Origin of the sequence: Vibrio neptunius (assembly GCA_019339365.1) — a bacterium.
Lineage (GTDB): Bacteria > Pseudomonadota > Gammaproteobacteria > Enterobacterales > Vibrionaceae > Vibrio > Vibrio neptunius.
Genome location: CP079860.1, coordinates 1 through 230686, shown reverse-complemented (window position 1 = coordinate 230686; position 230686 = coordinate 1). Strand labels below are relative to the sequence as shown.

Here is a 230686-nt window from a genome sequence, read left to right as displayed (position 1 = left end):
GTAAATACCATGACCTCGTCTTTACCCACTGGGCCATACGTTTTAAGTACAGATGGGAAGAGGGGCTTTGAACTGGCGTTTAAGTCTATATATTCTAGATTTTGAAAACCGAAAAAGCTTTGAATGGCACTATTAGCCTCGCCTTTAGCAATCTCACTTTCGTTCCCCTGGTCTGTCAGTATCCAATTTAAGTGGGGGGCTATATCTAGTGACGCGCCAGTGCGCTCTCCCCACAAAAAGAGTTGACCATAGCAATTGCGCGCGATCACATGGTAGTTGTCATAATCGGCAAACTCTGTGCCCTTGAGGAAGGACTCAAGCACATCTTCAAACTCAGCGGGATTAGTGATCCAAAATAGGCCATCTTGAAACCCCGAAAAACCCATCTGTTGCCAATATTCCAGTAATTTATCGGGTAAGATCCCACGATAGCGCTCTATTTGCTCTGAGGTGGCGACGACAACTTCTGTCGGGCTACCAAATTTTGACAGGAACAACGCTAAGTATTCATCATTCATCTGGCTGACGTCCATTTTGCAATCCGGTTCATTTATTTGGGTGTGGGCTTAACGACATTGGCTAACCCTCATAATGCTTGATGACGTTGCTGACCATAGCGGCCATATCGATGACTTCGGCACCGCCTAAATCAGCCATGATGTGTAAGAACACCTGCAGATTCTCTTTGGCCATCGCATCAACGGATTTTTTACCGCCCATAAATAGGTAAGGGGTAAATACCATGACCTCATCTTTACCCACTGGGCCATACGTTTTGAGCACCGATGGGAACAAGGGGATTGAGTTGCTAATGATATCCACATCTTTGGGCTCTTTAATACCGAAAAAACTCTGTATCGCAGCATTAGCTCGCCCGCTCTGAATTTCATTTTCATCACCAATACTCGTTTTTATCCAGTTTAATGACGGCTTTATTGTCAATGAGTGTCCAGTATTTATTCCCCACAGATAAAGTTCGCCATAAGCATTTCGCGCGATGACATGGTAGTTGTCATAATCGGCAAACTCTGTGTCCTTGAGGAAAGACTCAAGCACATCTTCAAACTCGGCGGGATTAGTGATCCAAAATAGACCATCCTTAAAGCCAGAGAATCCGACCATTTGCCAATACTTCAGCAACTGGTCAGGAAGTATGCCCCGATAAGCTTCAATGTGTTGGTCTATGGCCTGAACATACGTGGTGGGATCGCCAAACTCTTCCAAAAACATTTCAAAATCTTCGTCATGCATATTGTTATTTTCCACTTAATGGGCAGCGTTTCAGCGAGACATTCATTTTTGCCTCTGGCCCTAATGTTTCCAAAGCGCGTTGTGCCTGTTCATCCATCTGAGTTAGGCGTGATTTATGACGCCATTGTGCCCCTATAGAGGCGTTTACCCGTTTATTACCCATCCGGTTCACCTTATCTTTACCGCCAGCTATCATATCAGGGTCATGCAAAGAGGCTAGGTTATCCATTATTTCTAGCGTACGTTTACTCGCTGATCTTTTAGCTTCCCTATTTGTCATATTAAGTTTGTAGCTTTTATAGAGAGAAGTCTTTAGGTCTTCTGAAAAGTCAATTCTAAAACTCTCTTGAGCCATACCTGTTTTCGCACGCCTCATTTTTTCGTAGCGGTTACGGTTTTCAATGTACTCGCCGACCGTTAGATCATTGAGGCCCGCTTCCTGATGTTTCAATTGACGAGCGAAATGGCTTTCCAATTCGCGCTCTCTTCCTTTGAAACTCTTTTTAATATCTGGTCCTGGCTTAAAGCAGGGGACTTTAAATCGCTTCATGGTACGCAGCGATTTCGCCATCGCGTTATCGAGTTTTTTCAGTGGCAGCTCATCGACGATTTTCTCTGCATATCTGCCGGGGATCGCTGATACGGCTATGGACGCCACACCGCCTAAGGTTGGGTTATTGGTAAAGCTTTTTCCAGCATCCAACATATCTACAATGCCTTCAACTGCCATGGAAACTGGGTCAATATTAACCGGTTGAATGCCTTGTAAGCTGGGGTCAGCGGCGATGTCTTCCAGCGTTGGGCCGGATAGCGTTTTACGGGTGCTTTCGGAATAAACCCTAGATTTCCTCTTGTCTGGATACTGCCCATATTTTACGGGGCCATATTTCTTTTCGTAATCTAGAACAGACATAAAAGGCGGTGGCGGCGGTGGGGCGCCCTCAAGTTCCTCCAAGCGGCGTAAGGGTTTTGATGTCATTCCCACGTATAGAGGAATACCAAGAAGGCTTTTGAGCTTGAATTCAAGACTTGAGGGGAGATCATTTGATACATTGCCAAAAGCGTCGATCACACCATCTCCCCAGTGCAAATAATCAGCCAGAAGTACCTTGCGGTCTTTGTCTATCCTACGATGACGCCGGTCATAGTATTGCAGTCTCGACGGGTGAACGATTTGGTCAATATGGCTGACAGTGAGTTGGTGCATATCAATAATGCGAGTCAACTGAGACCTCCTTCAACGCGTAAATGATACTAACGATTGTACGGTTTAATTTGTTGATTACAATTTAACCAATTGAAAAAGGTTAATAAAACTAGTGGTTTAGGCGATCTAACAAGAAGATTGGTGAAATGGAAGGTGATTTGGGGCTGAAAAATAGGCGAAAGGTCGATTGTGACCTGCTTTATGATTTTCTCTCTTATCGCTAGCCAGAGAGAGGAGGGATTATAACGTCTTATTTCCCGTTTATTCAATCAGTTATAACAATAATGACGACTGCTATTAGCGATTGAGATTTGAATGCTATATTCTTACTGTTGATGTGTTTGGGTTATTCTATATTTATAGGCAATGCTTAGAGTCCTTGCAAATCTGTGCCTGTTCTTCATTTATGCTCTCAATTTCCTGAGTAGCAGATCGAACATATTAGGCAGCTACCAAGAGCGAAGCAGCAGTTTGTGATGGAGATGTTAGATACAGTGATCCAGCAAGCTGCGCATTAAAAAGCCCGCTAGTGCGGGCTTTGAATTAGATTAAATGACAAAGCACAGGTGGAAAGGCTTCCCTTCGGTTCCCCATATCTCAGCTGCACTTTGCCATACAGATAAAAACTTACCGGCTGAATAAGTTGCATCCCTCCATAAATCTGAAGAACTGTCAAAAAACAAAACAACACCAGAATATGAAGAAAGGTCCAACTCACTTAAACACTCATCCATGGCATCCCAATTACTACCAAAATAATCAGGAAAGCCTAAGGCATTAGAGACACTTGAAAACAAGCTTTCATCATCTTTTATTAAAGACGAGTCCAGCTCCCTTACCAAGAACCCTTCTCTAGCAAGTACATTTTTTAAAACTGAAGATTTGTCAGGCAGTGTAAAGTTAACGCACTGCCATGAAACTCTTTTTAAGTCAGATAAATTAACCATCAATACTTTTTCGGATCAATTTGAATAAAGTTTTCATAATGATCATCGGTGTAGTAAGTATTACCAGTGTCTTGGTCTCTTACTATTCGACGAGCCCCTCTATTTGAAGCTCCTAGGGTATCAACAGTGTACTCTTTATAATTCCCTTCTGGCAACTTACCTTCCCTATTTTTGAAAGTAATACCATCTCTTTTATGCGGGAATGGTCCATTAGTATCAATACGGTCTAACGTCTTATTGATCTCAGTCAGGCGATCATTATCTGTAAATGGAAGTTTTCTCCCTCCACCCTTTGTAACATTCAGCGCTGCATCTGTCGCTTTAGTGGCATCATGAACTTTCGAGCTCGCAGTAAGTAAATCAGCGGCTTCATCGGAATGTCTTGCTACCGTAACCGCTACTTTAGTCGTTTTAACCGCTGCTTTTGCAACGGGGCCCAAAAATATACTCGCTGCGGCTAGATTGCGTTCAAGGGGCTCTAACTTGACGTTACCAAATATCGTCTTACCAGTACTAAACTCATACGCGGCTTTAAGGTTACTCACAACGGGCACAAAGTCCATTGTCAGCTCTAGTGCTTCGATTAAAGTAAAGTCGGTGTCAAGAATACCCCCCAACGCATTTTGAGTATAATCGATGTAAGAGCCAATAAAACCGTGGGCAAAGTTTGCGGCAATTTAGTGCCTGTCCTTAATTTAATAGCTTTATGATTTCCTCTCTTATCGGTAGCCAGAGAGGGGAGGGATTATAACGTCTTATTTCTCGTTTATTCAATCAGTTATAACAAAAATGACGACTGGTATTAGCGATTGAGATTTGAATGCTATATTTTTACTGTTGATATAGTGGGGTTATTCTATATTTCTAGGCAATACTTAGAGTCCTTTCAAATCGGTGCCTGTTCTTTATTTATGTTAAAAAGCCCGCGAGTGCGGGCTTTGTTATTCGAAGCAGTATATATCAAATGTACATTCCAAATTCAGCTTAGCAAGAATGCTCATTTGCTCTGGCCATAGTGGTGGCCCTCCAGAACCAGAGGACCACCAATTACAATTTACAGTTATAGAAACAACCTGCTTCTACCGAGCCAAAGCAAAGCTCTTATCATCCTACTGAGCTGCAATTTAGTGCCTGTCCTTAATTTACTTCAAGCTTTTTAAAAAGTCTGGGTCAATCCATGCTGACTCAACTTGCCCTTCTTTTAGCTCGACACTATTTGGGTCAAACGGAACTAAGGCATCTAAAAATTCGTGAATGTTATTTGCCAACTTGATCATATTTTGTGGCTCTTCGTGATCCCAAAAATAAACTGACTGACCTTGGTCAAGGTCAATGACAACATAGTTACCGCCTTCAGCCACTGCTACCGGAAAGGCTCTTTCCCCGACATGATCCAAGTATTTACGCTCTTCCAAAGCTTTGGCGATAGGAATCAATTCATTAACTCCCGACATATTATCTTGGCTGATAGTGAAAGTATTTGTCTCAGGTTTCGAACCATTGAATTCTACAAAAAACTTTTTCAAGTCATCAGGTATAGAACAGCCTAGAATCTGAGCAAAAATGTCTATGTCTTTTAGCTCAATAGTTTTTGGTTTAGAGAATTTTACGCTCATTAAGATAACTCCAGCATTTACTGATTACGTAATACCTCAGCCCCGCCAGTGTGACGAACTGCGTTATGTATATCTTTAGGTATGAGTTGCATCGTTTTTGCGTTTTCAACGTGATGCCAAACATACCCATCGGGGGTGCTTTTTAAGCCTACAGCCTTATTGGCCATCGCTGCGTCTTTAGCGTAATTACCAGTCAATCCTTTAATATCAACCTGCGCCTTAGAATAGGGTGAAAAGTCAGGGAAACCCTGTTCATTAAACTTCACCCCTGAAGGATGGGTCTTACCCGCATACTTGCTATTGATTGGCTTCCTTCCGTTAATAAGTGGGATATTGTCAACACCACCCAGCGCTGCATCTGTCGCTTTAGTCGCATCATGGACTTTCGAGCTCGCAGTAAGTAAATCAGCGGCTTCATCGGAATGTCTTGCTACCGAAGTGCAATTTAGTGCCTGTCCTTAATTCACCTTCTCTTTGCAACACTAAACTAAATCAGCAAATCTATCTGACAATGTACCGGCCACTTCTATCGTGTACCAATTAACCGCAACAAGATATGTAGCATTCTTATTAGATAAAAAATATTCCATTCCAAATGAGTTTTCCATTATTCTACATATTGTCCTTGCATCTTCTATGTGTACGACGCGTTTTCTATCGTCACCCTCTTGATCAAAAAAGATAAAAGCATCTTCATTATCCAACCTTTCTGAATAAGAGAACTCGTTTCCTTCCAGTGGTATCGAGATAGAGTCTCGATCTATTGCAAGATGTCCAGTAACTTTAAATGGCTCAAACTTGTCTAAAACCTTCGATACTAAAGCCTTGCCTTCTACCTCTGCCAGTAGAGAACATTTTATACCCAGCTCCTTACCTACATTAACTATTTCGTCAGCGTTGCTCATGGCCTTACCTTCTTGTTGCTGGGATGTAATCGTAAAAATATGGTCTCGAACTCTGCTGCTTCCTTTTCCAGGAGTTTGATAACCAATGTGTGGTTGGTGCGGGCCAGCCCCAATAGAACCATTAGGTTTGACATTGTTCCACTGCGGAATGTCCATATTTACATTGGCTCCTCCTAGCCCCGAGTATTCAACTGGTACACTTTTTCCATTTTGATCACGCCCCCACTTTGTTACCTTAAACTGGTCGCGAGGAACACCCGTTCTTTTGAATGCTTCGTCCAAGGCATCCCTGAATGTGGCGCCAGTCCCCCTCAAGTCTAAATCTCTTTGAGGGTTAAACTTCCAACTGTTCCCTGTTAACTTTGTAACACCACCCAGCGCTGCATCTGTCGCTTTAGTGGCATCATGGACTTTCGAGCTCGCAGTAAGTAAATCAGCGGCTTCATCGGAATGTCTTACTACCGTAACCGCTACTTTAGTCGTTTTAACCGCTGCTTTTGCAACGGGGCCCAGAAATATACTCGCTGCGGCTAGATTGCGAGCAAGGGGATCTAACTCGATGTCACCAAATATCGTCTTACCGCTGCAATTTAGTGCCTGTCCTTAATTTACTCTGATGTGGTGGGATTTTTCTATATTTCTAGATAATAATTAGAGTCCTTTCAAATCGGTGCCTGTTCTTCATTTATGTAAAAAGCCCGCGAGTGCGGGCTTTGTTATTCGAAGCAGTATATATCAAATGTACATTCCAAATTCAGCTTGGCAAGAATGCTCATTTGCTCTGGCCATAGTGTTGGCCCTCCAGAACCAGAGTACCACCAATTACAATTTACAGTTATAGCAACAACCTGCTTCTACCGAGCCAAAGCAAAGCTCTTGTCATCCTACTGAGCTGCAGTTTAGTGCCTGTCCTTAATTTACTTTCAAGACACGCAACCTAATAACCTTTTATAAACGTAAGGGATTGTGTGCAATGAAAAAGCCCCGAATGGGGCTAGTATTAGCCTAATCAGGGTCTAACATATTTTCATCAAATGCTTCGAAGTGCTCTCTTAAACTCTCACACTCTTGCTCATTTCCAATCAAGAAGATTTGCTCGTTGTCTTGAAATACATTTACTAACTTAAAATATCTAAAATCATAACTTCCATCGTTATAATCATAGCTGACCACTAAGTAAACATTGGACTCAGGTTTATGATTAGTACTTTCTTTAAACCATATGTCTAATTCTTTTAATAATGTTTTGCATTTTTTAACTGATGGTAATGGTTTTTCGTCGGACAAATGCATTGTTGGAAGACCATTACTATTGCCAAACATATCAACGAACATAGCATCATTTGATACTGATCCGACTTTTGCCTTCATGCACAAGTTATTATCCAACTCATGTAATCTACTAATTAAATCACTAATAATCATTATGCTTCTTAGTCTCCGATTTTATTAAGGTCTGCATCATAAGTACCTAAGCGCGTCTTTTTGCTGCCTAACTCCTTAACAGACTTTGCCATTTTCCAGACACCACCATTATGCGCCCCATTGCCATCACCGCTACCGACATCTCGAGAGATATATAACTTCTTCTTTTTGTTATAAAAAACTGTTTCATTGTGAATTTTGAACTTTGTTTTCTCAAAACCAAGTTTCTTGGCAGCTTCCGTAGCTTCTTTTGTTGTTTTGTAAAAGACTTCACCAGGTTTAGCTAGTCTGTTTGCACCACCCAACGCGGCATCTGTCGCTTTAGTTGCATCATGGACTTTCGAGCTCGCAGTAAGTAAATCAACGGCTTCATCGGAATGTCTTGCTACCGTAACCGCTACTTTAGTCGTTTTAACCGCTGCTTTTGCAACGGGGCCCAAAAATATACTCGCTGCGGCTAGATTGCGAGCAATGCAGTCTAGTGCCTGTCCTTAATTTACCTGCTTAATTTACTCAGGATTCGCTACATGGGTAGTTCCTGTGTAGCTCTCTTGAACCTTTCCTGTCTTTTGCATTTTTGCCAATTCATCTGGTGACATCCATCTGCCGATGGTTGTCTTGTTTGTAACATCTATTGATTACAGAGTTAGAGCTGTCAGATAAGTCGCTCAAGCTTTTTCTTACCGTTATCAACCTCATCAAACAGACTATTTATATCGACATCATACTTGTAAGTCGACGCATCTTCAGCACATGAAACTTCATGCCCACTACTATTTGCCGCAATTACTATATCAGGCAGATCTTGGCCTCTAAACGCAAATCTAAGTGCATGGCTGGCTCTATATTTATACATTTTTTCTATTTCATCTGAACAACTATCAGGGTCAACCCGATCATAGAATTGGTTTATCCCCATTGCCACTGAATAAGCATCATTACAAATGTCTGGCCATTTATCATTCCTAATTGCGGCTTCATTTTCTGCAAACCAGTCTAGCTGATCAATCTTTTCAAGAACTAGCTTGGCTAGGTTTATATCTTCACCCATCGTGTGATTAATAAGGCTTATTGATAGGTAGAATAAGCTTGCTGTCGGTTCAAGTTCCGTAGCTGGGTGAATTTCAAAATTGAATTTGTACATTTACTTACCCTTAATCAATTTTTTGTATTCAGCGTTACCAAAGTCGCCACGTTTTTTCATTTCTTTTAATACGGATGGTGGAGCCTCTGTACCTTTTATTGGATAACCATGCCATCCACCTTGGTTATCTGGCTGAAACTCGTAGAGCTTTCCATCATGATATCCATACTTCTGCTTTCCACCTTGGAGCGAGTGGTTTAAAACATCCTGAGCCACATCATCACTAAGATCCATTTCTGTTCCCCAGCCGCCTTTACTGTGCTTAGCTGTAGGTGCATACTTTGCAACACCACCCAGCGCTGCATCTGTCTCTTTAGTCGCATCATGGACTTTCGAGCTCGCAGTAAGTAAATCAGCGGCTTCATCGGAATGTCTTGCTACCGAAGTGCAATTTAGTGCCTGTCCTTAATTCACCTTCTCTTTGCAACACTAAACTAAATCAGCAAATCTATCTGACAATGTACCGGCCACTTCTATCGTGTACCAATTAACCGCAACAAGATATGTAGCATTCTTATTAGATAAAAAATATTCCATTCCAAATGAGTTATCCATTATTCTACATATTGTCCTTGCACCTTCTATGTGTACGACGCGTTTTCTATCGTCACCCTCTTGATCAAAAAAGATAAAAGCATCTTCATTATCCAACCTTTCTGAATAAGAGAACTCGTTTCCTTCCAGTGGTATCGAGATAGAGTCTCGATCTATTGCAAGATGTCCAGTAACTTTAAATGGCTCAAACTTGTCTAAAACCTTCGATACTAAAGCCTTGCCTTCTACCTCTGCCAGTAGAGAACATTTTATACCCAGCTCCTTACCTACATTAACTATTTCGTCAGCGTTGCTCATGGTCTTACCTTCTTGTTGCTGGGATGTAATCGTAAAAATATGGCCTCGAACTCTGCTGCTTCCTTTTCCAGGAGTTTGATAACCAATGTGTGGTTGGTGCGGGCAAGCCCCAATAGAACCATATAGGTTTGACATTGTTCCACTGCGGAATGTCCATATTTACATTGGCTCCTCCTAGCCCCGAGTATTCAACTGGTACACTTTTTCTATTTTGATCACGCCCCCACTTTGTTACCTTAAACTGGTCGCGAGGAACACCCGTTCTTTTGAATGCTTCGTCCAAGGCATCCCTGAATGTGGCGCCAGTCCCCCTCAAGTCTAAATCTCTTTGAGGGTTAACTTCCAACTGTTCCCTGTTAACTTTGTAACACCACCCAGCGCTGCATCTGTCGCTTTAGTGGCATCATGGACTTTCGAGCTCGCAGTAAGTAAATCAGCGGCTTGATTGGAATGTCTTGCTACCGTAACCGCTACTTTAGTCGTTTTAACCGCTGCTTTTGCAACGGGGCCCAGAAATATACTCGCTGCGGCTAGATTGCGAGTAAGGGGATCTAACTCGATGTCACCAAATATCGTCTTACCGCTGCAATTTAGTGCCTGTCCTTAATTTACTTCCACCTTGTTCATACCTTCTAGGGCTCTACTCTAATCCTTCTTCGTTATATTTTCACCAAAGTGCTCATTAAGCCCGTTAGCTACACGGCTACTTAACTTATTACCACCCGATTGAAGCACTTGGGGTAGGCGCTGAGACGCACCAACACTTTTCTGATAGTTATGAGCATAGCCGGCAAGATTGTCTGCACTCTTTGTAACATTAGTTTATTTATATAATAGGCCAACCTCGTTTATTCGTGAATAAACACTCTGAAGCCTCTCAAAGCCTTTAACGTTAGCCTCACTGTAACCACACTCAATCAACGCATCCATTACAGTCCCCAGCAATACTTTCCACTCAGAGATAAATTCTGACTTGCTAATTTTAAGCTCATCCAGATCATTTAATAGATTTTCAGTCTTGCCGATTACTGAATTCCATCGGGCATCGATAGTTAAATCATCTCCCCGCCAAGACATAGCCCAGCTAGCATTAAAATCGCTAGAGGTCCATGTGATTTCGGTTTCACCATCCTTTTGATCTAGTAACAGGTGAAGCATCATAATGATATCAAGCAACATCATACTAATTGAATATTTATAATGTAGAGGGATAAATACCCCAAGCCACTCAATTAAGGCCATTTCTGTATTTAATAAAAAGCTGGTCTCGACACATTCATCCAAAGTCTCATCATCAGGATCTCTTTTCCCCGAGACTTTAGGGTTGCTTACTTGAATACCGAATTTCACTCAACTCTCCTCTACATTTAATATTTTAATTCGACAGGATAGGCGTGGAATGTACCAGAACCATTGTTTCTAACCCAGATGCGGTTAGCCGGAACAGTTGTACCATCCGTTCGATGGACTACAGAATTATGACCTTTGTGCAATTTAGTGCCTGTCCTTAATTTATTATCTCAATTTATTATTAGCAGTATTGGTGGAAGAGCTGATTGGCATTCTGCCAACCAACGGTAAAAAGCGCGCGCCAGCCCCTAAGCTGCTAAAGCAGGTTGAACAGAACAGTCAGCTACCGAAGTCCAAACAGAAGTTTGTGATGGATGTGCTGGACACGGTGATCCAGCAAGCTGCGCATTAAAAAGCCCGCTAGTGCGGGCTTTGGGATCATTCATAAACTTTTGCTGCAAGTAAAATTTCAGCGAAAGCTTTCCAGCTAGGTTGGATAGGGGTCTCTCTCCCGAGATTTTTGTACAAATTATCCATAGAGAAAGTCCATGCACTCATAGCATCCAAAAACCTTTCCAAATTTGGATTTTCCCACTCTTTGGGGTTTTGGATTAAATCAGTCTTTAACTCATCAACAAAGGACGCCAAATCTTCCCTTGTTGATATCGCTTCTGCTTTTTCTTTAAAATTCATTAGCTCGCCTATTGCAAAGAGCCACGAATGCTAATGATCGTACCATCATTAACCGTGGTAAATTTCTTAGGGTAGCTCTTTAGCTATTTCGTTAGCAGTAGCTGGAACAGTTTTTACCTGAACTCCCGCTTGATGAGCCGCAAACAACTGCCTGTTGTCAAGCGTATACGTCTTGCCATCCCGAACGAAGGTTCGAATTAGCGGAAGATCATTTAGTGAAACATTCCCAGAAGCAAAATCGTCAATTAACCCTTGAAACGAACGACCATCACTAAATTTGGCCCCGAAGCTTTCTTGGGTAAAGCGGATATTTTTCGTATCCGCTAGTCCCTTTGTAACTTCAAGACACCCTGACGCGCATCGTAGCCAATACTGCCCGTAACCCTAATGCCTTCAGTACCTTAAAGAGCCTGCACCCTAGGTACTGCGGTATTTTACGATCTTTAAGCCCTAGACGCACTTTCTGTTTTTGCTTTTGAGGAGCCCCTTTAGGGGTGGACGGGTAGCGGTTGGCTGTCCGACTCCCCCTTGGGGAGATGCTGAAGGCAGAGGGGGTAAATAGAGCGTGCAGGGGAGCATGAAGTTGCAAGCCCCACGATAGACGCTTGATGTGGCCCGGAACCACCGCTTATTCTGAAAATCGGTGCCTGTCCTTAATTTATTCTTAATTTATTAGTGCCTGTCCTTAATTTAAAATGTATTTCCCGAATTTCATTAAAACTTACATAGGTTAGAGATGAGTGTGAAGGTAACTGGTATAATCTCAACGGCATCGAAGAAGGCTGGTTATGCCCAGTCTTGCTCAAGTATTTCGAGATTGCCCCTTCTGAGATCTACGTAAAGGCGGAAAAGAAGTAGTATTACTACTTTTCCCTCAAAGGAAACATTAGAAGTATATTCATCAATGCAAACAATTCAGCTCCTTGTGGTGCCCATACCCTTTTTCCAGTTTCCTCGAGCAAAAGCAAGTTTGCGTCAGTTTTGATATTTTCCTTCTCTGAATCAGCAGGGCTTTGTAAAACTACTTTTTTCCTGATTTCATCTAAATCTACTGTATTTAATGTTTCGTGGTGACAAGAGCAGATAGCTCTTGTCCCCAAAACAGTCCACTTTTTTGAACTTTCCCAAAACACTAGAATAGGGTTTATATCATCCTTAATGGAGTCAACAATAAATTCTCTGTTGTCTTTTGGCATTTCATAAAATAGCATGCAACTCTTATTTAATAAGTTACTTTGATTGGCTCGCCAAAGTATTCTATCCTGATACCACTCATCTTTATTCATAATTATTCTCACAAATCAAAATCGATTATAAAGTCAGAGTCGTCAGAAGCACTGCGTCTCATAGTTTCACCGTTAAATGGTTTTCCATCCTGAACTCTTTTATTTAATAAATTATCCTGAAAATCGGTGCCTGTCCTTAATTCACTTTCTTAATTTACTACCAGCAGCTAATGCAGCATCGGCGGCAGCTTTTGCACTGTTTGTAACATTAAAATATTACAAGCTATCGAGCTCTGATTTTTCAGCAATTCGTAATTTCTTGTCGCCTACATATTTATTGCCATTCTTGCTTTGGCTCCAACAGCATATGTCACAGGCGAGGACAATTTCTCTCGACTCACAAGCTACTAAAACTCTTAAATCATCGTCTCCGCAGTTAGGACACTTTAATTCTGACTTATGAACAATACAATCCCAGAGAACATCTCTAATTATCATAGTTATAGAATCTTTAGAGGAAGGAGATTGCTTAACAAGTCTTGAAATTGTCGAATGTAAACTTTCTTCCGTAAATTCAATCTCATACCTTTCACAATCAATTGAAGTTAACTGGTCTAATCCATATGAATTCCATGATTCTTCAGGAAATGCTCTCCGATTAGAAAGCGACCAACCAATTAAACAACTGACGAATTGCACCGTAGATGTATTTTCCAATTCAATACTTCTGAGAAAAGTAGTAAAAGTGTCCCAGAACTGCTTGTGTGAACTCATTAGTTGCCCTCTTTATTTTACAGGGTAGGTTGTAATTAGATTTCCGGCTTTGTCTGAAAGTATTCTTAATCTGCTAGTTGCAACACCGCCATCATTCAGCGATGCATTACCTATGATTTTCCCTACATCAACTACTCCAGAGAACTGACCTCCACCAATGTCAGTTACTGGAGAATGAACTACAGACTTACTCTGAAGGATTGACTTTAAGTCAGACGGTTCAATAGAGAAAATAGAGCGATTATTGCCCAGAGAACTGCCAAAATGCCCATCTGAAGCAACTTAGTGCCTGTCCTTAATTCACCTCTTAAAAATTAAGCCTTGACCCATTTGTTAGTTGGTAATTGTTCTATGTCTCTTAAGAAAATCTCACGTGCTTCACCTAATGTCATATGATTAGGACCACTATAATTCTCATCGTCATTAATTCCATTATCTTCCCAGTTACATAATCCACAGATGTTATAGTTTCCTCTGGATGTCAATGTTCTGTAATTGCAACATGGACAAACCTCCAGTTTCTCCATTTCACCTTCTACGCGAAAAGCTCCAAGACCCATTGTATCCATATATTCAGCTATGTAAGTATTCCTAACCCCCTTGTACTCGGATAACAAGGCAACGAGAATTAGCTCATCGTACTTGCGGCTTTCGCAATCTTCTGGTGGTTCATCATTTTCTAATATCTGACACCTTAACTGAGCAGAGAGTCTGGAAAGCTCAATATCTTGCTCATCAATTCCCCACCAATCTAAAATAACAGATTTTCGTTCATTAAAGTTAAGGGTCGACAATTTGTTACCGCATATCTCTTTTATCGCTTCCACCCTATTGATTTTTCTCATATCAAAGCCCTTTTGCAAGTTCAATTGCTGCTCGGAATGCATCAGCATCTCTATAGAATGTCTGTAAAGCGGTGTCTGTCTTTAATTTACTTTTACCAATTAGCCACAGAATCATATCACTCGGTAATCGACATCGACGGATTGTCTCTCATTAGAAGTATCGGTTAACCGGTACTTATCTAAACTACATTGAAGCCTCTAGCGGACCTTTGGTATGTTAAGTGACTTCAATTCCTATTAACTCATTATCTTGATCAAAATCTAGATAAATGTCTGGGCCTTTATAATTTTCAATTACATCAGCAAGCCTCAGCTGCTTTTTTACGATTCCAGGAACTGATTTCTTCGGATGAGCGGGCAAATATAAATAAGCCACTTCGTCATTATCTTCACTAACTTTTATTTGAATAGGCGCGTTACTCATTTTTACTCATCTCTTTTAATTAGTGTTGTTTTCAGTTTAGCGGTACCATTTTTTCAACTTGATACACCGCATATCCATTATTTCCCACGGGAAGCAATACTCTGTCAGCGTTCGCTGCATCTAGTATGCTCCTCTGGGCACATCCGATTTATTAATGACCTTTGGGTTAAAAATTAATCAAAGTATGCTCGCGCCTTGCACTAGTGCCGTTAGCTGAGATCTTACACAGTTCAGTCGATGAGCTATCACATGGTCAAGAAGTGCCATAGCCCCAGCCATTTGGTTGGGACTTTGTTGGGGTTGCAACTACTTGCCCCAGCTTTCAAAAGTATCTTGATTTTCTAATTCTGACTTATAGAAAGATAAAGCTTTTTCATGAATTTCTATCCATTCTTCGGGCGAAACCGATATATCTGATTGGCTTCTATATATATGAAACGATAGCTGTCTGTCATCAGATATTCTGACATCCATAAAAGGGCTTTCATTCTGTTTTCTAGACACTTCTAGAAAACAGAAATCGCGATCGACATCGCTAGCTTTAACGTAATGCAAAGTACTCATAATTACTGCACTCCTCTGAATCTGATAAAACGTCCATCGGCGTAACAACCAGCAGCTCGACCATGAAAATGCAACTTGGTGCCTGTTCTTAAATTTTTAATATTGTGGCATCGAACTGCGTCACAATGATAATCTGCTCTGAATCACGGAACAGATACAACGCGCATCATCAACTAAAATCGAGTGGTATGTTTTTCAACTGCTCATCTACACTCCAATCAGTAGGTTTTTCTGCGCCATTTTCCCAGTTTGAACCGCCTTCTAGCCAATTTTTTTGATAAGTAGCAACGCCCTTTACCGTAGAATCTTCATAGCCGAACTCAACCCCGCAACAAGAACAGATATCTTAATTGGGTGATTTTCCATCTTCACCCCATGGTGGATCCAACTGTATTAAACCACACACACGACAGGCCATTTTGTTATTAGGCATTGAAGTACTCCAAATTTTTCCAATATTCATGCTGTGATGGGTCAGGCTTGCACATTGTCCGAGGGGCCCGTCCTCCATCATAACTCCAAATCTAATTGATTTTCTATGATATCGTGTTTCATTCCCATTCGTGCGAGTTCTAATCAAAGTACCTTTGGGTAGGCTGTTTATGAAGCTCTAAGCTGCTTCAATATATTTCTTTGCGTTGTTGAATTCAGGAAACTCCGAATCATGTTTCTTCCAATGCCTAAAAGTGTTTTTAACATCAGATTTCTTCTTGCTCGACGTCCACAGTGGCCCCTTCGTAACCCCACCCAGTGAAGTATCTGTCGTTTTAATGTCATCATGTGTCAATCGATGCCTGTCTTAACCTATCTACCTGCCATTCTTTTCTTGATATTACTTGGATTCACTTCTGGCCTAAGGTAACGCACTGATAAATCTAACTTAGATTTAAGGTTTGAACGCTATATTTTCATCTTCAAAATAATAGAGACCCTCTAATTTACCAGACAAAGACTCAAGACCTTGAACGGTTTCTGAAGAGTATTTTAGTGGGAGTTTGCTTCGCAGTTCTTTCTGCTCCTCGCCATAATCACTCCAGTTAGCTTCGACTATCCCATTCCAAAATGTTACACAGTCTTCATTATTTACAAACACAACCGGTTTAACATCTTCAACATTATTTGGATTGTTCCAATAGATATAACCCATGTATTCTGAGCCATCATTTGCAAAAAAAACTGTACGAGCAATAACTTGACAATCATTTGTTTGGCAGTCGCCATCAAATGGTCGAATAGTTAACTCATCATCTACAGTATCGTCCATTGGGAAATACCAAATGGGGTATTGTTTGAGGTCATCTCTCGTCAACTCATATATTTCTTTTTCAATCATTAATACGTACCCTCAGAATTTTTGTCTGAAGTATTAGATTAATTTCCTACATTTTCGAGCTCGCAGTAAGTAAATCAGCGGCTTCATCGGAATGTCTTAATACCGTAACCGCTACTTTAGTCGTTTTAACCGCTGCTTTTGCAACGGGGCCCCAAAATATACTCGCTGCGGCTAGATTGCGTTCAATGCTAGCTAGCTTGACGCCATCAAATATCGTCCAGTACTACTCTCGTCATCGACTTTGAGGTTACTCACAACAGGAACAAAGTCCATTGGTTTTTTAAGGTGTCTGACTCACTTCCGCCAACTTTGCGTTGAACGTCGATCAGGCCTTGTTATTTGGCTATGAAGTAGGGAAGGTTGGAAAGTCTATGGCTGTTGTGATCTGAGCGGATAAGGTTGATATCGCAGCTTGCACCACCTTCCACGCCGGTTTTCTTGCCTATCTATCACTGGTATTGATGTGTTTGGTTTAACATAAAATTAAGGGAAATAATCAATAACCGCAAAGAAAATAATGACATTGAGTTGACAGGTTTTGATGATGTTAATTTTCTATAAATGGCTTATTTGGGAAAATAATTTCTCCAAATTTGATTATTGATAGGTTTAAAGGCAAAAAATTTCTCTGGTGAACTCCGTATACTGTGCTACGTCATTGATGCTCTACAAGCCGATGATTTACCACAATGATTTAATGAGTAGTAATCACCATGAATTCGAAGTCTCTTACTTTTGTGCTTTTTGTTTCTGTTTGCTTAATATGGGGAACCACTTGGTTTGCTATGGAAGTGGCGTTGCATTCTATTCCGCCGATATTTGCTACCGCATTGCGTTTTCTACTTGCGGCTCCGCTTTTGGCTTTGCTGGCGAAAGTCTTTGGGCAACCATTACGCTTTCCGAAAGGGAAAGGGCAGTGGGTGATCATTGTCGCGCTGATGTACTTTGCCATTCCCTTCACTTTAATGATTTATGGTGAGCAATACATTTCTTCCGGTCTGGCTTCGATCATCTTTGCCAACATGCCTGTGGCTGTGATGTTAATGTCTGGGTTGTTCCTTGGGTTACGACTTGCCAAACATCAGGTATGTGGCCTTATCACGGCAGTGATAAGCCTATGCCTCATATTAGGTAATGAAATGCAGATGGGCGGTTCCGACTACCTGATCGGCACGGCAGCTCTGGGGTTGGCTGTGGCGATTCACGCGGTGATGTATGTGCTTGTGCAAAAACATTGCAAGGACATACAGGTGCTAACCTATAACGCGTTACCCTGTTTGGTGGCATCTATACTGTTATTTTTGGTTTCGTCTATCGGAGAGCGAGTCGATGTTGGCTCATTTACTTGGGATTCGCTCTCTGCGGTGGTTTACCTCGGTTTCGTCGCCAGTGTTGGCGGTATCGTGGCGTACTTTAAGCTCGGACAGGTATCGACACCGTTTCAGGCGTCAATCTGCTTTCTGATCTTCCCAGTGGTTGCGCTGTTTATTTCCGCGTTTATCAATGGTGAGATGCTGTCTCACCAGTCATTGGCTCTGATGCTGCCTTTGCTGTGTGGCATTTTGTTAACGAAAGCGCCTAAAACATGGTTTAAGGTGCGTTTTGCTCGCAAAGAGCGTCATCTGAACCTTTAGTCAACCTAAGGTTTGGCTGCGCAATCAATAAAGATGCACGGCATAGGTCGTGCGTCTTTTCAAATCTGAAGTCCCATCCTAGCTGTCGACACAAGCGTTTAACTAACATCAGGCCTAGGCCAAACCCCGAGTTGTCTGGGCCGTGATCATGATGGCTAGAGTTCTCTTTGTTAATGATCTGAATATTTTCTTGTCGCTGAATAATCGTGATCACACCTTCATGGGTGTGCTGGACGGCATTGCGCAATAGGTTGGCCACTATCATCTTAATGGCCGCGTAGGGCAGGCTTGTTTGATAACTGTCGGTGTGGATTTGCACCTCAATGTTTTTGGCTTGGATGAGATAGCTGAGATTTTCTACTTCGGAGTGCAATAGTGACGAGAATGCAACAGATTGAGTGGTAAGCTGAGAGCGTTCTGCCTTGTTCAGCCACAATAATGTGTCGCAGAGTTCAGCCATGCAGAGGCTGGCGTCTTTGATGCGTTGTTTTGCACTGTGGCTTTTTGCTTGCCATTTGTTTTCGACCTTATCCATCAGCTCTACGCTGCTAAGAATCACGGCAATCGGAGTGCGTAGTTCATGGCTGGCGTAGCGGACAAACTCCTGTTCACGTTGGAGTGAGGCTTGGTTTTTACGCAGGCTATCGAGAATAATCATGGCAAGCGTATTCAATTCCTTGTATTGGAAGTTTGGTGGTGTACTGCTCATATTGTTGGCATTAAGTTGTCGCGCCCACTGATAAAGGTCTTGGATCGGCTTCGCGGCTGAGTACATAAATATAAACAACATCAACAGGAACAAGCTTAATGCGAATGTCCCGAAAAGCATCGCCTGAATTTCGGGAGTTTCGAACCAGTTTGCGTCGGGGGTATTAGGCGGCTCTTTGAAATGATGAGCAACATAGTGCACCTTGCCATCAGGCTTGGTTATGGGCATCAGATACAGGGACTCGGTGGGCCTAGAGAAGGGGTTGCTACGATCGGACTTATGATGAAGTTGGTTTGGAGCCAGTTGCTCACGATTGAAGTGACGGCGAATTTCAATCGGCAAGTGATGCCATGTTGTCGCCTTGACGAAACGTGGATTTGACTCAATAGTTTCCTCTCCGCTTTGATAAGCGATATCAAGTAGAGCTCCTTTTATCATATTGTCGTGACTATTAAAAAAGTGCAGCAACCATAGCGTAGACATCAGGGTCACGAGAATCAAAGCGGCGGTAAGAAGCATGGCGATCATATAGTGTTTTAAGCTCGATATTTTAAATTTCATTGGTGGTCACTATCGCTGTCCTGCAACTTAAATCCATGCTTGCTTACCGATACTACGCAGACGTTGCTCTGATGTTGAATCAATGCTTTACGTAGATAATGGATGTGGACTTTAAGGGCGTTACTGTTCGGCAATCGATCTTCCCAGATGGCGAGATTCAGAGATTGACGAGAAATCGGGTGCGGGTAAGCGCGCATCAGTTGTTCCAAGATAATCAGGCTGGTCGGGAGCAGTTTGACAGGCTGGTTGTCGATATAGGTCTGATTTTCTTGGGCATCAAATAGGATGTTCCCTGCTTTGAATCGGGTCAGTTGACCACTTTTTCTGTTTGCTAGGGCTTTTGTTCTTGCGACCAATTCTGCCATGGCAAAGGGTTTGACCAGGTAGTCGTCAGTTCCAACCTTGAAACCTTTCAGTTTGTCTTCGAGTTGGCTTCGGGCGGTTAACATGATGACCGGAACCGCGACCCCTTGCGAGCGAAGTTGTTCACAGACGCTAAAGCCATCAAGCCGAGGAAGGTTGATGTCCAGTATAATGACTTGATAGTGGTTTTTTTCGATCAGATTGAGTGCCGTGTCGCCAGTACTGGCGTAATCACATGCGATGTTTTCAAGTTCAAGAAAATCAATGATGTTGCCTGCCAAGCCTGCATCGTCTTCAACCAGTATTGTGTTAATCATGCGTGTCCAAATGTAAGAATAATAAATGGGTGAAAGCCAAGCCCTTTATTGGCTTGGCTGTAATTACCTCGATTGAGATATTGCTTTATTTTTGTGTTGAGACATCGACTTGCAGTGACGTGCCTTGATTGAGCCCATCGCCAGCTGCAAGAATGAAATACCAGCCGGGCATGGGTGAATCTATCCTCAGGTACTCATTGCTGTCGGGGCGTCGAGATGAAAATTCAAACTGGTTTGTACTTGGCCAATAAGGGCTAACGTACAAATCGGTATTGCCTGAACCGTGCCTTGTTCTGATTTCCAGAGTGCTGTTAGGCTCGGTGATCTTGATAAAATAGGAATTTTCGCCTTGTGCCGTGCAGATAGGAGTACCGCTGTGCAATTCGCCAAATGACACAGGAGAAGAGTGCAAGCATTGGTCTGAGATAGCTTTTGGATGCTCACCAGGCTCTTTATCGGCAGGGCGTTCTCCCACAGCGATAGAAACGCCTTGATACCCTTGTTGTGAGATAGCGCTAACGAAGTGACGCCCTTGATTCAGTGTGATGATCAACACTTGTTCTGTGCCTTCACCGACCGATTCCGCTAGCGCATTTTGTTGAGATGCCCAAGTCGTAGGGTGGTAGTAGAGCTTGAGAACGCCCTGACCGTCTCGGCTGCTCAGATAGACGGTGGTGTTATCACTCTGTACATCAAAGTAAAAATGCTCCACTGAGCCAGAAATACACTCGCCCTGATCTTTGGTCAGCTTTTCACCAGAATGTAGGGTGTCACCTTCCGAGCACTTAGAGGGCAGGTAAAGGGGGAACCCCTTGATAGTTAATAGCTTGCAGTTGAAGCCCGTCAGGATCGGATTCTTCTGGCTGCGGCAGCCAGGCTTGCAAACACTCTGCGCTTTTCACACAAGGGTCGGTGAGGGCTTTCATAAAGTTAACCAGATCGGCTTTCGATTGATCTGATAGGTTAAGTTTTTGCAACACGGGGGCGCCATCGGCAATTTCGTCATCAATGATCTTGGCGGCTTTATCTGTGTTGTCTCTGGTATCTGGAAACAAGCTGTTGCAGTGGTCGACATCTTTAAACTGAGGTTGTTCGCACCAGCCCATCTCGTCAATGTATTGGTCAAGTATCTGATGGTAATCATCATAATGCTCAATGACTTGTTCGAGAGTGTCGTAGCTTCCTGCGTGTCCGAATGGCCCTGTTACTTCAATGTTTAACAGCGTGCCTGATCGAAAGCTATAGATGTCTGCATCACTTGCATTTCGATGGGCTCGACCTAAGTCATTGGTTTCCATACCCGGCTCTCCGGTTCCGGGGCCAATTTGTGGAAAGGCGAGGCGGTGATAGTTTGAATCCTTGGTTTGACTGAAGGTGTCGGTGTTGTGGCAGCCAATACATTGTGTGGGCAGAAAGTCTGGTTCGTTTCCGCCGTCAGATGGAGGGGGTGGCATGTAGAGATACAGGTATGCGCCACGCTTTTGGGATGCCGTCAGTGCCGCTGAATCGCCTTTTACGTATCGGTTCCAAGCGTTGTCGGTAAAGTTCATCGACTCTTGATAAGCAGAGAGCGCACGGGTGATGTTAGCAAAAGTCACCAGATTCTCCGGTGATTTGTCGTCGCCATAAACGGCTGCGAATTTTTCCAACCACTGGTTTTGAAATAACTCGCCTTTCGCGTCGCCATAATTGCCGATCCTTGCAGCTAGATGGGCTCTCACGGCCTCATTGGATGCATCCTGCATAAAGTCAAAACCACGCATCTCAGATGCGGTAACAGGTGGAAAGCGAGCTTGAGCAGACAACAGAGTATCGCCTGAATTTGGGTCCGCTTCACCAAATGCAACGTCAGGGGTACTGATCCCTTTGCTTGGGTCTAGCCAGTCAACAAACTCAACACGAGCATCACGAAATAAACTGCGCTTGTACAATCCTGAATTGAAAATTGTTGGTGTGTTTCGTGCTACATAGAACTGGCCCGTGGTCGTTTTTCTGCCCGGGCCGAGTACATCTTCATTTTCAGCCAGTGTACCCACTGAGAGTGATAATCCGTCACCTCCACCAAGGTAGGGGTGATGACAACTGGCGCAAGCCACGTCTTTATTGCCACTCAGTGCTTTGGAGAAAAACAACAGTTTGCCTAGTTTGACTTCTTTTGAATCGACACTGGGTATTTCAAAGCCCTTATTTGGCTCTCCGGTCAGGCTATGTTGTTCAATCAGTTTACGAAGTTCCGTGTCCAGATCATCCGGGATAGGGATGGCCATGGTTGGGGATGTTAACCCCAAGGTCAGGGCCAGTAGACAAGCATGTTTTCTCATTGGTCTCTTCCTCGTGTGCAGTATTGGCCGAATGCTAGGAATGCGAGGGTTAAAAGCGGTTAAAATGGCCAAAATCGACCATATTTTTATTAAGTGAGCGTATTAAATGGGATGCATATCAAGATTAAGGGGTCTAATGTTGCCACAGGCATAGAGTAAATTTGCGCGGTTTAGTGCTCGAAATCTCAATCAGTACAAGGTATAACGTGGTGGCTATTTCTCGGTGTCTTATCAGCCGCACTCGCGGCTATTTTCATCCATAAGGAAGTTTTTATGTTGATCGTTTATCGTCTGCTGAAACTGGCGGTTATCTGCGCCGTGTTTTTCACTATTTATGATTTGATTGAAATGGGCGAAGTGACTTGGCCGATGCGCTTTTTTGGTTTTTGAGCGATCCACACCAAGGATGGCCTCTAATCATGAATTTGTTATGGAACAAAACTGACCCCATGGAGCGAAATATTGAGCGATAAAACAACCATCGTCATTATTGAAGACGAACTGGCCATTGCGGAGAATTTAATTCATGTTCTCGAAATGGATGGCTATCAGCCTATGTGGTTTTCAACGGCGGGTGAAGGACTGGCGTATATTGAAAGCAGTGAGCCTGCGCTTCTGGTGCTTGATGTTGGCTTACCAGATGGAAATGGTTTCGAGCTGTGTAAAACCATTCGCGAGTTTTCTGATGTGCCGATTATCTTCCTGACGGCAAGAAATGATGAAATCGATCGCGTTGTCGGGCTGGAAATTGGCGCCGATGACTATGTCACTAAACCTTTTAGCCCAAGGGAAATGCTGGCGCGAATCAAACTTCGTATCAAGTCTCGCCCAGTCATCACTCAACCTGCTCCTCCACAATCGATGGATGATGATCTCAAGGCAGACAACTTTGATTATCGCGTTGCTGGTGAGCCGTTGGGCTTAACCGCGGTTGAGTTTAAGATCTTGAGCAAACTTATCGCAGTATCCTGCCGTGTATTAAATCGTGAGCAGTTAATGGTTGCGGCTGACATGGCTCCCCACGCGTCTTACGAGCGAAATATTGATTCCCACATCAAAGCGATACGCAACAAGCTGAAACCCTTCGCTATGGCTGAGCGTATATGCACCAAGCGTGGTTTTGGTTATTACTACGACAAAATGGGTGAGTAATCATGCCATGGCCTAAGATCCCCCTCGGATTAAGACTGTTCTTTTTGTATTTCGTTCTTGTCGGTATGACAGCTTACACAGTGAGTTCCACTGTGATTCAGGAGCTGAAACCGACCGTGCGCCAAACCACCGAAGAAACGCTGGTGGATATGGCGAATCTCTTGGCTGTGCTGGCAGAAGAAGACGTAGCAAATGGCGAGATCTCACACAGTCGATTTTCGAGGCTTCTTGCCGCGTATGGTTTAAGAGAACCTGAAGCGCGTATCTGGGAAATAGGTAAAAAAGCGATCAACCATCGTATTTACATCACAGACAAGAGTGGCATTGTGATTGCAGACTCATGGCAACAAGATGTCGGGGAAGATTACTCGCAATGGAACGATGTGTATCTGACATTGCGTGGCCAATACGGTGCGCGAAGCACGGCCGAAGACCCTAATGATCCTCTATCAACGGTGATGCACGTTGCCGCTCCCATTTATCACAAGGGCGAAATCATTGGCAGCGTGACGGTGGCAAAGTCCAATCGTTCCGTTCAGCCGTTTATTGACCTCTCGAAGCGCAATGTGTTGTTCTGGATGGTTTGGATGAGTGGCTTGGTATTGCTGGCAGGGGCTTTATTTGCTTGGCGCATCCACTCAGCATTGAACAAGTTGGAAAACTACGCAGTAAAATTGGGGCAGGGTGAGAAAGTCACTAAGCCGACATTTCGCGTGTTCTATGAATACGGTACCTTGAGTGATGCGTTAGAACACATGCGCAATCAACTCGATGGCAAGCAGTATGTTGAAGAATATGTGCAAACATTGACTCACGAACTCAAAAGCCCCTTATCGGCGATTAAAGGCGCCAGTGAAATATTGCAAATGCCTTTACCTGCGGAAAAAGTAACACGATTTGCAACCAACATTGAGCGCGAAAGTGACCGCATGCAGTCTTTAGTCGATAAGCTATTGGAGTTGGCTAGACTAGAGAAACGACCACATTTAGATAAGCAAGAACCGATCAATATCAACACTCTGTTGGACGAAGTCGTCGCGGCTTCTTATGTTCGGCTCAATGCCAAAGGCGTGACATGTCAAGTGATGACAAGCTGTGACGTTGTGCTGGTCGGTGACGGTTTTATGCTTCAGCAAGCCTTGTTTAATCTTATGGACAATGCCCTTGATTTTGTGGATGGCAATGGCTCGATTGTTTGGCACTACGCTCAGTCAGATGAACAGCTTGCTGTGTCGATCTTCAATACTGGGCCCGCGATTCCTGATTACGCGATGCCTCGCCTCACGGAACGTTTCTATTCGCTTGCACGCCAAAATGGTGTGAAAAGTACCGGACTGGGGCTAAATTTTGTTGAGCAAGTCGTCAAACTGCATAAAGGTTCATTATTGATTGAGAATGTCAATCAAGGCGTCAAAGTGACCTTACACTTTCCTTCTCCATAAAAACTCCATATAGGCTCCATCTATTCTCCAACTGGCGGTTTTATCGTTAAACCATCAGCTAAGGAGAAGAAAAATGAAGAAAATCTTTAATAACCCAATCGGCATGAAGTTTGGCTTTGTGCTGTTTTTGTTTGTTTTGCTGCAAATTCCGATTTCTATGGTCAGTGGCCTAGTTTCTGAACGATCGTATCGTCAGCAAGAAGTGAGAGATGAGATTGCACGTAGCAGCAGTGGCGAACAACGTATTACCGGCCCGTTTCTCGCGATTGATTACACGGAAACGGTTCGTCATGAAGACAAAACTTATCAGGTTGAGCGTCAGGCTTACATTTTACCAACCACTTTTGATATGTCTGCTCATTTGGAAAGCTTTGAAAAATATCGTGGTATCTACAAAGCTCGCCTATATAAAGCGCAAAGTGCGCTCAAGGGATCATTTGATCTGTCGGCTCTGAACGAGCTTGCACAGTATCAAATCGAAAATATTTCCATGGTGGTTGGTGTCAAAGATAGCCGTGGACTGGTGAAACTGGAGCAGATGAAGCTGGGAGGAGAGGCGCTCGATATTGTGCCGGGAACAGATATCAAGCGACTGTCGCAAGGCTTTCATACTCCGCTGACACTGGATCGTTTAGACCCTTCTCAACCCCTCGACTTCGAGCTTAATTTCTTGCTGCAGGGAATGGGCAAGCTTCAGGTCACGCCTATCGGGACGACCTCGACCGTTGAACTTTCTTCCGAGTGGCCGCATCCAAGCTTCATCGGGGATTTCCTACCGATATCATCCTCAGTATCTGAATCTGGATTCAGCGCGCAGTGGTCAAGCAACAACTTTTCATCCAATGTTTCACAACTGTTTAAAAATTTCATGGACGAAGAGTCGTCATGTTATGAGTTGGAGCAGCGTCAAATGGGGGTTGAACTGATTGATCCGGTTGATCATTACCTCAAATCGCATCGTGCCATTAACTATTCATTGCTTGTCATTACGCTTGTGTTTGCCAGTTTCTTTTTGCTCGAATTGTTTCAGGCTCGCCCTGTCCACCCTGTTCAATACGGCTTTGTTGGTCTTGCTTTGGCGCTGTTCTATCTATTACTGATCTCACTCAGTGAACATACGGGTTTTAACTGGGCTTATGTCATCTCTGTCTTGGCTTCGACCTGCCTTTTGAGTGTCTACGTCGGCGGTATGCTAGATAACACCAAGCAGGGTACAGTATTTGGAGCGAGTCTATTGTGTCTATACGGGTTTCTCTTCGGGTTACTTGAGGCAGAAAGTTACGCGCTCCTGATGGGGACACTATTGTGCTTTGTGATTCTTAGCGTCGTTATGGTGATCACCAGAAATGTCGACTGGTATCAAGGTAGTCACAAATCAGTGGAGGCAGCGAGCGATGAACACTCAAGCAGAACAGAGGCATAAAACTCAATCCGACGATATTAGTCAGGGCTGCAATCATGCTGCTTCTAGACGTATTGGTGTCCGTTTTTCGACGTACTATGCAGGGGTGAGTTTGATGGTGCTTGTGCTCCTGATTGTTATTGCGGGTTATGTTCGCGATAGTTTTATCAGGCCGACCTTTGGTGATGTATTAGTTGTGGTGTGGCTTTACCACACTATAGCGTCTGTGATTCGAATGGATCCTAAGGTATTGGCATTACTGGTGGTGGCAGTGGCCTTCTTGGTTGAGGTTGGTCAGTACTTTCAGATGGCACAATGGTTGGGTATCGAGCCTTCTTCTCCATTACACATTGCTCTGGGGGCGACGTTTGATTGGAAGGATCTGTTTGCCTACGCAATCGGCGGTGTTGGTTGTGTGGTGTTAGAGAGCAGAACGTCGCGTAGAGATAGCGATCTAGGGTCTAAAGTGGAACGGGAGAAATTGAATGAGTGATCCTAAGCCTCGCCGGATCGTCAAAAAGCGAGTCCGACGATGCTTGCTTGAGAAGGTACTTATCTGGTCTCATCAGCAAGCACATCGTAGCGTCAAGCGACAAGGACTACCTCGTCAATCCATCTAAGCTTGATAAATCTCGAGCGGTAATCCGTCTGGGTCTTGGAAAAAAGTAAAGGCTTTACCTGTGAATTCATCAATGCGCACGGGTTCAACGTCAACGCCTTTGCTTTCCAGGTACTGTTTGACTTCTGCCACGCTATCGACTTCAAAGGCGAGATGACGAAGGCCTTGTGCTTCTGGGAAACTCGGCCTTTCTGGAGCGTCGGGAAAGCTGAACAACTCAAGTTGCGAGCCATCTGGCAGGGCCAGATCGAGTTTGTAAGAATGTCTCGCTTGGCGATAGTTTTCCGCTAGGATGTCGAACCCCATGATTTGGGTATAAAATTGCTTAGAAACTGAGTAGTTAGAGCAAATGATCGCCACGTGATGAATGTTATTAAACATAGAAGTTCTCGTTAATGGCTGGCGAGTTTATCGCCTAACACTTGGCTAATGTAATCGATAAAAACACGCAGACGAGCGGGCATGTATTTGGTTTGCGGGTACTGCATGGCGACGGCACCATGGTAATTACTTTTGATCGTCCAATCAGGAAGTACAGGTACAACCTGTTGTTTTTCGATGGCTTCGGCGATAACAAAATCATGAAAGATACCAATACCGAGCGCATTTTTCACACCAGTGAGACGCATCTGTGAATGATTGACTGCATAGCGGCCGGATACCGTCATCGAATGGAATTCGTCGTCTTTGAAAAAGTCCCAGATGTTGTCTCGCTCTGTTTCAGCCAAATACAGGCAGTCATGATGTTGTAAATCGGTAGGGTGGGATGGCATCCCACGTTGGTCGATGTAATCTGGGCTTGCACACAAGACCAAGTTAGTTTTTCCGATCTCTTTAAGCACCAAATTTTCATCGGGTCTATCGGTGAGTTTGAAGGCGACATCGATCCCGTCTCTGAGTAGATCGATCTCGCCATCAGCCACACGCAACTTGAGCTGAATGTCTGGGTATTGTTTTAAAAAAGGCACCACAAAAGGCTGCAAAACAGAGTTGAGAAAGGCCTCTGGCGCTGCAATGGTAAGAGAGCCTGTGGCTTGTTTGTGATCAGTGGTGGATAGCTCCCAAGCTTGTTGAGCGGCGTTGACCATCACTATCGCTCGGTCATAAACCTGCTGCCCAGTAGGCGTGATGACGAGTTTTCGAGTCGTGCGTTCAAACAGCTTGGCGGACAAGGCTGACTCAAGCCGTGTGATCAATTTGCTCAGGGCCGAAGGCGTTACATCGAGCTTTTTAGCTGCGGCTGTAAAGCTGCCTTCATCAACGATCAAAATGAAGGATGCAAGATCTGGGAGCAAAGCGATAAGTTTTGAATTAACCAAATTGAAACCGTGATGTGTCTTTAAATTGAGAATTAAATCGGTTGTTAATGAATTGTTGAGTCGATAAGGTGGCTAAATAGTAAACAGCAGAGGTACTCAAAATGCAAGAACCAGGCTTTCTTCTTGACTTGGGCTCAATGATGCAAGATATCTTGCTGGCTGCGCTCGCTGTCGTATTGCTCACCATTGTCTCCTTAGTGTTAGAAAAGTAACACGCACACCCTTGTATGTCACCAAAACAGGCGTATAGGTTAAACTAACCGACGCCTATTTTGTATTTCTCTCCTGTCGTCATTTCATTTTTACTACCAACCGCACCCTAGACAAACTTCGCCAATGCACCGATGAATAGGGAATATGTCATCACACAACGCATAGTTCGTGATATCTATCATAAAAATTGTTTATTTGTGCCTGTGATTCACTAATGTTTTTCCACCTAGTGGGATAATGAAAATGGCGTGCTTGAATTACACTTAGGGCAACCTTTACGCCTTCGAATTTGCAAGCGAAGGCGATGAATAAGCTATCTGCTTAACATAATAACTAGCAAGGAATTTGAAATGTCTTCTGCATTCTACCAACAGATCAAACAACAGATTGAAGAAGTAAAGGCTGAAGGCCTTTACAAGTCAGAGCGCGTCATCACTTCTCAACAGCAAGCGGCTGTAAAAATCTCTACAGGCGAAGAAGTGCTTAACTTCTGTGCAAACAACTACCTTGGCCTAGCTAACCACCCTGAACTAATTGAAGCGGGTAAAGCGGGCATGGATAAGCACGGCTTTGGTATGGCGTCTGTTCGTTTCATTTGTGGTACTCAAGATATTCACAAAGAATTGGAGCAAAAGCTTTCTACTTTCCTTGGTAAAGAAGACACAATCCTGTACACCTCTTGTTTTGACGCTAACGCTGGTTTGTTCGAAACGATTCTGGGCAAAGAAGACGCGATCATTTCTGATGCCCTTAACCACGCTTCAATCATCGATGGTGTTCGTTTGTGTAAAGCAATGCGCTTCCGTTACTCAAACAACAACATGGAAGAGCTTGAGCAGCAGCTTATCGCGGCTAAAGAAGCGGGTGCTCGTAACATCCTTATCGTGACAGACGGCGTATTCTCAATGGACGGTGTAGTCGCTAACCTGCCAGCCATCTGTGACCTTGCTGATAAGTACGGCGCACTGACAATGGTGGATGACTCTCACGCTGTAGGTTTCATGGGTAAAACAGGCGCAGGTACGCACGAGTACCACGATGTGGTTGAGCGTATCGACATCATCACAGGCACGCTGGGCAAAGCTATGGGCGGCGCATCAGGCGGCTACACGTCAGGTAAAGCAGAAGTGATTGACTGGTTACGTCAGCGTTCTCGTCCATATCTGTTCTCAAACTCGGTAGCACCCGCCATCGTTAATGCTTCAATCCGAGTTCTTGATCTTCTAGAGCAAAGTGGTGACCTACGTGACCGTCTATGGGAAAACGCAGCCCATTTCCGCACTCGTATGGAAGCCGCGGGTTTCACTATGGGTGGCGCTGACCACGCGATCATTCCAATCATGCTTGGCGATGCGAAAGTGGCGGCTGAGTTTGCAGAACGCGCACTAGAAAAAGGTATTTACGTGATTGGCTTCTCTTTCCCAGTCGTACCGAAAGGTCAAGCACGTATTCGTACACAAATGTCTGCGGCACACTCGCGCGAGCAACTTGATCGCGCCATCGATGCCTTCATCGAAGTGGGTCGTGACATGGAGATCATTAAGTAATGAAAATTAAAGCGCTATCTAAGCTAAAGCCTGAAGAAGGCATCTGGATGACTGAGGTTGAAAAACCGAAAGTTGGCCACAACGACATTCTGATCAAAATTAAGAAAACCGCGATTTGCGGTACAGATGTTCATATCTACAACTGGGACGAGTGGTCTCAGAACACGATTCCTGTTCCTATGGTCGTTGGTCATGAATACGTGGGTGAAGTGGTGGCTATTGGCCAAGAAGTTCGCGGATTCGAAATCGGTGACCGTGTCTCTGGCGAAGGCCACATCACTTGTGGTCATTGTCGTAACTGTCGTGGCGGCCGCACTCACCTATGTCGTAATACTATTGGTGTCGGTGTAAACCGTGAAGGGGCATTCGCTGAATACCTAGTGATTCCAGCGTTCAATGCATTTAAAATCCCTGAAGGCATCTCAGACGATCTCGCATCAATCTTTGACCCGTTCGGCAATGCTGTACACACGGCATTATCTTTCGATCTAGTGGGTGAAGATGTGCTGATCACAGGTGCTGGCCCAATCGGTATCATGGCTGCAGCAGTGGCTAAGCACGTCGGTGCTCGTCACGTGGTGATTACAGATGTGAACGAATACCGTCTTGAGCTTGCACGTAAAATGGGTGTGACCCGTGCAGTTAACGTTGCGGAACAGAAGCTTGAAGACGTAATGGAAGAGCTGGGAATGACGGAAGGCTTTGATGTGGGCCTTGAAATGTCGGGTGTTCAGGCGGCATTCAGCACCATGCTTAAGACAATGAACCACGGCGGCCGAATTGCACTGCTAGGTATTCCGCCATCAGACATGGGCATCGACTGGAACCAAGTGATCTTCAAAGGTCTGGTGATTAAAGGTATCTACGGCCGTGAGATGTTCGAAACTTGGTACAAGATGGCATCGCTGATTCAGTCGGGCTTAGACTTGACGCCAATCATTACTCACCACTTTAAGGTTGATGACTTCCAGAAAGGCTTTGATGCGATGCGTAGCGGCCAATCAGGTAAAGTGATTCTCGACTGGGAATAATCGAAGCGAGATGCTGAATAATCAAAGGCGACAGGGAAACTGTCGCCTTTTTTGTTATTTGAGCCGTCGATATGCATTGTAGGTTGGCCACTTTCTAGAAAAGAGAGTCTTTGGTCATGTGTCATTCCTGTTTTGTACATTCTACTGAAATGCACCGATTTCTATACACTAGCTTCAATATTGGGAATCTAGTAATTCTCACAGTTTTGAAGTATTGCCTTGGAGCTATAAAGATCTACCTCCACCCCGCCAGCCTTAGACCATGAGTAAATATTTCTGGTTTCGTCGAAAAACCCAAACCATTCAATTACATAATCTCTTTCATTTAATTTATCAATTCTAAACATAGGCATTGTCTTACTTATATTGTCCCAGTTAATATTTACGCCAGCAATGCCTACACTGTCAGTATCTTCGAAAAAAAAATTGCTCCCACCATGGTCCCCGGCAACCCCTTTGGCAATCACGTATATTTGGTTAGTGTTAACCTCAACTCTAACTAGTGACTCTCCAATATAAGTAACAGAGAAAAAAATTAACATTTGCGGCGTTATCTATATCACAAGTCGCACTTAATTTTATTTCCTTAGCAGAAGTGTGCGCTGTAAAAGAAAAAAATAGCAATAATAAAAAAAACTTATTCATAATAAAAACCTATCGATATCACCAATTTTAATTTTCAAATCACTGATTCCAGCCTGCTCTTCTTTTAAGAATTTATCAAACATCGCCAGCCTCTAATGAAATTGACAAAAAAGTAACTTTCACTTTTTTGTATCCGGTTCCAAAATTCGCAGGTAATCAAAGTTTTCCTACTACTCATGGATTTGGTCATCGACTTATGATGGTGGCCGATCTTCCGTTGGTGACGATAATAAGGAAATAACATGAAAAACACATTGATTGCCGCAAGTTTGATGATTGCGATGGCGGGAACGGTTCAGGCCGCTGAATGGGGATACAAAGGTGATAAGGGACCTGAACATTGGGGAGACGTTGCCAAAGAGTGTGCGACTGGCAAAAACCAAAGCCCGATTGATATCAAGGATGTGGTCGACGCGGAGCTGATGCCACTCAACATTGAGTATCAGGGCATGGTTACTGGGCTGACGAATAACGGGCATACACTTCAAGCGGTTGTTGAGGGGAATAACGCCGTGACAGTAGATGGAGTTGAGTTTAATCTGGCGCAGTTCCACTTCCATACTCCTTCAGAAAACCACATTCGTGGTCAACACTTTCCCTTGGAAGCGCACTTTGTTAATGCGGATAAAGATGGCAACCTAGCGGTTGTTGCTGTGATGTATAACGCAGCACCAGGGGAAAATAACCAGATCACACAGTTGACGGCGACCATGCCTGAACCCGGTCAAACTGTGAGGCTACAAACGCCGTTTGCAGTAAAAGATATGTTGCCTGCAACGGGGGAGTACTACCGCTTTAATGGTTCTCTGACGACGCCACCTTGCTCTGAAGGCGTACGCTGGTTTGTGCTTAAATCTGCGCAAACTTTAACCACAGAACAGGCAAAACAAATGCAGATGGTAATGGGTAACAACAACCGCCCCATTCAGAAACAGAATGCCCGTGTCGTTCTCACTAACGATTAAATAACAAGGCCGGGGTATCCCGGCCTTTTCAGCGGTTGTGGAATAACACTGACTGGGCCTAGTCTGGCTTTTGCTTCCCTTTCACACTCAGTATCCTAATGGCGATTCTCGCAATGTTGTGAGGTTGGGTTATCGCAGCTCTACCGAGTTCGAATTAGCGACTTTGGTTAATGGCCGCGTATTGACGCAGTAAGTCGGTTAAAGTTGTGACCCACTCTAATGCGTTGGTTGGGGCTTGTTTAAGCAGTACTTCCACATGCTGACAATGGACTTCAAGTGGTATTGCCTGTTCAAGGTGAAACGATACCGAATAGAAATGCCAAAGCAATAAGCGTTGCATGCGTAGCGTGTTTTGCTGTTGATTGTCTGATTCGCTAAAAAGGGCTGGCAGTTCACTCAGAGCGATAGCACTCATCCTCAACATGGCATCAAACTGCGCCTCTTGCAGTTTGTCTTCGGATTCCGTCTCATCGGCATCGAACGTAAACAACTCAGTCATCGATTCATCTGCGATCAGGCGGTGGATCATTCGCAGACTGAGTTCTTCGAGCTCTTCTCTTGGGGTAGCTTGCAGGGATGAGAGGGTGTAATCGCGTTGCATGGTGATCTCTGGCATCGGTTAAAGAGGCGCTTATTCTATACCGCTAGTGGTATAAATCTAGTTCAAAATAACAGAGTACTTATTGTGCGCTGCGACGCCAGACCTTTTTGTCCTGCCGATAAACAAAATAGCCCCACCAAAGGTGGGGCAGTGTATTGTTGTGTTTGCGTTGTTAGCTGCTGACGTTGTTAGAGAATCTGTTTTTGTCACTAGTACGTTAGTTGACACATTTATAAACCTAGATGGCAAATAATAAGTTGCCAAACTTTTTCAGTCCTTGAATGGGGTGAAGGGTCCAAAAGTGTGATCTTTGTCTATGGTTTTATAGCAATTAAGTGCATATTTTGTGTTTTTCTACTCCGATTTCATCTGCTCAATTGAGTTCGTTGCCGATTAAGCTGTTTATTGAGTGAACACTTGAACGTTTGCGTTAAAATATGTGATGAATATCTCACTGCGTGCGTTATACTCTCCGCCCGGTTAAGAGTACTGCTCTGCCAATACAAGCCGTCACATGGAATGGTGAATGACCCCACGGACCGGACCAGCTATTTACCAATGCTTGTAGAGGTTATCTTTAATGAATGTCCTATTCGGATTAATCGGTGTTGCGGCACTGTTATTGTGTGCTGTGTTGCTGTCAGAGAGTCGCAAAGCGATCAACTGGAAAACAGTCTCTCGCGCCTTGTTACTTCAAGTCGGTTTTGCCGCTCTGGTCCTGTACTTCCCTTGGGGACAAACCGCACTCACCAGTTTAAGTAATGGTGTTTCTAGCCTGTTAGGTTTTGCTGATGAAGGTATCGGATTCCTGTTTGGTGATTTAGCCAATACTGGGTTTATCTTTGCGGTTCGTGTTCTGCCTATCATCATTTTCTTTAGTGCGCTAATTTCTGCACTTTATTACCTTGGCATTATGCAAAAGGTGATTGAGTTTATCGGTGGTGGTATCCAAAAGTTCCTCGGGACGAGTAAAGCCGAGTCTCTGGTTGCTACCGGTAATATTTTCCTATCTCAAGGTGAGTCCCCACTTCTTGTTCGACCTTTCCTTTCGCGCATGACTCGCTCTGAATTGTTTGCTGTGATGGCGGGGGGCATGGCCTCTGTGGCTGGCAGTGTACTGGGTGGTTATGCTGGATTAGGCGTTGAGCTGAAGTACTTAATTGCCGCGAGCTTTATGGCTGCGCCGGGCAGTTTGATGATGGCTAAGATCATTGTGCCTGAGCGTGAAACGCCCATTGATCAATCAGATATTGCAATGGATAAAGCGCAAGACAGTAATGTGATTGATGCTTTAGCAAGTGGTGCAATGAACGGCATGAAGGTTGCCGTTGCTGTCGGTACCATGTTGATTGCATTCGTCAGCGTGATTGCCATGGTCAACACGGGTCTGGAAAGTTTGGGCGACGTGGCGGGCTTTAGCGGATTGACGCTGCAAACGCTGTTCGGCTACCTGTTCTCTCCTTTGGCATGGGTGATTGGTGTGCCGGCCAATGAAATGCTGATGGCGGGCTCTTACATTGGCCAGAAAATTGTTATGAATGAGTTTGTGGCTTTCATCGATTTTGTCGAGCACAAAGCCCTGCTTTCTGAACATACCCAAGTGATCGTCACATTTGCACTGTGTGGCTTTGCAAACATAGGTTCGATTGCTATTCAGCTTGGCTCTATCGGTGTGATTGCGCCAGAGCGCCGCTCAGAAGTGGCTAATCTTGGTATCAAAGCTGTGCTTGCTGGTACGTTGGCGAATCTTATGAGTGCTTGTTTGGCGGGTATTTTCATCCTGCTTTAATGCTGCCTTAAGTCGATAATTAAAAGCCCGAATAGCAAACTATTCGGGCTTTTTCGTCGTAATAAACAAAAATACTTAAGGATGCGTTTATGAGCAACGGAAGATCGTCAATGTCAATCATGTTTAAACTGGGTTATTTGGGGCTAGTGCCTTTCGCGCTGAGCCTCATCGGTATTGTCACAGGTGCGAGCCTCTTCGGGCTTACAGGCGAAGAAATGTTTATTTCGTACAGTGTGGTGATCTTGAGTTTTTTGTCGGGAGTCCTGTGGGGCAATGGCATCGATCACTCGGTAGATAAAATCAGCCGTAATGCACTTTTACTCAGTAACTTGTTTGCTGTGATGACATGGGGTGTCTTGCTACTTTCACGCCAGAACGTCGCTTTAGCGCTTGTCTTGTTGGGCATTGGTTATTTTCTGGTTTGGTTTTCAGAGCGAGCAGTCAGAATAGCGGAAAAAGAGCGCAAACCCGTAGGATACAAGATCCTCAGAGCAAGGCTGACCACCAGTGTCATCGTTATGCACTGTATTGCTCTCATCGCTTAAAAACTGATTTACAGCAAAACCTCTTTGTTTATAAGGCGTAGGATGAACGCCAGTATGCTAACAATCATAATACAAAGAGATACCGCTATGAATGAACTGGTTCAACGTTTTCTGCGCTACGTGACCTTTAACACGCAGTCTAACCCTTCCAACCCCGCCTGCCCAAGTAGTGAAGGGCAGCTCATTTTTGCCCAATTCCTCCAACAAGAATTGTTGGAACTTGGTTTGAGTGAGGTTTTACTTGATGATAACGGCTATCTGATGGCGAAGCTGCCCAGCAATGTTGACTACGATGTGCCAGCCATTGGCTTTGTCGCTCATATGGACACCGCGCCTGATGCGTCAGGAAAAAATGTCAAACCTCAGATTGTTGAAGATTATCAGGGTGGCGATATCGCCTTGGGTAAAGGTGATGAAGTGCTGTCGCCAATTCAATACCCTGAGCTGCGTAGGCTATTGGGGCACAACCTGATCACCTCTGATGGCACCACACTTCTCGGTGCGGATAACAAAGCCGGCATTGCAGAAATTATTTCCGCTGTTGCTGAGTTGAAAGCGAATCCAGACATTCCCCACGGCGATATCTGCATCGGTTTTACACCAGATGAAGAAATTGGTCGTGGTGCGGACCGGTTTGATGTGGAGAAGTTTGGAGCACAATGGGCCTATACCATTGATGGAGGTCCAGTGGGTGAACTGGAGTACGAAAACTTTAATGCAGCCAGTGCTGATGTGATTTGCTACGGAGTCAACGTTCACCCAGGAAGCGCAAAAAATAAAATGGTGAATGCCATGAACATTGCCGCCCAGTTCCAATTGATGATGCCCGCTGATGAAACGCCTGAATCGACCGAAGGATATCAAGGCTTCTATCATTTGAAGTCTGCAGAAATGGCAGTGGCACGCTGTGAGCTAGGTTATATCATTCGTGATTTTGAGCGTGACGGGCTAGAGCAACGCAAAGCCTTGATGCAGAGTAAAGTGAAGGAGCTTAACTCGACATTAAGCAAAGGACGTGTAGAGCTGAAATTATCAGACAGCTATTTCAACATGAAACAAATGGTCGAGCCTCATCCGCATATTATTGAACTCGCCAAGCAAGCGATGATTGCTTGTGATGTCGAGCCTAAAATTAAACCCATTCGTGGTGGCACCGATGGTGCTAGGTTGTCCTTTATGGGTTTACCTTGTCCGAATATCTTCACAGGAGGCTATAATTTTCATGGTATTCATGAATTTATTAGCATTGAAGGTATGGAGCAGGCTGTACAGGTTATTGTGAGCTTGTGTGAGAAAACAGCACTTCACTACCGATAAAATTTCGATATGTCCCTGTTATCTCATTGATTATCGTGTACATTGACTATGTATGCTTGATAAACAGAGGTTTCGGGGATGAAAAGGATTTTTTTACTGTTTACACACCTTATATGTGGGGCAGTCGGTTTTGCTGTCGGTATTTATGCCTTACCTATTCTTATCCAGCCAGATTCTCCCTCAATGAGCTCAGTGGAGGCTGTGACCAACAAGGCGGTTTACACTGCAACCTTCCAGCGCGACCGGAAAGACAGTGATTTTCTTCATTGGGGAGAGGGCTCTGTTTCTATTAGTCATGACCAAATTGCTTTTGTCGGTGAGCTTGCCCCTGGTCCGGACTATAAACTTTACCTATCACCTCAGTTTATTGAAACTGAAGCCAACTTCAATCAGAAAAAGCATACCATGGTGAGAGTGGGAGAGGTGAAGACGTTTGATCGTTTTGCCCTTAGCTTGCCAAAAGACGTTGATGTGGCCCAATACAATACCGTGATTGTTTGGTGTGAAACCTTTGGTGAGTTTATTACGTCTGCGCGTTTCAAATAGCTTGTCAACGCTACCCAGGCTGCATTAATAGAAATCTAAACTAGATTATTATCAATAATTATGGGAATTTAATCTCATTCAAAACGGAATTCTTATAGGGGCTTTGGCCCCTTTCTCTATAATAACAATAGGAGCCGAGAATGGAGAAAGTACAAGCAGTAATCGATTTTCTTCTGACTCAAAAATTTATTTTTACCGCGCTAATTATCCTTCTGATAGCGATAATTCGCCGTATTGTTTTATCCAAAATTCGAGGTGACGTTGCGTTTGTGTCTGAAGAGCAGCGTAACTGGATGTCGCGCACTAAGAATGGTGCATTCGTCATTACCGTTGTGCTGCTTTTCATGCTGTGGAAATCGGAAGTTAATGAATTTGCTCTTTCGGTCACTGCGATTGCCGTTGCTATTGTTGTGGCATCGAAAGAGATTATTCTTTGTTTCACAGGCTCTATCCAGAGAGCGAGCTCACGGTCATTTCGCATTGGCGACTGGATCGAGGTTGGCAAGATTTGTGGCGAGGTGATTGAGCACAATATGATGGCCACCGTGATTCAAGAAATAGATCTTCATCATGGTCAGTACCATTACACAGGGAAAACGGCGACATTACCAAACAGTATGTTTTTCACCTACCCAGTGAAAAACCTCAATTTTATGAAGCGCTACGTCTATCATAACTTTTCAATTATCGTTGGTGAGTTTGTCAACCTATTCCCTTTGGTTCCATTAATGATCGAAAAGATTGAGGGGCATTGCCACTATTTTAGTGATGTTGCCACTCGATACAACACAATGATCGAAAAGCATGCGGGGGTCGATTTGCCCGGTGCAGAACCTCATATCCATATTTCCAGTAGCTCGACAGGCGAGCAGGTCGTGCATTTTATGATTTTCTGCCCGACTGATAAAGCGACGCACTTGGAACAGGAAATCAGGAAAGATTTTATGGAGCTGTACGAACAACACTTCCAGTGTGATAAAGAAGCAAAAAGAGAGCTGAGGCTCTCTTTTTTGTTGCTACCATCAGCAAATCTCCATTCCATTCGACAGCGGGATCTTCAAGCACTAGCTTTAAAGTAACCAGGTGAAGATGAAAACAGAAACCATGGATGAACAGGTGCCAATTCCTTGTGTAAGAAATTGCTGTCTCGATGATGATGATATCTGTGTTGGGTGTTTTCGTACGCTCGATGAGATATTGCAGTGGCGCTCCTGTACGGATGAGGAAAAGCAGGCCATATTGATACGCTGTGAGCAACGCAAAAAGGAAAGGGAGTAATAGTACCCGCCATGTCTGGCGGGCGAGAAGTAGCTAGGTGTGTTGTGCGCTTAGTTTGTATTTCTGTTTCATTCGTAGAGCGATATTAACTAAAAGAATCAGCACAGGCACCTCAATTAATGGGCCAATCACACCAGCAAAAGCTTGGTCTGAATTAAGACCAAATACCGCGATCGATACTGCAATCGCCAGCTCAAAGTTGTTGCCTGTCGCGGTGAAGGCAATCGAGGCATTTTTATCATATTCGATGCCCATTTTCTTACCAATAAAGAAACTAACAAAGAACATCACAATAAAATAGATGGCCAGTGGAATAGCGACACGCACCACATCCATTGGTAGCTCCAGAATCATCTCCCCTTTAAGCTAAACATCAGCACAATCGTCGCGAGCAGGGCAATCAAGGTGATAGGCGAGATACGAGGAATAAACACTTGGTTGTACCATTGTTCGCCTTTAGCCGCGACTAACCACTTACGGCTTAAAAAACCGGCTAGAAATGGAATGCCAAGGTAAATCATTACGCTTTGTGCAATATCCAGCATGGAAATATCCACTTCGAAACCCTGATAGCCAAATACCGGCGGAAGCACAGAGATAAACAGCCAAGCCATGAAGCTATAGGTCACGATCTGGAAAGCGCTGTTGAGTGCAACCAGAGCGGCACCATATTCTTTGTTACCACCACCAATATCATTCCAGACTAAAACCATGGCAATACAACGCGCTAAACCAATCAAAATGATGCCAACCATATAGCCAGGGTGATCAGCCAGAAACGTCAGTGCCAGAATGAACATTAGAACAGGTCCAACAACCCAGTTCATTACCAATGACAGCGTAATGGCCTTTTTATCCTGACGTACTTTGCCCAAGAGACTGTAATTTACTTTTGCCAAGGGTGGATACATCATCAGTATCAAGCCGATAGCTAAGGGAACATTGGTACTGCCAACAGACATGGCTTGATTCCACTCTGCAACCTGAGGCAATAGAGCTCCTATGGCGACCCCAACGGCCATGGCAACAAAGATCCACACGGTAAGGTAGCGGTCGAGGAAGCTCATGTTGTTTGCGGCATTGTTTACTGCAGTTTCAGTTTTCATTGTGTCTCTCTCTTTCGTTTATCGTCGAAAGGCGATTGATGAAGATGTAAAAATCTGAGTAGTAGCGTGACATACTCAGATGTCAGTTCAGTTAAAGATGGTATTAAATGCGTGGCTAAATTCGGATATGGCTTCCCGGTTAACCTTGTAACAAACCTTAGGTGGGTTGGGTTCCGCGATGATGAACTCAGCCTGCTTTAGGATACGCAAGTGCTCAGAGACTGTTGATTGAGCGAGACCTAACTGGGACACCAAATCACTGTTCAGACAGCCGCCAAGGTTATCCAATGTCACCAAAATCTTAAGGATCCTGACTCGGGCTGGGTGTGAAAGTGCTTTTGCCTTCAAAGCAAAGGCCGTTTCTACTGCGATTTCAGCGTCTGTCGTCGAGAATGCTTGCTGGTTTGCAAGGTTGCATTGGTTTGCCATGAGGTGTCTATTGATAGTTAATCGTCGAATTACGATTAACTATACGCTTGCCACGTTCAACCCGCAACCCAAAAGTGTTGTGAAGAGAAAAATAAAGAGAGTCAATCGGAATAACCGATGTGAGGGGGGCCTTATCGGCTGGCGCAAGCAAAACAAGTGTTACGCAGCTTGTTTTGCTGCGTCGCCATGAAGAAAGCGAATAGCAGCAAGAGCTGGCATAATAAACGAAGCCTGAGCTATCAGGCTTCTTGTGCTTGGTCTTCTTCAAAGTGCACTCGGATCGGATGATCGTCAATGATTGACTGGAGCTCTCTTAGCCTTTTCACTAAACGGTTATCGAGAAGCGTTCCGGCTTTTAACAAGCAGCCACCATTGTTGGCAAAAATATCACCGACCAGAGTCATACCCGCTTGGAGATCATACAAACTCTGTACCGTGGTAAATTTGCCTATCTCTGAGGATGGTTTGTTAGGTGTGTCTGATTCGTTATCACTGTTGATTTCAGTGTCGATATCACTGTATAAATGCTGCTGGTATAATTCGGTGTGGCCAGTGACGGCTTGCTCTATCTGCTCTCGCGCGTCTTTTACTGTGATGGGCTTGGGGAGAAACGCGTCAATCTCAAAGCGCATACAGGTGGAGATAGTTTCTGTGTCTGACAAGGCTGTAACCGCGATGATACTGGTTTCAGGTGTCGCTTTGGTTTGTCCCATGCGCACGGACTTAATCAGCTCTAGACCGTTAATATGTGGCATATTGATGTCTGTAATGATCAGGTCAATATGGTTATGTTCGATTTTTTCTATGGCACTGCGGCCGTCCGGTGCACTAAGAATGTTTTCATAGCCACTTTTGAACAACATGCCGATCAATGCCTTGCGGGATAAGTTGTTGTCCTCTACAACCAGAATCGTAAATTTGCTGAGTTCAAATGTTGACATAGAGTGCTCCTTTGCAACGAGGTTACGTTGACAATCGTGCTGCTTAACTTAAGCATAGCAAATATCGAACCAACTCTTGGTTTTGGCGGAGTGCTCAATAATTGTTTTTAATAATCAATACTATACCTTGTTGGATTTTCGAGTTGTCTTGGTTGCGGCGTTGTCATTTTTTTCTCAAAATTGGGAACATTTGTCCGTTCTCATTTTGATTCTCAATTGTAGAAATCCAGATTAAACCGCTATTTGCGTCTTGTCTTCTCGTACAACAATGCTATTTGTATCAATGATCTTACTCAGCTCAAATAAGCGCAAAATGAGCTTTTTGTTGAGTTTGGTGCCTGCGCGGAGTAGGCAGCCTCCAGAGACCGCGTTGATATCGTAGACCAGTGTCATGCCTTCTTTGATCTCCGAAAGTTGCGATAGTTCACGCACGCAACTATTGATCGAGCGAATACGTGTTGTCGTCTGCTGCGTATTATCCTGAGGTGCCAAATTGATACGGGTATCGACATCCTGATAGAAGTGCTGTTGGTACAAACGTTTTGGCTCAGTGATCGCGCTCTGGATTTTTTCTTTTGCCGATTTGATGCTAATGGGCTTCACAAGAAAAGCATCCACTTCCAATGTCATACAAGCCGAAATCGTCGCTGTATCTGAAAGTGTCGTCACGGCGATGATCCGTGTGTCACAGGCGACGTGGGCTTGATTGGTTCTAATCGCTTTGATCAGCTCGAGTCCATTGAGATTAGGCATGTTGATGTCAGTGATGATCAAATCAATCTTATTTTCAGCACACTTGGTCATGGCTTCCTTGCCATCTTTGGCACATAGCAAATTTTCGTAGCCTCCTCTCACTAGCATTCCGACCAGTGCTTGGCGAGAAAACTTGTGATCTTCAACGACGAGTACCGTAAAGTCGGTCGGGTCATAGTTACTCATAAATCACTTCCGTATCTTCGATAATTGAATGTTCAATCAGGTAACTCTCTATGCAGCTCAGCTCGGTTTTAGCCATTTGCAACGTACTAGATAGCTCCCGCCAGTTTTGTCGATGTGCTGTATTCTGTAGAATCTCAAATTTATCTGCGAGTTTATTGGCCCCGGCAGAGCGAGCGGCTCCTTTTGCGGCATGGGCAATTTGTTGAAGTTCTGCATGACTCTGTTTGACTAATGCGTGCTCAATGTTGCCAATGTCTTCGTTGACAGATTCCCAATATCCAGCAAGTAAAGGAGCTACAATAGACCATTCTCTTGTGCCCAAAATTTGTTCTAGAGTCGACATGCAGATCGGTTCTTGTCGAGGGTTGACGCTCGGTACTTCAACGTCGTTGGGCTCTAACATTGCTTCTGTTGCTGCCTTTTCTTCTGTGGGAATAGGGGAGAGCTGCATCCACTTTTCAATCGATTGATCAAGAGTTTTGAGTTCGACTGGCTTGGTTAAATAATCATCCATCCCTGAAGCGAAACACTGTTCAGAGGCTTCAACCATTGCATTGGCGGTAATGGCGACGATCGGCGTATGTCCCATATTTGGCGACTGCCGTTCTATGCTTCGGATTTGACTTGCCAGTTCATACCCATCCATTACTGGCATGTGACAATCGGTTAAAATCAAATCAAATCGACCATGTTTCCATTTATGAAGCGCTTCTTGTCCATGGACGGCCAATTCACATTGATAACCCAAGTGATGCAACTGCCGCTGAATGACGTCACGGTTGGTGGGTTGATCATCGACCACGAGGATGAGTCCATTTTTGTTTTGACGAATGTGTTGTTCAGATTCGTTTACGATAGACTTGATGTTTTTTTCATCACTAATCAGTTCTCTCATGACGCCTATCGCTGTGGTTAGTTCACTTGGCTTGAGAGGGTTACAAGGCATCACGTAGTAGTTGGGTTTTGCGAGGCCAGGCTTAACACTCGGGTCGCGAGAGAGAAAAATAAATTTTTGCTCTTCAAGCAGTGCTGACCCAAGCAGCGAGAGCGGTTTTTCCTCATAATAGTGATACAAGTCAGGGCCAACAATAATCAAGTCAATGGTTGCACCGGCTTTGTTGGCGTAATTCAGTACTGCAATCGCCCTTTGCATATTGGCGACACAGTTGGTTTTACAGCGGAAGTTAGCAAGGTTGATGTCGCAGAAAGTGGCAATGTTTTGGTCATTGGTGACAAACAGAATCCTAGAGCCGTTCACGTAGTTTGGTGTCGGATCTTGAGGGGCTTCTTCCACCTCAATAAAAGGAAGTTCAATCGAGAAGCGGCTACCCACACCAAATCGACTGTCAACTTGAATATCTCCCCCATCATTTCGAGAAGTGAGCGAGTAATCGAGAGACCTAAACCTGTCCCGCCATAGAGTCTTGTGGTACTGGTATCAGCTTGGCTGAAGGCTTTGAAAAGCTTATCAATTTGTTCTTGCGTCATGCCAATGCCATTGTCTTCAATCATGATCTCGACATAAGGTGCGATGTCGTGTTGGTTCAGTGTGGCAGAGACCCATATTTTACCTTTCATCTCATCGGTGCTGTCCGTAAATTTGACGGCGTTGCCAACGAGGTTAAGGAGCACTTGGCTTAGCCTGACACTGTCACTCATTATCACTTTAGGTAGACTGGCATCGTAAGTTAAATAGAGTTCAATACCTTTATTGGTGGCTTGCAGGCAGAGCACATCCAAGGTTCTTTCTATTAGCTTTTGCAGTTCGACAGGGACACTTTCCAGCGACATTTGGCCTGCTTCAATTTTTGAGAAGTCTAAGATGTCGTTTAGGATATGCAGTAGGGTTAACGCCGAGTCTTTGATGGTGGTGACCATGCTTCTCTGCTCACCATTGAGCTCTGATTCACTAAGCAGGCTTAACATGCCGACGACACCATTCATTGGTGTGCGTATCTCATGACTCATATTGGCCAAGAACATGGATTTGGCTTCACTGGCCGCTAAGGCGATCTCACTTTCATGCCTCAAGTTCGCCTGCGCGGTCTTTTCTTTGGTTACGTCAATGTTGACACCGCCCATGCCAATAGGCGTTGTGCCGTCTTGGTCAAAGAGAACGTCTGCTGCCGCTTTTATCCAGCGTATGCGCTGATCTGGCAGTTGTATCCTGAATTCAGCGTTGAACTGAGTGAGGTTTTCTCGCGCTTTGTTAAGGGATTCCTCAGCAGTAAATATATCCTCGTCCAACACTCTTTCTTGCCACATGGCGTAGTTATTGTCGCAGTTGTTTGGGTCGACACCATAAATCTGATACATACGCTCATCCCAAGAGAGCTCGTTGGTTTTGAAATCCCAACTCCAGATACCGATCCCACCGGCTTGAGTCGCTAGGTTCAGGCTTCTTACCACCTGTTCCAGTTCGCTTTGGCTTCTTCTTAACTCATTCTGAGCGATTCGCTCTTTGCTGATGTCGCGCAAGGTCAAGACAATGTAATTTTTTGCCTTCATTGTGAGGTATTTAACATAGCCAAGCATGCTTAACACATCGTTGGTCCGGCTGACTTTAATCACGTCGTCCAGTGCGACTTCTTGATACATTTCGACGCTTGAGAGTTTTTCCTTAATCTTGCTCTCGGTAAACTCGTATAGGAGTGATGTCAGCTTCAACCCAAGTAAGTCAGCTTTGCTGTGCTCAAAAAGTGTCCGTGCCGAGTCATTCACGTCGAGTACTTTCAGCTCATCATCGAGAAGCAGCATATTGTCGACCGCTTGCTCAAACATTACCCCCATTTGCAATTCTTGCTCATTGATCCGCTGATTCTGGTTAGAGACTAACTGTTGGAGCTTTTGGTTCGACGCCTTTAGCTCCTGGCGAACCTGCCTCATTTGGTTAATGTCGGCCTGGGTGAGAATCAGGTAGTGGTTTCCTCCTCCATGTTTCTTCATCGGTTCTAAGTTGACGCGTAGCCAGCCTTTTTGTGCTTCTTGATGTATACAAAGTTCACTGGTGTGAGAAGTGGCCTCATGAACGGCACTATGGAGTTCAGCAATATGATCATCATTAAGATAGTGTGAGTAGAATTCAATGATGTTACGGCCGATCACTTGATTTGAAAGAAGGCCGTAGTACTTAAGAAAGGCCGGATTAGCATAAAAAATCGCATTTGACCCAGATTGACCATCGAAGATCACCATACCGTCAGACAGTAAGTCTAAGACGCTGGTTTTGATGCTGTCGTCTTGATGAAGCTCGGTTTTCCTTGACTGTTTGTCAGAAAGTAGTGATGCAAATGGATTTTTCATAGGCGCCAACCTTGATGTCTTTCGTGCTACTGCCTCTCCATTATTGTCTGGAGATGTTTATTATGAAATCACATACATAATAATAGAACTAACTGGCGCTTTTTGTAGGGTTATAAATAAAAACGCCCTGTTGGGAAGGCGTTTTCATTGGTAAACAATAGTTTGCTTAACTGGCAATGTTCAGGTTAAGCCTTAGGTCGAGTGGAAGTTTAGCCAGTTTGCTCTTCAAAATACGTCGAGTCCGTTCGAGATCAGCCACCGCCACCTGTTTTTCCATGGAGTGGACATCTAGATTAACTCTCAGCTCTCGGCCTACCTTAGTGACAGCGGCTAACCTAATTTTCTGTTTCACTTGTTTATCTAACGCTGTGACCTCTTTATCAACGACATCGCATATCTCATCGCTCGGTGGCATCATTAGTAACTCTCTAATGGCTTCTTTAAGCATATCGAAAGGGACTTTTATAAAGTAAAACGACATTAGAATCATCATCATAGGATCGGCGTAGACAGAGTATTCGGCCAGAGGTGATAAGGCGACACCCCATGCCACAATAAAGCCGAGTGTGACTGCAACGCTGAGTAGTGTGTCCATCTGCCATTGTTTGGCTTCCGCTTCAATCAAGCCAGAAGAGTGACGTTTTGATTTGCGAGCGATGTGCCACCACGCGTAGCCGCAGCCTAGTACATTGACCACACCAAATAAAGTGGCGATTGAAGCATCCACTTCACGCCCACCGTTGAAGACAGCAATAAGGGCAGAGTAGAGTGAGTAACTGACTACCGCGAGAATAACACTGCCCTTGACGGCAATAACAACCGGCTCAAGCACGGCTTTGCCGAATGGAAAGTGGCTTATTGAAGGGCTTTGAATGTATTTGGAAGCTGCGAGCGACAATAAAGTTAGCAGCAGACTGACTGATGAATAAACGCCATCAAAGACAATAACCAGTGAACCAACAAGCACCCCGAGTACCAATCCCCCCTGCAAAGCCTGAAGCTAATAGGGCTGAGAAGATCAGTATCCGTTTTTCATTTGAGCTTGTCCTGTCACACATAGAGTATTCTCTTCGCAATAGATATCTTTATTCTTTGCGTACTCAGCCTATTTGACAAACTCGATCTGTACTTAAAATAACCAAAGATAGTGGCGTTACACACTTTGTCTTTAGAATTCAGGGTGTTAAATTTGATTTTTAGTGTCATAAAAACTGACACTGACTGTCGTATTGTTAAGATAAGCGCAGCGAAACGCCGCCGTTGTCACAGAGAACAAAGGCGGAACTATCAAAAATCAAACAAATATTCGTTTAATTTATCCGCCAACCATGACATGCCGGGGTGCTCTGCCATGCCTGCTGCGGTAAACATACAGTAGTCTTCTTGCGTTAAACCATAGGTATGCTTAATGACAGCCAGTTCTTGTTTACGCAAATGATGACGGATAAGAGGTTCTGGCAATACCCCCAAGCATCTTCGGTGAGAATGGTGCTGAGCATGTAGTCAAAACTAGAGAAACCAATATGGCGCAATGAGAAAGGCTGCAATTCTGGATTGTCTTTTTCGTTGAGGTAAACCATGACTGCTTGCATTGCATTACGCAGTTCGTTGTCTGAAACACGTCGAAGCTGGCTGAGGCGATGATCGGCTTTGCATACCGACATCAGTCGGATCTTGCCCAACGGGTGGTAACTTATATGAGGATCATCAATACGTTCGTAATCGACACCAAAAGCAAAGTCGACTTGTTGAGTGGCCACTAGGTTTGCCAGATCACCACTGGATGCAAGGACAATATTAAACGAGGTTGCAGGAAATTTATTGTTGAGCTGGTGGGAAAGGCCTTGCCACATATCATCTGGCAACGAATCATCGCGTGCGATCCAGACTTCAGCGTTGAACTCACCGGACACTTGAGCACAGGTCTGACGAATTCGCGAAACGGTAACCAACATATTCTGGCAGTCTTTATAGATGGCTTTGCCTGCTTCTGACAGAGAAACATGGTTGCCCGTGCGGACAAAAAGCTCAATGTTTAGGTCCTTTTCCAGTGCTTTTATCGACATGCTTAACTTTGTTCGGTTGCATTCGAGTTGTCTAGCAGCTTCGGACACTGACCCAGTGTCAGCAATAGTACAGAAGGCTTCAATCTGCGATAGGTTCATCTGGGCAATTCGCGTATTTGGTGCTTATATAGGCTAATGTTATAAGAATACATTACGCTTGTCTGTTTTATGACGCCAAAAGCTATGAATTTCATGCAGTTTTGATACTCTTGTTTAACGCCAAATGAATGAGGTAATAGGGAGATCATGATGGCTACTATTTGGGATGATTATGCAGCAGAGTGGGAAAACGAGCCTTTAGCAGTATTGTATGCACAGAAAGCGTTTGACTCTCTTCAGGAAATTGTCGATGTCCAAGGGAAACGAATTCTTGATTTTGGTTGTGGTACCGGACTACTGAGCCAAAAACTGTCTCCTCTCGCCAAAGATATCGTAGCGTTAGATAGTTCAGAGGCGATGATTGAGCAGCTAGATAAGAAAGAACTTGATAATGTAGAGCCAGTCGTTGACCTCCTCACAAGAGGGCTAGTGGCCATGCACCCGGCGTTCCGAAGTCAGTTCGACTTAGTGGTTGCGTCGTCAGTCTGTAGCTTTCTGCCCAACTATTCTGACGTCGTTGATATCGTCTACAGCCTGCTCAATAAAGGCAACTATTTTGTTCATTGGGACTGGTTATCGGAGAAAGATGAAGAAGGTGGAATGACCCCCACTCATGTATTGCAAGTGCTAAGTAGTGTCGGTTTTGATGAGGTCGAAGTAACAACACCATTCAGTTTCGATACCCCGAAAGGAAAATTGACAGTATTGATGGCCATCGCTAAGAAGTAACCTTGATTTCTCAGATCGTAAAAGCCCGAACTTAATGGTTCGGGCTTTTTGCTTTAGGAAACGGCTTGAGTGGCATACTGAGCGATTTCGTCAAGAACCTGAGGGTTGGCTATAGCGCCTTTGTTTTGCACTGTTTTGCCATGCAATACTTGTTTCACCGCTAACTCAACGAGCTTACCAGATTTTGTTTTTGGTACCTCGCTGATGGGGTAAATTTCTGCGGGAACATGACGCGGAGAGCACTGAGTTTTCAGCTGTTGCTTGATGGTTGCCATTAATTCTTCACTGAGTGTTACATCGCGCGCGAGTTGGACAAACAGTACCACTTTTTCATCGCCATTGAGCAGCCGACCAACGGCAATAGAATCTTCAACCTCAGAGAGTTGATTTACTTGTTGATAAATCTCTGCAGTTCCGATTCTTACACCTCCAGGGTTGAGTGTTGCATCACTCCTTCCGTAAAAAATGACACCGCTAGTGCTCGTCATCTCGACATCATCTCCATGATGCCAAGTGTTCTCATATTTCCCCCAATAGGCATTGTGATAGCGTTCACCATTGTCATGCCAAAAGCCGACAGGTTGATTGGGGAAGCTATTGAGGCACACAAGCTCACCACGCTGATCCACCACCGGTTGGCCTTTTTCGTTGAATACACGAACATCTAGCCCTAGTCCTGGTGCCTGACACTCCCCACGATAGACAGGAGAGATAGGGTTCCCTATCACAAAGCATCCACAGATGTCTGTTCCACCAGAAATAGAAGCAAGATGAATATCGGCTTTGATTCGGCTGTAGACGTAGTCAAATTGTTGCGGGTACAACACGGAACCCGTTGAACAGAGCGTTTTTAAGCTATCAAGGCGATAGTAATGACTTGGGTTGAACTCTGCTTTTTGCAGTGCTTCCAAGTATTTGGCCGACGTACCAAACAAGCTGACGTCTGCCTCTTCAGCCAACTCCCATAACACGCTTGGCATCGGATACATTGGGCTACCATCAAAAATGACTAAGGTTGCTCCGCTAGCGAGTGCTGAGACATGCCAGTTCCACATCATCCAGCCACAGGTAGTATAATAAAATACCCGATCACGAGGTTGGACATCACAGTGAAGCTGATGCTCCTTTAAGTGATTAAGTATGGTACCACCCACCGAATGCACAATGCATTTTGGCTTGCCTGTTGTTCCTGAAGAGTAGAGAACGAACAGAGGATCATTGAATCCGACCCGCTGATATCTCAGCCCGCGAGGGATGTAACTGGCGAGAATGGATTCCCAGTCTGAACATTGTTCATTGCCGAACGAACTCTCTTGTCCAATTTGTAAATAATCAATGTGACAGACGTTTTGGATGCTAGATATAGCGCTAACAATCTGGTTGTTTTTTTCATCCATTTTGAACGTTTTGCCGTTGAAACTGTAGCCATTGCAGCAAAACAAAATCTTAGGCTGTACTTGACCAAAACGTTCTTTGACGCTTTCTACGCCAAAGTCTGGTGAGGTGGATGTCCATATCGCACCTAGGCTGGTTGTAGCCAGCATAGCGACGACGGTTTCAGGCATGTGGGGAAGATAACCTGCAACGACATCACCTTTTTCAACTCCGTTTTGTTTTAACCACTGTTGTAGGATGGAGACTTGGTCACACAGTTGTTGCCAAGTCAACTTGCGGCTTTGTCCTCTCTCGTTTTTAAACCAGATAGCCACACCTTCAGGATCCTGAAAGGCATAAGAGAGCAGATTTTCAGCATAGTTTAACTGCGATTGAGGAAACCATATAGTGTCACGGCTCGGTGAAAATTTGCCCCAACGTGCAATGCCCTCACCATGAATGCAGTCACCTTTGTAACCAATCACATCGCAAAATTGCCATATCGAAAGCCAAAAATGCTTTTTGTTATCAACAGACCACTGGTGCAGGTCGTGGTAGTTTCCGATGGCTTCGCCCTGCATGTTGATATGCTGGATAAACTTATTCAAATTGGATGCGGAGGTTCTTTCTCCGCTAGGTTCCCATAGGGGGACCAGCTCAACTGACTCTTGAGTGGACATCACTTCCTCGTCTTAGACATTTTCCCTAACTATGGCTAAGTTTTGTTGCAAAAACAGTCAATGTCAAACAATCAGCCAAGAAACATATTGCTGAAAAATAAGCAAAAAAAAGTAAAATGTAAAATTTATGTTACATCCATTTGGGCGGGAAGTACCCTGGTGAATTGTCACCGATTTCATGAGGCGATAGGCTTAAATGTAAAGGAGTTGTTAAAAGGAAAGGTGATGACTCAGTACGTATCTAAACCTATTAATAAACAAGGATTTGTCGACTGGAGTCGCGAGGAAGATCAGATTTGGCACGATTTGGTTTCCCGTCAGTTGGACTTAGTGAATCAACGTGCTTGTAAGGAATATTTACGCGGTTTGGAACTGCTTGATTTACCGATCGACCGGGTTCCGCAGTTGCCTGAAATTAATCAGGTTTTAAAAAAGGAAACAGGATGGCAAGTTGAGCCTGTTCCCGCATTGATAAATTTCGACCGTTTCTTTGCTCTGTTGGCGGATAAAAAATTTCCAGTCGCGACTTTTCTACGCTCTCGTGAAGAGTTTGATTATTTGCAGGAACCAGACTTCTTCCATGAGATTTTTGGTCATTGTGCAATGCTAACTAATCCTGAGTTTGCTGAGTTTACTCATATTTATGGCCAACTTGGTAAAGAGGCTACGAGTAAGGAAAGGGTTTACCTCGCTAGACTGTACTGGTTTACCGTCGAGTTTGGCTTGGTGAAAGAAGAGCAAGAGTGCAAAATTTATGGAGGCGGAATTTTATCTTCTCCAGGAGAGACACTCTATGCTTTGGATGATGAACGTCCGTTGCGAGAAGGCTTTGATATCCATACGGTGCTGAGAACACCATATCGTATCGATATTATGCAGCCAGCGTACTTTCTTCTCGAAGACATCAAACAGTTGTACGACCTGAGTAAAAAGGACTTGATGTCATATGTACATCAGGCGATGAAAGCGGGTCTGCTACCGCCGTTATTTGAACCTAAGGAAATCACACATGCTTAATGAATTACGATGTGAAGCGTGCAGCAGTGACGCGATTGCATTGACTAAAGAAGAACAAAGATTATTGCTTACTGAGCTCAATGAGTGGCAGTTGATAGAACGTGACGGAATTCCCCAACTTGAAAAAGCGTATAAGTTTAAGAACTTTAAGTTGGCATGGGCTTTTGCAGACCAAATTGCACAACTGGCGGAGGATGAGTTTCACCATCCTTCAATCCTTTTGGAGTGGGGTAAAGTGACGGTCACTTGGTGGAGCCACTCTATCAAAGGTCTTCATCGAAATGATTTCATCTGCGCCGCAAAGTGCGACCAACTGAGCAATTGATTCCAAGAGGCCTGAAGCAATCCCTTCCTCTTTCTTGCTTCAGGCTATTTTTTCATGCGTTGTCCCTATCCCCTGTTGTTAACGCTAACCTATTCCATTGTTGCTAATTGCAAGTGCGCAATACTGATAAAATCGCTGCTTTTTTGTGCTAGCTCAGTGACTCCAGCTTGTTCAAGGTATGGTGCAAGAAGCGATGATAGCGTTACCTCTAGCTGCTTGTTATGGGCAAAGTCTAGTTATGGTTTGAGGGCTTCTATAGCCTGAATTTCTTGCTGATAGATGCCAATCATAACATTGAGTTTACTGACAAGGCGCTCGGTCTCTTGTTTTAAAGCGAGATTCGTATTGATGTAATACTCGCTGGAAGAGCTGTTTATATTGAGAGCCACTTGGGTACAGTGCGTGGATAGATTTTTCCAGTTATTGTTTGCTCTATCGATAATCGAAGACTGTTGGCGAATTTCATCGATCTCTTTGTTAAGGTTTGCTACGACCCTAGTTGCAGATTGCGATTGGTTAAGGATCTTCCTCTGGTATAGATCGCTTTGTGAGTTCCACAACGCTGACATCTCTGCTGTACTAAATTCTTGATACAGGAATTCTTGTTGTTTATGAAAAGCTAGAAAATCATTGAATTTACTGGCCTTTTCGTTGTACCAAGACTCCGCTTGCTTTTGAAATTTGAGGGCTTGATTCCACGAATCTTCGCGACAATGCTCACTGACAGCTTTAATTGGTAAAGTGAGCAGCATAAATGCCGTTACAGTGATATATAGCCCGCGCCATTTCATATTAGCTATATTGTTGATGAAAGATGGTTTAAGTATAGATAAGACATTAACTCAATATGAAAAAGATACTTATGGTCGTTCTGCTGCTGCTTGGCATTGCGTGTGCAGGTGGTGGTTACTACATCTTCTACCTTAAGCCACAGCAAGACGCTGCTGCCGCTGCTGCGCTGCTGGAAGAAAATAAACCACCACCGCCTGCGCCGATAAAAGAAGCGACGCCACCACCACCGAAACCCGAAGTAACAGACTTTTACGTTAGTCCACCTAAACTCGGAATTAGAGAATTTCCGAGTTATGAAGCATTTGTTGAAAGCGTGGCTTACCGAGGAGACAAGCTGCATATTCTTGAAAAAAAAAAGACGGGTGGGGGCGAATTTCTCCTTACTATGTTTATGAAGAGGGTGGGGAAGAGGTGGCTGAATGGGTGCCAATGGAAGCGCTACTAGAGGTTGCACCAACGATCACCAAAGAGGAACGAGTTGAGACTGTCAGCAGTTACATAGAAAAGTCTGACGATTTCAAACAACATTTTGAGATGTTTGTTAAAAAGACCGATCAACTGCTCAAAGAAAAAACGTGTGAGCCGGAAGACTTTGAGGAAACTAGTGGTTGGGTGCGCTCTTTGACGTTTGAAAAGAGAGAGGTTTACTTCGTATACTGCGGGGGACTCAAGCAGGCAAACAAGATCTATCTGGATGCGCAAACCGGAGAAATATTTTACCGCTAGCAGTGCTAACTCAGGTGTTTTACTGATTTTCGCACTGCGATTAAATATGCAATATTAGGTTTTAGAACATTTTAGTTGTTTATAAATAGACTTGGACTTACCATCCAGATGTCTTCTAGTATTGGTGTCGTGAATGGCTCAACGTTTGATAAAATTTTTCTGGCTTACTTTGCTTACGATGGTATTACCAACGCAAGCAATGGCGTATTTTACGCAAGCTGAAAATGAAGCTAGCGCGCGTTTAGCTCGTCCTACGACGGATGCGGTACCTCAATCCCAAGCGGATTATCAGACTCTGTTCGAAGAGTCTCAACAAGAAGAAACATCGCAAAATCCGGTATCACAATCTGAAATTGACACCGATGTGTTGGCCATTGTTCATTTCAATCGCTGGAGCTTATCTGCTCTTCATTCAGAGGAGGGAGAAGCGCCAGGAACCAGTGATGGTCATTATTCCAGTCAGGCATCTCTGCCACTCAATAGCCTTTATACCTACTCACTGTTTGACAATGGCAGCTGGGTCGAAAACTCGTTTACGTCAAATCATCGCATCTCAGGTTGGAAAGAATCCAACGCGCTGTATGTGGCCCTGAACGCTCAATTCATCTAACGCCTTCTATCCAATCTGTAATACAGGTGTAGTTAGTTTTATCAGCTAGCTTGAAGCCCCTTGGCACCTTAATTATCACCTCTGCTGTGTTGTCATCCTACGCATTAGTACAGAGTCGTTACCTTTTTACAGATCTAATCCATTGTATTACGACTGACCAAATCCAAGAGTCAGATAACTTTGTACCTATTTCAGTTAAGACTTTGAATGGGTACTGCATGTAAAGATAAAAATATGAAGAAAAATACGCCAAAAACAAAACATGCGAGAGTGATGAACCGCTACTCGGCTTGGAAATACGCGGTACTGATCGTGACGGTGATTGTACTGGCGCTCAGTGCGATCCCTACGTGGTATGGCGAGCAGCCCTCGATACAGGTGACAACGTCACAAAGGGGTGGTGTCATCGACAACCCAGTCGAACTGAACCGCTACTTGGAACAACGAAACATTCATGCTAAAGAGATTACTCAGCAAGAGAACTCAACCACATTGGTTTTCGATAACGAAACCGATCAAACCCATGCTCGTGAAGCATTGAATGGCTTACTAGGCAAACAAGACGCGATAACTTTCTCCTACGTATCTGTAGCCCCTAAATGGTTAAGTGATATGGGTTTCAGTCCAATTAAGTTGGGTTTGGATCTACGTGGTGGGGTGCAGTTCTTACTGAATGTTGATGTAGATAAAGCATTCGAAGAGCAGCGCAATACCATCGTTGATGAAATGCGTGACATGCTGCGTCAAGAGCACATTAGAGGCGTTAAGTTTGCTCAAGTCGGCGTGGATGGGTTCGACCTAAAAAGTAATTCAGGTGACGCGTTAACTAAGTCGGCGAACTATATTCGTCAGAACTATCCGGGTTGGGACATTAAACGCCATTCAGGCTACCTAGCGGTCAAGCCAACGGTACAAAACAAGTCTGACTTCCAAACCGTTACTATCAAGCAAAACCTGAAAATCATGCGTGATCGTATTGAAGAGCTTGGGATCACCGAAGCTTTGGTACAGCGTCAGGGTGAGCACAGTATCCGTATAGAATTACCAGGTGTGCAAGACCCTTCTCAGGCGAAGAACGTCATTGGCGCCACAGCGACATTAGCTTTCCATGAAGCGAAATCGCCATCACAAGGCATTTCCTATGGCGATATTGTGCTCAAGGACAATGATGGCCGTGATGTTGTGCTGTCAAAACGTCCTGTGTTAACGGGTGAACACATCGTTAATGCTCGCGCAGGCGTGGACAACATGGGCTTCTCGGAAGTGAATATTTCACTGGATCACTCGGGTGGTAAAACCATGAGTGACTTCTCCGGTAAGCATATTGGTAAGCCAATGGCGACCGTATACCGTGAGTACACCACCAATGCTAATGGTGACACAGAACGTAGCGAGAAGGTCATCAGTGTCGCAACCATCCAATCTCAGTTGGGTAGTCAATTCCGAATCACAGGGGCAGGCTCTCTGGATGAAGCACAGAACTTAGCATTGCTTCTTCGTGCAGGTTCATTAACGGCGCCAGTTACGATAGTTGAAGAGCGCACCATTGGTGCATCACTTGGTGCAGAAAACATTGAAAATGGTTTTGCAGCGTTAGCTTTGGGTATGGCGATGACGCTGACCTTTATGGCGCTATGGTACCGACGTTTGGGCTGGGTGGTGAATGTGGCACTTGTCGTCAATATGGTCAGCCTATTGGGTTTGATTGCTTTATTGCCGGGCGCGGTTTTAACCCTACCGGGTATCGCTGGTTTGGTATTAACCGTGGGTATGGCGGTGGATACTAACGTTCTTATTTTCGAGCGGATTAAAGATAAATTAGCGGAGGGGCGAACCTTTGCTCAATCCATCGATTTAGGCTTTGGGAGTGCACTGAGTACTATTCTTGATGCCAATATCACTACCATGATCACTGCGGTCGTTCTGTACTCCATCGGTAATGGTCCAATTCAAGGTTTTGCTTTAACCCTAGGGCTAGGATTGTTAACCAGTATGTTCAGTGGAGTGTTTGCCTCTCGTGCAATTATCAATTTGGTTTGGGGACGCGATAGCCGTCGTGATGTAAGGGTTTAATTATGGTTGAATATCTAAAACAAAATATCCGTCGTATCCGTTACATTACTAGCTTTGTTTCGGTTGCATTAATGGTCATTTCTCTAGGTATCTTTGCTTTCAAAGGCCTAAATATGGGGTTGGACTTTACCGGCGGGATGGTGACCGAAGTTCAGGTCGATAAGAATCTGAACAACAACGATTTACTTGAAGTACTTCAGCCGGCACTGGGTGAGTTCACTGCGGTAACCCATTCGGATCAGGATGGTCGCTGGATCATACGCTATCCAGTTCCAGAAGAGGAGGCGGCGATGCCAGACATTACATCTGTACTGTCTGCCATCTCTCATCAGGTTGATGTCGTCAGCAACAGTATGGTGGGTTCGCAAGTCGGACAAGACTTGGTAGACCAAGGTGGTCTGGCTCTGCTGATATCGATGATGTGTATTCTGGGTTATTTGTGTTTCCGCTTTGAATGGAGATTGGCAAGCGGTTCATTGCTTGCGCTGATTCATGATGTAGTGCTGGTACTAGGCTTTTTGCTGCGACACAAATGGAATTCAATTTGACCGTGTTTGCCGCGATTCTGGCGATACTGGGTTATTCTCTCAATGATTCTATTATTATTGCAGACCGAATTCGTGAGTTACTGGTGGCGAAACAGTCTACGCCAACGGACGACATTAACGATCAAGCCGTTATCGCGACGTTTTCTCGAACCATGGTGACTTCCGGCACAACCTTGCTTACCGTGTCTGCTTTGTGGATTATGGGTGGCAATGCACTTGAAGGGTTTGCGATCGCAATGTTTATTGGCATATTGTCGGGAACTTGGTCCTCTATCTCCATCGGTACCGTGCTGCCGGAATGGCTTAAACTAGAGCCAAAACATTACCTGCCGGTCGAGATTGACTCAGCCCCATAACCGCAAACTTATATGCCCTATAACCAAGTTATAGGGCATTTTGGTTTGCTCACTAATCAAACTTAGGTAGGGTATGAACACGGGTTAACAGCGAGCTAGGCGTCTTAAGGTATGGATAAAGACAATGAATTGTCACAAATGGGCAGCGCAAAAGTACGTTTGATAGAAAGGCAAGGGCAGAGGTGTATTCACAAGCAGGGTGCAAATGAGGTAGAGCGAGCTTTCTATCTCACCGCTGCTAAAACCTTGAGTGAACGGGGAGTGCTGTCACCTCGTCTTATCCAAGCTGACGCTGATTCCATCGTTATAGAGTATATCCCTCATTCGGTAACACTCGAGGAGCTAACTCATTCAAGCCAAGTATTTAGTCAGATCGCGGCTATACACCAAACTCCAATTAGTTCGGACTGGACGCTTAAACAGCATCGCTGGAGTGATCATGCTCTGCGTACAGCGTTTCAACTCCTATCTCTCAGCTCTCAAGAACAGAACGTGCTTAAAAAGTTGCAGTCCCAAAGTCATATCATTTTTGATTACCCAACGCTCTTGTCTGGTGACACCAACGATGGTAACTGGGGGCGCAGAGAAAATGGGGAACTGGTATTGTTTGACTGGGAACGCTTCAGCAAGGGTAGCCCAGCGATAGATCTCGTTCCTTTAATCAAAGGGCTCGGGGATGAAGAAGCCATGCTGCGCATTGTAGATAGCTACATGAACGTACATAAAGCGATGCCAAGAGAGGAATTGTTCCGACATGTGATCATTGCTAAAGCGTGGATAGTGGTCGAAGTCACTAATCTGCTATATGAACGCCAAAAGCCCCAACTGCAAAAGTATCTAGATTGGTTCAATGCGAATCTACCCAGATGGATTCGAGGTGTTGAGGCTCTGGTCTAATCGAGACTAGTTGGTTGAAGAGGCAAGAAACTCCGTAAAGCGCAGCCAAGATTTTTCATCTGCTTCTTTTCGATAACGTTTACTGCCAAATACAGTAAAGGCATGAGGAGCACCGCTGTAGGTAATCATCTCATGGGCTACGTTCTGGGCTTCTAACTCGCTTGCTAATGCTGCGAACTGTTCCATTGGGATCGCACTGTCAGCAGTACCATGCAAAACCAGTATCGGAGCTTTTGTCTCTTGGTAAGATTGACCTTGAGGTGTCTTTAGCCCGCCATGAAAAGTGACAAAACCTTTGGCATTCATCCCAGCTCTTGCAGATTCCAATACGGCAGCGCCACCAAAGCAATAACCCATAACAACAGTATTATTGGCATTGCCACCAAGAGTGGCGGCGTAATCTAAACTACTTTGCATCAAGGCTCTTAGTTTGTCTCTATCTTTATACAGTTCACCTGTGTGCTGCTTTTTATCCTTTACTTCAGTTGGCCTAATGCCTTTACCAAATAAGTCTGCAGCAAAAACGTTGTAGCCTAAATCATTGAGCATCTTAGCTCGCTTCATCTCATAGTCGGTTAAACCGTCCCAGTCGTGAACGAGTAAGACTAATGGTGCATCATCACTGACTTTCGCCCAGTAACCTTCATAATCATTACCATTTACATTGTAAATTTTATTTTCGCCCGCTGTAGCAAATACGCTCACGATTGCGAGAATAATCGTTAACTGTATCTTCATAACCACCTCCGTTAGTTTAGGAAGTGTAGACATAAAATGATGCATTGGTATTTTATAACCAATCTTTTGTGATTATCTGTCAGCTACGCTGTTAGAGCAGCGCCTCCAGACCACAAAGTGAATTAAAGTCTAAGGTTTTGGGTGATACATCGAACCTGAGGCACGACTTCATGAGAACCTTACTTTGCAATGTAATTAAATTAACGCCTGACTGACAAATGAAACTGAGCGTTTTTTTAGACTTGTCTCCTTTATAATTTGAAACGATATAGGATACGCAATGTTTGCCCGCTATTTACTGATGTTGTTGGTTTCAGTTGGTGCGACGTCTGCACAGGCTGTAGACAGTGAAGATAAATGGGAGCTTGGAGATATTAAAAATAGCATTGAAAAGTCACAAGATACAATGCATTACGTGCGAACCGTTAATGGTTCTGCGTATGTACCTGAGCCAAAGCACAACCGAGACAAGCCTTCCCATAGCTACTTCAGCTTAGAATCTTACGACATCTATAACAGTCAGGGTGGCAAGCGCATGGTACAAGCGATGGTGACCAATAACTCTGGTGGTGGTATCACTCTAAAACCCAATCAAATTAAGGCTTATTTCGGCAATGACCACTATGTTTCTCCTTCAAAAATTGACCAAGATGGCAGCTTTGCACAAGGCGAGACCAAGTCGGTGACCTTGTATTTTGGTGAAACTGACGCCTCAATACTGGGTCTTTTAACCCGCGCATATTAAACTTTTCGCTGAATAAAAAAGCCTCCCGAGAGAGGCTTGAGTTAGGAAAAAGAAAATGGTATTACATGGCGGCTTCGAAGATTGAAGAGATTTCTTCGTGGGTCGCCTGTTTCGGGTTAGTAAAGCCACACGCGTCTTTTAGCGCGTTATCTGCAAGTGTTGGGATGTCTTCAGATTTCGCACCCAGTTCCTTGATACCTGCTGGAATGCCCACATCTTTCGCAAGCGCTACGATCGCATCGATTGCTGCTTCAGCGCCTTGTTCTGCCGTCATGCCCTCAACGTCAACACCCATTGCTTTAGCAACATCACGTAAGCGTTCAGGACACACTTGCGCGTTGTAGCGCTGTACATGTGGTAGAAGAATCGCATTACATACACCGTGTGGCAGATCGTAAAAGCCCCCTAGCTGGTGAGCCATCGCGTGGACGTAGCCTAGTGACGCGTTATTAAACGCCATACCTGCCATAAATTGCGCGTAAGCCATTTGTTCGCGAGCTTCGATATCTTCACCATTTTCAACAGCTGTGCGCAGATGAGCCTGAATAAGCTCAATAGCTTTGATGGCGACGGCGTCAGTGATTGGTGTTGCAGCGATAGAAACATACGCTTCAATAGCGTGGGTTAGAGCATCCATACCTGTTGCAGCGGTCAATGAGGCAGGTTTTGCCAGCATCAGCTCTGGATCATTGACAGAAATCAGTGGCGTCGTGTGCTTGTCCACAATAGCCATCTTAATGTGACGTTCTTCATCAGTAATGATGCAGAAGCGAGTCATTTCAGACGCGGTACCAGCTGTAGTGTTAATGGCAATGAGTGGCAGCATGGGTCTTGCAGACTGATCGACCCCTTCGTAATCGCCAATCTTGCCACCGTTTGAAGCGACAAGCGCAATACCTTTCGCACAGTCATGCGGTGAACCACCACCAAGTGAGATAACGAAATCACAGTCATTATCTGTCAGTAAAGCCAGACCGTCGTTTACGTTGCTGATTGTAGGGTTAGGCTGAGTACCGTCAAACACCACCGTTTCGACGTCACGATCTGTCAGTAGATCCTGGACTTGTTTCACGACACCGATTTGGTTAAGAATCTTATCTGTAACGATCAGACCTTTTTTGAAGCCCTGAGACTGCACGCTGTCTGCTGCATCCTTTAAACAGCCAGCACCCATTAAGTTTACAGTAGGGATAAAAAATGCACTTGTCATCGACTTGCTCCGAATATATTTAGAATAAAAACTGTAGATAGATTGGCATATCCAAGGTCGTAGCCATTTTGATCTCAAACAATTTGCCTACCCAAAAGTGGTCGGTATGCTTTGGATTTGTGAGCTTGGTCAGATGAGTACCCTGATAATGATAAAAATGTTAAATATTAGTGGGTTACTGCAATCGTTTATTCAACAGGAACCGTGATTGTTTTATTCTTGTTCAGCGATGGCTTTGTATGAAAAATGAAAAAAAGCCCTCTGATTGAGCAGAGGGCTGTAGCGTTGAATGGAGAAATTAAGCAATGTCTACCAGTTTACTTACTAGTTTTTCAATGCCACTGGCTGCCTGAGAAATATTGCCCGCTAACATATATGCAGGTGTTGAAAGCACTTTGTGATCTTCATCGAAGACGACGTCGCCCACCTCGCAAGTGATATGTTCGCCTCCCAATGCATTGAATGCAGAAGCCGTGGCTTCATCATTGCCGATGGTACCTTTGACGCCATTGGCGTAAATCATCGGAATGATAGCTGGTGCTATGCACAAATAGCCAGCTGGCTTTCTGGCTTGGGCGAAAGCTCGACAAGCAGAAGCTACGTGAGTATTGATGCTGCACTCCGCTCCATTGACTGCAAAATCAGTCAGGTTTTTTGCCGCACCGAACCCACCAGGTAGAAGGAGTGCGTCAAATTCTTCAGCATTGAGTTTCGCCACATCTTCAATGTTGCCCCGTGCGATACGAGCAGCTTCAGTCAAGACATTGCGTGTCTCCGCCATTTCTTCCCCAGTAATATGGTTTATCACATGAAGTTGGTCTATATCTGGCGCGAAGCAATGCCAGCTTGCTCCTTGTTTTTCGATGGCATGTAGCGCAAGCACGGATTCATGAATTTCAGCGCCATCAAATACGCCTGAGCCGCTGAGGATAACTGCAATTTTTTTCATTATTTGTTTCCTTATCGAACTGACGCCAATAGGTTAGATGAAAATAGGCGACTTGGACCGGAAGTGGGTCTCATTCTTTCTCTTCCGATTGGCTGCTTTCGTCAAAGTCATCACTGGGTTCAATATCTGTATCGTCTTGTTCTGGCTGAGAATAATGTTTTACCACGAATGGGGTGAGCATCACACTGGAAGGAAAAAATCGTTTCATAAAGACCTCGGATACAACGGAACAATGAGTCGTTCAATTGTGTGCCTGTATGGTGTTCTCACCTTTGTTTTAGGTCATGAAATCGAGTTAGAGCCGAGTAATTCACAGCGATATGAGGACAGAGTCACACCTTGAGTGACTCATTGTTCAAGGTTTATGTGCCGGTGAAGTCAAATCCCAATAGGGGACATCTGACCCAAATTTCTCAGCGATAAAATCCACAAACGCGCGGACTTTTAGTGGTAGGTGCTTTCTTTCTGGGAAAACAGCATACACAGAGTGAGAAGGGAGTTTATAAGCCGTCATAATGGGTCTGAGCGTACCAGCAGCAACATCTTTTGCCACGATGAATGTGGGCAATTGACCAATCCCCAAGCCTTCCAGCAGAGCTCTGCGAATTGCTTCACTGTTGTTTACGACCAGTTTACCTTTCGGCACCACACTAACTGGTCCGGTAGGGCTTTCGAAAGTCCATTCGCTGCCGCCACGAAAATAGGCGTAACGTAGACAATTATGAAGGCTCAGATCGCTGGGTTTTTCTGGCTCTCCGTGCTGGTCTAAGTAAGATTGAGAGGCGCACAGAACACTACGACAAGTCGCTAGCCTTTTCGCAACCAGGTTAGAAAGCGGTAGATGACCTATGCGAATGCCTAAATCAAACCCGTCTTGAACCAAATCGACCATTTGATCTTCCAATTGCAGGTCGATTTCTAAGTCTGGGTACAAAGTTAGAAATTCTGCAACTAAAGGGGCGACATGTAAGACTCCGAAAGACATTGGTGCCGTAATCTTTAGTTTTCCTGTTGGCTTTCCTTGAAGTTCAGTAACCGCATCGATGCCTTGTTGCGCAAGGTTAAATGATTGAGCGACGTAATCGTAGTAGCGTTGCCCGGCTTCGGTAAGGCTTAATTTGCGAGTGGTACGATTAAGCAGGCGAATACCCAGCTCATCTTCCAGTTGGTTGATACGCTTACTGACAGCGGATTTGGTGATGTGAAGTTTCTCTGCAGCAATAGAGAAGCTGCCGCTCTCTACGACGGTAACAAAAATAGGAATAGAGGTATAGGCTTGCATTGGTTGAGTATTAGTAAACAATCAGTTTCTTGATTAGTAGATTATCATCTTTAGGAAAACAATCTACACTAGCGGCGAAAATTGAGGAGAGAAAAATGAAATACGATTGGATCTTATTTGATGCTGACGAAACCTTGTTCCATTTTGATGCTTTTAAAGGGATGCAGCTGATGTTCTCTCGCAAAGGAATTGAATTTACTCAACAAGATTACAACCATTACCAAACGGTGAACAAACCACTTTGGGTGGATTACCAGAATGGCACCATCACTGCACATGAATTAAAGCACACCCGATTTAAAGGCTGGGCTGACAAGCTTGAGACAACGACCTCAGAATTAAACACAGCCTTTCTTGAGGCAATGGCAGACATTTGTACTTTGCTACCCGGAGCGAAAGAGCTCATGGAGGCATTGCAAGGCAAAGCCAAGCTAGGGATCATTACCAATGGCTTCACCGAACTTCAGGCGATTCGATTGGAACGAACAGGAATGACAGATTACTTTGAGCATGTGATTATTTCTGAAGAAGTCGGTATTGCTAAGCCAGATGTGGGGATCTTTTCTCACGCACTAGAAAAGATGGGTAACCCTTGTAAGAGTAAAGTGTTGATGGTTGGAGATAACCCTCATTCTGACATCTTAGGTGGAATTAACTTTGGGATTGAGACCTGCTGGTTAAATACAACTCAAGAAGATGAAGTGGAAGGGATTGAACCAAACTACACGGTTGAATCACTACTTGAACTGAAGCATATTCTACGCGCTTAATTACTGTGTGGTCCATTATTCCCTGCAGTGAGTATCTATTGTCAACATAGGCGGCAGATATGTGGCACCAATATGCAGGGAATAATCGTAAAGTATGATGACAAACGTGGCTACGGTTTAACCTCTTTCAAGAGAAACTCACATCAGGCAGTCTTCCTTCACGTCAGAGATATGAGTAGAGATGATGGGCCGCCGTATATAATGGAATATGTCGACTTTGACGTCGTGAATGACTTTAACGGGTGTATGATGGCGGTAAATATACCCCCCGTTACTTTTAGGCTTACTGGTTAGTCCTTTGGTGCGTAAAGCGTAATAAAGTGCTCTAAAGACTTAGTTTTATTGGTCTCAAACTGCTGGTCTAGGATGCTTAGTTTTTCAATTCGATCCAGCCTAAAGTGACGGTAGTCACCCCTCAATTCGCACCATGCGACTAGCGTCCAGACTTTTCCCCAGAACATTTGTCCGAGAGGTTGCAGAGTACGCTGCGTTCTAGACCCATTTTCTGCGACGTAATCAATGTCTATCTTCCACTTTACATCAATGGCATGCCTGAGCATTTGCCCGTGGCGAGCCGATTCGGTCTGCGTATAAAAGTCAGGCACCAGTATCGGAAAGCTCTCAACCTGCTGTTTGAGTTTGTCTGGCAATACGGAGAGGATTTTGTTTGAAGCGCTGATGGAAGCATCTGCAAGATCACTGTCTGACCAAGATCGAACCATTCTCATTCCGAGTTCCAGCGCCATCATTTCTCGTTCTGAGAACATCAATGGTGGTAAATGAGCCCCTGACTGTAAGATATAGCCGACACCTGCTTCGCCCTGAATGGGAACCCCAGAATTCACAAGTGATTGAATATCTCGATAGATAGTCCGTTCACTGACTTCCATGGTTTGGGCGAGGTTAGCAGCAGTGACAGCATAACGCTTTGAGCGTAGCAAAGTCAGCAGCTCAAACAGTCGTTCAGATTTACTCATCTCGTTACTTTCTCATTGCAGAAGGGCGCATTATGCACCCTCCTTAAGTTCGCGTTAAGTCAAGCCTATTGGTACTTAGCGGCAAGGTCGCACATACGTAGAACTTGATGTTGCATGTTGACCGATTCTGAATCAATCAATGCCATTAATGGCTGACACTCTGCGCAGTGAACAAATTGCTCGCCCGCCGATTTGGCATCTTCCATTGAGTCCCAGTAGACGACATCGGTCCAAGTATCATTTTCTGCATTGTGGCTTAGAGAACGATATTGGAAACCTTTTAATGTCGCAACGAATTTTTGGCTTTGATTGGCTGCTACGATAAAGTCTTCAGATGTTGTTCCTGCCAGTAGCTTAAAGCTAACGATTTCAATCACATTTTCCATTGTATGATTCCTTTTGTGGTGTAGTTGACTTCGGAAACAAGTGTATGGCAGGGGAGTGTCAGAATCTGTCAGTATTGATTTTTGATGTAAATATTAGGTGTGCTAAACATTTTGATTCTTTTTATGCCATCTGTTGATTATGCGGCTAAACTGGAACTTAGAAGTAAAATGAGAATATGTTGTGTTCGGCTAAGGCGTCTTAGGCAGGGAGCTTGAGAGAGTGAGGGACCATAATGGCGATTCAAGGAACCATTAGTGAGTGGCACGATACTAAGGGCTACGGGTACATTTCGGTTGACAATCAAGATGCTCAAATCAAATTCGAATTTTTTACTGGAATACAAAGCCTTATATCTTTCTAAAATCACAAACCAGTAGGATTGAACTACTGGCTTGTGCGCTAGACACGAGCGATGAGTTTACGGGCGTTCACCCGCTTCCAGTCGGCGCTCAATATCTCTAACCACTTCTGGTAGCTGAGAAATGGTGTCAATCAGGTAGTGTGGCGTGCTCTTCATTAACTTCACTTTCGCTTTCTCGCGAGCAGTATTTAGTGTCGCTTCATCCGCTGCCTGATATTGTTCATAGGTGAGTCCCGCTTCATTGCCAGACAGCAACAAACCCACCGTCCACATACCCGCATTGTGTCCTTCGTCTATGCCCGGTGCCGCATCATCCACTTTAATACATGCCTTTACGTCCGTAACGTTTAGCTCGATGACGTTTTTTAGTGCCATATAAGGTGCAGGGCGGCCTCCTTGAGGAAGGTCGTCAGTTGCCACAACGTAATCAGGCTTATAGCCATAGTCAGCAGCGACAGGGATTAACACATCCATGACTTCACGAGGATAACCAGAGCAAGAACCAATCTTGATCCCTTGATCTTTTAAACCATCGACAACTTCAATCGCGTTCAGGATGGGTTCTGCGTGGTCAGCGACTTTTGCTTTTTGTAGGGGCATAAAAGTCGCGTAAATGCGGTCAATGTCATCACTATTCATGGAGCGACCAAACTGCTCATTCCAACGCTTGTCTACAGCAGGAAGGCGGCCTACCGCCTGAATGTGGTCCCATTTACCAAGCCCCATAGGCTCGCGTGCTTCTGCTAAGTTGATATCGAAGTCGAAACCTTGTTTGAACGCTTCAACAAAGATGCTGGTTGGTGCGAATGAACCAAAATCTACAATGGTGCCAGCCCAGTCAAAGATGACAGCCTGAATCGGTGAGTGAGAGTGAGTCATAATTGATATCCTGTTATCAGTCGTTGTGTTCATTACATATATTGGCAATCGCTTCTTCAAAGATAGCCAGCGCTTCGGTAAGTTCTTGACGTGAAATAATTAATGGTGGGCTGAGTTGAATCACATTGCCTTGAGAAACTTTAAAGCTGAGGCCATTATTTAGACATTGATAAAGCACGGCTTCCGCTTGATCAAACGCTCTTTGTTTGGTTTGCCTATCTGTCACGAGTTCTACGCCCCAAAGTAAACCGATGCCGCGAACGTCTCCGATTACTGGGTATTTCTGTTTCATTTCCAGCAGTTTTTCACGTACAAATTCGCTATCGTCTTTTACTTTTTCCAGTAAACCTTGTTGTTCAATGGCTTCTATAGTCGCGAGTGCGGCGGCGCAGCCTATTGGGCTCTTCTCATGGGTGTAATGACCCATAGAAATCTGCTCTGCAGTGTTGTATTTGTCTTTGGTGACCATCGCTGCAATGGGAACCAATCCACCGCCCAAACCTTTGCCAATACACAATATGTCAGGTTCGATGTCATAGGCTTGATACGTGAACCATTCTCCGCTGCGCCCCATGCCGTTAGGAATATCGTCAATAATGAGCATGACATTGTGCTTGTCGCATATCTCACGAATACGTTTCCAGTAGGCTTTGCTTGGCACCTGAACATCGGTATTGCGAACAACTTCGGCAATAAAAGCGCCAATGCCTCCCTCTTTTTCAACCACATATTCCAGATAATCGGCATAGTGAACATCGCTACCATCAGAAGAGACACTTTGGAAAGCTCCGCGGTAGGATACCGCGGGCGGAATACGTTCAACTCCTGCCATTAAAGGGCCCATACCTTCACGGAAACAGGCTTCACCGCCAACAGATATTGCGTCCAGAGAGGCACCGTGAAAAGAGTCCCACAAAGAGATCACTTTAAAATTGCCGGTAACATGACGAGCTAACTTGAGTGCCATGCCTATAGCCGATGTGCCGCCCGGGGCGAACAAGACTCTGTTGAGGTCTCCACCACAGATCTGCGTGAGTTTTTCAGCACACTGAATCGCGGTTTCATTGGTGAAACGGCGAGGCGAAAATGGCAGATTTGCAATCTGTTCAGTGACTCGCTTAATCACATGTGGATGACCGTAGCCAAGCTGGTGAACGTTGTTGCCATGAAAATCCATGTACTTTTTGCCTGTGGCATCTTGAATATAGATTCCACAGGCTGCTTCAAGTGTGTCCAGACAGGGTGTAGACATGGCCTGATGCAGAAAGACGTCGCTATCGCGCTGTAGCAGTGCTTGCGTACGCTCGTCGTTTAAGGATGCGTTCCAAGCCTGTCGAGCAGGGGTGGTATTCACGTCGCCTTCACTGCGAAAGTGGGTGGGTTTTATCGACTGAGTCATGATTAAGCTACCGTTTGCGCTTCTTTCCAGTACATGGCGTTCTTGATTGCACCGAGCAAACGCTCAATATCCTGCGGGTAGACTTCGCCAATATTGCCAATTCGGAAGCAATCTGCGTTGGATACCTTACCCGGATAGATGACAAACCCTTGCTTTTTTAGGCGGTCATAAAATGCCTTAAATTGGTAGTCGGGATGCGAAGGGGAGTAAAAAGAAGTGATAATTGGCGAGTGAAGATCATCGCTTAACAATGATTCAAAGCCTAATGAACGCATGCCTGCGACCAAGGTTGTCTGGTTAGTCTGATAGCGAGTATGACGTGCCTGAACCCCGCCTTCCTGTTCAAGTTCTAACAGAGCTTGGTAAAAAGCACGTACAGTGTGCGTTGGAGAAGTGAAACGCCATTTGCCATGGTTCACTTCCATGCACTTCCACTGATCATAGAGATCTAGACTCAGTGATCGAGCTTGCCCTTGGCATCGCTCCAATTCGCTTTGTTTTGCGATGACAAAACCAAATCCAGGTACACCTTGAATACATTTGTTGGCAGAGCTGATCATAAAGTCGACGCCCATGTCGCCAATGTCCATTGGAATAGCGCCAAAGCTAGACATCGCATCTAAGATAACAACTTTGCCGTGTTGTTTTGCCAGTTGAGTGATGGATTCAATTGGGTTGAGTATGCCAGTTGTTGTCTCACAATGGACAATGGCGGCATGAGTAATACTTGGATCCGTTGCCAATGCAGTTTCCACCTCGTTCAAATGCGGCTGTGATGTTTCGCCGGGGAAACGACATGGCAAGGGATATTCAGGTACTGTGCGATTTGTGCAATTCGAGCACCGTAGGCACCGTTGTCAACAACGAGCAGTTTGCCCTCTTTTGCTATCGCACTGCCAATGGTGGCTTCTACTGACGCTGTACCACTGCCTTGCATAAGCACACTCGTATAGCCTTGGTGTTGAGTCGCCAGCTTTGTCAATTTAGTACGAATCACTTCTACGATGTCTTTGTTGTATTCATCATCCCAAGTACACCAGTCTTTTAACATAGCTTGACGGACCGTTTCCGATGTTGAAAGTGGCCCAGGGGTTAGCAGTAAGTATTCGTTTTTCATCCTAATATCCATGATCTCTGTAATTGGTATACACCAGAACTAAAGCTCACTCTAACAGGGCAGAAAACGATGAGTAAATAGACAAAAAATCAAATTCATAAAACTTTAACATCGCCCGCTTGTTGTGAGGCAAACTTTTGGGCAGGTTTCTAAAAAGTGCCATTTATTATTCATAGGATTGTCACAAAGCCACTTTAGGGTGTATATCACCAACTGGTACAGACCAAATGATTTTTGCAAAGAGGATGCAATGTCAATCGGTCTTAAACACATCGTCTTAAATTGGAGAAAATGATGAACAACCGTTTGATGAAAGGAGCGCTGGCTGCGCTTGTCTCTCTACTAGCAACGAATGCAATGGCGTCCCAGGAAGTAACGGTTTACACCGCTTTTGAAACGGATATTCTTGCAAAGTACAAGTCTGCGTTTGAGAAACAAAACCCAGACATCAAGATCAAGTGGGTACGTGACTCTACAGGTATCATGACGGCTAAGTTACTGGCAGAAAAAAATAATCCACGCGCAGAAGTAGTATGGGGTTTAGCGGGCTCTTCAATGGCATTATTGAAAGAGCAAGGCTTGCTTAAACCATACACGCCTAAAGGTATAGAGTTTCTGCATGCGAACCTTAACGACCCTCAATCGAATCAGGCTTGGTTTGGTAATGATGCGTTTTTCAATGCCGTTTGTTTCAATGAAGTGGTGGCGAAACAGTTGAACTTACCTAAACCGACTTCATGGCAAGACCTGACAGATCCGGTTTACAAAGGTCATATTGCTATGCCAAACCCAGCGTCGTCCGGTACAGGTTATATGCAGGTTTCTGCATGGCTACAAAACATGGGTGAAGACAAAGGTTGGAACTACATGAAAGCACTGGATAAAAACATCGCACATTATACCCACTCAGGTTCTAAGCCATGTGTACAAGCGGGTATGGGCGAAGTAGCGATTGGTATTTCTATGGCTAGCCGCGGTGCTAAGTTGAAGAGTCAGGGCGCACCTCTGGCTGTGATCACACCTAAGGGCATTGGTTGGGAGTCAGAAGCGGTAGGCTTAGTCAAAGAGTCCGAAGCGGCCAAACGCGTGGTTGATTGGTCTATTTCTAAAGCGGCTAACGAGCTATATGTAGAAATGTACCCGGTTGTTGCTCATAAAGAGGTTAAAGCGACCGTCTCTCACTTCCCTAATGTACAAGAGAACATGGCAGAGATGGATTTTGCTCAAATGGGTAGCAAGCGCGCAGATATTCTTGCAACCTGGTCTGCGAAATTTGATGCTAAATCAGAGCCAAAATCATAAGGTCTAGATAACTTTACTGGTTTCTTACGACTGAGTATTTGAGGGAGAGCATAGGCTCTCCCTTTTGCATTTTGGCTTGATCACAGGCAAATTTGTTCAAAGGTTATTCGAAGTAGAGAAAGTCATGGACGTTAGAAAAATATCAGCAGAAGATACGCTTGCTTTACGGCATCAGGTACTTTGGCCAGAAAAGAGTGTCGATTTTTGTCGTTTAGAAGAAGATGACGCGAGCTTACATTTTGGTGCATTTGTCGCGGGGAAGCTTGTTTGTGTCGCTTCTGTATTTGTTACCGATGATGTGGCTCGATTGAGAAAGTTTGCCACTTCTCCGGAGTATCAAGGGCAGGGAATAGGTTCGAGCGTACTCAAGGTTATAATTAGTCAATTGCAAAATACTGGCGTTATCGTTTTTTGGTGTGATGCTCGCGAAAGTGCATTAACGCTGTATAAAAGATTTGGTATGACAGAGCAGGGCCAGCGCTTTTACAAAGGTAATATCCCATATTACAAAATGTCTGTCACTTGGGATTAATCGGAGTCGGTTCTTGTGGTGAAACCATCCTGCCTTTCATGTTTTTGTCATCTTTGGTCTATAAATTTGTCATGCGTCTGAAATAAACCAGAATTATAGTTGGTATATACCATTTGGAGAGTGTGTTATGCCAACTAACCAACCTTATCTACAGATTGAAAACGTTGTAAAGCAATTCGGACAATTCACAGCGCTTAACAATATCTCACTTGCCATTGAAAAAAGCGAGTTTGTTTGTTTCCTAGGCCCCTCTGGCTGTGGTAAAACTACGCTACTGAGAGCCATTGCTGGCCTCGATCTTCCCACTTCAGGTTCAATTTCTCAACATGGTGAAGAGACGACTTTCCTGCCGCCTGAAAAGCGCGATTTTGGCATTGTATTCCAATCGTATGCTTTGTTTCCCAATCTGACCGTTCAGGAAAATATCGCTATTGGTCTAAAGAACCAAGGCATGTCGAATCAAGAAGCCTTGGAAAAAGTCGATGAGTGGCTTGAGATGATTGGGCTGCCGACATCTGGGCAAAAGTATCCAAATCAATTATCCGGTGGTCAGCAGCAGCGTGTCGCGCTTGCGCGTGCATTAGCGCTCTCCCCGGGTCTGCTACTACTTGATGAACCTCTATCTGCGCTGGACGCCAAAGTACGCGTTCATTTACGTGATGAGATTTGTAAGCTGCAGCGTAAGCTGGGTATCACCACTATTATGGTGACTCATGATCAGGATGAAGCGCTATCAATGGCAGATCGCATTGTGGTCATGAATCACGGTGTTATTGAGCAAGTGGGTACGCCGCAAGAAATCTATCAACAGCCTGCTACCCGATTTGTAGCTGAGTTTGTTGGTAGTATGAATTTTATCGGTGCTTCAGTCGCAACTGACAGTCATCTACGCATTGCGGAGTCCCTCATTCAAGCCCCGGTGTTGGAAAACCGAAATCTGGTTCGTGGCGATCGTTTTGACTTAGCAATCCGCCCCGAGAACATTCGCTTTTCCGAAGAAATAAAAGATGCGTTGCCAGTTCGTATTCGTACCCATGAGTTTTTAGGGTCGTTCTGCCGATATGAGTGTGAGTTGCAGCACGACAAGCTCGCAGCTCCCATCTTTGTTGATGTTTCCGGTGAACAAGCGCAAAACATCAAGCTACGCGTTGGTGATATTCGTTATATTCAGTTTGCTGAGCGAGGAGCAAGAGCATACCCAGTGTTAAGCCCAAATGGCGACAAAGCGATTGCGGCTTAGGATGAATGCAATGGACAGTAATACAATGAATAATTCGACGCTGATTGCTCTGAAGAACCACTCTACCAGCCAGCTAAAAAGAATCAGCCGCGATAACATCGTCTTGTTTGGTTTACTTGCGATTCTATTTTCGTTGCTGGTGATTTTTATCGTCATGCCACTATGGGCGATGTTGGCGAAAAGCGTGCAGGGCACGGAAGGTGAATTTGTTGGTTTAGCCAACTTTGCCAGTTATTTCTCACAGGCGAGCGTGTGGCAATCTCTCGGCAATACATTGACGGTTGGCTTGTTGGTAACCGCTGTGGTTGGTGTACTGGCATTTGGTTATGCTTACGCGCTGACTCGCACTTGTATGCCGATGAAAGGCTTGTTTCATGTCTTGGGTACTGCGCCTATTCTTGCTCCTTCGCTGTTACCTGCGATCAGCTTGATTTTTTTATTTGGTAATCAGGGTGTGGCGAAAGAGATCTTGGGTGGGAATTCCGTATATGGCCTAATTGGTATTTCGCTGGGATTAATCTTTTGGACCTTTCCCCACGCGTTGATGATACTGAATACCTCACTTCGTACATCTGATGCACGTTTGTATGAAGCGGCCCGCGCGTTGAAAACATCGCCACTTAAAACATTTTTTATCGTGACTTTGCCTGCGGCGAAGTACGGTTTGATCAGTACCTTGATTGTTGTCTTCACTCTGGTTGTGTGTGACTTTGGTGTGCCAAAAGTTATCGGCGGAAGCTATAACGTTCTCGCCACGGATATCTTTAAGCAGGTTGTAGGGCAGCAAAACTTCTCTATGGGTGCAGTGACCAGTATTCTGTTGTTGATTCCCGCTTTGTTAGCATTCGTCGCAGACCGCTGGGTGCAGAAAAAGCAAAAGAGTCTGTTTGATACGCGTTCCGTACCTTATCAACCTGAACCGAACAAACTGCGAGATGGTGCGTGTTTCCTTTATTGTTCATTGATCTCATTAGCCGTTATTACGGTGTTGGGCATGGCGGTTTATGGTTCTCTGGTGACGTTTTGGCCTTGGAATAAAGCATTAACGCTGAACAACTATAACTTCGCCGAGATGAGTACTTATGGTTGGCAACCTTACTTCAACTCATTGTCACTGGCGACATGGACTGCCATTATTGGTACAACATTGATATTGGTCGGAGCATACTGCATCGAGAAAGGGCGCGCCTTTGCTCCGGTAAGACAGGCAATGCAAATGCTCAGTGTGGTACCCATGGCTGTACCGGGCATGGTGTTAGGCTTGGGCTATATATTCTACTTTAACGATGCTAACAACCCTCTGAGCTTTCTCTATGGTACGATGGCCTTTCTGGTAATCAATACCGTGGTTCACTATTACACCGTCGGCCATATGACAGCGGTGACGGCGCTGAAGCAGATCCCAGCAGAAATCGAGGCGACAGCGGCTTCCGTCAAGCTACCTCAATATAAGTTGTTCTTTAAAGTCACATTACCCGTCTGCGTCCCTGCGACATTGGATATCGCTACGTATTTGTTTATTAATGCATTAACCACCACTTCTGCGGTAGTATTCATCTATTCAACTGAAACCATTCCGGCTTCTGTTTCTGTATTAAATATGGACGATGCAGGCCAAACGGGCGCGGCAGCCGCAATGGCGGTGATGATCATGATTTCAGCCTCAGTTGCCAAGCTGGTACATATGACGCTAGGGAAATGGTTAGAAAACAGAACACAGGCATGGCGCAAAAGGTAAGGACAACGAGTGCAATACGTAAAAATAAAAGATTCTATTGTTGAGCAGATTGAATCAGGGTTACTTTCACCGCGGCAAAAATTACCCGCGGAGCGTAAATTGGCAGAATCGTTTGATACCACTCGTGTGACACTACGTGAAGCCTTGTCATTGCTGGAAGCGGAAGGTCGTATCTATCGCGAAGACCGCCGTGGCTGGTTTATTTCCCCGCAACCACTTAACTATGATCCCACTCAAACGCTCAATTTTAGTAATATGGCGTTGGCACAACACCGTGTTCCAAAGACCGAACTGATTGCGGCGAAGGGCATTCTCGCCAATAAGCTGGCGGCTAGCTTGCTTGGGCTTCAACCATTCTCCGATGTTTATCAAGTCGATAGGGTCAGGTACCTAGAAGATCGCCCAGTAGTCTTTGTGACTAACTATATTCGCCCTGAGCTGTTTCCTAATCTTTTGGACTTCGATTTATCTAAATCGCTGACTGATATCTATCGTGATCACTTCGGCATGGTGTATCAGAAAATTCGCTATCGCATCAGTACCAGCAGTTTGTTGGGAGATACTGCTCAGGCGTTGAGAGCCACGTCGGGCACACCCGCTATGGTGGTTGAACGTATCAACTACAACCAGCATGGTGAAATTATTGATTGTGATATTGAATATTGGCGCCATGATGCGATCAGTATTGAATCTATCGCGGTACTCAACCACTAAATCTCAAATCTCAATTTACTGGGCTTCTGTTTGGAAGCCCTTTTTACAAAGGTTCTCTATGTCTGTTTGGGCTATTTTTCTAGTTGTTATTTCTGCTTTTCTCCATGCAGGATGGAATTTGCTCAGTAAAAATAATAAGGCTTCTGGGCCCGCTTTCTTTCTCGCCAGCAGTTCAGCGGTAGCACTTCTGCTTACGCCCTATGTGATTTGGTACATTCATCAAGTCGGTTTAACGTCGTTTCCCAACGTCTTTTGGCAGATTTTGTTGTTCAGTGGTATTGCGCAGATGATTTACCTGTTAGGTCTGGGCTTTGCTTATAAGCATGCCGATATTGGGGTCATTTATCCGATAGCGCGGGCGCTACCTGTGCTCATGGTCGGTGCGGGTACGGTTGCTCTGGGTTATGAGTTGTCAACGCTCAGTTGGATTGGCTTTTCGCTCATCACGCTTGGTTGTTTATTTGTGCCTTTAGAATCATTTAGGCAGTTTCATGTCAATGGCTACTTCAACGCGGGCGTGTGCTACGCACTGCTTGCTGCCCTAGGGACCACTGGCTATTCCATTCTAGATAAAGAGGCATTGTTGGTTTTGGAGAGTACATTTAGCCATGCGTTAAGTGACAGGAGCTCTGCGATTTTTTATCTTGGCATCCAATTTTGGTCTATTGCTGTGTGTCTTGTAGTTTACTTGTTAGTGACCAGACGATTAGAAGATTTTAAGCAAGCATGGATGATTAAAAAGCCATCCGCGTTGGCGGGTACTATGATGGCGACGACTTATGGTCTCGTACTGTATGCGATGACAATGACAGACAATGTCAGCTATGTCGTTGCGTTAAGGCAGCTCAGTATAGTGTTTGGCATGGTGTTTGGGATTATTTGGTTATCGGAAAAGTTCTTGGTTACGCGTTTTACCGGAACCACATTGATCTTGGTTGGGTTGGTTTTGACAGTTCTTTAGTTTTGTTCACTGCCCACTGGGGGATACCGTATGTACTCTGACGGTCAGATTACCTACCAACCTGTTGTACATGTAGACTACAACTACCGAGCTTTCGATAGAGATTAATTGCCTACATTTATTTCGCTAGCAACTAACCCAAAGCCCCGGATTTGAACCGGGGCTTTCTGTTGCTTGGATCGGTTAGTTTTCTGCTTCAACTAACTCAGGTTGCTCATCTGCACGAGCCGCGTCTAGCATCTTGCGAATGATAACCGATGCAACTAGAGCAATGGCTACCATTGCAACGGCGAGTACGGTCAGTAATTGGAAGTAATCGCCGTAAACATTCTGTACGATCTCTTGCGTGATTTGTTGCCCTTTTTCAAGCGCGATTGAGGTTGAGAATACCGCGCCCACGATACCACTCAGTGCTATCGCCACTGAGAAGAGTGACACAGAGAAACCTTCAATGTGTTTTGGCGCGACTGAAAGGATAAAGGCTACGACTAAACTACCAACAATAACTTCGGCAAATGCTTGGAAGAAGTGAATCGCTAAGAAGACTTCAGGACGAATCACAACGTCTTCACCCACATTCATTACTGCTATTGTCAGAATACCAAAAGCGATAGCGGTGAAAATAAACGCAAAGCCTATCTTTGTCGCCGTGGAAAAGTTGATGCCTTTTCTCTCGAGAGAAGAAAACGTCATAGCAATCACGGGTCCAGCAACAATACACCAAAGTGGGTTCATTGCCATCGAAGCTTCTGGAGCTATAGGGATTATGTTGAACAGGTCACCACGCATGGTGTTGATGGTCACTATGGTCATTGAAGTCATCATTTGACCGTAGTACACGAAGAAGCAAGTCGTGAGTACAGTCATGATAAGGATTGTGCCCATTTTCAATGCATCTGACTTGCCTGACTTGATCATCAATGTGAAGAAATACAAGATAGCCGCAGCACCGATGGCATAGACAATGTTCTGGCCAATATCCATATTTGAGAACATGAAGAACACTAAGCCAACCATCGCTGCTGAAAGGGCAAAGAACGATAACCAGTTTTTCAGGCTCACTGAGTTCTTGTCGATATCTTCACCAACGTTGACCAAGGGTTTGCTGAAGATCACCAGAGTGACAAAAGCGAGACCAGCCATTACCGCAGATACCATAAAACTGCCATGGAAGCCGATGGCAAGAACCAACATTGGGAACAGGTACTGACCGAGAAGTGCACCGACGTTATTGACGGAGTAGTTAACGGGATAGCCGTTTTCAAACTCCTCTTCAGTGGAGAAAGTACGTTTGTAAAGGCTTGGGTAAGAGGGAGACATCAAACCACGAGCGTAACTCGCCAGTGCGATACCGACAAGGCTCATTGGTATATTTGTTGTTGATGCGCCGAGTACAAGTAGCGCGTAGCCAGTACTAAAAGTGCCGTAAGCAATGGTGAGTGAGCGGTAGGCACCAAGGAATTTATCTGCGATGAATCCACCCGCGATAGCGAACAGTGGGCCTATAGAAGAAAAAGCTCCAACAACCATCATAGTGTCTGCCTCACTATATCCCAGATCTTCTAAAAAGAAACGGGTCAGGATCACCATGACACCATAGAATGATAAACCAAACATTGCTTGGCAGAACATCATTGATTTATTGAGATTGTTCCACATAATAGCCTCATATTTAGAGTTTGATATAGAATTAAAATCTGATAATAGTATTAATTGCCGAGTGTTATAAACTGATGCCATTATCTCAGATCAGATTACGGATGTACGAGTTTTTGGAAAAAACGCAGAACTATTTACATACAAATTGATCTAAATCGTTTGCGTTGTAACACATCGTCTAGTGAGGCTTTTAATCAGGTGTATGGATTGTCATTTTTGTGCACAAGCCAGTGTGTTAGTCTCTAGGTAAAGTCGTTGTTATTGATAAGGAAAGTAGTTCAATGAAGATCTTCAGCAATTTCGAAAGTGGTAATATTGAAGTCGTTAATGCCGATAATAAAGAGGCAATTCAACTCAAGATCCCGAATGACAATCAGTCTGAGTTTTATCAGTGGTTCCACTTTCGACTGGAGACAGAAGCGGAGCAATCACACTCAATCCAGATCGTTGACCTGAAAAATTCTGCATATCCAGAGGGTTGGAAGGATTATGACGTGGTAGCGTCTTATGACCGAGAAGAGTGGTTTCGAGTCCCGGCCGAATTTGACGGAGATACACTGAGTTTTACTGTGATCCCAGAACATGGCTCAATCTACTTTGCGTATTTTGCGCCATACAGTTATGACCGACACCAAGATCTATTGCATGCAGCGCAAAGCGTTCATCACTGTACACTGGAAACTCTTGGGCATACCCTTGATGCTAATGACATGAGCTTGCTGACTTTTGGCGAACCTGAAGAAGGTAAGAAGAAAATCTGGGTCATCGCGAGACAGCACCCCGGTGAAACCATGGCTGAATGGTTTATGGAAGGGCTGATTCAGCGTTTGATGGATGATGAAGACACTGGTGCACGTGCTTTGCTCGACAAAGCGGTACTTTATGTTGTGCCGAACATGAACCCAGATGGCAGTATCCGCGGGCACCTGCGTTGCAACGCGGTGGGGGTGAACCTCAATCGTGAATGGCAATCTCCAAGCATGGAGAAAAGTCCAGAAGTCTTCTTGGTAAGAGAGAAGATGCTGGAAACTGGTGTGGACATGTTTCTTGATATTCACGGTGATGAAGCCATTCCTTACAACTTTGTTGCCGGTTCAGAAGGCATTCCTTCTTATGATCAGCGCTTGGCTTCACTTGAAACTGCATTCAAACAGGCACTGCATACCGTGACGCCTGAATTCCAAGATGAGTTTGGCTATGACAAAGATGAACCGGGCAAAGCTAACCTGACAGTCGGTTCAAATTGGGTCGCGGAGCAATTCAAGTGCTTGTCCTACACCATCGAAATGCCGTTTAAAGATAATAACGATTATCCTGACCCACTTTATGGTTGGTCGCCAGAAAGAAGTCTTAAATTTGGAGCAGACACCTTATCCGCTGCACTGGCAGTCGCAGATAAGATCTAGCCTTACTTGAACTGAGAATAAGCGCAGAAACAGCTGCGCTTTTTTTTGTGTTGGTTTTGCTATTGGTAGCCGCTTGTTCTATTCGCAGGGCGGTGCCATGTGAATGACCGCTAAACCACCAAGGGATGTTTCGCGGTATTTTTTGTTCATATCTTTGCCTGTTTGATACATGGTCGCGATTACTTTATCCAAAGAAATTAGACACTTGCTGGTTCTTTTCAGCGCCATGCGCGAAGCATTGATCGCTTTCATCGCCCCCATGGCATTGCGCTCGATACATGGGACTTGGACTAGGCCACCAATTGGGTCACACGTCATACCCAACGAATGTTCCATAGCAATCTCTGCGGCAATACAAATCTGTTCATTACTGCCACCTCTCAGTGCGGTCAAACCTGCTGCAGCCATGGATGATGAAACGCCAACTTCCCCTGACAGCCGACTTCAGCGCCTGAAATTGAGGCATTCGTCTTGTATAAGATGCCAATGGCGCCAGCCACCGCTAAGAAATCTTTGATTTGTTTGAGGTCTAACTCTTTAATAAAGCGATGATAGTACATCAGTACAGCGGGTATAACGCCTGCTGCGCCATTGGTGGGAGAGGTAACAACTTGACCTCCTGCTGCATTTTCTTCACTGACCGCAAATGCAAACAAGTTAATCCAGTCCATGATCGCCATTGGATCGTTTTCAATCGCTTCGTTTGCTTCCAGCTTTTTCAGCAAATTGGGAGCACGTCGCGTGACATTTAAGCCTCCTTCCAACACGCCTTCTGTTTCGAAGCCACGTTGCATACAAAGGGACATCACTTTCCAGATTTGTTCGGCCTTACTGTCAATCTCATCACTGTCAAAGAAGCACACTTCGTTTTGCAGAATCATGCCACCAAGACTAAACCCGTGCTCTTCTGCCATACTGAGCATTTCGTCTGCAGAGGTGAACGGATATGGGACTTTGACTGGTTGATCACTGCTTCCATTTTCTAGCTCAGCCGCCGTGGCGATGAAACCACCGCCGATAGAGTAGTAGGTTTCAAATGCGAGTTGTGCGCCAAAGGAGTCGTACGCAGTGATGGTCATGCCATTTTCATGCAAAGGCAGGTTGTCGCTATGGAATATAATGTCGTTTTCATAGTGAAACGTTAGGGTATGGGCACCTGCTAGTAACAGAGACCCATGGTCTAACGTATGCTGTAAAGCTTGCTTGGCTCTGGTAATTTTAATCGTATCAGGCCGATTGCCCATCAGCCCGAGAATGACAGCGCGATCCGTATGATGTCCTATACCTGTTAAGGATAAAGAGCCATACAGATCAACCTGTATCCGATGTACCTTGGATATCGACTCGTTTAGTAGACGTGTAAAATGGTGGCCAGCCAGCATTGGCCCGTTGGTGTGGGAACTGGATGGTCCCACCCCAACTTTAAAAATATCAAAAATCGACAGCATAGACTTACTTCCTGTTGATGTGGCCTGTTAGTCAGACTCTATTTAAATATAGTTAACAAAATATTAACCTGGCTAACGCTATCTGCAAAGGTGATATTTGTACAGAACTTAAGCAAATCAGTATGAGTAATTGAGAGGTGAGTAAATAGTGGGCATTCGTAATGTGATTATTGTTCTTGGTAAACGACTGGTTGGCAATGCTCTGACCGCTGAAGGGAAATCGCGTGTTGAAGCTTTGCCAAAGTTACTCAGTTCTTATGACCTGAATGAAACGGTGTTGTTGTTTTGTGGTGGCGTGACACCAGGTCAAACCAAGTCTGAAGCAATGGCAATGAGAGACTACTTTAAACAATTACCGTCAGCGAAGAAGTTTTATGCCTCAAATATTATCCTAGAAAGCGAATCACAGAATACGGTACAAAACATCCACAATGCCGCTTTGAAGTTAACGCAACTCGGCTTAGCAGATCAACGTGTTGATGTGACACTCGTGTCCAATGATTACCATCTCAAGCGTATTTTTGAAATCCAGTCACTGATGGATGAACAGGGCTTGTTGCGTACCCTTAAACAGCATTGTGCAAATTCTGGATTAAATCTGCATATTGACCAAGACATAGATCAGCATTGCAGTGTTATGTATCCGCATCAAGGTTTGTATGCTCAAGCGTTCTTGTTAGTAGATGAGTTGACGACGTATCGAGTTTATTTAGAAGGGGTGGTGAACAGAGCATTTGACAGGCCGTTAGATGATGTCAGGTGTTTACCCGAAACGTTGGCTCTGCATGCTTTGTCATTACTGGAAGTGTTAAATCTGCCGGTAGAAATACAGGATAAGTTACAGTCCATGAAAGAGGTTGTTCTCACAACAACCTCAGAATTCGACTGTCACGCAATAGAATCGCGGTTGAGGTATTTCCACCAGACGTTGACGTGGCTAAACAGGCAGCTTGATCCAGAAAATCAGCCAAACTGTAGCGTTAACCAACTCTCATGCTAATGCGAGTTTTCACAGCGGCGAGCGCAATGAGGCAGTAACAAAGTAGCTCCATACTTTCCTCGGACACGTTCTTAACTTCTCGAATATAGTGCTCGCCCATGACTGAGTGCCAGAAATGTCCCATGCCGTACAGACGAGAAAAGACGTTCAGTAAAACGACGCTGCCAATCAAGAAATTCATGAATCGCGGTAGGTATAAGCATTAGCTATCTGAAGATTTTTGGTGTTGGCGATAGTATTCCCACTCCTCGATTCGGTTGTCCGAAGAAAGGACACAGTAGGTAACACGTTTTTCATTTTCGCTCACGGTTTCTAGTTTCCCACCTTGCTTGGCGCAGAAGACTGATGCTGGATTGGCAATCGATGTATAGCCTTTTACCTCATATTCATCAGGTTCATTGGCGCAGCCTGCAAGCATTAGGGCAGATGCTGATATCAAAGCCCAGATTGTTGTCTTCATTCTTGTCCTCCCTTTAATTAAATCAATTGCATATGAAGTATAGAAGAGTAGGTAAAAAGCATTGCCTTAAGTTTGTTAAAAGATCGAAGCTGTCTAAAATTAAACAGAGACCAATGGCACTTATCGATAAAAAGGAGTGAAACATAAGTGCGGTTGATTGTGATGAAGTGCATTGTGCTGTTAAAGATAAGGATTTTAAGATGTCGGAACAGAAACATCGTTTAGTGACACGAAGTGATTTTGACGGCTTGGTATGTGCCGTGCTTCTTAAGCAACTTGATCTCATTGATGACATCAAGTTTGTCCATCCCAAAGATATGCAAGATGGTATTATAGAAATTACGGCGCGCGATATTGTTACCAATCTTCCGTATGTTAAACAGGCTCATCTTGTGTTTGACCACCATCTATCAGAAATGATTCGAAATTCTGGGGAGAGGCCAAATCATATTATCGATCCCAATGCGCCTTCTGCCGCGAGAGTGGTTTGGGAATATTATGGCGGCGAAAAAACGTTCCCTGTTGATTGGCTCGGCATGATGGAAGCGGTTGATAAAGGCGATTCAGCGCAGTTTTCCAGAGACGAGGTGTTAGATTCCACGGGGTGGAATTTACTTAACTTCCTGATGGACGCACGAACAGGGCTTGGACGTTTTAGAGATTTTAGAATTTCCAACTACAACTTAATGATGGACCTGATTGAATATTGCACTTCTCATTCAATCGACCAAATACTAGAACATCCCGACGTCAAAGAACGGATTGACCTGTACAAAGAGCATGAAAACTTGTTCAAAGAACAGATCCAACGCTGCGCTACTGTGCACGACAATTTGGTTTTTCTGGACCTCACCGAAGAGGAAACCATCTTCGCTGGCAATCGTTTTATGATTTATGCTTTGTACCCTCAGTGCAATATTTCGATTCATAAAATGTGGGGTTTCCAGAAGCAAAATACGGTATTCGCCACCGGCAAATCGATATTTGATCGCAGTTCAAAAACCAATGTAGGAGAGTTAATGCTCAAATACGGAGGCGGTGGCCACAAGGCCGCAGGAACATGTCAAATTGACAATGACAAAGTGCAGCATGTAGAAAAAGAGCTGATTGAGGCGATAACCTCAGACGGTTAAATGGCATGAGACTAAAAGAGCCCCTCATTATGGGGCTCTATTTATTGGCGGTAAACGTATAGCAATGCGCTTACAACGGCATAACGCGGTTTCGACCCAATTGTTTCGCTTCGTAAAGGAGCTTATCGGCGCGCTCAATGATTGAGTTAGGCGTCTCACCCGCTTGCAGTTCTGCTACACCAAATGAGGCGGTAATATTCCCCACTGGCTTGCCCGAACGTCTGTCTTTAATCGACAGTTTTTCTACTGAACGGCGTAAACTCTCAGCAAATTGGCGTGCAATTCTCAATGACTTGTTTGGCATAATCAATGCGAATTCTTCACCACCAAAGCGGTAGGCATGAATACCGTCTCGGCTGCTAGTCTGAAGACGTTTTGCGATGCCTTTAATCACGGCATCGCCGAACAGGTGGCCATAAGTGTCGTTGTAGCCCTTGAAGTGATCGATATCGGCGAGGATCAGGCAAATTTTCTGCTCAGATCGACACAAGGTGTCTAGGTCATTGTCGAATGAGCGACGATTATAGAGGCTTGTGAGCCCGTCAAACAAAGCATCTTGCTGGACTTCTGCCAGTTGGGTTTTGAGTCGTTGAATCTCTTCTGTTGCCGTCTCAAGCTGATTGTTCAGAAAGTTGGTTGAGTGTCGTATCTCTTTAGATTCGTTGACCAATTGACGAATCACTTTCATCACCTCTTCGATAGACATCGATTGATCGTCTACTTTTTCAAGGTTTTGAAAACTTTTGTCAATGACTCGGGAAAAGTGTGATGTATCGGCGAGGGTGTCTGTCATTGATGAGGCGACTTGCCCCACTAACACTTCGATGTTTGCTCGCAGATCTCTAATGTCGGTCTCCGCTCTAGCCGCGACATAATTGTTATAGAGCTGTTCGCCCGCTGCTGGTGGACATATACCGTAATTCTCCAGAATAGTCTCAAGCTCACGATTCATTTGAGGAATGGCATTTTCCACATAGGTATACCATAACGCATAATTGGCTGGCGTTGCGGCTACGTGGTTTTGCATCATAAGTGGGACAGCTTTCTTTAAGTTAGCGGTCGATTTTTTAAAATCGTCTTCTGTCATCTGATTATAAGAATTCTACGTTAACTATCGATTACGTTAAGATTAGCGGATTTACTCCTGAGATGCTTGAGTTAATGGCAATAAAATTGATTTATTTAATAGATTTGATGAACTTAGCTTAGCTAAGTTTATCAAATCTAACGACCTTGACGGTTAGCCTTGGTGGTTAAACCGCTACTTCAACACGCTCTGGTTTGGTTCCTGATTCGAGCATAGCTGCGCCACGAAGCATCGCCTGTACTAAGTCACCCGCATTAAACTTCTCTAATGCCTCATGGGCACCAACCTGACGAGCCCGGTCAACGCATATCTCACTTGATAGTGACGTGTGAAGAATAATGTAGGCGTTACTGAGCTGTTGGTCACTCTGGGTTTCAAACGCTAATTCATAGCCGTCCAACCCAGGCATTTCAATATCGCTGACGAGCAACTGAATCGGTTGGCCCCGTTCCGCTTCTTCTCTCATCAGTTCCAGGGCTTCAATGCCATTGTTTCGGATCTGATAGGCAATATTAATGCTATCGAGCGCATCGGCGAGCTGTTTTCTTGCTATCGAGGAATCATCGACAAGTAAAATGTTCAGTGCCTTGAGCCTTTCTCTTTCAATATCGGTCAGCATTGGAATCTTAGTCGACTCATATTGAGGGTAGATTTTTGATAGCAGGAGTTCGACATCTAGCATCTGAATAATCTGCTCATCGTATCTGGTGATGCCTGTAACGAAAACGTTTTTACCTGCTGACTGAGGAGAAGGCTCAATAGAGCGCCAGTCACATTCGATTATCTTTTCAATCGAACGTACCATGAAGGCGACAACGGTTCTTAAACAATCGGTGACGATTAGATAGCAAGAATCGTATTCTTCTGGCTGGATTGGCCTAAAGCCAATAGCGGCAGGCATATTAATTACTGGGATAGTTTTATCGCGAATAGTGACAGTGCCAATGACATGATGATGCGAATAGGGGATTTGAGTTGTCGGCTGATAAGGGACAATCTCACGAACCTTTAATGTACCAATCGCAAAGAGCTGTTCACTATGGGTCAGTGTGAACATCAACATGCCTTGAGACTGATTTGCTTTACTGATTGTTTTTGCCATGACGAGAGTTTCTCAAATTTGATACTTTTATAAACCGAGATGGTAACTGATCTGTAGATCTATTCAATTAAGATAGGTCAATTAAGCAAGATTATTTGGCAATTAGTATAGATATTTAGCAAATGGGATGGTGATCGTGTCGTAAATCGTTAAAATACGCGCCACTAGCTATGTCCTACACTTTGAGATTTTCATATGGCAAATACCGCAGCGGCTTTACACATTTTGGTCAAGCACAAAGAACAAGCTGAAGACATTATTAAACAGCTGAAGAAAGGGGCTAAGTTCCAGACATTGGCGAAAAAGTATTCGACTTGCCCTTCGGGAAAGAAAGGCGGTGATTTGGGAGAGTTTCGTCGAGGGCAGATGGTTCCTGCATTCGACAAGGTTTGTTTTAGTGGCGAAACGTTGGTCCCTCACTTGGTTAAGACAAAATTTGGCTGGCATGTTGTTAAGGTACTGTACCGCACTTAACCAAACACCCCGCAATAGCGGGGTGTTTGCTGTCTGGGTTAGAGTTTAGTCCAGGCGTCACCCCAAGCTGACCCAGTTCCCGGTGCATAGGCCCAAGCCGCGCCCGAGCACCAACCAGAATATGGGAAAGGTTTACACTCGTAGTTACTTCCTGCATTAGTGACACGGTCACCTGCTTGATATGGAGTACCTTCAACATATTGAGGGTATTGATCCGGATTACCCCCATCGTCCTTGGCTTTGACAAGAATTGATAGACGAGCTGTGTCTGAAGCTGTTCCATCAGAAACCGTCACTGAGACTGAAACATTGGTATCTTGCGCAAACTCAGGAGCAACAAAGCTTGCGCTTTGACCATTGTCAGTCAGTGTTACGTCAGAGGAAGACCAACTATAGGTGAGGGTGTCACCGTCTGCATCAGAACTGCCAGAAGCATCTAACACGACATGGTCACCAGCTTCCGCCTGAATCGGGCCATTAAGGTCAGCGGTAGGAGGGGTGTTATCGGGAACACTACCGAATAGCGCCTTTACGTTAACCATGTCGGTGGATGTGGCATTTTGATTGTCAGTGACCGTTAGTTTAAAGCTGTATGTTTCATTCGTGCCTGTGTCGGGAATGGCAACGCTAGCAACCGCTTTGTCTGCATCGCTGATGTTGAGGCGATTGCCAGCAATCTGTTCCCATTGGTAGGAAATAAGGTTGCCGTCGTTGTCGTAAGATCCTGAACCATCAAGTTGTACGGTGTGAGCAGTGTCGACGGTGATATCATCACCCGCATTAGCAACGGGGGCTTGATTGCCCGGCTCTCCACCTGCAAGTAGTCCGCTTTGCATAGCATTGAGGATGTCGCCGTTATCTCCATCGATCTCCCATGAGAACAAGCCCGCAAACCCTTGAGTGCGCACATAGGCCGCTTTTTCCTCAACAGAGCGAGCATCGTCATAGGTGATGACTTCACCCGTAGACTCTTTGTATAGGTAAGGGGCCTTTGCGGTGGCATCGTAGAATGCTTCGACACCGGATTGACCAAGGTAATCGTTGACAATATCTTTATAGTCAATGACTCCTGGTTCCCAACTACCTGCAATCGGTCCGTTGCCTGTACCTGTGATTGGATTGGTAGGATCAGTCATGCTATCGCGAGTGACTCCGCTCCAGCCTCGCCCATACATAGCGGCGCCAAGAACGATCTTGCTTGGCGACACACCTTGCTTAAGCAGTTCCTTGACACCGTTATCCGTGGTGTATTCTGGGCCGTCGTCAGGGGTCAAAGTTCCCTCACACTGAGCAGCAGAAATGTGTGATCCACAGTAAACCGCTGCCTGATGACCGAGATTGTTATCCCATGCGCCGTAGAAATCGTAAGTCATGACAAAGAGATAATCCATGTACTGCGTTGCGTCTGGGTAGTGGACGTCTTCAACTTTGTCCCAGCCTGCGCCAATGGCCGAAGTCAACTCGTATGTTCGGCCCGTTTCTGCGGATAGTTCATCCAGCATTTGGCGAAGCTCTCTCATTAAAGCAACGTAAGCTTTACCATCGTTATCTGGGTCGCCTAGATCTGGGTTAGCGCCAGTACCGCCGGGGTACTCCCAGTCGATATCAACGCCGTCGTAGAATTTCCAAGTAAGCAGAAACTCTTTGACTGAGGCAACAAAGGTGTCGCGATTCTTTTTGTCGGTGAAACCGAAGAAAGGATCGGAAAGTGTCCAACCACCGATAGAAGGAAGGATCTTCAAATCCGGATAACGCTGTTTGAGCGCCATCATCTGACCATATGTGCCTTTTATCGAGGAATCCCCAGTTCCAGGTAGGGAAGAGCCCAACGCCCCCCACTGATCATGAACGACCACTTCATAGTCTTGTGAATCACCGCAGGCGAGTTGAAGTGCCCGTTGCGAGTTTGGGTCGGTTAAAGACTGGTTGGGACCACAGATCGGTACGAAACCATAGATGATGTGTGTCAGATTATCGGCTGGGATGTTGTCAACGGTGAACTTGCGGTCATATTGGCTCCATTCGACAAAATAGCTACCGACAACCGTACCATTGGGCTGAGGAGGAAATGATTGATTATTGCTATCGATATTCATAGGTAGTGGCGCCATGCCTGCACCATCGGTATCGATGACTGAAATTTTGTGCACTGGTGAAGTCGAGCAGTCTCCGCTTGCATCACATATATTGACGGTCATGTCATATTGGCCAGCTTTATCTATTTGGACTTGAGTCTCGCCTGAGAACGCAGAATCTGTAGGGCCATTGATCGCTTCAGAAAAAATGACATCATTATTTAAACGCACTTGCCATTCTGTCGCGGGTGTTCCGCTGTTGTACCAAACATCCCACTCAACTGGGAAAGTAACCTGATCATGCCTAACCACGGTTTTTTTGTAAGACTGTTGGCCTGCCTCGCCGTTAATCTCAACAAAAGACTGGCTCTTTACACTGGTCATATTCCAGTCCAAAGCAGGCGCGGACGGGGCCGCCAATACGCTCGCGCTGATTGTACCTAGGCTGAGTGCTATTACTACAGACAAAGGTTTCACTATACCTATCTTGTTACACTGACGATGTTTATTCTTATCCATTATTTTTTCCTTTTATTCAACCCTATGTTTAAGTCTGAAATAATCCCAATAGAAATTTATTTAGCAGACTAATTTAATCTAGAAGGGGTTCTTAAATTGGGAAAAAGGAAGTTTTTCAATATGGAACGAAGGGTGGCGATTAATATTAATTCATAAATAATTGTTGGACAAAAAGATATTTACATGGCAATCAGGATTAGAATTAAAGCTCTATTAATAACGGCAATATTGTTAAAACAGGAGTATTTTTATTTTGACGTTTTTGTCGGAGTGGATATTCTAATGTGATCAACATAAAGCCGTTTGTCTCACCATAATTTGCATGATGTGAATTGCTTTGAGCACTAGCATGGCGAGCTTAAACTGCGGACAGTATGATTTGATTAACGTTTGCTGACGATGAGCAGCATAGTAAATGTTCATCGTCAGCAGGTAGCATCACTCTAAAGTGACGTGATAAGGCTTACTATTTTGTCAAACTGACCTGAGATTCAGCGAGAAGGTTGCGCCATTCTCGCTGATTGGATAGGTAAGTAGCTGCAACGTTCTGAGAGCCTCAATAAGCTTTATTGAAGCCGCCATCCAGAATGATATTTTGGCCAGTCATATGGTTAGAGATTGGACCAAGCAACGCCACGATACCATCAACCACATCTTTGATTGAAGCATACTTCTTGAGTGGAATGTTGGACACTTCATTCTCCATCAATGCTTCAAACGATAAATTTTGATCAAGCGCTTTTTGCTCCATCTTTTGCGTATAACTTTGAGTCATGACGCCCCCGAGAGAGAGTGTGTTCACCGATATGCCTTGTTCTGCTAATGACAACGCCATTGTTTTGGCTTGTCCTATCCAAGCGCTGCGCAAGCAATTATTGATCGAATAGTGTGGCAGAGCCGCTTTGGAGCTGATGCCAGAAACGAAAACAATCGAAGCTCCTTGCTTCAGCTTATCTTGCTCTACAATCTGACGGAGTAAACGTAGAGGCAAAATAAAATACTTATTGAAGTAGTCTTGCCATTTCTCATCGTCAGGAAACACTTCTCTGGAAGGTGGGATCCTTGGGATAAAAAATACCACACCATCAAACTTGTCTGCGCCTTTGATTGTTGAGGCGCATTCGTCGATGGAGTCGGCGCTGAAGAAATCAAGTGAGCTTGTCTGAACCGAATGCTGAAAATGAGTACTAGCGACGATGTCATTGAGTTTGCTTACGTTTCTAGCGGCCAAAAAAGTTGATGTTCTTGGGCGAGTTCTGTGACCAAGTTAGAGGCGATTCCACCTGTCGCACAAGTGATAAGATAATTTTTCATACTAGGCGTTCTCTGTCGTAATTATATTGTTTACACAAGACTTCGATATGGGTAAACGATGCGTCTGACTTTTAATTGAAACTTCAATGTAATGCTCTCCGCCATCAATTTTAATAGATGCATTATTTTTAATTATACTTTCTCGCAATATTATAGAGCGGCTTAGACGAATAAAATCATCACTGAATGAATTTTCTAATTCAGTCAACGTACATCGTATTTTGTGTTTTATTCCATTGGTCATCAACACTTCACTATAGGGGTGAGTATACTTAGCAAAGGCTATTTCATCACTGTATGCAAATAGCTTTCTATTACGTGAGATGATCTTGCTAATATTGGTTATTCTGTTCTTGAGAACTGAATTTTCTCGCTTGTATTCGTCAATATCGTTTTCATGTGATTGTATACCATCTTGTTCCTTGACGTAATGGTTTGCCCGATAGATGTATAGTATGAGCAATATCGGCAGAGTAGACGATGCGATGAATAAAATAACATTCAGGCCGAGTTGCTGATATTCATTTTTGGAAAAGAAATACCAGTTAATGTGCCCAAGTTTTTTTTTGCCTATCATAAGTTCAGATACGCCAGCGTCGAGCTTATATTGTTGTTGGGTTAGCGACAGCAAAGTGTTGCCTCCAGAACAAACCGTTTTTTGCACTTCATCCTTGGTTGAGAAACTTTGTAAGTCCAGCTCAAGACAGACTCTAAACCAGTCAATCGACTCATAGGAATCGATAAGCAGTGACATTCTGTTTGTCAGAGCTTGATAATTGAATGTATATACATCGTCAATCACTGTCGGGGACTGGACCCAAGACTCTAGCACCGAGACAAAACCAAATAATACTGAGTCAACCGCTTCATTGTGTGACGGTTTAGACCAATAGAAAACTGAATTGCATAAGATGACGACTAGACAGCATAGTGCTGCTTTTAACTTAATGCTCATTGTTATTTAATCTGTCAACTTTGATAAATATCGAACTTGATCATTCTGAACGGAGAAAAGATACAGCGGCTTTTTGCTGTAACCTGCGGCGTCAAAAGCCAAAGGCTCTCCATCCATTACTGTCTCAAACTTCAATTGTTTGAGTGACTCAATGAGATCTTGAGGGCTAGACTGCGGTTTTGAATCGTACCCAGCGATTAAAAAATTAAAGAGATCGTAGGTATATGTAGTCAAAAAAGTGGCTTGATTTTGTGAGCAAAAAGTATTGGAAATACTGTTTAGAGCGCTTCTATTATCTGATTTAGGGATACCATCCCAGTTTTTAACAAAATACAAGTTAATGTTAGGGCTTGTGGTTCCAATGGTTTGGAAAAACTCTTTTCTTGCCCCTACGGAGTCAGTGCCCAATATCGTGAATGGTTTACCACTGTCTTTCATTGCATTGTATAGAACGGCAATATTAGGGTTGTATAACGGTGCAAAGACGACGGCGTTGTTAGGCAATGCACCCACAATGTCATCCGCATTACTCATGCTGTAATCGTACTTCTTAAATTTGATTGGTTCACTATGAGCAGTGAGTTGTTTGATGAACGCGAGAGCGCTTTGTTTAGAATACTGTCTTGAGTTATCAATCAACACATGAGCAGTCTTAGTGGAATAATGGCTAAGGTAATAGTCACTAAGCAGCTTAATCTGATGTTTATTGCTTGGCATTATTGATAAGCCCATAGAAGGGTCCTTGATAACACTCTTCGCTGTTGCTGAAGTCACGAATGCAATGTCATGTTGATTGAGTATACGGGCTGCGATTTCAGCTTCATGCGACACTAACGGCAGCAAGGCGATATCGACACCTTGGTCGACTAAGCTATGTGCAGCTAAAGCACTGCCGTGAGCAGTCCTATCGTTCGATACAAACGTAAATTCAACATTTCTTCTAGAGGCAGACACTTCGTCTGTAAGGGCATTCAGCACACACAGCTTCTCTTTATTTGAGGTACTGGTAGTGTTCGTCAACTTGCCGACCATGATACCTACCTTAAGCGTTTCAGATGCTTGAACTCTGTCTGAGCTCAACATGCCAATAGTGAACAACAAGAGGGCAAGTGCAAAAGCCTGTGAAATGAGGTTGTGGTTAACCAAAAGTAACTCCTAGGTGCCTTGTTTTCATTAACAAATATTCAAGGGTGTGAATAATATAAATTTATGAAAATAATGGATTTTTATATTTTTTATTGTAAATTTACGCACTTTTCATTAACAAAAGCGATGGACTAATATTGTTTTATGCATTGGAAAAAGACAAGGTATATATAGACATATATGAGTTGTGGTTGTGATGTTGGTTCCACATTCCATCTATGGCTTTGGATGATGGATAATTTAGAGACAAATTATGAATCTGCTACCGCCATGTGTTTAGCTAGATAGATATTAATTATAAATGCTTTCTGGGGTTTACCTTTGGTTGAAAGGTGAACTTGTTCTCAGTGGAGTACGCAATACACTCTCTAACAACGGCTACTTGTGCAGGACTAACTTTTGATGAATTAATCAGAGTAAAAAACCTTGTAGAATCAGGTTAATTGCTAGGTAAAAAACATGATGTTTACCCGAAACGCATCATAAAATGCGCCCAAACTAAACGAAAATAACGACAATATAGGGTGTTGGTATGCCTAACCAACTTAAAGCAGAATAGGCTCATGCAATGGACAAATAAGGAGGGAGCCTTATCTCAGAAAACAACTGAACTGATGTTATTATGCGGAAAGCATATCGAGAGTATGAGTACTCTCGATGCTGAGAAAAGCCAGTCGCTATAGTGACTGGCTTCTAAACTGGAAGTGACAAAAAATTACAGATACATATTGAGTTTTTCGACAAGCAACTTGATGTCAGATTCAGAGATATCTTTGTGAGTGACGAAGCGTATTGGATTCCCCGGAGAAATGATAATGCCGTCTTCGCTTAACTTAGTGGCAATGGCATGGATATCTACATTGTCGTCTAGCTTAGCAAAGACAATATTAGTCTCAACGAAATCTGGGTTGATCTGGAAACCTTCAAGTTGACTCAATTTGACCGCTAATAGCTTGGCGTTAGCATGGTCTACTTTTAATTGTTCGACTTGTTCGGTTAACGCAAGCTTACCTGCGGCGGCAAGAATGCCAGCCTGACGCATACCACCGCCGAGCATTTTGCGTAAGCGGCGTGCTTTAGCGATATACGCTTTACTGCCAAGTAGCAAAGAACCGATGGGAGCACAAAGGCCTTTTGATAAACAGATTGTCATTGAGTCAAAGTGCTTGGCTATTTCTCGAATATCCACATCAAGCGCGACCGCTGCATTATATGCACGGGCTCCGTCTAGGTGGAGTGCGAGGCCGTGTTGATCAACAAATTCGCGGGCTTGCGCGAGGTAAGACAAAGGCAGCACTTTGCCATTGATGGTGTTTTCCAAACTCAGTAACTTAGTACGAGCAAAATGGCTATCATCCGGTTTGATGGCCGCCCTTAGTTTGTTGAAATCAAGGGTACCATCAGGATTGTTTTCAATAGGTTGTGGTTGAATGGAGCCCAACACCGCAGCACCACCAGCCTCGTATTTGTAGTTGTGAGCTTGCTGTCCACACAAATACTCGTCGCCTCGCTCACAATGTGCCATCAAACCAAGTAGGTTTGCCTGAGTTCCTGATGTGGTAAAAAGAGCTGCTTCAAACCCGTGGCGCTCTGCTGCCCATGCTTCTAGCTCATTGACGGTTGGGTCATCACCATAGACGTCATCGCCAACTGGCGCATCAGCCATGGCTTGTCTCATTGCGGGGGTCGGCTTGGTGACGGTATCCGAGCGGAAATCCATGTGCTTTTCTCCTATATGTATCCACATAACTTTGCTTTACTTAAACATGCGATCGTTTTGGCATCAGTGATCTCACCTTCGACAATCTTTTGTTCGATGTCGTGTAATGATAGCGATACAACTTCAATCACTTCATCATCGTCACATGCAAACTTAGACACTTCTGTCAGCCCTTTTGCAACGAACAAGTATTGAATTTCATCGCAGAATCCAGCCAAAGGTGTGACTTGCCCAAGAGATATCATGGTTTCAGCACTGTATCCAGTTTCTTCTGCGAGTTCCCTTACTGCGCAAAGCTCAATTGGTTCGTTACTTTCTAATGTACCTGCAGGCAGTTCAAGTAACCATTTTTTCAGAGAAGGGCGGTATTGGTTGATAAGAACGATATCTCCATTGTTTGCGATTGGCAGAATAACGGCAGCGCCTGGATGAGAGATCGTCGTGTGAGTGATGGTTTTACCATTCGGCAATGTGGTTTGCTCTTCCTGAAGGTAGATGCCTTTCCATGTATGTAGAATATTCAAAGGAGTGTCCATAATAGTCTTTTTTTAATGACTCATTTCTTAGATGCAGGCTTACATTACAGTCTACATATAGTGAATAAAAGGTTAATAAATTATTTGACTCAAATATGAGACACTATCCCAGTGACTCAGGTCTCAAATTTGCAAACATTGATTTCAATCAGTTACGTCAAAATGGCTTCTGGTATAAATATGGCCCCAAACTAAAGAAAACGCACTTGTAACAAAGTGATAACAAATGTATAAAAATATATATATTACATTTCTGGTTGAAGTCAGAGGAGCTCAGAATGATCAGCCCTACCAGAGTCTCCCATTCGCAACAAGCGTTGCTCTCTGAACGAATAAATAAATTAGCTCGCGCCTTATCTGACGGTGTTTACGAGCGTGAAGATACCATCAAAATGTGCTTACTCGCTGCTTTAGCGGGTGAAAGTGTTTTTCTGTTAGGGCCACCAGGTATCGCAAAAAGCCTTATCGCAAAGCGACTTATACAAGCTTTCGACAACTCCTCCTATTTTGAATACTTGATGACTCGTTTTTCAACACCTGAAGAAGTGTTCGGACCTCTGAGCATTCAAGAACTTAAGGACAATGGTCGCTACTTACGCTTGACAGAAGGGTATTTGCCGACGGCGCAAGTTGTGTTTTTAGATGAGATTTGGAAAGCGGGTCCTGCAATCCTTAATACCTTATTGACGGTTGTTAATGAAAAGACCTTCAAGAATGGCAGTGATGTAGAACGTGTTCCCATGCGTCTACTGGTCTCTGCTTCAAATGAGCTGCCGGATGAAGACAGTGGTCTGGAGGCGCTCTATGATCGAATGCTAGTGCGTATTTTTGTCAATCGAATTCAGAACAAGCAAAACTTTAAGTCGATGCTGACCGTAGGCACACCGCAGGAAGCACAGATCCCAGAAGGTTTAGCCATAACCGATGAGGAGTATCACTTATGGCAATCGGAGCTTGAAAAACTCGAACTCAGTGACCAGGTATTCGAAAAGCTTTATCAACTTAAACAAATGTTAGAAGAGTCGGCAGCCCAAGGGGCAGGCGCCCATGCTTCTGATACCGATATGTATGTTTCAGACCGTCGTTGGAAAAAGGCAGTTAAACTGCTCAAAGCCAGTGCCTATTTTAACGGCCGTGATAGTGTCAACCCACTTGATCTACTGCTTTTGCAAGATTGTTTATGGAACAGTCCGGAATCTCGAGAAGTCGTCCACCAAGTGATTAAGGAATTTGCACTAAAGCACGCCTTTGATCAGCAAGACGTCGAACAGCAAATCCGTTTATGTCGAGAAGAACTGGACGAAGTTCAGGAAGAGCTAGAGTCTGAGTTTGGTATCATGCTATCAATGGAATCGACGACAGGGATACTCAAAAAACAAATTCATAGCTATGACGTCTCAGATGCAAAGCGTTATGAAGTAGGTAGTGCCTTTGATCTCGTTAAGTTGGTACTGCTGCAAAGTAATATGTCAGTATCAGAATCCGAGAAAGGCGACAGTCGCTGGGTTTATGTACCGAAGAACGAATTAGAGCGGATTATAAAAGAAGGCCATGGAGATGTTTACGGATACGTTAATCAGAACACCAATCTGTGCCGACTGCGCTTTGATATCGATGCCGCGAACAACTTAGTCATTAAGGATATTGCCAATCGTGCTGTGTTAGTTTCGGTTGTAACCGAGAAAGGTTTGGATGAGGGCCTCTATCAAAACTGGCTGACCAAATCTGAGCAAGCGATGGCGCAGCTCGAACACGCTGAACATCATTTGCTCAAAGTGCGTTCGAACTTTCATGGTGCCTTACCCCACAGCTTTATTGATCAAGACCTACCTCGTGCAATGGAGGCAAGCCTGCAGCACATTCAGCAGGTTCTTGAATCAACCAAAACAGAGTGTGAGCGCACAGTGTTCCGTTTCAAAAACCTCAATCAATTCTTCTCGTAAAGGGGGACTGGATGTTAGGCGCTGATGGACTCAACCTCGCATTAATGATTGCTGATTCCGGTATTATTGACACAGCAGTCAACGATCTGATGGCACGCTCTCAGGTAATGGCCATCACTGAAAACAGAGGAATGAAAACGAAAGTTAAAAACCATCTGTTGAAGTGGCGTGGTGGCGTCAAGAAACGCATCACCAAGGTATGCGAAACAGAGCGTTTCCAACAGGAGTTAGCGCTGTATCAGGAAGTCATCCATTGGGATGAAGCCACGTTCTTTGAAAAGATCCCCGATGTGATCAAGAAGCTTGAATGGCATTCCGCATTTTATCTTCAAGCTCGTCGGCTTATGGATAAAAACAAAGGGTTAAACAACCCAATGTTTCCTCATTACTTTTGTGATCAGTGGTATCAAAGTCTTTCTGATGCCATTCGTCAGGCACAGGTCAGTGAGCTCGAAGCGAGTAAAGAAAAAGTCCTCAAAGACCTTTACCAGCGCATGGAAACCATGAAGAACATGGCCAAAGTAACGGAAGAGGGAGATGAGAGCAGCGTTGGCCGGCTGTGGGATATGGCTTCAGCAAAACTCAGTCGAACCGACTTGTCCGTGATGAAACGCCATGCTGAGTTTTTGAAAAAGAATCAGGGCCTTCAGGAAATCGCTGAAAAATTAGGGCGAATGGCGAGTCAGGTAGATGATCCCGAGTTAAATCGAGCGCCTACTGAAGAGCTGCAAATGGTTGAGGAAAAATCGGATGAAGCAACCGATGATATCGTTGGTATTCATGAAAGTGATGATCTGAACAAGCTGCTACCCAACGAAACCTTGTTTCTGGCTTACCCTGAACTGGAAGTTGTGTTTTACAAACACCTCGTCGACAAGCGGTTAATGAATTATCGGATGCAGGGTAAATCACGAACGCTACGTAAAGTGAAAGCACACAAGCCAGATAACAAGCAGGTCGATGTCGAAAAAGGCCCGTTTATTGTGTGTGTTGATGCTTCTGGCTCCATGAGTGGTTTTCCTGAGCAATGTGCCAAAGCGATGGCTTACGCATTAATGCAAATCGCCTTGGCAGAAGATCGTGATTGCTTTGTGATTTTATTCTCCACCGAGCAGATCACCTACGAGCTGACGCGACAAGACGGTTTACGAGAAGCCAGTGATTTCCTTACTTACAGCTTCCATGGTGGTACGGATTTGGAGCCAGTATTGATAAAGTCAATCGATTTGATGCGTGGTGACCGATACAAAAATGCGGACATGGTTGTGATCTCTGATTTCATTGCGCCTAAACAATCCGATGAGATGCAAGAGAAAGTCGCTGAGCTGAAAAAGAACAAGAATCGCTTTCACGCAATTAGCCTTTCTAAATACGGCAATCCTCAACTGATGTCTATGTTCGATCATAGCTGGGCTTATCACCCCAATCTGGTCGGTCGGATCATGAAAAAATGGTAAGGGTTAGGCTTGACCAAGTCAGAGCAAATAAAAAGGAGCGGTGAAGCTCCTTTTTTACATTGGTTAGACGGCTAAAGGCATTTCATTGGAAGGATCGTGCTTGTGATAGACACGAATCAGCCCGAGCAAAGCGAGCAGAGACATGAGCAACATGAGCCCACCCACAGGCATCTGATCATGCGAAGGGATGATCGACGCTGCCAGTGTGGCTAAACCTGCACCTAAATTTTGCATGCCACCCAGAACGGCTCCCCCGGTTCCCGCATGGTATGGGAAAGGTGACAAAGCCCCTGTGGTTGCGGCGGGGAATAAAACGCCGGCCCCTAAAAAGTAGATCGTTGCCCCGCCAACCAAGGTTAACGCAGAGGTCTGTCCCATTAGCCCGGGCACAAGCACAATCAGTGAACCCAGAACGGCAGCCAGCAGACCAAACATCATCGCGACTTTCTCACTTCTCTTAGAGGCAATCACGCTGGATAGGCCAGCGCCGACCAGATACCCAGGAATAGGTAAGACAAACAACATGCTGACAGTTGTTGCGGGTAGCTTTAATACGCCCCCAAGTAAAACGCCTGCAGCGGCTTCAAAAATGGCCACACCGGAAAATGTGGCTACCAGACACACTAAGTAACCTTGAAATCTTTTGTTAGAGAGTACAAAGCTATAGCGACTTAAAGCCGATTCATGGCGTCGACTCGCTTTAGGCAAGGTTTCTTCAAATCGGGTCATCATAATGATCGCTACAGCGATGCTAAACAATGCCAAGAACATATAGCTAGAGCGCCAGCCCATGGTTTCGGTGAAGTAGCCCCCCAAGACTGGAGCGAGTAAAGGTGAAAAAATCACACACATACTAATTAGGCTGTTCACTTTGTGCAGTTCGCTGCCACTAAACACATCACGGGTTAAGGTTCTGCACATCGCACCGCCGCTACCAATGCCCAATCCTTGAATGAAGCTACCAGCGAGGAACCATTCAAACTGATGAGCAAATAGGGCAACGATGGTACCGATAATATAGATAAGCAAACCGGCAATGATAATAGGTTTTCGTCCTAATCGATCTGAAAGCGGTCCATAGGCAAACTGAGAGATACCATAAGGTATCAGGTAGCACGCCATTACCGCTTGAAGTGCCGCAGGAGACACCAAAAATTCATCAGCCATATGGCCGATAGAGGGGACATACATAGTTTGCGTCATTTGCCCTACTGCGGTCAGAATCGCAATTAAGAATATCAGTTTAATAACTTGAGATGATGCAGACATTTCCTGAAATACCTAAATTCAAAGTGCAAAAAGCCACAGGTATTGCTTAAAGCAATCCTAATAAAATAAAGAGAACGACTAGTTTAGGCGGAGAATCTTAGTGCTTGGCAGGAAAGGGTGCAATAAAAAAGTGTGATCTGGAACAAGATTAATTTCTATGATTTGGATTAGTAAAACTAATCCAAATCTAGTATTCATTGGAGTGATGGTTTATGCGATTGGCAAGTGGTTGAGACACTTTCGGCACAGACAAGCATCACTGGAAACAGCGCAAGACATATCCCGTTTTTCTAGGGAAAAGCACCAACAAGTGTCTTTGCCGGCGCTGATGTCGCACTGGGCTGGCTCACCACAAGAAGGGCAGCGATGGCTTGCGACGCTTCCTTGAAGGGCCTCCATAATGGTGTCTCTTTCATCATCTGAAAGATGGCGCCAGTTGACGATTTCATCCATGGTTCGATGGCAACCGCTACATATTCCACCATTATTTTTGCATGCAGCGATACAGGGCGTTTTCAAAATGGTCATCCACGCAAATAAATTTCGCTGCAGACTATACCGGACTCTGGGTACAACAACAAAAAATCAGTTGTATTTGATAATGATTCCTATTATTGTTTATTAAAAATCATAATTAATATTAAAAAGTAGTCTTGCTGATGATTTCTTCGCTTGCAGCTTCACTCTTCATCGTCGGGTTAGGCATTAAAATTCGAGTTTCTCGCTTACAAATTGGCGTCTGGTTGCTGTTTACACTCATACTGGAACAATTTGTGAGTAATATGGCACTGCATGTACTAGTTTCCATGTTCATCGCTTCTCCTTTTCTGATCAAAATGGAGAACAAAGCCCTTGCGCGACAGATCTACGTTCTGTGTGTTCTTGTTCCCAGCTTAACGCTTATCCCTAGGCTCATTTAAATTTAGGTGGCTGATAAAGCAAAGAGGTATCTTTTCTCATAAAGATATTGCTGGCCACCAAACTTCCAATACAAACCAACCCGAGAGCAAACCATCCAAGTTGTGTCGGCTGCTCGTTAAATACTGGTATCGCCAACAAAGTCGCAATGGCAGGTGTGGCTGCGCCGAACGCTGCCGTGCGCTCTGCGCCGAGTACTGATATCGCATGTAAGTAGGTGAATGCGGCGACAAGACCAGCGCCTACACCTTGTAGGGTAATGTGGCCCATGAGCTCTTTCCATGGCCATTCAGCGGCACGGGTAGTGAGTAAGTGACTGTCGAGTGTGCCAGTTATAATCAGCACCAACAGTGCCAGTGTTGAAAGTAATGAGATTATTCCCGCAGCAACAAGTGGGTTAAGGTTAGAAACACGCGCACAAATGGTGAACGTCGCCCACATCATACTGCCCAATAAAAACAGCATGTAACCACTGAGTAAGTCACTATCAGACTGGCCAAACCCTTGGTAGAGAAAGACCGCTATCCCACTGATGACGAGCGCTAATCCCAATAGGCGATGTGAACTCAAAGGTTGCTTGAAAAGCAGTATTGCAATACCAGAGACGAACAAGGGGAGCGTCCCTGGGATAAGCGCACTTCCATCTGAGACAGGGGCAAGCCGCATACCTGTACCTGCGATCAGCAAGTAGGGCAAACCACATCCGACAAACATACCAATGAGGTAACGCTTAGGGACTTTTCTAATGAGCTCCTTTGACTTAAACACCAGAGGGAGTAGCACGATACAAGGGATGAGAAATCGTGCTAAGGCGATATCTGCGGTAGTCAGTTCCGAATGTGCACCACCACGGAGTGAAAGAAAAAAGCCAGACCAGAGAAGCAGTGTGGCAGCCATTGCCAAGTAACCTGAGATCATAACGTTATTCGTCTATTCATTGAGTGTCAGTAATTATGAGTCGTTTCTGGAGACCAAATATGGCAAAGTTAACCAATGAAAATGGAAATGTTGGCTGAATCAGCTAATTATTTTATAAAAATTGCTATATAGAGGCTCAATCCATGGATAGAATCGATCAACACATCTTGATGTTGCTACAAAAAGATGCCCGTCAGTCGACCGCCGATATCGCCGACAAAGTCGGTTTGTCACCTTCCCCTTGCGCTCGAAGAATTAAACGGCTTGAAGAAGAGGGCGTGATCGCCAGTTATCGCGCAAGCTTAAGTAAAGATAAGGTTGGGGTCGGGATGACGGTGTTTGTTGAGGTCAGTCTAAGTAACCATCAAGCCTCCTCTATTGATGATTTTGAGCAAGCCGTTCAGGAGATGGAAGAAGTGGTGAGTTGCCACGTTGTATCTGGGGCTTATGATTATCTTCTAGAAGTTGTCAGCCATGATCTGGCTGGGTATGAAGCGTTCACACGCAGAATTCAGCGCTTAGAAAATGTTAAGGACATCCATACGCATTTAGCAATTCGACAGGTCAAAGAATCCAGACAACTCCCTATTTTCAACTAATTCAGCGTATGGCGCGCTGATAGCGACTCTGACTCTGATGGTCCACAAGGTCTGGTTGGGAATACAGTGAAACTCGATCGCGCCCCAGACTTTTTGATTGGTACAGCGCAATGTCGGCGCGTTTGACCCAGTCTTCGATCGTTTCAAACGGTTTGGACTCAGCCACACCAGCACTGAGGGTCACTTTGGCATGTTGCGGATAAGCGTGTTCTTTGACGGCGCGGTTGATTGCTTGCATTGAAGACTCAACGGCATATTGATCGGCTTGAGGGAACAACAAAAGGAATTCATCGCCTCCCAAACGAAACAATAGGGTAGAGTGCTCGGTCTGGCTGTCAATAATGCCGACTACCTCAGTGATGACTTGGTCACCCACATCGTGCCCATAGAGATCATTAATCGCTTTAAATTTGTCGATATCAATCAGGGCGATTGACGAGGTGTTATAGAGCTGGTGAATGTTCTCAAGTGAGCTCTGCAGTTGGTGTCGGTTGTAAGCGCCCGTCATAGGATCTCTTACCGACAAGTAGCGAAGCTCTTTTTGTAGCCGTCTGACCGCTTTGACAACCACATGGACAATGACTGCTGTCGCGAGAAGCGAGAACGCATAGCGAGAGGTTTCGGACAATTCCTGATGAGGCAATACGGCGATAGTGGAACCTAGGCACACCACAATATTCGCAATCGTGGCAATGCGAGCAGGCAAGAGAAACACAATGCTAATGATGATGGGGAACACCCAATAGGTGGCCAAGGTGCCAAAAATGTTGACCGCCATAATGGTTGAAATCACCAGAAGAGCCAGAGGGATAAGATGGCCGAACAGACCGGCCTTGTTGTAAATGATGGCAGCGATCTCGAGAAGCAAAGTGATCTCAAACGCCAAAAGCACAGCACCGAGTAGAACCTCGCCAATAAGAAGGTTCTTAATGCCGAGTGGGACAAAGAAAACTAAAGTGATCACGGCGATAAATTTCAGAACCTGCTGCTGCTGTCTGAAATCGAGGATCGTGTCCCCATGTCGGCTTTGAAGCGTCCTTTTTTCACCATGCAACACCTTTGACCTTTTCTGCAATATAAAAAATAGGCTCAAAGTGTTGCTAAATCAATCCAGCTTAGGGTGGTTATTCTGGTTTAGTAATGCTTCCAAGCTCAAGTACAGGTGCAACATCAATGTCTTCCGCATTCATCATCGAGGAAATACGTTGTACCGAAGAGAGAAGCAGTGACTGTTCCCATTCTTCTAGGCGTTGAAACTTATTGATGAAGTTCTGCTGCAAAGGCATTGGGGCCTGTTCGAGTACAGCGATGCCCTTATCGGTGAGGTGTGCATGCACTTTACGCTTATCTTGAACACTGCGAACACGCGTGACTAACTCCTGGCGCTCCAAACGATCAAGGATAGTGGTTGCGGTTGCCTGACTCATGTTGGTGTGGTTAGAAAGCTCACGAATCGTCACTTCACCAAGCTCACGTATCGAGCGCATGAGAATCAGTTGTGGGCCTGTTAAGCCAGACTCTTTACTTAGCCTTTTCGAGTGCAGATCGATGGCGCGGATAATCTGTCGAATAGAGATAAGAACTTCTTCGTGCTTTTCCAATGTTAATCCTTAGTGAGCGAAGCGTTTGGAGGCGAGAAAATACATGAAAATTCCCGCGAAATGAAGCCTGAAAACCCATAAATATCATACTTATTTCTCATAGTAGTGAGGGAAAGAATAGTTATGAGATTTTGAAAGAAATTTTTGGTGTAAATGTGATGTTGTCAAATGTTTAGAAGTCAAAATGAATGTTTGGGGGAGGTTTGTTGATTTTTGTGTAAATAGTAGCCTTTCAAACAGATTTGTGTCCAAAAATTGGACAAATAATAGTGATTTACTGGAATGATCTGGATCTGGGCGTACAATGGTGTTGAGTCGATCAAGTCTTGATATAGATTAAATTGTTTCTATCACTAATGATTTTTCTATCTGAAGGCTTGATTAGGGAAGAATAATCATTAAGAGAGGAAAGATGACGAAAGGTATAGACAAGTACAGTATCGACAGTACCGATTACACCATCGGCCAAGATAATGTACAAAAGTGGGGGTTTGATGTTCATAACCCCGTGTTTGGCGTGAGTGCCGGGTTCATCGGATTGTTCCTGTTTGCTGTGTTGGTGATGGATGCACAGTCAGCAAAATCCTTGCTCGATGGCTTGAAGTTTCAAATTATCGGCAGCTTTGACTGGCTATTTATTTGGTCAGGAAACATTTTTGTCGTGTTCTGCCTTGCGTTAATCGTAAGCCCATTGGGTAAAATCCGTCTTGGTGGTCAAGATGCGACAGCGGATTACTCATTTATCTCGTGGCTATCGATGCTTTTCGCTGCGGGTATGGGTATCGGCCTGATGTTCTGGAGTGTGGCCGAGCCAGTTGCTTACTACACGGGTTGGTTCGAAACACCGTTAGGGGTTGAAGCCAATACCCCTGAAGCGGCGAAACTGGCAATGGGCGCAACCATGTACCATTGGGGCCTTCACCCTTGGGCTATTTACGGTGTTGTTGCTCTGTCTTTGGCGTTCTTTGCTTATAACAAAGGGTTACCGCTTTCCATCCGCTCTATTTTTTACCCTATTCTTGGTGATCGTGCATGGGGCTGGGCTGGGCACATCGTTGATATTTTAGCGGTATTGGCGACGCTGTTTGGTCTTGCTACATCCCTTGGTTTAGGTGCGCAACAAGCGGCGAGCGGTATCCACCATGTATTCGGTTTAGATGCAGGGATGGGGTTACAGATCGTCGTGATTACGGTTGTGACTTTACTCGCGGTGGTCTCCGTTGTGCGTGGTATTGATGGTGGCGTAAAGGTGATCAGTAACATCAACATGATCGTCGCCTTCTTATTGCTGATTCTGGTTGCTCTGATTGGTTATGCGGTGGCGTTTGGCAACATTGGCACCACGCTGATGGCCTATGTTGAGAACATCATTCCGCTAAGTAACCCTCATGGCCGTCAAGACGAAGCCTGGTTCCAAGGCTGGACAGTATTCTACTGGGCATGGTGGATTTCATGGTCGCCATTCGTTGGTATGTTCATTGCGCGTGTGTCTAAAGGCCGCACGGTACGTGAATTTATGACAGCGGTTCTATTGGTGCCTACCGCGGTAACACTTCTTTGGATGTCTGTATTCGGTGGTCTAGCGATTGACCAAGTAGTGAACAACATTGGTGAGCTCGGTGCAAATGGTCTAACGGATGTTTCTCTGGCCATGTTCCAGATGTTTGATGTACTGCCGTTCGGGACGGTATTGTCGATTATTGCTGTGATTCTGGTGTTGGTGTTCTTTATTACCTCGTCTGACTCAGGTTCATTGGTGATTGATAGCATTACCGCTGGTGGTAAAGTCGATGCACCCGTTCTTCAGCGCGTTTTCTGGGCGTTTATGGAAGGGGCGATTGCGGTAGCACTACTTTGGGTAGGTGGTACAGAAGCCGTTCAGGCACTGCAAGCCGGCGCAATTTCTACTGCCTTGCCGTTCACCTTTGTATTGCTGATGATGTGTGTCAGCTTGCTCATGGGCATGCGCACTGAAAAATACGACCGCTAGTCGACGTAGTTGAATAGAAAAAGGGACGAATTTTCGTCCCTTTTTTATTTCTGACTGCGCGACTCACTGGGTATCAGAGCCAAATCTGACCCAGTGTCGTTGAGCGCTGATAGTGATAGGCTATTTGCGCCTGTAACAACTCAGCGGTTGCCACCGCATCCGTTAAGGCATGATGTGGCGTGTAAGGAGGAAGGCCATATCGCGTTCGGCTAGCCCCAAGTCTGACGGAATCTGGTTTCTTGCCCAGCACTTTATTCAGTATGCCACCGTGCAGGCGTTGTTGGTGCAGGGTCTCAAGATGCATGGTGTCCACGACCGGAAACTCAATCCCTTCATTAATCCGGTCCTTGAGTGCTTGATCAAAAAACTCACGCTCAATTCTTTGATAATGCACCACCATGATCTTGCCCGCCATCTGTTGTAAGACCTGATCATAAACTTCAGACAAGTCCGGCGCATCGAGTATATCACTATGGGTAATGCCATGAATGATGACCGATTCTTCGGCCAGTTGTTGGCGCGGGCGCACTGTCCAATGATGCGCTTGATTGATAAAGATTCTGTTGAGGTTAAACGGCACGGTTCCAATGGTGATGATGTCGTCCTGATTGGAATCTAGTCCCGTGGTTTCAAAATCCATCGCCAGAAACGTCACGTCTTCCAAGTGAGTATCCGCAGTAGGGAGGCCACTATGATAGTAACGCTGGAGTGAATCATTTCGGCTCGTTTTCTGTTTTGCCTCAAACTTTTTTTCCCAGTCTATCGTCGGCTTACGCATCATATTTTTAATCATGGTTCACCTACTTAAAATTATTGCTGGCTTGGTAGCGGAACTTGAGAAAATTCTGTGCATTACTAAGGATCTGGAACGCATCTTTTAAGTTGCGGCGTTCAAAATCAGATAGATTTTCTGGTTCTATATTGTTGTCTGGTTCGATTTCATTCTCTACATCCAGCGCTTGGTGACGAATTCGTACCATAGAAATAAACTCTAATGCATCGCGAAGATCGCGCGCCTTTCCTTTGGGTAAAATGCCGGCTTCATGAATATCATCTAGGCGTTCAAAGGAGTTGGTAGAGCGGGACCCAACCGCTAGCGCGTGGACACGAATTAAGTCAGCCAATGGAGCAGTACCACGGCGCTTGAGGTTGATGGAGTTTTTATGCTGGCCGTCTTTCTCCATCACAAAATCTTTGAAGAAACCGAGCGGCGGCGTTCGGTTCATCGCATTGCGCGCTAGGCAGGCTAGGAAGCGGTTGTTTTTTCGAGAGCGTCTAACAATAAAGCCGTTAAGCTGTTCGGCCCATTTCAGGCGACCATAAACACCGACTAAGTCAAAGAAAATAGAGGCATTCAATAGTGCTTTCGGGTTCGGGTCGTCAATCCAGTCGGCAAAGCACTCTTCCCACTCGGTACGGGTCATGCGCCACTCCGGATTAGTCGCCATAATGTCACCGGTACAATAGGTGTAACCGCACTCATTTAATCCATCACAGATTTTCTTGGCCAGAGCGGAGAAATACCCATCGTGTTGTTCCTTGACATACGAATTATCAAGGATGATGGCGTTGTCCTGATCGGTTACCAAGATCTGCTCGTCTCGGCCCATAGATCCTAAAGCCAGAAAGCAATAGGGAATCGGCGGTTCGCCTAGCTCTTCTTCCGCCAGCTCAATAATTCGCTGTTTGAAGCTTTTGCCAATCACCGACATGGCACTGCCGACCATATGAGAGTTCGCATCTTCGTTGACCAATCGCACAAAGCTATCTTTTACCTGTTCAGATAAAGCCGCGAGCTCTTCTATCGACTGTTGTTGGAAGATGCTGCTGACCAAGAGTAGAGAGTTTTGCGATTCGTAGCGGACAATGTCTGTCGCTTCAATAATACCAATCGGCTTTTTATCTTTTAAAACAGGAAGATGATGCACGTTGTAGCGCAACATGGTCAGCATTGCTTCATACACGTACGCATTGTGATCAAGGGAAATGACTTCGGTTGTCATCACGCTAGCCACTTCATCGTTCGCATCGAGACCTTCAGCCAATACACGGGTACATAGATCCCGGTCGGTGATGATGCCCACCAGTGGGGAATTGTCTTCCTCGTTGTCTTCGAGGATGTCGGGGTCGATGATCAACAGTGAAGAGACATTCTCTTCAGCCATTTTGATCGCCGCATTCTGGATGGTTTCTGTTTTTTCCAAAAAAGGGCGCATCTCCGGTGAGAAGCGTGCGCACTTTAGACGTTGTTAGGTCGTTTTGTTCATTGGTACTTGAAACCGCTTGACGAAGTCGGGCGGTATCTTCGACTTCAACAAAATCGGCAAAGGTTTCGTGATTGTCGTAGAGCTGTTGGAAAATGGCTTCAGGAATGCAGTACACCAACGTATCTTTGGTCGCTTTGGCTGGAAAGCGCACTTTATTATTGGTGAGTAGGCCCATTTGACCAAACAGAGCACCTTCATCGAGGCGGTTATAAAGTTCACCTTTACGTCGATAAACTTCAACAACCCCACTGCGAACCATGTACAAATCATGGATCTCATCGCCAAAGTGGATGACGGGTGTATCCTCACGAAAATAAGAAATTTCAACATGCTTGGTGACTAAGTTGAGCACGTCGTCTTCTAGCTCATCAAAGGGAGGGTGTTGAGAGAGAAAATTCTTAATTTCCAGTAATTCTGCTTCCATGAAGACATCCGATGTATCTGAGTTGTCTTTCAATGTTACATGATCTGTGGACGTACTTCATGGTGAGCAGTTGAAAAGAGTAATAAAATTAAGAGAATGGGCAACGCTTCACTTGGTGAGATCTTCAATAATAGGGCAATCACTGCCTTCATCGCCGGGACACGCGTTTACCCAGCTCTTGAGTTGCTTTTCGATTTCTTTCAGTTGACGAATCTTAACCTCAACTTCTTTGAGCTTTTCTTGAGCCTTCGCTTTAACTTCACGACTTTTACGCTCGGGGTTATGAGCCAGTTCGACAAACTCCTTGCATTCTGCCAGAGAAAAGCCCGCATTTTTCGCTCGTGAAACGAGATTGAGTTCCTGAATATGTTGTTCACTATACTCTCGATAACCTGCTTCACTGCGATTAGGGGAAGAGATCACGCCTTTATCTTCGTACAAACGTATCGATTTACTCGATAAACCGGTGAGTTTTGCTACTGAGCCTATATTCATGGATACCCTCTGCCTATGAGTGGTTGCACGCATTAATGGTGAGTTTTACCGTTTTACTACTTTCTGGCGTTGAGGCCAATGCTTTTATGGGGTCAAACTTGAGAAACCAAGTGAACCACAGGGGACGACGATCTGCATCGCTGGTATCTTCTTGGATTGTTAGGTTTGCTCAGCCAGTTCAATAATTTGGGGTGGGTTGTGGTTGTGAGTCCAACGGATCGCGTCGTCAATCTTTAACGCAGGGCTATAGAGAAACCCCTGAATATAGTCGCAACCATAGTTTTTTAGCATTTCGAGTACATTGTTGTCTTCAACACCCTCGGCGACCACGGTGTAGCCCAGCCCATGAGCGAGTGCAACCGCATTAGAGACAATCGAACCATTGCGTTGGTTCGTCTCTAATTGATAGAGAAAGGAGCGATCAATTTTTATTTGGTCAACCGGGAGATCTCTTAGCAATGACAGCGAAGAATAGCCAGTACCGAAGTCATCTAGACTGATCTTAAAGCCGAGTTCTTTAAGGCTTTCCAATAAAACTTCGGGGCTTCTCAAGCGATTGATGGCGGTACTTTCAGTGATTTCAAGGATAAGGTTTTCAGTGATATCCGGGTAGATCTGAATCAGCTTTTCAAGTTGTCTCTTAAGGTAATTACCCATCAGATCTTTGGCTGATAAGTTGACATGAACCGGGCAGCGGATGTTTTCAGATTTGAATTTTTCGATGTCTTTCGAGACTTGCTCAAGCACCCAATTGGTAATCGAGGTCACCTTATTGCTTTGCTCAGCAATGGGGATGAACTCAACGGGGCTAACGATAGAGCCGTCTTCTTTTTGCCAGCGGATCAGCGCTTCGTAGCCACTGACAATGGCATTTTTGCTGCTAACAATGGGTTGGTAGTAGACACAGAACTCATCATTAAGCAGCGCGGCATCGATTTCGCGAGCGATACGCAGCTTTTTCTTCGCCCCTTGGCTCATTTGATCGTCATAACAGGCGATCAACCGACCGGACTTTTTGGCCCAGTACATGGCCACATCTGCGGTGTTGATCACTTGCTCCGCGGTATCGCCGTGCCTTGGAAACTCACTCAAACCGATCACCGCACAAGTACTTAACTCAAAGCCATCAATTGCGAAGGGCTTACGCAACTCGTTATCAATCCGTTTCGCCAAGGCTTTTGACGCCACTTCATTACCGTTTGGACACAGGATGACAAATTCATCACCACCAATACGGGCGATAAAGTCTTCGTGTTCCAACAGAGATGACATTCGTTGTCCAATCTGAATCAGTAATTGGTCGCCGCAAAAATGGCCCATTCCGTCGTTGATTTGTTTGAAGTTCACAATATCAACCAGCAGCAGATCAAAGGGCCTATCGGACTCAATCAGCAGCTCGATGGCTTCAATACAATGTTTTCGATTAGGAAGGTTAGTGAGTGAGTCGTGAAGGGCGTTATGCTTTTCTTCATCAGCAAGCGAATGGAGTTGCTGAATACTTTGCAAACTGTAGGTGGTGACCATATAAACAAAAATGCTGCCGCAGAAAAGAATAACGCATAACCCCAGCAAAACTGGCGTAACAACTGGATCAGATATAATAGCAATTAAAACAAATAGATAGCCTAAAACAAAACCGATAATTAAATAGCTCAACACCTGCCAGCCTAGATGCTTTGTCTTGCGACAAACCTGGTTAGCAGGCACGTATCCCGCGACCATGATAATGATGCCTGAGATGACTAAAAAAATAGATAAGGTTGCCACTACTTAGACCATTTGGACCGACTTTGGGTTAATTATCGAAAGTATCACACTGACTAGAGTTTAGGCCCGTATCGCATATTTATAAAACTGACATTAAATTTTGGGATCAAAATAATCTTCAGATTGCGTTAGATCAACAAACCTTCGCTTCAAATGCGCTCTCAATTAAAATAAAGTTGAATAATTAAAAAAATATTGAATAATGTAAGCCACACTAAGAAGCGCTTTGCTTCCAAAATTCGGTCTGAAACAGGATACCTATTCCATGTCTAACTCGTTTGTGCTGGTTATTAACTCTGGTAGTTCATCTCTCAAATTCGCGGTGATCGACTCCGTAACAGGAGACGCTGTCGTCACTGGGTTAGGAGAGTGCTTTGGGCTCCCTGAAGCGGTAATCGGTTGGAAATACAAGGGTGAGAAAACTGAAGAAGCCATCACTGCTGCAGACAATCATCATCAACATGCCATCAACCGAATCGTTAGCCTGATGGAATCATTGGGTTTTACCAACGATCTAGTTGCCGTGGGTCACCGTATCGTGCATGGCGGAGAAAAATTCACATCAACAGTTCGCATTAATGACGACGTCCTAGCAGAAATTGAAAGCTTGTCTGATCTGGCACCGCTCCACAACCCAGCAGGCGCGAAAGGGATTCAAGCTGCGATGAAAGCTTTCCCAAGCCTTCCTCAATTTGCTGTCTTCGACACCGCGTTTCACCAAACCATGCCGCAAAAGGCATTCACTGGTGCGATCTCCAATGAGCTGTACAAAGAATATGGTATCCGCCGATACGGTTTCCACGGCACTAGTCATTACTTCGTTAGCCGTGAAGCGGCGAAAATGCTGGGTAAACCTGTCGAAGCGTCGAGCTTTATTTCTGTCCACTTGGGCAACGGTGCATCGGTGTGTGCGATCAGCAACGGTCAATCTGTCGATACATCGATGGGCTTTACCCCTCTAGCAGGCCTGATGATGGGGACGCGTTCCGGAGACCTAGACCCTGGTATTATCGAGTTCCTAATGAAAAAAGGCTGGAGCCAAGAGAAAGTCTTCGAGACCTTGAACAAGAAGTCAGGCTTCCTTGGTGTTTCAGGTTTGACTTCTGATGCGCGAGGTATTTTGGAAGCGATGGAAAACGGCCATGAGGGGGCGAAGCTCGCATTTGAGGTGTTCACTTACCGTGTGGCTAAGTACATCGGCTCTTACCTGATCCCCCTTAGTGGATTAGATGCGATTATTTTTACTGGTGGTATCGGTGAAAACTCACTGCCAATTCGTCGAGAAATTTTAAACAACCTCAAACTATTAGGTTTTATTGAAGACGAAAAAGGTAACGAAGACGCCCGCTTTGGCCGTGCGGGTATTATTGCTAAGTCTGAGGTGTTGGGCGCTGTCGCGATGGTGATTCCAACCAACGAAGAGTTTGTGATTGCTCAGCAGTCAGTGGAACTACTGTAAAAATTCATTGCTTTAAAATCGAAAAGCGAGCCCAAGTGGCTCGCTTTTTTGTTTTTATATGTTGGAGAGGCTTATAGCCAAATACCTAAACCCAAGGCAGCCATCGTTAGATGCTTTGTTGTCTGGATATCACTTTCAGACTCCTTGAGACACTAGCCGATCGAGAGATAGTTTTGCCCCAAAGTTTGCTATCGCTCAAATTGTTGTTTCCGATAATTTACTAGTTTTGAGATACAAAAAGTAATGGATGGCAAGCAGCAAGACCTGACCCTGACAGTTTTACAATATTTGTTGATTGTATCAACAATGTTGACATTAACTCTGTATCTGTTATTTTTGTTGATAGTGTTAACGATCTAGCGTGGGAAAGATTATGTCATCAGTAAAACAAATCAGAAGTGAATTACGTTACTTAGTCCGTGAACTAGGTTTACTTGATAAAAACTGTTTAAATTCAGGCTTATCATTAACGCAAGTTCACCTTTTAACCTATTTACGAAAAAATGGAGCAACTCCTTTTTCCGAGCTTTGCAACCAGCTAAGCGTAGAAAAAGCTTCTCTTAGTAGAACAGTAAATTCTCTAGTAGAAAAAAAGTATGTGGAAATGACTAGAAGCGCTAGTGATAAGCGACAAAAACTTTTTGCACTAAGGGCTGAAGGGGTAGAAAGGCTAAAGGAAGCTGATACTTCAGCTAACACTGAGTTATCTCAATTGCTGGGCTTGATGAAGACTGAAGAAATTCAGAGTGTTATTGATGGGCTTAGAACGTTAAGGTTGAGCGCATTCCGTAAAAACGCAGCTCAAAATAAAGCTAGAATTCAAATAGAGGAACTGAAGCCTGTTTATCGCGCTGAGATTGATACTCTAATAAGAGATACATTTTCAGGTGAGCAAAATATTCCTCCTCATCTAGTTCCACTTTCCGCAGGAATCCCTCAAAAGTGGTGGTCAGCCCGTTCTGGAGAGTATGTTTTAGGTGCAGTCGCATGTTGGGAAGAAAATGGAATGTGGCACTGGGGACGTTTTGTAGTAGATAACAGATTTAGGGGCCTTGGAATTGGCAAAGCTCTAGCCCGTTATTCTTTAGCTCAGATATTACAAGAAACAAATGAAGTTCAGATAGACGCACGTGATATAACGGTCAACATTGTAAAAGATCTAGGTGGAGAATTTTTTGGTGATAAAATTGATTTTTATGGTATGCCAGTTACACCAATGCGCATAACAAGAGGTCAGCTCCATGACGCGACTAGAGCGAAAGAGTTTAAGATGCCGATACTCCTGTAATTAGCATGGAACCTGTAATACTCCAAAGAAAATCTAAACCATCAGAAAAATTAGAAATTAAAGGGGTCAGGTCTTGCCTTTTGTCTCTGAAATAAGAATGGCCTAGTTTTTATCTAGGCCATTTTTTGTACGAACAGCCCGCAACGGGTTGAATATGTATGGCGCTCGTATTATGTCACCTCTCGAGGTATTACTCGTCATCCCATTGACTTAAAATTACCGCTCGTCCCTTTTGCTGATGTAGTAATTGAATAACTATTCAATTCTATTGACTCTCAGATAGAACGTATCTAGAGTTTGCTATCTCATTCTTGTCCAAAACTGTCACGGGCTGAATTCTTACCCGTGGCACTTTCTAACTCGAAAGTGCCCCATTGTTTGTTACGCTTCGAAATACGTTACAGATAGTCAGCTAGTTTTGATATACAAAAAAGTAATGTGTGGCAAAAGGCAAGACCTGACCCCGTTGCCTGACCTGACCCCGTTGCCTGACCCCGTTGCCTCATTGTCGTCTTTGGTTACCTTCTTCATTGTCTTCTGCAGCATAAAGTTAAACTCGATGGCGCTTTCGTCAGCCAGGCACGAGAGTATATTCTTCAAATTCGAGACCTTGAGTTGACGGGTAATAGCGCTCCTGCTGCGGGAGGCCCATCAACAAAAGGGTTGAGTGTTGCAGGCAAGCTGCGTGGCTATGAAGCCAGAATGGTCATTAGCAAAGAGCTAGGGCATGGAAGTGACTGCGGTTTATTTGGGCATTGAAGTAACAGCTGGACCCCAACGGCCGATCTTAAAAATGTTTTAGGTTAGAACACTTTTTGTCACTTTCGGAGGTGCCGAGTGTTCAAAGTCAGAACATTTTTAGCTGTGTATTCATCAATCCAAAAGATCAGAGAAGCACGGTTCTTTAAACTAACAAATCCCCGGTAGTGCCATCAGTTCTTTTTGTTTATCCAAGATAAAATCGATAAACGTCGACAGTTTTTTAGACTTGGTTCTCGACTTATGAAATACAAGGTAAAAATTAATCCCATCGGGCCACAGTGATTCACACACTGGTACTATTTCCCCTTTGGCTATCGCAGAATGGGCATCGAAGTACGGTACGTATATAAGTCCTAACCCTGCTTTAGCGGCTCGTACTGCTTGCTGGGGAGATTCGAGCAACAACCCCGATTTTGGGATAATGGTGTGCAGTTTGTTATTGTGCTTGATTAGCCATGGAAAGCTTTTCCCCTTAACACCAATGTTAACCACCTCTTGAGCCTGCAGCCAGGCAAAATCCAGACAATCGCCATGCTTGTTAAGCCAACTTGGTGACGCGTAGATCCCGTACTGCAACTCAAATAACCGACGCTGTCTCAGATCAGAGTCGGATAGTGGACCCTGCCGAAATGCGATATCAATTCTATCTTCGTAGAAATCGAGGTTTTCGTTACTGCCAACCAGTTCAATGTTGAGTTTTGGATAGGTGGATTTAAACTCAATAACCCAGTCGCTGAGTGGCCAATCAACAAATTGTAGAGGGGCTGTGATACGGAATGTTCCTGAGACTTGGGATTGATTATCTTGCCAATCTTTTAATGACTGATACCCCATTTCGAGTTGTTTGGTTAGCATCAAATACTCATTGCCAGATTGGGTGACTTGCATGCTACGAGTGTTTCTTACCAACAGAGTCGTTCCCAGTTGGCTCTCTAGATTGGCGATGCGTCGGCTCACCGTGCTAGTTGGTACTCCTAACTCGCTTGCGGCTTTTGAAAAAGAACCCATTCTCACCACTGTTGAAAACCATAAGCTCGCTTCAAGATCCATTTTTATCCCATTTTTGATAAGCAGACTCTCACTTTATCCTACTAATAATATTAATCAATGCCACTTACTATTGTCTATACATTCACAAGGAGTCTAATTATGTTTAGAACAATTGCTGTTATCGGTGCAACTGGCATGCTTGGTTTGCCTGTCGCAAAAGAGCTCGCTCAGGATGGGCATCGCGTTCAAATTATTTCTCGAGATTTATCTAAAGCTCGTGATCTATTTCAAGGGCCTCAATATGAGTTTTTCGCAGCCGATCTGTTTGATGAAGAAAGCTTAACTACTGCATTGAAGGGAGTAGAAGCGATTCATATCAACCTCAGTGGTAATAGCCCAGAGACTTACTATCGAAATCATGTCGAGGGAACAAAACACATTCTGCGCGCTGTCGACAAATCGTCTGTACAACTAATTACAATGATTTCAACAGCGACGGCGTATGAAAAGAACAGTTTTCGAGCTGATACGAAGGCGAAACTGGAAGCAGAAACCCTGTTAAAGAATAGTGGGATACCATACATCACATATCTACCAAGCTGGTTTTTCGAAACCTTAAACTTATTGGTTGACCAAGAAACTGTAACGACTATGTGTCAGTCAACACAACCTTTACGCTGGATCAGCGTTCAAGATTACGCCAAGGCTGTCGCACAAAGTTATGGATTGCCAGAACTTTACAATAGACGATTAACATTATTAGGACCGGAAAGCTTCACAATTACCGAAGCTGCGGATCTGTTTGCGCAAGCTAAGAAACTTGGTAGGTACCACATGACAGAAAGCGAGGCCTGGGACTATGCCAAAGAGGTGGCTGATGATACTTTGCTTGATGCAGTCGATCTATTGTCCTACACCGAAAAAGTTGGAGAAGAACCAGAATCGAGTACGTTAGACCATCCCCTTATAGCCTCTACTCGCCTTTCCGACTGGTTAACGGCTAATTAAACTCTGATCACACGTGAAGGCTTTCATCTATTGGGAGCCTGTGTTCGGTCAGTTCGCTCTGATTAGTGCTTAGGATGCCTTCGCACACCTTCATATTAGTTTTGGCTTGATCACGCGAGGCCGCATCTTAAGTGTTATGTCTTAGCGCCTTTAGCTGTACTTCCTCAGAGTGTTAAGGTGTCTGTCCCAATTGGATTTAAATGTGGCTGATAAAACATTGATTTGTAATTGAGTTGGTAAGTGAAAGACGGCATGATGTGAGAGTGAAAAGCGGTTGCTTGCCGTCTAATTAGCGTTATGCTCACAAGAGGAAAATATGGACGTCCATTGTAAAGTATTAAGAAATGAAGATAGTCTCAAATATCGAGAGGTAAGGCTAGAAAGTCTAAGATTACACCCCGAGTGCTTTGGTTCTGGATATGAAGCCCAGTCTAAAATGCCTAAATTGTATTTTGAGGGTTTAATCGAAAATAACTCCCAAGAAAGTGTAATGATCGGAGCATTTACAGACGACAAGCTCATTGGCTTATGTGGTTTAACTCCAAGTGGCGAGAACTCATTGGAAATCATCCAAATGTTTGTTTTCTCGGAGTATAGGGGACATGGTGTAGGTCAAACGTTGCTAAATGAAGCCAAGTCAATTTTAAATCTTCGTCCTGAAAGTAACTTGAAGCTGACAGTGTTTTCAGACAATGTAGCAGCGATTAAATCCTATGAAAAATCGGGTTTTACGCATCTTAATAGTGTTGAAAATGAGTTGGTCATGACTTTTGAGCCGTGAGCATAACAAGAGACTATGGCGTCAATAGTTAATTTTTGGCGCTACTGATATCCCACATAGCACCATCCCTTAGCACCGAATTTAGTATTACTACCACCTTTCGCACACATGCAATGATAGCCACTTTTTAGGTTTCCCAGCTTCAACAAGCCGTTCATATGTAGCCTTAAATGCAGGTTTTCATTGGATAGCGAGATTATTGCCATGTGACTGTTAAGGTGTCTGTCCCAAGTAGATTCAATTCTTGCCAAGATAACGCGAATGGTTAAAAAGTGATAACACGCACGCTCGTTTTTATGTGATGGCGGGGTGTATAGCTTGATACATTTACATTAATTTTTAGTCACTTATGATAGGTTAATGGTAAGTCAGGCAGAGAGAAAAACGAGACGGCCTGTTATTAAGAATGTTAGGTAACTAGAGGTGATTATGAGTATTTATGATAGTCAACAAGGCGTACAAAACTACGTCGAAATGTGCGAAGACTATGATGGTAAAGAGTTATATGAAGTGTTGCGTAGGCACGTAAATACTGAAAGTCATATACTTGAACTTGGTGCTGGCTCTGGACATGACGCGGCATACCTAAGTAATTATTACCATTATTTGGGTTCGGATTATTCAGATGCTTTTCTTGTCCACCTTAATGACAAGCTGCCTCATTTAAGTTTTATCAAACTAGATGCAAAGGTAATCAAGTTAGCTAAAAACGTAGACTGTATCTACTCCAACAAAGTCCTTCATCACTTAACGGTTTGTGAATTGGCAGAGTCTTTGAAAAGCCAACGTAACTCTTTGAACAGTCGAGGGTACATTGCCCATAGTTTTTGGTTAGGCACTGGTGCTGAGGTTATGGATGGACTAACAATGCAATATCATAAGAAAGAAGAATTATTAGAGCTTATCTCAGCTAATTTCAACGTAGTTGAGGCGCATGTCTATGAAGAGTTTGAAGCAGGCGATTCAATATTTGTAATCGCTCAAAAAGTCACATAACGAACGAGTATGGGGATAGTTAAGGTGTCTGTCCCAATTGGATTCATGATGTATATTTTGACGCATTGTCATTAATTTTCAGATGCTTATGATAGGCTAATGGCAAGTCAGGCAGAGAGAAAAACGAGACTGCCTGTTGTTAAGGATGTTATGTGTTTAATGGAGAACCATTTTGCAGCAGTTATTTTTTATCGAAAAATCAGTAGCTGGTAGGTGTGGTCCTGACAACTGTATGTGGGACCTTAATGAACTACACAATAACAACGTAGTTGCCATACTATCTGTGAATGACGGTGAAATGGTGCATGTTTCTCTTCTGGACTCATTGGGTATTACTTACAAAAACGTTCCACTTTCAAGTAATGCACCACCTCTCGATGGTGATTTGGATCTTTGCTTAAAGGCGCTCCCACAAATACTGGATTTTATTGAACAGCACGAGAGCAATGGCGTGGTTGTTGTTCATTGTAAATCAGGTAAAGATCGTACTGGTTTAGCTTTGGCTGCATATTTAATGAGCACCCAAAAACTGTCCCCTATAGAGGCCATTTATGCTGTTAAACAGGAAAGGAGTATTGCCTTTACTGCGCCAGGTTGGGACGAATTTGCGCTAAAGGTACTGAGCGCGTTGAGAGACACCTAACACATATGAGCCTTCTGCCCGACAATAGGCGGTTGTTAAGGTGTCTGTCCCAATTAGATTTATCAATTAGATTTAATGCCCCAGTTTATTGGGTGCTCTGCCCAATAATGTGGACCACCACACGCTTCAACGCCTATACGCATGAGTGGTATATTTGCTATTGTAGTCAGTAGTTTAGAGCGAGTTACGGACTTATGAAGTATGACCTTACCATTTTGGTCTACGGCATGAAGACTGAAGTGGTTTTTAGCTAAGTCCATACCGCAGAAATAAGAATAGTCAGACATGGTGCCTCCGATGCATTTAAGTGCCACATAAGTGTGGCAGATCCTCGGTAGGGGGATCCATGTCATTCGTTATGTTGCTATCGAACCCTATTGGTAGAGAGGTAATATGGATAAGAATCAGGGAATTATAGAGTTTCTTGCGATGTCAGGTATCTTACCACTCGCGGTGTTTGTTTTATTGATCTTGGGTGGTATAGCCTTCGTCTTGTTAGTTATTTTTGCTGTATCGAAAAGCAAGACGGATAGTAAATCAAGACAGGATGATAATGAGTTTCAGAAGCTTGATACGTACTATGACCCTAGGCTACCAGAGCGTTCTTGCCCAAATTGCTCAAGTAGTATTAGGAAAGGAAAAGTTGTATGTGGTAGCTGTGGTAAGTTGGATAGCAGCGTAATATCAACATAACACATATGAGCCTTCTGCCTGTCAATAGGCAATAACATCCTGTGGCTGCGCGAGCAGCCAATGCTCTTCGAACAACAAAGTTATCTACTTCGCTTTGTCATTTCGGTCACTAGGCACGGATTGTTAAGGTGTCTGTCCCAATTGGATTCAATGGCACAATATTCAAGTTAAGTGGCATCGCGTTGTCGCTTGTTTGCAGGGCGCTAGCCCTTTTCGAGGAAATGATATGGAAATCGTTCAAGAAATCGAAGTTTCAGAATTGCATCATAAGGCTATCGAAGCATTAAGAAACCAAGCTTTTCCAGACAGCCAAGTAAGTCGTTCTTACTTTAAGCAGTTACCTCATATGCGCGCCCTTCATTTTCAAGGTGAACAGTTGGTTGGCTATCTTGGACTGGATTATCGCGTTGTTAGCGTCGGTGGGGAAATACATAAGGTTCTGGGCGTAATCGACTTCTGTATTGATGAACGTTATCGAGGGCAAGGTATTGGCTCTCTCATGTTGTCAGAACTGTCGGCATTTGCCGAAACTAAAGACGTTGATTTCATAATCCTCATATCTGAGTTAGATGATTTCTACTCATCGAATGGTTTTAACAAAGTTCAGTGTATGCAGTCTTGGTTGAGGCTGCACGAGCACACCAACTTTGGAGTTGCGGTAGAGCATATTGATGAACTGTATGTGAAACCACTCAGAGGTAAGCAGTGGGGTGTTGGACATTTTGATTGGCTAGGTTATATGTACTAGTCAACCACAGGGCTAACAAGCAATTCAAGCTGATTCGCAACGCGAGGCATTTTCAGTTCAATTTGGGCTTTGTATCTACGGTGCAGTGGTTTAGGTTAGGTCCAGGCGTCGCTCACTACTTAACGAGGCGTTAGTTGCCCAGTCGACATAATTAATCCGTTGGGAATTTCTGTTTTTGGTGTAGCACACGCAGATAAGAGGGATTCACAACGCTTGGCATTTTTGCTTCTACTTCAGTTTTAGTGTTTATAGCACAATGTAGTGGTTTAATGATCCCGGACACCAAATTAGGTGGTAAAGTCTCCACCATACATGAGGTGTTCAATGACAAAACGACAACGACGTACATTTTCTTCTGAATTCAAAGTAGAAGCTGCAAGCTTGGTTCTTGATCAAGGTTACTCAATATCTGAGGCGGCACGCTCTCTAGACATCGGTGATACAGCCTTACGACGCTGGGTCGAGCAACTAAAGATTGAGCGTGGCGGAGAAACGCCAACGGTTAAAGCTTTGACGCCAGAACAGCAGAAGATCCAAGAGTTAGAAGCTAGGATTAATCGCTTAGAAAGAGAAAAATCCATACTAAAAAAAGCTACAGCTCTCTTAATGTCGGACGAACTAGAACGTTCTCGCTAATTGACCAGTTGAGGGAGCACGAAACGGTCAAAGTTCTTTGTGAGCTGTTCGATGTTGCGTCTTCCTGCTACTACGAGTTTAAACAACGAAAGCCGGATGTTAATCGCATTCGGTTAGCCAGCAGAATGAAGCAGCTCTTTAACATGAGTCGCGGCGCTGCTGGTAGCAGAACTCTTGCTTCTATGCTGAAGTCTGAAGGCTTTGATGTCGGACGTTTCAAAGTACGTAAGCTTATGCAAGAAGCAGAGCTGATAAGCAAACAACCGGGCTCGCATCGCTATAAGCAGGCTAAGCTAGAGCGACCAGATATCCCCAATAGGTTGAAGCGTGAGTTCTCTGTTACCACTCCAAATGAAGTTTGGTGTGGCGATATTACTTACATCTGGTGCGGTTCAAAGTGGAGTTATCTGGCTGTTGTACTCGACCTATTTAGCCGTCGTGTAGTGGGTTGGGCACTATCAGACAAACCTAATGCAGAGTTGACTTGCAAAGCCTTGGACATGGCTTGGGAACAACGAGGACGACCTAACAACGTGATGTTCCACTCAGACCAAGGAAGCCAATACAGTAGCCTAAAATACCGTCAAAGGCTTTGGCGATATCGCATAACTCAGAGCATGAGTCGTCGAGGTAATTGCTGGGATAATGCTCCTATGGAAAGGCTATTTAGAAGCCTAAAAACCGAATGGATACCAGCGACAGGATATTTAACCCAAACTCAGGCAAAGAGGGATATCAGCTATTACTTAATGAATTACTACAATAGGCACCGGCCTCATCAAGCAAATGATGGGCTGTCCCCAGTTACTGCCGAAAATCGGCTTAAGTTAGTGTCCGGAATTTGTTGACCACTACACAATGCTTTAGGTTTGGTGGAAGCGCTGTTCACCCCTAATTGGGCGTTAACTTTCCAGGGAGATCATCGTGACTAAATTACTACTAGTGATTGATATGCAAGAGGACTTTTTTCAGCAGGGTAGACTCGCTGAAAAAAGAACGGAATTTATTCGTTCATTGAACGAGCTGGTACATGCCTTTCGTAGAGAAAATCAGAAGATTATTTGGGTGCGACAAGTCTTTAAAGAGGACTTGTCTGATACATATTTAGCGTTACGACAATCGAGTCAACAGTGGACTATTGAAGGTACTAACGGCTGCGAGCTATTGAGTGAGTTATCTCGACATCCTGAAGAGCATGAAGTTATTAAAAAGCGCTATAGTGCTTTCTTTGAAACAGAGCTCGATGAAATCTTAAATGAAATGTCACCTAGTGAAATTGTAATTGCTGGTGTAAATACTCATGCATGCGTGAGAGTCACTGCTATCGATGCGTATCAACGCGACTACCATTTGTTACTGGCCCAAGAGTGCATCGATTCATACGACCAAGGTTGTCATGATGAATCATTTGGATACATGGTAAATAGTGGTATCGGACTTCCATTACCCAACACAGAGATCATCGATAGATTGAAAAGCTAACGAGCAATTTAAGCAGACTCACAACGCTTGGAATTTTCAGTTTGAATAAGCTTTCGTGTTGAGGTGTCTGTCCCAATTAGCTCATTTTGGGGCACACTACGTGTTCAGCTTTGAGGGACTGTTAAGGGTCTGTCCCAATTAGATTTGATAAATTAATCGAAAGTCGATCAGTCAGAAAAACGAGATGGCCTGTTATTAAGAATGTTTGTTGCCTTATCAATATCTCATGTTCAATTTACTGTACAAGTAGAGTGGTGAGGACTATACTTGTTCCATTAAATGTACATGTGGAGGTTCTTATGAAAATCGTATCTTTTACTGAAGCTAGAAATGGTCTTAAAGCTGTTTTGGACGGTGTAGTTAATGACGCCGATACAACAGTTATTACACGTCGTGATTCTGAAGATGCTGTGGTTATGTCTTTAGATTACTACAATAGCCTTATGGAGACAGTGCACTTACTACGCTCTCCTCAAAACGCTGAACACTTAAACCGTTCTATAACACAGTACCGTGCTGGTAAAACAACAGCACGAGAGTTAATTGATGAGTAGTAGTCAGCGTTTACTGTCGTGGACTGATGACGCTTGGGACGACTACCTGTATTGGCAAACTCAAGACAAAAAAACACTCAAGCGTATCAATAAACTCATCAATGATGTTAAGCGTTCTCCATTTGAGGGCATCGGTAAACCTGAGCCATTGAAAGAGAACTTATCTGGTTTTTGGTCCCGTCGTATTGATGATACTAATAGGCTTGTTTACGCAGTCGATGATCAGGCCATAACGATAATCTCATGTCGTTACCACTACTAAATTAGGTTCAGCGATCTGGCATCTAACAAGAGACTAAGACGTCAATAGTTAGTTTTTGGCGCTACTGTTTTCCGACATAGCACCATCCTTTAGCATCGAATTTAGTATTACTACCACCTTCCACACACATGCAATGATAGCCACTTTTTAGGTTTCCCAGCTTCAATAAGCCGTTTATATGTCGCCTTAAATGCAGGGTTGTATTGCAGACATTATGGCCATGTGATTGTTAAGGTGTCTGTCCCAATTAGATTCATGCATGGGCGGTGTTGGGGCATACGTCAATTTCAACAACTGGGAGGCTGTTCTGTGACAGTGTGGTGTGAGTAGAGACGCCTAAAAGAAAGACAAGGTTTACCTTTACTTGCTCAAGGGATTTTAAAAGCCTCGGACAAAGGTGATTGGAAGCGGTTTACTAAGATGATGGGTGGTGTGTTCGGTCTACGTAGGGATCAAGTCTGTAAGCCTTACTACGCTCTTTCTTTTGATTTAACTACTGGAGTTATCAAAAGTAGTCTATGTGACGAAAATGAAATGGTGAGAGTGTTGAAAGGAGTCATGATTGCGGGGCGTGAAATCATCACGCGAACATTTCAGTGGCGATTGGAATCAACTCCCCGTTATGCTTTTTAACTTGGAGTTCTGTGAACAAGTGTACGTCATGAAACCAAAGTTAAAATACCAAGGACGGCGAGTAAACAAGAAACTATTTTCCTTGTCAGGTTAGTGTGCTCTTTTAAAAAGAAGTAACCAAAAAAAATATCGAGGATGAACGCTCCTTGGAATAAAGCCATGACTAAACTAAAAGCGCTAGTGTTGAGCACTTTTAAGAGAAGATAGTAGCTTGCCGTACCACAAGTAGCTGTTATTACCGCGTTAACTAGAACTTTTTTAATTAACCCATAATGAACTTTAAATAGTAGAGGCGTCAAAAGAGCAGTTCCAGAAAAACCGATAAAAAGGATAATGCTAGAGGGTAAGTACATCGTAAGCACTCTATCAATACCTATAGCTATAGTGAGAAAGATTGGGGCGAGCCACGCGTGCAAATTGTTTGAAAAAAGAAGACCTATTTTATGATTTTTATTGATGAGTAGTGAAGCGACAAGTATGAGCATGATACCCACTGTTTGAAGGAAAGTTAGTTTATCATTTAAAAAGCTAACTCCGAAAATAGCGCTCCAGATTATCTTTGTTTTAGAGATTATAGAGACAACGCCTAATTCAATTGAAGTACGAGCCCTGAAGGTCGAGTATGCAAAGCCCATCCACGAAAAAACACTGAATATACTTAAAATCAACAGCTCCAAAAGTTTACTTGTATTGTCGAATGCTGTGGGGATTTGTTTTGATTCGAATATAATGAACAGCGCAGCTAGTACACTGCATGTTATTTGATAGGCTAGTAAGTATTCATTACATAAATTATTTTTCTTAAGGAAGACTCGCGAAATCCATTTATCTAATGAACTTAAAGTAATAGCTATGGCTAATATGCAGTATGAATTTATCATTGTTTATCAATGTGAATCGAGGTCTTGCATTTTATGAGTTCAAATAGTTTTTGGTTATTGTGGCTACTCTCGTCTCCTTTAGTAATAGCAACGTGATTATAATCAGTTTCAATTTTAGCTATGACATTTGGAATGACACTTTGAAGCATGAGTAATTCGAAAACTAATTTACTTAAAGGAGTTCCGGGGAAAAACTCTTTCTTTTGAAACTCACCCGGCCAATGTGCCCACCCCCAATCTTCTATGATGTATATCCCACCTGATTTTAAGTAAGGGAATGATGTCAAAAAGGCGGTTTTTGTTGGTTCATATAAATGGCTGCAATCATCAATAATTAGGTCTACATTTTTTTCAGGGAAGTGTGATTCTAATATTTGAATGATCTTGTCTGTATGATCTTGCTTTACTCCACAATAAGGCTCTATTACAGAGTGTGCTGAAGATCCCTTGCGGTATTGACTTAAGGCTGGATGTTCTTGGCGTTCATCTATGCCTATGATGGAGTCAGGGGTGAAAATCTTATCGAGTAAAACGAGACTAGCCCCGTGATATAATCCAAACTCAATAATATTTTTGGAGCCAAAGGCGCACAGATTCGTGCCATTGATTTGGCGAATGAAGGATCTTTAACTAGAACGAAATTATTTTCCGTAGTCTTCTTTTTGGGACTTCCCCAAGAAACCAAATTAAATTCAACTTCATCAATAGAGAAGTGTTCTTCATTATGCCAGCGTATTTTATCCCAAGGATCATTATAGTTTTCCATATGTGATATTTTCCTGTTGAGTTTTGTTCTGTGATTCTAGGGTATGTGTTAGTTTTAAATTAATAAATTATCATTTAATTATTAATTTAATCGATAGATTTAGTTTACCGTAATTGGATTTATGCTTTCGGTGAAATTATGATGGTATCGAGGCGCTTGTTCTGTAGTTATTTATCTATGGGTAAAATGTGGCCTCAATTGAGGACACCTTTGGCATTAGCAATCCTGCAAGAGGGAGATAAGTTAATAATGCACTATGGCTCCTTTAACTTGAATGAGTTGGAGTTGAGTAACAATCAGACACAGTTGTTAGTGGAAACCGCCTTCAGAGAACACAAAAAATATAATCTACCAACGAAATATTTGACGCTTGAAAGTATGACGCTCGAATGGGAAAAAAAGTCTTAAAGCGGCCAATACTCTCATTGATAGCTTTGAGCAACAAATTACAAGATCTACTCATAGTAGAGTTGATTTTCTGAGACATAGAAGTCGTTCCCAATTTTTTGAAGTAATTGAAAGGAATATTTTCTTGCTTAAACGAGATAAAAATTCTGCCAAGAAGTTTCGTGAGTCATTTTCTTCGGTGAATGGTAAAGAAGTTAGGTGTGCTCTGGTCGCAAAGGTGAGAGATAAATTACTTGAAGTTCGAGGGGGTCAACAAACGGAATTTCATCAATTAGCTGCCTTAGGGTTGGAGAAGAGAAATTTTAATATAGAAAGTAATATCTGAGAATGAAATGGTTAAAAATAGAAGGGGGTTTGAATGATTATGACTTCAAATAGAGAGTGTCCTGAATTATGTGTAACTGTCTAAACTTAAGCCTTAAAGGCTAAGGATGGACAATATGGATAAGAAAGCACTTGAAGCTTTTGCTCGTGAAGCAGCAAAGTCAATTAATACTGAATCTGATCTTGATGACTTCCGAAAAGGTTAACCAAGGTGACCGTTGAAACGTCGTTAAACGCTGAACTCGATGAGCACCTTGGATATCAGTCTTTTGGTGTGTGCCCTGAATTTAAATCATTGACTCAAAAACGTCTTTGGCTGCCAGCCAAGTTCCCTGATTGCCTTGTCACTTGAAAAAACCTGAGTCAGGCTATATCCCTCGGTCCAGGTACCGTAGAGTTCTGCCCACTGTGACTCTAAACCACACTCAAGCGGTTGATCCGACAGCTTTTGCAATATATCTTTTAGCGGAGCTCTATGCTCAGCTGAACCGATATACTCTTCTCCATTTCGGCCGTTTTCTGCCACTAAGCGATACAATTGCGCCAGATTTTTACGCTCCACCAGTGACCAGGTCTGGGTTTCGTCTTTTGGTAGTGTAGGATGGCCACAACGCTCTAGTTCCCAGCTCAGAATGGGCGGCAGGAAATGCTCTTCCTCGCTGACCACGTTTGCAGGGCTGACTACTCGCAAATCAATATTTTCCCTACCAGATAAAAATTCGATGCTATCAAGCATCCACTGGAAGTCGGCCACAGATTGCTTAGGTGTCGATTCAGTTATCACGTCGTCGTGACTGCCGTATGTCCAACACCCGGCGGTATAAACGACAATCAACGGATTGATGCGCTGTAACGCATTATTGGCAATGGCCTGCATCACTGCGTGGTCAACGTCAGCCATGTGCTCATCAAACGTACAGGCTGTATGAATAAATACGCCACACTCATATAATTCATTCACCCATGCCTGCGGCTTGGTTAATGACCCTAAAACCGGTGTTGCTCCCATATGCGTGACTTTGCCCGCACTGTCTTCATCCTTGCATAGCACTTTGACCTGGTATTTATGCGCCAGCAATTCTTGCACAATTGCACTGCCGATATTCCCTGTTCCACCTGTCACGAACGCTGAATTGATAGTTGACATATATGCTCCTAGTCTCATTTAAAATCAATGGCGCTACGTTACATTAAGCCGCTCCCAAATTACTACTACCGAAAGGGCAACTAATTTTTTACATCTACAAATTTGAATTTAACGTCGATTTTCGCGTTGAAATCACAGGACAAGCGGCTAATCGTCGTCGTTGAGCCAACTCAACGACAGGGGACATGTATTTTGCAGACAATATGCAGTTTAACTGGCGACCCAAATAAACAACCAATAAATACAAATATTGACTTAAATTAACAGCTTAAAATCAACTAGGGGTATCTAACCGATGTACTTTGCGAAACTGGATAGGGGTTAGGCTATGAAACTGACGGAAATTTCGGATAAGTACATCTGGTGATTGAAAGCCGCATTCTGACGCCACTTTTTTTAGTGGCAGGTTTGTAGATGTCAGTAACCTAGCCGAAACTAGGCAACGCCATTGCCGTACAAAGTTAAGTGGAGAGATACCGGTGATTTGCTTAAAGCGGGTAGAAAAAGACGATTTAGACAACGCTGCGATGCCTGCAAGCTCTTCCAGGCTCCAGTCTTTTTGCAACTGTTCCTGAACTGCCAGCATCACAGGTGCCAAAAACCGATCGTGTAAAGCCTGAAGCCAGCTGGGATTAAAAGACGTGCGATCCAAGCTTCTCAGCACTTCGACCAACAACAATTCGAGCAGCCCTTTTTGCGCCAAATAACGTCCGGCCGACGGCGTTTTATTCTCTTCATACATCCACGACAAGATGGTGTCTAGCTTACCGTGTTGTGGCGCATCTATAATGATCACTTCAGGTAAAGCACTGCTCATCTGCGTGCCACCCCAATACTGGATGGGAGAAAACACAAAGCAACCACACATCATGTAACAGGGGGTGCCTTGTCCTCCTATCACTATATCAGCAGCACCAGTGACGCTTTCAACAAATAGCTCTCTGCTATTTTGGCACCGCACCCCATGACCACTCATGATTTTGTGTGCGGTGCCATAAGGCAGCAACATTAACTGCCCAGAGTTCAGTTGCACGGTACTGCCAGTAGCCAGCTCAACGATACAACTCCCTTCCTTCACGAAGCTGAAACTGCAGCTATCTTGCTTGTTTTCTTCGATCCCCCAGGGAGCTCTTAGCTGAACATGCGAAAACACCTCACACTGAGGCGCTAAATGTGAAATAAATAGACTGAGTGGATCTACACTGTGCATCCGTTAAACCTTCCTTTGTCATTTCCGAATTCAACTCGGTGCACAAAACCAACACCAGACCACTCGAACCTATAATTTTGCAACTTATTCTACATCAAAAGCGGGGAAAAAAAGCAAGCCAGATACCACCAAAACCATACTGAATCGGCCGCTCTCAGAGATACCAATGACAGCTTTAAGCGTGTAGTTCAGAGCAAAACAGATGGCCGATAATGAAGACCTGACCTCTCCAAACACATGGATTATTATGGTGTCTGTCCCAATTAGAGTCACCAATTAGAGTCATTAAAAATGACTGCTATTTCATAATGAAATACGCCACAGGTTCTTCTATTTCCTTATTTTAAACGCTATATTTCCGTCGTTAATTCATTTGTTATGTGAATTCGATTTGATTGGTTATTAGGAAAATATATGAAGTATAAATTAGCTCCTTTCGTTGTTTTGGTTTTGAGTGGATGTGTGGCTTCGCCTGTAAGTCAGTCGCTCTCTCCGGGGGTTTATGAGATAAATGTGACAGGCAGTATTTTGGCATCAAAAGAGAGATACAAGTCAAAATTAGAAGATAAAGCGTTGAAAGAATGTCCAAATGGTTATGAAGCTCTTACTCCGATGAAGTACGAGTATGCCCCAAGTAAAAGCTATGTAAACGGTGTCTTGATGAATGTTCCCGGGGATCGATATACAATGAAAATCCAGTGTAAATAGCATGTAACAACGACTATGGCGTCAATAGCTATTTTTTAGCTGTGTTCTAATACCACATGATGCCATCTCATAGCATCGAATTTAGTATTACTACTATCTTTCTCATGCATGCACGATTGCCATTTTTGGGGTCTTCGTGCCGAAAGCATTTGTTAAGGTGTCTGTCTCAATTAGATTCGATAGGCATATAAAATGAAGTACGAGCCAATAGATATCAAGTGCCCAAATTGTGGCAATTTAGCAAAGTTCGAAGAACCATTTGAGTTCTTGTCAAAAATAGAAGCCAATGATAATCGGCCATCTCATAGGTGGGGAGGTTGGACAGTAGTAGAACGTTTTCCATCACAAGTATTTTGGAAGCCGCCATCGAGTTCAGGTCAGTATCTGAGAGGCGGTGGTAATACTGGAAAAGGAGGTTATCCACTATTAACTAATGGACTTGTACAATGTCAGAGTTGCCATGTGAATAATAAGCATGTGTTGCAATGGCCTTCTGATGCTTATTGGCAGTGGCCGATTAGAGGTGAACTACTATGGGCATGGGATAAAGAGCATGCTCAATTGATTTTAAACTATGTAAAAACACGCATGAGACCGTCAAGGCATTCCTATAGTTTGCGCTATATCCCAACACACTTTTTGTCAGCAAAAGTACGAGGTCTTGTAGTTCAAAAAATGGAACGTAGCATAAATGCCTAACACATATGAGTCTGTGCCTGTCAATAGGCAATAACATCCTATTGGCTGCGTGAGCAGCCAATGCTCTTTGAACAACAAAGTTATCTGCTTCGCTTTGTCATTTCGGTTATTGAGCATTGCTTGCGACAAACATATATTGAGGATCTCTTTTTGGGATTATTAAGGTGCCTGTCCCAATTAGATTATGGCAAGTTAGGCAGAGAAAAACGAGACGACCTGTTATTAAGAATGTTGTGTAGTAAAGGAAGGATATGAGTTGCGATAAATGCCAAAGTATTAAAAAGACAATCAAAGTTCCCAGAGATCTAACTGAGGCGATCTTATTGGCTAGGCTTAAAGTTGAAGATGGAACTCTCAAATATCTTGGTGCTGGCTCTTATGGAGATCCTTTCGTGCGTATAGCGTTTGGTAAAATCTGGAGTGACTTTGTTAATAACTACTTTTCATGTTCATCCTGCCACCAAGTTTTCAATTTACATGCTGAAACATACCATGGTAGTGGTGGAAAGTTAGAAGCAGTACAAAGTATCCAAGGCGAGCTGAGTAATGATGTATATCCCACATAACAGGGCGTTGAAGCGTATCTACCAACGCTTAGCGGTTTTGGTGCTAAGTTTGAGCTCTCCGTTTACGGTGTAATGGTTAATTTAGTTGTAAAGCGTTGTCGCCTCTGAATATGGCGTGATGAAAATAGGGAAAATATGGATAACTACATAGATATTTGGTTCTCTATTAATAAAATAATTTTTGTCTTAGGATTGTTTTCAGTTTTTGTGCTTGGGTGTTTAGGTAAGGGAAAAGCAACCATAGTAGTATTTTTAGGGACAGTGTTATCAGGCATTACCCTAGACTTTTCCCTGAAATATCATATCAGAACGACACTTGCTTCAGAATTAAGTGATTACAGTTTTGTTATAGAATCTGATGAAAATTTTGACGAATCTAAGTTATTGTATGCTTTAAAAAACAAAAAGTATATGACTATCAATAGGACGAAACCTTTACGTAAAAGTAAAGTGCGGATCGTTGTTAACAACGGTGAGATGGAGTTACTGATAGCTGAGGACTCGAAAAATGATAACATATTCTGGATTTATTATCCCAAATACGATTACAGTCGTATAAATAGCATTGGGAAGTTACGCCTTCGTTGAAATTTTCATGACGAAAAATCATACTGCCCATTATTAAGGATGTTAGTTTAATAGGATAATTTTATGAGAAATAGTTTAGATGCGGATTTAATTTTTCAGGAACTTGAGCCCAAGCTAAAAGTATTAATTGATAAGTATGAAAGTGAAATAATTTATGCATTAGTTATTTCTGAGGGTGTTGTGTACATCAATACAGAAGTTGGTCTTAATAAAACTCTAAATGAGTACATTGAGTGGTGGGATCTAGAGAATTAACACCTAAACAGCTGGGAAGAGCTTGAACAATACGAAGAGGATAAGTTAGAGACTTGGTCTGATTTGGATGGAGTTGTTGGTTGGCGTATTCAAAAGAAAGTTAAGGATAATGAATCTGAGTTAACCGACACGCATAAAGTTGAATTGTTGAAGTTAATTAATGCTGATCGCCAGAAAAAAAGGCTAGAGGACACTTACAGGTCAGAAGAAACTCGTGAACAAGTAAGGAAGAACATAGGAGATTGGAGCAACCAATATTCTATAGCACTTTATGGTATGTCTGGGTACGACGAAGCAGCATATTGTGAGCATTATGAATTGGGGGATGAAGATCAAAAGGTGAGTGAATATGGAGTCGCAATGCAAGCTCTGCTCAAGCTAATTATTTCTAGCGATCTTTTTAAACTTGTAAACTTAGCTCCCGACTTTTATCATCGCACACAGGAGCACACCTATTAAACAAACAAGTTTTTTGGAGTGATTCGCAACGCGGCATTTTCACTATATGTTGGTTTTGGTGTTTAAGGTGGTATGCGGCAGCATCGGTATAGCGTTGCTCACTATTTAATTTGGCGTTAGGTGCTCGGAGGAAATGATGAGTCCAAAGGAAGTTGTCCTAGCTTTTTGGGATGCAATGAAAACAAATGATTTTGCGAAGGCCAGTGAGTGGCTCAGCCCTGATTTTGAGGGATTCTGGCCTCAGTCAGGTGAGTTAATTGTTGGTCGAGAAAACTTCACCGCTATTAATTCTTACTACCCAGAAAATGGTGTTTGGGAGTTTGACGTTCATTCTGTGGTTTGTGATGGTGCAATAGTCGTAACTGATGTCTCGATTACGGATAGTGTTCAAAAAGATCGAGCGATAACATTTCACACTGTAGAAGATGGTTTAATTGTGAAGCAAAAAGAGTTCTGGCCTGGGCCAATGGAAGCCCCGGAGTGGCGAGCAAAATGGGTTAAGGTTACACAGGAGTATTAAGCTTCGCACCGACCAAAAGGCAGTCCGTCCTGTGGTAGTTCAAAAATTTATGATGGTACATTCAACGGCATCAAGGTCGATGGCTCAGGCATAGCTACTGCATTGTTAAAGCGCAATGGAATTAAAGTCTACAGTCAACATTCGATAGCTAAACTCTGAGAGGCGTTGGAAAAACATAGCTAGTAAACTGTTCAAGAAATCTTTTGGTGTGTGTCCTGAGTTGAATTAATGAACTATATCCAAGAAAAAGCAAAAGGGATTGATTTCTATACAAGCCTAATAAATGTTGAGAATTGGCTCGAAATTAGCCTATCGGATTATGATTGGCATATCTCTGACATAGATGGTGCTTGGCCTGAGTTAGATGACCCATCTTGGGTCACTGGCCAAGAATTAGCGGCAAAAATAAGTGAATTTGATTATCAGTTTTCGTGGGCTGTCATTTCTGCTTTTCCTAAAGGTACGAGGCCTTTTACCACTGATGAACCATTTGCGGATGGAAACTCTATTTTTTGGGAGGGCATTCCAGAAAAGCAGCTAAAAAATGCAGTGTTTGAGATTGTGTGTTGGGATAGTAGCGCAACCTTATTTATAGACTTACCTTCAGATTTAGCTAAAAACCTTGTAGCCAATGCTCCAAGTATTAAAGATTTAAATAAAGTAAACGGTCAACGCAAGTCCTAACAAGGTACTCAAACTGACCTCCAACACGTTGAACGCATGGTCATATGTTTCCGGCAGCTTAGTGAGGCGTTGATATGTCACTTCGGAGAAAATGTAATCACAATGGCTAGTAAAATTTACATACAAATCTTTCTATATGTAACGGCTGTATGGGTAGCATTTTCTGTAGACGATAATGTGTTTAATGGTTTCGAGTTCATTACTTTGGTTGGCTTGGTCGGCCTTTTGATGGGTTTCATTTTATATAAGCGAAAGAACCCATTACACTTTTACCACGAAAGACAAGATGCTCGTCCTTTCCTACGTAGGCAATCTCCTTTAAATTATGCTGCAAGTGGTGTCATTTTGGTCGGAATAACTGCTCTCTATGGTGTTGTTGGCGAACCTTTCGAGATCATTGGCTATGTTGAACAAAAGCGTCAGAGTCGTGGCAAAGGAGGTATTACTTATGTGTTGGATATCAAGCACGAAATCTATGGCGTCATACGTAGCCGTACCTCTGAAGAGCTTTGGCTGTCACAACGTAATGGTTCGCCCTTACTGTTGAAAATTCAAAGAAATTTTTTTGGGCGGCATGTAATTATAAGTGCTGAGACGTTAGACTCAGAGTGACATAACCAAGCGTTCAAGTAGCTCGTCAACGCTTGGTAGTTTTGGCTCACAGTTTTGTGTTTGTTTATGATAGCGTTCTTTTTACCTGATGGGGCAGCTTTGGTTGGCCCATTGGTACAAACAAACACTTAACAAAACGCTACGGCGTCAATAGCTAATTTCTAGCTACTTATCATAGGTTAATGGTCAGTCAGGCAAAGAGAAAAACGAAATGGCCTGTAATTAAGATTGTTATACAAGAGGAGGCTTCAAAACCATGGATAAGGTTGATTGGCATAAAAATTATATTGATGACAGCACAATTATCACAGATAGCTATAAAACGACTCAGAATGTTCGCAGATATTTCAAATCTAAATTTGGTGAAAATTTTAAGTTTGATCGTGATTTCATGAATTGGATTAACAATGCCACAGGTTTGACAATGGGGGATGCCTCAGAAGAATGGGTTAAACGACAGAAATCAAAGTAATTGATATTAAAGCCTCCCGAATGATGGGAGGCTGTTTTGTATCTCAGTGGCTTACTGTTCCCATTCAGGGAAAGGGTCTTCCAAAGATAACCAATAGTCGAGTCCTTGCTCAATCTCATCTTCTGTTAACAAGCAGTCGTTGAGGCGGGCAATCAATTTCTCTTGCTCTAATCCCTGACCAATAAACACCAGTTCTTGTCGCATATCGCCATAAGGTTCTTGCCAAATGTCGTTTATGGCATCGAGGTAATCTTGATCCGTCGGCCATTCCTCTTTCGGAATCGCTTTCCAAAACATACCCGCGACTCCATAACGTGCGATGCCTCCTGCTTGGCTCCATTGACCGATAAAATCTGGTCTGGTTGCTAGCCAAAAGTAACCTTTGGAACGAATCAGTTTTCCATAATCTTGCGCATTATGGAGGAAGTCATAAAACTTCTCTGGGTGGAAAGGGCGTCGCGCATGATATGCAAAGCTGGAAATACCGTATTCCTCGGTTTCAGGTATATGTTCGCCTTGCATTTCTTTCAACCAACCTGGAGCTTGTTGTGCCTTTTCAAAACTGAAGCTTTGTGTGTCGAGTACTGCATCAAGTTCTACTTCACCATTCGAGATCGGAAGTATGGTGGCCGATGTGTTTAGGGTTTTAAGAATCGCAACAAGCCTTTCGATTTCAGATTTCTCAGCGAGGTCGGTTTTACTTATCAAGATCACGTCAGCGAACTCTACTTGATCAACCAGTAAGTCAGCGACGCTACGTTCATCGTCTTCACCTAAGGACTCGGATGTCTCTGTTAAGAACTTAGCTTCATCGTAATCGCGCAGAAAATTAATCGCATCAACCACCGTAACCATGGTGTCTAAACGCGCAACGTCTGAAAGTGAAAGCCCGTTTTTATCGCTAAAAGTAAAAGTCTCGGCAACAGGTAGAGGCTCAGCGATGCCAGTAGACTCGATAACTAGATAATCGAATCTGCCTTCTTGAGCGAGTTTAGTGACTTCTTCTAGTAGATCTTCACGCAGGGTACAACAGATGCAGCCGTTACTCATTTCAACCAACTTTTCTTCACTGTGGTTGAGAGAAACTTCATTCTGAACGGTTGCTGCATCGATGTTGATTTCGCTCATATCGTTGACGATGACCGCTACTTTTCTGCCTTGTCTATTGTTAAGAATATGACTTAAAACGGTTGTTTTTCCTGCGCCTAGAAAGCCGGACAAAACCGTAACAGGGAGTTTCTGGGTGTTCATGCTCATGCTCTTTATAGTGTAATGTTATAATATAACAATTAATATAGTCGGTGATCTTAACTCTGGCATCAAGCAGTTTGTGACTGTGTCAAGCACTGCACCATGGAATTCAGTGATGAAAGCGACAGGGCTTCCAGCGAGGAGCAATCTGCAATCGCATTAAGGATCATAGATAGAGAGCAAAAGCTGTTACCTAAGATCCAACAATCTTTGGCTCGCTTGCGCGCAGGAGAGTATGGCTATTGTTTAGAGTCCGGTGATCCTATCGGTATTCCAAGACTATTGGCACGACCTACAGCAGAATATAGTACAGAAGTGAAAGCGCAAATGGAGTCAAAAGAACACTGGTACAGGGAGTAAGGTATCACCCAAGTAAATAGGGGAAAGTAGGTTTTAAGTATCATTGCGTCGCATAATAACGTGCAAGACATTACTTGTTTTCACTCAACATGAATATTCTTCATGTTGAGTGTGAGGAAATGTAACTTTCACTTCTGTCATATTGTGATTGAATAGCCAAATAGATTTTAGCGGTATGGATGTCTAAATGGTAAATCTGAAAATATTGGATGGTGGCATGGGGCGCGAGCTAAAGCGCATCGGTGCTCCTTTTTCTCAACCTCTTTGGAGTGCTCAAGCGCTTATCGAATCCCCACAACATGTTACGCAAGCGCACCAAGGTTTTATTGATGCAGGGGCGCAAATCATTACCGTCAACAGTTATGCCTGTGTTCCGTTTCATTTAGGTGAGGATTTGTATGCACAGCAGGGACGCGAGCTGGCAGAGAAAGCGGCTAAAATTGCTCGTGATGTCGTGACGTTGTCACAAAAAGAAGTGCTTGTTGCTGGCGCTATCCCTCCTGCCTTTGGTTCTTATCGACCTGATTTATTTGAAGAAAAGAGTGCTTACGACATCAGTGTGAGTCTATTTAAAGCGCAAGAGCCTTATGTGGACATTTGGTTGGCGGAAACCGTTGCAAGCCTTAGCGAAGCGCGAGTGATCAGCCAAGTTCTGTCTAAAACCGACAAGCCAGTTTATATCGCTTTCACGTTAGAAGATGAAGTCAGCAAAGTCTCGCGTCTGCGCTCTGGTGAGCTTGTCATAGACGCTGTAGAGGCGCTTCTTGATACTAATGCGCAGGGTGTTTTCTTCAATTGCTCAATTCCTGAAGTGATTGAACAAGCGATTAAAGACGTGAATCAGGTATTGGAACGAACAGGGAAGACGCTAACTATTGGTGTTTACGCGAACAGCTTTGCGCCAATTAAAGTGAATCACCAAGCGAATGAGTCATATCAAGGACTTAGACACTTCTCACCAACAGAATATCTGGAATACGTGAAAACGTGGCATCGCTTAGGGGCGAGTATCATTGGCGGCTGTTGTGGCATTGAGCCAAGTCATATTGCTGAACTGACGGCGTGGAGAGATACTGTTGAAGAATCTTAATCTCGGGCTCACCATTCCTGCGATTGGCACTGTCCTGATCATTCTACTTGTCTCTTCGATGTTCCCTGAACAGTCTCAAGCGATGGCGAACAACGCAATGACGTTTGTGACCGATTGGTTTGGTTGGTTAGTGCAAATCTTCAGTCTTGCTCTTGTTGGCTTTCTACTGTGGTTGGCGTTTTCCAAGTACGGTGACATTCGATTAGGGGAAGGAAAGCCCGAATATTCGAACTTCTCTTTTGGCGGCATGATCTTTACGGCTGGCGTTGGTGCATCGCTTATTTATTGGGGGATTGGGGAGCCTATGTACTACCTACAATCTCCTCCGTTATTTGCCGAGGCCAACAGTTATACTGCAGCTGCGTGGTCGGTCACTTATTCAATGTTCCACTGGGGGATAACAGGGTGGGCGATCTACTGTTTCCCTGCGATTCCTTTTGCTTATGCTTTCTATGTACAAAAACGCCGTACATTGAAGCTCTCGACACTCTGTGAACCCGTAATTGGTAACAATCCAATCGTGGGTAAATGCGTGGATCTTTTGGCCATCTTCGGCACACTCGCGGCGTTTGCGAGTTCATTGGCGTTAACCGTTACTCTGCTTAGTACGGGAACCGCTGAACTATTTGGAATAGAGAATAACTTGTTGCTTCAAGGTGGCATCATCTTCTTGTTTGTATTGGTTTTATTTGCAGTGACGCTGGTGGGCTTCAACAAAGGCATCAGTAAGGTATCGGATTACACGGTCATCGCTGCGATTCTCTTTGCCTTGTTTGTGCTGTTTTCATCAAATGCCCAATTTGTCTTGAACAACGTAACGGATTCACTTGGAGTGATGCTCGATAGCTTTTTCCGTATGTCCCTTTGGACGGATCCGGTGCAAAAGAGTGGTTTCCCTCAAGCATGGACTCAATATTATTGGTTCTGGTACTACGCGTACTTAATCATGATGGGGTTGTTTATTACCCGCATATCGAGAGGCCGTACTATCCGTGAAGTCATCTTGTATACCATCTCGATGGGCGCTTTGGGATGTGCTTTCTTTATCTCTATCTTTGGGGGCTACGCGGTTTGGGCGCAGTTATTAGGTGGTTATCCTGTTCAAGAGTGGATGAGCAATGGTGGATTGACGTTTGCCGTTGTCTCGTTGATCAAAACGTTGCCAGCAAACAATGTGGTTCTTGCGGTGTTTTTGGTGATTCAGTTCTTCTTGATGTTGACGACGATGTCGAGCGCTAGTGTTGCCACCTCGATGCTGACGACGAATCAACTATCCCTAAACGGAGACCCAGACAACAAAGTCAAACTGATGTGGGCAGGGGCGATTGCACTTATCAGCTTTAGCGTATTCCTTACAGGTGGCGGCATCAATACCATTAAGTCTTTGTGCGTGGTAGCGGGGCTACCGATGATGTTTATCTACGGCATTTTGGTTAAACAACTCATGATGGAACTGAAAGGCAAGACAGCTTCGCAACCAGAATCGGAAGCGTCTGTAGAAGCACAAGAACTGATTGCTTAGCCTCAAACAACAAACCCTCTTCATGTTTAAACTTGAAGAGGGTTTCTATTGTTCAATCCACGAACTTGAGATCTTATACCTTCCTTGAGCGCTAACTTGATGCGCTGTTCTTGATCAGTAAGAAAAACACAAACACGCCTCCTATTGAAGTGGTGACGATACCGACAGGAAGCTCCTGAGGAATGAGCATGACTCGCGCTATCAAGTCACTTCCAAGCAAAAATAGACTGCCAAGGATCGCGGAGAAAACAATCAACCCTTTATGCAATGAGCCCGTTAACATGCGTGCGATATGAGGCACCATAAGCCCAATAAAACCGATAATGCCAGTAAGTGATACAAAGATTGCGGTACTAAGCACACACGACGATGTGTCCCACGCACGTTAACAGCGAGGCCGTTTACGTCTAAAACGCGCTCAATCGATGGGTCAACTCTCACAAGGTTATTTTTTCATTAGTTCATATCAATAAATCATGCTTTGCGCCAATACTTCAGCACGGGCCGTGGTTAGCCTAACTCTTGTTATTTAAATTGAGGGTTTGGCATGCCAACCATAGAACTCAATGGTTCAGTGGGTAAAGGTGGTGTAAATCTGCGAGAAGATGTGGTCGATATCAACTCATGAGAGCCATCAAAGCAAATCCTAAATGGCATGAAGCGAACAAAGCGTTGGATTGGTCGATGTTGGCTCGCGCTGAACATCGCGATGACGAGAGGCTAAAAGCAGCGTTTGCAACATTCAGCGCATGAAAAGGAGATGAAAAATGACATTCGAAGAAATAAAGAACAAGCTAAAAGGACACGCTAAGTCAGTCGCAGTCGCTGTTTTGGGTGGTTTATCCGCAATCGCTATTCCAGTTTGGCAGATTTACTTTGTAGAAACATCAGACATAAATGTTGAAATCGAAGAGATACGCCGAGTTAATGCTGATACTTACCGCGTTGCATTGGCGACAGAAGAACTCAGGTTGCTCATACCATATATTGATGAATCCTTATTCTATGAAGTGGAGCCAAATGGAAATAGGGGAGATAAGATTCGTTACCCTACATTCGATGTAAACACACTGATAGAAGCTTATGACAGTGCAAAAGTTGATTTGAAAAATATTGCGGAAACAAAAAGACAATTGTCACGGTACATCACGACGATTGATGCTTACCTAGATCCGGAAAACAATGAGTTTTTGTTGACGGAATTCCGTGTAGGAGAAATGAAAAGCTGGGGTTTAAGTAACTATATTGATGATGATGAAGCGGTTTATTATGAGCGACAAGTGTTATCAATAACAAGAAACTACTCGGGCATGACATTTAAAACGGGTAGTGGCCCAGCCTTGAACGTACCAGCGCTAAAGTTTTTGTTGTCTGATGTGAAAGAAGATCTGCAAGAAGTGATTGAGGAAAATGATGCGACGTTGGAAAATCTACGTGACAACATGCGAGGTATTGACGCGCAATTGGCGAAAATTCAGGGAGAACAGCAGGGGCTTTATAGCTTTTTGAAGTAGACATAGTGGCCACCAATAATGGACGCGCGAGTGCATCGCTTCGTCCTGTAGGGATGGTAAGGGTCAATATTAGTGGCAATAACTATGTAGATATCAAATTGGAACTGGTCGATTTCCAAAATTCATCAGAACTGCCTCCATCGTCAACTCGTTTATTGACCTATCGTTCTAATGAACTGCATCAGATGCCAGTGGAAGACAGAAACTTGGTCAATGCGTTTTGGGGCAGTACAGGACAAGCCAGGTTGATAAATTTAGATACAAAGCATCAGGTTTACTCGTCAAAGCCGACGGCTTTTGCAGACAATAGCAATCAAAAGATACTGTTTGATCACCTAAAGAAAGCGGCGGCTTCGATTTAGATAGTTATTGAGTCAAATCTCTGGGTGAGGGGTGAATTGCCGCAGCAGAAATCTGACACTTAAACTCCATATAAAGTAAAAAACGTGCTCTAAAACGTTACGCAGAGCAGTTGTACGACTGAATCAGGTGTAATAGCGCGATCTCAGCGAGAAAGTTTATGCCCAAAATGTGCTAAATAGATAGGCACATTTTGGGCATTTTTGTGTTTGGATGTGTTTAGTGTTTACGATTGTGGGTTTGATTTTTGTGGTATTGTTGGTAGCCGATTAGCAAGGGCGTTATGCGATTTAGTGGAAATATCGAATGGAAACGAATCAATATTTTTTAATGGAAAGTATGAGGTAGCTACATCTGCACACGAAATGAAAATGTCTCATTGGGTGCACTCTCCGGTTATTCGAGAAACTAGTAGTGGGAAGGTGATTCTGAACCTGGAGTTTACTGCTTGGGGTTTACGTAGCGTTACAGAATCAAATGAACGTCTGGTTCTGATTTTGTATCGTTACCCTGATGGAAATTCAGATTACTGTGTAGAAGTTGATCCAATAAACCGTGTTGTACTCATTTCAGGTGAAGAATATCCTTTGATAAATATCGAAAGCACTTTGGAATTAATCGTATAACCGAGCGTTCAATTGGACAGTCAATGCTTGGCATTTTTGGTACACAGTTTAGCATTAGTTTCCATGTCACAATGGCTTAGGTTTATGCCCGAGTAGCCTGAATATTACGCGGAGTTATGCGCATGTATGGAAGTATTGAATGAATTTTGAAGAAGAATTAAGTAGTGAACTTGCAAAACACAGTGGTTCTATCGCTTCGTCATTAAAAGAGCTGTTTGCAAAACTCCCAGAAAATACGCGAGAAATTCACATAGAAGTGTTCGCTAATCAGGATGGTGATGGCATGTTTTCAGTCTATGTGAGTTTAGAAGGTCCAGATATGTACGTTCTAAATAAGTCTATCGAAGAATACGCCTGTTTGTTTGAGCCGAAATATGTTGGTACGACTATTAAACCTTATATACCGACAGTAGATCCGTTCGAGGTTGATTTTGAAGTAAATGATGTCGTTGTTGACTGTGTAGCAAATTGGATTAAATCTATCTGGGAAAGACCTAAGGTGTTGCCTAGCAGTATCCCTGTTATCGTCGTGGGGCATGATAGCTTCGGAACAGTTACCCCTTTGGAGCTAAGATGAAGTTATTCCAAACACTTTAAGTGGGAACACCAACGCGTGGCGGTTTTAGCTTGGGGTAAACGGTTAAAAGTTGACAGCTATTTGCAGGTGCAATTCAAGCATCAAGACACTATGAGTAATTGAACATTGTTAGGGCACCTATCCCAACTAGTTTGTACGCTCGTTTTTATAAAATCACAGAACATATAGCTTGATATATTTACATTAATTTTTAGTCACTTATGATAGGTTAATGGCAAGTCGGGCAGACAGAAAAACGAGACCGCCTGTTATTAATAATGTTATATATTAATGAAAGGAATACGAAAAGATGTCAGAGAAATATATGCTTAGAGCCTTAGAAATTTCTAAGAATGCATTACCTTTTTGTATTCCAAATCCGCCTGTTGGTTGTGTTCTTGTCAAAAATGGCGAGGTGGTGGCCGAAGGGTATACACAATCAATAGGCGGTAACCATACAGAAGTTCAGGCTCTTGAATCCTATTCTGCTTCAAAAGAAGGTGTTACCGCGTATGTAACGTTGGAACCTTGTTCCTTTGTTGGTCGGACTCCCGCTTGTGCCAACACATTAGTTGAATCGGGCGTAAGGCATGTCGTTGTCGCTATGTTGGATCCAGATACTCGTAATAGTGGAAGGGGTATCGAAATCCTAAGGCAGGCGGGTGTCTCCGTACAAGTTGGTTTATGTGCAGAGCAAGTCAGTGCTTTCTTGGAGCCATACTAAAGTCAATCGTAAAGGCATATGACGAACTGCCAACGCTCGGTAATTTAGGTTAAGAGTGTTGGAATGCGTTGCTAGCCACTTAGCAGGCTCGTTAGCCAACTATCGTAGTTTCTAGGTATAAAAATGATTCCAATAAACAATTCGATTGTTTCCGGAGTGGCACTGTCGGAAATAAACGGTGAAACAAAGATGCTTCTAATGAAGCGAGTGAAAGGCGGCTTCTGGTGCCATGTCGCAGGTTCAATGGAAGAAGGTGAATTGCCTTGGCAAACCATCGTTCGAGAGTTTCAGGAAGAAACCCAGATTGAAGTGACAGAACTTTACAATGGTCAATTCCTAGAGCAGTTTTATGAGTCCTACTCGAACGTTATTGAAGTCATTCCAGTCTTTGTAGTTAAGTGTCCAGCGAATCAAGAAGTCGTTCTTAATCATGAACACACAGATTTTAAATGGTGTAGCTTAGAAGAAGCGTTAGAGTTGTCGCCTTTTCCAACACAACATGCAGCATTCAAGCATGTTTGGGAGTATTTTGTAGACAAGCCTATTAATGAGCTATGTCGTATAAAACTCGGCTAAAAAACGACACAAAGTGTCAATGATTAATTTCTAGTCACTTGTGATCGTAAATGAGGCAGACGGAAAAACGAGACTGTCTGTTATTAAGCATGTGAGGTCTCAGGAGGAAAGGATGCCCAAAGTAGTTTCAGTCAGTAAATGTGCTGAGCACACTTTTTCTAAATCAATTGCTGATTCAATATTACTCATTGAGGGAGAAGGCGTTGAAGGAGATGCCCATCGAGGAAAAACGGTAAAGCACCGTTCAAGAGTAAAAGTCGACCCCAATCAGCCAAATCTTAGACAAGTTCACCTTATTCATAATGAACTATTCTCCGAGCTTAAAGCTAAAGGGTTTGAAGTTGAGCCAGCATCACTTGGGGAAAACATCACAACATCAGGTATTAACTTACTAGGGTTACCAAGAGACAGCGTAATTAGGTTTAGCAGTGGGGCAGAGGTTTTGATTACAGGTCTTCGCAACCCTTACCCTCAAATCGAGGTATACCAGACTGGGCTATTGTCTGCTGTTTTGTGCAAAGATAGCTCAGGAAGGTTAGTTCGTAAGGCTGGGGTAATGGGAGTCGTCAAAGTCGGTGGTCGAGTTTCTGCAGGCGATAGCATCGTCGTTGAGTTACCCGATGAGCCATTCCATGCTCTAGAAAGGGTTTAAGCTGGCGTGATACGTAAATGAGGAAACATGAAAAATCAGGGAAAGTTGTTCTTCTTCTGTGGCAAGATGGGAGCAGGTAAATCAACCAAATCAAAGTGTGTTGCTGCTGAAAACAATGCGGTTCTTGTTTCAGAAGATGATTGGCTGTCAGCTCATTACCCCTCACAAATTCAAACGTTTGATGACTACATTAAGTACTCAACTCTTATCAAGCCTTTTGTTAGAAGCCATATTCAAAGTTTGTTGAATGTTGGGGTCAACGTTGTCATGGATTTTCCAGCGAATACTATTAAGCAAAGAGCTTGGTTCGTATCACTGTGCGTCGAAGTAGGGAGTGAGCATGAGCTTTGGTATTTAGACCTAACAGATGAGCAATGCTTATCCCAAATTGCTAAACGCCGAGTTGAACAACCAGAAAGAGCTATGTTTGACACTGGGGTTGTGTTTCATCATGTCACTCAGTATTTTGAAGCTCCAGCAGCGAGTGAAAATCTTAGTTTAGTGCGAGTGGTATGATACGCATACAAACCTTTAAGACAGATTTACAACCCTTGGCATTGTTTATATGCGTCGGTTGGTGTGTTTAGGGTATTATGCTGAGGAAAAGGTATGGTGTTGCTCACCACTGAATTGGACAACTTGTTATAGTGTTTGTCCCAATTAGATTCTACTTAATTGGAATAATGGCTAATCCCCAATAATTAGGAATGTAAATGAATAAGCCGATTTTGAGGAGTGTGTTGATACTACTTGGTCTAACAACTCCACATTTGGGATACACAAATGAGTCTCAGAGCTCTGAATTAGTAAAATATGGTCAAATCTATACTCAGCTGATTCAAAATCAACTAGGTAACATCAATGAAGTTAATGGCCAAAAATGTGAGTTTCAGATTTCGTTAAACTCTCATGGTAAAGTTATGTCGCTTAGCTCATCTGGCCATGAAAAGCTGTGCCAAGCAGGTGAAGCTGCGGTCAAACGAGTTGACGTATTTCCTTTACCAAAGAGCGATGTAGCCACGCAGCTACAACAAATTACATTGACCTTAAATTTCATGTAAAGGCGTAACATTAGACGATGGCGTCAATAGTTAATCTTTGGCGCCATGGTTATCCCAGATAACACTGCCTCGAAACATAGAATTTAATATCACAACCATCTTTCTCATACAGGCAACGATTGCCACATTTTTTGTTTTCCTGCCGCAAGCATTTGTTAAGGTTTCTGTCCCTGTTCAGGTGTCTGTCCCTGTTCAGGTGTCTGTCCCAATTAGATTATCAGATGCCAGTGGAAGACAGAAAATTGGTCAATGCGTTTTGGGGCAGTACAGGACAAGCCAGATTGATAAATTTAGATACAAAGCATCAGGTCTACTCGTCAAAGCCGACGGCTTTTGCAGACAATAGCAATCAAAAAATACTGTTTGATCACCTAAAGAAAGCGGCGGCTTCGATTTAGATAGTTATTGAGTCAAATCTCTGGGTGAGGGGTGAATTGCAAAACGTCACAAAGCCTCCGGAAAACAATATAACAAGAAGAACACCTGCCCATAGACCGTCTTGCACTGCGATCCACATCATCCATAAGGAAAATAAGCCAAACAACGACCATATAAAAATTGTGCCGTAATCGTTGGGACGCTGTCTTACGAGTTCAAATTGATAGACCACCTTGGCCTCTTGTACCGCTTGCTGCTGAGCGTGTTGATATTCTGGGGTTAGCTCCGGTAACGAGTCGACAGACACATACATCAGTGAGGCCCCTCCATTGGTACTGGATACGTTGGATTCAGGGGAACGTTCTACTCAGCTTTTGATTCACCACCAATCGCTGTCCCCCAGTACATACACAGGCTCCCTGTTTAGCGAGTCTGTGACTATTTATTCTTCTTCTATAACAGTAACTAATTGCCTTAGGTGTTTTAAAAGCTGCTCTTGTTCTGCCGGTGAAGCAATATAGTAAGAAAAGTAAAAATGCCTATTTTCCCAATAAATATCCTCGTTCTCTTCACTCTCAGTTTCCATTTCAAAAATTGGAAACAAATGCGATTCAATCAGTCCATTTTTATATCGGCCTTCCGGAACGCAAGAAAGTCGGTAACTCGCGGTAGGGGGAAAGGTTGTACTCGCTGCTTAGGTCTATTGACCACTCCGGCCATTTTCAACGACATTAACAGCCCAGCGCCGGCACCAACAAACATCATCGGCCCGACCAGCACCACTCCAATAATCGAAATAGCAACGCCCACATAGCCCGAGTAGCGTAAGGCAGCAAAGCAGGCGTCAGGGACCAGAGTCAGCTCGGTGACTATCATGCCTTTTTCGGTTAAGGTCACGGTTTGTTTTACATCTGGGTTCCCGGCGTAATATAAGTAGCTGCCTAAAGCAAAAGCAAATAAGGTAAATACGGTCATTCCAAGCCAGTCTAATTGGGAACCAACCCACACAATCAGGCCAAATAATGCTAGCCATATCGATATTGCCCAATAATCAATAGGTGGCACTTTGACTACTTCAAATTGGTACACCACCTTGGCCTCTTGTACCGCTTGCTGCTGGGCGTGTTGATATTCTGGGGTTAGCTCCGGTAACGAGTCGACAGACACATACATCAGTGAGGTCTTTCTATTTGTACTTGATATGTTGGATTCAGGGGGACGTTCTACTCAGCTTTTGATTCACCACCAATCGCTGTCCCCCAGTACGCACATAGGCTCCCTGTTTAGGGAGTCTGTGAAAATTTACTCTTCTTCTATAACAGTAACTAATTGCCTGAGGTGTTGTAGAAACTGCTTTTGCTCTTTAGGTGAGGCGGCATAGCGAGAAAAATAAAATATCCTATTTTCACGATAAATAGCTTCCATCTTTTCACCTTCTACTTCAGGGTCAATCATTGGTGACATATGCCATTGTAAAAGTCCGTTTTTATAACGGCATTCTGGAACAATATAAATTCTATAATTTGTATGGGGAGGGAAAGGGCGTACTCGCTGCCTAGGTCTATTGACCACTCCAGCCATTTTAAACGACATTAACAGCCCAGCGCCGGCACCAACAAACATCATCGGCCCGACCAGCACTACCCCGATAATCGAAATAGCAACGCCCACATAGCCCGAGTAGCGTAAGGCAGCAAAGCAGGCGTCAGGGACCAGAGTCAGCTCGGTGACTATCATGCCTTTTTCGGTTAAGGTCACGGTTTGTTTTACATCTGGGTTCCCGGCGTAATATAAGTACAACAGTATACTGACAGTCAAACATAGAATAATGATAGCGAGCGTCCAGAGGTTATCAGATACCGCAGTCCACATAAGCCATAGGGAGAACAAGCCAAACAACGACCATATAAAAATTGTGCCGTAATCGTTGGGACGCTGTCTTACGATTTCAGATTGATAGACCACCTTGGCCTCTTGTACCGCTTGCTGCTGGGCGTGTTGATACTCTGGGGTTAGCTCCGGTAACGAGTCGACAGACACATACATCAGTGAGGCCCCTCCATTGGTACTTGATACGTTAGATTCAGGGGGACGTTCTACTCAGCTTTTGATTCACCACCAATCGCTGTCCCCCAGTACATACACAGGCTCCCTGTTTAACGAGTCTGTGACTATTTACTCTTCCTCGATAATGGTAATAAAGGGGGTTAAGTGTTTTATTATTTGAGCTTGCACTTCATGCGAAGCGGCATAACTTAAGAAGTAAAAGTTTCGATTCGAGCGATAAAGGTTTCTTCCTTCTTCATCATCTTCAGCATGATCCATTTCGATCATTGGGGACATATGCCATTGAACAAGGTTGTTTTTGTATTGGATGCAAGGAGCAATACGAAACTCATAGTGAAGCAGAGAAATAAATGGCAACACTCGCTGCCTAGGTCTATTGACCACTCCAGCCATTTTAAACGACATTAACAGCCCAGCGCCGGCACCAACAAACATCATCGGCCCCACCAGCAGCACTCCAATAATCGAAATAGCAACGCCCACATAGCCTGAGTAGCGTAAGGCAGCAAAGCAGGCGTCAGGGACCAGAGTCAGCTCGGTGACTATCATGCCTTTTTCGGTTAAGGTCACCGTTTGTTTTACATCTGGGTTACCAGCAAAATAGCAATACGTCAGAAAGCCTCCGGAAAACAATATAACAAGAAGAACACCTGCCCATAGACCGTCTTGCGCTGCGATCCACATCATCCATAAGGAAAATAAGCCAAACAACGACCATATAGAAATTATGCCGTAATCGTTGGGACGCTGTCTTACGATTTCAAATTGATAGACCACTTTGGCCTCTTGTACCGCTTGCTGCTGGGCGTGTTGATACTCTGGGGTTAGCTCCGGTAACGAGTCGACAGACACATACATCAGTGAGGCCCCATCAACTACACCTGATGGTAGTAGTCTTCATGTTCAACTTTGATGAACCTCTTCAAGTGGCGCATCATTTCTATTTGCTCTTGCTCTGTACTGGCATAGCTCAGGAAATAAAATTCTTTGTTATCGCTGAACAGGCCATCTTTTTCACCACCGTCATTTTCTAGCTCTATACGAGGCACGACTCGACGTAGAATGAGGTTATTTTTGAACTTCATACATTGATTGTCCGCCATTTCATATTCAATATTAGGGTTGAAAGGGCGAACTCTGACTCTAGGTTGATTAGTAACCCCTGCCATTTTAAACGACATTAATAGCCCAGCCCCGGCACCAACAAACATCATCGGCCCGACCAGCACCACCCCGATAATCGAAATAGCAACGCCCACATAGCCCGAGTAGCGTAAGGCAGCAAAGCAGGCGTCAGGGACCAGAGTCAGCTCGGTGACTATCATGCCTTTTTCGGTTAAGGTCACGGTTTGTTTTACATCTGGGTTACCGGCAAAATAGCAATACGTCAGAAAGCCTCCGGAAAACAATATAACAAGAAGAACACCTGCCCATAGACCGTCTTGCACTGCGATCCACATCATCCATAAGGAAAATAAGCCAAACAACGACCATATAGAAATTGTCCAGTAATCCTTCGGGCGCTGTTTTACGAGTTCAAATTGATACACAACCTTGGCCTTTTGTACCGCTTGCTGCTGGGCGTGTTGATACTCTGGGGTTAGCTCCGGTAACGAGTCGACAGACACATACATCAGTGAGGCCCCTCCATTGGTACTTGATACGTTGGATTCAGTGGTATGCTCTACTCAGCTTTTGATTCACCAACAATCGCTGAACCCCCAATACATACACAGGCCCCCTGTTTAGGGAGCCTGTGACTATTTACTCTTCCTCGACAATGTTAATAAAGGGGGTTAAGTGTTTTACTATTTGAGCTTGCTCTTCATGCGAAGCGGCATAACTTAAGAAGTAGAAGTTTCGTTGAGTGTGATAAGGGTCTTCTTCACCGTCATCATAACTATCAGTATCATCCATTTCGATCATTGGAGACATATGCCACTGAACAAGGCCATGTTTATATTTTATGGCAGGTGCAATAAAAAATTCGTAATTAAGCATAGAGTTAAATGGCAATACTCGCTGCCTAGGTCTATTGACCACTCCAGCCATTTTAAACGACATTAACAGCCCAGCGCCGGCACCAACAAACATCATCGGCCCCACCAGCACCACTCCAATAATCGAAATAGCAACGCCCACATAGCCTGAGTAGCGTAAGGCAGCAAAGCAGGCGTCAGGGACCAGAGTCAGCTCGGTGACTATCATGCCTTTTTCGGTTAAGGTCACGGCTTGTTTTACATCTGGGTTACCGGCGTAATATAAGTAGCTGCCTAAAGCAAAAGCAAATAAGGTAAATACGGTCATTCCAAGCCAGTCTAATTGGGAACCAACCCACACAATCAGGCCAAATAATGCTAGCCATATCGATATTGCCCAATAATCAATAGGTGGCACTTTGACTACTTCAAATTGATAGACCACTTTGGCCTCTTGTACCGCTTGCTGCTGGGCGTGTTGATATTCTGAGGTCAGCTCCGGTAACGAGTCGACAGACACATACATCAGTGAGGCCCCTCCATTGGTACTGGATACGTTGGACTCAGTGGTCGCATAAGGCTATTCCTCTTTACTCTGTTTTTTACTGGCTGGCGCTGGGTGGGTTGGCATGGGGGGCAGCCGCAACTGAACCTGATGGGTTGGCATCAGTGATAGCTTTGACTCCGCGAGCGCTGGCATGGTTTTGTGCTCGCTGACCCCCGCTAAGGTTTGCGCCTGATAGACGCTAACCAGTGCATTGCCGTTATCATACGGGTTATTGGCATGGCGACCAACAAACACGTTGAGTCTTTCTTGCCTGATGGTCCCTTGCCCTTGCGCCACTAGGTGTTGCAGTGGTTGAGGTAAAGGTAAGTGGTAGCGGCACAGGGTCGGCTCATTTTTATCGCGTGTTACTTGGCCGCTGAATAAGGTGTGAGCGGTAAAGTTCTGATAATCCGAGGGCGGAAAGCCGCTTTCGATGCTCAGGGTCACGGCTTCATTGGCATAAGCGTTGGGCAGCAGAATTGTCATTTCTTGTTTAAAATGGACGGTCGCGCTGTTGCTTGGCTCCGCTCTATCAATACGTCGCGCAGTGGTGCGAAACTGGATTGACGGCTGGTTAAGCAAAGCCAGTAAGGCGTGGTATTCATCCACAGCGCTGCGGTTAAAGTCTGGCTCTTTGCCCCATATTGAATGGCGCAGCCAGGTTTCCAGCGGGGTTCGTTTAGTCAGCAACAGCAGTATGGTCACTGCTGCATACAAAGCCGCGCCCCAGAAGTTAATGGCCAATATCCACCCATTTAGCACGCTACCAATAGCGAGGGTTCCAAAACGGCTTCTCAGCGAGTTAACGACCAGATAACCCCAACTCGAAGCCTGCATTCCGAGTGCGACAACTTTAGCACCCAGCAATGCTTTTTCTAACGAACTTTTTGATGCTGAGTAATCTTCTACGACTTGCCAACCTTCTAGCCCCGCGGCGAGCACCCCTGCAACTCCGGCAATCAGTGAGTGGGCAATATAGCGTTCAACATTAATTACATCTGCAATTTTCACACCTTCCATCTTACTGGTTTTGAGTGTCTTTAGCGTATTCTCCATTACACCACTTTTGCCTTGGATTTTACTCAGTGATAGCCCTTTTAGCACCGCACCTGTGTTATTAACAAACCAAGCGATACTGTAACCCACCGTCGTTTGTTGGCGACGCGTATCCGGGTAAGGGGCCGACTTTTCCATCTCTTGCAGGGTTTGTATTTGTGAGGTGATATTAATTAGGTTGAGGGACGCAACCACCAAATCCGTGCCGCCAAGGCGGTCAAAGGCATGGCTGACCGAGCTCGCGGCGTTGCTGAAGGTGTATTTGCCAACAGTTTGGCTCCGGTATTCGCTGAACACCGGTGGGATAGACTCCACATAGCGACTGATTTGTTTGTTTATCTGACGTAACGACGTCGACATTCGGCGATAGTCTGGTGAGTCAGCAGGGAGCTTGGACAAGGCAGTATTGGTACTGTGCGCTTCCATTAACAACTGGTGGTAACGGCCATTGGCCGCTTGGGTTTGAGCGCTAAGGCCCTCGTTAAGAAACACCTTACCCTGACTCAATTGAGCTTGCCCCCACAGCGACATTGCCATGGCGCGCCGCGCCGACAAACCGGGCAGTTTCATCACGCGGTTAATGATACGAAAACGCAGCATTTGTAGGCTGCGCACCGCTTTATCCCCTTTGTCTTTGACCGCCTGTGTGGCCTGATTGATTTGCCTTTCAAGGGGGATGAGTAAGCTCTTCGTCGCCGTAAACAAGGCCGAATTGGGGTCGCTGAACCCAATTACATCGTTAAACGCCGAGATAAACCCGCTTAGCGGGATACGTGTTTGACCAGTAAAATCCGAGAAGGTCACGCCACCGAGCAGTGGTTCGGTGGCGGCATAAATCTCCGACGAGAATCCGTACACCGCCAAGCCTAATAAGTTATCCGGTTCGGTGAGCAATTCATCGATGCTGTCGCTCAACTCGGGCACCTGCTGGGCACTCAATTCGAGTTCATTGAGCGTCGCATCCATCAGGGTACTTAGCACTCGGTGGTGGGCATGATCGCCGACGTCGAGGCCAAAGCGCCGCGGGTCGGTGCCTAAGGCGGTGATGGCCTTTATCACATGGGGGGCGTCGTGCTTTATCATGGCGACGCTATGATGAAGGGTGCTTAGGTAGTCTTTGTAGAAGGTGTCTAAGTCTGCCCAGTTGACTTGGCGGTGCGCTTTGCGCCGTTCAACATACTCTCTAAAGCGTGACTCGAGTAGAGCTGGTGCAATACCGTATTGATTGAGTCTGGCTCTGGCTTCAGGGTAGGCGGCGATAATGGGTTGCGCTTCTAAGGCCAAACTGGCGCCCCAATTGCCGACGGCATTACCGTTCTTCAATTGCGCTTGATAGTAGTGGTACTCCAAGCAGGTATCTAGGTCTTGCTCGACCTCAACCACCTTGTCGACCGGGACATTATCTAAGGTGCCCGGTGGCAGGGAAATGCGCACCAAGCTCCGAATGGCTTCCGCCACCACGATTTTTCGCTGCGTGTGGTCGTCTTGCAACAAGGGCAATACTGATTGCGCCAAGCGCAGATACAAGTCGGTGAAGTCAGCCAAGGGGTCATCCAAAGCGACAAAATGGTGGGCGCACAAGAGGGGCGCTTGATACTGGTAGCTGATGAGGGACGCGGGCTGCAGTGGGGTGATGAGCCCTTGTTCATCGGCTTCGGTGACGGTGGGAGAAGCGCAGGTCAAATAATACGCGCTTAAGTCTTCGTGGCCGACGTCGGCCACTTCTTTTTGAGATTTGTTCAATCGGCAGACGATGGGTTGGGGCGGTGATATCGCGCAGCCAGGCTTGTCTTGCTTGCTGGCTCTCTGGGGTATTGCCTGTGTAGAAATCTTGCAGGTTTTGTGTCCAGCGCTGGCTCGCATAACCGATAAAATAGGGCCGGCCAGTTTGATAAAGCACGTAAGCGTGTGGCTTTTCAGCGTCTGCGTTATATCGCGTTTCGGCCAGGTCGCCAACAAAACGGTAGAACTCGCCTTTGACGACTTGGTATTCGGCCACCGACCAGACGTCGGTTTCTGGGTCTTGGCTTAGGGCATAGAGCCAGCCATCCGCGCAGCTGCCGTAAGGTATAAGGGAGTTTGTCTGAACGCAGCACGCCGCCCGGGAAGAGCGCGGTGTCAGTGATGGGGTTAAGCCCTTTGACTACCTCATCATTGAGTGTGTCTAGGTTTCGGTTGTCGATGGCGTAGCGCACCGGAGCCAAGGCGGCAAAGGCACTTTGATTCGCCGTGGCGACCTTCACCACGGGAAACGGTTTTTCACGGGCAATGCGGTCTATCGAGAGCAGCCCTTCACTGAGCCGGGCGGTGAAGGCTGGGTAACCGACATCCAGCGCATGGTTGTACACCCTCACGGGCTCGGTATAGATGACCGCCCCCTTGTCCAGTGGCGATAATGGCAACGTCGGGTTTAAGGTTTGTAAGGTTTCAAGAGTGACGCCGTGCTGCTGAGCAATCTGCTCTAGGGTTTCCCCTTGAGCCGCCTGATGAGCGGCTCGGCGACTAACCTCTTCTACGATTGGCCCTTTGGTCAAAGGGATGATGGCGTCCATATCGAGCTGGACGCCATGCTCATTTAAAAAGGCCGCGTCTACCGCCGACATGGCTTGGTCATCCATGGCGTGTCGGCTAAACAGCAAGTGCTGGTTGACCACCACCTGACCCTCTCGTTTCCACAGGGCTAAGACAAAGTCGCTGCCAAACTGGCTTCTAGGCTCTGGATTCATCGCCCCCGCAGTGCTTTGCGTGACCAAAAAGTGATACCGAGTGTCGCCTTGGAAGCGGTATTCATGCAGCAGTTCACCATCAACAAAATGGTACAAATAGCCTTCGGTCGGTAAGCCGAGCATTTCGCCGATTTGGATGGCGGGGCGAATGGGCACAAACGCGTATTCGATAGTGAGGTGGTCTTTGTCTTGAGGCAGGATGTCTGACCAACGGAGTTCGGCATTGACCGGAAGCGGGGCTTTGCTTCCGACCCACAATTGTTGGGTTTCTTGCTTGTCTATCGAGACAATGCTGCGGGTATGAGGGCCATTGGCGACTTGACGCCATTGAGAGAACCGGCTTTCTTGTGCGGTCTTGCCTAGCAGGCTGCCTATGTGCGGCTCGACTGCCTTGCTGTACAAACTCATCTCGCACGCGTATTCGACTGCGTAAGCGAAGGCTGGCTCTTTCTCTTCGGGTGGAGAAATGGTTGGCATCGGGCCAGCCGGTTTCTCTTCAATAATCGGTTTGTAGCCAGCCCTCATATGAGGTCTTTTGGTTTTAAACGGGTCGGGGTATTTACGCTCCATGTCCATGCCCTCTGTCGAAAGTTGAGAGGGAGTGTAGGCGCGTACGTTGTAGGCAAAGAGTTAATTATTGGTGATTTATTCTAAATTATTTTATTGGTAGATTTCCATGCAACGTTATATGCAAACAATGCTAATCAAAGTAGTATATTACTCTTTATAGCTAACACTTTTCCAAGGCGTTTTTTCATCCCCCATCTGTGTTGACCCCAGCCCCTTGAGCTTAATACGTACAGAAATCACCACACCAGAACAGGTGTCGATGTATTTTGTTTGAGGCATAACAGTTGTGTCATTGGTCTTAGGGTTAGCGCTATGCTTGCTAAGATAACGCGCATGGTTAAAAACGGATAACACGCACGCTCGTTTTTATATAATGATAGAATGTATAGTTTTGATACATTCACATTAACTTTTAGTCACTTATGATGGGTTAATGGCAAGCCGGGCAGACAGAAAAACGAGGCTGCCTGTTATGAAGAATGTTATGTGCATGGAGGCACCAGTGATTAAAACGGAACGTTTGGAGCTCAGAGAGTTTACTCAGCAAGACCGTAGTGAAGTAATAAAATTACTAGGAAATGCTGATTTTATGGCGTTTTCTCCAACTGGTGTAATGACACATGACCAAGCAAATACCCGTTTTGAAGAGCTTGTTAGTGCATTTCAAAACAAAGGTATCGGAAAGTTATGTGTTGTGGAACGTACGACTGGCGAGCTAGTCGGTTATTGTGGGATAGAATCATTTAACTTTAAAGGCAAAAGCGTAGTTGAACTTTGGTTATCGGCTTAAGGTTTCAGCTAGAGGTAAAGGGTACGCATTCGAGGCAAGTTCTGCCGTTCTCTCTTTTGCCAATCAAATTGGTTATACGAAAGTTCTTGCTTTAACTGAACCTGAAAACATGCCTTCTCAGCACATACTTTTTAAACTTGGATTCAAGGCGTGTGGTGAAGGTTACTATCAAAATATGCCAGTTCAGTACTTCGAAAAATGCATATAACAACAAATTAATGTTGTTCAGGTGCCTGTCCCAATTAGACTCTCAATTAGACTGATTAGGTTTAAAAAGGCAGATAAGGATCAAAACTTACGTGTCGATCTCCAATTTCCAAGTTATGTACTTGTAAATTTGCCTATCTCAATCATCTGATACATAATGATACTATCATTTGATAGTGAGTTGTTGTTATGTCACAAATGCAAGCATTCAAGCCCGTTAAACAGCCAGCTAGCTTTTGGCAGCAAGTAGGCATTCCATCGCGAGGGGTAACCCTTTATGAGTCTGTTCATAAAGGTCTGGATTTTGATGTTTTTGACAAGCTAGCCAAGTACTCTAAATTAGAAAAGAAAGAGTTGGCTACCGCTGTTACTATTCCACCAGCCACACTAAACCGAAGATCGAAAGCAGGACGTTTTAACAAAGATGAAAGTGATCGTTTGTACCGTTTTGCTGAGATATTCCATCAAACAATCAATTTGTTTGAAGGAGATATTGTGGCCGCGTGTGAATGGCTCAAATCCCCTGTCGTTGGTTTGGGTAACCGCCGCCCTATCGATATGGTTTCTACTACTGCTGAATCAGAAGGCGTTCTAAACCTAATTGGACGGTTAGAACATGGGGTATTTTCTTGATCACTTTGTACCGAATCGTAAAGGAAAAGTGGGAAGAATCAGCTTTCGATGGCGAAGGCGCCAGACTGCACGGAGGACGTTGGAATTCTATTGGACGCTCTGCGGTTTATGTTTCGGCGTCAGAGTCACTTGCCATTTTAGAAATCTTGGTTCATCTCAAAAATACTAAAGCACTTGAAAATTATGTCTTATTTACATTGGAACTGGATGAAAACGATGCTTTGGTCCTTGAAAATGACGACTTACCGGATAACTGGAACGAAGAGCCAGCCCCGCTTCAGACAGCCGAAATCGGTGATCAATGGCTATCGAGCTATTCAAGCTTAGCACTGGCGATCCCATCGGTGATTGTGCCTCGCGAACAAAACTATGTGCTCAACACAAAACATCCAGGTTACCCAAAGCTCATCAAAACGGCAAAAAGACACGAAATTTCTTTCGATACTCGACTTCTATGAATCAGCGATTCCCACTGTAAATGTCCGAGGCCATCTAACTTTGCCAGTGTGAATAAAGTTTGTTCATTTCCGAAATAGTTTGACCTATTTTGGCTACATCAAGTTAGATGGCGAAGATAAGTTAAAGCACTTTGGTCTAAAAGCTTGCGGAGTAAACTGTTCTCACACAATCCCAACCCACGAAGAATTTGTTGCCACTCGTTTTAAGGCGCCAAAGCCGATAAGGTGAGCACCAACTGATTTTGGGCAACGTTTCAGTACGACTTAAAGCCATTTATTGCCTGTTAATCTGCATTGACTCTATAAAAAGTTATTTTACTATAGATGGGTATTCAATAGGTATCATTAGGCTCACTCAGTGGTTTCGCCAATGCAGTGAGTGACATGAGGTCAGTGATCTTTTCTCGAATTTAAACGGACTATTAATGCTCGCCATACCCCTACCATTTATTGCCTCGTTGTTGTTGTTCATCACAGGCGTATTGCTTCGATGCCGTTATCCACACACGGGCCAAAAGCCATTTTGGTTTATCACTTTGTGTGCATTGATGATCACCATGGTGGGGTTACGATGGGTAGTCGATATTGCCTTATTCCGATTTCTTCAACCCATTCTTGGCGCCAGTATACCAGTCGTGGCTTGGCTTTGCTTTTCAGGGGCTCATCGAAACAAAACAAGCTCAAAATTACACTGGATTGGTCCTATTACTGTGCTGGTTGGCGGCTTATTGCATCAGCATATCTGGGTTGGAAGCGTTGATATACTGTTAATCTTACTCTATTTCACCTACGGTAGTTTGCTGTTGAAGTCATCATTCAGCACGCCAGAACGAGTTCGATTAAGCGATGTATCCAGAGTGGAGGTCGCAGAACGAGTGGCAGGCGGGCTTCTTCTGTTTTCTGCTCTGGTCGATGCGGCGCTCTCATACGATATATTGTGGTTTAACGCGCAGCACAGCAACCTGATATTATCGATAGGATATCTTGTACTTATTCCTGCCATTGTCGCTGCGGTGATAGTGATCAGTGTGAGTACGCCCGTCAAAGATCACCAAGCTTCACCGCCAATATCCTCTCCTCAACAAATCGATACGACGGTTACGTCGACGGGGCATTTGGATAAAGACCAAGTACAAGCAGTATCGAACATCATGGCTAAATTCGATGCGTTGATGAGAGAGCAACAAGTCTTTACCGATCCTGACTTAACGCTCGACAGACTGTCGCGAAAGCTTGGCATTCAAGCGAGAAAAATATCCTCAGCGGTTAACCAAGTTCATCACCAAAACATTTCTAAAGTGATTAACACGTATCGAATTGAACATGCCAAGATGTTGCTGCAACAAAGTGACGACACGATAACAGATATCTTCCTCAGCTCAGGGTTTCACACTAAATCTAACTTCAATCGTGAGTTTTTACGGATAACAGGTCAAACTCCGAGTGAGTTTCGACGTTTACCACCAGAGTGAGATTGAATGCTAGGGCTAGCCTTTATCGCTTGAGAAAGTCAACAATGTCGTCCAACATCGCTTGATGTAGCTCATTGCGTGATGTGCCGATGCCATCCTGACAAATAATGCCATCACCCGGTACTTCCTCTTCAAGAAGAGATTGTGCGCCCGATTTACAATCTTGGATAAAGCTAAAATGCGTAGCGTTTTGGTACACCTTGTACCGTCTTAAGTAAACCGGTATGTGCTCGGCAATGTGACCCGATTCTAACGCTTGCGGGAGGTCGCCAATATCGATACCAGCGGCCAGGATTAAAGTTGGTATCCGAATGTCATTTAAGCTGTCGATTGAAAAGCTACGAGCAAGGCCCAAATCTAGGCTAACCACACGCTTGATTCGCCTATCCAGCAGCGTTTTCAGGCTTGGTTCTTGAGCTTGAATGCTCGATAGCCCTAACTCTTTAGCGAGGCCACAAGTACGTGGGTTCGGGTAGTTCAAACAATCAGACTTGAAGGTTGCTCTGTCCACCGTAGCACCAGCTAATTGCATCACCGTCCAGCCGCCTAATGAGTGTCCTATCGCCGTGATATCGTCGGCATTGATATGCGGTTTCCACCGAGTCGTCGTTAACAAGTGGTCGAGAACACGTGATACATCGCGAGGTCGTTCCCACCACTTTGCTGCTTGGAGAGGAGAGTGATCAAAAGACGTAGTTCCGGGGTGGTCGGCGGCCGCGACAATATAGCCGCGCTTAGCCAATTTGGTCGCTAACCAGTTTTGATTTCGCCAGTTTCCTCGGTAGCCGTGTGATAACAACACCACCGGAAAAGTGTTGGATAGGATTTGGGCACCTTTAAAGACATGCGTGCCGACGAAGGCTGGGTTATCGCCAATCAAGGTTGAATGTGACATCTCGTTTGTCGGATACCAAATGGCAGTATCCAGAGGGCGTTGAGGATCGTCAGTTAAGGTGATTTGTGTGAACCCCACACCAGTGGCGAGGGCACAACGAGAAAGAAAAAGAATCGATACAAACAGCCTATGTGTCCATTTCATGGTTTTAGCTCCAATTGAGATGATGAGTGCCAATATGAGCTAAGGCTAGGTATCACGAGACCTCAAACACGATCGAGGACGACCTAAATCGTATTCGAGGACCTAAGTTAGCGACTTTACCTACTTTTCGTCGTTGAGCTGATTAGTCGAGAGCTCTCAGCCTGCTTCAATCGGCTTTGACGCCAGTAATTGACCGATGAGATAGCCGCTAAAAAGATAACGACGGCGGTCATCACATGTATGACTGACTCCGACGTCCCTTCATACGCATTACTGCCTAAATCAATCGCGGCAGAAACGATAAATAGGCGAATAGCTGTCACGAGTGATGCTGCGATTCCCGTTAGATCCGGGAAAACTTGCATCGATTTCGCAAAGAACAATCCAATCGATAACCCTGCACCTATTGAAAACAAGCACATCGTTCCCGTTAAGATAAATGGTGAGTTGAGCTGCTCGGACGGTAATAAGAAAAAGACGAGCGTGGTGGTAAATATTAAGCCAAGCCCAGTGCTTTTTAATTTATTGATACCAAACCTGTCGATTAACCGTGCGTTATTCAAACTCACCAAGACGAATGTGCCCAGTGTTGCCATTTGGAAAAATGGGAAGCGTTCGGGGCTGACTTCTAATTGCTCTATATACAATAACGACATGTTGGAAACATAAATCATATAGGCGGCAAGAATTAAGCTTGTCACAAGCGTGTTGTACCAAAAGGCAGAAGAAGACAATACGGTTTTGTAGTCGCTTACTATTCGTTTAGGTGCGACCTTCTTTCGTTTATCTGTACTCAAAGATTCAGGTAAGAAGAAGAAGCATTTGACCGCAGAAAGCAGTACCAAAATGGCAATAAAGACAAAGTTTGCCTTATACCCCATATGAAGGCTTATCCAGCCACCAATAAGAGGTGCAAAAGCCATCAAGCTGACCACTAACGTGTTGAGATCGGCAATCAGTTTAGCGGCTGAATCTTCATCGAATAGATCAAATATCATTGCGGTGCCGACGATCACACACGCCGAACTGCCGAAGCCTTGGAGTAGTCGAAACGCTAATAATTGCTCGATAGTCGAGGCAAAAATGCAGGCGATACTTGCGGTAAGAAAGACACTAAAACCAAACATTAGTATCTTTCGACGACCAAAATGATCCGATAGTGGTCCGTAGAGCAAGGAACCAATACAGATACCAATAAAGTTATAGCTCAGAATGCGCTGCACCATCACCGCGTCGGTGTTGAAGTCGCTTAATATATCGGGGAATGTGGGTAGATAGATATCCGTTTCCATGGCAGCACCAAGGAATATGAATACCATTAAAAATCGAAACCACTTTCCCTCATGAGAGATGGGAAACATAGTTAATCCAATGCGTTGTTATTATAAAAGTTATAAGCGCAGACGCTGCAAGAGCAGGGTAGGCTTAGAATTAAATTTGATGTTGGGATGCGCGTAGTAGAGAGGAGTGTTACGCAGGGTTGTTATTCCCGTCACTTGGTTGTGATCAAGTATTCAACAAATCTAACATAATGTTTTAAGAATGCAAGGCGTTGATTTCCATTTTTATACTGCTCTATGTAAACAATGAAAGTCGTGTCATTTTAACTTCTTCAGAGATGTTCATGATTTGTGATTCAAGAGAAGCAACATTACTATTCAGGATTTGGCTGCTATAAGTTCATCGAATGCGAGCTAGAGAACGCCGCAAAACTTTTTATTACTGATTTCTATTATTGTTGCTATCGCGTTTTCGAGCTTGATGACAGCAAATAATAAATTTATAAAATAATCCTGATTTTACGCTTAAAACTGATTACACTCACCCGGCAAAATAAACCTATCTAAGGAGAGAAGTCTTGGGGTTAGATACTGCTTATGTGCCTGTGAGAAAACAAGACATTGATTATTTTATTGATGATGTCGTAAGGGACCCGAATCTACTCGATGAAAGAGTCGCGCTATTAACTCAATCTAAACAAGACCGAGAGTTTCTAAGAGACAACTTATACAGCACGGTTGTAAATCAAAATGAAGAGCAACCCTTTGACGCCTATTTGGGGTTTGCAGCGTGTAGTATTTTGGCTTACCTACGCCCTTACTATTACGACAGGGGGCAATCTCTTATCGATATTGCCGCGAACAGCGCGTGTTCTAACTCTCTTTTAGCGTTATTTGATGACTTCTCTGTGTGTTTTCCAACGGTTAAACATTGTGGTGATTCGTATAGTCCCAACTATCGTTCAGGGGTCTATGTAAAAGAAGAGAACGTCGGCGCACTGCTTGAGCAACTGTGCAGCGAAGAATTGAGTGCGGTTGTCGAGTTTGACGAGCCAAACGGTTTGCTTTCGGCACTAAGGTATGCCAACAAGCATGGGACTGGATTGCTTGAGGCGTTTGATATTCATGTGCCCATGTCCGGAGATTTTCATACCAGCCCGTTTAACCTTCGAGCGAGTTATCTGAATAACCTAGATGATGAAGTGACGGAACAGGATTGTACCCATACGGGATTCACAATAGGGATACCCGTGCCGTCTTCTAGCCTCATCAGCTTCGATGATATAGGTCAAATAGTCTACGAATGGATGGACAATGAGCATTTGCTCCCCGCTCATCCACATGCTTCTGGCGCAAGTCGGGCTGTCTCTGGTGAAATCAAAATGACGATGATATGCCAAGACCATACTCCGATTATCTTAATAGCAACAGAGGGAAACGTCTTTCTACCTGATGCTGATCGCTACTTCGAGCAATTAAGGACATCACTTTCCGAACATTTAACTGACAATGGCTTAGAGGCTAACTTTTTCATTTCCGCACATGATGAAAATGAAGTACCAGAAGAAATCGGCTGTGTAAAAAATGCGAATGTCTTATACAAAATGAAGCCCAGTTTTGTAGTAGGCAACCACCGGTGCAGCTTCGTTGTCGATGACCAAAAAGTAGAAATGAAATTCAGCTTTAAAGGCACGCTCGACATTACAGTCAACGGCAAAGCCGTCGATCACTATAAAATAAGTTTCTCCCAAGTACACAGAACGGTTTATTTTATTAATGGCAACTGGTACACCATTCGGGTCAAGAGTGTGAAACCGACAGCAGGGGAACTGGATATACAGCTGTACAAGGGTATTTTCATGCAAGCCAAGTTTAAACTCCTCCCAGGTTCTGCGCTCTATACCAAATCACAAAATGGTGTTTTATTGCTTGGTGAGATGTTGACCATTTTCTCTGGTATTTTGATGATGATGTTCCCAAGGCCAGTATTGGTTATGCCACTGCTTGTGTTGTTAATGGCAATGTATAAATACAACAAAAGGCACCATTTTATGCTTGTTTCCGTTGAAATAACGGACGATAACCCCTTATCAGAATAACGCTTGCGGCAGAGTGAATGCGAAAAGGGTAAGGCGAGTTTTGGGCTCGCCTTGTTGTTTTTGTTTTGGCATGAGTTGGCGCATCTTATGATGAGTTTTCCCGGTGCTTTCCGATCAGTATTCAAGCAAGCCATTCGATGCGGATCAAGAATGTGGCATCGCACTGATGTTTTTGAGTGAAATCGACTTAGAATAGGCAAAAACAGAGTCGTACAGCGCAAGTTAGGTCGCGGTATGTCAAATAGGAACGAAAAAGCTGTGGAATACAGCGTTGGGAAACAAGATGAAAACCTATATCTTAACCGCCAGTTGCCCGAGTCGCGCAGGGACAGTCGATGTTGTCACACGATTTTTATTACAATTTGAATGCTACATCAAAGAGTTAAACTCATTTGATGACACGCTCAACCAACGTTTCTTTATTCGCGCCGTATTCAGTGTCCAAAGTGGTCAAGAACTCGATAGAGCATCCTTTGATTCAGCCTTTTCAGTGCGCGCATCAGAGTTTGATATGGACTGGGAACTAACCCCTTCTGACTATCGACCCAAAGTGGTGATCATGGTGTCTAAGTACGATCACTGCCTCAATGATCTGCTGTATCGCTACCGTACAGGCAATCTTAAAGTGGATATCAAAGCAGTAATATCCAATCATCCAGATTTGCAGTCTTTAGTGGAATGGCATGATATCCCTTATCACCATTTTCCTATTTCGGCGGAAACCAAACCCCAGCAAGAAGCCTTGGTGCAGTCTGTGCTCGATGAAACCGAATGTGAGCTATTAGTGCTTGCACGATACATGCAGGTGTTGTCACACGATATGTGCAGCCGATGGTCGGGTAGGGCGATCAATATTCACCACTCGCTTTTACCTGGTTTCAAAGGGGCAAAACCTTATCATCAAGCCTACAACAAAGGCGTTAAGCTGGTGGGTGCTACTGCCCACTACGTGAGTGATGACCTTGATGAAGGGCCGATTATTACTCAAGGCCTAGAGACGGTTGACCACACCTATTATCCAGAAGATTTAGCCAAAAAAGGCTTGGATGTAGAGTCACTCACGCTAGGTCGAGCGATTCAATACCATGTTGAGAAGCGTGTATTTATGTATAACGATAAAACGGTGGTGTTTGAACGTTCGTAACTCATATCCTTGGTGCTGCTAACGCAAGCTAGCTTAGGGTGCTTGGCGTGAAGGTAACACATCGCCTTAGATTAACGTGCTGATTCGACACGGTGATGAAAGCCGTGATGCCACAAAGCCTTCTAATATCACGATTAGAAGGTTTTTTATTACCGATTAGCCACAAAGCTTTCACGGTGGCTTTTACATTGCTCAATACAATAGATTTTTGTTGCTAGACAATGGTGACCCTGACGAAAGTCCTGATACGAATGGCACCAATGGTATGTTTGACTCATTTGACCATCCCAAAGCAACGGCGCTGTGCTGCGAGTACACTTTAGCAAAGTCTATGGAATAAGGATTTGAAGTAGCTTATAGGGCTATTTTTAAGTTTATGATTTTAAAAGAATTTTAAAATAGTTAGAGAAATGAGTATCTATTTAGCGTATACCGTGTATAGTAGCCACCAGCTCAGACAGCGAGCTATTGATAACTTATTTAGTTCAAGATCTTCTCAGTTCTCTTACGATTTGACTCGTCATCTCTATCCTGCGATACCTTTTTCTTCATTCCTTATTTAGTAGCTCTCTTTTTAACACAATCAATCTATCGAGATACACATGTCAAATAAAACAACTGGCTCAGTAAAATGGTTTAACGAAACAAAAGGCTTTGGCTTTATTACTCCTGATAACGGCACTGCTGATGTATTCGTTCATTTCCGAGCTATTGCTAGTGATGGTTTCAAAACACTAGCGGAAGGCCAAAAAGTAGCCTTTAACGTAGAGCAGGGTGGCAAAGGCCCACAAGCTGCTGACGTTACGGTACTTTAAGTATTCTGGTGAGATCTTATTGACTGATCTAGTACGGTAAGGTCTCACTTTTTTTATCAAGGAGTCGAATGATTAGAAAGACGAATCGTAAAACATACTGGTATTACGTTTTACGTGAAAAAAAACACCTCAAGAGCAAGAGTTAATTGTACCAAATTAGCTATTATCTTTGTCACAACAATGTTTCTTGGTCCGCGACCATAAATCAGCTCAATAGCGACATTTTAAAACGCCATATACTCCCCAGAATAAGCAGTCATTGTCTTGATGTGAGCTTTTCGTTTAATGAATCCGACAGTACTGGCGAAATAAGCAACTCACAAGGTACGGTTTTGGGGCACTTCTACATCTCATAACGAACGAATGGAGACTCGACGTTGACAAAAGCACCAGGTCGTAAATTGAAAGCGAAAAATATTGAAAGTCACGAGAAAGGCGAGTGTAAAGAGAACATTCATAAGATTAGAAAAAAGATCGAGAATATTCTTTTAGAACGAGAACAGAAAAAACTATGGGACCTATAAAATGAAGATGAGAAAACCAGCCAAAAAATCAAGTAATAAAATTCGCAAAAGTAACTTTGAGGAACGATTTGCTCTTATGGTCTCTGAATATAACAAAGCGAAGGAGATCCTAGAGTCTATGACAGAAGGGACGCCAGAATACGCTAAACAGCAAAAAAAGTGTCAGAGCCTTTTTGCGAGCGCTGAGCGCTTTTTGAACGCAAATTGATTTTCTGCATAATTCTACTGATCCCGATATACTTCATTTTGTGCCGTCTATGATCCCTGCTAGGAGTTGGCAAGACGTTATTCATAAGTTATTGAACCCGTTTTAATAGTTGCCCCATTATTTGGAATTGATGCTTGAGTGTCATGGTTTAGCTCAAACAAGCGATCAGTTGGATGGCGGTGCGATGCCGTATTTTGCATAAATAGCGTCAATTTCACCCTTTTCCCTCATCTCTTTGATTTTTTTATCAAACATGTCAACCAAATATGCGGATTTTGGGGTATTAGAAAAAACAACAAATAACTTTTGTCCTTCCTCAAGCACAAGCAATGTATAGTTATCAATATCACTCGATAATGCTTTAACAATATTGGACTGATAATCAACCACCGCATCAACCCGATCACTGGATAGCATCAGGATAGCCTGATCAATCCCCTTTACTTCTTTAAGTTGTATGTCGATACCTTTGAGTACATTATTCTCAAAGCCATACCCCCTTATCCAAGCCACACGTTTATCGGAAAGCATCGCTGTGCCCCTAGACTGCCATTCCGAATTGTAATCATTCTTAAAAACAACGACGACGGATTCTTCGATACTCAAGTGCTCCTTAGGGTATAAGTAGTCTTTTTTGTCTTTGGACGCATCAAAGTAGTCACCCACATAGGCATCTTTTTGCTTGCTACTTACGCTGAGCTGTGCACGTTTCCAAGGAACAGTTTGTGTGTTTACCTTGATCCCCAAAGGCTCATATACACGCTTAACGATGTCCCAATAGACACCCGTTCCATCGCTATTGGTGTAACTTGGCCATTCATCACAGACGAGCTCTATCTCCTGGATATCTTGTGCCAGAGAATAAGCTGGGACGAGCACAAACAGAACTGTCACTATCCATTTCATGATTTACTTTCCTTGATGTCACTTTACACATAAGCGTAGCACACGGTCTTATTAACTATCTTCCATCTTGCTTGGTTTGCAATAGCAGAGAAGTTCACTGCGTCCGATGCAAAAAATTGATTGGTCGTCAGAGCCAGAGAACCCTCAACATCGTTCTCTGAGTGATGTGAAGGAAAGCGTTGAATTTGCGCTTTCAACGTGACCCAATTATGTTTTCTCCCGCCTAATTGGTCAGAGCTTTCATACACATTTGTATGAATAACCGTGCTGTTATGTAAGGTTGCTGATGTTCAGGGACCGCTATTATTAGTCTCGTTTCTCTTGTAGTAGAGAGATAACCGCTATCAGAAAAATACATTCCTCAGTACCTATAACCCTATAGCGAGCTAGGGTTGACATTGAACAATTCGTTTGGGAGGCACCATGCTTACAATGTCACGCAATATATTGGTCTTTATCGCGGCTTGTGTTTATGTCATGCACGGACATGCAAAAACACCAATGGAAGTCGCGGGAACGGCGACAGTCATGGCCGTCTCATCAGGCCCCTGGACGTCCCCTGCGACGTGGGGCGGGGTTTTGCCCATAGATGATGACCGGGTCTTGATTCCCAATGGGATTACCGTCACCGTTGACGGTCTCGTTCCAGAAGAATTTAAGTCTATTACAATCGGCAGTGGTGGTAAGCTGGATTTTGCGACTGATTCTAATACTGAATTGAGAACCGAGTATCTGTTTGGTGCGTTGAATAGCCAGCTGGAGATTGGAACAAGCAATAACGGAATATCGAAATCAGTAACAGCGAGTTTAGTGTTTGCAGAACGCGGAGGGACTTCGGAGTTTGAAGACCCTCAGCGATACGCTCCGGGCGCTGTTCTCATGGGTTCGACTAAAATGTATGGTGCGAGCAAAACCAGTTGGTTAACTTTAGCTAAACACTTGTCAACCGGTGCTACAGAGTTGGTACTGAGTTCAACGCCAAATGGGTGGCAAGTTGGCGATCGGTTGGTTATCGCTGGGACAGATCCTATCACCAATGCTTCTCGATATAGTACGGACGAATTCGAACGTGATGAAGTTGTCACCATTACTCATATTAACGGTGATACTGTCTCGTTTACCCCTGCATTAGTCAGAGATCATAAGGCGCCATCTCAAAAACCCGATTTAAATGTACATGTAGCGAATTTAAGTCGAAACATCGTTATCTCGTCAGAAAATACGAGCGTCAAAGCACTGAGTGGAGAGTTCCAAAAACCGCGCGGTCACCTTATGTTTATGCATACATTGGATGTAGACATGCGTTATGTAGAGGCAAACAACCTTGGTCGCACTGATAAAAGCATTATTTTGGACGACTGGGACTTCAGCGATCTGGATGCGAACAAAAACACAGGTTCTCCCGTTAATAATGGCTTACGCAATCCAAGAGGGCGTTATTCTATTCATTTCCATCGTGGTGGACTGGACACTTCAGTATTTCCTGCTCAGCCTAAAACCCCTCTTCCTACTCCTGCACATGTTGAGGGGTGCGTGGTCAATAACGACCCTGGTTGGGGGTACGTAAATCATTCTTCCCGTGTCAATTTTGTCAGGAATGTGAGTTACAGTGTGGTGGGGGGCGCATTTAATACTGAGTCAGGCAATGAAACAGGATCGTTTATCGAAAATATTGCCATTCGTACTGTTAACCCTAGCAATCCAATCATGGTTGCACCAAGGCCAAGGAATTCATACTTTGATGGAGAAACCACTCAGTCCCTCGTTGACCTTAGAGAAAGCCGTCAGGATTTCGCATGGCAGGGAGACGGTTTTTGGTTCCACAGTACTGGGGTTAAGGTCGAAGGTAATGTGGTATCTGGTGCGAGTGGCCATGCTTACGTTTATTGGACTGAAGGGTTGGTTGAGAAGGAGCTTGGCATGGCGAGAGGGAGTATTGATGCTCATGTTCCTGCCTCTGAATTTCCTGTTCTGAACCAAGAACTGAAGGCGTGGAAACGGGCATATCCTAACTTTGTTCTGGATGTCTGGTACCTAAAGCCTCGTCCTTTTAAAAACAATACCGCTTATAACTTCGCCAGAGGTGTTCAGACTTATTACACCCATACAGAGTTTCATCGTAAAATTTCTCCAGCAGAAACAGATCCAAATTCATGGATGAATGACTTACCTCCTATGTACAAAGATCAGCTTAACATGGTATTTGATGGTACGACTTTATGGAATATCGGCCGTGTTGGATTTGAACATAATCATAGCGCCAATATAACTATCCAAAACTCGAAAATTTATGGCTTTGGTGCACGAACAGGGTTCGAAGACTACGGCGAGAATCCATTACCAGCCTATGTCAATGATGAACCGGAAGTTATAGGATTAGATCTCGATTATTATCATAATACCCACCGATGGACACTGAGTAATAATCAAGTTGAGGGCTTTTCTGGAAACGCAATTGGTATTTCACTGCCCAAAAATGCGCAAGTAACAATCGATGGCGGCATTTTCAATAATTCAGGGACCGACATTCAAGTGAATGCTGCAAGTGAGCATCTAGTCAACGAGAATGGTGAAGGGTTTGGTGTGGGTATGTTGTCTACAGCTCCAACACAGTCAACAATACTGGTTAAAGGAAACATAGTTTTCAAAACCCCAAAAAATAACATAGTGATGGATGCTGAGATAATCTTCGATGAGGTACCACAGAAAGGTTTTCCAATGATTTCCGGCAAGAAGGTTGACCCGTTGTATTTCTTTGCACCTCAAGAAGTGTTGCTAGACTTTGAACCATTTTTCAATGCCCGAGCGTACTTTGATCAACAAGACGGTGGGTATACTCCATTGGTCTCTGGTTCGTCTGGAAATCTATGCGCAGTCAGTGAGCCTGAACAGTGCGTTGAGTACCAGTATGCGGACAAGACTAACCGCCAATTAAAATCAGAGTTTAAGCGTTCCTTTCTTGGCGAAATCACACCTGAAAGTGCAACTTTACATAAAGTCGTTAGCGGAGGTAAAGTTTCGGGTATAACACTGTGATAAGGTCAATCAAATCATAGCAACACAAACGCTGGAGGTCTTGAGTTTGCTATGGCGTATCGGTTAGCTAAACTTAGAGACGTTGGCACGCTGAACCGTTCGACCTTTCCGTAGAGTGGGATAACTCTAGCGCTATGTATGCTAGAGTTATTTCCTAGTTGATACGACTTGAGTTGATCTTGGTGCACATGGTTTTTTGTTCGGAGGTCACTGAGCATTCTTATTGTATCCAGTATGGAAAATGGAAGTCGAATTAACTACCGAGAAGATAGAGGTCTTTTCAGTGATAGTTTTCAAAACGACTAAGCCACACAAACAGGCATTACCTCGCTATAATTAGTTAAATGAAAAAGAGATCGTTAATTTCCATGATGATAAAGCCGTTACTTATCTCCGGTTTGGTTCTAATTTTGGCTCATGTTAAAGCCTATGCAGCATACAATATGCATTTTTTCCTTCCAGATTTTCCACCTTATACCACCATCGATGAACTGGGTGAACCTGCGGGTATTGGCATAGATAAAGTGCTACCTATTTTGTCATCGATAGGGGTGGAGTACACGATGACCGTTTCATCAAATCATGGTAGAGCGTTGTCTGAGCTGAGAAAACAGCGTTCAGATGGCTTCTTTATGGCTTCACAGAATGAAGAGCGAGACGAGTACGCGGTGTTTTCGGCACCCGTGATGAGCAATCGCTGGGTGTGGATTGTGCGCAGTGAAGATGTCGAACAGTTTGCCCCTCATGATCCTGTGTTTAAGAGCCAAGCCAAGGTGACCAGTTTGCTCAATACCAATACGGCTTTTTGGCTAAAAAATCAGGGGTATCAAACCGCCTCTCCCGCCACCCATATCTACGGCTTAATCGAAAAATTGGATCTTAAAGTCGTCGATGCTGTCTTAGTGGCTGAGTCTGTGTTCATGCATAATTATACCAACTTGAGCGGTTATGGCGTGATTCTTGAGGAAGAAAAAGAGTTTGGGCTGTACATCTCTAAGCATTTCCTAGCGCAGCACCCAGAGTTTATGGAACGCTTAAATGAAGCCATTCAACGATTACGCTGATCTCTTGATGATTCTCTACAATTTTTAGGTAAAAGAGTCATATACACTAACCAAACAAGGCGCAATGTACTCAAGTAAACGTGAACACAACGACGTTTACGGCTTCTCATTGATGGAAGGCTTCAATCGGTAATGAGACGATTATCACGTAACCAAGATGTTAGGGTGTCTGGGCGTCTTAGTTTTGTTACATTTTGAAATTATTAATAATATTGATTCATAAACAAAAATACATGTTCATTTTTAGTGCTTTGTGTCGCGCTACTCTACGGCGCCTTGAACCTAGATTCTAATAAATATGTCAATATTAACCGGAGCAGTGCAAGGTGTTTGAAAAATGAGTGCGATAGTGTTGTCGGATCGGGTTGTTGTACCTAACAAGCACTTATTTTCAATATGGTTACTTGGCCTATTCAATCTCGTATTGCTTTTCGTTCTTATCGGATGTGCCAACCTTCACTTAGATTCTTCTACTCAACAAGCAGCTAGAGACATTGAAACACACTTAGATCGCATTAAAGCTGACTTTGATTATCTATTGAAAGACAACAAGTTAGCAGAAAGTTGTCAACACTTGTTGGTCGATATGCGACAGTCCGTGTTTGAAACCCATATGGCAAAGGAAGTGGCGGTCTTTAGGCAGGGAGGTCAGTTCTTCTGTGCGACCAATAAAGGCAAGGTATCGTTCCATCTCTATCCGCATATCTATCAAGAGCTTCAATCTGTACCGCTTCATCAAACCGTCGCCTATTTTAACGCGGCGATAAATCGTCTTAACTCGATCGGCCTGTTATTTTTGGATGATCAGCAGCGCGGCGTCAGTATTTTGATCCCGCCGGGCTATCTTTACGAGTTAGTTGCGCAGAAGCTCGCAACTCAACGCATTGATTTTGAACTTTGGATCAGTGGGCAACGGGTAGACAATAGGTTGATGTTAACAGCCTCGAATTCGGATTCGGTCAGGGTGAGTGAGTTCAAGGGAGAGCATTTCCCTTTTGCAGTAAAATCCCAAGTGGGTTATGCCTACTACTTGTCTTATATCGCTGATAAATATTGGCTGTTTCTGTTGGTGTCTACTGTTGTTATCGTTTGTTATGTTGTCTCAAGTAAACGACGTATTGCAAAAAATAGTCTGGAGTTTGCCCTCGTAGATGCGCTCAATCGAGGATATTTCGAGTGTTATTATCAACCGATCGTTGATGCGCATAGCGCTAAGGCAATCGGTTGTGAGGCTTTACTTCGTTGGAATGATCCCAAGCGAGGGTTCGTATCACCGAGCATATTTATCCCTCTAGCTGAAAAGCTAAATTTGATCAATCGCTTGACCTATTATGTCTTTAATCAGGTTGTTGATTTTATCGCTAACAATGAAAGTGCTTTAATTGGCAAATACATTAGTATCAACATAAGCCGTAAAACGTTAATTGCGCCGAGATTGCTTCGTATTGTTAAGCAATTGCAAAAAGCCCATCCTCATATCCTCAACAAGCTGGTATTTGAGATCACAGAGAATGGCGAATACACCGATGAAGAGCTAGAAATTGCAAAAAATCATATTCAGGTTTTGTGTCGCATGGGGGTAAGAATGGCAATTGATGATTTCGGAACTGGGTATTCTGGTCTCAATTTTGTTAGTCAACTTCCTTTTGAAATCATGAAGATAGATCGAGTTTTCGTGAAGAATCTTGACAAGCAGCAGAGTACACGCCCTGTCCTTGATTCGATGCTCAACCTTGCAAGAAGCCGCGACATGATGGTGGTCGTAGAGGGCATCGAAACGGATACTCAGTTGCAAATCTTGTTGGATATGGGGTTTGTCTATATTCAGGGTTTTCTGTTGGCTAGGCCGATGCCTGAAAAAGAGCTGTTAGATTTTCTTGTCTAAATCAATGATATAAAGGAAGTTAATGCACAATATAGTCCGCAACTTGTCGTGCAGCGTTCACCGCTCATCGTAAGCTAAGTGCAGTAGCTAACTTAATGGGTAAATAAATATTCATCTTTATTCTCAAAATGAGAATATGGGTCGCTATCTTCATAAGTGACTGTTAATAAATGAAAAAATAATAGGTATCATTTTTGCTCTGTCCCTTATTAGTGTGATTTCAACTCGATAAGGGACCAGATTCTATGAAACTCCAAAACCTGATTTTCCTTGCAACGAGCGCAATCCCTTTTGTTTCAGGGGCGATAACGACCAGCGACTTTACTTTTGAGTCTGGTGCCGATGCATCTAATTATTCCGCCAAAGGAAAGCCAAATAACACCTACTCTATTGCGGGCTCTCTACCAAGCGATGTTCTTCAGAACGTGTATTCAATGCTGCCTGAAGGAACGGTGGTAAACAGCGACTTTATTGCACCCGAACGCTATTCAAGCATAGATATCGATGACCAGTTGAATGGCGCGCCATACGCTACCGCGACGGTGACTTTTCTCAATGAAGGCGCGGGGTATCGAAATAGTCTCGGGTACTTTGTCTTTGATACCAATAACCCCCCAACGTCTAAAGAAGATATTAATACACATGTGATTATCTTCCCAAACACCTCGAAACCACGAGAGGGCGAGATGCAGGAGGGTGACTCGATTGATTTGAGTGTTCAACTGACCGATGGGCAAACACTGGCGTTTTTCATCATTCCCAATGGCTGGGGGTGGAGCGGCTCATACAACAATATTTCGAGCCTCGGTAATTGGGGCACACCATTTTATAGCTATCCATCATTGAATCCAGAGAGTACCGCAGAGCATCGTAGGCATAATGTGGCATTTATTGATACGGCGAATGAATTTCTCGTATTAGGTTTTGAAGACATTCGCCGACCTCAAGGTGACAACGATTTCAATGATCTGATTTTTACCGTAAATATCTCTCCGTTTTCGGCTGTGGATGGGGTCAACACCGATGGTTCCACGGACTCAAAATATGAAGTATTGACGCAAAATAGTGACCCAGACATTTCAGTGACGTCGGTTTATCCAAGTTCGGACAGTTACGCGACCATCGCCTTTGAAGACCGCTGGCCATTGATGGGTGATTACGATTTTAATGATGTTGTCTTGCAGTACCGGGTGACAGAGACCTTGAATGGAGTCAGGGAGCTGAAAAGTATTACGATAGATTATACGCTTCAGGCGATGGGAGCGGGTTACTCAAACGGATTTGCCGTTCAATTACCCAATGTCGATCCCTCTACTGTGTCTTCCGCCACTGTGACGCGTAACGGCGTAGAGGTCGGGCATACCGTCGTTGAATCCGACAACGGTGAAACGGTACTTATCGTGTCTGAGAGTGTCAGAGATGACTTAGATGAACTGGGCGTTTTTTCCGGCAGTTGCAAGTTCTATCGGACTCAAAGTACCTGTTTGGATCAACAAGCAGCAGGCGTGCTTGAGTACCAACTCAATGTTCAACTGTCGACCCCAATTGCTCGAGAACTTGTCGGCTACCCTCCTTATGACGCGTTTATTTTTGCGGCCAAAAACACCTATCACGGTGACTTTTTTACCTCTTTCCCGGGGATGCAGTGGCAGACCCACTTCAAACGATTCCCAGGTACTAGCGGCATGGACAATAGTTTGTTAAATCAACACGATGACCGTTCCGCGGGCGGGGTATGTTTTGTAACTGAAAACAATATGCCTTGGGTGATAAATATCCGGGATAACTGGCAGCACCCGATTGAGTATATGGACATCAGTAAGGCGTACACCAGCTTCCCAACTTGGGTCGGAAGTAATGGGGAAACCGATGGAGAATGGTACAAATCTCCGCAAGTGAATCGTGTTATTTCAGCGCAATAGGAGAGTACTATGCAGGGTTTAAATCGAATGACTTTGACTGTTCTGGCGTCACTTTGTTTCACTGGCTGTGGTGGAGGCGGAGGAGGTGAAGCAGGGTCATCTGGAGGTGGTGCATCGACGACCACTCCCACTGTCACTGCCACCAGTACGCCCATAGAGAATACTGCTGACATTGTCGCTTCTAGAGACTTTTCGTTTGATGTAGGTCAGGTGATTACTCTGAGTGTCGATTATAGCGGCTCTAGTGACGGTGCGGTTCATCTCTATTCACAAGCTGCCTTTACCAGCGATAGTGGAGAGGTCATTGCCGATCCGACCTCGCGTATCACAACTATCTACCCAAGTAGAACGTCAACGGTGACGTTGGAAGTCAATAGTAACTGGCAGCAGATATACGCTCATTGGGTACCGATGGCGAGCAACGAAACAGAACTCAGCCAAGTTGTGACACTTGATCAGGCCAGCCATAGCTATCAAGTATCGTTCTAATACGGATCTTGAACGCTCTAGTTTGGTCAATCGAGTAACAGTGAGACTTCCAGTAAGTGGGTTAACTTATCGGAGAATTGGTTAAAGTCTTTATCAATTCGCAGATATTTTTCATCAATCGAAGAAAGACTGGTGACCGCTTGTAGTGAGTGGATGACTTCCGAGCGGTGACTATGGAAGTGTTGTTTGAAACTATCGAGTCGTATTTTATGGATACTTTCGACTTGAGTGACTGCTTTGAGGATAGACGCTTGGGTTATGTTGCTTGTTTCTGTGTGATTCATGGAGTGGTGGCTTCTGTAGTGAGATCGCATAAAGCTAACATCTTCATCATTGCTGGGCTATGAACCAGATCAAAAGAACGTTGAATAATGCTTATGGCTGAGAGAGCAAAAAGGAGCCATTTAGGCTCCTTTTAGTTTAGTACTCGGTAGCAATACGTTGATTGATATGTCTGACAAGCGCTCATTCATCCATCATGGCAACGGCACAAATATCGGGCTTGAGTGACTTAGAGGTTAATGTTGACTTATTGTTCAGCGACTTCTGTCTGAGATTGCTGTTGTTGCACTTTGTACACTTTACCTGCATTGAATCGTTCTAGGTAATCGGCTAGGTCGCGCTTTACTTCCGGAACTAGGATGTATAGACCGACAATGTTCACCAATGCCATGGCAAAGATCATCGCATCAGAGAAGTCGATAACTGGGCCTAAGTTCATGGCTGCACCAATCACGACGAAGACACAGAATTTCACTTTAAAGATAAGCTCGGCGGTTTTGCTCTCACCAAATAGGTAAGTCCAAGCTTTAAGGCCGTAGTATGACCAAGAGATCATGGTAGAGAAAGCAAACAGTACGACAGCAATGGCAAGGATGTAAGGGAACCAGCTGATTGCGCTACCAAATGCCGCAGAGGTCAGCTCAACACCCGCAAGGCCAGTATCGGTATCAAGGTAACCAGTAATGATGATAACTAGTGCTGTCATGGTACAAATGACGACGGTATCGATGAAGGGTTCTAGCAGAGAAACGAAACCTTCTGACATGGGTTCTTTAGTTTTCACTGCTGAGTGAGCAATTGCTGCCGAACCAACCCCGGCTTCGTTCGAGAACGCTGCACGTTTGAAACCTTGAATAAGCACACCGATCACGCCACCAGCAATACCTTCACCAGTGAATGCACCGTTGAAGATAGCTGCAAATGCGTCATCAATACGGTCGAAGTTCATTAAGATGATGATCAGGGCTGCACCGACGTAAATGGTCGCCATGAAAGGCACCACTTTCTCTGTTACTTTAGCAATCGATTTGATACCACCGATAATAACAATACCAACGATGACTGCGAGAATAAGGCCAAACAACCAACCTTTATCGGCGAAGAACGAAGCATCACCACCGGTTACGCCAACGACTTGCTTAAAGGCTTGGTTTGCTTGGAACATATTACCGCCGCCGAGCGCACCGCCGATAGCAAACACTGAGAAAAGCACTGCTAGAGTACGACCAAACGCTGCGTTGCCGCGTTGCGCCAAACCTTTGCTTAGGTAGTACATAGGACCACCTGAAACAGAACCGTCTGGGTTGGTGTTGCGATATTTTACACCAAGTGCACACTCGACGAACTTGCTCGACATGCCCAGAAGACCGGCAAGAATCATCCAGAATGTTGCGCCAGCGCCACCGATAGAGACGGCGACCGCGACACCAGCGATGTTACCAAGACCAACCGTACCCGAGAGAGCGGTAGTCAGAGCTTGGAAGTGAGATACTTCACCATCTTCTTTGGCTTTTGGGTCAGAGAATTTACCCGAAACCAACTGAACGGCGTGTTTGAAGCCGCGGAAGTTGATAAAGCCAAGATAAAAGGTAAAGAAGCTCGCAGCCACTACCAACCAAAGAACAATCCAAGGCACCTGCACGTCTGTAAAAGGGAAAGGAATGGTCGAAAAGATCATGCCTACAAATGGGTTGACGATAGGTGCAACGACTTCGTTGATTTTGTCATCCAAGTTGGATGCCGCAGCGCTACCCGCAAAAATACTTGCCAAACTGGCAAGCGCTATACGCTTTGTCATGCTTTTCCTGCCTATGCATTATGGTTTATATGAATATTATTTATATAGATGTTGTGTTTGTTACATGTGTGTAACAAATGGCTATTATTCATTTTATAAATAGCTCCGCAACATCTTTGGCGGAAAACTTGATCCAGCAAACAATTCTGACATTCGCTAACACTAGACAGTTAAATTGAACTTCTTCACTGCTTTTTATTAAAAAGGTGGAACATTTGGCGATGGTTTCGTTTTTAATATAGTTGTTAATACTGTATTGAAGGCCGAAATATAAAACTGTGTGATTAAAGTTTGAACAGTAGACAAATTCGTGTTGAAGCCAATAATAAGTGAATTGTGATGATTTATGTTTTTTTGGTTGCATACTAATTCATTGCGGTCAGTAGGCGACTCGTGAGCCCTCATGAATCAAATCGATGATGGGTAATCAAAATGGCTTTCTCTCTCGTATACAAACTTAACACCAGAGAGGAGAACAAGGTATGGAACTTCAAATTGAATCATTGGAAGGTGGTATTTACCTAGCGTATTCAGTAAACGAAGGCGATAGGATGCTTTTGCGCGATACTAATCAAAATCCGCTCAAATTTTGTAGCCTTTCCCAAGCCAAAGAACATTTTAAAGACCAGTCGTACCAAAGCGCATCATTGGTTCACCAAAGCGCTTACGATGAAATGTGTGGTGAGAATATAGGCTCCAGTCACTCTCTTAAAACCAATCTGATGTGGTTTTAAAAGCGTTATAAGCGGCGGGAAGGACAGCGAAATGTGCTTCCTGTACGCTTTACGGAACGCTGTCACTTGATTGTCATACTCGATGGGTATGTTTCTGCACGGATATTATCCATAGCATTTTTAGAATGATATACGAATGTTAAAGCCAGAAGCAGAAGAAAATGACAAGAAAGTTAAATGAACTAGATGATGTGATCATCAAAAACCTGCAAAACAACGGATTTATCAAAAGCGAAGCTGAGGCGTATTTAAAGCGCAATGTGTACAAGCTGGACAAGCATGAAGTGGACACCATTAAGAACTACGCAGAGCACTTCGGCCTCAACGCAAAAGAACGAATCATTGAAGATATCCTTGAGCTTCGAAGAGAAGCACTGATGGTAAAGCTTATCTCGCAAACAGCGCTAGGGTAACCGTTAGCGCAAGAAAGGTCGCGCCGCAGCGAGTGTCAGACTCGACCTGAGGCGCAGCGCGGTGACTAGGGCAGATCAAAGATAAGCGCAGTGGCGGGGGCGTGACTTGAATTGGTTATCGAAATCGATGTCACTCCTTCAACTTTTGCCCCATCTCCCGAGTTGATAAGTGTATTGTCTATGGTCAGTTGTCCTTCTACTTGATGAAGGTAAACGTTTCTGCCTTGGGCGACCTCAAAGTCAATCTGTTCGCCAGCAGGTAAAATCAATTGATGAAGAGAGGCATCTTGCTTTATTTGTAAGGTACCATCGTGTCCATCGGGTGTTGCGATAGGCGTTAAACCTTCCGCTTGACCAAAATCTTTCTGTTGGTAGCCAGGTTCATTGCCAAACGTGTTTGGTTGAATCCAGATCTGTAGAAAGCGCAGGGTATCTGACTCAGACGCATTGTATTCGCTATGATAAACCCCACGACCAGCGGACATTAACTGAAATTCACCGACGGGTAAGGTCTGAATGTTGCCCTCACTGTCCTTGTGCTCAATGGTACCTTCCAATACGTAGCTAATGATCTCCATATCTCGATGACCGTGTGTGGCAAAACCAGCACTTGGCTGAACGATATCGTCATTAATCACTCGTAGAGCAGAAAAGCCCATGTGTTTGAGATCATAGTAATCACCGAAGGAAAACGTATGTTTACTGTCCAGCCAGCCAAAACTAGCGCTACCACGATCATCTGAGTGTCTAACTGTAATCATAATATTACCCTCCTAGGGTTGGTCTTACGCGAATTTGTTTGCGATAAATTGATCAATAGCGGCTTTGCCTGAACCTGATAATGTTAGCGAAACACTCGCCGCCATAAGCGCTAGGCCAAATTCATAGCCGTTGTTTGACATGAAAAGCCCGTTCTCAAAGTGAACTGAGAAAATGGCCACAAGCATGGTAAATGCAAGAGCAATGGAAGCCGGACGGGTAAATAGGCCAAGCAAAATAAACAGACCACCAAAGAACTCAGCACTCCCCGCTAACAATGCCATTAGCACACCAGGTCCTAGACCGATAGACGCCATCCACTGACCTGTTCCTTCCAGTCCATAGCCGCCAAACCAGCCAAACAATTTTTGTGCCCCATGGGCCATAAAAATAATGCCAACGGGGAGACGTAGTGCCAACGTGCTATACCCTGCTTGTGATTCTGTCAGTGTTTTAAGTAGAGATTTCATAGTGTCTTCCTCAAATATTTCAAATTAAATTTCCGCGGTTGTATGCGTTTACCTCGGTGATTTGAACTAAGTTTAGGCGCTGATTAAGTGAGATTAAATCGTAGAAAATTAACATACTCGTTCGAAATATTTGAATAAGTGTGCTTGCGACGGGAGAGTCTCAAACTAGGGAGCTTGGCCAAGACTGGATTAGTCACTGCAAAGGTAGCGGCGCTCATTGCTATGGTTTGGCAAACTAACCAGACCTCAAGTCTCTATTGTCCTGGCTTCCAACGAATGCGGCTGTGCAATATCGTTCAATACTGTTTTTCTCTTAGGGACTATCTTGCTCAAAAAGAGGAGACAACGAGATGGAAAATCTGATTTTGGCGATGGTGGTATTTGCTTTCGTGGGGGCCGTGACGCCTGGGCCAGTGAATTTGTTAGCGACAACGACAGCGGTAAATGATGGCCTAAGGGCAGCGTTAAAGCATGTTTTGGGCGCATCAATAGCCTATGCGGTTGTCGTGTTTGCGACAGGACAGATGATGCAAACCTTGGTAGCCATATTGCCGAAGCTTGAAGTTTGGATGCAGTTGATCGGCAGTAGTTTTTTGTTTTACCTTGCTTATCAAATCTTCGCGGCACCAGTGAAAGGGGTTGCTGTCGAGCCAGTAAAGAGCTCAGGCTGGTTAACTGGAAGTTTGACTCAAATAGTCAATCCCAAAGCTTGGTTGGTAGCAATGTCTGGTGTCAGCCTTTATGTGCTAGGGCAGGAAAATGAGCAGTATTCGTTGTGGCTCTTTACTCTCGTGTCATTGTTCGTCTGTGTGATCGGTGTTGGCGTATGGGCGATGATTGGCGGGGTTTTGGCGAATCGACTTGCAAATCCACGAGTTCATCGCCAATTTAATAGATTGATGGCCATAATGTTATGCGCATCTGTTGTGCTGATCTGGCTCTGAGTGGAGTAGTGGTTGAATGAAGAGAGATAAAAGTGCGAGCTTCAAGCAGAGTACGATGCTGCCATGGATTGAGCTGCGTGTCGCCAACCAGTCGACGGCATGCTATGACGCCCACTCTCATGATGAATTTTCCTTTGGCATTATCCATCAAGGCCGAGCAGATTACCGAAATCGACGCAATACACATCAGATTGGCCAAGGGGATATCGTGACGATTAACCCTGCAGATGTCCATTCCTGTAATCCATATCATGGCACTTGGTCCTACAGTATGCTGTTTGTTGATGCGTTGGAGATGGGAGAGATCCAGCAGGAAATGACGTCAAATCAACATTATGATTATGTGGCTTTTAAGAATGATCTAGAGCGTCATCCTGAATTTCAGCAACGATACTTGGCACTGTTTTCGGCGCTTCAGAATGAAGAGGGTCTGTTGTTAGCTCAATCTTGCTTGTATGACTTTATTGAGCTCAGTTTCCAGAATGGAGTCAAAACGATGGCCAAGACAGGCTTATCGAATCTCGCGATGGTCCGCGATAAGTTAATGGATGAACTGAGCCACGCTCACTCTTTAGAAGCGTTAGCACAAGAAGTAGGGATGAGCCGATATCAGCTTTTACGTGCTTTTAAGGACCACTATGGGTTACCGCCCTATGCCTATCTAATCGATGAGAAGATCAAGCGTGCGAAAGTAATGCTCAGATCGGGAGCCGATATCGTTGATATTGCTCACCGCCTAGGGTTCTCGGATCAGGCGCATTTTCAGCGACATTTTAAAAAGAAACTGGCGGTAACACCTAAGTTTTATCAATCTCACTTTGTGGAGTGAATCCCGCCTGATGTTGGAAAATAATCTCACTATTCGTGCTTATACCCGTCAACGCAAGGGGCATGCGCATGAACATCATCAACTGGTACTACCTATCTTGGGCACCATTATTATTGAACTGGAAGGTTACCAAGGCAAAGTGTCAGTCGGTGAATGCGTGGTAATCAAGGCCAACACGTTTCACCATTTCCGCGCCAATGAAGCTGCGCGTTTTGTGGTCGCTGATTTGAACATATTACCTGATAGTTTGCTGGACATGGACGCATTGGTTTTTCCGATTTCAGCGCCACTCCGCTCTTATCTGACCTTCGTCGAATCTCAGCTTCAGCATCGAGTCACCCCTGCTATTGAAGCCCCTATGGTTGATATGTTTGTCAAGCTATTGGCGGAGCAACAAGCTGGGCAGCGACTTGATCATAGAGTCAGAGCGGTGTTACATCATATTGAAGAAGATCTGGCGAGAGAGATAACGGTTGAACATTTGGCAAAAGTCGCCTGTTTGAGTGCGACGCAGTTTAAAAAAATTTTTAAACAATCCACTGGGTTAAGTGTTCTTCAATACGTGACTAAACAAAGAATGGAAAAAGCTAAAGCACTCCTGACGCACACGGATATCCCTGTCCAGCTTATTGCAGAGAGAGTCGGGTACAAGGACCTATCCGCTTTTAGTCGTCGTTTTTCATCATCATTTGGACTTTCTCCTCGCGCATTGCGCGGCGGATGAAATTGAGTCTGTAAAATCAAATAGAGTGTCTTTTCTGCAAAGTTATGTGTTCATTTATTCATTATTCTCTGTCTATCAAAATGATATGACAAAGAGTATAGATATGAATCAGACACTAAAAGCTCGTCAGGAAGGTTTCGGAGTTTTGGTCATCCTGTTTGCTTCTTTATTGTGGGGAACGACCGGTACCGCAGCCACGTATGCGCCTGATATCAGCCCGCTGGCGATTGGCGCTTTTTCGATGGGCGTTGGCGGCGTTATGATGGCTCTGTTTGCCTGCGGTACGATCAGAAAAGACCGACATATATTGGTATCCAATAAACTTGTTTTATTGCTGGGGGCACTGGCTTTAGCGGTTTATCCTCTTGCGTTCTATAGCTCGATGAGAATGGCGGGTGTCGCGATTGGAACCGTGGTATCTATCGCGAGTGCACCGTTCTTCGTTGCATTGTTGGAATGCCTGTTTGGCAAAGAAAAGTCAATTGACACTCGCTGGGTGATAAGCTTGACAGTGGGCGCGACTGGCATCGTTTTACTGACTCTTTCAGAGACATCAACGTCAATACAAACCGATGTAGAGCAAACCAAATATATAGGGATAGTGCTTGGATTGCTTGCGGGGTTCACCTATGCCACTTACGCATGGGCGGCAAAAGCGCTCATCATTGAGGGCGTGCATTCCAAATCTGCGATGGGGAGCATATTTGGTTTGGGTTCACTATTGCTGCTACCTTCATTATTTTTTACTGGTGGTAATTTGTTTGCGACATCTATCAATGCATCCGTCGCCTTGTATATGGCGTTGGTTCCAATGTTTCTCGGCTATGTCTGCTTTGGTTATGGGTTAACAACGGTATCAGCAAGCAAAGCAAGTTTACTAACGCTGTTTGAGCCTGCTGTGGCCGCTGTACTTGCTGTGGCTGTAGTGGGAGAACATATTGGCCTATTGGGGTGGATAGGAATTGGGCTGATCATGGTTTGCTTGTTACTTCAATCCTATCAGCCCAAACATAGAGAGCCCTTATTAGCGGCGCAAAGCCAGTGACACTTTGGAAGTCGGTTGGCGCCCTAAGGCGTCGCTGATTTCCCACCCTGCTTGGGCAAGGCGATGTAAATCCACGCCCGTTTCAATCCCTAAACCTTGGCAAAGGTACACAACATCTTCTGTCGCGACGTTACCCGACGCGCCTGCAGCATAAGGGCAGCCCCCTAAGCCCGCGACGCTGCTATCGACAACATGGACCCCCATTTGAAGGGCTTGATATATATTGGCGAGCGCTTGCCCCCAAGTATCATGGAAATGAACGGCGACCTGATGGGAGGGCACTCGTTCAAAAACCGCATCGAGCATGTTGGCCACTTTTATTGGTGTACCTGTGCCAATGGTGTCGCCAAGAGACACTTCATAGCAACCAAGTTCTAATAGTGCTTGGGCAACTTTGGCGACCTGAGAAGGCTCGGTTGGACCATCATAAGGACAATCGACGATGCAGGACAAGTAACCTCTAACGGGGATGCCTTTGTCTTTTGCTTCAGCCACCAGGGGCCGGAATCGTTCAAGGCTTTCTTCAATAGAACAGTTAATGTTTTTCTGACAAAAGCCTTGTGAAGACGATGTGAATACCGCGACTTCGTCGGCATTGGCTTCGATAGCCTGCTCAAACCCTCTCATATTTGGTGTTAGGGCAGCATACTTCACGTTCGATGCGCGAGTGATTGTTGCCATGACTTCCAATGAGTCCGCCATTTGTGGCACCCACTTAGGCGAGACAAATGATCCCGCTTCGATGTGGGTAAGACCGCAGCAAGAGAGTTGATTGATCAGCGCGACTTTTGCCTCGGTTGAAACGGCTTGCTCATTTTGCAAACCGTCGCGAGGACCAACTTCGACTATCTTGATCGACTCTGGCAGTAGCGAGGTAGCCATCATTCACTGCCTCCTATCGCCCAATTTGGTGGCCGCTTATCAAAGAAAGCCTTTAGACCTTCTTGCCCTTGGTCGGATACCCTAACTTTTGCGATTAATTGACTGGTATATTCAATCAAAGCATCATCAAGCACCTGAGTATCACACTCTCGGATCAGTGCTTTAGTTTGAGTCAGGGCCGCGGGGCTATTGAGTAGCCACTGATTGACGATAGCAGTGACGGTTTTTTCCAGTTGGCTGATTTCGACAGCTTCATGAATTAAACCAATCTCAACCGCTTTGTTGGCGTCGAAACGTTCAGCAGTCAGCATGTAGCGCCTTGACTGGCGAGCACCGATCGTGCGGTTTACATAGGGCCCAATGGTCGCTGGAACTAATCCTAGCTTTACCTCACTGAGGCAGAATAGGGCGCTATGGTCAGCAATAGCGACATCACAGCAGCAGATTAGCCCGAGCGCTCCGCCAAACGCGCAGCCATGAACAACAGCGATAGTTGGGTGAGGGAAGTTATCCAAGCAATGCATCAACTGAGCAAGTCTTGAAGCATCTTGCTGATTTTCCAGTTCACTTTTAGCTATCATTGACTGCATCCAGCCAAGATCAGCGCCTGCCGAAAAGTGTTTTCCGTTACCACGTAACACTAAACATCTCACCTCTGAACGCTGAGCCAGTGAGTGAATCGATTCTATCAACTGTTCGATGACCTGTGCGTTGAAGGCATTGTGTTTGTCTGGCCGATTAAGTGACAGAGTGGCAACGCCTAAGTCATCGATGTTGCCAGTGAGATAGCTGTTATCGATTAGATTTGTCATGCTATGCTCCTACATTCTAAAGATACCGAATTGGCTATCGGGCATCGGAGCATGCTCGGTTGCGGTAAGCGCTTGAGCCAAGACATGTCGGGTCTGTTTCGGATCAATGATGCCATCGTCCCAAAGGCGAGCACTCGCATAGTACGGGTGGCCTTGTTCCTCATACTGATCAACGATAGTTTGCCTGAACTGGCCTTCTTCCACTTCTGACCAAGGTTCACCTTGGCGTTTCAAGACCTCACGCTTGACTTGGGTGAGTACGCCAGCGGCTTGTTCTCCGCCCATTACCGAGATTCGGGCGTTAGGCCACATCCACATCATCGTTGGCTCATAAGCTCGCCCACACATGCCGTAGTTGCCCGCCCCGTAGGATCCGCCGATGATAATGGTGAACTTGGGAACGTCAGCGCACGCCACTGCCATGACGAGTTTGGCGCCATGTTTGGCGATGCCACCTTCTTCAACTTTTTTGCCGACCATGAATCCGGTAATGTTCTGTAGGAACAGCAATGGAATTTTTCGCTTAGCACACAGCTCGATAAAGTGAGCCCCTTTCTGAGCTGATTCCGCAAACAAGATGCCGTTGTTGGCGACAATACCAATGAGTTTGCCTTCGATACGAGCAAAGCCACACACCAGCGTCATGCCGAATAAGGCTTTAAATTCATCGAAATCGGAATCATCGACAATACGTGCAATCACTTCTCTCACGTCGAAAGACAAGCGCAAGTCAGCATTGACGACGCCATAGATGTCCTCAGCGGGTAGACGTGGTGGTAAAACCTTGTGTGTTTGAGGGATCACAGGCTCTTGGTTGCTGCTAGCAAGTGCTTCTCTCGCCATATGGAAAGCTTGTTGTTCATTTTCCGCGTAGTAGTCTGCTACCCCAGATTTACGGCAGTGAACATCCGCGCCGCCGAGTTCTTCGTCCGTGACGATTTCACCTGTGGCGGCCTTAACTAAAGGAGGCCCTGCTAGGAAAATCGTGCCTTGTTTTTTTACGATGACCGAGACATCGGCCATGGCAGGAATATAAGCGCCCCCAGCGGTACAAGGACCAAGAACTACCGCTATTTGGGGTATGCCCTTGGCGGACATGCGTGCTTGATTAAAGAAAATACGCCCGAAATGGTCTTTGTCTGGAAACACCTCTGCTTGGTGAGGTAAGTTCGCACCGCCCGAGTCGACTAGATAAACACAGGGTAAGTGGCAGCGCTCGGCAATTTCCTGGGCTCTGAGGTGCTTTTTCACTGTCAGTGGGTAGTAAGTCCCGCCTTTAACAGACGGATCGTTGGCAAGCACCATACAGGTTACCCCTTTGATCTTGCCGATACCTGCAACGACACCGGCGCAAGGGATGGATTGTTCGTAAACATTCCAGGCCGCGAATTGGCCGATTTCTAAGAAATCTGAACCTTGATCGAGCAGCAGATCAATGCGCTCTCGTACGGGAAGTTTGCCTTTCTTGCGCTGTCTTTCAACAGCCCTAGCGCCGCCACCTTGTTTGATGGATTCAACATCTGCACTTAATTTTTCGACCAGTCCACTCATCGCTTGCTGATTCTTAGTGAACAGGGGAGAGTCGGTTTTGATTTTAGTTTTTATGATTGCCATAACATCCTCGTTAGCGTGACTCTTCAAACAGCTCACGCCCGATAAGCATCCTGCGAATTTCGGAAGTACCCGCACCAATTTCATAGAGTTTGGCGTCTCTTAATAAACGACCCGCAGGGAATTCATTGATATATCCATTACCGCCTAGCAACTGGATGGCATCCAGTGCAAGCTGTGTGGCTAATTCGGCACTGTAAAGAATCACGCCTGCGGCGTCTTTTCTTGTTGTTTCACCTCGGTCACAGGCAGCGGCTACGGTATACACATAAGCGCGTGCCGCGTTGGCACGGGTATACATATCCGCCACTTTGGCTTGCACTAGCTGGAATTCACCGATGGATTGACCAAATTGTTTACGGTCATGAACGTAGGGTACGACAAGGTCGAGACACGCTTGCATAATACCGAGCGGGCCCGCTGCCAGAACAACGCGCTCATAATCTAAGCCACTCATCAAGACTTTGACACCTTGATTTACTTCACCGAGTACGTTTTCAACCGGGACTTTGCAGTTGTTGAAAACCAGTTCACAGGTGTTAGAGCCTCGCATACCGAGTTTGTCGAGCTTTTGAGCGTGGCTGAATCCTGCAAAATCACGTTCGATAATGAAGGCAGTGATACCCCGTGAGGCGGCGCTAGGGTCTGTTTTGGCATAAACCACCAGCACATGTGCATCAGGGCCATTAGTGATCCACATCTTGGTGCCGTTCAACACATAGTGATCGCCGTGTAAATCAGCTTTGAGCTGCATACTGACAACGTCTGAGCCTGCATTAGGTTCACTCATTGCCAGCGCGCCAATGTGGGAGCCGTCGATTAATTTAGGTAAGTATTTCTCTCTTTGAACCGCATTTCCGTTGCGAAAAATCTGATTGACGCATAGGTTTGAATGCGCCCCGTAACTCAATGCAACAGAAGCAGAGGCACGGCTAATCTCTTCCATGGCGACCACGTGTGCCAAATAGCCCATACCTGCGCCACCATATTGTTCGTCTATGGTCACGCCAAGCAAGCCCATTTCGCCCATTAGTGTCCATAAGTGGTTCGGGAATTGATTATCCTCATCCACTTTGGCCGCGATAGGTGCAATGTGCTCGCGGGCAAAAGCATTGACGTGTTCCCGCAACATATTGACAGACTCATCGAGCCCAAAGTTGAGGGGGGTGTACTGAGATATCATATCGCCTCCGATTCAGCGGTTATTGCTGGTTACGATCCCTGGCAGATACATGATGTCTCGCGAAGTGCTAGCTGGCTTTAGAGCGCTGTAACGCTTCTTCACATCGCTGACGAGCGGTATTCAAATCGTCAAGAACAATGGTGATGTCCTCAAGTTGGCGTTTGAGTACGGCTTCTTTTTCGTCAATGATTTTGAGCATCTTGATCAACTGGGTATCTATTTGATTCGTGTCGTAAAGCTCTAACAAGTCGCGTATCTCGGCCAAGGAAAAACCAAGTCGCTTGCCTCGTAAAATCAACTTGAGACGAACCCTGTCTCTGCGCTGATAAATCCGCATACTGCCTTTGCGGTCAGGCTGAATTAGGCCCATATCTTCGTAAAAGCGGATACTTCTTGTAGTGATATCAAACTCTTTAGCGAGCTCGCTGATTTTGTATGTTTCCACCAGATGAAACTCCCCAACTGCTAGGTATTAGACAATCACACTTTCCACTACGACGGTAAAAAAGATTTTACAGGTTGTGAATGTGTTTCTTTACGTTAACGTAAATGTTAGTGCTATGCTTACGTAAACGTCAAGAAAATAACCATGCAAAAAACAAATGGCTTTAAAAAGTGAAAGCGGCATCGTGAATTGAGCCGCTTTGTCGTCGCTGAATGAATAAAGCCGTCACTCAACAATCTTTTGAGGAGCAGGCAATGCAAGAGAAAGAGATTTGGATAGTTGCAGCAAAGAGAACGCCAATGGGGCGTTTTCAAGGGATGCTTTCTGAATATTCTTCCCCCAAGCTAGGGGCGGTCGCGATTAAAGCGGCAATGAAAGAACAATCTTTATCGCCAGATTCAGTTGACGAAGTGTATATGGGATGTGTGTTACCTGCAGGCTGTGGGCAAGCCCCCGCCAGACAAGCGGCTCTGGGAGCAGACTTATCGACATCGGTGGGTTGTACCACGATCAACAAGGTGTGTGGCTCAGGTATGAAAGCGGTGATGTTGGCCCACGATCTGATCCAAGCTGGTAGTGCCAATTGCATTGTAGCTGGCGGCATGGAGAGCATGACTAATGCGCCGTACCTACTGAAAGAGTCACGCTCCGGCATGCGAATGGGACACAAATCGACCTACGACCATATGTTCCTCGATGGTTTACAGGATGCGTACGAAGGTGAGCTCATGGGTGTCTTCGGCCAACAAACCGCTGATAAACTTGAATTTACTCGTGAACAAATGGATGAATGGGCCACTTTATCGGTTAACCGAGCGATTGAAGCGCAGCAGCAGGCGTTATTTGCCGACGAAATTGTGCCTGTTGCCCTAAAAAAAAGCGCCACCTCTTGATTATGACGAGCAACCGCGCTCAATAAAGCCCGAAAAAATCCCCCAGCTTAAGCCAGCATTTGCTAAAGAGGGCTCTATTACCGCAGCCAACTCCAGCGCAATATCCGATGGGGCTGCCGCTCTTGTGGTGATGGATGCGCAAACGGCCAAGCAACAGGGTCTAGAACCACTGGCCATTATCAAAGGTCATGCAACGCATGCCCGTATTCCTGCTGAATTTACAATAGCACCAGTTTATGCGATTGAGCAGCTTCTATCGCAGCTAGATTGGGCGGTAGACGAAGTGGATTTATGGGAAATCAACGAAGCCTTCGCTGTGGTAACGCAGATCGCGGTGAAACAGCTTGGCCTGGATAGCGAGAAGGTCAATGTAAAAGGCGGGGCGTGCGCATTAGGTCATCCGATTGGCGCAAGCGGTGCAAGGATTCTTGTCACGCTGATCCATAGCCTACGTCAGTTACAGGCTCTGGGTACAGATGGAAATCACAACAAAAAACGCGTGGTGCGAGGTGTTGCATCACTCTGTATTGGTGGCGGTGAAGCAACCGCAATGGGTATTGAGATCCCACTATAAAAGAAAAGGACATCATTATGATTCAGTCAGTTCCCTTATTTATTGGCGGTGAGTTCTGCCAGTCACAGACCAATGAATGGGTTGAGGTGACCAACCCGGCAACCAGTGAAGTGATTGCCAAGCTTCCTTGTGCGACCGAGCAGGAAATGGAACAAGCGGTGCAGAACGCCGCTGAAGTGTTTAAGTCTTGGAAGGAAGTGTCAGTGTCTGAGCGAGCTCGTGTGATGCTACGTTATCAGCACTTACTTAAAGAGCACCACGATGAGCTAGCCGAATTGATTTCGAAAGAGACCGGCAAAATTACCATCGATGCAAAAGGGGATGTGTGGCGCGGCATTGAGGTCGTAGAGCAAGCCGCGAATATCGCCAGCAATATGATGGGTGAAACGGTAGAAAATGTGGCAACAGAAATCGACACTTACTCTATGATTCAGCCGTTAGGGGTGTGCTGTGGTATTACGCCATTTAACTTCCCTGCGATGATTCCACTGTGGATGTTCCCGCTTGCGATTGCCGCAGGTAATACCTTCGTGCTCAAACCTTCAGAGCAGGTACCTTTAACAGCGATGCGTTTGGCGGAGTTGTTTGAACAGGCTGGCGCACCAAAGGGTGTTCTTCAGGTTGTTCATGGTCGCAAGAATCAGGTCGACAAACTACTGGTTCACCCTTTGATTCGTGCCGTGTCATTCGTCGGTTCTGTGCCGGTTGCTCAGTACATTTATCAGACGGGTACCAACTTCAACAAACGTGTGCAGGCATTCGCTGGTGCAAAGAACCATATGGTTGTGATGCCAGATGCCAATAAAGCACAGGTGATCAACAACTTGGTCGGCAGCTCTGTTGGCGCTGCAGGTCAACGCTGTATGGCAATCTCTGTTGCCGTATTTGTTGGTGAGTCAAAACATTGGATCGACGACCTCAAGACAGAAATGGCGAAGATGACTCCGGGCGCATGGGATGATGGTAATGCAGCGTATGGGCCATTGATCAGTAAAGAAGCTAAGCATCGTGTTGTGAGTCTGATTGAAGAAGGCAAGGCGCAAGGGGCAGTGTGTGAGTTAGACGGAACTCAGTGTCATGTTGCTGGAATGCCAGAGGGCAACTGGCTTGGCCCAACCTTGTTTACCGGTGTCACTACTGATATGTCAATCTATGAGCAGGAAATCTTCGGCCCTGTATTAGTTTGCTTACAAGTCGATACGTTGGAAGAGGCGATTGAACTGATTAACAACAACCCCTATGGCAACGGAACGTCGATTTTCACCGCAAATGGTGCAGCAGCACGTAAATACCAACATGAAATTCAGGTCGGTCAGGTGGGGATCAATGTGCCGATTCCTGTGCCATTGCCATTCTTTTCATTTACAGGTTGGCGTGGCAGTTTCTATGGCGATTTACATGCCTATGGTAAACAAGCGGTGCGTTTCTATACCGAAACTAAAACGATTACGTCACGCTGGTTTGATGATGATATCCCAACAGGGCCAAACCTAACCATTCAACTGCGATAACGGGAGGACAAATGGATTTTGAACTGAATGAAGACCAACGTGCGTTTGCAGAAACTGCTCAACAGTTTGCCATGGATGAGTTAGCGCCGATGGCTGCCGAATGGGATGAAAAACAGCTATTTCCAAAAGACGTACTTAAAGCAGCGGGTGAATTAGGTTTCCTCAGCTTGTATACACCAGAAGAACAGGGGGCTTGCAACTGAGCCGCCTTGATTCCTCAATCATCTTCGAGCAACTGGCAATGGGTTGTACGTCTACCACGGCATTCATGACCATCCACAATATGGTAACTTGGATGATTGCCAGTTTTGCCACTGAAGAAGCGAAACAAGAGTTTTGCCCAAAGCTAATCACGGGTGATTGGCTTGGTTCATATTGTTTGACCGAGCCGAACGCAGGCTCCGATGCCGCTTCATTGACAACCTCAGCGAAAAAGCAGGGCGACCAGTACGTTATCAATGGTGGCAAAACCTTTATCTCCGGTGCAGGTGATACAGAAGTACTCGTGGTGATGGCACGCACAGGCGACCGCTCAGCCAAAGGTATTTCAGCTTTTGTCGTTCCGGCAGATGCAGACGGCATCAGCTATGGGCGAAAAGAGCCGAAAATGGGGTGGAACAGTCAGCCAACACGCGCCATTACGTTTGATAACGTTGTGGTTCCTGAAAAGTACTTGTTAGGGAAAGAAGGGGAAGGCTTTACTTTCGCCATGAAAGGGCTGGATGGAGGACGTATCAATATTGCGACCTGCTCCATCGGTACTGCGCAGCAGGCGCTGAATGAGGCGATGCAATACGTCAAAGAGCGCAAACAGTTTGGTAAAGAACTGGCTCAGTTTCAGGGGCTACAGTTTCGGTTAGCCGATATGGTCACTGAGCTCGTTGCGGCCAGACAAATGGTGCGCCTCGCCGCGAGCAAATTGGACAATCAGGACCCAGAAGCCACGGCATATTGTGCGATGGCGAAACGATTTGCTACCGATGTCGGTTTTAAGATTTGTGATCAGGCACTGCAGTTATACGGTGGCTACGGCTATATCAAAGAGTATCCGATGGAGCGTCATTTCCGTGATGTGCGTGTTCACCAAATCCTGGAAGGTACCAATGAAATCATGCGATTGATCATCGCACGTCGCATGCTAGCTGAAGGCGCTCAAATACTCTAATCGAAAGGATGCTCAACAATGAATCATTCAGAAGGAAGTACTATTCAACATACGATTCGCAACCATGTGGCTATCGTGACCATGAACAACCCTCCGGCGAATACATGGACAGCACAAAGTTTGGCGCAATTGAAACAACTTGTCTTAGATCTTAATGACGATAAAGACGTTTACGCCCTAGTCATTACCGGGCAGGGTGAGAAGTTCTTCTCCGCCGGCGCTGATCTTAAAGTGTTTGCTGATGGCGACAAATCCGTCGCGGTGGATATGTCCCGCTTGTTTGGTGAGGCATTTGAAACCCTATCTGCATTCCGAGGTGTTTCTATTGCTGCTATTAACGGCTACGCGATGGGGGGCGGTCTTGAAGTGGCATTAGCTTGCGACATTCGAATTGCTGAAGAGCAGGCGGTGATGGCGCTGCCGGAAGCTAAAGTCGGCCTGTTGCCTTGTGCGGGTGGAACGCAAAACTTGACGGCGTTGGTCGGAGAAGGGTGGGCGAAACGCGTCATATTATGCGGTGAACAGCTTGATGCGGCGAAAGCGCTCAACATAAAGCTGGTGGAAGAAGTGGTAAGCAAAGGAAACGCTCTTGATGCCGCCATTAGCCTTGCAGAAATGGTAGCAAATCAATCGCCATCTTCGGTCACGGCTTGTAAGTCATTGATACAAAATACGAGGACGAGTCCACTAGCTCACGGTTTGATCAAGGAACGTGAACTGTTTATTCAGTTGTTCGACACTCAAGATCAAACCGAAGGTGTCAATGCGTTCCTAGAAAAACGTCAACCTCAATGGAAAAATAGCTAGGAGGCAATATGACAGCAACCGTTTATTTCAAGGAGCGACTTTGCCAAGATGGGAGTACCAAGATAGGTGTAGCAACGCTTGACAATGCGCCTTCACTCAATGCTTTGACTTATGACATGTTAGCCTTGCTCAAACAGAAACTGGAAAGCTGGCAAGCCGACGACAGTGTTGTTTGCGTTTTGCTGGAAGGGCAAGGTGAGAAAGCGTTTTGTGCTGGTGGTGATGTACGCACCATGCACGACGTAATGCGAGATAAATCCAGTCAAGACATCGAAGCGTTCTGTACCACTTTTTTCAAACTTGAGTACCAATGTGACTATCTGATCCACACCTTCACTAAACCAATTATTGCTTGGGGTGAAGGAATCATCATGGGTGGAGGAATGGGCTTGTATATGGGCTGTAGCCACAAGGTGGTGACGCCAACTACGCGTTTGGCCATGCCCGAAGTGAGTATCGGCCTTTATCCGGATGTCGGCGCCACTTGGTTTCTTAACCGGCTTGAACCTGGTGTGGGGTTATTCCTTGGTTTAACGGGAGTGATGATTAACGGTAGTGATGCGCTTGATGTCAACTTAGCTGACCATATGGTGCTCTCACAAGAGAAAGAGTCGCTGATTGAGCGCTTGTTATCTCTACATTGGCACGACAAAGAGGACGCTTATGACGCTGTGACAGACTTGCTGATTGAATTTGGTGATAACGTTAATGGTCATAGGCCAGACCCACAAATGTTGCCTTTCATGCAAGACATCCAACGTGCATGCAGCGCAAGTACTGTTGTCGAGGTAAGTAACAACATTCTGGCGCTGAAAGGGCAAAGTAAGTGGCTCGATATTGCGAAAAGCAATCATGCTTCCGGTAGCCCGATCACATCCCATATTTGTTTCAGGCAACTCAATCAATACAAAGATCTGTCATTAGCGGATTGTTTTCGTCTTGAATTGAATCTCTCGGTACGTTCGGGGCTGCTAGGAGAATTTCGCGAGGGCGTCAGGGCTAGGTTGATTGATAAGGACGGCGAACCTAAATGGCAGTTCAGTCGTGTCGATAATGTTGATGAAGCGGTTATTGATACCTTGTTCACATCACTTTGGGATGAAAAATTACATCCACTGGCAAAACTGGGCCACTACTAAGCTCTCAGAGCAGGGAAAGAAGGAATTTATTCAATGAGTACCATAGCGTTTATAGGTTTAGGTAATATGGGCGGCCCAATGGCCGAAAACTTGCTGGCTGCTGGCTTGAAAGTACAGGTATTTGATTTGATGCCGCAAGCTGTCAGGAAATTGGAGTCTGCTGGCGCGGTTGCTGCGCCCACCGTGGAGGATGCCGTGAAAGGCGCAGATACGGTAGTAACCATGTTACCGGCGGGCGAGCATGTCCGAGCGATTTATCTTGGCGACCATAGCGGTGGTGTTGGCTTGTTAAACATGGTTGAAGATGGCACTTTTCTTATTGATTCTTCGACGATTGACCCTGAGTCGGCACGCATTGTTGCCCAGTGCGCGGCAGAAAAAGGTCTCGACTTTGTGGATGCCCCTGTCTCTGGTGGTGTAGCAGGAGCACAAGCGGGTACGCTGACTTTTATTGTCGGAGGCTCGGATACCGCTTTCGTAAAAGCAGAGTCTGTACTTAAACATATGGGTAAAAACATCTTCCATGCCGGTAAAGCGGGTGATGGTCAGATGGGAAAAATATGTAACAACTTAATGCTCGGTATTCTCATGTCAGGGACATGCGAAGCACTGAACTTGGGCATAGATAATGGGCTGGACCCTAAAGTACTTTCCAACATCATGCTGCAAAGCTCTGGCCGTAACTGGGCGCTTGAGCTATACAATCCTTGTCCGGGGGTAATGGAAACCGCACCGGCTAGCAACGAATTTAAGCCAGGGTTTATGAGTAAACTGATGTTGAAAGATCTCGGGCTTGGCTTAGATACGGCTGCAAAGAGTCAATCTTCGGTCCCAATGGGCGCTTTAGCACGAAATCTTTATGCTTTTCACAACGCAAATGGCAATGAAGAGCTAGACTTTTCAAGTTTGTTCGAGTTTTATCAATCTAAAAAGTAACGGAGTTTGCAAATGGATCTAAAACAGAGCGTGATAGCGATTACAGGTGCAGGTCAAGGCCTAGGTCAGATGATGGCGATTACATTAGCGCAGGCTGGTGCTGAGCTTGCCCTGCTTGATGTTAACGAAGAAGCCCTGATGGATACCAAAGAACAATGCAATATGCTCGGGGTCAAAGCATTAACATACAAAGCTAATGTGACAGACGAACACGAAGTGGAGCAAGTCTTTAGTAACATTGTCGCGGATTTTGGTCAGTTGGATGGACTTATTAATAACGCTGGTATTCTGCGAGACGGTTTACTAGTTAAAGTCAGAGATGGAGAGCTGACTAAAATGTCGCTGGAGCAATTTAGCTCCGTGATTGATGTCAATCTTACTGGGACGTTTTTATGTGGCCGAGAGGCCGCAGTTCAGATGATCAATACCAAGCGAAAAGGTGTCATTATCAACATTTCCAGTGTTGCTCGTGCGGGAAATATTGGTCAAACAAACTATGCGGCATCGAAAGCAGCAGTCGCGACGCTAGCGGCAACTTGGGGTAAGGAGCTAGCACGTTATGGTATTCGAGCAGCCGCTATTGCGCCGGGTGTGATTGAGACCTCAATGACAGGGGCAATGAAGCCAGAAGCTCGTGAGAGGCTAGAAAAAATGGTGCCTGTAGGCCGCATGGGCGATGCCAAAGAAATTGCCAATACCGCTAAATTTATCTTTGAGAATGACTACGTGAATGCGCGTGTATTGGAAATCGATGGCGGGATATTTATGTAACGTTAAGCTTTGAAACGTAAAAAGGCACGTGATTCACGTGCCTTTTTTGTCGAGAAATGCGTTATTTGAACTCAAATTTGCCTTTCATGATTGCCCAGTGTCCGGGGAAAGAGCAGAAGAAAGTGTAGTCACCCCCTGGCTTCATCTTTTCTGTACTAAACGTTACTGACGTACTTTCACCACCACCTATGATTTTGGTGAACGCGTAGACTCTTGGGTCGTCCGGTTTGACGTAGTTGTTTGCTAGGCCAGCAGACATGCCCTCTGTGCCTACCGCTTGGACATTGGCTGTGTCAGCAATAACGACGTTGTGGCCCATAGAAGTTGCTGCTAGCTTACCTGTATGGTTTAAAGTCAGAGTGACTTCCTTACAACTCGAAGGGACGCTGATGCTATCCGTCGAAAACTTCATCATATCGTTTGCATCAACAGATACAGAACATTCTGCCCCAGCCTGAGCTCCGAAACTGATTGCGCTAAGCACCACTGCAAGCGTACCAACACTACGTTTAATCATACTTATTCCTCACGGTTTGTAGTTGAGAGATATTCTCATATACGTTAGAAATACAAACTTTGATCACTTTCACTAAGTGCTGAATTTTTGTCGATAACCAGTTACATATTCTGATAATTGGGACCGCCACCACCTTCTGGCGGTAGCCAAGTGATATTTTGCGAAGGATCTTTTATATCGCAGGTTTTGCAATGGAGACAATTGGCGGCATTTATCTGCAACTTGGGCGCATTATCAAGGGTCACAATCTCGTAAACACCCGCTGGGCAGTAACGTTGACTCGGTTCATCATAGAGAGGGAGGTGATTCTTAATCGGAATGCTGTCATTGTTAATGATAAGGTGACAGGGCTGGTTCTCTTCATGCTGTGTCCCAGAGAGGTAAACAGAAGAAGGTTTATCAAAGCTCAACTTTCCATCAGGCTTAGGGTAATCAATCGCGTTGCATTGCGAGATTTCCTTCATGGAAAGGTGATCAGCCTTCGGGTCTGATATCGTCCATGGTACCCCCTTGTTAAACAGAGGCTGCCAGATATTTTGTTCGAACGTTGCGAGTGCACCTCCTAGCACGGCACCGTATTTATGGATTGAAGACGCAAAATTGCGGCTTTGTTTCAGTTCCTCATAGAGCCATGATGATTCGAACAGACTCTGGTAATCTGGTTCCTGCTGGGTCTCACTTGCCTCAAGGGCCGAGAATATGGCTTCTGCGGCAAGCATACCTGATTTCATTGCAGTGTGACTGCCTTTAATTTTTCCTGAATTTAGCGTGCCTGCGTCACACCCAATCAACAGCCCGCCCGGGAACTGCTGTTTAGGTAATGAGTCAAAGCCGCCTTTAGCGATAGCTCTAGCGCCATAGGAAATCCGTTCACCGTCTTCGAGATATTGTTTAATCGCAGGGTGGTGCTTAAAACGTTGAAACTCATCAAATGGGCTGAGGTAAGGGTTCGAATAGTTCAAATCAATGATCAGCCCGACAACAACTTGATGATTTTCTAGATGGTAAAGGAAACTGCCGCCACTAGAATCTGATTCGTTTAGAGGCCAGCCAGCACCGTGGAGGACACTGCCTGCTTGATGGATTGCGCTGTCTTCGGGCAGCTGCCAGATTTCTTTCAATCCAAGTGCATAGTGTTGTGGCTGGCGACCTTCATTTAGATTGAATTTGTCGATCAATTGTTTACCGAGATGGCCACGTGCGCCCTCAGCAAAGACGGTATATTTGGCTTTTAACTCAATGCCTGCCTCGAAGGTGGGCTTTTGCTCACCGGCTTTATCCAGCCCCATATCTGATGTGTTGATGCCGGTCACCGCTCCAGATTGATCATAATTGATACTCGCGGCCGCAAAGCCAGGATAGACTTCAATCTCTAGCTCTTCTGCTTTTTGTCCGAGCCAACGGCATAGATTAGACAGACTGATGACATGATTGTCTGAGCTGTTGTGCATCAGTTTGGGCGTTGCAAATGCAGGCATTTTTATGTGATTGCTTGCTGTCGTCATGTATATGAACTCGTCATGAGTGACCGGGTTGTTGACCGGTGCGCCAAGAGATTTCCAGTCTGGGAAAAGTTCATCCAGTGCTCTCGTTTCGAATACGGCCCCTGAGAGTATATGTGCACCGACTTCAGCCCCTTTTTCAACAACACAGATTGATAGAGGTAATTGTTTGATTTTGCTGAGCTGGGCAAGTTTGATTGCGGTGGATAACCCCGCAGGGCCCGCTCCAACGACGACGACATCAAACTCCATACATTCTCTTTCCATGGTGTAAACCTACCTTGCCAATTAAATCTTATACATAACTATAGTGCAGTTGACGTAAACGTAAACTTTACTAAGCTGAGTATAGGCAAAAAATCCGACATGAAACAGGTTTAACGAGATATTAAGCCGCTCATTAGAATGAGTGAACTGTACATAAGACGATGAGTTATCCAATTGTAATCGTTGTGAAAAATGCTGTTAGCACCAAGGAGGAGATGTGAAAGTACTAGTAGCCATAAAGCGAGTGATTGATCCTTATGTGAAGGTGAGGGTGAAGAGTGATGGCAGTGGTGTGGAAACCAATAATGTCAAAATGTCGATGAATCCCTTTTGTGAAATTGCAGTGGAGGAGGCGGTGCGCTTGAAAGAGGCAGGCGTTGCTCAAGAAGTGATTGTGGCCTCTATTGGTGATGCTGCGAGTCAGGAGAATTTAAGAGGCGCACTCGCGTTAGGGGCAGACAGAGCGATTCACGTTGAAACGGATGTGTCACCTGAGCCTTTGGTTGTCGCCAAGTTGCTCAAATCGTTAATGGAACAAGAAAAACCGGGTATTGTTCTGGTTGGTAAACAGTCTATCGATACAGACAACAATCAGGTTGCACAAATGCTGGCTGCATTGACGGAACGACCACAAGGTACGTTTGCATCGCATGTGAAGGTGGAAGGTGATCAGGTAAGCGTGACACGAGAAGTTGACGGCGGTTTGGAAACGGTCAAGATGACCATGCCTGCGGTTATCAGTACCGATTTGCGTCTTAATGAACCACGTTATGCTTCACTGCCCAATATTATGAGAGCAAAGAAAAAACCATTGGACGTTATCTCAGCAGCGGATCTGGGAATCGAGCTGAAACACAGCCATGAAATTATCGAAGTGATGGCACCTGCTGAGCGTTCATCAGGAGAAATGGTGTCCAGCGTGAGCGAACTGGTCGACAAGCTTAAGAATGAAGCCAAGGTATTGTGAGAGGAATGAATATGAATGCAAAAACGTTAGTCATCGTCGAGCACGATAACCAATCCTTAATAGCAGATACTTTGAAAACCTTGTCAGCGGCCGCTTCATTGAGCACTGAAGTGAGCGCGCTTGTGGTTGGGGGAGATTGCCAGTCAGTGGTTGAGCAGGTCGCTAAAGTTGGGCTGGTAAAAGAGGTGCTGGTGGCGGATTCTGAAATCTATCAAAACCAGCTGGCTGAAAACTGCGCGTTGCTGGTACAACAGATTGCGGCCGATTTCACGCATGTTCTGGCTCCTGCGACCACGTTTGGCAAAAACCTGATGCCTAGAGTCGCAGCTTTGCTCGACGTTGGTCAGCTATCGGATGTGGTCTCGATAGAATCAGAGGACACCGTCATAAGACCTATTTACGCCGGTAATGCGCTGGCTAGAGTAAGATCATCAGATAGAATCAAAGTTATCACTATTCGCAGCTCTGCGTTTGACTTAGCAGACATAGATGACAGCTCATCAGCCATAATCAAACCGGTTGATATCAACATAGGCAATGCACTTTCTGAACTGGTCGACCGCCAAAAAACACAAAGTAGTCGCCCTGATTTGCCAGCGGCAAGAGTGGTTGTGTCTGGTGGGCGTGGGTTAGGTAGTAAAGAGAACTTTGTCATGGTCGAGCAACTTGCTGACAAGTTGGGTGGTGCCATCGGTGCGTCTCGTGCCGCTGTGGATGCGGGGTTTGTATCGAATGATCTTCAGGTTGGACAGACAGGTAAAATCGTTGCACCGGAGCTTTACATTGCTGTTGGGATTTCGGGAGCAATTCAACATTTGGCAGGGATGAAAGACTCTAAGGTAATTGTGGCTATCAATAGTGATCCAGAAGCGCCAATATTTCAGATTGCCGACTACGGTTTGGTTGGAGACTTGTTTGAAATTTTACCAGAGCTAACCAGTGCTATCTAAAACCCAAACAGAACGCCTGCTCATTGAGTGGGCGTTTTTATAAGTAAATAACCGATATCTCTCCTAAACTGTAGCTATTAGCTGCATAGTGGGAGAGGCTCTATGGGCATACACTTAGATATCACTACCTTGTCCATCATCTGTGTTTTGTTGTCTTTGTGCTATTGCATAGGGTTGTTATTGATTCAACAACTTCAGCCTACCGTTAGAGGGATCAGCACGATTGCCTCTGCGCTTCTGCTGCTCTCCATCAGTTTTCTTCTCTTGAGTTTTGGCAACCAAATTACTCACTGGGTTTCCAAGATACTCGCCAACTCCTTGATGGCTTTTAGTTACATCATTTTATTACTGGGCGTATGCCAGTTTAGGCGGTTCCCTCGGGTCATCGCGAATGTCGGCTTCTACAGTTTTCCGATATTGGTCATCGGACTGACCTATTTTACGTTTTTTATGCCGTCGACTAATGCGCGTGTCATTTTGATGACCATTTATGTTTCTAGTTTGTGTTTTATTGCGATATTTGCCAATCAAAAAGGTCATAGCACAGATATTACTCCCTCCAAATTTTTGCTCTCGTTTGGGCTAGCGACTCAGGGTAGCTACAATGTATTTCGCTTCACTTGGACGCTGTTTGAACAACGGATTGACGATTTCATGATTTCGGGTATTGCACATCAGTTGGCGTTTGTTAGCACATTGCTGATGATTGTTTTTGTCGGATTTTCAGTGACGTGGATGCTTACTGGGCGACTCGTCGCGACGATTTATGATACGTCGATCAAGGATGAGTTGACTCAGCTTTATAATCGTCGAGCGTTGGAAGAATTACTGCCAAAAGAGTTAGCCAGATCAAGCCGGCACAGGCAGCCGCTGTCTGTGTTACTGCTTGATATTGATCATTTTAAAAAAGTGAACGATACCTACGGTCACCAGGCAGGGGATCGTGTGTTACGCACAACGGGTAAGTTATTAATCCTGCAAACCCGAAAAGATGACTTAAGTTTTCGCTATGGCGGTGAGGAGTTCTTGGTACTCTTGCCTAATACTGATATTGATAACGCTATGATTGTTGCTGAGAAACTCCGAGAAGCAATAAAAAGAGCAAGGATGTTGCCGACGAACGTTGAGTCTTGTACGGCAAGCTTTGGTGTCACCGAGTTCAATGGGGATGATGATTGGAAAAGCGTCATAGAGCGCGCAGATCGGGCACTCTATAACGCTAAGGAAAATGGCCGTGACCGGGTTACGGCGAGAACTTAGTTCAACTTCTTCTCCAAGTGCTCGACCAGTCGCTTGGTAAAACGAGCGGCTTCGCCGCCTGTACAAGCTCTATGATCAAAGGTGACAGAGAGAGGCATGGCTTTCACTGCCACGGCTTCATTATTTCGCATCACCACTTTTTCAATGATACGTCCTGCACCGACAATAGCGACCTGAGGTGGGGAGACCACCGGCGTCGCGTAGATACCTGCAATCGCACCAAAGTTAGAGAGTGTAATCGTTGCGTGCTGTAATTGTTCACGTCCGATTTTACGGTCACGGATGCCAGTCACTGTCTCATTGAGCCAAGAGCGTATGTCTTCCGTTTTTACTTCGTTAGCGTTTCGTAAAACAGGCACATATAACCCATGACTGCTGTCGACAGCAATGCCTATGTTCACCGTACTATGCACACAGCGAGTCATAGTTTCAGCATCAAACCAAGCATTGAGTGCTGGCTCTTGTTCACATGCATATACAACGGCCTGGATGAGACGCCCAGAAATGTCTTCGCCTTTATTCCAGTTTTCCAACAGGGCTTCTTCTGTAATGGTGACAGAAGCGACGTTGTGATGCGATTCAGCCATGGTGCCAGCCATGGTTCGACGCGCACCTTTGAGCACTTCAGTTCCTGGTTGTTGCTTACCTGCCTCTTCATAAATGTCGGCGTCGGTGATCAGGCCACCATGACCACTACCTTCTACTTGAAGAAGGTTCACTCCCAACTTCTTGGCGAGCAAACGAGCTGAAGGCATAGCCGTGACGGGTGAACCTTCGCTAGTATTGTGTGAAGCGCCGATCCAAAAATCATCAACATCGACTTGGTGAGTTTGACTTGATACGTTGCCCACGACCGTAGCAGCATCTTTTTGCTTTGATTCTGATTTTTGTGCAGTACCTTCTTGCTCGATTTCAAGTAAAAGGCTACCAATATTGATCACATCGCCTTCTTCGCCATGGCGACTGACTATCTTACCACTGTATGGTGCGGGCACTTCGACGACGGCTTTTGCGGTCTCAACGGTCAAAATGATCTGGTCAACTTCCACCATGTCACCGACATTGACGTGCCATTGCACTATTTCCGACTCTGCAAGTCCTTCACCAAGATCTGGCAGTAAAAATGATCTCATTTCCATCCCTCCACGAGTTCTTTTGCTGCAATAACAATGTCTTCTTCCTGAATCATAAAATAGTCTTCATTTCGATAGTAAGGCATAACCGTGTCCATGCCTGTGACACGTTTCGGTGGCGCTTTGAGAGTACACATCGCATGTTCAGCTGCTCGAGCGATGATCTCTGCACCAACCCCGCAGGTTTTACTCGCTTCATGGACGACAAGTAAGCGACCTGTTTTGTCTAGGGATTTCAGAATAGTATCCATGTCGATAGGCTTGATGCTGGCTAAATCAATCACTTCAGCTTCAATACCCTGTTCAGAGAGAGCTTGTGCTGCTTGCAGTGACTCAACTACGCAAGCCCCCCACGTCACTAAAGTGACATCGCGTCCTTTGCGTAACGTAAAGCAGCTGTCCAGAGGAAGTGCCTCACCATTATCAATGACATTAGATTTCACTGTGCGATAAATACGTTTTGGTTCAAAAAACATGACTGGATCGTTACTGCGGATTGCGGCCAACAGCAGTCCGTAGGCACGTTGTGGAGAAGAAGGAATCACTACTCGAAAGCCAGGAATATGGGCAAAAAGAGCCTCGATACTCTCCGAGTGGTGTTCCGGTGCATGGATACCGCCACCAAACGGGGCTCGGAAAACGGCTGGACAGGTTAAACGCCCACGTGTCCGGTTGCGTATACGTGCAGCGTGACACATTAGATGTTCCATAGCTGGGAAAACAAACCCTTGGAATTGAAACTCCGCCACAGGACGTAGCCCCTGAGTGGCCATACCAACACTGACCCCGCCGATAAGCGCTTCTGCAAGAGGTGTGTCGATAACCCGCTTGAAACCGAATTTTTCTTTTAGGCCAACTGTAGCGCGAAAGACACCACCATTGTCACCGACATCCTCCCCCAGTAAAACGACCTTGGGATCCTTGCTCATTTCATGGTGCAAGGCGAGGTTTACTGCTTCAACTAGTGTAATCTCAGACATTTTTGCCTCCCTGCATTCGCATCGCTTTGTTGATCAGTTCGTCTCTTTGCTTGTTTAGCTCTGTGACTGGGGATTCATATAAGTAATCAAAAGCAGACTCAGGTGCTTGAGGCGGTAAGTTAAGATAACGTTCGACCGCTTTTTCGACTTCAGCTTTGGCTTGCAGGAGTAGGGCTTGCTCTTCTTCTTCAGACCAGTGTCCTTGATCAATAAGGTAGTTTTTTAGCCTAAGAATGGGTTCATATTGCCACGCCTGATTGAGCTCATCTTTGCTACGATAGCGGCTAGCGTCATCGGCGGTGGTATGGTCACTGAGTCGGTAGCTTACCGCTTCAATGAGGGTTGCCCCTTTGCCTTTTCTCGCTCGGTCTAGTGCTGTTGACACTGCATCGTACATGGCGATGACATCATTACCATCGACAGTGATGCCAGGGATTCCAGCTCCACTGGCTTTCTCGGAGAGAAAATCAGCCGCACACTGCAGTGATCGTGGTACGGAGATGGCCCACTGGTTGTTGTTGACGACAAACACAAGTGGGATGTTCCAGGTACCCGCGCAATTGACAGACTCAAGGAAATCTCCCTTGGAAGTTGCACCATCGCCACAAGTGACGAGCGCAGCATTGCGGTCGCCTTCAATTTTCAATGCTGCAGCGACGCCAACGGCGTGGGTGCATTGCGTCGCTATAGGAACGCAGAAAGGTAAGTCTCGGCATGTTAGATTGTTTTCATCTGGACAGAAATCGCTACCCCGCTCATCACCTCCCCAATATTGAAGATTTTTTTCCATACCTATACCGCGGACCCACATAGCAGGCATATCACGGTAATAAGGGATGAAGACGTCTTGTACACGAAGGGCGTGGCCTATGGCAATTCCAAACGCCTCTGCTCCTAAGTGTGAAGGGTAGGTTCCTAGCTTTCCTGTTCTTTGTAAGGCGACAGCTTTGTTGTCGTAGGTGCGTGCGACAACCATGTCGCAGTAGAACTTTTTCAGTGTTTTAGCATCGGCCCACTCAGGAAGTGGTTTAACGACTTGACCATGATGATCGAGAAATCGATTCATGGGTAAGGCCTGAACGTTCATCTCAAGCTCCTTGTTGCTCTGCATTCTATGGCAGCAATTAATTAACATCCTCCGGGCAAACCTCTATTTATGACATTCTGAGTTTTCTGTTAATATGAAATACTATTCTGTAGAATTTGTCATAAATGATTTATCACACTGTTAAAGCTAAACAAACCAGTGATGAATGTCGGTTTTACCAGTTAATCTAAGTGTAACCAATTTGTTAAATTTCGCCTGATCTGAGCCATTTTTCAGGAGTAAACTATTTCTTACAAAGGTTAAAAAACAGATGAAAGTGCTGGTTTTTTCAATTGAAAATGACCAAACATGACAATATTCACTATCGAATTAAGGAATTTTACAAGAATATTATCTGGAATTTTTGCAAAAATTATCGAAATGACTTCTTTTTGATGCCAAAAGCAGAGTCAAAGTTGGCCGAGAGTGCGCAGTTTTGTTGTCCAAATTTATCTCTGTTCGAAGTGGATACCTGACAACTGATTGAATCAATTATCAATTATCAATTACTGTCTGTTCTAATCAGACTATGTGAAATGACAGGTCATACTGGATTTTTCTAACGCTAAACAGGGGAAATATTTAGATTATTCATATTTGTTTTCATTTGGTTAGTGAGCCGACCTTTTCAGGTTGCCGCCATGATTGCAAATTTTTTGTGATATAAATCGAAAGTTTATTTATTTATGATTACAATTACATCACTAAGTGCATATAAATCGTACGTCTGTTGGCAAAATTCTTCTGAATAAACAGAAGCGGAGAAGGACTCTCTGCGAAGAGGTTTGGTTATGAAGATTGCCACTAAAATAGTTTTGGCTTCAACCCTATTGTGCAGTATCGCTATTATCTCGACAGGAACTTTTGTTGGGTGGAAGGCATCTGATTTGTCGGAGCAAGCGCTCTATCAGCGCGCTACAAGTCAATTGACTTCCATTCGAGAAAACAAGAGAAGTGAGATAGAGAATTACTTTCAGCTTATTAGGGGACAGTTATTGACCACCGCTCATTCTATTGGTGTGAGAGATGCGATGATCGCGTTCAAAGATACGTTTGAGCGTTATCCCGTCGATTCGGTCAGCGCTACTGATCTGTCGACACTTTCGAATTATTACACCTCCAGTTTTGGAATGAATTATCGAACGGTTAACGGTGGTGACTCAGCGAATGCGTTACAAAAGCTCAATATGCTGTCTCCCAGAGCCAAGGCTCTACAGGCGCGTTATATTGGGGTTAACCCCAATCCACTTGGCGAGAAACACAAGATGATGGTTGATTCGCTAGGGACTGAATACGACCAAGTGCACAGCAAATATCATCCAAGCATCAAAGGATTTCTGGAAGAGTTTGGCTATTATGATATTTTTCTCGTCGACACAAATGGAAACGTCGTTTATTCGGTTTTCAAAGAACTGGATTATGCGACAAACTTGAACTCTGGTCCTTATGCAGGTAGTGGTATTGCTAACGCGTTTAAAAATGCGCTAGGTAAAAGTGCAACTCAGTACCATCTTGAAGATTTCGCCCCTTATTTCCCTTCCTATGAGGCTGCTGCTTCATTTATCTCCACACCGATAAAGATTGATAACCAAACCATTGGTGTTCTCATCTTTCAGATGCCTGTAGATGAGATAAATAGCATTATGACTTTTGGTGAAAACTGGCGTTATGCGGGATTGGGCAACTCTGGCGAAACCTATCTCGTTGGTCCAGATAACTTGCTACGCAGTGAATCCCGTTTTCTGCTTGAAGAACCCGAACTTTATTTTGAAGAGCTTAAAGCATTAGGTGTACCGCAAGGTGTTATGGAACAGATACAAGGCAAATCTTCAGCGATTGGTCGACAGAGCGTTAATACGGCAAGTGTAAAAGCGGCGCTTCGCGGGCAAAGTGGTTCTGAGGTGATTCGGGATTACCGCGGTATAGAAGTGTTGTCAGCCTATTCACCTTTAGATGCTGCGGGCTTGCAATGGGCAATTGTGACAGAGATAGATAAAGCGGAAGCTTTCGCTGACCTTGACGCACTGGTCCAGACGAAGATTGTTACTGTGTTAACCAGTATTATTGTCGGCGTAATTGCTGCTGTCTGTGTTTCGTACTTTCTTGGCAACAGTATTGCAAAACCAATCCGTGTGGCAAGTGAGAAAATTCAACGAATAAGTAGAGAAAATGATCTGACCGAAAGGTTAACGGTCGAGGGCAAAGATGAAATGACAGATTTGTCTGTTTCGCTCAATTCTCTGTTTTCTCATTTGCAGGATATTATACGAAAATTCGCTGAAGCAACCGAGAATCTGAACCACAATACGCACAGTATGACCGGCAATATGAACAGTGCTCGTGATGCTGTCCAAGACCAGAACCGAAGAACTGAGTCTGTCGCTACCGCTGTTAATCAAATGAGTGCCTCTATCTCTGAAGTGGCTCAGTTTGCCAGCCGAGCTGCTGAGTTTGTGAAGAATGCCAATGATAAAGGCAGTGAGGGCGTCGGAGTAGGCCGTGATCTCGGCAACGAGATTTCTCGTCTCAATGAAGAGATGAAAACCGCTGTTGAGGCGATTGGGCGTTTGCACAACGAAAGTAACTCGATTGCGGAGGTTCTCGATGTGATTCAAGGAATTGCCGAGCAAACAAACCTATTGGCGCTCAATGCCGCTATTGAGGCGGCGCGTGCGGGTGAACAGGGACGTGGGTTTGCGGTTGTGGCAGATGAAGTTCGTTCTCTTGCTGGTCGAACTCAGTCATCAACGGAAGAAATTCGTGAAAAAATCGAAGCGTTACAGCGTGAAACCAATGAAGTTTCAAACAGTATTGAAAATGCCAATGGAACGGTGTTGCAAGGGGTGGATACGTGTGAGCAAAATGCAGGTATGCTTGAGCAGATAGTCACTATGCTTAATGACCTGAATGAGATGAACATACAAATCGCTGCTGCAACCGAGGAGCAAAAAGCGGTAACCGACGAAATCAGTGGCAGTATTACCTCAATTGCGGACGCATCTTCTGCTGTGTCTAGTCAGGTCAGTGATGTGGACCATGTGTTGCAAGGTTTATCTTCTCAAGCTGAGCAGCTCAATGAAGCAGTGTCACAATTCAAGTATTGATCATAGGCAATTGGCCGACTCACAGGACGTCGGCCTTTTATTTCTTAACTCGACGATGGCTACCGCTGCAGCGCCAGTCGATTAACTGTTTCCTACCACTTTGATAGTCGTTGAATTGTCTGACTCAATGAAATACTGTTGTGTGTTGACCATGAACGATTCCTAGCATGATGTTGCTTGAGTTTAATAATGAGCGCCATCATAGAGATTTTACTCAAAAGCACCTTTTGTATTGAAGAGCAATATCATAGACTTACTCTGTTTGAACGGGAGTAAAAAATGAAACTAGGTGAATTTATAGAGCAGTTGAACCACAATCCAACTGAGGTAGAGTTTGAGCAAACCATGGCTGCAATAGACGCGAATTATGAGTTTATCCCAACGGCATTCATCAATGGAGAAACAAACAATGCAGCTAACCAGAATAATGGTTCGTGCAAGATATTCGCGTTCGCTCAGTTGAATCTACTGTCTGAACAGGACACATTAGCGTGCTTTGGTCGTTTTTATCGTGAAGACGTGCTTCAGAACCCAGATGGAGAAGATCACGCCAATATCCGCAACTTTATTAAGTTTGGCTGGCAAGGTATTGAATTTGAATCAGAAGCACTTGTTGCTAAGTGATTAACTGAGGGGCGTTAGCGCTCCTTTTTATGTGGGTAAACGACAATGGACAACAAACAGCTTTCTGATTATCTAGACACCTTTATGAGCGTAGAGTCTAGTTATCCTTTTGGCCCTGAAGCGCGCGTCTATAAAGTGCGAGACAAAATGTTTGCTATTCTGTCGATGAGGGAAGGGCGTGAATACGTCACAGTGAAAGTAAAGCCCGCAGATGGTGAAGTTCTGACATCCCAATTCGCAGACATCACCCCTGGGTATCACACTAATAAAAAGCATTGGGTGACCGTGTATTATCCTGGTGACGCTGAAGATGGCTTGATTCAGGATCTTTGCGAACGTTCTTATGCGCTGATTGTCAGTAAATTGCCAAAGGCACAAAGAGTAATATTGGGCTTCGACTAGAGTTGAGTGACACCAAACGTTGCAGTTAGATCAATTAATCAACCATTTGATTTAAATATCAGCAATCAATCCGCAATTAGGTATTTTTATTTGACTCTCATTGCTCAATCCGTAAAGTGTGCATCGAACGCAGCGGTGGGTAACTAAAGCGTTAAAAGAAAAGGCGCGTTGGCAGAGTGGCTATGCAGCGGATTGCAAATCCGTGGACCTCGGTTCGACTCCGGGACGCGCCTCCATTCTTTTTCTTCTATTCTTGTAACATTTCTAATCAATATCTCATTCTCTTGTTTAATCAACGCCTTAATTTTTTAAGGTAAAAATACATACTGCATAAAGGTTTAATCACGAGTTCATCATTGGCGATTGCTTTACTTTATTTTTCGCCCCTTTTACTCGAAGCCTACCTCGCAAAAACTTCGTTATCTACTGGACACAAAATAGGTAGTGTTTACTGACCTGTTGCCATTTCGATGTGAGTCGCTTTGGTAACTTTGCCGCGTGGTGTCCCATTATCAGCATGGTTTAGCAAGTTCTGAACACTTGATGTTATTTTTAGTGCGTTTTAAAAAACAAATATGACGGGCATCTTTTGTGCAAAATGATCGCCAATTGTACCGCGGAGTTTGGATTTTAACCGGTTGAATAAAAAAGACAAAATTTCTATTGACCTTAAATCTCAATCCGTTAAAGTACGCCTCGTTCTCACGGCGAAGTCCGATGAGAGATGGTGTTACCATCGCATGATTGCGTTGCCCTGGTGGTGGAATTGGTAGACACAAGGGATTTAAAATCCCTCGGCGTTCGCGCTGTGCCGGTTCAAGTCCGGCCCGGGGCACCATCTAAAAAATGAGGCGCGTTGGCAGAGTGGCTATGCAGCGGATTGCAAATCCGTGGACCTCGGTTCGACTCCGGGACGCGCCTCCATTCTCTACGAGAATACAGTAACCAGCTCTGGCTGGTTTTTTTGTATCTGCGTATCGAAAAATCATTTCAGATAGTGATTTTTTAATGATTGCCTCTATTCTCCTCAGTTTGAACAACCTCTTCCGTTTGGTATGCCGCTGCCAGAAAACTCAATTCTTAAACGTTTGACAGAATGAAGGTACTGATTGCTGTCTGCGTTATTGTGATCAAAGTTATTGAGAGCTACGTTCCAGCTCGTAAAGGGAGTTGGCTCAAAGTAGGCATAAGCGAATTTATTCGACAAAGCCCCGTCTGTGATGATACTGACCTGGTTGCTTAACGCATCATCGAGACGGTAGTAGAATGCTCTTGTTATTGGATTAGCACTAAACTTGAATTCCTCTTGTCCAAATCTATCGTAATAGTTGCCACCATTTGAAATCGTCAGATTGAACTGCTTCCCATAAGGAAGATTCTCACCCTCAAAGAAGACGCGGATCTTGTCGAGTCTGACTCGATCAAACGCACAAAACTGTGATTGTTCAAGTGGGATGTTGAAGTTAAACTCTCCCGTCTTAGCTAGAGCTTCAATTTGTTTCGTATCGTCAATGACAAAGTTATCGATGTTGAAGTCCTGTGGCGCAGGTTGGAAACGATTTAGTGCATTGACATACTCGTTTTCAATCGCCGCTAAATCAAATTGATAATCTAGATAGGACTTGCTCAGGCTGGGTTTGATATCGCTTTTTTTCAGTGCCCAATATTCGTAGGCTGCAACGTAATTTGAAAGCGCTACATACATAGGACGTTTAAAGTGCAATGAAACGCGAGATAATTCCTGTTCTACTTTTTTCAGTGCGTCACTATCTTGGTTTGCATTTGCAATCAGATGATTCAGGCGCTCTTTCTGGTTAATGGTCACTTTGCGTGTTAACAGGAGATCGACCAGTTTCGCTTGCTCTTGTACTAGGTTTAGCTGAGAAGCATTGATTGCTTTTCCTAGTAAGACTTGCTTTTCTAACTCAAGTAGATATACGCGTGCCCCTCTAATGCCAAGAGAATCCGCGTATCGTAGATTGCTCCTAACCTCTGCGATCATAAGATCCCAAGCTAAGTTACTTTCACTCAAAGATGGCACCGCGAAATCGAAAGAATCCATTTTCTCTGAGATACGTTGCATCCTAATTGTCGACTTTACTTCGTTGGTCAAGGAAGCAATCCCGGCGACGGTTTTGGTTATATTGTCGATAATCCCTGTTACATTTTTAACGTTAGTTACCAGATTTTTCGCTTTATCAAGGGCTTCGGGAGTTTTAGCCAGCTGCTCCGTCACATCGTTAATCCCTGATAAGTTTCCCGTGAAGACACCGCTCACTGCACTACCAATTTCTGCGATTGCTTTGAATATCGCTAACGCCGCGTTAAGCTGCTGTTGAGTTTTCCATACCTCAACACCATACAGGTAGTTACTACGAGCACTGAGTGCTGTAAGCTCCTGAGTTTTATACTGACTTTCCACCTCAGAGACACTATCAATCAGCTTGGAGATATTCTGCTCTGACTGCTCGACAACAGCATTCTGAGATTGCAGGACGTCTTCGATATTGCCCAGAGCAAGCTGAGCGTTTTCAATTTTATCTTCGACCTGAGTATTTCGGCTTGTCACAATATCTCGCTTTTGTTCAAAAGCAATCATGGCATTGAGATACGCTCTGTATTTTTCCTGATACAGCGAGCGGTCAAGATAAGGTACGAAGTTATCCGACCGACTACTCAAATCGGTAAACTGTTTGAACGCAACAGTTTGCAAGTAGAGATCCGTCAGTAATGGGTCATCGGACACTGTCGCGCCTGCATTGCGCATGCTGCGTTCAACCCAGTTCAGTAAGGCTAGACTGGTCTGCGGCTGTTCGTCATATAGGCTGAGAGCCATGTCGAATGAACGGTTTACAATGTCAGAAAATTGCGATTTTGCTAGCTGAAAGTTGGCGGCAAGATCATCGGTTAGCTGTTGTTTGATGTAATGCTCGCCAGAGAGAATGATGGAAGTGCCCGTATTCTCGCTGGTTCCAATTGTGTCGGCAGTAACGCCTCCCTCTGGGGTGAAAGCGAGTACATTAAACGGCGTTTCCATTTCCTCTGCGATTACCGTAATGGAAGCCGCCGCGCCTTGTTGGCCAAGGACGAAAGTAGGGGTGCCATTACCAACAATCTTACGTGCAAAGATAACAATGCTCTGGTTGTTCATCACCAGGTTGAAGTTGTCGGTCACGTCGATTGTGTCAGCAAAAATAAAGAGTTGGGTTGGTTTAGTTTGATACAGGTTTTGCTGTGTTATCCATTGCTTAAGATTGATATACAGATCAGATGTTGAACGAGTGACTGAGTCTGTTTTTGAGTACGGGCTATCAAGCCACGCTGGGTATTGTGTGTTTGCAGGTAGGTTATTAATGTCGAGCCAATCTGAGGCCATAACCCCATTTGATATTGCTGTGGTCACAGCAAGTGTAAGGATTTTTTCATTTTTATTTCCTTATGAGGTGCTACCCAATAAAGATTTTGGGTAGGCTTTCCCGCACCCAGCGCATAAGCGAGGGTGGGGAAGGGGTTTAGGGACTGAATCCCGTTATGGGTTTATACCGGAATAGGACTATTCGGCTTTTTGAATGTACGCGTTGTTAGCGAATGTTTTCGCTTTTTCGCTGATAGTGTTCCAGTTTTGTTCTGCAACTGCGGTGTTTGCCATTGCTCCAGCTGCGGCCAGAACCGCATTAGATTGCAGAATTTCAGCATTTGACTCCGCGGCTTCAAGCGCGACGATTAACGAATCGAAGTCGTTATTCATCTTCTGCCAGTGAAGCTTTAGCTTGTTCACATAAGGGATCGCATTTTCGATTTTGCTTGAAATGATCTTGATGCTTTCTGTTGAACGAGTGTAAGAGTTATAGACCTTTTGAGTGGTAGACAGCTGGGCCTCAAGTACCTTTGCTTCATCCTGAAGCTGGTTACGGAGTTTTCTTGCCTTCTCTGCTTTGTCACCATAAACACCCATGATAGGAATAGCGACAGCAGGGAACCAAGCGTAAGTCACGGCTGTTGCGGCAACAGTCACATAGTGAGAGTAATCTTTATTGAGTTGGTCGATACGATTGTTGAGGTCATTCACTCGTTGTTGTAGTTCGCTGCCATCATCTTCCAAATAACCACTGTGAGTGCTTTTTAATACATCTAATTGCAACTTCTGCTCTTCAATTTTGGTAGCGAACGTCAGCAAGTCTTCACTGGCTTTTTGCACCTTCTGTTGATTATTAACTGAGAAGTTTTTTAAAGCGTTTAAATACGCAATAGAAAGCTGGCGTGCTTGCTCAACTGCCTGAACATCTGCGGGTAGAGGAGAAAAAGACTTGTTGAGGATGACAGTCAGTTGATCGCTCAGAGGGTTAATCATGTACTTCTGAATATCGTTATAATTGGATAGAGACAAAGCTAAATCGACAATGTCTGGGTAAAGGTCCTGTTTCCAGTAAAACGCTTCTGCGTGGACTTTGCCGTATTGCTCCACCAGGGCTTTGAAGTTTGAAAACGGTACATCGTCAGCGATATCAAATGCTGATTTCATGCTCGCCTCTGTAATTGGCAATGACAAAGCACCTTCAACATAGGTTTGAATCTGGAACCACTCTTTTTGATTTAAAACGAACTCATCAGTCTCTAAATCGATAAAGGCACCATTCTCACCCAGAATGGTGTCATAACTGATCTGGCCGATTTGCTGTTCAGCAGAATTTGGAGACAGTGCCTGATAGGATGTAGAAGCGTGAACACCGGCCGTGATCAAGCTCAAGCAAAGTGTTGATAACAGAAGTGGCTGTTTTATTTTTTTCATTCTAATACCTTATTTTTATTTGTACTCAACCCTGACATTAAAAGCCTTTATAAGTAACTGAAGGGGAGAGTTTTATATTTCTAGCAAGCTGTGTTGTTTGAAAATATCAACCTTTAGTCGTTTGTTTAATTATCTCCTTTTATTTTTTGGATAAATCTATAGCAATGTAATTAATTAGAATGCGCTATAGATCACATTAAATGTAATTTTCTGAGCAATGTTTGTTCTCATTGATTTTAGTAATATATAAATTAGTAAACGTTAAATAAATGGCAGGCTTTGAAAATAAAGGTCTCGGTAGTTGCATTTGTTTATAAGAAAACCTTTAAGTGATAGAAATATTATTTTTTAATTTTTTATTAGTCCATGAATTAAACAAGTGTTTTAAATAGTTGTATACCTGCATTTTAAATATGGTTATTAGAGTGGTTTCATTTAAATAAATCGCTTTTGCTTTTTAATAATCAAAGACTAAATTCCTATCAGAGGGGTAATTTTTGAGTAGAAAATTAACATCAGCATATTACATTATTATGAATTAACGCCCTCGCATTGGAACGTTAACCTTTTGAGATGTCTACGAAAGCGAGCCACAACGGCTATCAGTGGGTAACGTGAAAAAACAATGGTGCTGACCTGTCAACTTGAGTTTGAAGTTGGGCGAGTGAACCCAGTGAAAAAAAGTGGGCGACTGGTGTTTGTTTTTCATTTAATTATGCAGAGCAGGGGCTTGGCCTCTGCTTTATTTCGCGCTGACGCATTGGCATACGATCAATGGTTTGTTTAATGTTTTCCCAATCTGTTGCTTTGCCCCAACGCAACTTTTCTGAACCGTCTTTTCCAATCAATATTGCGGTATGTGTACCTGGTTCAACATCATAAACTCTAAACATACTGAGTAAGTTAAACTCGTTCTTGACCCAAGAGGGAATGGTAAACCCATCTTGAGTGACGACTAAAGTGATAACGTCTCGGTCGGAAAGTTCGCATTCATTGATTAGGGTCTCAAGTAAAAACTGCTTCACATGTTCGTCATTGGTCGGTGCGAAGTAAATGACGCTTCTATGAGCCCATTTGGGTGAGTAAGCGGGGTAACTCCACGCAAGCCCAATACTCTGAATAAGCAGTAAAATGAGAATCAAACAGCGCATAATTGGCCTCCGTGAAACAACAATTGAGCTTCTAAACCTCAATCACTTTCTACGTTAAGTGTAGGTGGTAAGCTCACCATTTACCTGAGTAATACGTAAGTAACTGATATGGAGAATCTTGACACTCGTGGTTTGAAATTGCGCTTGCGTAATGAAGGAGATGCAGATTTTATTCAGTCACTCTACAACACGGAAGGTTTCCTTCGCTTTGTGGGTGACAAACACATTAGAAGCCGTGGCGATGCTGTCGAACAGTTCCGTAACATGCGATTCGCCATTTGGTTCACGAGCGCAGAGCAGTACGCGAAAAGCCGGCTAGGGGGCATCTAACCGGCATAAGAGGAAAAGAAGTGATTGATTTATTCACCAGCGATAGCTTGGTGTTTTGTCTTGATGCTAGCAACGAGCATAGTTAGGCAAGTTGTAAGCAGTATCGCGAACAGGTAGCCCATCAATCCATGATCACCAGACATGTACCAACCCGCAATGATTGGGCCGAAAACCGATCCCAAGCTATAGCTGAACAGCATGACTTGTGTTGCTGAAACAATGTATTGGGAGTCCAACTTATCGCAGCCTAGATTGATTGCGATGGGGTACAAAGCAAAAGCAGCAACGCCAAGCAGAAATAGACTAAGCGCTAAAACGCGAATGTTATCGTCCAGCATAATTAGGCTAATCGCCGCGCTACCAACTAGGCAGAAAAACGCCATCAATAAAGTGCGACCAAAGTACTTTGACATCCATGGTACAACTGGCTGAACGGCCATGCCACCAAGAATGATAAGAGCCATCAATCCGCCCAAGTCATCATGATCAATACCTTGCTGCGCGAGTTCCAATGGCATTAATCCGTAAATCGCGCCAAGAATCAGGCCAGAAACCATGCAGCCAACAATGGCAGCATGGCTTAATCTGGTGATCTGCTTAAACGAAAGATTGGTCGTATGCGCAGATTGTGGCTGATCGGTTTCTCCAAATAGCAATACCACGATAGCGAGAATCAGAAGAGTCAAGATAGCAATAAAAGGCACGCCACCGTTAACCCCCAATATCCCAATGCCTAATTGGCCAATCGCACTGCCACCGTACAATGCCGCCATATACAGGCCAAGACGTTTTGCTCTGGCCGCTTCGTCGCCATGCAGCAACCATGACTCGACAATAACGAATACGCCAGCGACAGAGATACCGGCCAAAAAGCGTGCACACATCCATGCCACTGAGTTGGTAAATACCGGCAACGCGAAAATGGTCGTGATGAAAACACTTAAACAAAGAACAAAAGCGCTCTTGTGACCTAATCGAGTGACTAACGGTTCAATCGCAATCGCACCCACTAAAAGACCGGCATAGAAAACACTGGCTAACCAACTGGCCAACGAGCTGTGTAGCCCGTATTCCGGTAGCATCAATGGGATCAAGCTCATTAAATAGCCTGATGCTACCGCATAAAGAGCCAGCGCGATAACAGGTACTGAGATGCGAGCTTTTGGTGCAGGAGCAAGAATGTTTTCCAACGTCGTAGCCTCTTGAGTTAGTGTATTAAATGGAACGTATTTCGGCGCGACTATGGAGCTATTTTGATATTGGGTAAAACGAATAATTTTAGTCGTGTCGATAAAAATCATTTTTCGATACGAGTTTTAGTTGTAGATAGAAAAAAGGCCGCTAGTCGTATCGACTGGCGGCCTTTTTAAGCGGAAAGTTTTGTTTCTTTTACTTAGTTAAAGCGTCATTAAGCCACTGATCAAATTGTCCTTTAGGTAAGGCGCCATTGATAATATCGACTCTTTTGCCATCTTTGAACACCATGACAGTAGGAATGCTTCTAATTTGATACTTAGCTGCGAGGTTTTGCTGGCTTTCTGTATCTATTTTTACAAATCGAACGTTATTGGCTCGCTCTTTGGCGACGTCAGAAAATACAGGCGCGAAACCGACACATGGGTTACACCATGGTGCCCAAAAGTCGACGACAACCGGTTGGCTGCTGTTCAAAATAGCATCAAAGTTGAGTTCGGTTCCTTCAATCGGCGCACCGTCGAGTAAATCCGATTGGCATTTACCGCATTTCGGGCTTTCAGATACTCGTTCATTGGGAACACGATTTACGCCAGAGCAAGAAGGGCAGCGTGTGTTGAATGTAGACATGACTTTTCTCTTGTTTGTGTTTTTCTACGCAAGTGTGACGTCTATTTTAGCAATTAGATGACACCACAGATAATCGCTAGTTATACTCTGAAAATAGTATTTACCCAAGAGTTCTATCCGTCTTACTGAACAGATTGAATGAGACGCTAGCTCAAATAAGAATAAAAGGCTTCGAATGACAACATTCTACGCAGAAATAACAGGTTGGGGTAAATGCGTGCCGCCAACCACGCTCTCCAACGATGATTTAAGTACATTCCTTGACACTTCAGACGAGTGGATTCGTACGCGTACTGGTATTGAAAATCGTCGCATCAGCCACGTTAATACGTCTGATATGTCGACGGTAGCCGCCAAACATGCGCTAGCATGTGCTGGTCTTGAGGCGAATGATATTGATTTGCTTATCGTCGCGACCTGTTCTCCAGACTCTCTTATTCCTAACATTGCATCAAAGGTATCTCAGAACCTTGGTATGATTGGAACAACGGCGTTTGATCTCAATGCGGCGTGTACGGGTTTTATCTATAGCTTAGAGACGGCGACACGTATGATTCAGGCGGGTAACTATAATAATGCTCTGGTCATAGGTGCAGAGCGTCTGTCTTTCTATATCGATTGGACCATGCGTGATACTGCTGTGTTGTTTGGTGATGGTGCCGGCGCTGTCGTGCTAAGCAAAACCGATAAACCCGTTGGGTTGCAGCAAGCTCAATTAGGTTGTGATTCAAAGGGGCGAGACATTCTCTCTGTACCAAAATTTGGTACTTCAATGGACCGCTTTGCCGCAGATAGCGGCTATTGGGAATTCAACTTCGTAGGAAAAGAAATCTTTAAACGCGCGGTTAAAGGCATGGGCTCAGCAGCTCAAAACGTACTTGCGCGTAGCAAGCTATCTACCCAAGATGTCGACGTCGTGATCCCGCATCAGGCCAACATTCGCATCATTCAAACACTGTGTGATTTGTCTGGTATTAGTCAGGAAAAAGCGTTTGTGAACATCCACAAATATGGCAATACGTCTGCGGCTACGGTACCTCTGGCGTTATGTGAAGCCATGGAGGAAGGATTCGTTAAACCTGGCGATAACTTACTACTGGCCGCATTTGGTGCTGGACTGACGTGGGGAGCGGGCCATATCAAATGGGGTGACCGCGTAACGCCTTTGGGGCGCAGTGATGCCGCCTTGCCTGAATGTGACAAATCAGCGCTTGAGTTGCTTGATGAAGCGATCAAGTTCTGTAAAGAGCATGCGCCAAGTTAGTTAAATGCAATACCATTCTGGATAGCAGACGGTTCAGAATGGTATTATCCTGCCTTAAACGATAAGAATAAAGCAGGGCTTAAATGAAGTTTCTTCACACCTCTGACTGGCACCTCGGGCGCCAATTCCATAGTGTTTCTCTTCTGGACGATCAAAAAGCTGTGTTGGCTCAATTGATCGAATACCTACAATTTAATGCTGTTGACGCTCTGGTGATTGCCGGTGATATCTATGACCGCTCGGTTCCACCAACGGCTGCGATTGAATTGATGAACGAATTTGTCCGTCAGGTGTGCAACGAACTTGAGCTACCCGTCATTCTAATACCCGGTAATCATGATGGCGCCCAGCGATTAGGTTTTGGTTCCTCACAAATGAAAGGGGCAGGTTTACACATTATCTCGAATTTTGCAGAGATGGTGGAACCTGTTGTCTTGAGTACGGACGAAGGCGAAGTGGCGTTTTATGGCATGCCTTACAACGACCCTGAATTAGTTCGCCACCACTTTGGCCAGCCCGTATCAACGCACGATGACGCTCATCGACTGCTGATTGAAGAGATTAAATCTCAGTTCAAACCCGGTCAAAAGAATGTCTTGATCAGCCACTGCTTTGTTGATGGCGCGATCGAGTCAGACTCCGAACGTCCTTTATCAATTGGCGGCTCAGACAGAGTCAGCCATGAACATTTTGTCGACTTTGACTATGTGGCTCTAGGCCATCTGCACCAGCCGCAAAAAAGGGTGAAGACTACATTCGTTACTCGGGCTCATTGATGAAATACAGCTTTTCGGAACAGCACCAGAAAAAAGGAATGACGCTGGTTGAGCTCAATAAACAAGGCTTTGTTTCAGCCACTCACATTGATCTCACTGCCCCTCACCAAATGCGAATCATCGAAGGGGAATTAGACCAAGTGATCGCCAGTGGCAAAACGGATCCGAATCATCACGATTATTTGTTGGTCCGGTTGTTAGATAAACACGCCATTCTCAATCCGATGGAAAAGCTTCGCGCGGTTTACCCCAATGTGCTGCATATCGAAAAGCCAGGCATGTTAGTGGGTGTTGAACAAGAAATGGCTCAGGCAAAGCTTGCTCGTAGTGAAGTGGATATGTTCAAAGATTTTTTTCTAGAAGCGCAAAATAGTGAGCTCACCGAAGCTCAAAATCAGGCGATAATCGACATTATCAAACACTTGGCAAAGCAGTAAGGGCAAGCGATGAAACCATTATCACTAACAATGCAGGCATTTGGCCCTTTTGCTAACACTGAAACCATCGACTTTACATTGCTTGGTTCCAATCCGCTGTTTTTGATTAACGGCCCAACAGGTTCAGGTAAGACGTCCATTTTAGATGCCATCTGTTTTGCTTTGTACGGTCAAACAACAGGTAATGAAAGAGAAGGAACGCAGATGCGCTGCGATATGGCGGCGCTTGAGTTACCGACCGAAGTGGTGTTCGAGTTCGCACTTAAGGATAAGCGCTATAGAGTCACGAGATCACCCGATCAATTGGCACCTAAAGCTCGAGGCGAAGGTACGACAACACGCAAACATACCGCCTCTTTGTATGAGATTACCAATGATCAGAAACTTATCACCAGCAAGACAGCGCAGGTGAAGGTTGAGGTTGCAGAACTGATTGGTCTGAATGAAACTCAGTTTCGTCAGGTGATGGTCTTACCACAGGGTAAGTTTCGTGAACTCTTACTAGCAAGCTCCAAAGATCGAGAAGCGATCTTCGGTCAATTGTTCCAGACGGACATCTACAAGAAAATCGAGTTTGCACTTAAGGACAAAGCGAGTGCGATCAGCAAATCAAAAGATGAGTTTGATAACCAGATCCGCGGTGCGCTGCAAGTGGCTGAGGCCAGCACAGAACAAGAGTTAAACGAGCAACTTGACGTTGTCGCTAAGCGGCTGGAAGAGGTGAGTTTAAGTGAGAAGGTTGCCCTTGAAAAGTTAAATAAAAGCAAAGAGGCACAACAGAAAGCTCACCAATTACAAGGTGAATTTGACAAGCTGCAAAGCGCAGATAAAGCGCTGTTAGAGCATAGCGAGAAACGCGATAGCAACGCGCAAATTCAACAAAAATTGGCGATCGCTCAGCAAGCTTCCAAGCTAGACGTGCCTTATACCAACTGGACTTCACTTTCAAAGCAGGTCCATGACCTGAATGAAAAAGACAGCTCTCTTGAGAAAGCGTTGCAACTTTCGAATGTTGCGATAAAAGAGCACCAACAGCAGTTAGATACGTTGACGCTGCAAGCCCAATCAATTCCGACATTGACAGATAAGCTTTACCAGTTGGAAGGCATCAAAACTAAGTTACACGAAAAGTTGGAGTTGGATAAAAGCCTCAAGGATTCTGCCACCAAGAAACAAGAATACAATGCGACCTTAATCAAATATCAGGCGCATAAAGAAAAGCTATTGCAAGAAGCATCTAAAGCTCAGCAAGAACTCGATAATGCCAAGCTAGCCATTGCAGGTAAAGCGACGGTAGAGTCAGAACTTGCGCGATTACAGCGTCTTACTGACGATCTCAAGAAACTAAAGCTGTTGTCCAAGGAACTGGTTACTTTAGAGCAAGGTCTGCAGCCCATTCAAGCTGGTGTACAACAGTTGAAGGTCGATTGGCAAGCCCATAGCAAGCAAGCGGATGACTATGAAATGCGCTGGCATAATGCTCAGGCAGCGGTTCTGGCTCGTAAGCTCCAACAAGGTCTGCCTTGCCCGGTGTGTGGCAGTGCTGAGCACCCAACACCTGCTTCTTTTGATGGCCAAGAAGTGACTAAAGAGCAAGTGGAGTTTTATCGTAACCAAGAGCGTCAGTCCCTGAACTCTCTCAATGAGCAAGCTCGCCTTGTTGAACAACAGAACGTGCTGATCTCTCGTCAAAAACTCAAATTCAAGCGTTTCAGGAAGAGCTGGGGGAGCATGGAGACCTTTCTTTAGAACTTGTGCAGAACCAGCACTCTGAGTGGAAGGCTAAGTTAGCGGTATTGGCATCCATTAACCTTGAGCAGATGGAGTTGGAGGTGGCAACGCTCAACCAACGCTGTGAAAAAGGTGACAATGAAATTCATCGCCTGAGAGAGGAGATGTCTGCCCATGACGCTACAACTCAGGCGCTCCAACAGCGTTTCGAGGCACTAATACAGTCTATTGGCGAGCAATATCAATCAGTGGAATCTGTCGACGATGAGTATAAGCAAACCAAAGCCTCAATTGATACGTTACAAACGCGCCTAGAGCAAGCCAATGAGCAGCAAAAACGACTGGTCAAACACCATGCCGAGCTTGAAGGACAAAGACAGAGCAACACACAGCTTTTAGCGCAAGCAAAGCGCGACTTAGATAAAGCGGAAACGCAATGGCATGTCTTGATTGAAAAGCACAGTTTTCTGATGAGCAAGACTACCTCCGCAGCAAAGCGACCGATGAACAATTAGAGCGTTGGAAAGCAGCGGTGGAAGCTTATGCGCAAACCGAAGTCAAATTAAACCAGACGTTAGCAGACTTAAAACACACGCTCAAAGATCAGCAACTTCCTGATTTAGTTGAACTGGGCAAACTTGTTGAACTTAGCAGCCAAGAGTATGTTGAAGCGAGAAATGCGCTAGATACTACTCGCTCGAAGTTTGAACGATTTGAGAAAGTTCGTCGTGATATTGCCTTACTGCACGAAAAGAACGCTGAATTAGAAGCTGAGTATAGGGTGTATGGAACCCTGTATGACGTCGCCAGTGGTAAAACGGGGAGTCGGATAAGCTTGCATCGCTTCGTTCTTGGCGTATTGCTGGACGATGTTCTTATCCAAGCGTCCCAGAGGCTCAGTTTGATGAGCAAGGGGCGTTACATTCTTGCGCGCAAAACCGAAGGCTTCAAGGGAGTGGCAGGGCGTGGATTGGACCTAATGGTAGAAGACAGCTACACCGGCAAGAATCGAGATGTTGCCACCTTATCCGGGGGCGAGTCTTTTATGGCCGCTCTGTCTTTAGCACTTGGCTTATCGGATGTCGTTCAATCATACAGTGGTGGCATTCGGTTGGATACCTTGTTTATTGATGAAGGGTTTGGCAGCTTGGACCCAGAGTCGCTGGATTTAGCCATTCAAACGCTGATCGAATTGCAACAAACAGGGCGCATGATTGGTTTGATATCTCATGTTAGTGAACTTAAAGAGCAAATGCCGTTAAGAATAGATGTTGAAGCCTCTCGTTTAGGTAGCAATATTCAACTGGTTGGTATGCATGCATAGAACAGACTAGAATTTACATAGTTCACTATGTTGCGTATGCTCAATCTATAGCAGTGGTGTATGTTAAGAACATCGAATTGAGCACAGTTGTAAGGTCACACTTTTGTACCTAGCAGAACTTTTCATTTAACGGGAGCTTAAGGTGCTTTTAACAGTGCTCTAGGCGAACAAGAAGTAGCGCGTAGCGGTTTTAATGCATGAATGTAGTAAAGAAGATTTATCAATACGCAGACACTAATCTTGAGTTACTCGGGTGGATGGGTTTCTTTTGGCTTTCCGCATACTTCTACATATGGTCTTACGTATACCCTCAACCCTATGAGAATGGCCCGCTGAGATTTTTTTTGCGCTCTACTCCTGCTTGGGTTAGCGCTCAGAAAGTATGTGCCGCCGCCAATTAAGCGTTTTCTACCCTACTATTACATTGCCACAATCACTATCTGCTTACCCTTCTTCTTCTCGTTTATGCTGTTCATGAACGAATGGTCAACGGTATGGGCAATGTCGTTCATGGCTTCAATCTTTCTTCACGTTTTATTAGTCCATGAGACTCGAGTAATGTTGCTGCAAGCGATGGTCTCCGTTGCTGCGGCATACTTGCTCAGTTATGGACTCGTGCATGCGCCGAGCGCAGTTGAGACTGAAGTCGTTATCATTTGGCCTTATATTCCGATATTTTTGTTTACCTATATCTTTGGTAACTTGTTCTATTTTCGCAATCAAGTTGAACATGAAGCAAAAGTCTCTATTGCTAAGTCATTTGGCGCAGGGATTGCGCATGAAATGCGTAATCCGTTAAGTGCACTTAAGGCGTCTGTTGATGTACTTGATGCGTCTTTGCCGTCAGTTAAAATGATGAAAGGGATAAAGCCGAGATAGATAAGCTTGATATTATTCGTATGAAAGAAGTGCTTTCTGGAGCCGATGAGGTCATACGTAATGGTAATGAAGCCATAGACTTATTGCTTACCTCCATTGACCAGAGTCGCGTGTCGCACTCAACGTTTAGGGCTTTTTCCGTGGAGCAAATTGTAAGAGAATCACTCGCCAGTTTTTCTTATCCCAGCGATCATGCAAAAAGAAGTGGTGTGTTTAAATGTCGAAGGTGGCTTTGACTACTTTGGTAGTGATACATTACTGAAATATGCATTGTATAATCTGCTCAAAAATTCACTTTATTATCAGAATGGAGAAGAGTTTAAAATCGCGATCACACTTAGAAGTGATCATGAATTCAACTATTTAATCTTTGAAGATAACGGAATCGGGATAGAAAAAGAAAAGTTAGAGTTTATCTTTCAAGATTTCTATACTTCTGGAAAATCCTCAAGCTATGGGCTTGGATTACCTTTTTGCAAACGTGTCATGCAAGCATTCGGCGGCAAGATAAAATGTGAGTCCGCACTCGGAGAATGGACACGTTTTACCCTTACATTTCCTCGATATGAGTCCCCAAAAGTGTCCACAATCAAACAAGATATTCTAAGAGATAAATCAATACTTTACGTTGGCGACGATGAGGCAGTAAAGCGCAAACTAAACGAATTTACCTTCTACACGGGTGCGCTATGTGACGAGGTGGATTTTGCGCAAGCTCAGCGTAAAGAAGAGTTTGAGTTTGAATACGATTTGATACTACTTGATCTAGAAGTCTGTAGTGAGCAAGAGTATTTAATGCTGGAGTCTAAGCTCCATTTTACCGAAGCTAAAATCGTGATGCTTTTTGTTCAGGATGGTGAATATCACAATAGATTTAGTCGATTCCTTACTTTCTATCCAAAAGACAAAAAACAGTTCCTACTTGATGTCGCACAGTCGGTCGATGCACTTATTTTTGGTAATGTTGAGCCTAACCGTAACCTCATTCCGAAAAAGACACCTAAAGTCGTTGGGAAACGCATTTTGATTGCCGATGACAATGAATCGTTGAGACAGTTAACGACGATCTTATTGAATAAACAGGGTTATCAAGTTTCTCAGGCAGGTGATGGTAATGAAGTGTTAAGTGTACTAAGTAATGAGCAAGTTGATTTGATTTTGATGGACCTCGAAATGCCAATGTTGGATGGGTTAGCAACGACGACTCTTATTCGAGAATCAGAAGAAGTCTACGCTAACGTGCCGATTCTTGGGCATACCGGTGATAGTCGAAAAGAAACCCTTTCTAAAATTGATCAAGCTGGGATGAATGGATACCTACTTAAACCTGTCGATCAAGTTAAGTTGCTTGATAAGGTTGCAGACTATATTTAATTCAATACGCTATTTTTTAAATAGTAACGCCTCTTAATAAGAGGCGTTAGCTTAATTAGACGAAGTATAGTTCCTTATTACTCTTAGCTTGTTTTGCAACCGATAAAATCTTATCAATATCATGATTACTTAGGGCACTATTTAAAGATAAGCGCAAGATGTTTTTATTATCAGGTGTAGCAGGAGTACAGAAAACAGAGCCAAATACGCCATTATCTTCGAAAAAATCTCTAACTTTACGCGTGTTAGTTTTCTCTGCAGTTTCTAAGCTGATTATCTGAGATTCGCTACGAATATCGTAACCAATATCTTTTAGTCCCTCACGTACTTGCGCTGAACACTCCATTAAACGCTGACGTGATTGGTCGCTTTCCTTGATAACGTTTAGCGTAGCGTCAATTCTATCTAACTCAAATGACATCATTGCTGAACTAAAAATAGATGGAAATGAGACGTATGGTACCACTTGACCTGTTAAGTTGTTACACCAAACAGCACCAGCACGATAAGCAAAGGTCTTCGCCAGACTGGCAGTGATGAAATCCACTTTATTGGTGAGCTCAAGTTCTTGAACTAGTCCTGCTCCCTTAAGACCATATATGCCTAAAGAGTGGGACTCATCGACAACGATCGCGCAATCCATCTCTTTTGCTAAAGTCACCATTTCCTGCAGTGGCGCTATGGTTCCGATGGTACTGTATATAGAATCAATCAAAACCACACCTGGTCCATTGCGTTTAATTAAACGTTTGAGGTGATTGGTATTGTTGTGCATAAAAGGATGGATGTTGGCCCCTGCGATTCGTGCGCCTTCCCAAAGCGACATATGCGCAAAAAAGTCTATATACACATTGGTTTCTGAATCACAGATAGTTTGTAGTAGACCAATATTGGCAATCCATCCCGACGGTGCAATGGTGCAGGTTTGAAATCCAGTGTAGTCAGCGAGATGATGCTCAACCGTTTTATCCAGTCCATCGCTGTGCAAGAACACACTAGACATAAATGCCGTGTCTTTGTTGGAGAGCAATGAATTAACTTGAGCATCGATGATTTTAGGGTGATGGGTAAGTGCAAGATAATCATTACTTTGCAAAATGATATCACCAAGATGGGGTTTCTTACCTACAACTAGGTTTCTTCCATTATCTTTTTTATTTATTAAGTCAGAAACATAATAGTCGATTCGTTTATTGATAAAATCGGGTAAATGGGATGGTGTAGTTAACATATTCATAATACATAGCCTTATGGTATTTTTCGTAAGCGCCAGCTGACCTAGCTATGTATAAATTCAGTTGAATAATAAATCTAATATAAAATGTGATTTTCTTGCATATGATAACAGATATAATTATAGTTAATTGTATATTAATTAGGAATAAATACCCTCAAGGGGCTCTATTCTGAATTAATATCCCATTGATTTCTTTTTTCTCCCAGTTTAATTATTACGAATTTACTTTTATCTTCGGCGTGAAAAATTCAGGCCAGTACATTTTGATATAGCCAATCAGTACCCATGCTACCAGTGCGGTGGCGACACTCAGCTCAAAAAATCCAAATTTGTGAAGCCAGTGCCAGTGCGGATGATACTGCTCGAAAAAGCTCGTCAGACGGTGCATCGCGATCGCACTAATGACAGAAGGGAAGGTGACGGCCGCAATGGAAGGTTGGAATTTTAGTCGCATTAGACGGAAGTAACACAGGTAGATGGTTAACGTCATAGTGATAGCAATACCAGCCAAAGCGCCAGTGAGAATAGGATCTGGCTTTTGGAAGTTAACCAAATAGGTGGCCAATGACAGATTAATTGGTGCCGCCATTATGGCGAGTGTTGGCCTTGCTCTGCGTGGAAGCCGACCTTCAAACATCAGCCTATAGAGCACTAGCGGCAACATAAAGAAGTATATCGTAATACAGACGCTGACTAAGGTTTCTGAAAATACGTTATGACCGAATTTGGTACCTGCCAATGAGCTACTAATTAACCCTACCGGATACAGGAACCAACTAGGAACAATATTGGCCATCTTGAAGCGTGTTATTTGAAAGAAGAAAAACAACACCATCATGGTGATGTGAAGTAACAGCGCCGCAAACCACAAAGGGTAGGCGATCAAGGGCGAGATCACGGCGAGGTAATCACATAAGATCAACAATGCCATACTCATGGGGCCATCAAGCTGCCGCTCAGTGGGTGACGAATATCGTTGATGAAAGTGGAGTAACTGCTGAAGTATTTTATTAGCACTGGAAGCAGCAGAATAGCACCGCCTGCAGCAAGATAAGGGCGGATAAAAACGCCAATGTCAGGAATATACAATGCCCATGCATGACCGGAGTCCTATCATGCCCAGCGCTAATGCGGCTTGTGAGGGGGCACACTGTGAAAGTGTGTAAAGCGTTTCCAGTTCAACGGCATAATCCTGACTAGCTTGAAAGAAATGATTGGCCCTAATGATTGAGCAAATCCGTGCTACAGATCATTCAGGGCACAAGATCATATCAAGCTGAGCGGTTACTGTGCAATTGTCATTTTGAGTCGCAGGGAAGGTCTTCTTGTCTTAACTTCTCATTTTTTAATGTTCGATGTAACAGTTGGCTATAAATCGGCTGCCCACCGAGTAACTGAGCAAAAAATAACGGCCCCCAAGCAGGTAATGATCAGTGGCAGTATTAGGTAGTAGTTGTTGGTCATTTCGATCACTAACAATATGCCAGTGATCGGCGCACGCACGGTGGCCGCGAACAAAGCACCCATACCTGCGATCGCAAACATGCCGGGTGAAATCATCAATTCAGGCATTAAACCATGGGCGATTAAGCCAAATGCATAACCAAATAGCGTACCCAAAGCTAACATCGGCGCAAAGATACCGCCGGGTGCCCCAGAGCCAAAACAAATCAGTGTGGTGAGGATCCTTGCAGCGAATAAAACCAGTAGCACCGTCGCACCGTAGCCACCGTTAGTGATGGTCGGAATTAAGCTAATACCGCCTCCGGTTATTTCTGGCAGATAAAGCAGCATTAAACCAAAACAACCACCTATACCGCTTCCTGTGATCAGGTAACGTCGACGATCATTCTTATGCAGTTTGACAAACAAGTCTTGAGAGAGAGTCACGAGGCGATTAAACACCACACCAAAAACACCAAACATGGCACCTAAAAGCAAGAAGAGCCACAAAGCTGCCAGTTCTGGCGGGTGGTATTGCGGCATAGTGATCACCGCATCTTGACCATTAATGTAACGAAAGACAATGTTGGCAGCGATGGCAGAAAATGATCACCGCACGAATCGAAATGAGTGAATAGCGAAATTGGGGCGCATCTCTTCTACGACAAACATGATGCCAGCCAGCGGGGCATTGAACGCGGCGGCTAAACCTCCTGCTGCGCCAGAGGCAAGTAACGTGTGTTTGGTATCGTCATTTTTGACCTGAAAAAGATCCGTCACCATGCGGCCAATGGCGCCACCCATTTGAACCGTTGGACCTTCGCGGCCAAGTACCATGCCTGAGCCCAGTGCGCCCATACCACCAAAAAATTTCACAGGGATAACACGCCACCAACGAACGGGGCGTATACCATCCATTGCTCCTTCAATTTCTGGAATGCCTGATCCGGCAGCTTCGGGGGCAAAACGATGAACGAGATAGTAGCCAACAAATGCCAATGCAGCACTGATCAAAAATGCCGCGAGCCACAGCGGCAACGCGCTACCAATAGCTTGTTTGAGCCAGTCAGTCCGGGTTTCAGAGACAAAATGAACGGCAATCTCGAACAAGGTACCCACTATGCCGGCAAGAATACCGACAAGTAAAGAAAGGACGAGAACAGAAACAGGTGTTTTATCTTTAGAGAGAAACTGATTAATTGCATCCTTTGGCATACTCGCTAAAAGGGATTGCTTAATTTTCTCTCTCTTGGTCATAAAAAAGGTAACCTCATTCGATTGGTTGCATTGTAAATATTGATGTCTCTCATGAGAATTATACGCTTGTGTAAGTTTAACTATAGCGTCAAGAATGAAATGTTGATTTTCAAATATGAAGGATGTGAGAGTTCAAAAATAGTCAGGAATTGGTAAGAGATCACGTTTATCTCCTTGCACTTTTAGCGTTTTGAACCATAGTTAAAACGTAAGGCAATCTGAACCAACCCGCATGGAGGATTAAAAGCCTTACCTACAATTTGGATGGATTCAACACATCATTTTGAGATCCTCGTTTTATGATCAGGGCGCAAAAACACACGGTCCTGATTCGCAAACTCACGATTGAGTAACGAGGGATAGGGCGCACTGAAGGGTGCGCCTTTTGTCGTTTAGAGAAGGCTAATCAAGTGAGGCAATTTTCTTGAGTACTGTTTCCAACTGATCCCATGGAAGCAGTTGGCTATCGATCACTTCCAGACGGCTTTCGAAACCCTCCAATGACATCTCATTAACAGAGACAACACCGTGGCTGACATTGAAGGCATAGCAGCCTCTATCTGTGTTCATTACGCCTTTGACACGTTCGGCAGTTAAGTCTGATAACACAGAGAATAGGTCATCAAAACTGAACGTGACTTCTGCACCAAATAACCAGCCACAACTGAAGTAGCCTTGGCCTTTGTTTTCTTTGCGGACCATTACCTGATCCGGTGCTAGAGCAAATTGTGGTTCTGCCTCAGCGTGTTCATGATGGTGCTGTGCAATATCCGTCGACACTGTTGTTTCCCTTCTCTGGTTGTCGAGAAGTTCTATAGGAAACGCCCTTGCTTGACAAGTTGGCTATAAATCTTGGGTGGGTTTTTGATCGGAAACCCAGTCGTTAAACGCATCGATATCACCGACATGACACGCGTCTACCTTATTACCAATCACAATATCTGCGATGTTGAGCTGGTCGTTAAAGTTTTGATTCTCAACATACTTAGGGTTGGATAGGTTGCGAGGATCGACTAATCCTATAGTGGCTCTTAAGTCAATGTAATCTCGAAACTGAGCCGAGGTTAAGGTTGCGAGAATCTTGTGGGCGTGGCCTAAGCCGGTTGGTTCAACTATCAGACGATCGGGCTGCGTACGTAGCAACGCGGTAAGGGCAACGGAAGTCGGGACTCCAGCAGCACAACACATGCAACCACCGGGTACTTCTTTGATCATCGCGCCTTGCTCCGTGAGCATGGCGCCATCAATACCAATTTCACCAAATTCATTGACCAGAACTGCCCAATGCTGGTCAGCGGGTTTTTCTTTCAGCAGGTTAAGTATTGTCGTGGTTTTTCCGGTCCCCAGAAAACCAGTAATGATATTGGTTGGGATTTTCATCGTGCGAAACTCGTTGATAACATTGCTGTGACTATATCAAAGGTGAGTGTGGAAGCGAGAATAAAAACGGCGGTAGATACCGCCGTTGTCGTGATTAACGTTTGTTTTTAAGTAACGCTTACGGCGCTCTTCTTTTTCTTGGCTTTCTCTTCAGCCTTACGAGTCGCTTCAATCTCTACTTCGACCAACTCTTTGGTGATCATTTCTGGCAACTCAAGTGTTATTTGACCTAAGGTGCCACTGCGCAATTCATGAAGTAAAATTTCCGAACACTTGTGCAAATCGACTCGTCCGCCAGAGCGTAACGCGCCACGTCGACGACCAATCTCTTCCATGAGCTCGATGTCACTTTCCGGCATTTCTTCGATCTGATAGCGCTCTTTCAAGCGCTCCGGGTACGCTTTGCTAAGTACTCAACCGTATAGAAAGCCACTTCATCATATTCCATCGCAGTGTCTTTCACTGCTCCAGTTGCCGCCAAACGGAACCCACTGTGTGGATTTTCCACTTTAGGCCATAAAATGCCTGGTGTATCCGATAAAACAATACCGTTTTGTAGATTGATGCGTTGCTGACGACGTGTCACGGCGGGTTGGTTGCCCGTTACCGCAATGGTGCGACCTGCAAGAGCATTGATGATGGTTGATTTACCCACATTCGGGATACCCATGATCATGGTGCGAATGTTTTTGCCAATTTCCTCACGGTGAGGAGCCAGTTTACGCACTAGCTCCATAATGCGGTTTACTTCTTGTTGTTGAGAAGTGGTAATCGCAATCGCTTTTACGTTGTGCTCTTTCTCAAAATGGTCAATCCATAGTTGGGTTAACTCTGGATCGGCGAGATCGCGTTTATTGAGAACTTTAACCACGGGTTTATCACCCTTTAACTCGGCGATCATAGGGTTTTCGCTGCTAAAAGGGATACGAGCGTCAAGCACCTCAATAATGACATCAATTTGAGGGATGGCTTCAGCTATCTCTTTTTTGGGCCTTATGCATGTGACCCGGAAACCATTGAATTGTATTGTTAACCATTTGAAAATATTGCCTTCCTAACTTAATGGTTTAATCTGCCGTGCAACTTTAAACATAACAAAGCGTTCGTTTATCACAAGTTTGTGATGCCGATTAAGGTAGGGCAGATTGACTTGGTCACAATATTAACACCGACTTGAGTAATCTCATAACGAAGGGCGGGAGAAAAGCGACTAATCACATCAATTGTTTAGCTTGTAGTCAACCAGTAACTTTGTTTAAGACTTGAACGTTAATCTTTGCATGAGTTTGATTGGGTTACTTGGTGATGGCGCAGCCTGTATTCAGGTCGAATCATGAGTGTGGACTTAGGATTGAAAACTGAGCACAAGAAATAGCCACCGCGCTGTAAAAGACGCGATGGCTATTTGATAAAAATTGATCCACTTATTTAGGTGGTGAGATGAGTAGCAGGAGTGCTAGTTTGCTGGTCGCCAAACGCCCCATTTGTCCTTACTGTATGTGGTTTCAGGATCATCACCGCCTTGAATCCACCATTGTGCTTCCACGCCTTACCGGCATAGGACACCACTTCACCGCCGATGTAAGTCGCTGATGAGCTCAAGCATCTGGGCTCGGTTCTGGAGTTGGTGGAGGCGTGACGCCCCCGTCATCTACCATCACCTCAAAGGTAAAGGTTTCAGTACGATCGCTGTTGTTTGCATTCGCCGAGAAGATTAACGTTTCATTCTGAGTGATAGATTGAGTATCGATAATGATCGAAGAAGAGCCGTTATTCTGAATCTGTACCGGTGTGCCCTGAGTTTGAGTCAGTGTGGCATTTTCTTCGGTGACAATGACGACTTTATCACCTGCATTGACGACATTATCACTTTGCGATAGTTCATAGGAGTTGCCCTGCTAGCGGGTCTACATTGCCATTGTCGTCGCGGGAAACGGTCATTAACCCTGAAGCTCGACTGTCTTTGGAGTTAAAGAAATTGCGTGACGGATCATTCTGGAAATACATATAGTGCTGCATTTCTTCATGCCAATCACCGATAAAAACTGCGCCATCTTTGAATTCGGCGTGCCAACCATTAATCTCAGACGCTGGAGACGATCCCAATCCCCAACGTTATTTGAGTTCACTTTAATATCAAAGCTACGTGCAACCACGCCATCTTTGTTAATGATGTCGTATTTTTACAACATCGCCAATTTGAGGCGCTTCCATTCCACTCGGGATAAAGGATGAGCCACGATGCAAATCAGGTTGTGGTGCTGGCTCAGGCGGCGGAGTGTTACCATTCTTGATCGTAATATCAGAACAGTTGTAGAAACCTTCACCTGCGGCATCATCTCGTTGCCAACGTACAAAGAGGATAGCGTCACCCGATCGCTCTGATGGGATAGTCACATTGATTCGATATTTTCCGTTCTCTACTGGCACATTGCCCGTTTCTTGAATCAAATCTAAATCGCCCCAAGCCAGCCCTTTCGACAGGTCAGCATTGGGTTTGGTTAAGTAAAATTCCCAGAATGAAGGGTTGTGCGGTGCCGTGGCATTAAACACATATTCGAATGTACCCGTATTCATTTCTGTGCGGGTCCAGGCGGTATGCGGGGCTCCCATGCCACGTTTCTGAGGATCGTTTGCGTAGCATAAAGTGCCATCTGGAATCGCGGCTTTACTGCACTCGGGTTGTTAAAGTCCAGTAATGTTTTTGGCGTACTCGTTGCGCTGTACGAGAATGGGTAAGACCCCGAAATGTTTTTGGCATTTGCACAAGCGGCATTGGGTGGACTACCAGACCAGATACCGCCTTGTTCATGTAACAGATATTTTGTCGAGCACTAGGATATTCAGACCAACCATGTGCATAGACATGAGTCGGCAGGGCAGATAGCAGAGCGCTACCTACTGCCAGTTTTAAGATGGGTTTATTCGCTGTCATTTTCTTACTCTATTTTCGTTTTATACAAGTAACTGTTTTATATAATTAACACTATCAATCAATTCTTTACCTATTGATTGAAGTCTATTTTTATTGTTGTTATTTCTATTAGAAACAGATTAAAGATAATCTAAGATTTGGCTTATTAAAGGTTTTGTATTCAGAATATGAATTAAGATCGCAATTGTTTAACTTTTTTACAATTTGTTTTTATTTTGCGTTATTTAATCTAGGGCTATTGGAAATTTAAGAGCTTTAATTGCTGTGTTTGACTGTAGAGATTTTGTTTTTTAATTAAACTGCGGAACTCTACCCAATAAATAGATTATTGAATGATTTCTTTCTTTATATTTAAACTTATGACCTTTATTTGACATTTAAATGTGTTTGTTCTGGTGGTAAATTGACCATGACTTATTTTGGTGAATGTTTTTTTCTTTTTAGTATTCTTTGTGTGAAATTTGTTATGTGTGTAGAAGTAGCCCACATGAGTGTGCCTAACTTGAGGACAGTGTGAAGTTTTATTTACCAGAAGAGTATCAGGATTTGTGTCGTGCGCAATTTCAATCTTATAAGAGAAAGTGGAGTTTGTTGCTCCCCAATGCGGGATTTGGCCAAGAGCATATCGGCTCTTCTCGGCAATCCCAGGAGCGATTTCAAAAGGTGATCTCGACATTTATGTTGGGGTTGAGCAATCACAATTTAAACAGTCCGGATTCAAACATTGACCACGTTAGGTTTTCAGAAAAACAAAGCCACCTTGCTTGCACCTCCGAGGCTGTTCAGTAGCGGAGTCGAAGACAGATAACGTCGCATTTCAAGGATTTGTTGGAACAGCTCACCAACATGAATGTGTCCACCCCTAAGTGATTATCCGTCTCGAATCCTGAGTTAGTTGAGGGCATTACAACAAACTGAAACTGTATCTATCAGGGATACTCACTGAGGATTATCGAACGCTGAAATCGACTTCATTGAGCAAGTCTTGGATGGGTCTTTGAAGGGATAATCCGTTACCCGGTTGCCTAAGGACGATTTAGAGCAACCAAATAGGAATGACTAATGAATGTACCTTCAAGAACCCTATGGCTTTGGGCATGAAAGACGGCTTTTTCATTGCGCTAGGCTTCGTCGATTTACTCGATTAGCATCAAATCTCTAAACCGTCATATTGAATTGCGGTAGGAGGTGCTTGTTGGAAATATGAATGTAGTGATAGAGGAGTGCCCGAATAATCCGCTTTACTGACGGAAACAATATGTGGATATTCTCTTGAGAATCTGCGTAAACCACGGTAGAAGGGCCAGCTAATATAAATCAGCATCGCTGTTGACCATTAATGCTGCCTGTTCATGTTTTTCGGACCAAATAAAGCTGTTGGTAGTTTTT

General features: G+C 44.5%; 199 protein-coding genes, 3 tRNA genes and 30 pseudogenes (1 of these 232 cut by a window edge). 118 read left to right on the top strand and 114 right to left on the bottom strand.

Going from position 1 to position 230686, the window contains the following annotated elements; genetic code table 11:
* The 15 genes from KW548_17735 to KW548_17665 form a co-directional block, all read right to left on the bottom strand.
* Nucleotides 1-518: the 5' portion of a DUF1851 domain-containing protein gene (locus tag KW548_17735; GenBank protein ID QXX09451.1), read on the bottom strand. It extends 154 nt beyond the left edge of the window; the window shows 518 of its 672 coding nt (coding positions 1-518); its start codon is at nucleotides 516-518; its stop codon lies off the left edge, out of view.
* A gap of 61 nt (nucleotides 519-579) precedes the next feature.
* A complete protein-coding gene (locus KW548_17730; protein QXX08952.1) occupies nucleotides 580-1251 on the bottom strand; it encodes a DUF1851 domain-containing protein in 672 nt (223 codons plus the stop codon).
* Nucleotides 1252-1255: 4 nt separating this feature from the next.
* Nucleotides 1256-2476, bottom strand: a complete 1221-nt coding sequence (locus tag KW548_17725; protein ID QXX08951.1) for a hypothetical protein — start codon at nucleotides 2474-2476, stop codon at nucleotides 1256-1258.
* Nucleotides 2477-3006: 530 nt separating this feature from the next.
* Complete coding sequence (locus KW548_17720; GenBank protein QXX08950.1) at nucleotides 3007-3405, bottom strand: barstar family protein; 399 nt, start codon at nucleotides 3403-3405, stop codon at nucleotides 3007-3009.
* The gene (locus tag KW548_17715; GenBank protein QXX08949.1) at nucleotides 3405-4022 is read right to left on the bottom strand and encodes a hypothetical protein; all 618 of its coding nucleotides are present in this window, start codon (nucleotides 4020-4022) and stop codon (nucleotides 3405-3407) included. Before KW548_17715 ends, KW548_17720 begins: the two co-directional genes overlap by 1 nt.
* Before the next feature lie 525 nt (nucleotides 4023-4547).
* On the bottom strand, nucleotides 4548-5021 hold the full coding sequence (locus KW548_17710) for an SMI1/KNR4 family protein (GenBank protein QXX08948.1): 474 nt from the start codon (nucleotides 5019-5021) through the stop codon (nucleotides 4548-4550).
* A 17-nt stretch (nucleotides 5022-5038) separates the two neighbouring features.
* Nucleotides 5039-5287 carry an HNH endonuclease gene (locus KW548_17705; protein ID QXX08947.1) on the bottom strand — a complete coding sequence of 83 codons (249 nt, stop codon included), beginning with the start codon at nucleotides 5285-5287 and terminating at the stop codon, nucleotides 5039-5041.
* Between the two features lie 216 nt (nucleotides 5288-5503).
* A complete protein-coding gene (locus KW548_17700; protein QXX08946.1) occupies nucleotides 5504-6241 on the bottom strand; it encodes a hypothetical protein in 738 nt (245 codons plus the stop codon).
* A 690-nt stretch (nucleotides 6242-6931) separates the two neighbouring features.
* The gene (locus tag KW548_17695) at nucleotides 6932-7351 is read right to left on the bottom strand and encodes a hypothetical protein (protein ID QXX08945.1); all 420 of its coding nucleotides are present in this window, start codon (nucleotides 7349-7351) and stop codon (nucleotides 6932-6934) included.
* An 8-nt stretch (nucleotides 7352-7359) separates the two neighbouring features.
* Complete coding sequence (locus tag KW548_17690) at nucleotides 7360-7791, bottom strand: toxin C-terminal domain-containing protein (GenBank protein ID QXX08944.1); 432 nt, start codon at nucleotides 7789-7791, stop codon at nucleotides 7360-7362.
* Nucleotides 7792-8006: 215 nt separating this feature from the next.
* Nucleotides 8007-8495 carry a hypothetical protein gene (locus tag KW548_17685; protein ID QXX08943.1) on the bottom strand — a complete coding sequence of 163 codons (489 nt, stop codon included), beginning with the start codon at nucleotides 8493-8495 and terminating at the stop codon, nucleotides 8007-8009.
* Complete coding sequence (locus KW548_17680) at nucleotides 8496-8729, bottom strand: hypothetical protein (GenBank protein QXX08942.1); 234 nt, start codon at nucleotides 8727-8729, stop codon at nucleotides 8496-8498. It abuts the gene before it with no gap.
* A gap of 195 nt (nucleotides 8730-8924) precedes the next feature.
* Nucleotides 8925-9347 carry a hypothetical protein gene (locus KW548_17675; protein QXX08941.1) on the bottom strand — a complete coding sequence of 141 codons (423 nt, stop codon included), beginning with the start codon at nucleotides 9345-9347 and terminating at the stop codon, nucleotides 8925-8927.
* A 4-nt stretch (nucleotides 9348-9351) separates the two neighbouring features.
* Nucleotides 9352-9693 (bottom strand): hypothetical protein, encoded by a 342-nt coding sequence (locus KW548_17670; protein QXX08940.1) that lies wholly within the window; start codon nucleotides 9691-9693, stop codon nucleotides 9352-9354.
* 476 nt (nucleotides 9694-10169) lie between these two features.
* A complete protein-coding gene (locus tag KW548_17665; protein QXX08939.1) occupies nucleotides 10170-10697 on the bottom strand; it encodes a hypothetical protein in 528 nt (175 codons plus the stop codon).
* A 193-nt stretch (nucleotides 10698-10890) separates the two neighbouring features.
* Between KW548_17665 and KW548_17660 the strand changes: the two genes are divergently transcribed.
* Entirely contained in the window at nucleotides 10891-11049 is a 159-nt protein-coding gene (locus tag KW548_17660; protein ID QXX08938.1) for a hypothetical protein, read from the top strand.
* A gap of 26 nt (nucleotides 11050-11075) precedes the next feature.
* Here KW548_17660 and KW548_17655 read toward each other — a convergent pair whose 3' ends face one another.
* The 7 genes from KW548_17655 to KW548_17625 form a co-directional block, all read right to left on the bottom strand.
* Nucleotides 11076-11330 (bottom strand): hypothetical protein, encoded by a 255-nt coding sequence (locus KW548_17655; GenBank protein QXX08937.1) that lies wholly within the window; start codon nucleotides 11328-11330, stop codon nucleotides 11076-11078.
* Between the two features lie 863 nt (nucleotides 11331-12193).
* Nucleotides 12194-12616: a hypothetical protein gene (locus tag KW548_17650; GenBank protein ID QXX08936.1), complete on the bottom strand. Its 423-nt coding sequence runs from the start codon at nucleotides 12614-12616 to the stop codon at nucleotides 12194-12196.
* A 216-nt stretch (nucleotides 12617-12832) separates the two neighbouring features.
* Nucleotides 12833-13330 (bottom strand): hypothetical protein, encoded by a 498-nt coding sequence (locus KW548_17645; protein ID QXX08935.1) that lies wholly within the window; start codon nucleotides 13328-13330, stop codon nucleotides 12833-12835.
* Between the two features lie 314 nt (nucleotides 13331-13644).
* Nucleotides 13645-14217 carry a hypothetical protein gene (locus KW548_17640; protein ID QXX08934.1) on the bottom strand — a complete coding sequence of 191 codons (573 nt, stop codon included), beginning with the start codon at nucleotides 14215-14217 and terminating at the stop codon, nucleotides 13645-13647.
* Between the two features lie 175 nt (nucleotides 14218-14392).
* The gene (locus tag KW548_17635) at nucleotides 14393-14599 is read right to left on the bottom strand and encodes a DUF2283 domain-containing protein (protein ID QXX08933.1); all 207 of its coding nucleotides are present in this window, start codon (nucleotides 14597-14599) and stop codon (nucleotides 14393-14395) included.
* A gap of 306 nt (nucleotides 14600-14905) precedes the next feature.
* Nucleotides 14906-15163: a hypothetical protein gene (locus KW548_17630; protein ID QXX08932.1), complete on the bottom strand. Its 258-nt coding sequence runs from the start codon at nucleotides 15161-15163 to the stop codon at nucleotides 14906-14908.
* An 886-nt stretch (nucleotides 15164-16049) separates the two neighbouring features.
* Nucleotides 16050-16496, bottom strand: a complete 447-nt coding sequence (locus KW548_17625) for a hypothetical protein (GenBank protein ID QXX08931.1) — start codon at nucleotides 16494-16496, stop codon at nucleotides 16050-16052.
* A 713-nt stretch (nucleotides 16497-17209) separates the two neighbouring features.
* On the opposite strand from KW548_17625, the gene KW548_17620 reads away from it, so the two are divergent.
* Complete coding sequence (locus tag KW548_17620) at nucleotides 17210-18130, top strand: DMT family transporter (GenBank protein QXX08930.1); 921 nt, start codon at nucleotides 17210-17212, stop codon at nucleotides 18128-18130.
* On the opposite strand, the gene KW548_17615 is transcribed toward KW548_17620, so the two are convergent.
* The 3 genes and pseudogenes from KW548_17615 to KW548_17605 form a co-directional block, all read right to left on the bottom strand.
* Nucleotides 18087-19400 (bottom strand): HAMP domain-containing histidine kinase, encoded by a 1314-nt coding sequence (locus tag KW548_17615; GenBank protein QXX08929.1) that lies wholly within the window; start codon nucleotides 19398-19400, stop codon nucleotides 18087-18089. The two genes, KW548_17620 and KW548_17615, sit on opposite strands and share 44 nt — an antisense overlap.
* Nucleotides 19397-20080 carry a response regulator gene (locus KW548_17610; protein ID QXX08928.1) on the bottom strand — a complete coding sequence of 228 codons (684 nt, stop codon included), beginning with the start codon at nucleotides 20078-20080 and terminating at the stop codon, nucleotides 19397-19399. The genes KW548_17615 and KW548_17610 overlap by 4 nt, the downstream gene beginning before the upstream one ends.
* Before the next feature lie 85 nt (nucleotides 20081-20165).
* A pseudogene (locus tag KW548_17605) lies at nucleotides 20166-22401 on the bottom strand (cytochrome C peroxidase).
* Nucleotides 22402-22863: 462 nt separating this feature from the next.
* Here KW548_17605 and KW548_17600 point away from each other — a divergent pair.
* The 4 genes from KW548_17600 to KW548_17585 all read left to right on the top strand — a co-directional run bounded on the left by KW548_17600 (nucleotide 22864) and on the right by KW548_17585 (nucleotide 26890).
* A complete protein-coding gene (locus tag KW548_17600) occupies nucleotides 22864-23553 on the top strand; it encodes a response regulator (protein ID QXX08927.1) in 690 nt (229 codons plus the stop codon).
* Nucleotides 23553-24995: a two-component system sensor histidine kinase CreC gene (gene creC, locus KW548_17595; protein QXX09450.1), complete on the top strand. Its 1443-nt coding sequence runs from the start codon at nucleotides 23553-23555 to the stop codon at nucleotides 24993-24995. Before KW548_17600 ends, creC begins: the two co-directional genes overlap by 1 nt.
* Before the next feature lie 73 nt (nucleotides 24996-25068).
* Nucleotides 25069-26418, top strand: a complete 1350-nt coding sequence (gene creD / locus KW548_17590) for a cell envelope integrity protein CreD (GenBank protein QXX08926.1) — start codon at nucleotides 25069-25071, stop codon at nucleotides 26416-26418.
* A 94-nt stretch (nucleotides 26419-26512) separates the two neighbouring features.
* Entirely contained in the window at nucleotides 26513-26890 is a 378-nt protein-coding gene (locus KW548_17585) for a DUF2809 domain-containing protein (GenBank protein ID QXX09449.1), read from the top strand.
* 123 nt (nucleotides 26891-27013) lie between these two features.
* Here the strand turns inward: KW548_17585 and KW548_17580 are convergent, their stop codons facing one another.
* Complete coding sequence (locus KW548_17580; GenBank protein QXX08925.1) at nucleotides 27014-27397, bottom strand: VOC family protein; 384 nt, start codon at nucleotides 27395-27397, stop codon at nucleotides 27014-27016.
* A gap of 11 nt (nucleotides 27398-27408) precedes the next feature.
* On the bottom strand, nucleotides 27409-28335 hold the full coding sequence (locus tag KW548_17575; protein ID QXX08924.1) for a LysR family transcriptional regulator: 927 nt from the start codon (nucleotides 28333-28335) through the stop codon (nucleotides 27409-27411).
* A 563-nt stretch (nucleotides 28336-28898) separates the two neighbouring features.
* Here KW548_17575 and KW548_17570 point away from each other — a divergent pair.
* Both KW548_17570 and tdh read left to right on the top strand, forming a co-directional pair.
* Nucleotides 28899-30095, top strand: a complete 1197-nt coding sequence (locus KW548_17570; protein QXX08923.1) for a glycine C-acetyltransferase — start codon at nucleotides 28899-28901, stop codon at nucleotides 30093-30095.
* Nucleotides 30095-31126 (top strand): L-threonine 3-dehydrogenase, encoded by a 1032-nt coding sequence (gene tdh, locus KW548_17565; GenBank protein QXX08922.1) that lies wholly within the window; start codon nucleotides 30095-30097, stop codon nucleotides 31124-31126. The genes KW548_17570 and tdh overlap by 1 nt, the downstream gene beginning before the upstream one ends.
* Before the next feature lie 188 nt (nucleotides 31127-31314).
* On the opposite strand, the gene KW548_17560 is transcribed toward tdh, so the two are convergent.
* On the bottom strand, nucleotides 31315-31668 hold the full coding sequence (locus KW548_17560; protein QXX08921.1) for a class III bacteriocin: 354 nt from the start codon (nucleotides 31666-31668) through the stop codon (nucleotides 31315-31317).
* A gap of 345 nt (nucleotides 31669-32013) precedes the next feature.
* On the opposite strand from KW548_17560, the gene KW548_17555 reads away from it, so the two are divergent.
* Nucleotides 32014-32736, top strand: a complete 723-nt coding sequence (locus KW548_17555; GenBank protein QXX08920.1) for a carbonic anhydrase family protein — start codon at nucleotides 32014-32016, stop codon at nucleotides 32734-32736.
* 154 nt (nucleotides 32737-32890) lie between these two features.
* Here KW548_17555 and KW548_17550 read toward each other — a convergent pair whose 3' ends face one another.
* The gene (locus KW548_17550; GenBank protein QXX08919.1) at nucleotides 32891-33337 is read right to left on the bottom strand and encodes an exoribonuclease R; all 447 of its coding nucleotides are present in this window, start codon (nucleotides 33335-33337) and stop codon (nucleotides 32891-32893) included.
* 580 nt (nucleotides 33338-33917) lie between these two features.
* Here KW548_17550 and KW548_17545 point away from each other — a divergent pair.
* From KW548_17545 to KW548_17520, 6 genes and pseudogenes are all read left to right on the top strand, one after another.
* Nucleotides 33918-35126 carry a NupC/NupG family nucleoside CNT transporter gene (locus KW548_17545; protein ID QXX08918.1) on the top strand — a complete coding sequence of 403 codons (1209 nt, stop codon included), beginning with the start codon at nucleotides 33918-33920 and terminating at the stop codon, nucleotides 35124-35126.
* Between the two features lie 89 nt (nucleotides 35127-35215).
* Nucleotides 35216-35671, top strand: coding sequence for a DUF3429 domain-containing protein (locus tag KW548_17540; protein ID QXX08917.1), 456 nt, complete (start codon nucleotides 35216-35218; stop codon nucleotides 35669-35671).
* A gap of 87 nt (nucleotides 35672-35758) precedes the next feature.
* Nucleotides 35759-36988: a peptidase T gene (gene pepT / locus KW548_17535; protein QXX08916.1), complete on the top strand. Its 1230-nt coding sequence runs from the start codon at nucleotides 35759-35761 to the stop codon at nucleotides 36986-36988.
* Between the two features lie 78 nt (nucleotides 36989-37066).
* Nucleotides 37067-37534: a DM13 domain-containing protein gene (locus KW548_17530; protein QXX08915.1), complete on the top strand. Its 468-nt coding sequence runs from the start codon at nucleotides 37067-37069 to the stop codon at nucleotides 37532-37534.
* 140 nt (nucleotides 37535-37674) lie between these two features.
* A pseudogene (locus KW548_17525) lies at nucleotides 37675-38517 on the top strand (mechanosensitive ion channel family protein).
* 106 nt (nucleotides 38518-38623) lie between these two features.
* Nucleotides 38624-38812: a DUF1289 domain-containing protein gene (locus KW548_17520; GenBank protein QXX08914.1), complete on the top strand. Its 189-nt coding sequence runs from the start codon at nucleotides 38624-38626 to the stop codon at nucleotides 38810-38812.
* 33 nt (nucleotides 38813-38845) lie between these two features.
* On the opposite strand, the pseudogene arsB reads toward KW548_17520, so the two are convergent.
* The 7 genes and pseudogenes from arsB to KW548_17485 form a co-directional block, all read right to left on the bottom strand.
* A pseudogene (gene arsB / locus KW548_17515) lies at nucleotides 38846-39918 on the bottom strand (ACR3 family arsenite efflux transporter).
* Nucleotides 39919-40005: 87 nt separating this feature from the next.
* Nucleotides 40006-40347: a winged helix-turn-helix domain-containing protein gene (locus KW548_17510; protein QXX08913.1), complete on the bottom strand. Its 342-nt coding sequence runs from the start codon at nucleotides 40345-40347 to the stop codon at nucleotides 40006-40008.
* 239 nt (nucleotides 40348-40586) lie between these two features.
* Nucleotides 40587-41288: a response regulator gene (locus KW548_17505; protein ID QXX08912.1), complete on the bottom strand. Its 702-nt coding sequence runs from the start codon at nucleotides 41286-41288 to the stop codon at nucleotides 40587-40589.
* Nucleotides 41289-41519: 231 nt separating this feature from the next.
* Nucleotides 41520-42227, bottom strand: coding sequence for a response regulator (locus KW548_17500; GenBank protein ID QXX08911.1), 708 nt, complete (start codon nucleotides 42225-42227; stop codon nucleotides 41520-41522).
* Nucleotides 42220-45530, bottom strand: a pseudogene (locus KW548_17495) (response regulator). Before KW548_17495 ends, KW548_17500 begins: the two are co-directional and overlap by 8 nt.
* Before the next feature lie 166 nt (nucleotides 45531-45696).
* A pseudogene (locus tag KW548_17490) lies at nucleotides 45697-46588 on the bottom strand (cation diffusion facilitator family transporter).
* A gap of 229 nt (nucleotides 46589-46817) precedes the next feature.
* Nucleotides 46818-47695, bottom strand: a pseudogene (locus KW548_17485) (LysR family transcriptional regulator).
* A gap of 150 nt (nucleotides 47696-47845) precedes the next feature.
* Between KW548_17485 and KW548_17480 the strand changes: the two are divergent.
* On the top strand, nucleotides 47846-48424 hold the full coding sequence (locus KW548_17480) for a methyltransferase (protein QXX09448.1): 579 nt from the start codon (nucleotides 47846-47848) through the stop codon (nucleotides 48422-48424).
* 53 nt (nucleotides 48425-48477) lie between these two features.
* Here the strand turns inward: KW548_17480 and KW548_17475 are convergent, their stop codons facing one another.
* Nucleotides 48478-50478: an acetoacetate--CoA ligase gene (locus KW548_17475; protein ID QXX08910.1), complete on the bottom strand. Its 2001-nt coding sequence runs from the start codon at nucleotides 50476-50478 to the stop codon at nucleotides 48478-48480.
* Between the two features lie 225 nt (nucleotides 50479-50703).
* On the opposite strand from KW548_17475, the gene phhA reads away from it, so the two are divergent.
* A complete protein-coding gene (gene phhA / locus KW548_17470; protein ID QXX08909.1) occupies nucleotides 50704-51495 on the top strand; it encodes a phenylalanine 4-monooxygenase in 792 nt (263 codons plus the stop codon).
* Nucleotides 51488-51820: a 4a-hydroxytetrahydrobiopterin dehydratase gene (locus KW548_17465; GenBank protein ID QXX08908.1), complete on the top strand. Its 333-nt coding sequence runs from the start codon at nucleotides 51488-51490 to the stop codon at nucleotides 51818-51820. Before phhA ends, KW548_17465 begins: the two co-directional genes overlap by 8 nt.
* Before the next feature lie 236 nt (nucleotides 51821-52056).
* On the opposite strand, the gene KW548_17460 is transcribed toward KW548_17465, so the two are convergent.
* Nucleotides 52057-52611 carry a hypothetical protein gene (locus tag KW548_17460; GenBank protein QXX08907.1) on the bottom strand — a complete coding sequence of 185 codons (555 nt, stop codon included), beginning with the start codon at nucleotides 52609-52611 and terminating at the stop codon, nucleotides 52057-52059.
* A 56-nt stretch (nucleotides 52612-52667) separates the two neighbouring features.
* Here KW548_17460 and KW548_17455 point away from each other — a divergent pair.
* The 5 genes and pseudogenes from KW548_17455 to KW548_17435 all read left to right on the top strand — a co-directional run bounded on the left by KW548_17455 (nucleotide 52668) and on the right by KW548_17435 (nucleotide 57822).
* A pseudogene (locus tag KW548_17455) lies at nucleotides 52668-53338 on the top strand (hypothetical protein).
* Nucleotides 53339-53471: 133 nt separating this feature from the next.
* Nucleotides 53472-53948 (top strand): hypothetical protein, encoded by a 477-nt coding sequence (locus tag KW548_17450; protein QXX08906.1) that lies wholly within the window; start codon nucleotides 53472-53474, stop codon nucleotides 53946-53948.
* A 234-nt stretch (nucleotides 53949-54182) separates the two neighbouring features.
* Nucleotides 54183-56021, top strand: a complete 1839-nt coding sequence (gene secD, locus KW548_17445) for a protein translocase subunit SecD (GenBank protein QXX08905.1) — start codon at nucleotides 54183-54185, stop codon at nucleotides 56019-56021.
* Between the two features lie 2 nt (nucleotides 56022-56023).
* A pseudogene (gene secF, locus KW548_17440) lies at nucleotides 56024-56925 on the top strand (protein translocase subunit SecF).
* Between the two features lie 111 nt (nucleotides 56926-57036).
* A complete protein-coding gene (locus KW548_17435; protein ID QXX08904.1) occupies nucleotides 57037-57822 on the top strand; it encodes a hypothetical protein in 786 nt (261 codons plus the stop codon).
* A gap of 6 nt (nucleotides 57823-57828) precedes the next feature.
* Here KW548_17435 and KW548_17430 read toward each other — a convergent pair whose 3' ends face one another.
* A complete protein-coding gene (locus KW548_17430; protein ID QXX08903.1) occupies nucleotides 57829-58560 on the bottom strand; it encodes a dienelactone hydrolase family protein in 732 nt (243 codons plus the stop codon).
* A 280-nt stretch (nucleotides 58561-58840) separates the two neighbouring features.
* Between KW548_17430 and KW548_17425 the strand changes: the two genes are divergently transcribed.
* On the top strand, nucleotides 58841-59305 hold the full coding sequence (locus KW548_17425) for a hypothetical protein (protein ID QXX08902.1): 465 nt from the start codon (nucleotides 58841-58843) through the stop codon (nucleotides 59303-59305).
* A gap of 61 nt (nucleotides 59306-59366) precedes the next feature.
* Here KW548_17425 and yiaY read toward each other — a convergent pair whose 3' ends face one another.
* The 4 genes from yiaY to KW548_17405 form a co-directional block, all read right to left on the bottom strand.
* Complete coding sequence (yiaY, locus tag KW548_17420) at nucleotides 59367-60515, bottom strand: L-threonine dehydrogenase (GenBank protein QXX08901.1); 1149 nt, start codon at nucleotides 60513-60515, stop codon at nucleotides 59367-59369.
* 298 nt (nucleotides 60516-60813) lie between these two features.
* Nucleotides 60814-61464 carry an isoprenoid biosynthesis glyoxalase ElbB gene (gene elbB / locus KW548_17415; GenBank protein ID QXX08900.1) on the bottom strand — a complete coding sequence of 217 codons (651 nt, stop codon included), beginning with the start codon at nucleotides 61462-61464 and terminating at the stop codon, nucleotides 60814-60816.
* Between the two features lie 70 nt (nucleotides 61465-61534).
* A complete protein-coding gene (locus KW548_17410; GenBank protein ID QXX08899.1) occupies nucleotides 61535-61672 on the bottom strand; it encodes a hypothetical protein in 138 nt (45 codons plus the stop codon).
* A 147-nt stretch (nucleotides 61673-61819) separates the two neighbouring features.
* A complete protein-coding gene (locus tag KW548_17405; GenBank protein ID QXX09447.1) occupies nucleotides 61820-62746 on the bottom strand; it encodes a LysR family transcriptional regulator in 927 nt (308 codons plus the stop codon).
* Nucleotides 62747-62841: 95 nt separating this feature from the next.
* Between KW548_17405 and yjjG the strand changes: the two genes are divergently transcribed.
* Nucleotides 62842-63516, top strand: a complete 675-nt coding sequence (gene yjjG, locus KW548_17400) for a pyrimidine 5'-nucleotidase (GenBank protein QXX08898.1) — start codon at nucleotides 62842-62844, stop codon at nucleotides 63514-63516.
* A gap of 290 nt (nucleotides 63517-63806) precedes the next feature.
* On the opposite strand, the gene KW548_17395 is transcribed toward yjjG, so the two are convergent.
* The 5 genes and pseudogenes from KW548_17395 to phnW all read right to left on the bottom strand — a co-directional run bounded on the left by KW548_17395 (nucleotide 63807) and on the right by phnW (nucleotide 68636).
* Nucleotides 63807-64493 (bottom strand): YafY family transcriptional regulator, encoded by a 687-nt coding sequence (locus KW548_17395; GenBank protein QXX08897.1) that lies wholly within the window; start codon nucleotides 64491-64493, stop codon nucleotides 63807-63809.
* A gap of 65 nt (nucleotides 64494-64558) precedes the next feature.
* Entirely contained in the window at nucleotides 64559-64879 is a 321-nt protein-coding gene (locus tag KW548_17390) for a hypothetical protein (GenBank protein QXX08896.1), read from the bottom strand.
* Nucleotides 64880-65298: 419 nt separating this feature from the next.
* On the bottom strand, nucleotides 65299-66120 hold the full coding sequence (locus tag KW548_17385; protein QXX08895.1) for a phosphonoacetaldehyde hydrolase: 822 nt from the start codon (nucleotides 66118-66120) through the stop codon (nucleotides 65299-65301).
* A gap of 16 nt (nucleotides 66121-66136) precedes the next feature.
* Nucleotides 66137-67519: an aspartate aminotransferase family protein gene (locus tag KW548_17380; protein QXX08894.1), complete on the bottom strand. Its 1383-nt coding sequence runs from the start codon at nucleotides 67517-67519 to the stop codon at nucleotides 66137-66139.
* Nucleotides 67520-67521: 2 nt separating this feature from the next.
* Nucleotides 67522-68636, bottom strand: a pseudogene (gene phnW / locus KW548_17375) (2-aminoethylphosphonate--pyruvate transaminase).
* A gap of 291 nt (nucleotides 68637-68927) precedes the next feature.
* On the opposite strand from phnW, the gene KW548_17370 reads away from it, so the two are divergent.
* From KW548_17370 to KW548_17345, 6 genes are all read left to right on the top strand, one after another.
* Complete coding sequence (locus tag KW548_17370; protein QXX08893.1) at nucleotides 68928-69938, top strand: putative 2-aminoethylphosphonate ABC transporter substrate-binding protein; 1011 nt, start codon at nucleotides 68928-68930, stop codon at nucleotides 69936-69938.
* Between the two features lie 124 nt (nucleotides 69939-70062).
* Entirely contained in the window at nucleotides 70063-70470 is a 408-nt protein-coding gene (locus KW548_17365) for a GNAT family N-acetyltransferase (protein ID QXX08892.1), read from the top strand.
* A gap of 127 nt (nucleotides 70471-70597) precedes the next feature.
* Entirely contained in the window at nucleotides 70598-71710 is a 1113-nt protein-coding gene (locus tag KW548_17360) for a putative 2-aminoethylphosphonate ABC transporter ATP-binding protein (protein ID QXX08891.1), read from the top strand.
* A 10-nt stretch (nucleotides 71711-71720) separates the two neighbouring features.
* Complete coding sequence (locus tag KW548_17355; protein ID QXX08890.1) at nucleotides 71721-73448, top strand: putative 2-aminoethylphosphonate ABC transporter permease subunit; 1728 nt, start codon at nucleotides 71721-71723, stop codon at nucleotides 73446-73448.
* 9 nt (nucleotides 73449-73457) lie between these two features.
* Nucleotides 73458-74162, top strand: coding sequence for a phosphonate utilization transcriptional regulator PhnR (gene phnR / locus KW548_17350; GenBank protein ID QXX08889.1), 705 nt, complete (start codon nucleotides 73458-73460; stop codon nucleotides 74160-74162).
* A 58-nt stretch (nucleotides 74163-74220) separates the two neighbouring features.
* Nucleotides 74221-75123: an EamA family transporter gene (locus KW548_17345; protein QXX08888.1), complete on the top strand. Its 903-nt coding sequence runs from the start codon at nucleotides 74221-74223 to the stop codon at nucleotides 75121-75123.
* Between the two features lie 183 nt (nucleotides 75124-75306).
* Here KW548_17345 and KW548_17340 read toward each other — a convergent pair whose 3' ends face one another.
* Entirely contained in the window at nucleotides 75307-76782 is a 1476-nt protein-coding gene (locus KW548_17340) for a peptide MFS transporter (protein ID QXX08887.1), read from the bottom strand.
* Between the two features lie 281 nt (nucleotides 76783-77063).
* Between KW548_17340 and KW548_17335 the strand changes: the two genes are divergently transcribed.
* On the top strand, nucleotides 77064-78188 hold the full coding sequence (locus KW548_17335; GenBank protein QXX08886.1) for a hypothetical protein: 1125 nt from the start codon (nucleotides 77064-77066) through the stop codon (nucleotides 78186-78188).
* A gap of 78 nt (nucleotides 78189-78266) precedes the next feature.
* Here KW548_17335 and KW548_17330 read toward each other — a convergent pair.
* Nucleotides 78267-79636 (bottom strand): annotated as a pseudogene (locus KW548_17330) (L-serine ammonia-lyase).
* 148 nt (nucleotides 79637-79784) lie between these two features.
* Here KW548_17330 and KW548_17325 point away from each other — a divergent pair.
* Nucleotides 79785-80636, top strand: a complete 852-nt coding sequence (locus KW548_17325) for a YdcF family protein (GenBank protein QXX08885.1) — start codon at nucleotides 79785-79787, stop codon at nucleotides 80634-80636.
* A gap of 202 nt (nucleotides 80637-80838) precedes the next feature.
* Here KW548_17325 and KW548_17320 read toward each other — a convergent pair whose 3' ends face one another.
* Complete coding sequence (locus KW548_17320; protein QXX08884.1) at nucleotides 80839-81096, bottom strand: DUF333 domain-containing protein; 258 nt, start codon at nucleotides 81094-81096, stop codon at nucleotides 80839-80841.
* 200 nt (nucleotides 81097-81296) lie between these two features.
* On the opposite strand from KW548_17320, the gene KW548_17315 reads away from it, so the two are divergent.
* The gene (locus KW548_17315; GenBank protein QXX08883.1) at nucleotides 81297-82229 is read left to right on the top strand and encodes an exopolyphosphatase; all 933 of its coding nucleotides are present in this window, start codon (nucleotides 81297-81299) and stop codon (nucleotides 82227-82229) included.
* Between the two features lie 70 nt (nucleotides 82230-82299).
* Here KW548_17315 and KW548_17310 read toward each other — a convergent pair whose 3' ends face one another.
* On the bottom strand, nucleotides 82300-83316 hold the full coding sequence (locus tag KW548_17310) for a diguanylate cyclase (protein QXX08882.1): 1017 nt from the start codon (nucleotides 83314-83316) through the stop codon (nucleotides 82300-82302).
* A 166-nt stretch (nucleotides 83317-83482) separates the two neighbouring features.
* Complete coding sequence (locus tag KW548_17305) at nucleotides 83483-84418, bottom strand: chemotaxis protein (GenBank protein ID QXX08881.1); 936 nt, start codon at nucleotides 84416-84418, stop codon at nucleotides 83483-83485.
* Between the two features lie 195 nt (nucleotides 84419-84613).
* Here KW548_17305 and KW548_17300 point away from each other — a divergent pair, with 195 nt between their 5' ends.
* Entirely contained in the window at nucleotides 84614-84892 is a 279-nt protein-coding gene (locus KW548_17300; protein ID QXX08880.1) for a peptidylprolyl isomerase, read from the top strand.
* 38 nt (nucleotides 84893-84930) lie between these two features.
* Here KW548_17300 and KW548_17295 read toward each other — a convergent pair whose 3' ends face one another.
* From KW548_17295 to KW548_17270, 6 genes and pseudogenes are all read right to left on the bottom strand, one after another.
* Nucleotides 84931-87486, bottom strand: a complete 2556-nt coding sequence (locus KW548_17295; GenBank protein QXX08879.1) for a chitinase — start codon at nucleotides 87484-87486, stop codon at nucleotides 84931-84933.
* Nucleotides 87487-88042: 556 nt separating this feature from the next.
* Nucleotides 88043-88800 (bottom strand): annotated as a pseudogene (locus KW548_17290) (SDR family oxidoreductase).
* 1 nt (nucleotide 88801) lies between these two features.
* Nucleotides 88802-89755, bottom strand: a complete 954-nt coding sequence (locus tag KW548_17285; protein ID QXX08878.1) for a hypothetical protein — start codon at nucleotides 89753-89755, stop codon at nucleotides 88802-88804.
* Between the two features lie 6 nt (nucleotides 89756-89761).
* Nucleotides 89762-90901: an ABC transporter substrate-binding protein gene (locus KW548_17280; protein QXX08877.1), complete on the bottom strand. Its 1140-nt coding sequence runs from the start codon at nucleotides 90899-90901 to the stop codon at nucleotides 89762-89764.
* A 715-nt stretch (nucleotides 90902-91616) separates the two neighbouring features.
* Nucleotides 91617-92621: a low-specificity L-threonine aldolase gene (ltaE, locus tag KW548_17275; GenBank protein QXX08876.1), complete on the bottom strand. Its 1005-nt coding sequence runs from the start codon at nucleotides 92619-92621 to the stop codon at nucleotides 91617-91619.
* An 11-nt stretch (nucleotides 92622-92632) separates the two neighbouring features.
* Complete coding sequence (locus tag KW548_17270; protein QXX08875.1) at nucleotides 92633-93157, bottom strand: NUDIX hydrolase; 525 nt, start codon at nucleotides 93155-93157, stop codon at nucleotides 92633-92635.
* A 278-nt stretch (nucleotides 93158-93435) separates the two neighbouring features.
* Between KW548_17270 and KW548_17265 the strand changes: the two genes are divergently transcribed.
* Together KW548_17265 and viaA are read left to right on the top strand one after the other, a co-directional pair.
* Nucleotides 93436-95100 (top strand): DUF3763 domain-containing protein, encoded by a 1665-nt coding sequence (locus KW548_17265; GenBank protein QXX08874.1) that lies wholly within the window; start codon nucleotides 93436-93438, stop codon nucleotides 95098-95100.
* 11 nt (nucleotides 95101-95111) lie between these two features.
* Complete coding sequence (gene viaA / locus KW548_17260; GenBank protein ID QXX08873.1) at nucleotides 95112-96557, top strand: ATPase RavA stimulator ViaA; 1446 nt, start codon at nucleotides 95112-95114, stop codon at nucleotides 96555-96557.
* 63 nt (nucleotides 96558-96620) lie between these two features.
* Here the strand turns inward: viaA and emrD are convergent, their stop codons facing one another.
* The gene (gene emrD, locus KW548_17255) at nucleotides 96621-97826 is read right to left on the bottom strand and encodes a multidrug efflux MFS transporter EmrD (GenBank protein ID QXX08872.1); all 1206 of its coding nucleotides are present in this window, start codon (nucleotides 97824-97826) and stop codon (nucleotides 96621-96623) included.
* Between the two features lie 210 nt (nucleotides 97827-98036).
* Nucleotides 98037-98345, bottom strand: coding sequence for a cysteine-rich CWC family protein (locus tag KW548_17250; protein QXX08871.1), 309 nt, complete (start codon nucleotides 98343-98345; stop codon nucleotides 98037-98039).
* 140 nt (nucleotides 98346-98485) lie between these two features.
* On the opposite strand from KW548_17250, the gene KW548_17245 reads away from it, so the two are divergent.
* On the top strand, nucleotides 98486-98746 hold the full coding sequence (locus KW548_17245) for a hypothetical protein (GenBank protein QXX08870.1): 261 nt from the start codon (nucleotides 98486-98488) through the stop codon (nucleotides 98744-98746).
* Here KW548_17245 and KW548_17240 read toward each other — a convergent pair.
* Entirely contained in the window at nucleotides 98739-99662 is a 924-nt protein-coding gene (locus tag KW548_17240; GenBank protein QXX08869.1) for a DMT family transporter, read from the bottom strand. The two genes, KW548_17245 and KW548_17240, sit on opposite strands and share 8 nt — an antisense overlap.
* Before the next feature lie 143 nt (nucleotides 99663-99805).
* Between KW548_17240 and KW548_17235 the strand changes: the two genes are divergently transcribed.
* Entirely contained in the window at nucleotides 99806-100261 is a 456-nt protein-coding gene (locus tag KW548_17235) for an Lrp/AsnC family transcriptional regulator (GenBank protein QXX08868.1), read from the top strand.
* Nucleotide 100262: 1 nt separating this feature from the next.
* Here KW548_17235 and KW548_17230 read toward each other — a convergent pair whose 3' ends face one another.
* Together KW548_17230 and KW548_17225 are read right to left on the bottom strand one after the other, a co-directional pair.
* Entirely contained in the window at nucleotides 100263-101315 is a 1053-nt protein-coding gene (locus tag KW548_17230; protein QXX08867.1) for a GGDEF domain-containing protein, read from the bottom strand.
* Nucleotides 101316-101385: 70 nt separating this feature from the next.
* Nucleotides 101386-101862, bottom strand: coding sequence for a MarR family transcriptional regulator (locus tag KW548_17225; GenBank protein QXX08866.1), 477 nt, complete (start codon nucleotides 101860-101862; stop codon nucleotides 101386-101388).
* Nucleotides 101863-102274: 412 nt separating this feature from the next.
* On the opposite strand from KW548_17225, the gene KW548_17220 reads away from it, so the two are divergent.
* Nucleotides 102275-103852 (top strand): BCCT family transporter, encoded by a 1578-nt coding sequence (locus KW548_17220; GenBank protein ID QXX08865.1) that lies wholly within the window; start codon nucleotides 102275-102277, stop codon nucleotides 103850-103852.
* 73 nt (nucleotides 103853-103925) lie between these two features.
* Here the strand turns inward: KW548_17220 and KW548_17215 are convergent, their stop codons facing one another.
* The 4 genes and pseudogenes from KW548_17215 to KW548_17200 all read right to left on the bottom strand — a co-directional run bounded on the left by KW548_17215 (nucleotide 103926) and on the right by KW548_17200 (nucleotide 108805).
* Nucleotides 103926-104645, bottom strand: a complete 720-nt coding sequence (locus tag KW548_17215) for a 3'-5' exonuclease (GenBank protein ID QXX08864.1) — start codon at nucleotides 104643-104645, stop codon at nucleotides 103926-103928.
* A 7-nt stretch (nucleotides 104646-104652) separates the two neighbouring features.
* Nucleotides 104653-106543 (bottom strand): annotated as a pseudogene (locus KW548_17210) (CBS domain-containing protein).
* A gap of 108 nt (nucleotides 106544-106651) precedes the next feature.
* Entirely contained in the window at nucleotides 106652-107038 is a 387-nt protein-coding gene (cueR, locus tag KW548_17205; GenBank protein QXX08863.1) for a Cu(I)-responsive transcriptional regulator, read from the bottom strand.
* A gap of 159 nt (nucleotides 107039-107197) precedes the next feature.
* Entirely contained in the window at nucleotides 107198-108805 is a 1608-nt protein-coding gene (locus KW548_17200; GenBank protein QXX08862.1) for an EAL domain-containing protein, read from the bottom strand.
* 265 nt (nucleotides 108806-109070) lie between these two features.
* On the opposite strand from KW548_17200, the gene KW548_17195 reads away from it, so the two are divergent.
* Nucleotides 109071-110264: an acetate/propionate family kinase gene (locus tag KW548_17195; GenBank protein QXX08861.1), complete on the top strand. Its 1194-nt coding sequence runs from the start codon at nucleotides 109071-109073 to the stop codon at nucleotides 110262-110264.
* A gap of 373 nt (nucleotides 110265-110637) precedes the next feature.
* The gene (locus KW548_17190) at nucleotides 110638-111552 is read left to right on the top strand and encodes a GNAT family N-acetyltransferase (GenBank protein QXX08860.1); all 915 of its coding nucleotides are present in this window, start codon (nucleotides 110638-110640) and stop codon (nucleotides 111550-111552) included.
* Between the two features lie 909 nt (nucleotides 111553-112461).
* Here the strand turns inward: KW548_17190 and KW548_17185 are convergent.
* Nucleotides 112462-113364 carry a LysR family transcriptional regulator gene (locus tag KW548_17185; GenBank protein ID QXX08859.1) on the bottom strand — a complete coding sequence of 301 codons (903 nt, stop codon included), beginning with the start codon at nucleotides 113362-113364 and terminating at the stop codon, nucleotides 112462-112464.
* A gap of 99 nt (nucleotides 113365-113463) precedes the next feature.
* On the opposite strand from KW548_17185, the gene KW548_17180 reads away from it, so the two are divergent.
* Both KW548_17180 and KW548_17175 read left to right on the top strand, forming a co-directional pair.
* Nucleotides 113464-114312, top strand: coding sequence for an NAD(P)H-binding protein (locus KW548_17180; protein QXX08858.1), 849 nt, complete (start codon nucleotides 113464-113466; stop codon nucleotides 114310-114312).
* A gap of 316 nt (nucleotides 114313-114628) precedes the next feature.
* Nucleotides 114629-115093: a GNAT family N-acetyltransferase gene (locus tag KW548_17175; GenBank protein ID QXX08857.1), complete on the top strand. Its 465-nt coding sequence runs from the start codon at nucleotides 114629-114631 to the stop codon at nucleotides 115091-115093.
* Nucleotides 115094-115121: 28 nt separating this feature from the next.
* Here KW548_17175 and KW548_17170 read toward each other — a convergent pair.
* Nucleotides 115122-115285 (bottom strand): annotated as a pseudogene (locus KW548_17170) (IS110 family transposase).
* Nucleotides 115286-115522: 237 nt separating this feature from the next.
* On the opposite strand from KW548_17170, the gene KW548_17165 reads away from it, so the two are divergent.
* Nucleotides 115523-116089, top strand: a complete 567-nt coding sequence (locus KW548_17165) for a class I SAM-dependent methyltransferase (GenBank protein QXX08856.1) — start codon at nucleotides 115523-115525, stop codon at nucleotides 116087-116089.
* A gap of 172 nt (nucleotides 116090-116261) precedes the next feature.
* Nucleotides 116262-116732 (top strand): dual specificity protein phosphatase family protein, encoded by a 471-nt coding sequence (locus KW548_17160; protein QXX08855.1) that lies wholly within the window; start codon nucleotides 116262-116264, stop codon nucleotides 116730-116732.
* 75 nt (nucleotides 116733-116807) lie between these two features.
* On the opposite strand, the pseudogene KW548_17155 reads toward KW548_17160, so the two are convergent.
* Nucleotides 116808-117019, bottom strand: a pseudogene (locus tag KW548_17155) (IS110 family transposase).
* Between the two features lie 106 nt (nucleotides 117020-117125).
* On the opposite strand from KW548_17155, the gene KW548_17150 reads away from it, so the two are divergent.
* The 6 genes from KW548_17150 to KW548_17125 all read left to right on the top strand — a co-directional run bounded on the left by KW548_17150 (nucleotide 117126) and on the right by KW548_17125 (nucleotide 121107).
* A complete protein-coding gene (locus KW548_17150; GenBank protein ID QXX08854.1) occupies nucleotides 117126-117425 on the top strand; it encodes a hypothetical protein in 300 nt (99 codons plus the stop codon).
* A gap of 226 nt (nucleotides 117426-117651) precedes the next feature.
* Entirely contained in the window at nucleotides 117652-118173 is a 522-nt protein-coding gene (locus tag KW548_17145; GenBank protein QXX08853.1) for a GNAT family N-acetyltransferase, read from the top strand.
* 324 nt (nucleotides 118174-118497) lie between these two features.
* A protein-coding gene (locus tag KW548_17140; GenBank protein ID QXX08852.1) for an IS3 family transposase occupies nucleotides 118498-119657 on the top strand; the annotation gives its coding sequence in 2 pieces (ribosomal slippage) (nucleotides 118498-118765 and nucleotides 118765-119657; 1161 coding nt in all).
* A gap of 76 nt (nucleotides 119658-119733) precedes the next feature.
* Entirely contained in the window at nucleotides 119734-120291 is a 558-nt protein-coding gene (locus tag KW548_17135; GenBank protein QXX08851.1) for a cysteine hydrolase, read from the top strand.
* 299 nt (nucleotides 120292-120590) lie between these two features.
* Nucleotides 120591-120845: a type II toxin-antitoxin system prevent-host-death family antitoxin gene (locus KW548_17130; protein ID QXX08850.1), complete on the top strand. Its 255-nt coding sequence runs from the start codon at nucleotides 120591-120593 to the stop codon at nucleotides 120843-120845.
* Nucleotides 120838-121107, top strand: coding sequence for a Txe/YoeB family addiction module toxin (locus KW548_17125; GenBank protein ID QXX08849.1), 270 nt, complete (start codon nucleotides 120838-120840; stop codon nucleotides 121105-121107). The genes KW548_17130 and KW548_17125 overlap by 8 nt, the downstream gene beginning before the upstream one ends.
* A 48-nt stretch (nucleotides 121108-121155) precedes the next feature.
* Here the strand turns inward: KW548_17125 and KW548_17120 are convergent.
* The 3 genes and pseudogenes from KW548_17120 to KW548_17110 form a co-directional block, all read right to left on the bottom strand.
* Nucleotides 121156-121332 (bottom strand): annotated as a pseudogene (locus tag KW548_17120) (IS110 family transposase).
* Nucleotides 121333-121766: 434 nt separating this feature from the next.
* Nucleotides 121767-122621 carry an EamA family transporter gene (locus tag KW548_17115; protein QXX08848.1) on the bottom strand — a complete coding sequence of 285 codons (855 nt, stop codon included), beginning with the start codon at nucleotides 122619-122621 and terminating at the stop codon, nucleotides 121767-121769.
* A complete protein-coding gene (locus KW548_17110; protein ID QXX09446.1) occupies nucleotides 122618-123238 on the bottom strand; it encodes a class I SAM-dependent methyltransferase in 621 nt (206 codons plus the stop codon). Before KW548_17110 ends, KW548_17115 begins: the two co-directional genes overlap by 4 nt.
* 681 nt (nucleotides 123239-123919) lie before the next feature.
* Here KW548_17110 and KW548_17105 point away from each other — a divergent pair.
* Both KW548_17105 and KW548_17100 read left to right on the top strand, forming a co-directional pair.
* A complete protein-coding gene (locus KW548_17105) occupies nucleotides 123920-124120 on the top strand; it encodes a hypothetical protein (GenBank protein ID QXX08847.1) in 201 nt (66 codons plus the stop codon).
* A gap of 115 nt (nucleotides 124121-124235) precedes the next feature.
* Nucleotides 124236-124384: pseudogene (locus KW548_17100) on the top strand (IS256 family transposase).
* A 27-nt stretch (nucleotides 124385-124411) separates the two neighbouring features.
* On the opposite strand, the gene KW548_17095 reads toward KW548_17100, so the two are convergent.
* Complete coding sequence (locus KW548_17095) at nucleotides 124412-125266, bottom strand: NAD(P)H-binding protein (protein QXX08846.1); 855 nt, start codon at nucleotides 125264-125266, stop codon at nucleotides 124412-124414.
* Between the two features lie 274 nt (nucleotides 125267-125540).
* Entirely contained in the window at nucleotides 125541-126476 is a 936-nt protein-coding gene (locus tag KW548_17090; protein QXX08845.1) for an AraC family transcriptional regulator, read from the bottom strand.
* A 414-nt stretch (nucleotides 126477-126890) separates the two neighbouring features.
* On the opposite strand from KW548_17090, the gene KW548_17085 reads away from it, so the two are divergent.
* From KW548_17085 to KW548_17030, 12 genes are all read left to right on the top strand, one after another.
* Nucleotides 126891-127184, top strand: coding sequence for a hypothetical protein (locus tag KW548_17085; protein QXX08844.1), 294 nt, complete (start codon nucleotides 126891-126893; stop codon nucleotides 127182-127184).
* A 192-nt stretch (nucleotides 127185-127376) separates the two neighbouring features.
* Nucleotides 127377-127883, top strand: a complete 507-nt coding sequence (locus tag KW548_17080; protein QXX08843.1) for a hypothetical protein — start codon at nucleotides 127377-127379, stop codon at nucleotides 127881-127883.
* A 251-nt stretch (nucleotides 127884-128134) separates the two neighbouring features.
* Nucleotides 128135-128449, top strand: coding sequence for a hypothetical protein (locus KW548_17075; protein QXX08842.1), 315 nt, complete (start codon nucleotides 128135-128137; stop codon nucleotides 128447-128449).
* Nucleotides 128450-128584: 135 nt separating this feature from the next.
* A complete protein-coding gene (locus KW548_17070) occupies nucleotides 128585-129037 on the top strand; it encodes a hypothetical protein (GenBank protein ID QXX08841.1) in 453 nt (150 codons plus the stop codon).
* Nucleotides 129038-129100: 63 nt separating this feature from the next.
* Nucleotides 129101-129292: a hypothetical protein gene (locus KW548_17065; protein ID QXX08840.1), complete on the top strand. Its 192-nt coding sequence runs from the start codon at nucleotides 129101-129103 to the stop codon at nucleotides 129290-129292.
* A 63-nt stretch (nucleotides 129293-129355) separates the two neighbouring features.
* Complete coding sequence (locus tag KW548_17060) at nucleotides 129356-129751, top strand: hypothetical protein (protein ID QXX08839.1); 396 nt, start codon at nucleotides 129356-129358, stop codon at nucleotides 129749-129751.
* A 46-nt stretch (nucleotides 129752-129797) separates the two neighbouring features.
* Entirely contained in the window at nucleotides 129798-129860 is a 63-nt protein-coding gene (locus tag KW548_17055; protein QXX09444.1) for a hypothetical protein, read from the top strand.
* A 27-nt stretch (nucleotides 129861-129887) separates the two neighbouring features.
* Nucleotides 129888-130271 (top strand): nuclear transport factor 2 family protein, encoded by a 384-nt coding sequence (locus KW548_17050; protein QXX09445.1) that lies wholly within the window; start codon nucleotides 129888-129890, stop codon nucleotides 130269-130271.
* 45 nt (nucleotides 130272-130316) lie between these two features.
* Nucleotides 130317-130430 (top strand): hypothetical protein, encoded by a 114-nt coding sequence (locus KW548_17045; GenBank protein QXX09443.1) that lies wholly within the window; start codon nucleotides 130317-130319, stop codon nucleotides 130428-130430.
* Nucleotides 130431-130499: 69 nt separating this feature from the next.
* The gene (locus KW548_17040) at nucleotides 130500-130955 is read left to right on the top strand and encodes a hypothetical protein (protein ID QXX08838.1); all 456 of its coding nucleotides are present in this window, start codon (nucleotides 130500-130502) and stop codon (nucleotides 130953-130955) included.
* A 102-nt stretch (nucleotides 130956-131057) separates the two neighbouring features.
* Nucleotides 131058-131567: a hypothetical protein gene (locus KW548_17035; GenBank protein ID QXX08837.1), complete on the top strand. Its 510-nt coding sequence runs from the start codon at nucleotides 131058-131060 to the stop codon at nucleotides 131565-131567.
* 256 nt (nucleotides 131568-131823) lie between these two features.
* Complete coding sequence (locus tag KW548_17030) at nucleotides 131824-132039, top strand: hypothetical protein (GenBank protein ID QXX08836.1); 216 nt, start codon at nucleotides 131824-131826, stop codon at nucleotides 132037-132039.
* Nucleotides 132040-132090: 51 nt separating this feature from the next.
* On the opposite strand, the gene zigA is transcribed toward KW548_17030, so the two are convergent.
* A complete protein-coding gene (gene zigA / locus KW548_17025) occupies nucleotides 132091-133290 on the bottom strand; it encodes a zinc metallochaperone GTPase ZigA (protein QXX08835.1) in 1200 nt (399 codons plus the stop codon).
* Nucleotides 133291-133392: 102 nt separating this feature from the next.
* Between zigA and KW548_17020 the strand changes: the two are divergent.
* The 3 genes and pseudogenes from KW548_17020 (at nucleotide 133393) to KW548_17010 (ending at nucleotide 136262) form a co-directional block, all read left to right on the top strand.
* Nucleotides 133393-133650: pseudogene (locus KW548_17020) on the top strand (TraR/DksA C4-type zinc finger protein).
* A gap of 187 nt (nucleotides 133651-133837) precedes the next feature.
* On the top strand, nucleotides 133838-134740 hold the full coding sequence (locus KW548_17015; GenBank protein ID QXX08834.1) for a homocysteine S-methyltransferase family protein: 903 nt from the start codon (nucleotides 133838-133840) through the stop codon (nucleotides 134738-134740).
* Complete coding sequence (locus tag KW548_17010; protein ID QXX08833.1) at nucleotides 134727-136262, top strand: BCCT family transporter; 1536 nt, start codon at nucleotides 134727-134729, stop codon at nucleotides 136260-136262. Before KW548_17015 ends, KW548_17010 begins: the two co-directional genes overlap by 14 nt.
* Nucleotides 136263-136353: 91 nt before the next feature.
* Here KW548_17010 and KW548_17005 read toward each other — a convergent pair.
* Nucleotides 136354-136617, bottom strand: a pseudogene (locus tag KW548_17005) (iron ABC transporter permease).
* A gap of 412 nt (nucleotides 136618-137029) precedes the next feature.
* Between KW548_17005 and KW548_17000 the strand changes: the two are divergent.
* From KW548_17000 to KW548_16955, 10 genes are all read left to right on the top strand, one after another.
* The gene (locus KW548_17000; GenBank protein QXX08832.1) at nucleotides 137030-137776 is read left to right on the top strand and encodes a hypothetical protein; all 747 of its coding nucleotides are present in this window, start codon (nucleotides 137030-137032) and stop codon (nucleotides 137774-137776) included.
* Nucleotides 137777-137781: 5 nt separating this feature from the next.
* The gene (locus KW548_16995; protein ID QXX08831.1) at nucleotides 137782-138138 is read left to right on the top strand and encodes a hypothetical protein; all 357 of its coding nucleotides are present in this window, start codon (nucleotides 137782-137784) and stop codon (nucleotides 138136-138138) included.
* Between the two features lie 207 nt (nucleotides 138139-138345).
* Entirely contained in the window at nucleotides 138346-138762 is a 417-nt protein-coding gene (locus KW548_16990) for a hypothetical protein (protein QXX08830.1), read from the top strand.
* Nucleotides 138763-138901: 139 nt separating this feature from the next.
* A complete protein-coding gene (locus tag KW548_16985; GenBank protein ID QXX08829.1) occupies nucleotides 138902-139339 on the top strand; it encodes a hypothetical protein in 438 nt (145 codons plus the stop codon).
* Nucleotides 139340-139649: 310 nt separating this feature from the next.
* Nucleotides 139650-140063 carry a bifunctional diaminohydroxyphosphoribosylaminopyrimidine deaminase/5-amino-6-(5-phosphoribosylamino)uracil reductase RibD gene (locus KW548_16980; GenBank protein QXX08828.1) on the top strand — a complete coding sequence of 138 codons (414 nt, stop codon included), beginning with the start codon at nucleotides 139650-139652 and terminating at the stop codon, nucleotides 140061-140063.
* 123 nt (nucleotides 140064-140186) lie between these two features.
* The gene (locus KW548_16975) at nucleotides 140187-140639 is read left to right on the top strand and encodes an NUDIX domain-containing protein (protein QXX08827.1); all 453 of its coding nucleotides are present in this window, start codon (nucleotides 140187-140189) and stop codon (nucleotides 140637-140639) included.
* Nucleotides 140640-140751: 112 nt separating this feature from the next.
* Nucleotides 140752-141291 (top strand): MOSC domain-containing protein, encoded by a 540-nt coding sequence (locus KW548_16970; GenBank protein ID QXX08826.1) that lies wholly within the window; start codon nucleotides 140752-140754, stop codon nucleotides 141289-141291.
* Nucleotides 141292-141318: 27 nt separating this feature from the next.
* Entirely contained in the window at nucleotides 141319-141807 is a 489-nt protein-coding gene (locus KW548_16965) for an ATP-binding protein (protein ID QXX08825.1), read from the top strand.
* A gap of 197 nt (nucleotides 141808-142004) precedes the next feature.
* The gene (gene tolA / locus KW548_16960; GenBank protein QXX08824.1) at nucleotides 142005-142352 is read left to right on the top strand and encodes a cell envelope integrity protein TolA; all 348 of its coding nucleotides are present in this window, start codon (nucleotides 142005-142007) and stop codon (nucleotides 142350-142352) included.
* A gap of 221 nt (nucleotides 142353-142573) precedes the next feature.
* Nucleotides 142574-142750, top strand: a complete 177-nt coding sequence (locus KW548_16955; GenBank protein ID QXX08823.1) for a hypothetical protein — start codon at nucleotides 142574-142576, stop codon at nucleotides 142748-142750.
* On the opposite strand, the gene KW548_16950 is transcribed toward KW548_16955, so the two are convergent.
* The 8 genes from KW548_16950 to KW548_16915 all read right to left on the bottom strand — a co-directional run bounded on the left by KW548_16950 (nucleotide 142747) and on the right by KW548_16915 (nucleotide 151675).
* Nucleotides 142747-143043 carry a hypothetical protein gene (locus KW548_16950; GenBank protein QXX08822.1) on the bottom strand — a complete coding sequence of 99 codons (297 nt, stop codon included), beginning with the start codon at nucleotides 143041-143043 and terminating at the stop codon, nucleotides 142747-142749. The genes KW548_16955 and KW548_16950 overlap by 4 nt on opposite strands.
* 302 nt (nucleotides 143044-143345) lie before the next feature.
* Complete coding sequence (locus tag KW548_16945) at nucleotides 143346-143903, bottom strand: hypothetical protein (GenBank protein ID QXX08821.1); 558 nt, start codon at nucleotides 143901-143903, stop codon at nucleotides 143346-143348.
* 129 nt (nucleotides 143904-144032) lie between these two features.
* The gene (locus KW548_16940) at nucleotides 144033-144776 is read right to left on the bottom strand and encodes a hypothetical protein (protein ID QXX08820.1); all 744 of its coding nucleotides are present in this window, start codon (nucleotides 144774-144776) and stop codon (nucleotides 144033-144035) included.
* Between the two features lie 129 nt (nucleotides 144777-144905).
* Nucleotides 144906-145655 (bottom strand): hypothetical protein, encoded by a 750-nt coding sequence (locus KW548_16935; GenBank protein ID QXX08819.1) that lies wholly within the window; start codon nucleotides 145653-145655, stop codon nucleotides 144906-144908.
* A 17-nt stretch (nucleotides 145656-145672) separates the two neighbouring features.
* Nucleotides 145673-146431, bottom strand: coding sequence for a hypothetical protein (locus KW548_16930; protein ID QXX08818.1), 759 nt, complete (start codon nucleotides 146429-146431; stop codon nucleotides 145673-145675).
* A 130-nt stretch (nucleotides 146432-146561) separates the two neighbouring features.
* Nucleotides 146562-147302 carry a hypothetical protein gene (locus KW548_16925; GenBank protein ID QXX08817.1) on the bottom strand — a complete coding sequence of 247 codons (741 nt, stop codon included), beginning with the start codon at nucleotides 147300-147302 and terminating at the stop codon, nucleotides 146562-146564.
* 54 nt (nucleotides 147303-147356) lie between these two features.
* Nucleotides 147357-150122 carry a hypothetical protein gene (locus KW548_16920; GenBank protein ID QXX08816.1) on the bottom strand — a complete coding sequence of 922 codons (2766 nt, stop codon included), beginning with the start codon at nucleotides 150120-150122 and terminating at the stop codon, nucleotides 147357-147359.
* Nucleotides 150123-150307: 185 nt separating this feature from the next.
* Nucleotides 150308-151675, bottom strand: coding sequence for a LysM peptidoglycan-binding domain-containing protein (locus KW548_16915; GenBank protein QXX08815.1), 1368 nt, complete (start codon nucleotides 151673-151675; stop codon nucleotides 150308-150310).
* Nucleotides 151676-152177: 502 nt separating this feature from the next.
* On the opposite strand from KW548_16915, the pseudogene KW548_16910 reads away from it, so the two are divergent.
* The 4 genes and pseudogenes from KW548_16910 (at nucleotide 152178) to KW548_16895 (ending at nucleotide 155235) form a co-directional block, all read left to right on the top strand.
* Nucleotides 152178-152673 (top strand): annotated as a pseudogene (locus KW548_16910) (GNAT family N-acetyltransferase).
* A gap of 188 nt (nucleotides 152674-152861) precedes the next feature.
* Entirely contained in the window at nucleotides 152862-153305 is a 444-nt protein-coding gene (locus KW548_16905; protein QXX08814.1) for a DUF2384 domain-containing protein, read from the top strand.
* Nucleotides 153302-153763 (top strand): RES family NAD+ phosphorylase, encoded by a 462-nt coding sequence (locus tag KW548_16900; protein QXX08813.1) that lies wholly within the window; start codon nucleotides 153302-153304, stop codon nucleotides 153761-153763. The genes KW548_16905 and KW548_16900 overlap by 4 nt, the downstream gene beginning before the upstream one ends.
* Before the next feature lie 425 nt (nucleotides 153764-154188).
* Complete coding sequence (locus tag KW548_16895) at nucleotides 154189-155235, top strand: helix-turn-helix domain-containing protein (protein ID QXX08812.1); 1047 nt, start codon at nucleotides 154189-154191, stop codon at nucleotides 155233-155235.
* Between the two features lie 22 nt (nucleotides 155236-155257).
* On the opposite strand, the gene KW548_16890 is transcribed toward KW548_16895, so the two are convergent.
* Nucleotides 155258-156274: an alpha/beta fold hydrolase gene (locus KW548_16890; GenBank protein ID QXX08811.1), complete on the bottom strand. Its 1017-nt coding sequence runs from the start codon at nucleotides 156272-156274 to the stop codon at nucleotides 155258-155260.
* Nucleotides 156275-156390: 116 nt separating this feature from the next.
* A complete protein-coding gene (locus KW548_16885) occupies nucleotides 156391-157635 on the bottom strand; it encodes a multidrug effflux MFS transporter (protein ID QXX08810.1) in 1245 nt (414 codons plus the stop codon).
* Nucleotides 157636-158132: 497 nt separating this feature from the next.
* On the opposite strand from KW548_16885, the gene KW548_16880 reads away from it, so the two are divergent.
* The 3 genes from KW548_16880 (at nucleotide 158133) to KW548_16870 (ending at nucleotide 161612) form a co-directional block, all read left to right on the top strand.
* Entirely contained in the window at nucleotides 158133-159653 is a 1521-nt protein-coding gene (locus tag KW548_16880) for a hypothetical protein (GenBank protein ID QXX08809.1), read from the top strand.
* Between the two features lie 283 nt (nucleotides 159654-159936).
* The gene (gene purU, locus KW548_16875; GenBank protein ID QXX08808.1) at nucleotides 159937-160797 is read left to right on the top strand and encodes a formyltetrahydrofolate deformylase; all 861 of its coding nucleotides are present in this window, start codon (nucleotides 159937-159939) and stop codon (nucleotides 160795-160797) included.
* A 602-nt stretch (nucleotides 160798-161399) separates the two neighbouring features.
* The gene (locus KW548_16870; protein ID QXX08807.1) at nucleotides 161400-161612 is read left to right on the top strand and encodes a cold-shock protein; all 213 of its coding nucleotides are present in this window, start codon (nucleotides 161400-161402) and stop codon (nucleotides 161610-161612) included.
* A gap of 897 nt (nucleotides 161613-162509) precedes the next feature.
* Here KW548_16870 and KW548_16865 read toward each other — a convergent pair.
* A complete protein-coding gene (locus KW548_16865) occupies nucleotides 162510-163250 on the bottom strand; it encodes a transporter substrate-binding domain-containing protein (GenBank protein ID QXX08806.1) in 741 nt (246 codons plus the stop codon).
* Nucleotides 163251-163673: 423 nt separating this feature from the next.
* Between KW548_16865 and KW548_16860 the strand changes: the two genes are divergently transcribed.
* The 5 genes from KW548_16860 to KW548_16840 all read left to right on the top strand — a co-directional run bounded on the left by KW548_16860 (nucleotide 163674) and on the right by KW548_16840 (nucleotide 171646).
* A complete protein-coding gene (locus KW548_16860; protein QXX08805.1) occupies nucleotides 163674-166286 on the top strand; it encodes a G8 domain-containing protein in 2613 nt (870 codons plus the stop codon).
* Between the two features lie 368 nt (nucleotides 166287-166654).
* A complete protein-coding gene (locus tag KW548_16855) occupies nucleotides 166655-167350 on the top strand; it encodes a transporter substrate-binding domain-containing protein (protein QXX08804.1) in 696 nt (231 codons plus the stop codon).
* Nucleotides 167351-167687: 337 nt separating this feature from the next.
* A complete protein-coding gene (locus KW548_16850) occupies nucleotides 167688-169235 on the top strand; it encodes an EAL domain-containing protein (GenBank protein QXX08803.1) in 1548 nt (515 codons plus the stop codon).
* 245 nt (nucleotides 169236-169480) lie between these two features.
* On the top strand, nucleotides 169481-171157 hold the full coding sequence (locus KW548_16845; protein ID QXX08802.1) for an LruC domain-containing protein: 1677 nt from the start codon (nucleotides 169481-169483) through the stop codon (nucleotides 171155-171157).
* A gap of 9 nt (nucleotides 171158-171166) precedes the next feature.
* Complete coding sequence (locus tag KW548_16840; protein ID QXX08801.1) at nucleotides 171167-171646, top strand: hypothetical protein; 480 nt, start codon at nucleotides 171167-171169, stop codon at nucleotides 171644-171646.
* Between the two features lie 26 nt (nucleotides 171647-171672).
* Here the strand turns inward: KW548_16840 and KW548_16835 are convergent, their stop codons facing one another.
* Entirely contained in the window at nucleotides 171673-171930 is a 258-nt protein-coding gene (locus tag KW548_16835; protein ID QXX08800.1) for a hypothetical protein, read from the bottom strand.
* 245 nt (nucleotides 171931-172175) lie between these two features.
* Nucleotides 172176-173726 carry an alanine:cation symporter family protein gene (locus KW548_16830; GenBank protein ID QXX08799.1) on the bottom strand — a complete coding sequence of 517 codons (1551 nt, stop codon included), beginning with the start codon at nucleotides 173724-173726 and terminating at the stop codon, nucleotides 172176-172178.
* 482 nt (nucleotides 173727-174208) lie between these two features.
* Between KW548_16830 and KW548_16825 the strand changes: the two genes are divergently transcribed.
* Together KW548_16825 and KW548_16820 are read left to right on the top strand one after the other, a co-directional pair.
* Entirely contained in the window at nucleotides 174209-174460 is a 252-nt protein-coding gene (locus tag KW548_16825) for a Na(+)-translocating NADH-quinone reductase subunit B (GenBank protein ID QXX08798.1), read from the top strand.
* Nucleotides 174461-174621: 161 nt separating this feature from the next.
* Nucleotides 174622-174873 carry a hypothetical protein gene (locus tag KW548_16820; protein ID QXX08797.1) on the top strand — a complete coding sequence of 84 codons (252 nt, stop codon included), beginning with the start codon at nucleotides 174622-174624 and terminating at the stop codon, nucleotides 174871-174873.
* A gap of 65 nt (nucleotides 174874-174938) precedes the next feature.
* Here the strand turns inward: KW548_16820 and KW548_16815 are convergent, their stop codons facing one another.
* Nucleotides 174939-175634: a pirin family protein gene (locus tag KW548_16815; GenBank protein QXX08796.1), complete on the bottom strand. Its 696-nt coding sequence runs from the start codon at nucleotides 175632-175634 to the stop codon at nucleotides 174939-174941.
* Between the two features lie 24 nt (nucleotides 175635-175658).
* Nucleotides 175659-176102, bottom strand: a complete 444-nt coding sequence (locus tag KW548_16810; protein ID QXX08795.1) for a DoxX family protein — start codon at nucleotides 176100-176102, stop codon at nucleotides 175659-175661.
* A gap of 350 nt (nucleotides 176103-176452) precedes the next feature.
* On the opposite strand from KW548_16810, the gene KW548_16805 reads away from it, so the two are divergent.
* The 4 genes from KW548_16805 (at nucleotide 176453) to KW548_16790 (ending at nucleotide 179644) form a co-directional block, all read left to right on the top strand.
* Entirely contained in the window at nucleotides 176453-177046 is a 594-nt protein-coding gene (locus tag KW548_16805) for a LysE family translocator (GenBank protein QXX08794.1), read from the top strand.
* Between the two features lie 16 nt (nucleotides 177047-177062).
* On the top strand, nucleotides 177063-177875 hold the full coding sequence (locus tag KW548_16800; protein QXX08793.1) for an AraC family transcriptional regulator: 813 nt from the start codon (nucleotides 177063-177065) through the stop codon (nucleotides 177873-177875).
* Nucleotides 177876-177885: 10 nt separating this feature from the next.
* Nucleotides 177886-178599, top strand: a complete 714-nt coding sequence (locus tag KW548_16795) for an AraC family transcriptional regulator (GenBank protein ID QXX08792.1) — start codon at nucleotides 177886-177888, stop codon at nucleotides 178597-178599.
* Nucleotides 178600-178702: 103 nt separating this feature from the next.
* The gene (locus KW548_16790) at nucleotides 178703-179644 is read left to right on the top strand and encodes an EamA family transporter (protein QXX08791.1); all 942 of its coding nucleotides are present in this window, start codon (nucleotides 178703-178705) and stop codon (nucleotides 179642-179644) included.
* On the opposite strand, the gene KW548_16785 is transcribed toward KW548_16790, so the two are convergent.
* From KW548_16785 to KW548_16765, 5 genes are all read right to left on the bottom strand, one after another.
* Complete coding sequence (locus KW548_16785; GenBank protein ID QXX08790.1) at nucleotides 179624-180529, bottom strand: hydroxymethylglutaryl-CoA lyase; 906 nt, start codon at nucleotides 180527-180529, stop codon at nucleotides 179624-179626. The genes KW548_16790 and KW548_16785 overlap by 21 nt on opposite strands.
* Entirely contained in the window at nucleotides 180526-181338 is an 813-nt protein-coding gene (locus KW548_16780; GenBank protein ID QXX08789.1) for an enoyl-CoA hydratase/isomerase family protein, read from the bottom strand. Before KW548_16780 ends, KW548_16785 begins: the two co-directional genes overlap by 4 nt.
* Before the next feature lie 9 nt (nucleotides 181339-181347).
* A complete protein-coding gene (locus KW548_16775; GenBank protein QXX08788.1) occupies nucleotides 181348-182952 on the bottom strand; it encodes a methylcrotonoyl-CoA carboxylase in 1605 nt (534 codons plus the stop codon).
* A gap of 10 nt (nucleotides 182953-182962) precedes the next feature.
* Nucleotides 182963-184132 carry an isovaleryl-CoA dehydrogenase gene (locus tag KW548_16770; protein ID QXX08787.1) on the bottom strand — a complete coding sequence of 390 codons (1170 nt, stop codon included), beginning with the start codon at nucleotides 184130-184132 and terminating at the stop codon, nucleotides 182963-182965.
* Nucleotides 184133-184199: 67 nt separating this feature from the next.
* On the bottom strand, nucleotides 184200-184580 hold the full coding sequence (locus KW548_16765; GenBank protein ID QXX09442.1) for a MerR family DNA-binding transcriptional regulator: 381 nt from the start codon (nucleotides 184578-184580) through the stop codon (nucleotides 184200-184202).
* Between the two features lie 251 nt (nucleotides 184581-184831).
* Here KW548_16765 and KW548_16760 point away from each other — a divergent pair.
* The 7 genes and pseudogenes from KW548_16760 to KW548_16730 all read left to right on the top strand — a co-directional run bounded on the left by KW548_16760 (nucleotide 184832) and on the right by KW548_16730 (nucleotide 192373).
* A pseudogene (locus KW548_16760) lies at nucleotides 184832-186044 on the top strand (acetyl-CoA C-acyltransferase).
* A gap of 17 nt (nucleotides 186045-186061) precedes the next feature.
* Nucleotides 186062-187555, top strand: a complete 1494-nt coding sequence (locus tag KW548_16755; GenBank protein ID QXX08786.1) for a CoA-acylating methylmalonate-semialdehyde dehydrogenase — start codon at nucleotides 186062-186064, stop codon at nucleotides 187553-187555.
* A gap of 11 nt (nucleotides 187556-187566) precedes the next feature.
* A pseudogene (locus KW548_16750) lies at nucleotides 187567-188720 on the top strand (acyl-CoA dehydrogenase family protein).
* 18 nt (nucleotides 188721-188738) lie between these two features.
* Nucleotides 188739-189527: an enoyl-CoA hydratase gene (locus KW548_16745; protein QXX08785.1), complete on the top strand. Its 789-nt coding sequence runs from the start codon at nucleotides 188739-188741 to the stop codon at nucleotides 189525-189527.
* Between the two features lie 8 nt (nucleotides 189528-189535).
* Nucleotides 189536-190666 carry an enoyl-CoA hydratase/isomerase family protein gene (locus KW548_16740; GenBank protein QXX08784.1) on the top strand — a complete coding sequence of 377 codons (1131 nt, stop codon included), beginning with the start codon at nucleotides 189536-189538 and terminating at the stop codon, nucleotides 190664-190666.
* A 33-nt stretch (nucleotides 190667-190699) separates the two neighbouring features.
* Nucleotides 190700-191602, top strand: a complete 903-nt coding sequence (mmsB, locus tag KW548_16735; GenBank protein QXX08783.1) for a 3-hydroxyisobutyrate dehydrogenase — start codon at nucleotides 190700-190702, stop codon at nucleotides 191600-191602.
* A 12-nt stretch (nucleotides 191603-191614) separates the two neighbouring features.
* Complete coding sequence (locus KW548_16730; protein QXX08782.1) at nucleotides 191615-192373, top strand: SDR family oxidoreductase; 759 nt, start codon at nucleotides 191615-191617, stop codon at nucleotides 192371-192373.
* Nucleotides 192374-192434: 61 nt separating this feature from the next.
* Here KW548_16730 and azu read toward each other — a convergent pair whose 3' ends face one another.
* Together azu and KW548_16720 are read right to left on the bottom strand one after the other, a co-directional pair.
* The gene (gene azu, locus KW548_16725) at nucleotides 192435-192890 is read right to left on the bottom strand and encodes an azurin (GenBank protein QXX08781.1); all 456 of its coding nucleotides are present in this window, start codon (nucleotides 192888-192890) and stop codon (nucleotides 192435-192437) included.
* 101 nt (nucleotides 192891-192991) lie between these two features.
* Nucleotides 192992-194659: an electron transfer flavoprotein-ubiquinone oxidoreductase gene (locus tag KW548_16720; GenBank protein ID QXX08780.1), complete on the bottom strand. Its 1668-nt coding sequence runs from the start codon at nucleotides 194657-194659 to the stop codon at nucleotides 192992-192994.
* A gap of 217 nt (nucleotides 194660-194876) precedes the next feature.
* Here KW548_16720 and KW548_16715 point away from each other — a divergent pair, with 217 nt between their 5' ends.
* From KW548_16715 to KW548_16705, 3 genes are all read left to right on the top strand, one after another.
* A complete protein-coding gene (locus tag KW548_16715) occupies nucleotides 194877-195626 on the top strand; it encodes an electron transfer flavoprotein subunit beta/FixA family protein (GenBank protein ID QXX08779.1) in 750 nt (249 codons plus the stop codon).
* A gap of 11 nt (nucleotides 195627-195637) precedes the next feature.
* Nucleotides 195638-196576 (top strand): FAD-binding protein, encoded by a 939-nt coding sequence (locus tag KW548_16710; protein QXX08778.1) that lies wholly within the window; start codon nucleotides 195638-195640, stop codon nucleotides 196574-196576.
* Nucleotides 196577-196678: 102 nt separating this feature from the next.
* Nucleotides 196679-197836 (top strand): GGDEF domain-containing protein, encoded by a 1158-nt coding sequence (locus KW548_16705; GenBank protein QXX08777.1) that lies wholly within the window; start codon nucleotides 196679-196681, stop codon nucleotides 197834-197836.
* Here the strand turns inward: KW548_16705 and KW548_16700 are convergent.
* Genes KW548_16700 through pdhA form a run of 3 tightly spaced genes read right to left on the bottom strand, consistent with a single transcriptional unit; the run spans nucleotide 197833 to nucleotide 201036 of the window.
* Entirely contained in the window at nucleotides 197833-198969 is a 1137-nt protein-coding gene (locus KW548_16700; protein ID QXX08776.1) for a 2-oxo acid dehydrogenase subunit E2, read from the bottom strand. The genes KW548_16705 and KW548_16700 overlap by 4 nt on opposite strands.
* A complete protein-coding gene (locus tag KW548_16695) occupies nucleotides 198966-199949 on the bottom strand; it encodes an alpha-ketoacid dehydrogenase subunit beta (protein ID QXX08775.1) in 984 nt (327 codons plus the stop codon). Before KW548_16695 ends, KW548_16700 begins: the two co-directional genes overlap by 4 nt.
* Nucleotides 199942-201036, bottom strand: a complete 1095-nt coding sequence (pdhA, locus tag KW548_16690; protein ID QXX08774.1) for a pyruvate dehydrogenase (acetyl-transferring) E1 component subunit alpha — start codon at nucleotides 201034-201036, stop codon at nucleotides 199942-199944. The genes KW548_16695 and pdhA overlap by 8 nt, the downstream gene beginning before the upstream one ends.
* A gap of 791 nt (nucleotides 201037-201827) precedes the next feature.
* Here pdhA and KW548_16685 point away from each other — a divergent pair.
* The 6 genes from KW548_16685 (at nucleotide 201828) to KW548_16660 (ending at nucleotide 206090) form a co-directional block, all read left to right on the top strand.
* Complete coding sequence (locus KW548_16685; GenBank protein ID QXX08773.1) at nucleotides 201828-204140, top strand: methyl-accepting chemotaxis protein; 2313 nt, start codon at nucleotides 201828-201830, stop codon at nucleotides 204138-204140.
* Nucleotides 204141-204419: 279 nt separating this feature from the next.
* Nucleotides 204420-204764 (top strand): HopJ type III effector protein, encoded by a 345-nt coding sequence (locus KW548_16680; protein ID QXX08772.1) that lies wholly within the window; start codon nucleotides 204420-204422, stop codon nucleotides 204762-204764.
* Between the two features lie 45 nt (nucleotides 204765-204809).
* Nucleotides 204810-205166 (top strand): MmcQ/YjbR family DNA-binding protein, encoded by a 357-nt coding sequence (locus KW548_16675; GenBank protein QXX08771.1) that lies wholly within the window; start codon nucleotides 204810-204812, stop codon nucleotides 205164-205166.
* Between the two features lie 162 nt (nucleotides 205167-205328).
* Nucleotides 205329-205402: transfer RNA gene (locus KW548_16670), tRNA-Cys, on the top strand.
* Between the two features lie 515 nt (nucleotides 205403-205917).
* Nucleotides 205918-206004 (top strand) — tRNA-Leu (locus tag KW548_16665).
* 12 nt (nucleotides 206005-206016) lie between these two features.
* A tRNA-Cys gene (locus KW548_16660) sits at nucleotides 206017-206090 on the top strand.
* 103 nt (nucleotides 206091-206193) lie between these two features.
* On the opposite strand, the gene KW548_16655 is transcribed toward KW548_16660, so the two are convergent.
* The 3 genes from KW548_16655 to KW548_16645 form a co-directional block, all read right to left on the bottom strand.
* The gene (locus KW548_16655) at nucleotides 206194-208542 is read right to left on the bottom strand and encodes a hypothetical protein (protein ID QXX08770.1); all 2349 of its coding nucleotides are present in this window, start codon (nucleotides 208540-208542) and stop codon (nucleotides 206194-206196) included.
* A gap of 177 nt (nucleotides 208543-208719) precedes the next feature.
* Nucleotides 208720-209955: an alpha-xenorhabdolysin family binary toxin subunit A gene (locus KW548_16650; protein QXX08769.1), complete on the bottom strand. Its 1236-nt coding sequence runs from the start codon at nucleotides 209953-209955 to the stop codon at nucleotides 208720-208722.
* 713 nt (nucleotides 209956-210668) lie between these two features.
* The gene (locus tag KW548_16645) at nucleotides 210669-211106 is read right to left on the bottom strand and encodes a DUF4174 domain-containing protein (GenBank protein QXX08768.1); all 438 of its coding nucleotides are present in this window, start codon (nucleotides 211104-211106) and stop codon (nucleotides 210669-210671) included.
* 108 nt (nucleotides 211107-211214) lie between these two features.
* Here KW548_16645 and KW548_16640 point away from each other — a divergent pair.
* Nucleotides 211215-211370: pseudogene (locus tag KW548_16640) on the top strand (N-acetyltransferase).
* Between the two features lie 95 nt (nucleotides 211371-211465).
* Here the strand turns inward: KW548_16640 and KW548_16635 are convergent.
* Together KW548_16635 and trxC are read right to left on the bottom strand one after the other, a co-directional pair.
* On the bottom strand, nucleotides 211466-212626 hold the full coding sequence (locus tag KW548_16635; protein ID QXX09441.1) for an MFS transporter: 1161 nt from the start codon (nucleotides 212624-212626) through the stop codon (nucleotides 211466-211468).
* Nucleotides 212627-212825: 199 nt separating this feature from the next.
* Nucleotides 212826-213260 (bottom strand): thioredoxin TrxC, encoded by a 435-nt coding sequence (gene trxC, locus KW548_16630; protein ID QXX08767.1) that lies wholly within the window; start codon nucleotides 213258-213260, stop codon nucleotides 212826-212828.
* Between the two features lie 175 nt (nucleotides 213261-213435).
* On the opposite strand from trxC, the gene KW548_16625 reads away from it, so the two are divergent.
* From KW548_16625 to KW548_16610, 4 genes and pseudogenes are all read left to right on the top strand, one after another.
* Nucleotides 213436-214524, top strand: a complete 1089-nt coding sequence (locus tag KW548_16625; GenBank protein QXX08766.1) for a ketoacyl-ACP synthase III — start codon at nucleotides 213436-213438, stop codon at nucleotides 214522-214524.
* 83 nt (nucleotides 214525-214607) lie between these two features.
* Nucleotides 214608-215737, top strand: a pseudogene (locus KW548_16620) (exonuclease SbcCD subunit D).
* Between the two features lie 9 nt (nucleotides 215738-215746).
* Nucleotides 215747-218792: pseudogene (locus tag KW548_16615) on the top strand (SMC family ATPase).
* A gap of 197 nt (nucleotides 218793-218989) precedes the next feature.
* Nucleotides 218990-221045, top strand: a pseudogene (locus KW548_16610) (hybrid sensor histidine kinase/response regulator).
* Nucleotides 221046-221100: 55 nt separating this feature from the next.
* On the opposite strand, the gene cqsA reads toward KW548_16610, so the two are convergent.
* The 6 genes and pseudogenes from cqsA to KW548_16580 form a co-directional block, all read right to left on the bottom strand.
* Nucleotides 221101-222282 (bottom strand): quorum-sensing autoinducer CAI-1 synthase, encoded by a 1182-nt coding sequence (gene cqsA, locus KW548_16605; GenBank protein ID QXX08765.1) that lies wholly within the window; start codon nucleotides 222280-222282, stop codon nucleotides 221101-221103.
* A gap of 214 nt (nucleotides 222283-222496) precedes the next feature.
* A pseudogene (locus KW548_16600) lies at nucleotides 222497-223371 on the bottom strand (TDT family transporter).
* A 209-nt stretch (nucleotides 223372-223580) separates the two neighbouring features.
* A pseudogene (clcA, locus tag KW548_16595) lies at nucleotides 223581-224982 on the bottom strand (H(+)/Cl(-) exchange transporter ClcA).
* Nucleotides 224983-225384: 402 nt separating this feature from the next.
* Nucleotides 225385-226362, bottom strand: a pseudogene (locus KW548_16590) (GTP-binding protein).
* A gap of 105 nt (nucleotides 226363-226467) precedes the next feature.
* Nucleotides 226468-227399 (bottom strand): annotated as a pseudogene (gene ylqF, locus KW548_16585) (ribosome biogenesis GTPase YlqF).
* Between the two features lie 419 nt (nucleotides 227400-227818).
* Nucleotides 227819-229297, bottom strand: a pseudogene (locus KW548_16580) (lytic polysaccharide monooxygenase).
* Between the last annotated feature and the right edge of the window lie 1389 nt (nucleotides 229298-230686).

Bases quoted from the DNA above. Each gene is read 5' to 3' on its own strand.
- KW548_17245 (QXX08870.1), top strand. From the start codon at position 98,486: ATGATTTCTTCGCTTGCAGCTTCACTCTTCATCGTCGGGTTAGGCATT.
- KW548_17520 (QXX08914.1), top strand. From the start codon at position 38,624: ATGAAAACAGAAACCATGGATGAACAGGTGCCAATTCCTTGTGTAAGA.
- KW548_17685 (QXX08943.1), bottom strand. From the start codon at position 8,495: ATGTACAAATTCAATTTTGAAATTCACCCAGCTACGGAACTTGAACCG.
- KW548_17620 (QXX08930.1), top strand. From the start codon at position 17,210: ATGAATTCGAAGTCTCTTACTTTTGTGCTTTTTGTTTCTGTTTGCTTA.
- KW548_17615 (QXX08929.1), bottom strand. From the start codon at position 19,400: ATGAAATTTAAAATATCGAGCTTAAAACACTATATGATCGCCATGCTT.
- cueR (QXX08863.1), bottom strand. From the start codon at position 107,038: ATGAATATAGGCTCAGTAGCAAAACTCACCGGTTTATCGAGTAAATCG.
- KW548_16810 (QXX08795.1), bottom strand. From the start codon at position 176,102: ATGAAATCTCTACTTAAAACACTGACAGAATCACAAGCAGGGTATAGC.
- KW548_17390 (QXX08896.1), bottom strand. From the start codon at position 64,879: ATGGAAAATGTGATTGAAATCGTTAGCTTTAAGCTACTGGCAGGAACA.
- KW548_17030 (QXX08836.1), top strand. From the start codon at position 131,824: ATGGATAAGGTTGATTGGCATAAAAATTATATTGATGACAGCACAATT.
- KW548_17650 (QXX08936.1), bottom strand. From the start codon at position 12,616: ATGAATAAAGATGAGTGGTATCAGGATAGAATACTTTGGCGAGCCAAT.
- KW548_17270 (QXX08875.1), bottom strand. From the start codon at position 93,157: ATGGACACTCCTTTGAATATTCTACATACATGGAAAGGCATCTACCTT.
- KW548_16840 (QXX08801.1), top strand. From the start codon at position 171,167: ATGCAGGGTTTAAATCGAATGACTTTGACTGTTCTGGCGTCACTTTGT.
- KW548_17240 (QXX08869.1), bottom strand. From the start codon at position 99,662: ATGATCTCAGGTTACTTGGCAATGGCTGCCACACTGCTTCTCTGGTCT.
- KW548_16930 (QXX08818.1), bottom strand. From the start codon at position 146,431: ATGTATGTGTCTGTCGACTCGTTACCGGAGCTAACCCCAGAGTATCAA.
- KW548_17635 (QXX08933.1), bottom strand. From the start codon at position 14,599: ATGAGTAACGCGCCTATTCAAATAAAAGTTAGTGAAGATAATGACGAA.
- KW548_16675 (QXX08771.1), top strand. From the start codon at position 204,810: ATGGACAACAAACAGCTTTCTGATTATCTAGACACCTTTATGAGCGTA.
- KW548_16955 (QXX08823.1), top strand. From the start codon at position 142,574: ATGCCAGTGGAAGACAGAAAATTGGTCAATGCGTTTTGGGGCAGTACA.
- KW548_17285 (QXX08878.1), bottom strand. From the start codon at position 89,755: ATGAGCATTAAGTTAAAAGCAGCACTATGCTGTCTAGTCGTCATCTTA.
- KW548_17265 (QXX08874.1), top strand. From the start codon at position 93,436: ATGATCAGCCCTACCAGAGTCTCCCATTCGCAACAAGCGTTGCTCTCT.
- emrD (QXX08872.1), bottom strand. From the start codon at position 97,826: ATGTCTGCATCATCTCAAGTTATTAAACTGATATTCTTAATTGCGATT.
- KW548_17335 (QXX08886.1), top strand. From the start codon at position 77,064: ATGAAGATCTTCAGCAATTTCGAAAGTGGTAATATTGAAGTCGTTAAT.
- KW548_16970 (QXX08826.1), top strand. From the start codon at position 140,752: ATGCCCAAAGTAGTTTCAGTCAGTAAATGTGCTGAGCACACTTTTTCT.
- phhA (QXX08909.1), top strand. From the start codon at position 50,704: ATGACTCAGTACGTATCTAAACCTATTAATAAACAAGGATTTGTCGAC.
- KW548_16935 (QXX08819.1), bottom strand. From the start codon at position 145,655: ATGTATGTGTCTGTCGACTCGTTACCGGAGCTAACCCCAGAGTATCAA.
- yjjG (QXX08898.1), top strand. From the start codon at position 62,842: ATGAAATACGATTGGATCTTATTTGATGCTGACGAAACCTTGTTCCAT.
- KW548_16790 (QXX08791.1), top strand. From the start codon at position 178,703: ATGAATCAGACACTAAAAGCTCGTCAGGAAGGTTTCGGAGTTTTGGTC.
- KW548_17555 (QXX08920.1), top strand. From the start codon at position 32,014: ATGAAAAACACATTGATTGCCGCAAGTTTGATGATTGCGATGGCGGGA.
- KW548_16780 (QXX08789.1), bottom strand. From the start codon at position 181,338: ATGACAAATCTAATCGATAACAGCTATCTCACTGGCAACATCGATGAC.
- KW548_17560 (QXX08921.1), bottom strand. From the start codon at position 31,668: ATGTTAATTTTTTTCTCTGTTACTTATATTGGAGAGTCACTAGTTAGA.
- KW548_17180 (QXX08858.1), top strand. From the start codon at position 113,464: ATGTTTAGAACAATTGCTGTTATCGGTGCAACTGGCATGCTTGGTTTG.
- KW548_17405 (QXX09447.1), bottom strand. From the start codon at position 62,746: ATGCAAGCCTATACCTCTATTCCTATTTTTGTTACCGTCGTAGAGAGC.
- KW548_17075 (QXX08842.1), top strand. From the start codon at position 128,135: ATGAGTTGCGATAAATGCCAAAGTATTAAAAAGACAATCAAAGTTCCC.
- KW548_17220 (QXX08865.1), top strand. From the start codon at position 102,275: ATGACGAAAGGTATAGACAAGTACAGTATCGACAGTACCGATTACACC.
- KW548_17695 (QXX08945.1), bottom strand. From the start codon at position 7,351: ATGATTATTAGTGATTTAATTAGTAGATTACATGAGTTGGATAATAAC.
- KW548_16710 (QXX08778.1), top strand. From the start codon at position 195,638: ATGAATGCAAAAACGTTAGTCATCGTCGAGCACGATAACCAATCCTTA.
- KW548_16850 (QXX08803.1), top strand. From the start codon at position 167,688: ATGAGTGCGATAGTGTTGTCGGATCGGGTTGTTGTACCTAACAAGCAC.
- KW548_17675 (QXX08941.1), bottom strand. From the start codon at position 9,347: ATGAGCAACGCTGACGAAATAGTTAATGTAGGTAAGGAGCTGGGTATA.
- KW548_17035 (QXX08837.1), top strand. From the start codon at position 131,058: ATGGCTAGTAAAATTTACATACAAATCTTTCTATATGTAACGGCTGTA.
- KW548_17655 (QXX08937.1), bottom strand. From the start codon at position 11,330: ATGAATTTTAAAGAAAAAGCAGAAGCGATATCAACAAGGGAAGATTTG.
- KW548_17410 (QXX08899.1), bottom strand. From the start codon at position 61,672: ATGAAACGATTTTTTCCTTCCAGTGTGATGCTCACCCCATTCGTGGTA.
- KW548_17395 (QXX08897.1), bottom strand. From the start codon at position 64,493: ATGAGTAAATCTGAACGACTGTTTGAGCTGCTGACTTTGCTACGCTCA.
- KW548_16845 (QXX08802.1), top strand. From the start codon at position 169,481: ATGAAACTCCAAAACCTGATTTTCCTTGCAACGAGCGCAATCCCTTTT.
- KW548_17065 (QXX08840.1), top strand. From the start codon at position 129,101: ATGAGAAATAGTTTAGATGCGGATTTAATTTTTCAGGAACTTGAGCCC.
- KW548_17435 (QXX08904.1), top strand. From the start codon at position 57,037: ATGGATAAAGACAATGAATTGTCACAAATGGGCAGCGCAAAAGTACGT.
- KW548_16890 (QXX08811.1), bottom strand. From the start codon at position 156,274: ATGAAATGGACACATAGGCTGTTTGTATCGATTCTTTTTCTTTCTCGT.
- KW548_17015 (QXX08834.1), top strand. From the start codon at position 133,838: ATGGTAAATCTGAAAATATTGGATGGTGGCATGGGGCGCGAGCTAAAG.
- KW548_17580 (QXX08925.1), bottom strand. From the start codon at position 27,397: ATGTTTAATAACATTCATCACGTGGCGATCATTTGCTCTAACTACTCA.
- KW548_16770 (QXX08787.1), bottom strand. From the start codon at position 184,132: ATGATATCTCAGTACACCCCCCTCAACTTTGGGCTCGATGAGTCTGTC.
- KW548_16985 (QXX08829.1), top strand. From the start codon at position 138,902: ATGAATTTTGAAGAAGAATTAAGTAGTGAACTTGCAAAACACAGTGGT.
- KW548_17215 (QXX08864.1), bottom strand. From the start codon at position 104,645: ATGATTAAAAATATGATGCGTAAGCCGACGATAGACTGGGAAAAAAAG.
- KW548_17380 (QXX08894.1), bottom strand. From the start codon at position 67,519: ATGACTCAGTCGATAAAACCCACCCACTTTCGCAGTGAAGGCGACGTG.
- KW548_16835 (QXX08800.1), bottom strand. From the start codon at position 171,930: ATGAATCACACAGAAACAAGCAACATAACCCAAGCGTCTATCCTCAAA.
- KW548_16855 (QXX08804.1), top strand. From the start codon at position 166,655: ATGATGATAAAGCCGTTACTTATCTCCGGTTTGGTTCTAATTTTGGCT.
- KW548_17370 (QXX08893.1), top strand. From the start codon at position 68,928: ATGATGAACAACCGTTTGATGAAAGGAGCGCTGGCTGCGCTTGTCTCT.
- KW548_17360 (QXX08891.1), top strand. From the start codon at position 70,598: ATGCCAACTAACCAACCTTATCTACAGATTGAAAACGTTGTAAAGCAA.
- cqsA (QXX08765.1), bottom strand. From the start codon at position 222,282: ATGAATATGTTAACTACACCATCCCATTTACCCGATTTTATCAATAAA.
- KW548_17145 (QXX08853.1), top strand. From the start codon at position 117,652: ATGGAAATCGTTCAAGAAATCGAAGTTTCAGAATTGCATCATAAGGCT.
- KW548_16795 (QXX08792.1), top strand. From the start codon at position 177,886: ATGTTGGAAAATAATCTCACTATTCGTGCTTATACCCGTCAACGCAAG.
- KW548_16865 (QXX08806.1), bottom strand. From the start codon at position 163,250: ATGAAATGGATAGTGACAGTTCTGTTTGTGCTCGTCCCAGCTTATTCT.
- KW548_16720 (QXX08780.1), bottom strand. From the start codon at position 194,659: ATGGAAAGAGAATGTATGGAGTTTGATGTCGTCGTCGTTGGAGCGGGC.
- KW548_17430 (QXX08903.1), bottom strand. From the start codon at position 58,560: ATGAAGATACAGTTAACGATTATTCTCGCAATCGTGAGCGTATTTGCT.
- secD (QXX08905.1), top strand. From the start codon at position 54,183: ATGAAGAAAAATACGCCAAAAACAAAACATGCGAGAGTGATGAACCGC.
- KW548_16695 (QXX08775.1), bottom strand. From the start codon at position 199,949: ATGTCTGAGATTACACTAGTTGAAGCAGTAAACCTCGCCTTGCACCAT.
- KW548_17480 (QXX09448.1), top strand. From the start codon at position 47,846: ATGGCTACTATTTGGGATGATTATGCAGCAGAGTGGGAAAACGAGCCT.
- KW548_17680 (QXX08942.1), bottom strand. From the start codon at position 8,729: ATGGATCTTAGTGATGATGTGGCTCAGGATGTTTTAAACCACTCGCTC.
- KW548_17585 (QXX09449.1), top strand. From the start codon at position 26,513: ATGGTGCTTGTGCTCCTGATTGTTATTGCGGGTTATGTTCGCGATAGT.
- KW548_17550 (QXX08919.1), bottom strand. From the start codon at position 33,337: ATGCAACGCGATTACACCCTCTCATCCCTGCAAGCTACCCCAAGAGAA.
- yiaY (QXX08901.1), bottom strand. From the start codon at position 60,515: ATGACAAGTGCATTTTTTATCCCTACTGTAAACTTAATGGGTGCTGGC.
- pdhA (QXX08774.1), bottom strand. From the start codon at position 201,036: ATGAACGTTCAGGCCTTACCCATGAATCGATTTCTCGATCATCATGGT.
- KW548_17185 (QXX08859.1), bottom strand. From the start codon at position 113,364: ATGGATCTTGAAGCGAGCTTATGGTTTTCAACAGTGGTGAGAATGGGT.
- KW548_16820 (QXX08797.1), top strand. From the start codon at position 174,622: ATGACAAGAAAGTTAAATGAACTAGATGATGTGATCATCAAAAACCTG.
- KW548_16825 (QXX08798.1), top strand. From the start codon at position 174,209: ATGGAACTTCAAATTGAATCATTGGAAGGTGGTATTTACCTAGCGTAT.
- KW548_17540 (QXX08917.1), top strand. From the start codon at position 35,216: ATGAGCAACGGAAGATCGTCAATGTCAATCATGTTTAAACTGGGTTAT.
- KW548_17130 (QXX08850.1), top strand. From the start codon at position 120,591: ATGAAAATCGTATCTTTTACTGAAGCTAGAAATGGTCTTAAAGCTGTT.
- KW548_16775 (QXX08788.1), bottom strand. From the start codon at position 182,952: ATGGCAATCATAAAAACTAAAATCAAAACCGACTCTCCCCTGTTCACT.
- KW548_17050 (QXX09445.1), top strand. From the start codon at position 129,888: ATGAGTCCAAAGGAAGTTGTCCTAGCTTTTTGGGATGCAATGAAAACA.
- KW548_16905 (QXX08814.1), top strand. From the start codon at position 152,862: ATGTCACAAATGCAAGCATTCAAGCCCGTTAAACAGCCAGCTAGCTTT.
- KW548_17195 (QXX08861.1), top strand. From the start codon at position 109,071: ATGTCTAACTCGTTTGTGCTGGTTATTAACTCTGGTAGTTCATCTCTC.
- KW548_16700 (QXX08776.1), bottom strand. From the start codon at position 198,969: ATGAGATCATTTTTACTGCCAGATCTTGGTGAAGGACTTGCAGAGTCG.
- KW548_16945 (QXX08821.1), bottom strand. From the start codon at position 143,903: ATGTATGTGTCTGTCGACTCGTTACCGGAGCTAACCCCAGAATATCAA.
- KW548_17355 (QXX08890.1), top strand. From the start codon at position 71,721: ATGGACAGTAATACAATGAATAATTCGACGCTGATTGCTCTGAAGAAC.
- KW548_17040 (QXX08838.1), top strand. From the start codon at position 130,500: ATGAACTATATCCAAGAAAAAGCAAAAGGGATTGATTTCTATACAAGC.
- zigA (QXX08835.1), bottom strand. From the start codon at position 133,290: ATGAACACCCAGAAACTCCCTGTTACGGTTTTGTCCGGCTTTCTAGGC.
- KW548_16740 (QXX08784.1), top strand. From the start codon at position 189,536: ATGACAGCAACCGTTTATTTCAAGGAGCGACTTTGCCAAGATGGGAGT.
- KW548_17545 (QXX08918.1), top strand. From the start codon at position 33,918: ATGAATGTCCTATTCGGATTAATCGGTGTTGCGGCACTGTTATTGTGT.
- KW548_17165 (QXX08856.1), top strand. From the start codon at position 115,523: ATGAGTATTTATGATAGTCAACAAGGCGTACAAAACTACGTCGAAATG.
- KW548_17645 (QXX08935.1), bottom strand. From the start codon at position 13,330: ATGAGTTCACACAAGCAGTTCTGGGACACTTTTACTACTTTTCTCAGA.
- KW548_17385 (QXX08895.1), bottom strand. From the start codon at position 66,120: ATGACTCACTCTCACTCACCGATTCAGGCTGTCATCTTTGACTGGGCT.
- KW548_16650 (QXX08769.1), bottom strand. From the start codon at position 209,955: ATGAAAAAAATAAAACAGCCACTTCTGTTATCAACACTTTGCTTGAGC.
- KW548_16730 (QXX08782.1), top strand. From the start codon at position 191,615: ATGGATCTAAAACAGAGCGTGATAGCGATTACAGGTGCAGGTCAAGGC.
- KW548_16745 (QXX08785.1), top strand. From the start codon at position 188,739: ATGAATCATTCAGAAGGAAGTACTATTCAACATACGATTCGCAACCAT.
- KW548_16940 (QXX08820.1), bottom strand. From the start codon at position 144,776: ATGTATGTGTCTGTCGACTCGTTACCGGAGCTAACCCCAGAGTATCAA.
- KW548_17300 (QXX08880.1), top strand. From the start codon at position 84,614: ATGGCAAATACCGCAGCGGCTTTACACATTTTGGTCAAGCACAAAGAA.
- KW548_17115 (QXX08848.1), bottom strand. From the start codon at position 122,621: ATGATAAATTCATACTGCATATTAGCCATAGCTATTACTTTAAGTTCA.
- KW548_17365 (QXX08892.1), top strand. From the start codon at position 70,063: ATGGACGTTAGAAAAATATCAGCAGAAGATACGCTTGCTTTACGGCAT.
- KW548_17315 (QXX08883.1), top strand. From the start codon at position 81,297: ATGTCGGAACAGAAACATCGTTTAGTGACACGAAGTGATTTTGACGGC.
- KW548_16860 (QXX08805.1), top strand. From the start codon at position 163,674: ATGCTTACAATGTCACGCAATATATTGGTCTTTATCGCGGCTTGTGTT.
- KW548_17505 (QXX08912.1), bottom strand. From the start codon at position 41,288: ATGTCAACATTTGAACTCAGCAAATTTACGATTCTGGTTGTAGAGGAC.
- KW548_17095 (QXX08846.1), bottom strand. From the start codon at position 125,266: ATGTCAACTATCAATTCAGCGTTCGTGACAGGTGGAACAGGGAATATC.
- KW548_16705 (QXX08777.1), top strand. From the start codon at position 196,679: ATGGGCATACACTTAGATATCACTACCTTGTCCATCATCTGTGTTTTG.
- KW548_17305 (QXX08881.1), bottom strand. From the start codon at position 84,418: ATGGCAAAAACAATCAGTAAAGCAAATCAGTCTCAAGGCATGTTGATG.
- KW548_17310 (QXX08882.1), bottom strand. From the start codon at position 83,316: ATGACAGAAGACGATTTTAAAAAATCGACCGCTAACTTAAAGAAAGCT.
- creD (QXX08926.1), top strand. From the start codon at position 25,069: ATGAAGAAAATCTTTAATAACCCAATCGGCATGAAGTTTGGCTTTGTG.
- KW548_17175 (QXX08857.1), top strand. From the start codon at position 114,629: ATGGACGTCCATTGTAAAGTATTAAGAAATGAAGATAGTCTCAAATAT.
- KW548_17625 (QXX08931.1), bottom strand. From the start codon at position 16,496: ATGATTGAAAAAGAAATATATGAGTTGACGAGAGATGACCTCAAACAA.
- KW548_16815 (QXX08796.1), bottom strand. From the start codon at position 175,634: ATGATTACAGTTAGACACTCAGATGATCGTGGTAGCGCTAGTTTTGGC.
- KW548_17570 (QXX08923.1), top strand. From the start codon at position 28,899: ATGTCTTCTGCATTCTACCAACAGATCAAACAACAGATTGAAGAAGTA.
- KW548_17085 (QXX08844.1), top strand. From the start codon at position 126,891: ATGAAGTATAAATTAGCTCCTTTCGTTGTTTTGGTTTTGAGTGGATGT.
- KW548_17080 (QXX08843.1), top strand. From the start codon at position 127,377: ATGAAGTACGAGCCAATAGATATCAAGTGCCCAAATTGTGGCAATTTA.
- KW548_16915 (QXX08815.1), bottom strand. From the start codon at position 151,675: ATGGAGCGTAAATACCCCGACCCGTTTAAAACCAAAAGACCTCATATG.
- KW548_16625 (QXX08766.1), top strand. From the start codon at position 213,436: ATGACAACATTCTACGCAGAAATAACAGGTTGGGGTAAATGCGTGCCG.
- KW548_16925 (QXX08817.1), bottom strand. From the start codon at position 147,302: ATGTATGTGTCTGTCGACTCGTTACCGGAGCTGACCTCAGAATATCAA.
- tolA (QXX08824.1), top strand. From the start codon at position 142,005: ATGAATAAGCCGATTTTGAGGAGTGTGTTGATACTACTTGGTCTAACA.
- KW548_17425 (QXX08902.1), top strand. From the start codon at position 58,841: ATGTTTGCCCGCTATTTACTGATGTTGTTGGTTTCAGTTGGTGCGACG.
- KW548_17610 (QXX08928.1), bottom strand. From the start codon at position 20,080: ATGATTAACACAATACTGGTTGAAGACGATGCAGGCTTGGCAGGCAAC.
- KW548_16895 (QXX08812.1), top strand. From the start codon at position 154,189: ATGCTCGCCATACCCCTACCATTTATTGCCTCGTTGTTGTTGTTCATC.
- KW548_16870 (QXX08807.1), top strand. From the start codon at position 161,400: ATGTCAAATAAAACAACTGGCTCAGTAAAATGGTTTAACGAAACAAAA.
- KW548_16950 (QXX08822.1), bottom strand. From the start codon at position 143,043: ATGTATGTGTCTGTCGACTCGTTACCGGAGCTAACCCCAGAATATCAA.
- ltaE (QXX08876.1), bottom strand. From the start codon at position 92,621: ATGGATTTCCGCTCGGATACCGTCACCAAGCCGACCCCCGCAATGAGA.
- KW548_16805 (QXX08794.1), top strand. From the start codon at position 176,453: ATGGAAAATCTGATTTTGGCGATGGTGGTATTTGCTTTCGTGGGGGCC.
- elbB (QXX08900.1), bottom strand. From the start codon at position 61,464: ATGAAAAAAATTGCAGTTATCCTCAGCGGCTCAGGCGTATTTGATGGC.
- KW548_17500 (QXX08911.1), bottom strand. From the start codon at position 42,227: ATGAGTAACTATGACCCGACCGACTTTACGGTACTCGTCGTTGAAGAT.
- KW548_17640 (QXX08934.1), bottom strand. From the start codon at position 14,217: ATGCATTCCGAGCAGCAATTGAACTTGCAAAAGGGCTTTGATATGAGA.
- KW548_17295 (QXX08879.1), bottom strand. From the start codon at position 87,486: ATGGATAAGAATAAACATCGTCAGTGTAACAAGATAGGTATAGTGAAA.
- KW548_17720 (QXX08950.1), bottom strand. From the start codon at position 3,405: ATGGTTAATTTATCTGACTTAAAAAGAGTTTCATGGCAGTGCGTTAAC.
- KW548_16980 (QXX08828.1), top strand. From the start codon at position 139,650: ATGTCAGAGAAATATATGCTTAGAGCCTTAGAAATTTCTAAGAATGCA.
- KW548_17465 (QXX08908.1), top strand. From the start codon at position 51,488: ATGCTTAATGAATTACGATGTGAAGCGTGCAGCAGTGACGCGATTGCA.
- KW548_16645 (QXX08768.1), bottom strand. From the start codon at position 211,106: ATGCGCTGTTTGATTCTCATTTTACTGCTTATTCAGAGTATTGGGCTT.
- KW548_17345 (QXX08888.1), top strand. From the start codon at position 74,221: ATGTCTGTTTGGGCTATTTTTCTAGTTGTTATTTCTGCTTTTCTCCAT.
- KW548_17475 (QXX08910.1), bottom strand. From the start codon at position 50,478: ATGTCCACTCAAGAGTCAGTTGAGCTGGTCCCCCTATGGGAACCTAGC.
- KW548_17340 (QXX08887.1), bottom strand. From the start codon at position 76,782: ATGTGGAACAATCTCAATAAATCAATGATGTTCTGCCAAGCAATGTTT.
- KW548_16975 (QXX08827.1), top strand. From the start codon at position 140,187: ATGATTCCAATAAACAATTCGATTGTTTCCGGAGTGGCACTGTCGGAA.
- KW548_17710 (QXX08948.1), bottom strand. From the start codon at position 5,021: ATGAGCGTAAAATTCTCTAAACCAAAAACTATTGAGCTAAAAGACATA.
- KW548_17125 (QXX08849.1), top strand. From the start codon at position 120,838: ATGAGTAGTAGTCAGCGTTTACTGTCGTGGACTGATGACGCTTGGGAC.
- KW548_16785 (QXX08790.1), bottom strand. From the start codon at position 180,529: ATGATGGCTACCTCGCTACTGCCAGAGTCGATCAAGATAGTCGAAGTT.
- tdh (QXX08922.1), top strand. From the start codon at position 30,095: ATGAAAATTAAAGCGCTATCTAAGCTAAAGCCTGAAGAAGGCATCTGG.
- KW548_17000 (QXX08832.1), top strand. From the start codon at position 137,030: ATGACATTCGAAGAAATAAAGAACAAGCTAAAAGGACACGCTAAGTCA.
- azu (QXX08781.1), bottom strand. From the start codon at position 192,890: ATGATTAAACGTAGTGTTGGTACGCTTGCAGTGGTGCTTAGCGCAATC.
- KW548_17070 (QXX08841.1), top strand. From the start codon at position 128,585: ATGGATAACTACATAGATATTTGGTTCTCTATTAATAAAATAATTTTT.
- KW548_17235 (QXX08868.1), top strand. From the start codon at position 99,806: ATGGATAGAATCGATCAACACATCTTGATGTTGCTACAAAAAGATGCC.
- KW548_16965 (QXX08825.1), top strand. From the start codon at position 141,319: ATGAAAAATCAGGGAAAGTTGTTCTTCTTCTGTGGCAAGATGGGAGCA.
- KW548_17530 (QXX08915.1), top strand. From the start codon at position 37,067: ATGAAAAGGATTTTTTTACTGTTTACACACCTTATATGTGGGGCAGTC.
- purU (QXX08808.1), top strand. From the start codon at position 159,937: ATGAAAACCTATATCTTAACCGCCAGTTGCCCGAGTCGCGCAGGGACA.
- KW548_16685 (QXX08773.1), top strand. From the start codon at position 201,828: ATGAAGATTGCCACTAAAATAGTTTTGGCTTCAACCCTATTGTGCAGT.
- KW548_17320 (QXX08884.1), bottom strand. From the start codon at position 81,096: ATGAAGACAACAATCTGGGCTTTGATATCAGCATCTGCCCTAATGCTT.
- KW548_16800 (QXX08793.1), top strand. From the start codon at position 177,063: ATGAAGAGAGATAAAAGTGCGAGCTTCAAGCAGAGTACGATGCTGCCA.
- KW548_17190 (QXX08860.1), top strand. From the start codon at position 110,638: ATGTCATCAGTAAAACAAATCAGAAGTGAATTACGTTACTTAGTCCGT.
- KW548_17450 (QXX08906.1), top strand. From the start codon at position 53,472: ATGGCTCAACGTTTGATAAAATTTTTCTGGCTTACTTTGCTTACGATG.
- KW548_16680 (QXX08772.1), top strand. From the start codon at position 204,420: ATGAAACTAGGTGAATTTATAGAGCAGTTGAACCACAATCCAACTGAG.
- KW548_17510 (QXX08913.1), bottom strand. From the start codon at position 40,347: ATGGCAAACCAATGCAACCTTGCAAACCAGCAAGCATTCTCGACGACA.
- KW548_17150 (QXX08854.1), top strand. From the start codon at position 117,126: ATGGATAAGAATCAGGGAATTATAGAGTTTCTTGCGATGTCAGGTATC.
- KW548_17730 (QXX08952.1), bottom strand. From the start codon at position 1,251: ATGCATGACGAAGATTTTGAAATGTTTTTGGAAGAGTTTGGCGATCCC.
- trxC (QXX08767.1), bottom strand. From the start codon at position 213,260: ATGTCTACATTCAACACACGCTGCCCTTCTTGCTCTGGCGTAAATCGT.
- KW548_17460 (QXX08907.1), bottom strand. From the start codon at position 52,611: ATGAAATGGCGCGGGCTATATATCACTGTAACGGCATTTATGCTGCTC.
- pepT (QXX08916.1), top strand. From the start codon at position 35,759: ATGAATGAACTGGTTCAACGTTTTCTGCGCTACGTGACCTTTAACACG.
- KW548_17630 (QXX08932.1), bottom strand. From the start codon at position 15,163: ATGAGTACTTTGCATTACGTTAAAGCTAGCGATGTCGATCGCGATTTC.
- viaA (QXX08873.1), top strand. From the start codon at position 95,112: ATGTTAGGCGCTGATGGACTCAACCTCGCATTAATGATTGCTGATTCC.
- KW548_16655 (QXX08770.1), bottom strand. From the start codon at position 208,542: ATGGCCTCAGATTGGCTCGACATTAATAACCTACCTGCAAACACACAA.
- KW548_16755 (QXX08786.1), top strand. From the start codon at position 186,062: ATGATTCAGTCAGTTCCCTTATTTATTGGCGGTGAGTTCTGCCAGTCA.
- mmsB (QXX08783.1), top strand. From the start codon at position 190,700: ATGAGTACCATAGCGTTTATAGGTTTAGGTAATATGGGCGGCCCAATG.
- KW548_16830 (QXX08799.1), bottom strand. From the start codon at position 173,726: ATGACAAAGCGTATAGCGCTTGCCAGTTTGGCAAGTATTTTTGCGGGT.
- KW548_16885 (QXX08810.1), bottom strand. From the start codon at position 157,635: ATGTTTCCCATCTCTCATGAGGGAAAGTGGTTTCGATTTTTAATGGTA.
- KW548_17090 (QXX08845.1), bottom strand. From the start codon at position 126,476: ATGCACAGTGTAGATCCACTCAGTCTATTTATTTCACATTTAGCGCCT.